Origin of the sequence: Vibrio sp. VB16, assembly GCF_015594925.2 — a bacterium.
GTDB lineage: Bacteria > Pseudomonadota > Gammaproteobacteria > Enterobacterales > Vibrionaceae > Vibrio.
Genome location: NZ_CP087591.1, coordinates 1268771 through 1499456, shown reverse-complemented (window position 1 = coordinate 1499456; position 230686 = coordinate 1268771). Strand labels below are relative to the sequence as shown.

Sequence of the window (230686 nt, the reverse complement as noted above, 5' to 3'; positions counted from 1 at the left end):
CCAAACCGGCATGTTATTCACTTCCCTTAATTGGCTGCAACAGCTTCTTGATTAACGAATTGATCACAATCGCAAGTACCATAAAGGAAATCAAAGGCAACGCTAGCCATAATGTGGGATGCAATTGACCATCGAGATCAAAGCCAAAACGCATAATACTAGCCACACTCACCTCCGCCCCAAAACTCGCCACCAAACCAGCCGTCACGGCCATTAAGCCATATTCACTCCACAGCGTACTTGTAACTCGTTTTTTAGAGGCACCTAAGGTTCGATAGAGACGAATTTCATCTTGTCTTTGAGAAAGGCTTAATCTTAACAAGGTAAATATGAGTAGAAGACCGGCCACTACGCCTAAAGAAGCTAATACCGTTACAGACCAAATTAACTGAGTCAGTAAACCTCTTATCTTGTTGCCCATCGCTCGGATATCCAACAGGCTTACTGTCGGAAACGCCCGTGATAACGATTTTAATATTGAACTCTCTTGTTCGTCGACTCTAAAACTAACCATCCAAGTTGCGGGTAAAGACGTCAGCACGTCTGGTGTAAATATGAAGTAGAAGTTCGGTTTCATTTCCCGCCATTCAACATTACGAATACTATTAATCGTTGCATTGACTGTCTGGCTGTTAATAGTGAAGCTTAGTTCATCACCAATTTTCAGATTCAAATCAGACGCGACTTCTGATTCGACAGAAACACCTGTTTTTGTCGTCCATGTCCCTTCGATGATCGAATTGGGATCGGACAGTTGTTCTACCCATGTAAAATTTAGTTCACGACTTAGAGACTCGGCTTCTTTGTTAACACTGTCGTCATCTTTTGCTTCTGTGCCGTTGATACCGCTTATCCTCCCTCGGATAATCGGAAAGGCTTGCGAACGCTCTATAGATTGTCCATCTATCGTAGCCAAATATTCGTCTACTTCATAAGGGGCTATATTTATAGCAAACACATTTGGGGCGTTCTCTGGGATAGTTTGTTGCCAATCCTGCAATAAGTCGGTTCGAACTAACCAGATAACCGCTAGCAGCATTAACGACAAACCCAAAGCCCCAAATTGTAATGCACTGGCAATAGACGACCGGTTAATTCGACTCACTGCCAATTTCATTGAAGCCGATATAGGCAGTTTGTTAATCACCTTGACGATCGCAATACTGATGACCCCAAGCAAGACAAACAGGAGTACGATCCCACCTAATACCATCCAAACTAAAGTGTTATTCTGATAAGCAACGATCATCGGAATAATCGGAACCAACACCAACAAATAACGATGCCATTTTGTCTCTTCCTTGCTCATCTGCATCACATTTACCGCAGACGTATTGATAAGCCCCAGCAACGGGATACCGAGTGCAGGAACTCCGATAAGAATACAGGTAATGAATGCAACTAAGACCGGAGTAAAACCGTAACTAGGTAATGGACTAGGCAACAGATCAGTAAGTGGAATTCGCAGAAATATCTCGAGTAAATAACCAGAGAACACGCCAAAAGTGGCCCCAAGAACAAACAAAATAACGATCTGAGTGAACAACCAGCGCCTTAACCACCCTTTACTTGCGCCCAAACTTTTTAACATGGCAACAGTTTTTCTTCGCCCTGCTACATAATTCTGACACGTTAACACCAGTGTTGTCGCCGCCATAATGATCACAATGGCGACCGTCAGTGACAGGTATTGCGTTGTGCGATCAAACATTTCGTTATTTCTTGAGCCACTATCTTGATCTCTCCAACGATCACTCGGTGTCAGTGTTACGGCATTTTTTGCCGCCTCTAGACTCTCTTCATTGCCAAGCAAAAACAGATTAAACCGTACTCGACTTCCCACCCTAAGCGCACCTGTTTTCTCTATATCAGATTCATGAATATAAACCGTGGGCATTTGCTGAAACGGATTAAACGACAAACCCGGCTCTTGGACTATTTTACCGCTAATTACAAAATCTGCGTCACCTAGAGTGACAGTGTCACCCTCCGCAACTTCAAGCAATGATAACACTCGTTCATCAAGCCACAGCTGGCCTGAACGCACTTTATTAGAGGTTTGCTTACCATCATCTAATTGCAACTCACCCCGTAAAGGGTAGTTCGAATCGACCGCTTTTACCGTGACCAATTGCATCTGTTCTTCACTAAACGCCATGGTAGAAAACCGAGTAAGCTTAGATTCACTGAGCTCTTTTTGGGCGTAAATAGTGTCAAGTAAAAGCGGCGGTATTGGATTAGAAGATGAATAAACCAAGTCAGCCGTCAAAGCATCTTTACCCTGCTTAACCAGTACCTGTTCCATTCGCTCAGCAAGCGCTGACAATGCAAAAACACACGCAATAATTAACGTCAATGCAATAGATATAGGCCATAACTGCCCATGGCGTATTTCTTCCAAACTCCACTTAAATAGGCGTCGGTTAAGAGAAACACCGGTTTGGTTATCCATGGTTATTTCTCCAATTTGCCAGCTTGCATATGAAACGTTTTATCACATCGCGCAGCCAAATCGGGGTCATGCGTGACTAAAACAAGTGTCGTACCGTGCTTCTGATTTAGCTCAAACAATATCTCTATAATTTTTTCTGCCGTGTGTTGGTCCAAGTTACCGGTTGGTTCATCAGCAAAAAGCACCTTGGGTTTGATCATAAAGGCACGAGCTAACGCAACACGCTGTTGTTCCCCACCCGACAGCTGAGAAGGCAGATGATCGATTCGATTGCTTAACCCCACAGAATCCAACAGCTCTTGTGCTCTTGTTCTGTCTTCGTCCTCACCCTTAAGCAGGCAAGGCAATGTCACGTTTTCTATCGCAGTCAGACTGGGTATGAGCAGGAAACTCTGAAATACAAACCCCACCGAATCACTTCGAATGGCGGCTCTTTTCTCTTCATCCAAACCGGATAATGCATGACCCATAAGATGCACATCACCGCTTGTTGGTACGTCTAAACCCGCTAATAACGTCATTAATGTCGACTTGCCAGCACCTGAAGTACCAACAATAGCCACACACTCACCTTCATTAATCTCTAAATTTACGTCTTCAAGGATTGTTAAATGCTCTTGTTTAGTAGAGACTAATTTCGTGAGCGATTCAGCTTTAATAATGGAATTTGGCATGACTAGATTTATATCCTTTGTTTTTCTTATTTTTTCTTGTACTGCAAGTAGTACCACAATTTTAATACTAGGTGATAGTTTAAGTGCTGGTTATCAAATGCCAATAGAGAACAGTTGGCCACTCAAACTTTCTTCAGACCTCAAAGAAAGAGGTTTTGAGTACACCGTCGTGAATGCAAGCATTTCGGGTGATACAACAGGTAATGGCCTTGATCGTCTACCGGCTCTATTAGAACGGCATAAGCCAAGTTGGGTATTGATTGAATTAGGTGCCAATGACGGGCTTAGAGGATTTCATCCACGTATAGTGACAAAAAATTTGCAACAGATTATTTCTATGAGCCAACAAGCATCCGCAAACGTTGCTTTAATGCAGATTCAGGTCCCTCCAAATTACGGACAAAGGTACAGTCAAGCATTCGCCGATATTTATCCAAATCTAGCGGATGAATATCAAATCCCATTACTGCCTTTCTTTTTAGAACAAATAATCTTGAAAGAAGAGTGGATGAAAGAGGATGGGCTTCACCCTAAAGAGGTAGCTCAACCATGGATCTCTAACTTTGTAGCGGACAACTTAGCACTATATCTCGATTAGTCACCAAATATTGCCCTAGCGCAAAACTATGCGCTTAACGTACTTATATATTAAAGCTCGTGATTATCAAATTGAGACTGCGAACTAATGATAATAGAGCCCCTAATTAAAGGCGTTGTGGCAAAAACTGCCCATCCTGAAGGATGTAAGCATGCCGTCCAACAACAGATAGACTTCGTAAAATCCAACAAAAAAACGACCAAAGGTCCAAAGCGAGTACTGATACTCGGTGCTTCTTCTGGCTTTGGTCTCTCCGCTCGAATAGCGGCGACCTTTGGTGGTAGTGAAGCGGATACAATTGGCGTTTCATTTGAACGAGGCCCTTCTGAAAAGGGAACGGGATCAGCCGGTTGGTACAACAACATCTACTTTTCCCAACAGGCTGAAGCTGAAGGCCGAACGGCTATTAATATCGTAGGTGATGCATTTTCGCAAGAAGTTCGCACTCAAGTTATAGAAGCCATTGAAACCTATTTTGAAGGCGAGGTTGATCTCGTTATCTATAGCCTGGCAACCGGTGTAAGGCCAAAACCATCTGGTGAAGGCATGTGGCGTTCAGCGATAAAAACTATCGGCGAAAGCGCAACGGGAGCCACTATTATTCTCGAAGATGATAGTTGGCAGGAAACTACCGTAGAACCCGCAACCGAAGAAGAGATCGACTCTACTATCAAGGTAATGGGTGGAGCTGATTGGGAATCGTGGATCGATACACTCATTAATTCTGATTCTATCGCCCAAGGAGGCAAGACCATTGCCTTTTCTTATATTGGCCCCGAACTTACCTACCCGATTTATCACGAAGGTACATTAGGCCGAGCAAAAGTCGACCTACATCAAACTAGCCATGCACTAAACTTAAAACTGGCCAAAATTGGTGGCGGCGCGTATGCCACGGTTTGCAAAGCCTTGGTGACCAAAGCGAGTGTGTTCATTCCCGGTTTCACTCCCTATATTTTAGCGCTATATAAAGTGATGAAAGCGAAAGGTACACACGAAACCTGCATTCATCAAATGCATCGATTGTTCAACGACAAACTCTATGCCGATACCGTACCTGTTGATGGACAGAGGCTGCTTCGATTAGATGAACATGAACTTGATCCAAATGTTCAACAACAGGTCAAAGCTATCATGAATACGATGAATGCGGATAACTTTAAACAAGTTGGTGACTATCAAGGATACAAGGACGAGTTCTTAAAACTCAATGGATTTGGATTTGACACTGTTAACTACAATGAGTTTTTCGATATAGAGCAGCTAAAAAAATTGAAGCCGTAGTAAATTGATGAAAAATCAAACAAGGTGACTCACTTTTAATACTAACCCCTCCTAATGGAAGGGTTAGTCTATCAATAGTTTAAATCTACCATATACTTATAAAACAATGCCTAAAGGAGTTAGGCACTCACTCCGACCGATTAAGCACATGGAAAGGTGCACATGACAAAACTGAAAACAGAAACACTCTCACTATCCAGTGATATCTTGGAGAACCTCCAACATATTGTCGATCTGCTTAGTGACATTACGGAAGTCGAATACGCTCTCGTTGTACAGTATGACAAACCAATCAAAGAACTCTGTTGTAACCAATCCATGGAATCGCCTGACATCAAACCGTTAGTTTTTTCTTTATACTCAGCCCTGTTCGAGTCTGCAGCCTTAGATTATTCTACTCATGCTCATCGTCATTTGTCTGGGCACATCACTCCAAACGACAACACACCGTTTTATTCGGCTCTCCTATTATTATGGCCAGATGGCACGTTATTTGGTGCCCTTGTCATCGTTGATAAAAATAGAAAGAAACACAATACAGTTGCATTCAAACTGCTTTCTAGCTTCAGAGAGTCCATTAACGCTCAACTAGAAACCATTTATCAGCATGAAAAATTGTCGATATTGACCCATCGTCTCAAACTTAGAGGGGATAATAAAACGCAGAATATTGCGAGTCTAAACTACACGCTCAGCCAAGAGATAGATAAACGAAAAGCAGCCGAACAAGAAGTGGTTTATCACAAAAGTCACGATATTGGCACAGGATTTCTCAACCAAATATCGTTATTTGAGCACACCAAAAGACTCATAACTCAAGCCATACATAACCGCGAAAGTGTGGTGGTTGTCCACATCACATTTTCAAATGGTAGAAAACTTCAAGAACGATATGGAGAGAATGCTTTAAACAGCCTATTGGTGGCATTTCGTGAGCGAATAGGTCGAATAGACTGCGAGGATTCTGTAACGGCAAGAACCAGTAGCTCTAATTTTATTGTCGCGATAAGGACGAAATCTTTAACACCCTTTGTCGATAACTTTTGTTACCGATGCTTAGAAATCTGTCATTCTGATTTTGCAATCGATAATGATACGGTCCATCTACATGGCTTTATTGGCGTTTCGACCAGTATCGATACTCAGAAGGCGCAGGACCTGATCTACTTTGCCAACGAAGCGGCATTCTCAAGCAAAGATACCGGCCAGAAATATAGCTACTATTCTGAAACTCGTACTGAACAGAGAACACATACCAACGAGATCGAAAGCTATTTACTACAAGCCGTACGCAATAATGATTTAAAGCTCTATTATCAACCTAAGGTAGAACTGAAATCTGGAAACTGGATTGGTGCAGAGGCCTTAATTCGATGGAATCATCCTGTTTTAGGTACCGTTTCAAACGAAAATCTTATACAACTAGCCGAACAAAATGGACTGATCTTTGAAGTGGGCAATTTTGTATTACGTTCTGCTATTGAGAGTGCAAGCGAATGGTTAACAAGCGGTAACGACTTCAAAATCGCGGTTAATGTTTCCGCCGTGCAATTAAAGAATGTCGATTTCGCCGATCACGTACAACACTTATTAGAAACGTATCAATTTCCGGCGAACAAATTAGAGATAGAGTTGACTGAAAGTTCTTTAATTTCAGATGAATACCTAGCCAAGAAGACGCTCTATGCACTTAGCAAACTTGGCGTGACACTGTCACTTGATGATTTTGGAACTGGCTGCGCTTCATTCAGTTACCTTAAAAACTACCCCTTTAATAGCCTGAAAATTGACAAAAGTTTTGTGCAACATCTGACTCGAAACCCTAATGACAAAGAGATTGTACGATCTATCGTTCAGATCGCTAAAAAGCTTAACCTAGAGGTCACTATCGAAGGTATAGAAAATCTGGATCAAGAGCGGTTTGTATTGAATGAAGGCTGCGATTTTGCACAAGGATATTTGTACGGCAAAGCGATGACTGGCGATGAATTTAAGCAATGCATAGCTAAGTGACATTTACACTAGCTATCTCGTTACACGTTACCTATAATTCCCAACCACTATAATTATTAGCATACTCAATTCACGGTACGGCTAATTTATCAAGCATTTGGCGTTATGGATCAACTAGTAGCAAAACTTAAAAAACTCGAAAAACAGAATTTTCGTGCCTATCACTCTATTAAGGGCCAATATTCTTTTGACGACTATACCCTATATATTGACCATGTTCAGGGTGATCCATATGCATCATCGTCTCGATTTAGAGCGGTTAGACCTTGGTCGATGACCGGTCTACTTTGGCTAAGAGAACAATCAAGTTCTTTTCAAGCCGCAGCACGAGATTTTATCGCTCGTAGTTTCTCCTACTTTGCAGCACAAGAGAATGCTATCTCTATCGCGTTAACAGGACAAACGGTACTAGACAGTACCTCGGTACTTTTTACCGATGAAGGCATAGAATTAAGATTTAGGATCAACCTCCCTGCTGAAGGTCGCAGCATTCTGGCTAAAAAAGCCTTGAATATCATAACCTTCCACTTACCTAAGTATATTCGAAAATCCACCATTGAAAGAGAGCTAGACAAAGAAGCGCTTATCAGACATTGCCAGTGCAATGAAGACCAAGATTTTCTGCGTACGCAACTTGAAGCGCACAACCTGATAGCTTTCATTGAAAACGACAGTTTGTTACCTCGCCAAGCGGGTAATAGTGATTTACCAATGAAAGACGCCATCAGATTTAAGGCGCCCTCATCACTGGAGGTTGAACTACAAACCGTCAACCGAGGCACCATCTCAGGTATGGGTATTCCAAAAGGAATCACCTTGATAGTTGGTGGTGGTTTCCATGGTAAATCAACCCTTCTCAATGCCATAGAACGTTCTATTTATAATCATATTCCTGGAGACGGTCGTGAAGGCATCGTTAGCGATAGCAACGCGATGAAGATCAAAGCAGAAGACGGTCGCTGTGTGCATGCGCTTAACCTCTCCAATTATATAAATCACCTACCGATGGGCAAGGACACCACTGATTTTTCTACGCAAGATGCATCAGGTTCAACCTCACAAGCAGCATGGTTACAAGAATCTATTGAAGCGGGTGCCACATCAATTCTCATTGACGAGGATACATCAGCGACTAACTTCATGATTCGAGACGAACGTATGCAAGCGTTAGTTAACAAAGGTGATGAACCTATAACACCACTGGTAGATAGAATTAGCCAATTGAAAGAGACACTTGATGTCTCTACCATGATAGTTATGGGTGGCTCTGGAGATTACTTAGATCATGCAGATACGGTCATACAGATGCACGACTATCAAGCCGTCGACGTTACTGCTAAAGCAAAGCAGGTCGTAAAATTGCATCCAAGCCAACGAATTCAAGAAACCAATCAACAAATTGGTCAATTCCCTTCTCGATCGTTAAGTCTAACAACGCTGCAAAAAATATTAAGTGATGGGAAATTTAGAGTCTCCGCGAAAGGGAAAGACGCATTGCGATTTGGCAAAGAGTTCATCGATATTTCGGCGTTAGAACAGATCGAAAGTTCCAGTCAGATTAACGCTATTGGTTGGGTTTGGTTTCAGCTAGCTCAAAAGCCAGGTTGGGCAAGCGCACCGCTGCAAGAAATTGACCAGCTACTCCAAGATAATTGGCATCAATCTATGCCGAGTTACGGCGACCTTGCCAAACCAAGGACGTTAGAAGTCAGTGCAACATTAAACAGACTTCGCAAAGCAAACTTCCAACCAAGATAACGAGAAAACAACCTGCGTTCCGTTAGTTATGGATCGCAGTTGACTTCCATTGGTCCTCCTCTTAGGGGACCAATGGAAACTCTTTCCAATAACATCCACGCAATATTCTGTTTTGATTATCTGTTTCATTTTGGATACAGCCTCACCTAGATTGGAATTTGACTTTATTAACACTCACTCGGTAAAAATTTTTAATGGATAGATCGAATCGTGTTCGATATTATCTTGAATGTTCAATAGAGTAGATTTATTTTCAATAGCTAGATTAAGCGGTGGTTAAACAAACAATGGCTAACTTAAACAACAGCAAAGTAACCCTTTGGATATTGCTTGGTTTGTACGCGTTAATATTCGCTTTTTCAGCCTTTGAACCAAGCTCACGATCGGTATGGATAGCGGAAATCATTCCTGTCGTACTTATTCTCGCCGGTATTTTGGTTATTTCTAGACGCTTTGCGTTTAGTTCAACTGCGTACCTTTTCATGTTCATTTGGCTCTGTTTACATACTATCGGTGCAAAATACACCTTTGCAGAAGTACCCTTTGATTGGTTTAACAATCTGATTGATTCAGATCGCAATAACTTTGACCGTGTCGCGCATTTTTCGATTGGTTTTTTTGCCTACCCTATTGCTGAATATCTTTATAAGAATCAGTACTGCAACAAGTGGATAGCCGGGTTATTCGGCCTGTTTGCACTCATGAGTACAGCGGCGGGATATGAAATTATTGAATGGTGGTATGCCGAACTTGCTGGTGGTGACGATGGTATTGCATTCCTTGGTTCGCAAGGGGATATTTGGGACGCGCAAAAGGATATGCTCTGTGACACACTTGGTGCACTGTTTTCCTTAACTGTTTTTATGATTCGGAAATAATTGAAAGTATCGCTGTAACGCCAGTTTTGTTGACGTTGCAGCAATACCGAGTTCTTAATTACTTCTTTTTAGATTGAACAAATTTTCTACTTACGTCAACGATCGCAATGTCACGGAAAAAACTCTGTCCCAGTATCACTGGGTACTCTAGATGCTTTCTGTCTGTTAACGTGAAATCTGCTTTCTCTTTAATATCACCAACTTGAATCCACGCAGTTATAACAGGACGTTTTTGCGATTCTGCACTGTTCGCTTGCTTAATTTTTGCCCAACGTAGTATCGGTAAACTGATCTCTTGAGAAGAGATCTTATTGTGTTCAATTCTAAACTTGACCCAATCCTTGCCCTCTCTTTCAAAGGGAACCACATCTACCGCACTAATAGAAGATGTAGTCGCGCCAGAGTCAATTTTAGATTTAAAGCTTTGGTCCAAGCCTGGAATATAGACCCACTCTTCTGAGCCTAAGATTAACTTACCTTCCGCTGTTTTCACTGGGGGTGGCTTAGGTTTGGGTTCTGGTTTTACTTCTGGTTTTGGTTGTACTGGCTCGGGTGTCACCGGTTGTACAACGTCTGTTTTATCTTTTGTTATTTCTGTATCAACATCAGGTGTGTCAACCGTTGTCTTTGGTGATTCTTCTATTTTTGTAGAGGTTTGCTCACCTGTCGTGGAGCAAGCTGCTAAGCCTAAACACAGCAGAATGGATAACAATAATCTATTCAATTTCGTTCTCCTAACCATAGTTATCTAAATTTATCGCGATTTATGAAATTTGCACAATAGCATTTGCTACATACGGGATATCTTTTTCTGTTAGACCAGCGATATTGATTCTGCCGTCTCCCACACCGTATATACCGTATTCATCTCGAAGTCGACTCATCTGTGCTTGAGAAAAGCCTAGCACAGTAAACATACCTTTGTGAGACTCAATAAAATCAAACTGTTGAGAACTGTGAACTGATCGCAACTCATTGCAAAGTAGCAATCGCAAATTGATCAATCTTAGCCTCATCGAGACCAATTCATCTTTCCAAACCTTTGTCATTGCCTCACTGTTAAGGATGGTTTTCACCAACGCAGCACCGTGATCGGGTGGCATAGTATAGGTGGCTCTTGCCAACTGTAATAGTTTCCCTTTCGCATTACTCACATCGGTTTGATTATTGCCAATAACAATAGCGGCGCCAGTACGTTCTCGGTATAGGCCAAAATTCTTAGAGCAAGAGGTGGTGATGAGCATCTCTTCTAGATTATCCGCCATATAGCGTAATCCTTGAGCATCTTCTTCCAACCCGTCTCCAAACCCTTGATAGGCGATATCAACGAATGGAAGGAAACCATTTTTTTGTGAAAGTTCTGTGATCGCCTTCCAGACCTGAAAGTCGACATCGGCTCCTGTCGGGTTATGGCAGCAACCGTGCAGTAACACCACATCATTGGGGCCAGCACAACTGATATCGTTTAGCATCGCTTCAACATCAACCTGTTTGGTCTGAGTACTAAAGTAGCGATATTGCTTTACCTTAAGTCCTGCGGCTTCCATCACTGGACGGTGATTTACATAGCTAGGGTTACTAAGCCACACGGTTGTATCTGGATTGGCGACTTTCATTAAATCACCAAGCATGCGCAGCGCGCCGCTGGCTCCTGGGGTTTGTATAGCTGACACTCGCCCCATTGCTGATGTACCAGAAAGAAGCAGGTTTACCATGCTTGAATTGAATTCTTCACACCCTGAAAGACCAACATAAGACTTGGTTGTTTGCGTTTCTAATAGCTGCTTCTGAGCCTGTTGAACCGCCAACATAATTGGCGTTTCACCCAAATTATTTTTGTACACGCCAATGCCAAGATCGACTTTCCCAGTACGAGGATCATTACGATACGCTACAGAAAGAGAGAGTATCGGATCCAGTTGAGGTGTGGGTAAATGTGCAAACATAAAATCACATTCCTTTGCTATGTTTCGATTAATTTAAACGCGTATTCCATTGCGATACAACATTCCTTTGGAGTAGCAAAAAGTGAACCTTGAACTGCTTTTTTAGATTTTACGCCAGTCAGAACTCAAAGTAATTCAACAGAATTGAGCTCAGTGATAGCTTTGATTTATATCGATAAACCGTACAAAAAATAATACAGACAGATGGGGATTTGTGAAAGGACTATTTGAGCATTTATTTCTAATTGTTTGAGTTGATATATCATTTAAATTGCGCTGCCAAGCGGCTTTGTTATCTAACTGGGCCTATTTAACGAGACTCAATTACGTTAAATATACATGTATACGTCGCAAGATCTGATTCATCTACAACGTATACAATTTTACTATTTCACATACTAAGATTTTCTATTTCCTAACCACTGCCAACCGTCCGCCGTTTTCCTTATCTTGCTACCCGACTTAAACGGCACTGAGATAGCCCCTAAATCAACCATTCCCTCGATAAAGTATTCATCGGTAATATCGCTATCCTGCTCGAACTTCAATAGGGTCACTTTATAGTCTTGAACTTTATTCATTTGGCTATAAAGAATCGCTAGAAAATCATCCTTTCCGTACCCATTCTCAATAAAATCATTCGCGTAGAACGCCGCGACATCGACTCTATTCTGGCTCAATAAGACGTGCTTAAACTTGTTAAAGAACGCCGTTACTTCTTCAGGTGGTACAACGACTGGAGCTTTGAAATCCGATACATCAATAGCGCTAGAGACAGATTTTCCAGCAAGGAAATTGGTCACATCAAGACCAAATTTTTTGGGAATATCCGTGTGAATGAAATGACCTACATTGGGATAAATGACCACGGTAGCTTCATTACCTTTCTCCGACAAACGTTCATAAATTGGTTTGATTACATCCCAACGCAAACTCTGCTGACCACTGAATACAGTGGTCGGGATAAAAGGTTCTTTTTCTCCATATGAGATCATCATCGGTACGGTAATCTGATCAATTCGCTTCACTAAGCTCTGTCTATCTTCTTTACGAACTTCAACGCCCATTGAGTAAATATCTCTTATATACGTTTCTGACCACGTATTAAACTCTTGCGTAGAATTATCAATCATAGACTTGCGTATCTGTGTTATGTAATCCGTCATTGATGATTGGTTAACAAAATAGCCAATTGGCGAATCCTGGATCTCTCCTGTTTTTACATTCTTCATTTTAAAATTATTAAACAGTTCAATATCTTGCGCACTTTTGGATTGCTCGGACTTTAAAGTCCGGCCCCAGATAACAGCCCACTCATCATATGACGATTTTTGGGCATCACCAAAGAACGATAATCCAGCAACATTGGTTGGAAACTCTTCCAATCCACCTGATGCCTCAAGAACAATTTTTTTAACCTGCTCAGGGTATTCTAACGCATAACCTATAACCCACTGACCACCCATAGAGTGACCAATGAAGTTGGCTTGTGTAATAGAGAGTTCATTGGCTAAAAGATCGTTGATTGCACTCCGGGTATCGTCTAACGAACGAGTGATAGGGTTACTCAAATTACCCGGGATAGATTTACCATAGTTGGGCAAATCAGGAACAATCACACGATAACCTTGCATCAATAATGTTTGCATTAGATCACCAAAATAACCGCCGTACATTCCCTTCCCATGGATCAGAACCACAACCTCTGGGTTCATTTGGTCGCCAGCATATTCATCCATAAAAGCAATTTCCCACTCCACACCATTACCATCTTGCACTTGAGCATATTCAACTGGGAATGGGTACGTGACACAATCGCGCCAAAAGCTTCCTTGGCACTCTTGTGCCACCGTAAGCACTTGCATGTTAGTAACTGAATATTCCGTTGTTGTCGCACACCCGTATACCATTCCAAGCAGTGATAATGAAAGTAAGCGACGCTTGATTGAGCTATTCATTTTATCGTTCCTATTTATCTATTGAATAAAGGTCACAACTTGGCGGCTGATCGCGTCAAGTTGGTCGTTAAATAGCGAATGTCCGCTGTCGGGATAAGAGATGAGTGACACTGGTATGCCACATTGGATTAACCGCTGTTCACTCTGATAAGCTGTCGCAACTGGGATCACAAGATCATCTTCCCCGTGGAGGATCAGTGTTGGGGTTTTCAATTGATTGATTAAACCATTTCCGTCAACCACTCCATTGGATTCATCACTCAAATTAAATGTCGACAATGCAAAATAGATATCGGCTAAATTGACTTGAGTTAATACGTCATTAATCAACTCTTCATAAGCTTCTGGTGCAGGTTGTCCATGGTTATACACCACCATATCCCACAAGCCACGCACCATGCCTTTGTCCTTGTTTTCAAACGCAGAAAAAATAGGTGTTAATACTGGGTCAGCAAGCAACACTTGCTTAGATTTAATTACATCCCCTAGCCCGCCATTGCTTTGAATTGGGTATCCACTAACACCAACGCTACTGATTAGTATCAATTTACTAACTTTTTCGCTGTGCTCAATACTGTGCTGCAATGCTACGCCACCACCGGTAGACCACCCCCCAATTGCATATTGAACGATCTTGAGTTGCTCAAGTAAATCGGCAATATCATCCGACAGATTCTTCAAACTGGTGAGTGGTCGTTTGTAGCTAGATAGGCCAAAACCACGCAGATCAGGAGCAATTACCCTCACCTGATGAGACACTGAACGAATAAAACCTTCAAGATGAAAAGAGGAGGTCATGTTGCCATGCAGCAACACTAAAACAGGCCCCGTTCCAGCCTCGCGATAATGTATCTCTTCACCATTACTTAACATGGCTTTGTTGGTTTTAATCTGTTGCTTCACAACGACTCTCCCTAGTGTAAATAACTGAAACTTTAGTCAATACTACCGCTATTTTCCTCATCTGGTTAGCCGTTAAGCATCCCGTAAATGCAAATAACAATCCCGAAGATACTGCGCATGAAATCAATAAGAAATGGTTAATATATTCACAGCTTGATTGTTAGTGAACATCTCCGGTATTGACTAGCAGCACTAAAAATAAAGTAACTTAAGAGAGATTGATGATGAATAAAAATACCAAAATCCAACTTTCCAAATTATCCCTTGCTTGCACATTAGGTTTGATATCAATGGCATCCTCTGCCACCACGACGGAAATAGAAAATGTCGGGGCGTTAGAGTTTAAAGCTGATGCTGTCATAAAAGGCTATAGCATCAATAATGGTGACGGAAATTTTGACACAGGCGACGATCTTACAGGGGCCCTAACCCAAGCTAGACTCGAATTTAATATTACTAACCAAGATGGTTGGGCACTAAAAACTCGCATGCTTGCGTATTATGATTGGGCGGGCGACCGTCGGCATAGCGGCGCCTCTGGCAGCAGCTACACCAGCGATAAAAATGTCGATTCATTCTCACTTGATCTTGCTTTTTTAGAATATAAACGTCCTGACGGATGGCTATTCCGCGTTGGTCGTCAAGAAGCGAACTGGGGCTACGGGTTTAATATTTCTGACGATCGCCGTGATCGTGTTCTTGCAATGAAAACCATCATGACTGATGGTGGTTACGCTGCAATACTGGGATTATACGATCTGAGGTTTTCTGAAGAGTACTCAGAGAGCGGGTTGGCTTCTTCTTCTACCAGTAATTTGAACATGTATGCCTTAGGTGCAATGGGCAACCAAGCGGGCTTAGATTGGGGATTAGTATGGTCTTACTTTGATGGTGAATCTGTCTCCGAATTTCCGACTGAAGTACCGAACCCTTACTTCATTGACTACTTCCATAATATCTCACCTTACCTTGGCAAAACCTTTGGTAATTTTTCTATAAAGGGTGCTGCCAATATCAACCTTTCGGATGCAAACAAGGATGAACAGATCTACTTTTGGGGCAATAATAGTTGGGCAGCGTTTGTTGAAACTGGCTACCAATTTACCCCTGAATTCCAATTGCAGATTCAATTAGCAGGCATCGGTGATGGTGGACAGGTTGGCCGAGGTTGGGATAGCTACTCTATGCTAATCAATAGTTCTCCACGCAATGAGATCAATCCAACCCGTACAGAATTCTTTGGTGGCTTTGGTAACTTTAACGGCAACGCAGGTGAAAGTGGGACAATCTTGGGGATGCGTGCCAACTGGAAGGCATCTGACGATTTAACCGTAACCGTCGCTGCAGGGCGTATGGAACTTGATCTATACAATGCGAACTTAAGTACGGCTATGCCTGATTCGTTTAGAGATAACACCTACAGCACTTTCTTTGATGTGAAAGCGCTTTACCAATTTGGCCCAAGCAGCAGCATTGAATTGCGCGCCGGTCACGCAGATGGTGATATTGAGGACACCGCAGTTATGACAACATTACGAGCAGACTTTGGCTAAGCGTCAACCAACCATAGGTTAACCAACATTAACCTATGAAAGCAGACCATTGTTCAAAGGCTTGAGAGCCTATTTTCCTCTCAAGCCTTTTTGACGAAACAACAATAGGTTTAAAGAATAAATTGATGTGCAAAAAAGCGGTTCAACAACTTGAACCGCTTTCGAATAAATGTTGGAACAATCTAATGATTTATTTCATTATACTCGTTTAATGATTACGGCGGTTCCCATACCTCCGCCAATACATAATGACGCTAATCCGTATTCGCTCTCTTTCTTTTGCATCTCATACAATAGGGTCGTAAGAATCCGGCCACCTGATGCACCTAGAGGATGACCAAGGGCAATTGCACCACCGTTTAAGTTGGTTCTATCATCAAACCAATCAAGCGAAACGCCATGTTGCTCAGACAAACCATGCATGACACCAATCGCTTGTGCAGCAAAGGCCTCGTTCAGTTCAAGCAGATCCATCTGTTCTAGCGTCATATCAGCTCGTTGCAGCGCTTGTTTAATCGCAGAAACTGGACCTAAGCCCATGAAAGCAGGATCGAGCCCGCCTTGACCACAACTAACAATCTCAACCAGTGGTTGTAACTGATATTCATCAACCGCTTGCTGTGAGGCCACAATAAATGCTACTCCACCATCATTAATTCCAGAAGCATTACCTGCAGTAACAGAACCGTTGCGATCAAAGGCTGGACGTAATTTGGCTAAGCTCTCAATTGAGGCATCAGCACGTGGGTACTCATCACGAGAAAAGGACACTGACTTGCGGCGAATATTAACCTCAATTGGTGTAATTTCATCATCAAATCGTCCCGTCTCAACAGCAATACATGCTCGTTGTTGGCTACGCAGAGCAAATTTATCCTGGTCTTCACGGCTAATATTGTATTGGTCCGCAATATTCTCAGCAGTAACCCCCATATGGTACTGATTGAATACATCAGTCAGCCCATCATGAATGATTGAATCGAGGATTTTTTGTTCACCCATTTTGGCACCAAAACGGTTATTCGCACTCATCAAATAGGGCGCTGCAGACATGTTTTCCATACCTGCAGCGACAACAATATTCGCCTCACCTGCTTTAATTTTGGTCGCCGCCTCGATAACCGTTTTCATACCACTGCCACAGATCATATTCAGCGTGTAAGCGGGTACACCATCTGGCACGCCAGCAAAGCGAGACGCTTGGCGACCCGGCCCCATACCTTGAGCGGCACTAAGTACGTTACCGACGACAACTTCATCAATATCTTCAACACAGATATTGGCTTGCTCAATGGCGGCTTTAATTGCCTGTCCTCCAATCTGATAAGCCGGAACTGTCGTCAGTGTGCCACCAAAACTTCCTAATGCAGTACGCTTGGCACCAACAATAAATACTTTATTCATACCGCCTCCCTTAAATGACTAAGCCACCGTCTATTTTTAACGTTTGGCCCGTAATGAATGCTGCATTATCACTGGCTAAAAACAACACTCCATTTGCAATATCTTGAGGCTTACCCATACGTCCTAACGGTGTTTTCTTTTTCATGTAATCCAGTACTTTTTCAGGCAAATCTATCGTCATTGGCGTTTCAACAAACCCCGGAGCGACACAATTAGCACGTACCTGAATGCCTTTATGAGAGAACTCTTTCGCCCACCCTTTGGTCATACTAATCACTCCACCTTTAGTGGCAGCGTAGTTACTCTGTCCAACGTTGCCGTCTGTACCAACCACTGAGGACATGGTGATGATTGACCCGACACCGTATTCTATCATGATAGGTGATACCGCTTGGGTCATGTTGAAGACGCCTTTAAGGTTCACATTCACGACCATATCCCAGTCATCTTCACTCATTCTGTTGAGTAAGTTGTCGCGAGTAATACCTGCATTGTTAACCAACACATCAATATTCCCATGACGTTCTTTAAGTTCAGCCACAAAGGTTATGATTGCATCGCGATCGCACACATTAAGTTGAGTAGCACAAACGTTGCTATACTCACTTTCAAGTTCTGCCATTACTTCATGGTTCATATCGCAAGCGTACACTTTTAACGCTCCCTGCATCGCAAATGTTTCAACAATACAACGCCCAATACCTTGTGCCCCGCCCGTCACCACACACACTTTATTCGTCAACATACTTCATCACCTTTGTTTGTTTTTTTGAAAAGCACGACACGCCACGTTTGATGGTGAAATGGGCTCTAAGTCTTTCTATATTAGGCGTTGTTCTACTCAATGATTAGCCTCAAAGAATCAAAACACTATTGCAAATAAGGGATAAATAACGAATAGGCCATGCTTATAAGGGATAATGTGACGAGCAATACGCTATTGACACCTTTCCAACTAAAATTCTTTAAAAGTCAGAATATCAAGGATAGACTGCTGAAAAATTCCGCGATGTTGCATCGTAACACCTAATTTTCTTCTCATAGTGAAACACTTATGCTTGATAAAATTGTCTATTTCTTACACGTTGTTCGCACAGGTTCATTTAGCGAAGCTGCGAAGCAATATGGTATTTCAGCGTCAGCAGGTAGTCGTTGGATCATTGAATTAGAAGAGAATATGGGCGTAAGTTTACTTAAGCGTTCTACTCGCAAAGTGGTACCAACACAGGTTGGTGAACGGCTATTTGAACGTTTTTGTCATGTGAATATTGAAATTGATGACATTTTGACGGAGATACAAAACCTAGGTAACGATGACCGTGGTGTAATTAGAATTGCTAGTACACCTCTTTTTGCTAAAAATTTCCTCAGCCAAATTATTGGCGAATACTTAGGAGAATATCCTTATGTCTCTTTTCGTATCTTTGAAACCGCTTACGATGTAGACCATATTGATGAGGTCGATTTCTCAATCAGAGCCAACGCGACGTATCAAGGATATTTGGAGAAAGACAGCCTATTAGTCAAACGTTCATTGCTAAAGTATCCATTGAAGACGTGTTGCTCTCCACTTTATATTGAACGTTTCTCGCGCCCAGAAACCCCTGAAGATCTTAAAAAGCACAATTGTTTATATGCCTCAACGCTCGTTGGTGGAAATAAGTGGGTTTTCGAACGAGACGGTGAATTTACTACCGTAGATATTGCTCAGACAGTTGAAGTTGAAGACAGTGAGTTTTTAAAAACGGTGGCTTTGACCGGTGGAGGCATTGCGCATCTGCCAATCAATTTGATTAAAAAAGAGCTTGAAGATGGAAGTCTTGTTCCAATTCTTAACGACTATAGCAATAGTCAGTTTGAGTTCAACCTCTATTTCAGGCCAAGAAAACAGATGCCAACAAGGTGCGTCAATTTCAAAGATTTTTTGCTCAAACGGGTGAAAGAAATTAGTGAAGAATCCGTGTAATCCCCAATACACGGTTCAGAACCTGCGATTTTCGTTTCCGTCTAATTGGCAATATATTTTGCACTCTTTCCTTTTCATCATTACCTATTTGCACTAGCAAATCATTCATTTTTATCGTAATCAAAAACGTAATCCCCGCGATCTGCGCTCCGCAATTAAACATCGTCTTTTAAGATTTACTAATCCTAAAATCTTATTGATCATACCCCCCATAATTGGTTTTTTTATTATCCCATTGTTGCAATTATCTTTCCGATAAACACCTATTTCCTCATCAATATCAAGCTTATAAACTTCACCTATTACCTCGAACTTACTTTACTGATGAGCGGTTATTTTTCAAAGTAACCCGTTCTGAAGGACGATATTATGAATGTTGACATACTCACCGCCACTCAAGCAGCCACTCTAGTTAAAGATAACGATAGAGTCATTTTAGGAGGGTTCATTGGGGCCGTCGTTCCTGAAGCCATTGAACATGCTATTGGCGAACGTTTCTTAACTTCGGGTCACCCCAACAATTTGGAACTGTATTTCACTGCCGGTCAAGGTGATGGCAAAACTAAGGCAACGAATCACCTTTCCCATCCCGGAATGGTAAGTATGGCACTGGGTGGTCATTGGGGATTAATCCCTCGTCTGCAAAAATTAGCCAATGATGAACAGATTCAGGGCTACAACTTTCCTCAGGGAGTCATCGCCCAATTATTACGCGACTCTGCAGCAGGAAAACCGGGCACGATTTCCCATGTCGGATTAGGTACGTTTGTCGATCCTAGACTAGGTGGAGGAAAAATTAATTCAGTCACTAAAACTGAACGTGTCTCCGTAATGACCATTGATGAAGACGAGTATCTTTTCTACAAAAGAATTGACGCCAATGTCGCCCTTTTACGCGGTACTACTGCGGATGAAAATGGCAATATAACAATGGAAGACGAGTGTTTGTTCTTAGAAAACTTAGCTGCTGCTCAACTGGTCACTAACATGGGTGGTACGGTGATTGTACAGGTAAAAAAGGTGGTCAAAGTAGGTGAATTGGCACCTCAAAGTGTTCGTATTCCCGGTATTTTTGTTAACGCGGTTGTCATCGCTGAAGGTGAAGACCACATGCAGACATTTGCCGAACAGATGAACCCGGCCTACTGCATTGCAGGAAATGGGCAGATAGCTAAATCCGATCCACGCCAATTAGATGCTAAAAAAATAATCGCTCGCCGCGCCGCAATGGAATTAAAACGAGGTGCGATTTTAAACTACGGTATCGGAGCGCCTGAAGTAATAGCGAGTATCACCGATGAAGAGGGCATCACGGATCAAGTGATCGCGACAGTTGAACCCGGTGCAATTGGTGGTACGCCTGCGGGAGGCTTGAGCTTTGGAGCTTCGGCTTATCCAGAAGCTGTCATTACTCAAGATCAAATGTTTGACTTCTATGATGGTGGTGGCATTGATCAAGCATTTCTTGGCCTTGCTGAATGCGACAAAAATGGCGACCTAAATGTGTCTAAATTTGGCCCTACAATCGCAGGCTGCGGGGGCTTTATCAATATCACACAAAATGCCAAACAGGTCTTTTTTTGCGGAACCTTCACCGCTGGAAAACAACAGGTCGAAACCGGAAATGGCGAACTTCGCATTATCAAGGATGGACAGATCAAAAAGCTCATCAAACAGGTCGGTCAAATCACATTTTCGGCCACTATCGCCAGAAAAAATCACAAACCGGTGTTGTATATCACGGAGCGAGCCGTATTTCGTTTAGTTGCCGATGGGCTTGAGTTGATTGAAATTGCGCCGGGTATCGAACTTCAACGCGACATCTTAGATCAGATGGAGTTTATACCCATCATTAGCCCAGAGTTAACGTTAATGGATGAACGTATATTCATCGATAAGCCGATGGGATTAACCCTCAGTTCGAAACCCATTGAATAGTCAGCTATCGATAGCGCCTATCGGAGGTTCATACCCTATCCTCCTCAGTTCATGACCTGAGCTTAGTGGTAGGGTTCCATGACTTAATAGGTGCTTACCTTTTGATTTAACAGCATATAAATAATTTTATTTTTAATGAGTAAGTACTATGAGTTATACAATACACCAACTAGTTATTGGTCAAACCGCGTCATTTGAAAAAACGATTTGTGAATCAGACATCCTACAATTTTGTGGTATTAGCGGAGACATCAATCCTGTACACGTCAGCGAGTTGGCTGGGCAGAGCAGCGTTTTTGGCCAGCGAGTTGCTCACGGAATTTTAGTGTCTGGACTCACATCAGCTGTGTTAGGTATGCAGTTGCCTGGGCCAGGAACGATCTATCTCGGACAGGATATGCGCTTTACCGCGCCCGTTTATATTGGCGACACCATTCGCGCAGAAGTTGAAGTCGCTGAAATTCGAATGGACAAAAACATCGTAAAACTCAGAACTCGCAGCATCAACCAGCACAACAAAGTCGTGATCGAAGGCATCGCAACCGTCATGCCACCTAAAGCAGATTAATTCAGTTCTATTTTTTGGAGTAAGCAATGATTATTGAACCAATAGTTAAAGGGGTCGTCGCTCGTAATGCGCACCCAGAGGGTTGTAAGCAAGCCATTTTAAATCAGATCGAATACGTCCAAAACGAAAAGCCAATCATCAACGGTGCGAAAAAGGTTCTCATACTTGGGGCTTCTTCGGGTTTTGGTTTGGCTTCTCGTATCTCACTTGCTTTTGGTGGTTCAGCGGCCGACACAATTGGCGTATCTTTCGAACGAGGACCAAGTAAAAAAGGCGTTGGTTCTGCAGGATGGTACAACAACATTTTCTTCCGTGAAGCCGCTGAAAAAGAAGGATTAATAGCTAAGAATTTCGTTGGTGATGCTTTTTCAGATACCACTCGTAAACAGGTTATTGACTATATCAAAACAGAATTTGGTGGCTCGGTTGATCTCGTGGTCTACAGCCTAGCGACAGGTGTAAGACCGAACCCTGAAACGGGTGAACTTTGGCGCTCATCAATCAAGACTATTGGTGTTCCTATTACTGGAACAACAATCAATATTGAAACCGATACGATGGAGCAAATGACGGTCGGCAGTGCAACTGAAGAAGAAATTCTCGCCACTGAAAAAGTCATGGGTGGAGAGGACTGGGCAAGCTGGATATCTATCCTTTCTGATGCCTGCGTTCTTGGTGACGGATGTAAAACGCTCGCTTATTCTTATATCGGCGCAAAAAGTACTTATCCAATTTACCACCAAGGTACGCTCGGTAAAGCCAAGATGCATTTACATGCAACTGCGGATGACATAAACCGTCGTCTTGATGATATTGGTGGATCAGCTCATGTTTCTGTTTGTAAAGCATTGGTCACAAAAGCCAGTGTTTATATCCCCGCATTCTCTCCCTACATACTTGCCCTGTATAAAGTAATGAAAAAAAATGGCGTGCACGAAGGCTGCATTGAGCAAATGCAGAGGCTCTTCTCTCAACGCGTCTATGGTCACTCACTGACCATTCCTGTCGATGAACAGCGTTTAATCCGTATTGATGATTGGGAACTTGATAATAGGATTCAACAGCAAGTCGATAAATTGATCGAACAAATCACACCAGACAATTTTACTACCGTAGGTGACTACAAAGGTTACAAAACGGATTTTATGCAACTAAATGGATTCAGTTTACCAAACGTTGATTACCAAGCTAACGTCGATTTTGACACGCTATGTCAGCTGAAACCCTAAGTGCAACCATAAATTCAATGGAAACATACCAGTATTGTCGCCGCGAACACCGACGGTCACAATTCTCAACATTGATACTGCGATTTAGCTTCTGCCTTTAAACCAGCGCACGAGATAATAGCACGACGCAGTACACGAAGGGACAAGACTGGTAATAGCCGTTTATTCGTCATTATTTCAGAGGCCAGAGAGTCTCTACTGCTACCCAATAAGGTGATTCACATGAGAAAATATTTTATCGAGGCGCTTCTGTTCCTTACTTACGTTCTGTTCGCATTTGCATGGGCAGGTTCGAGCATTATGAGCCCCGAGATTATGAAGACTTTCGAGACCGGAGGTTTAACCATGATTGCGATGGCGACTAATATGATTGCCATCTCTAAAATTGTGGGTAACCTTTTCGCGGCTTGGTTCCTCGCCAAACTTGGACCTAAAAAAACCTTTACTGTCGCTTCTGGTCTTGTCGTGCTTGGTGGTATCGGTGCGTTTGCGTTGAACTACAATATGTTCTTATTCTCACGTTTAGTACTTGGCTTTGGTGGTGCGCTTTTGTTGGTAGTAACAGCACCAATCGTAATGCATACCTTCAAAGACGCTAAGAGCCGCATGATCGCTAACGCGCTAAATGCCGATGCCTTCAATACCGGTAACTTAATTGCAATCTTAGGGGTTGGCGCTTTAATGACGTTCGCTGGTGATTGGCAAGCCGCCATGTTAACGATGGCGGGTTTAAGTGCGATGGCTATGATGTTGTGGTTATTTGTCGGTGTTGATTTCGATATAACTAAAAAAGACGATGGTACTGTTGCTCGCGGATACACAATGAAAGAGGGTCTAAAAGAGAAATTCAATTGGACTATCGCTGTTGGCTACTCTGGCCTTTTGTTTTGTTATATCTCAGTATTTACGCTATTTCCTAACATCCCTGGCTTTGCTATCGAATCTAAATATCTCAGCTCTATCATGATTTCTGGCGGTATGATTGGTACGGCTATCGGAATGTTCGTTGTCCCTAAGTTTATCCCTCAACGCGTTCAAGCTTTGCGTTGGTTTGGTCTCGGTATCACTTTCTTTGCTGCAACCGCAGTATTAACTAGTATTCCGAGTATAGCGATGATTGCAGGCTTACTATGTGGGGTTTGTATGTTCTCACCAATGAGTTCATTGGTCACCATGATTCAAGAACAGCCAAATACATTCCCTGCTCGCGTTGCGGTTGCCGCGGGTATCTTCTGGTCTTCTGCTTATATACTTGAAATGATCTACATGACTATTGCCACTAGTATTGCTGATACGATGGGCAACCCACTAATCGCTGCATTTATCGCAGTCGGCATGTCGAGTACCATTTTCTTATCTAGCTTGTTCCTGAAAGAAACCAACAAAAAAGTAATGTAATTTAATTGAGGGCGGAAATACCGCCCCTTCATTGGAGTCGTTCACTATGCGTGAAGTAAGCCCAAAATTAAAACCTTGGCTCAATAATTTAAATAATGTCACGGTACCAGCCCTGCTTAAAAGTGGCTTTAAACCAAGCCCGATAAATGCCCGTGAAGGGTTAGCGAACCTAACCAAAGGACTTGTCACTGATATCCAAGAAGTGACGCGTATTACCGATGAGATAGTAATAAACGACGAGTACGATGTACCAGTACGTGTCTATAATCCAGATCCAGAAACAGCATTGCCGGTTATTATTTATTGCCATGGGGGTGGTCATATGTCCGGTTCTGTTACCGTTTATGATCCAATCTGCCGAAAGCTGGCAAATGCTACTCAACACATAGTGGTATCGGTGGAATATCGACTTGCACCAGAGTGTCGTTACCCTGCTGGACTCAATGACGTTTATACTGTCGTTAAGAACATTTATGACACACTAGATGCGGCTGAAATTCAACACCTACCCGTTCTAGCGTTAGTTGGTGATTCTGGTGGTGGCGCTATCGTTGCAAGTATCACGGCGAAAGCACAATTTGACGACCAAGTGCATATCGATAAGCAAGTGATGCTCTACCCAAGCCTTGATTACACCATGAACACTCAATCAATGGAGCAAAACGCGGAAGGATATTTATTACAAAAAAGCAAAATCGCTTGGTATTTTGATCGCTATTTCAATCAGCATGATGATCGAGTAAAGGCCTCTCCTCTTTATGGTGAATTTACTCACGGTTTACCGGCAACATTAGTATTCACCGTTGAGTTTTGCCCACTGAGAGACGAAGGTACACAATATGTGCAAAAGGTTCTGAATTCGGGCGTGCACGCTGAGCATATTCACTTTAGCGACATGATCCATACCTTTATCAATATGGAAGATTTGGTTCCTGAAGAATGTGAATCCGTTTACCGATCAATTGCAGATTTTTTACACCAAACACCAAAGACTCATATTGGGTAGCGTTCACATCAACACACTAGGCACATTGGCTAATCGATCGGTTTAACTTCCCTCGGCCAACAATACGTTAACGGTCTTATATTAGCGCCAGTAGGGACTTCCTGCTGGCTTTTCTATGCGTTTAATTATTAACACAACAGGTCAGAACCTCTAAGAAAATGGTAAAATAACATAGAGTAAACAAGGCGTTAAGGGTTATTTGATGATAGAGGCACTCATGAAAATCTATGTCTGAAATCTGTCGTATGAGCTTAGAGGGATTATAAATTCACTCTACTTTAAATCGATGAATAATTTGATTGCTCGATCCCCGCCACAACAGCTCAGGATCGTACAGATCTTGTTCGAACTTACCGTCTATTAACGCATCAACCAAGTCAACAATATCCTTTTGTTTTCGATTAAGCTCAGCAATTTCAAACCCAGACCAGAGCCAAATATCTTTGCCGGGGCACTCAGACTTGACTCTTTTTACCAGTTTAAGAACAGAATCTACATTATCTGGATGTAGTGGGTCACCTCCTGATAGTGAGAGTCCGCGTCGCTTAATTCGTAGATCGTTCAAGTCCGCGATTATCTGATCTTCTAACTCTTGTGTGAACAGATACCCTGAATTGGGTGACCAAGTCGCCTGGTTATAGCAGCCCTTACATTGGTGATTACAGCCCGAAACAAATAAGCTAGCACGGGTGCCGGGGCCATTAACGACATCTATCGGATAATATTGAGAATAATTCATAGCAACCACAAACCTTCCCAACGAAGGGAAGGCTAATTGAAGGATTTATAGGTGTTTAACTCGACGCTTAACTTCTTCTTGTTTACCTAAATTAAACGGACGTGCATCCGGGCTACCCAAGTAGCCACATACTCGTCGTGTCACGGACACTTTAGTTGAATCGTGGTTTCCACATTTAGGGCAGGTAAAGCCTTTACTGGTGCAATCAAACTCACCGGTATAGCCACATTCATAACACTCATCAATGGGCGTATTGGTACCATAATATGGTACTCGGCTATAGCTATAATCCCAGACATTCTCTAACGCTTCTACGTTTTGTTGCATGTTAGGGAATTCGCCGTAACAAATGAAACCACCAGAAGACAGCTCCGGATAAGGCATCTCAAAATCGATTTTGTCATACGGATTAACTTTCTTTTCTACATCAAGATGAAAGCTGTTTGTATAATATCCTTTGTCTGTAACCCCTTCGATTACACCAAACTCTTTAGCATCAAGACTGCAGAAACGGTTACATAGATTTTCACTCGGCGTTGCATACAAGCTAAATGCATACCCTGTTTCTTCTTTCCATGCATCTACTGCCGCTTTCATTTTACGAACGAGTTGAATCGCTTTAGCATTCAAGGTCGGATTATCATAAACGTGTTCTTTGCTCTTATACAACGCATTAATCGTTTCATGAATACCGATATAACCCAGAGAAATCGAGGCGCGCCCGTTTTTGAATATCTCAGCAACGGCATCATCAGGATTCAAACGAACGCCACAAGCGCCTTCCATATATAGAATAGGAGCAACCTTCGCCTTCACTTTTTCTAAGCGATTGATACGCGTATCTAACGCCTTTCGTGCTAACTTAAGTTTCTCTTCTAGCAGTGCATAAAACGTCGTTTCGTCCCCACCTGATTGAATTGCAATTCTTGGTAGATTCAAGCTAACGACACCTAGGTTGTTACGGCCATCATGAACCAACTCACCGTTTTGCTCATATGGATTCAGGAAGCTGCGACATCCCATTGGGGTCTTAAAAGAGCCTGTAATTTCGACCACTTTATCGTAGTTCAAGATATCCGGGTACATACGCTTGGTAGCGCACTCTAACGCCAGTTCTTTGATATCATAATTAGGATCGGAAGGTTTGTGATTCAAGCCATCTTTGATACCGAAGACTAATTTTGGAAAGACCGCTGTTTTGCGATTTTTACCCAGACCTGCAATACGATTCTTCAAGATCGATGCTTGAATTAACTTTGCTGCCCAGCTTGTTCCTAGACCGAAACCAAAGGTCACAAATGGCGTCTGTCCATTGGCCGTATGCAATGTGTTCACTTCATACTCTAAAGATTGAAATGCGTCGTAACACTCTTTCTCTGTCCGCGATATCGCAAACTCTTCAGGGTTATGAATATCCCACTCTTTAGCCACTTCCATATGCTTATCGTAGCTTGTTAAGACGTATGGTTCTAAGATCTCATCAATAGCGTTTATGGTTGTACCGCCATAAATATGAGAAGCAACCTGTGCAATAATTTGCGCCGTGACTGCTGTTGCTGTTGATATTGATTTCGGTGTATCAATCTCGGCATTACCCATCTTAAAACCGCGGGTAAGCATGCCTTTAAGATCAATCAGCATACAGTTGAACATTGGGAAAAACGGAGCATAATCGAGGTCATGATAGTGTATATCACCATCATCGTGAGCTTTTACAACGTCGCGAGGTAAAATATGAGTTTTTGCATAATGTTTTGCGACGATACCAGCTAACAAATCACGTTGAGTCGGGATTACCTTGCCATCTTTATTGGCATTCTCGTTTAATAGGTCGGCATTGCTTTGCTCAATCAAACCTTGAATTTCTTTCGTTAATGCGCTTTTTTTATCACGCGACATGTCACGATCATGTCGGTATTCAATATAAGAACGCGCCATACCTTTGTACGGGCCTTGCATCATTTCGTTTTCGACTAACGTCTGTATCTCTTGGATATCAACTTCGTCATGTTCAAGGAGTTTACGCTCAACAGCCTCTGCCACTTTCTCTGCATAGGCAGTAACATCACTGTCTATAAAGGTTGATGCACTTTCGACAGCGGTGACAATGCGATCCCTTGTAAAAGGGGCACGAGAACCATCTCTTTTAATGACGACTGTTTTCACTTTTTCTCCTTACCCTAGATATCCACAGATTATCAACAAAACACCATATAGGGTATTAACATTTAAAATTCACACTACATATTGTGTACGTATTTAACGAAAACCGCCAACCTTAAGTCTTGATCCAGATCAATAAAAACGAAGTGAACACCAAGATCACTCGATCTTTCTGGAGAAGATCTCATTGCGTAAAGAAACAGAAATTTCACACAAAAATGCGCTTTTTGGGGTTGAAATTTTTGATACCCTGATGACATAAGCGTTGGCAAGGAGTCAACAAAGATAATGATAAAATTACTAATTACAAAGTGGGTTTTTGGCTCACTTTTTGTTGCGTGCACTTTATCCACAGAATTTGCTTTCGCCGATTCAAAGTTAATCACAAGTTGGAATTTTGAGTGGTTGAGTCATCGCGGAAAAGTAAGCACGTTGTCAAAAAATCGTACGTCAAAAGATATCAAAATGTTAGCAATTCATTTTCGTCAGTTATCGCCTTCTATTTTATTCTTTCAAGAAGTCGATTCAAATGAGGCTATCCTGAACGTTGTTGGCCGTGGTTACCGTGTTTATCTTTCCGACCGTGTTCAAAAGCCATTTCGAAACTATCAATTTGACGATATCAACCAGTACACTGGTATTGCTGTTAAACATGGCATTAATGTACAAGATCCACATGACATAAGATTGGATAAAACACCCGGTAGCAAATTGAGATTTGCTACCTATATTATTATCGATAACATCGCCGCTATCATTAATAAAAAAACGAACCCCACGACAGAAGAGATCTCGCCTAAAATTCATCTGCTATCTGTACATTTAAAGGCAGGGTGTAGCGGTAGCTATCGAAATTCATCGTCGTGTTTGATCTTGAAACAGCAAGCGGTTGAACTGAACTATTGGCTTCGAGAGCGAGTACATAACAAAGAAAGTTTTATTATAGCTGGCGATTTTAATCACGCCCTCGCCTTTCCTAATGATTGGTTTTACCAAGATTTAACCCAGACAATTCAAAACCACGTTATTTTAACCAGTCGAAGAACCGAAGCACACTGTGTTGTTCGTTCAAAACGAAACCCAAATAGAACCTATAAATATAAAAATCTCATCGACCACATCGTAATAAGTTCAGATTTAGCCACCAGACAAGCCAAACAAAACGTGTATACCAAGCAACAGGTTTTAAGTTACCAGCTAAGTGACCATTGTCCTATTTCGGTTTCCCTCGCGAGATAATGAGGCAAAAAAAAGCAGCGCTATGTAGCGCTGCCAAGAGGCAGGTTTATGACTACCTGCGCGTCTGTTTAGAATGCATCAAGCAATAACAACTTCAATGCCTTGCGCTCTAAAACCTTCAACATATTCATCCGAACAGTCGCAGTCAGTAATAAGGATATCTATTTTGTCGTTACCAAGCACCGAGTTAAAACCCACTCGCCCCATTTTTGTAGAATCAACAACGGCAATTATTTTTTTTGCGCAGGAAGCCATTACCGCACTAATGGTATAACCATCATTAAAGGTTGTAATGCCTTTTTCAGGGTCAATACCATCGGCTCCAATAAACAGTATATCGGCTGAAACGCCATCGAGACACTGCTCTGCTTTGGTTCCATGCAGAGACTTTGTTTTTACTCTATACGTCCCCCCACATATTACTAAGGTTGTATTTGGCGCTTCTGCCAATGCGCTCGCGGCTGGCAGATTATTGGTAATCGCAATAATTTCACCCTTTTCAGCGATGTGTTCAGCCACGATATGCGTAGTGCTGCCGCTGTCTAAAATGACAGAATTGCCCGCTTCCACGTACTTTGCAGCGGTTATCGCAATTCTCTCTTTTGCGCTGGCATTGATTTTGTAGCGTCTTTCTAGTTTGATTTCGCGTTCATTTTCGATGCTGTTAGGAAGAGATTGCAAAGACTGCGCACCGCCATGAAAGCGTTTGAGTTTGTTGTTTTTTTCCAGTTTTCGTAAGTCAGCTCGTACAGTCACTTCGGAGGTATCAAATAACTCGACTAAGTTTTTTACTTCTACTCGTCCATTCTCTTTAAGAAGTTCTAGAATTCGTTCATGCCTTTCTAGCACATTCATTTGGTTTCCTCGCGCACGTCTTTCGTTTGATTTTGATTGTGTCCGAGCGGAATTATTGCACAAATGGATAATAGGTAAAGAAAAATAGACTTTTTGATGGATAACAAAAAAAGCCCGGATCGAGAAATTCGACCGGGTTATCAAGTATGATTCGTTTAGACTAACGCATAAACTTCAAATAAAACAATGGATAACAAAGGATTTTAATATTAAACAGTGACTACTTCGATACCTTTCTCTCTAAATCCATCTAAATACTGTTGATTAATATTGGTGTCTGTCACTAATATATCGATGAGTTCTATATCCAATACGTGGTTAAACCCCACTCTTCCCATCTTGCTTGAATCAACGACCGCAATAATAACGTTTGCACATGAAGCCATCACTGCACTAATGGTATAGCCTTCATTGAAGGTCGTTATCCCCTTATCTGGTACAATGCCATCGGCACCAATAAACAGTATGTCGGCAGAAACGCCCTCTAAGCACTGCTCGGTTTTCGCACCATGCAATGACTTCGTTTTATGTCGATAAGTACCACCACAAATAACCAGGGTAGTATCAGGCGCCTCTGAAAATTCTTCCGCGACTGCGAGATTATTGGTTATCGCAATTATCTCACCTTTTTTGGCGAGTTGCTTAGCAACTAAGTGCGTGGTACTGCCACTATCGATAATGATCGAATTGCCTGACGATACGTAAGAAGCCGCCTTTTCAGCAATTCTTTGTTTAGCCAAAGCATTCAGGTCATAACGATTTTCGAGTTTGGTTTCATTCTCTAATACTTTGGGGCTGCGATTTATTACGTTGGGCAACGTCGTAAGGGATTGTGCACCACCATGAAAACGCTTTAGTTTATTTTCTTTTTCAAGCCTTCTAAGATCCGCGCGTATCGTCACCTCTGACGTATGAAACAGTTCAACAAGGTTTTTAACGTCTACTCGACCTTTCGCAACAAGAAGTTCTAATATGCTTTCTTGTCTTTCTAGCACGTTCATTAATTGTACCTCTTGTCTGTCGATAAAGTGGCTGCCTTTTACGATTTTCTTTATTGCTCTATTCTGTCTATATTACGTAAAAGGCACGCCTGTATTATTTATCGCTACTCAGTTGCTATCTTGCCGTCTATATCCCAAAGGTCTTCCCAGCCTTTTGCTGTTTCCCACAAGAATACTTGGCCTTTGATTAAGCGACAGTTTTTGTCGTTTTTAGAAATAGCATCCATCTCTTCATCGGTTAACGGATTCTCGGTGATGCATTTCAGATTCGTGTGATATTCATTCTCACGTACAGAGAAAGGAATAGGCACGTGGCCACGTTGAGCAGCCCACTTGATGCATATGACCGCAGGATGAACCCCTAAACGTTTCGCTGCTGCAACAATGACCGGGTCTTCAATGTCTACTGTATCGTTATCGGTTTTGTCTCTGTCCGGGCGTGTAGGAGAACCAATTGGACAGAAACCAACGGGTAATACGTCGTTAGCCACTAAATAATCGTACAAACCTTGTTGCTGGAAGTGTGGGTGGCATTCAAATTCGTTAACAACTGGCTTAATACGAGCATCTCTCAAAAGAAGCTCCATTTTTGCCTGTGTCATGTTTGACGTACCGATACTCTTAACTAAACCCATGTCGACAAGTTGTTCCATCTGTCTCCATGTATTCATGAATTTTTCTTGGATAAACGGTGTTGAATCAGGGCTACGAGAATCACCGTCGCAACCAGGCGCATGATAATTTGAGAAAGGCCAATGCACCAGGTAGAGATCAAGATAGTCTAATTGAAGATCTTCTAATGACTGTTTACACGCTGCAATAACGTCATCATGTTGGTCATTCCAAACCTTAGAGTCGATGAACAGTTCTTCTCTTGGTATGCCACCATTCATCATCTGCTGGAACACATCACCAATCAGTTTTTCGTTTCCATACACCGATGCACAGTCAAAAAAGCGAAAACCAATAGAAGCCGCACCTAAGACTGCATTTGAAACTTCTTCTGCGGTAAATCTATCTGAACCAAATGTACCCATACCGATAGCTGGCATCTTAATTCCATTCGCTAGTACCTTCGTTGGAATGGATGATTGCGCGACTGCGTTATTTGATATTTTGAATTGAGACATGTTTAATTCCTTTTGAAAAGGTGGCCCCTCAAAATTAGGAGGTGAGGGGCACCTTGTATTCTAATGATACTTGTTATTAGTAAAGTACTGACTTAGCTTCTTTAGTGTCGATGTTTTGCTTAGTTACGTAAACAACACCTGTATCGATGAACTTCTCAACTTTTTCACCTTTAAGGATTTTGTTTACTGTTTGAACACCTTCATAACCCATCGCGTAAGAAGATTGCACAACGATACCGTTTAAAGTGCCATCTTTTACGAACGATTGAAGGTCAGAGTTTCCGTCAAAACCAACCGCAACAACTTTACCAGCGAAACCTTGTTGCTTAAGTGCACGGCCCATACCAACTGCAGTTGGTTCATTCGAACCAAAGATAGCAACGAGATCTTTATTTGACGCTAATACGTCGATAGTTTGGTTGAGTGCAGTAACCATGTCTGCTTGTGAATAGAAAGGACCGATAATTTCCGCGCCTGCTTTCTTCACTTCATCCATGAATCCACCGTCACGCTCAATCGCTGAACCTGCACCTGGAGTAAATGACATCATGGCAACTTTCGTTACTTTTTTACCTGATGCCTTTAGGTCAGCTATCAGCTTTTTAGCAGCAAGTGCACCAGCTGTACGGTTATCTGTTGCTAAGAATGCTTGATAATACTTGTCATTTTCTAAACTAGAGTCAATTAATACAACTGGAATTCCTGCTTCCCACGCTTTCTTAACGGAAGGAACCAAGGCGTTTGGATCAGAAGGTGCTAATACGATGCCTGACACGCCACGGTTAATCGCGTTATCGACCATATTAACTTGCTCTGCTACGTTTGTTTCTGCTTCTGGTCCCTGGAACGTGATTTTATATTGGCCTAACTCTTTTTCAGCATCTTCAGCTCCACCACGAACATTTTGCCAGAAGTTAGAATTAGATGTCTTCACGATAACTGCTATTTCGTTAGATTTAGCAAATGCATCCGGCATGCTGAACATTGTAGTAAGTCCAATCATTGCTACCATTGCGAGTTTTTTCATAGTACCGCCCTCCTTGTTAGGCGCATTTTTCTTTGTAGGTACAGATTTTGGTTTTTTAACCGGGTTTTGACGAAGCTGATCAAATGCCACCGTCATTATTATTACGCTACCGATAATGATTTGTTGAACGAAGAAAGAAACACCATTCATATTCAAACCATTACGGAGCACGCCCATGATAAATGCACCAATCAGAGTTCCTGGTATCGTACCTACCCCTCCCATTAGTGATGTTCCACCTACCACGGCGCTTGCGATTGCATCCAACTCGTAAGCAACACCACCATTCGGTTGTGCTGTTACTAATCGAGATGCGAGTACTACACCTGCAAGTCCTGCTAATGCTCCGCAAGCCGTGTAGGCATAAATCTTGACTCTCTCTGTCTTGATACCAGAAAGACGAGCTGCTTCTTCATTTGAACCGATTGCGTATAGGTAGCGACCAACACGTAGCTTGGTTAATGCAAATGTAAACATGGCCGCAATAACTAACATCAAAATAACTGGATAAGGAATACCCGGGAACTTAACGATAGGGAAACCATTTGCACCGATTTCAACGACTCTAAATAGTGCTCCGTTACCGAGGTAAGAGAACGATTCTGGCATACCGGATACGGGTGCAGCGTTGGTGATATATAACGCCAGACCACGGGCAATCATCATCATGCCCAATGTTGCAATGAAAGGTGGTATCTTCAAAAAGGTAACAAAAAAACCGTTGGTTAAACCACACAATCCACCGATAAATACGCCAAATACAAGCCCTAACGAAACAGGCATGCCCGCATTTACCGCCATACCAGCCGCTACGCCAGCAAGCGCAACCACCGACCCAATACTAAGATCTATTCCCCCAGTTAGAATGACACACGTTACACCGATACCCATAAAGGCGATCGTTGACGTTTGCAATCCAATAGTCATCAAGTTATTGATAGTTAAAAAATATTCGTTCGTTGCGGTGAAGGCGATAAGCAGAGCAATCAAGCCTCCAAATGCTGCTAATTTTTGCAGCATCAGTTTTTGTTTTTCAGTCATTTAAGCTTCCTCATATTCATGAGCGAACATATGTTTAACGCCCGTCGCATAGTGCATGATTTCTTCTTGGTCCGTTTTTGAGGTTTCTAACATTCCTGTCATTTCCCCTTCCTTCATTACGATAACGCGGTCGGACATACCCATTACTTCTGGCAGTTCTGACGAGATCATAATGACGCCTACTCCATCGGCGGCAAGTGCATCAAGCAATTCGTAGATTGCGTATTTTGCCCCTACATCGATGCCACGGGTTGGTTCATCGAATATCATTACTTTAGCTTCTCTAAACAACCACTTACCGATTACCACCTTCTGTTGATTGCCACCGCTCAGATTATTTACAAGCTGCTCTACAGTGGGGGTTTTTATCTCCATTTTGTCGATGAATGTTTTTGACGCTACACATTCTTCGCTAGTCGATATGACACCATAGTCGTTGCACACTTTATCCATGGATGCCATGGTAATGTTTTCACGAATGGTCATTTTGACTGCAACACCGTTTAACTTTCGGTCTTCAGAAAGATAAGCAATACCCGCTTTTATCGAATCCGCAGGAGACTTAATAGAAACCTGTTGGCCGTGAATATAAATCTCACCATCGTCTAACGGATCAGCGCCAAATATAGAACGAGCAAGTTCGGTGCGTTTCGCCCCAACCAAGCCAGTGAAACCCAGAATCTCTCCCTTTCGAAGATCAAAGTTCAGTGGTTTAAATACGCCGTTTCGTTCTGCGTTTATCACCGACATGATCATGTCTTCTTGTGGAACAGAGGTTCTTTTCGGGAATTTCTTATCTAAAGACCGTCCAACCATCTTGGAAATAATATCGTCCATGCTAATGTCACTTAACACATGATCAGATACGTACATGCCGTCACGGAAGATGGTGATGTGGTCACAGATACGTTTAAGTTCGTCCATTCGATGCGAGATATAAACGATACACACACCTTGTGACTTAAGCTTTTCTACCAACTCAAAAAGTTTTTCGATCTCTTTTTCAGTCAACGCCGATGTTGGTTCATCCATAATCAGCACTTCAACATCAAACGAAAGTGCCTTTGCAATCTCGACCATTTGCTGTTTCGCAACAGACAAGGTATTAACGACATCGGTAGGGTTGACCCCTATTTCAAAGATCTCTAATAATTTCGCCGCATCTTTTTCCATTTTTTTATGGTTAACGATGCCTCTCGTCAAAGGTTCACGAGCAAAGAAAATATTTTCTGCCACCGTTAGGTGAGGTATTAGGTTAAGCTCTTGGAAGATCATGCTTATTCCGTTTTTCTGAGCTTCTAATACCGAAGAAAATGTGCGCTTTTCTCCTTTGTATTCAATGGTGCCTTCATCCGCTTCATGAACGCCGATAAGTACCTTCATTAACGTTGATTTGCCTGCACCATTTTCCCCCATAAGTGCATGCACTTCGCCTTTACGTAGATCAAAATCGACGTTGCTTAGTGCTTGAACACCTGTGAAAGCTTTTGAAATGTTGCGCATTGATAATAATGTGTTTGTCATACATAGCCTCCGTGCATTTCAATAATGCTTAAGTTAAGGGAGTAACCCCTTTTTTGAGGATTATGTTGCCGTATTTTCTAGTAGTACCAGTTACTACGACACAAGTAGCGGTTTGCGCTCTATCATAGAATGCAAATCTATCGATGAAGGTAATCTCTGTTCCTTCAGGAAGAGCGTCCGCATACTCTTCAACTAAACCATCTGGTAATCGATCACCTTTGACAGGTGCCATCATTACCACTTTGTCATCAACATATTGATCAAGCTCAAACAGGGGAACAATCGCTTCCAATAACTGGGAGACTTCTATTCCATCGGCTCTGAATATCAAGTCATTACAGCTGTAGGCAGGGAAATGAGCATCGCTAATGACGATTTCATCTCCGTGGCCCATCTTGCATAACTCTCTCAATAAGTCAGGTGATATCAAGGGACTAATATTTTTTAACATCTTATTGCCTTATTACTTCCGGATCTTTTAACTAAATTGGACTAAATTCTTCCGCTACTTCTACAGACTCTAATTTTTTGCTCTATGACGTCCGCCATGGCCTGCTTCGCTTTAACGTTATACTCACGCGGATCATTCACGGCTGGGTTTTCCATGAATACTTGTTTTAGCGCATCCGCATAAGCTATTTTCAGCTCTGTTGCGACGTTTACTTTACAGATACCCATATCAATGCAGCGACTGACATCTTCATCTGGCACACCCGATGCACCGTGAAGCACCAAAGGAATATCAATCAAAGCCGCGATTTTTTCTAATCGTGCGAAATCTAACTTAGGCTTTTCTTTATAAAGACCATGAGCAGTACCAATAGCAATGGCTAGTGAATCGATATTGGTTGCTCGAACGAGTCGCAACGCATCTTCTGGAATCGTATATGGGTCGTTGGCAACTTCGATAATCATGTCATCTTCTTGGCCTACCAATTGACCAATTTCCGCTTCCACGCTACAGCCAAAGCGGTGACAAAGTTTTACCGCTTTTGACGTTAACTCTATATTTTGATCGAGAGATAATGCGCTGCCGTCGATCATTGCCGAGCGGATACCACTGCGAACTTTGAATTCCATATCATCTAAATCATGATGATGATCGAGGTGAAGAACCACTTGCATGTCTCTAACGCGTGCCGCTGAATCAACGATACTTATCATCTCTTGGATGCCACCATAGCTATAGGTACCAGGCGTACCAGCGATAATTACTGGTGATTCAAGCTTCTTACATGTATCCAAAACGACGTGTACAGTTTCTAGGTTATGCACATTAAATGCTGGTATTGCGTAACCATTTTTCTGTGCATCTTTTAATAAGTAATTACTGTTTATTAAGTTTTTCATTACGCATCTTCCCAGCTTAGTAATATTTTTCCTTCCGATGGAAGCCCATTTAATTTAGTTACTTCGTCTATGAAGGCTTTCGGTTTGTATACACCTTCAGTAAGCAAATCCGTGTTTATCAAATTCTGTTCAAATAGGTCCGCCGCAACCTGCCACTCTTTACCGGGATACGGCGCAGAGTAGTTCATCCAACTACCAAAAATGGTCAGCTCTTTGCGCAAAATGACTTCGAATTCTTTGTAAGTCATGTGCAGATCTTTATGCAAAGTACCAATTAGCGCGATAGCGGCTCGGGGTCCTGCTATCTGTGTTGCCAACTTAACAGTAATCGGCGTGCCGGCTGTTTCGAGAATCAGTTGATTTTCATGCAATTCAGTCATGGATTGGAATGCTTCGATTGATTCTGTCTGAATCGAGTTGACGCAAACATCGGCGCCCAATAACTTGGCTTTGTCCAGTTTGCTTGGGTTGATATCGATAGCGGTGACACTTTTTGCCCCCAACGCTTTAGCAGTTTGAAGCGCTAACAACCCTATTGTCCCGACACCGATCACAACAACATTTTTGCCCTTACAACCACCAGCCATCAATATAGGGTGAATACCTACCGTTACCGGTTCGAAAAACGCCCCTTGTTGTAGCGAAATTGTCTTAGGTAGTCGAAAACAACTTTTTTCTGGGACGACAACATACTCTGCATTACCGCCCGGCATTCTTGAACCGACAAAGCTATAATCTTTACACAGTGAATACTCACCGTTTTTGCATCGAGCACATTTAAAACAAGGTACTAGCGGTGCACAGACTATATTGTCTCCTACGTGGATGCTTTCTACGTCTTCAGCGACTTCCACTGCTTGACCTGAAAACTCGTGACCCAAAGTGATTGGATAAAAATGTGCTCCGTGATGAAAAACCCTTGGGATATCAGAACCGCATAACCCTGAATATTTAACTTTAACGAGAACACACCCTTCTCTCACTTTCGGTATGTCTGATTCTTGTATTGCAAGGCTTTCATTGCTTTCAACAATTACCTCCAACATTTTTTGTTCCATTTTTGCTACTCCCGTCACGGAAACTTTCGAAACCGCGGACAAATATATTCTTTCGAATGTTTTCTTCGTATTAATCTATCTGTTTTCAAGTATAATAACGAAAGCTTTCGATAACCAACGGAAGTTTTCGATTTTAAATCATCGATCACACTTTTCGTGTGCTTTCTTTTAAAAACAATTCGCAAGGAGTCAAAAGGTGTATATCGGTATAGATTGTGGAACTCAAGGAATAAAAGTAGCGATATGGGATGGTAGGAGCGAACTCTTAGGCGTAGGATATGAAACCTATCCCCTTATCAGTAATGACAATGGAAGAAAGGAACAACAAGTAGACTGGTGGCTTGATTCGCTCGTTGTTGCAATGGATAAAGCCTTCGAAAATACGGGTGAAAACAACCGACGTGTAGATCGTAAATCCATTGAAGCTATTGGTGTGTCAGGGCAACAACACGGGTTGGTTATCTTAGATAATAAAGACCAAGTTATTCGCCCTGCCAAGCTATGGTGTGATACTGAACCAACTGATTTGCTTAATCAATTTGTATCATCAAACAAGATTAACTTTGCAGAAACCATCGGTATCAACGTCCCGGTCGCATTTACTATTGCGAAGTTGTTATGGACAAAAAACGAAAAACCACAAGACTTCGAAAGAATAGCTAAGATTATGTTACCTCACGATTACATCAACTATTGGTTCACGGGTAACTACGTGACAGAAGCAGGAGATGCATCGGGTTCTGGTTTGCTAGATACAAACAGCAAAACATGGAGCAAGCAGGTTGTCGATATGATAGGCCTACCTGATGGATGTCGATTGCCCGAGCTTATCCCTTCTCAAGCAGCGCACGGTACGATAAGAACCTCACTAGCAGCAGAGCTTGGCCTTTCTCCAAACGTTATCGTTTCCAGTGGTGGTGGCGATAATATGATGGCAGCCATAGGAACCGGTAATGTTGGTACGGGACTTTTAACCATGAGCTTAGGAACTTCAGGTACCGTCTATTCGCACACAAAGCAACAGATTGAGAGTGTCGATTACCCTGATCTCAATGCCTTTTGTTCTTCAACAAATGGCTATTTACCTCTTGCCAGTACCATGAATGTGACAAGCGCCACAACCGCGTTTAGAGATCTGCTAAAGACTGACATTTCAACCTTCGAACAAATGATAGCCTCTGTATCACCGGGGTCACAAGGCATCGCTGTCATGCCTTATTTGTCCGGTGCTAGGTTACCTAATGTTCCCAAGGCTAAGGGAGCAATCTTTGGTTTGACCGGTGATAATCTAACCCAACAAAACCTGCTTAGAGCGGCCGTAGAGGGCGTAACCTATAATCTCGCCAAAGGGGTTGAGGTATTGTCGGATGCAGGCCTAAGATTTGATTCCGTTTCTCTCATTGGTGGAGGTTCGAATAGCCAAACATGGCGGCAGATAATCGCAGATGTTACGGGACTAATTGTTAACGTTCCAGCAGCCAGTGAAGCGGGTGCTCTAGGAGCTGCGATGCAAGCTAAATGGGCTTTTTGTCATGAGAGTGGTATCAGAACGACCATAGAGGACATCGCACGTGACAGTGTCACTCTAGCGCCGGGTATGATGGCGACTCCTAACCAAGCACAGCATGAGTACTACCGAGAGCTGTATAGTGAATACCACAAACAGGTAGACGCTTACGTTAGCCAATTCCTATAAAACCAAAACCCCCGTCAATCAGAGTTTGACGGGGGTTTTTATTATTCACGTATTAACAGAGTTAGAATCAATTACACCCGTAAGAGTAATCATCCAGAACACCCTGAATCTTGCTCATCATCAGTGATTTTGGATTAGAGTCGAGTTCACTTGCTACTACTTTTTTATACTGCTCAGGAAGGTACTGGCTTAACATACCAAGTGGTATTTCTAACGTTTCTAAATTGGTAATTAGGCTATCCATTGCGCGAGTTATTCTAGGATTAGTCCAGTAATATCGTACCCTGTCTGAAAGGCTATAGTTTAAATCAACCATTGCTTTAGAGTGTGTTTCACTATAATAGTTTTTCCAATAAGTTTGGTCATCTAATAGCACTTCGTGAATCACATCTTTAATATGGCTCTTCGCTTCTGAAGCCACTAATTCTTCTTCAATATCAGCCAAAGCAAACACCGCTTCTCTAAGCGCAAATGTCACGGCTGGACCCACTTTCAAGATGGCGTAATGGTCTCTCACTAGCTCTCTAAATGCTTCTTTTGTTTGATAATCCGTCGAATGGGCTTCGTATACGAAATCTGTGCTTTCGATATACGTTGATAAATCTTTCGCTTCTTCAGGCTTGTAATGAATAACACTCGAATGGTCGAACTCAACTCCAGGTTGAACAACAATACCAACGACCCTCGATAGCGCCTGTTCTATCCCTCTAGCTTTGAAGGCTTCCACATGCGTTGTTACCGTATTTTCTGCATCTTTTACCGTAGTAACATGCACAGAATTAATGGCTTCTTTTTCGCCACCAGGAACAGGGACTTCTGTACCGATAACGTAGGTTAAACGCCCTTTAAGTTCATCACTTGCGGCTTGTTCTGCCACCTCACATAGAATCGCCGCTCGTTGAGCGACAACGACGGGGTCCAAAGGAACCGGATCATCAGAACAAGACATGGATGCATCTAAATGAATCTTAGTAAATCCAGCTTTTACGTAGTCTCTGATTAGTACTTTCGATTTTTCCATTGCCTCTGCAGCTGGTTCTTTCTGCCAGCAGTTAGGGCCAAGGTGATCGCCACCTAGTATTATTCGGTCCTGATCGAAACCAACTTGTTTCGCAATCTCGTTTACAAATTTGTAGAAATCTGCTGGTTTCATACCCGTGTAGCCACCAAACTGATTGACCTGATTAGACGTCGCTTCAATTAACACTTTGTTATCAGTATTAAGTTCATATCTTAGCGTCGCCTCTATTACTAACGGGTGAGCCGAACAGACGGAATATATCCCTATGTGTTCACCATTTTTATGTTTAGCTACAATACTTTTCATTTCCGAACCCTCATTTCGTAATCCTTCCTTTATTTTTGATCGCAATCAAACGAAAGTAAATAAAAGAATTAGAAATTAACGATATTTTTGACTTAAAATGAAAAATTGGACGTATAAACACATTTCGAAACAAATTAAAACAATGAAAAAAAAAAGAAAGGCCCGTTAACGGACCTCTCTCTCTTTTTTTGTTGTTTGCTAGAACATAATTTTTCTATTCGTTTTTACCTATACTTTAGCGGTTCTATGACCAAATTATCACCACTCAAAACACCTTTCCTCACCTGATTATTGTCACCAAGTTGAACCAAACGATTATGGATAACACCATCTTGAATGACTTTCACATAGTCTAACTGACCAACTTGATATACCGTATTTTCAGGAAGAATAAGCACCGATTGCTCACCGCTTGACAGCACAACCTTGCCATAGACCCCTGGATACACCAGAGATGTAGTATCCATCTCTAGCTTAACGACAAAACTTCGTGAACTGTTATCTGCCGCAGGTGATATCTCAACTACATTGCCTTTTCCTTTAATATCGTACGTTGGCAACTGATAAGCCAAACTGGAACCAAGATGGACATCTCTAATTTGAGCTTCTGAAATATTAACCTGTAGTTGAAGCTTTTCAGGGTTATACATACTCAACAATTGCATACCCGGAGAGGCCGTGTCCCCCATATTGGTATTCTTCTGAGTAATGAGTCCATCAAAAGGCGCCGTTATCATACTAAAGCCAAAAGTCGTCTCGGCTTCAACCACTGCCGCTTCTGCTTGTTTAAATGAAGCTTGCGCCGTTTTTAGATCGCTTTCTGCTTTGTCAAACTGAGATTGGGATAGAAGCTTCTTACTAACCAGCTCTTTTACTCGTCGATATTCTTTACGTGCCGCATTCAATATTGCCTGTGCTGACGATAAAGCTTGCTCTGTTTGCTTTACTCTTGCGTCGAGGTCTCGACTTTCTAACCTCATTAATACATCGCCTTGCTTTACAACCGATCCAACATTAACGAGGACTTCCGCCACCTTAGCGGTTAGTCGTGCAGATATAATGGCCTTTTGATCCGCCGCCACAGTGCCAGTGAATTCGTAACTGACCGGCATCGTTTGCGGCATGATTGCAACGGTTTCGATTTGAGGATAATCAGCCGAGTGTCGTAACCCTTGTTCTGGTAACTTCTCGGAAAAAAAACCGGCCATATATAAAAACAGTAATCCCAATATAGAGAATAGGGCTAAACCCAATAAGATCTTTGACTTCTTCATGCTTCTTCCTCTTCTTGAATGGGTAAACCATGTCCTTTTACATCGCGATAAGCGAGATTATAAACCACGGGAATGACCAACAAGGTAAATACGGTTGAGGCTGTTATACCGAATATAATCGCCCATGCTAAACCATTAAAAATAGGGTCAAGAGTAATGACTATGTTTCCCAATAGCGTCGTACCTGCCGTAAGTAAAATTGGCCTCATACGAACCGCCCCAGACTCAATAAGCGCATCGGTTAGCGCTTTACCTTCCGCGAGCGATTGTTGGATAAACTCAATCAGCACAAGTGAGTTTCGCACGACGATGCCGGCTAAGGCGATCATTCCTATCATTGCCGTTGCCGTAAAGAGTGCTGGATTTGGGTAGCCATTGATATCGTCACTAAACACGTTGAGCAGCCAAAATCCAGGCATGATGCCGATAACGGTTAACGGAATCGCGAGCATAATAATACCAGATACCGCAGGAAGGCCGGTTTGAATAAGCATAACCACAAACACGCCTAGTAACGCCGCGCCGTACGCAATGCCAAGATCAATGAACACATCTACCGTTATTTTCCATTCACCTTCCCCACTCCAAACGACGGTGGTACCGGGCTCCACTGACCAACCATCACCGGCACCATTATTTAGATAATGTCGCGTGCTGACAGGGTTTCGTTCGCTTAACGTCTCTTCATCTTTATCGGACATCACATCGGCAACAATTCCACCGGGTACCCTACCGGCCGATTCAGCGTAAACATAAACGACAGGTTTTAAATTTTTGTGGTTTATAGGCTGCTCAACCGGTTGTTTCACAAACGAGCCCAATTCAGAAACCTGTACCAAAGGTTGAGGGGCATCGACCAAAGCACCATGAACTTCATTCTTAGCGATACCTGCTCGCCCACGTACATAAAGCGCGGTTAATTTATTCAGATCGTCACGATTATGTTTTGCCAATCTTACCTTTACTGGCAAAGGATTGATCTCCCGCTCAGCTTGTAGATGACCTAATACAAAACCTTGATTGGCAGTCCGAATCGTTTCATTGATGTCGTATACTGATATTCCTGACAGAGCGGCTTTTTCTCTATCAACAACGAATTGCCACGTCTCAAATTTACCTTGGATGGAGGTATCAACTTCCGAGACAAATTCCTCTCGCTTTAATCTTTCCGCCACTTTCAAGGCTTGTTGTTGGAGTACGTCGTAACTGGTCGTCTCTTCGCCATACACTTCCGCCGTGATGGTGGCAATCACAGGGGGGCCCGGTGGGACCTCGACTAACTGAATATCGGCAAAATGCTTGACGGCAATAAGCTCGATATCATCTCTTAACCTAGTAACTATCTCGTGAGATTGTTGGACTCGTCTGTCTTTATCGGCAAGGACAATACGAAGTTCACCTTGATTAGGCTGACTGCGCATAAAGTAATGCCTAACCATACCGTTAAAGTCCATTGGAGAGGCAACCCCTGCAAAAGCAGAAACTGACACAACTTCAGGTACGCTAACCAGATAGTCCGAGAAATCTCGCAATGCATTTGATGTGCTAACAAAACTGGACTGCTCGGGCATATTTACAACGAGTTGAAACTCATTTTTATTGTCGTACGGAAGCAGCTTTAAAGGGACAAGCCTTAAGGCAGGGAGTAGAGCCGCACCCGCAAAGAGAACCGCAACAAGGCCTAAGAATAACCAACTTTTACGTCGATTACTCAGCAGTGGGTGTAGTAGCTTTTTATACCATTTATACAACAAGGTCGTTTGTACATCGTATGCGCCATCATCACTTGCCCTTCGCAATATTTTACGCGCTAACCATGGGGTTATCATAAAGGCAACAATGGTGCTAAATACAACGCTTATCGGCACATTAAATGCGAGTGGCGCCATGTATGGGCCCATCATGCCGGTAATAAAAAACATTGGGGTAAAGACAATTACGATGGCGACAGTCGACATAAGCAAAGCACTTCGAATTTCGGCCATCGCTAAAACGATCGCTTTCGTACGCGAAAGGTCTTTTCGTTTTAGATAACGCTCGATGTTATCGATGCTGGCAATGGGGTCATCCACGATTAAGCCAAGTGCGAGGATCAAAGCAAACAAGGTGACGCGATTAATGGAGTAACCGAACGCCAAGTCCATCCCTAGCGCGGCGCCGTAGCTGATTGGAATAGCGATGCCTACCACCAACGCACTTCGCCAGTTTAAGAATAGACCGACAAACACGACAACAGTTAGGATTGAAATACCTAAACTTGATACAAGATTCGATACCTTATCATCTGCCGTTTGGCCGTAATTTCTTATAACACTGAGTTCAACACCTTTCGGCAGCTGTTCCCGTTTCAGGCTATCAAGTTCTTGCAGTACACTTTCAGCAACGGTTACGGCGTTAGAGCCTTTCTGTTTGGCCACGGAGATATAGACCGCAGGGTAGGTCTCGCTAATTTCTCCATTCGCAGAACCAAATTGAAACCAAGTATCATCCGTTGCTTCTTCCGGCCCATCTGAGATAACAGCAACATCGCGCAGAAACACTGGCCGACCATCCACAACATTAACAACCAGTTCGCCAAGTTCTTCTGCCTTAGTGAAAAACTGTCCGGATTCTAGCTCGTACACCAACCCTGACTGATGGACCAATCCGGAATTTTGCTTGTTATGGCTGACAGAAAACGCATTCTGCAGGTCATCTATTGTGGTTTTGCGACTGGCCATCGCCGAACTGTTTAGCTCTATTTCGACGATACGAGACTGTCCACCAATGACTTCAACCACATTTGTACTGTCTAATGCTTTAAGCCTTTGAGTCGCTTGTTGTGCGATTCGACGTAATTCGTAGCTGCCGATTTGTTGAGGATTGGTTGAGTAGAGTGAGGCGACGACAATGGGGACATCATCTATCTCTACTGGCTTAACTATCCAGCTAGTTACTGACGCAGGTACCTTATCTTGATTCGCGTAAAGCTTGTTATACAGCTTTACTAGCGCATCCTCTCGCCCTTCTCCAACGTAATACCTTACGATAACTTGAGCAGCGCCACGCACAGACGTCGAATAGACATACTCAACGCCGTCTATTTGACTCAACAATTTTTCTAGTGGTTCGGTGACCTGTTTTTCAACCTGTTTAGCACTCAGACCCGGTGCTTGAATGATAACATCCGCCATTGGGACGATAATCTGGGGGTCTTCTTCTTTAGGCGTCATCACAAGTGATACCACTCCGATTGCGAGCGCAAGCAGAATTAATATCGGAGGAAAGAAACTGTTCATTACCTTATGAACAAACCCACCATTAAAGTCCTTTTTCATCTTTCCTCCTAAACAGACCAACTGTTGTGATGTTTAACCACACCATTACTTATTTATATTAGTTACCCGAAACCGTTTGGGGGTCGGAATACTTCTTTTTGTTGATGCAAATCAAAATATTAGCAGTACCAAGGCCAACCATCATCGTGGCGAAAAATATCACCACGCCAGCATTACCAGCAGCGAGTGATGAAACAACAGGACCCGGACACAAACCGACCAAGCCCCAACCAAATCCAAATGTGCCTGCGCCTAGAACCAATCGAGTATCTACCTTAGTATTTTTGCTAAGGGTGAATGCCTCCGCTAGAACTGGTTTATTACGAGGTTTAATAATAAGTAAATAGGCAGGCAAGAACACCGCAAGTGCTCCCCCCATCACAAACATAAGATCTGGTGACCACTCACCAGCCACATCTAAAAATCCAATCACGTTAACTGGGTCTACCATGCCAGATATAGCCATACCAAGGCCAAACAAAATACCCGCGATAAGAGAAACAAAACGAAACATACTCACTCCAAACTACAATAGGTGAAGACGAACAAACACGGTCAACGCAGCAACCAACATAAAAATAGCGGTCGCAATAACAGAACGAAAAGACAAGCGCCCCATCCCACAAATGCCATGGCCACTTGTGCAACCATTTCCGAGTTTGGTTCCCACACCAACTAAGAATCCAGCCAACGCTATCAATCCTGCACTCTCCGCGAATTCGGTCGGTATGTGTACATCGAAAAATGCGACGCCTATCATGCCGCCTGAAATCATCCCTACGAAAAACAATAACCGCCAAGAATAATCTTTTGACTTGGGCGTTAAGAGCCCAGTTAAAATCCCGCTTATCCCAGCGATCTTTCCATTCATTAGTAACAACAAAGTGGCTGATATCCCTAATAGCACACCACCGAACAACGAATCCCAAGGAATGGCGAAGCCCATTTTTTACCTCTAAAAGTAATTAAAATTTATACACAATAAATCTGATGTAGACTCGCAATCAAAGAACCAACTCTCTCATCTGATAGCGAATAAAAAACTTGTTGCGATTCTTTTCTAACGTTGACCAACCCGTGTTTACGTAACACGGTCAAATGCTGAGAAAAAGCTGACTGGCTCAAAGAGGACTGTTCTTGCAGCTTCCCAGCACCGAGTTCTCCCTGCATTAGTTGGCAGAGAACCATTAATCTTTCTGGGTGCGCCATCGTCTTGAGTAACTCAGACATCTCAACGGCGTTACTTTGCATTTTTATCAGTTCCATGCCAGCTCCAGTCAGTTAATTCACTTATTTAGATTTTACTAATATAGTAAAATTAGTCAACTCTTAATTAGTTTATTCGAATAAATAAAAATAACATTAGACATTACTAATTTAGAATATTATAGTAATCATGTGATCATTATCGAGGATAGGAAAATGACAGTAGATAGCGGTATAAGAGTATTGGCTGGTAGCATGGTTCTGTTATCAGTAATTTTAACTCATTTTGTGCATCCGGCATTTATGTGGTTAACCGTCTTTGCCGGCCTAAACCTGTTACAAAGTGCCTTCACTGGATTCTGTCCGGCGGTGTCAGTTTTGAAGAAACTAGGCTGTAAATAACCTTGTTGCCCTTTCGTTCAAGGTATCAAAAGTACTGTCTTTATAGACTTATGATACCTTGGGCAACAAGAAACTAAGAAAGCATAATTTATTACCCGCTAAGTCTACATCGATTAGTGGGTGTTGTTGTTTTTTCTTAGCTTTTTGTTATTTAATACTTTATTTTTTGGCTTAGATAGAGCTGAGACACAAATTTATTTTTGGAGAATACTATGACTAAAATCGTGATTATTGGTGGTGTGGCCGGTGGTGCTTCTGCCGCTGCACGCGCAAGGCGTTTAAGCGAAGACGCTGAAATTATCATGTTTGAACGTGGCGAGTTTGTATCTTTTGCTAACTGCGGCTTGCCATACCATATCGGTGGTGACATTACAGAAAGAAGCAACCTACTCCTACAGACACCAGAAAGCTTCCTAGCACGATTCAATGTAGATGTTCGTACAATGAGCGAAGTTATCAGCATAGATAAAGAGAACAAATTCGTTACCATTAAGAACGTATTAGACGGTTCAGAATATACTGAAAATTATGATTTCTTGGTACTAAGCCCAGGTGCTGGCCCCATCGTTCCACCTATCCCTGGTATTAAAAACCCAATTACGCATTCACTGCGTAATATCCCAGATATGGACAAGATCCTTAATACTATCCGTATGAATCGCCCAGAACATGCCACGGTTGTGGGCGGTGGTTTCATCGGGTTAGAGATGATGGAAGCATTCCATCAGCTCGGCATTAAAACGACACTTGTCGAGTTAGCCGATCAGGTCATGACACCTGTCGACCGCGAGATGGCAGGCTTTGCTCATGCTGAAATCAAAGAAAAAGGCGTTGACCTTCGCTTAGGTGTTGCTTTAGAAGCCGTAGAATATGTTCAAGAGCCCCACGTTGCGACGATTGAGAGTGGCGAAACGGACGAACATCCACATATACAAGGCCACCTAAATCTTAGCCTAAACAGCGGCGAAATAATCAAAACTGAGATTCTAGTGATGGCGATTGGCGTACGGCCTGAAATCAAACTAGCACAAGATGCAGGCCTCAGAATCGGTGAGCTTGGTGGGATCTGGACAACTCCAACAATGCAAAGTAGTGACCCTTCTATTTATGCAGTCGGTGACGCAATCGAAGAAGCGGACTTTATTACTGGCAACCCGACGGTTGTTCCACTCGCTGGCCCCGCGAATCGTCAAGGTCGTATGGCTGCGGATAATATGTTTGGTCGTGAGCAAACGTATCAAGGAACACAGGGCACCGCTATCTGTAAGATCTTTGACTTAGCCATTGCGTCTACGGGTAAGAATGAAAAAACACTTAAGCGTGAAGGTATTCCCTACAGAAAGGTTTATGTGCATACCGCCAGCCATGCGAGCTACTACCCTGGTGCGGAAATCGTTTCGTTTAAGATGCTTTACTGCCCAGAGACTAAGAAAATTCTTGGCGCACAGGCGGCAGGTAAAGACGGCGTAGATAAGCGTATTGATATTATGGCGGTTGCTCAGCGCGCAGGTATGACTATCGACCAACTGCAGCATCTTGAGTTAACTTACGCGCCACCATTTGGCAGTGCAAAAGACGTGATTAACCAAGCCGCTTTTGTTGCTAACAACATTGAAAACGGCGATGCAAGAGCGATACATTTCGATGAATTAGATACGTTAACAGATGAGCACTTCATTCTTGATGTTCGTACACCAATGGAAATCCAAAACTTTGGAACATTGGAAGGTGCAATTAATATCCCAGTGGATGAGCTTCGCCCCAGAATGAATGAGCTTCCAAAAGATAAAGAAATTATCATTCTTTGCGCCGTAGGATTGCGTGGCAATGTGGCTTACCGTCAACTAGCCAACAATGGTTACAAAGCACGTAATCTCATCGGTGGTTACAGAACATTGATATTCTCTAAAGCTTAAAACCGAATAAGGGAGCTTAATCGCTCCCTTATTCCCATTCCCCGTAACCATCGCCTTAACAACAAAGACGATCTAAATCTTCTCTTACCTACTTCTCCAGCATGCGTGACTCATCTTCTTGATCATGCATTTATGGAGAAAAAAAACAAAATTGATTGCGCCCTGCCGCTTTACTCTGATACATCGCAGTGTCTGCACTTCTAATGAGCTGCTCAATATCAATAGCATCATCTGGAAATAACGTAATGCCAATACTGACGCTGATGGGTACTTTCTTTTCTCCAACGCTCACTAGAGGTAAACAAGCTTCGATAATTTTCTCTGCTACTATCTTCGCTCCTTCACTACTCTCCTGTTCTGGAAGTATGATAGCGAATTCATCACCAGCCAAGCGCGCAACCGTATCGTTGCTTCGAACGCAACATGAAAGACGACTCGCCAATTCAATCAAGAGTTGATCGCCTGCAACATGGCCAAGAGAGTCATTAATGTTCTTGAATCGATCGACATCGATGTAGAGTAATGCTACATGATTTTTGTCAATCACCGCTTTTGCTAACGCGAGATCCAGCTTATCGAAGGCTAACTTCCTGTTAGGAAGCCCTGTAAGATTGTCATGATGAGCCTGAGTGTATAGCTGATCTTCATATTTCTTTCTTTCGCTAAGATCAATGATACAGGCAACTAAAACCGCCTCTTCAGCATGTGCAACTAATCGACACGAAATTGAAGTCCACAATAGTTCTCCATTCGCTTTTTTCATATGTTGCTCGAGCCCTTCTAACTGATCATGCTCTTTTACAGAACAAAATAACAGTTGTCGATCTTCAGGGTTCATATATAAATCGTCACTATTCCAGCCAATAATTGATTCGCCTGAAAAACTGAATAATTTATTGGCTTGGTGATTGGCATATAAGATGTGTCCCGTTGTTTGGCTCATGATAACGATAGCAACAGGAGACGCGGTGGCAACAGCAGAAAAATGTTTCTGGCTTTGATGAAGTTCTTTGCTGATCCTCCAGTGTTTACAACTTTCTCGGTATTGAATCCATATCGTTCCCACTAACCCAAATGCTAATGTAAAAGCGAACAACATTAACATTCGCATGTCATTACTCGGCCCTTGTTGAAAAGAACTCACTCGTAGCCACAAATTCCCCCCTACGGGTTTCAAAGGAATGGCTTTTGATAAACGAATGCTGTTTTGACTGTATGTGTTTTGATAAAAAACATTATCAATCGCATCTGACACTTCAATTTTATAATGAGACAAAGTCGGGTCTCTCTTTAATATTGAACCCATCAGTTTATTGATAGAGTAAACACCACCCAATGTGCCAAGAAATTGATTCTGATTAAATATTGGCACGTATAATTCAAAGGCTGGTTTACCCTGAATGACAATAAAAGGCCTTGTATATACTGGTTGTCGGCTATTATATGCTAATCGAGATGCACGCTTAGGTTCAGGCAATAAGAGTTTTAGCCCGATTACCTGACTATTCCCTTCCATTGGTGCAGTATGACGTATCACGAAATCACTATCCGACCATGTGACATTAATTAAGCCAGGGTGGTCATTAACGTAACTTGTTAACCTCTTTTGAAAGGAAATAGGATCGAGATTTTTCTGTGATAATTCTTCTGCTATTAGCTGTAAATATTCACGATCAGTTCCCAATTTACGTTCTATATCTTCACTAGTTTTTATGAGCGCTTTTGTAAAATCATATTGTTGAGTAATCGTATTACTCTGTTCAACAAATCGATAAAAACCCAGAACCAAGGTAATAATGGCTAAACTAGTCAAAAATGGAATAAGTCGACTAGGGGAGCCGGAATGTTCTTGCTTTGTCTCGCTTGGTATATGTGTTAGTTGTTCAAAAAATACCTTTGGAGAATCAATCGTTGTTATTTGTTTGTTTGTCTTTGGAAAAAAGATAAAGCCTAAACTACAGACAAGAATTAAAAAACCCGCAAGGATAACCTGAAAAGTTAGCACCTTATTGGTGATAGAATTATTGGTGATAGACGTTGCCGCTATCTCCCAATACCCATCGGCCATATTAACTTGCTTTACAAGCGGAGACTGCTCAAAGATCAACGCAGATCCAAAGAAAATACGCCCTTCGTTATCTCGTATTGCTATATTGAAGTTACCACTACTCGCCGTTAAACCTGCGTCTTCAATAATCGGTATAACATCCATAACCATACTTACTATTCCCCAAAAACCATCCGAACTGTAAACGGCTTTTCTGAGAACAACACCAAGACCACCTTGTCTCAATTCATACGGGGTTGAGTACGCAATGGCTCGACTCTTGATCGCACGGTACGTTACATCTTTAACACCTAAATGGGGATCATTTAAAAGATCATGTCCTAATGCTTCTTCATTACCAACTAACGGAAAAACCATATTAATACGGCCTTCAGGCGCTATAGCAAAATTGCGAACACCAACCGTCGATGAAAATAAACCAATCAAAAATGTTTCAGCCCTTTTCGCTGAATAAAAAGAGGGATTGGGCGTATTAGCAACGTCAGTTTCTACATAAGAAGCAAGTACATTCAATAAGTTTTCGCGAGATTGTATAATTGCAGACAAGTCATATGCGTACCTTTCCAACTCAACACGAACTTTACTTGAATGTACTTCTGATAAATAAGAGTGGTACCAATTTGACAATTGCCACCAAACACCGACGCAAGCCAGTGCTAGTATTGCCATTACAGTGTATCGCCTTAAATATCTAACGCTACCGCGATTAACCATCGATTTGATCTTTCAAATTTAACCTATAAAAAATAAAACATGTGATCAAGAAGTAGACACAAATATTTTAATCAAAATACTCTACACGACTCGTATAGAACCGATATTCATTACCCCATACTAAGCGCCCGAGAGAACTATAATTTCACCTCTGTCACGCCATTTTATGCTTAACTTTCTCACGCAAAATAATCACCTGATATCCCAATGCGCACAATTTCCGGAATAGAACGTTTGGTTCGATACCGTAATTTGTATTCAATTTTGTTAAATCTATTGATGGTATTTATAACTGAACCTAATTCAATCTTGCCACATTGGCAGTGAATTTGACAGTACTGCAACAAGTTTAGAATGAGTATGCATGTGATTTCTACCACCCTAGTAATGTATACTTTCGTGCACAAATTACAAAGATTAGAATTAACAGCAGGGATAGTAACTAAATGAATGATCTATATACACAAGTGATGACCATCTTCTTAGGATTTTTTGCAATCATGAACCCGATCGCCAATACTGCAGCCTTTGCCGGATTGGTCGGAGACAAAAGCAAAGCAGAGCAAATTAAAATCGCAGCGAAAGCGCTCATTATTACATTTATTGTCATTCTCTCTTTTGCTCTACTTGGAAAGGTGATCTTTCACCTATTTGGTATCACCATATCTGCATTAAGAATAACTGGGGGTATTTTGGTTTTTCTTGTCGGATATCATATGCTTAATGGGCATGGTTCCAAATTACATTCTTCTGAAGGTAATGAAGACGCTGATATAGCAGTGTCGCCTTTAGCCGTACCGCTTCTTGCTGGTCCAGGAACCATTGCAACGGCAATGAATTATTCTTCCTCAGGAGAGATAACAGGGATAATAATCACTGTATCGGTATTTGCGGTTTTATGCCTTATCACTTTCTTCTGTTTTATTTTCAGCTCAAATATTCTGGCATTGATCGGAAAAAGTGGCCTTAGTATTGTCACACGACTAATGGGTTTAATACTTGCTGTCATAGGAACGCAAATGGTGATCACTGGAGTGACGGCCGTGGTGAAGGCCATTGGCTAAAGAGTCAACCAACGACAACGCTACTCGTTAGATTAGGAAACAACATCGATTGATGTAATAAAGGAGCCTTGTAGGCTCCTTTATTACTAACACTTTCTTTTTATTCCGGCCGATTAAAGCAGTGGTCTTTATGTTCTTCAATAAGCTCTAGTGCCGTTTTATCGCAATCAGGTAACGCCGCATCACTACTGCCTAAAGGCGTCACTCTTTGGCCCCATTTTAATAAACCCGACCCCCAGGTCAAACCGGCGCCAAACGCGGCGACCAAGATGTTGTCTCCTGGTTTCACACGCCCTTGTTCAAGTGCTTCACACAAGGCAATAGGTACGGTCGCTGCTGAAGTGTTACCGTAATTCTGAATATTAACAAACGCTTTATCTTGAGAAATTCCAGCCAAATCTGCCAGCGTTTGAATAATTCGTATATTCGCCTGATGAGGGATAAGAATATCAATATCTTGCGTACTCATCCCTGCACGCTTCAACACCGTCTGAGCAGCGACACCCATCCCTTTAACGGCGCGCTTAAAGATATCACGACCGACAAAATTAAAATCAAAGTAGCCATTATTCGCAGCAAAACGGTCCATGCTAGTACCAAATTTGGGCACCGATAGGATATCGCGTCCAGCAGAGTCACATCCAATGAGCGCCTCTTGCAGACCAACGTTTTCCTCGGTTCTACTAAGAACTGCAGCACCTGCACCGTCTCCAAATAGAACCGCGGTATCTCGTTGGCTCCAATCAATGAAAAACGATAATCTTTCTGCGCCAATAACTAGCGCATTTTTATAGTTACCCGCTTGAATTAAGCGTGTTGCCGTTTCTAACCCATAAACAAAGCCAGTACATGCGGCGTTCAAATCAAATGCGGCGGCGCCAACGACACCAAGATTCTGTTGAACCTTAGACGCTATATTTGGGATAAGAGAATCGGCTGAGCAGGTTGCAACGATGATGATATCAAGATCTTTCGCTTCAATACCTGCGCATGCAAGGGCATGTTTTGCGGCAACTGTCGCAAGTTCTGATGTGTTTACATGGCTTATTCGTCTGTTCTCAATACCCGTTCTAGAACGGATCCACTCATCAGAGGTTTCTATGAAAGTGCTTAAATCAGCATTGGATAATACCGCTGGTGGGATACATTTTCCCCAACCGGTTATTTCAGCGTAGTACTTGGTCATCTGTTCCTCTGTATACTTATTCTTGTCATTTATACAATCTAGTATATACAAGTATACGCTTATATAGCTTCACTGATAAGTGAGAATTTTTGTCGATATAAATATATCGACATTACAGACCTGATGCCCTTCCTAAATAGGTTGTTAATTGTGCAGTTCCTGCTAAAACAAACATCAAAAATCAAATACTAGCGACTCAATATCAATTACTCTAGAACACTACTATTATGGTATTTAGGGATAAAAAAGCCTGATAACACACTAAATACATGACCCAATTTATACATAACGGAACTTCAAATGAATGATGAGACGTCAAAGAACAATAAAGTCCTATTACTTTTTGCGCACCCTTCTTTACGCCGTTCAGAAATCAATAAACCGATGTTTGAAATCGCATTGAACATTGACGGCGTGACCGCGATTGACCTCTACGCTCAGTATCCGACCTTTCAGATTGATATAGATGCAGAACAACAACGACTGGAGAACCACGATGTTATTGTTTTCCAGTTTCCACTCTATTGGTATTCCACCCCCTCAATGCTTAAAGAATGGCAAGACCTGGTGTTAGAACATGGTTTTGCCTACGGAGAAGACGGAACAGCTCTGATGAATAAGGCATTCATGTGCGCGCTAACGGCTGGTGGCCCGGAAGACGCTTATCGAAAAGATGGTTACAATCATTTTACCATCTCAGAACTTTTGTACCCGTTAGAGCAAATGGCAAATCTTACCCATATGACATACCTCTCACCTTTCACTTTATTTGGGTCAAGAACAACCGTTGAAGAAGGCAAACTAGACACCCACTTAGATCAATGGCGAACAAAATTAGACGATCTGGTAAGGGGAGCAAGTGCAGATTTGTCGACCAACCGGGTGACATCGGAGAAAAATAAATGACGGGCTATTTCCTACAAGCGTTTATTTACCTGAGTGCCGCGGTTATCGCCGTGCCATTAGCGAAACGATTAGGCTTAGGATCTGTGTTGGGTTACCTGATCGCTGGCGTAGTCATCGGGCCAATAATTGGTTTAGTGGGTGACGAGACGACATCCATTCAGCACGTTGCTGAATTTGGAGTGGTGATGATGCTGTTTCTCGTTGGCTTAGAACTAGAACCAAAAATGCTTTGGGCGATGAGAAACAAATTGATTGGCCTTGGGGGGCTTCAAGTAGGATTGACTACGGCTGCGGTAATGGGCATCGCCATGATGTTCGATATTAGCTGGACCGTGTCATTAAGCATCGGATTAGTTTTTGCCTTGTCTTCAACCGCTATCGTTTTACAAACCTTTAGCGAAAAAGGACTAGAAAAAACAGAAGGGGCAAGAAATGCCTTTTCAGTGCTACTGTTTCAAGATATTGCCGTGATCCCCATGTTGGCGTTTGTTCCTCTACTCGCCCTACCTGAACTTGTCGAAGCCGCTAAATCTATGGTTTCGCAAGCGGCAGAACACCACGATGAACTTAGCTTAGTCGCTGGTTTACCGAGTTGGGGTTATGGATTAGTCATCATTCTTTCTATTGCTGTTGTCGTTGTAGGAGGACATTTCTTAAGCCGTCCATTATTCAAATACGTGGCTAAATCTGGCTTACGAGAAATATTTACAGCTACTTCGCTAATGTTAGTGATCGGTATAGCGGCTTTAATGAGTTTGGTCGGTTTATCTCCTGCATTAGGTACATTTCTGGCTGGCGTCGTGTTAGCAAACAGTGAATTTAGGCATGAGCTAGAATCCAATATAGAGCCATTCAAAGGGTTATTGCTCGGTCTATTTTTTATTACTGTTGGAGCAGGAATTAACTTTGACGTTCTATTCAGTGATTTTATGCTGATTATCTGTCTAACTATTGGTTTAATGTTACTTAAGGGAACGGTGCTTTTTGTACTCGCCATTATTTTTCGCATTAAAAAGAGCAATCGCTGGTTATTTGCTTTGAGTCTTGCCCAAGCGGGCGAGTTCGGATTTGTTTTACTTAGTTTTACCGTGCAGAATCACGTATTACCGCAAGGTATAGCGCAGACACTTTCTTTGGTTGTCGCACTTTCTATGTTCTTAACACCCGGATTATTCATATTATTCGACAAAGTAATACTGCCTAGGTATCAGAAAAATGAAAACGACCGAGAACCTGACAATATTGACGCAGAAGGCAATGTCATTATTGCTGGAGTTGGACGTTTTGGCCAAATAGTCACAAGGTTGCTAAGTGCTAATAACGTTAAAACAACGGTGTTGGACATTGAACCAACCCAGATTGATAATCTACGAAAGATCAACATCAAAAGCTATTTTGGGGATGCCACCAAGCCTGATTTACTGCATACCGCGGGAATAGAGCGAGCAACCGTTATCGTTATTACTATTGACAATAAGGAAGCGGTTAAAGAGTTAGTAGAGTATGTAAAACATACCTATCCCAACGTTAAGATAATTGCCCGAGCGTTCGATAGAGGCCATTCATATGCGCTACGATTAGCGGGTGCAGACACCATTATCTCGGAGACCTATTTTTCTGCTTTAGAAGCCGGTAAACAAGCACTTAAAGATGTCGGCTTTCATCCATTTCAGGTAGAGCAGCAAAAAAATGCTTTTGTCGCGATTGAAAACCTTGGGGCGGATAAGATGTTTGCAACTTGGAAAGAAGCCTCAGAAGAGGACAAATATGATGTCGCGTATCAGAAATTATTTATAGAACTTGAGAATGCGATCAGTTCTGCAATGAATAATGACCGTTCCGACAACCATGCGCGAACAGAAAGAGGTTGGACACCACCGCCCAAAGGCTACGCCGACATAGATAAACTTAGTTAAGAATAGTTAATCTGGCTCAGGGTGTATGTTCATTATCCAGTGGCGATGACATGTTTCATCGTCATATCTTTTTGCGCCACGCTTACCCCTTTAACCTGCGCATAGACCTGTTGACCAGTGCGAAGTCTAAGGTCGTCAAATGCCCACTTTGTGACATTTGCTTTGAGTTGGCATTGGTGGCCCAAATCGAGTGTGACCGACACATTTTGACTGCCTTCTTTTGTTTCAATAACGTCAATCTGTTCTATTTTTGCCGGCAAAATATTTCGTATAGATGTTTGTGTCGCTCTATTCATGGTAATCGAGACATCATTTGCTCGGATCTGTAATCGAATAGATGTACCTACTGGTTCGTCTAGGTGTTGAACCCACATTGATGTTTCTTCGGTTAATCGTACTTTTGATAACGCATATTTGTCATGGTGCTGGCTAATAACGGCGTCAAAAAGTGAGCTTTGCTCAGAAAATGATTGCCAGGGTTTCATTGCGTCAGAGCCCCAAACAGATTCTAAACTACCGCTGGTTACAACCCCGCCTTGTTCCATCAGAATAATATAGTCAGCTAGCCTTAATATTTCACTTAAACTATGCGTCACGTATAGGATGGGGATATCGATTTCCTGAGCCATTTTTTCCAAGAAAGGCATTACCTCTTTTTTACGAGGCAAATCTAGTGATGCTAATGGTTCATCCATCAACAGCATGTCTGGATTCGAAAGCAAAGCACGAGCGATAGCCACTCTTTGTTTCTCTCCACCGGAAAGATCAATTGGGAAACGATTTAATAGCTGAGATAGATTAAGGAGCTCAACGACATGGCTAAAATCTGACGGCTCGTTCTTTCCCTTCCCGTCACCTTTATCTTGAACACCGTAAAGTAGGTTACCCTTCACGCTATAATGTGGAAAAAGTCTCGCATCTTGAAAAACATAGCCAATTTTTCGCTTTTCTATTGCAACATTGACCTTGTTTTCGTGATCGAATAGCACCTTCTCTCTAACTTGTATTTTCCCTTTATCAGGTGTGTACAAACCACAAATCGCATTAATAAGTGACGTTTTCCCTGAACCAGAACGTCCAAAAATGGCCGTAATTCCTGTTGATGGAATTCTCTGGTCAATATCAAGAACAATATCACCAAGCTTATGATTTAATTTAATTTCTATCATCTTACTTTTGAATAACCTAAACGATTTTGGGTCCGACGCGTCAACCAATCCGAGATTAACAATGAAACCAGCGCTACAACAATTGAGATAACGCAAAGCCTTGCAGCAGCAAACTCTGCTCCGGGTGTTTCAATAAAACTGTACATCGCTAATGGTAGGGTTTGGGTTTCACCCGGAATATTCGAAACAAAGGTTATCGTTGCACCGAATTCACCTAAGCTGCGCGCAAATGAAAGCATGGTACCGGTTACGACTCCGGGTAATGTGAGCGGTAAAGTGATGGTATAAAACACCTTGAAAGGTGTTGCGCCGAGGGTTCTAGCGGCCTGTTCTAACCTTGGGTCAACATTCTCCAAGCTTAAGCGAATAGCGCGAACCATCAGCGGTAAAGCAACAACAGCAGAGGCTAACGCAGCCCCTCGCCAGCTGAAACTAAATGACAGACCGAATGTATTCCATAAAAATGCACCAACAACACCTTGTTTACCCATCCCAATTAAAAGAAGGTATCCAATAACAACGGGCGGCAAAACCAGAGGAAGATGGATTAAACTATCTAATATTTGCTTGCCATAAAACTCTTTCTTGGCAAGTAACCATGCCAACCCTATCCCGATAGGAATGAGTCCAATGACGGCAATAGAGGCAATTTTCAGACTTAAATACAGTGCTTCTAACTCGAACTCTGACAACTTATTTATACTCCACTTTCGGAGAACTTCTTAAATTATTTAAATCCATATTGTGCGAATACCTGCTTTGCTTGGTCGCTGACTAAAAAATCAGCAAAGGACTTAACCACAGGGTCATTATTAATGATCGCCATAGGGTATACAATTGGATCATGTAGTGTATTTGGGAAACTGTCTACGATCGTCACCTTTTCGCTCATCAATGCATCCGTTTTGTATACAATACCTAATGTTGCTTCTCCTCTTTCTACTAACGCCAATGCAATGCGAACTGAACTTGTCGGTGCTACTTTGGATTTAATCGTATCCCAGACACTTAGGTTGATTAACGATTGCTTTGCGTAGATCCCTGCAGGTACAGATTCTGGCTGTCCTATGGCTAGCCTTTCATTTAATAACAAACCATTCCATAAAGCAGTACTGGTAAAATCGAATGAACTTTGAGGATGAGATAGAGGCGCAATCAAAACAAGTTCATTCTCGGCCACAGTGCGAATACCTTCCTGAGATATCAGACCTTTAGCTAGCAAATAATCTACCCATTTTTTGTTTGCAGAAATATACAGGTCAGCGGGAGCCCCGCTCTCTATTTGCCTTGCCAATGACGATGAGCCAGCAAAAACCGTTACAATTCTAATGCCTGTTTCATCAGAATAGCTTTTCGCTAAGTCTGAGATAACATTCGTCATCGACGCGGCAGCGTACACTTTAAGGCTGTCCGCCGCTATTGCCGCTTTTAGCGGCAATAGCATGCATAACCCCAACAAAATTATCAACCGAATCATATTTATCCTTATTCACATGCCATCTTTGCGTTGCCGAGCCGATTTTATTTTTACCATAGAACGTATTACGCATTCTAGAAACATAAAAAAGGTCACTAGACATCAAAATAACATATCGTTAGCCATTTAAGGTGCGACGTACCTCACTCCACTACCAATTGCTAGACCAACTATTGTTGTTTGTACAGTATCTAAACAGCGTATAACTGCCTAAATTAATTATGAAAATTTTTGAACCCATTTATTTACACGCGAACGTGCAAATTAGGCATCATTGACGCCTGAACGTATGACAACTAAATGACATGCGAAACATTCACGTGTCAAATAGTTGTCATATATTAAGATACGTCAATAAAACAGCACACCTTAATAGCCATAAATAGACTCCATAGCATTACAAAACCAAGCGATCCCGCGATGAAGCCAATATTTGGCATATGTTTTGCTAGCAATTAGATAATTAAATTAAACAGTAAATGGAGTTTCCATGTTAAGCACGGCTCGCGCTTTTTCAATTATCAGCCTTTTGTTACTTTCTATAGGGTCTGTTTCTGCAAACAACTTTCCTTATAACGCTCTCGATTTCCGAGTTGGAGCAGGCCCAGCAACTTTTGGCGCAGCCTATAGCATGCAATTTATGGAAAATGCTCATTTTATTATTCGTGCCGATAGTGAGTTTGAAGGCGATTACGATTTTGCAGGCGGCGTTGGTTTCAACGGCCCTGTTAACCAGTTTGTTGACGTCACAGGCCAAATGTTGATTCATAATATTAAAGACGATTCTAGCAATATTATTGGTGATGACATATTGCCTGAGTTTAATGTTGGCACGCGTATTTGGTTCCTCGATAATGTGGAGCTACAAGGAAAAATCGGTTGGTTGGTTGATGACAACGAAAATCATCTCGTGTGGGAAGCCGGAGCTCGCTTCCACTCTACTCAACAACTCGTGCTGGGCGCCTCACTGCTAGATAACGGCGTTTATGGTAGCCAGATGATGATACATACACGCTTTCATTTTTAAATAGAATTCATACTACTGCTTGTCAGTTCATATTAACTAGACTTTATTGTTGTATATTAGGCGCTTATCATAAAGCGCCTATTTTTTTAAATAATTTACTGATGAAATAAATAACATTCTTTGTATATAACTATACGAAGATATATTATTAAGATTACTATCGTCCCCCACTTAATTGCAGCAATTTTTTTATAGCTTAAGGATTAGCTTGTTAATCACATGTTAACTAAAACTAGACAACCGTTCTTAAAAAGAGCTTATCTTCTATGTCTTTCCACTCTACTCTTGGTGACAGGTTTTGTTTTTACCCCCCCGTCGGTAGCGCAAAACCAAGAGACAATACACATTGGTGTACTCGCTAAGCGTGGCAAAACGATTACACAACAGAAGTGGGCGGCGACGGCCGATTACTTACAGCAGGCTATCCCAAGCAAGAAATTTGACATCATACCGCTTAGTTTTGATGAGATAGACCTTAAAGTCGGCGAACATTCTGTTGATTTTATTCTGTTAAATCCGACCATGTATGTGCAGTTAGAAAATACCCATAACGTGTCTAGAATCGCCACTCTAGTTTCCAAATACTCGAACAATGATGCAACGACTTTAGGTTCTGTCATCATATCTAAAGCAGATAAACTAACGTTAAACACCACTAAAGATGTGTTGGATAAATCTGTCGCCGCCGTTAACCCTCGTTCCTTAGGTGGCTGGGAAATTGCTTTAGCCCGACTTAAACACGATGATATTGATATGGTATCCGATGTTAAAAGCCTGCGATTTTTAGGCACCCATGATCTCGTCATTCAGGCCGTGCTGAAGGGGGCCGCTGATATTGGTATTGTTCGCACTGGAACACTAGAACAGATGGAAGAAGAAGGAAAAATATCCTTAAATGATTTCAGCGTTCTTCCCAGTGAAAACTCTAACGCAGACTATCCACAATTAACAAGCACTCGCCTATATCCTGACTGGGCCTTTGCAAAGTCTGCACATGTAAGCGATCAACTCGCTAATCAGGTCGCAGCCGCTTTACTCCTTATGACCCCTCAAGATAAAGCGGCTTATTCAGCGGCTATTTCGGGTTGGACCAACCCTAAAAACTATGTGAGCGTTCATGAGTTGTTAGTAGAGCTCGAACTGCCGCCATACCATGAACAGAAAACGACAAGCATACCTCAGTTTGCACTCGAACATTTACCCGTCGCCATTTCTGTCATCGCCGCATTTTTCATATTAATCATTATGTATTTGCGTCAAAAAGTACTGACTAGAGAGCTACGCCACGCTCAAAATTCCCTTAAAAATTATTCGAATCGGCTACAACTCGCTGCTGAAGCCGGTGAACTCGGTATATGGGAATGGAACATTAAGAAAAACAAGTTCTACGCCGATGATAGAATCAGTCAATTATTTGGCTTAGAAAACACGACCAATACATATACAACCCAAGATTGGTATAGCCGAGTTCACCCTGATGATATCGAACGGGTTCAAACTGCTATGCATCTTGCTTTAAGCGGTGGGAAAAAATTTGATGCAGAATACCGTATCTTAAAAAGTAATAACGAGTTTTGTGCTGTAAAAAGTGCTGCGATACATCGCTACAGTAAATCACGAAATGGATTGGTTGTTAACGGCGTGACTTGGGATATATCCAGTCACAGACAGTTAGTGGAAGAGAACAAACGACTCGCCACCTTAGACCCTCTTACCAGTGCTAAGAACCGTCGTGGCTTCTTTCCATTAGCGAGAGCTGAGTTCAATCGTTGTCGACGCTACGGCAATAAACTTGCTCTGCTGATGATTGATATAGACGATTTTAAGAAAATCAATGATATCAACGGGCATTCTACTGGTGATGCAACATTAGTTTCACTCTCTGATATTTGCCATACCGTTTTTCGAACGAGCGATCTGTTTTGTCGATTGGGAGGGGAAGAGTTTGTTGCGTTATTGCACGAAAACAACATTGAGCAAGCTCATATCGTCGCAGAACGACTACGAAAAGAGATTGAAAAAACCTCAGTTAGGACGGATAAAGCCTTTACCAAGTTTACGGTTAGTATTGGTATCGCTGTTCTAATAGAACCAGACCAAACGATTGAAGATACGATTACCCGCGCGGACAAGGCGCTTTACAAGGCGAAGCAACAAGGGAAAAACTGCGTGGTAAGTGATATTTAGCCCCAAGTAAATTGAATTTTCATGTCTTCTCCATGACATCGATATTGTTGACTCGATAATGGTCCATGATTGGTATGCGCAAAAAGGGATGTACATTTGTACATCCCTTTTTAATTTCACCGATTCGTCAATCTCACAAAAACAACCAATACAGAACTCATCTAATGGTTGTCTAATAGATTAAACTCTTTTACACATCATAGGTTGTAGATGATGTATTACCACCTGTACCCGTCCAGTTGGTGTGGAAGAACTCACCAAGCGGTTTGTCTATTCTCTCATAGGTATGAGCGCCAAAATAATCGCGTTGTGCTTGTATCATATTGGCTGGAAGACGCGATGTTGTATAACCATCTAAGAATGTGAGTGCCGATGTCATCGTCGGCATCGGTAAACCTATCTCCATCGCCTTAGAGGCAACTTTTCGCCATGCTGGTAGGCTATCGACTAAAATATTCTTAAAGTATGGATCCGACCCAAGGAACTGAATATCAGGGTTGCTTTCATAAGCATCCCGTATGTTGCCTAGGAATGCACTACGTATGATACAACCACCACGCCACATAAGCGCGACATTGCCATAGTTGAGTGCCCAGTTGTTTTCTTCAGAGGCTTCTCTAATAAGCATAAAACCTTGCGCGTAAGAAATAATTTTAGATGCTAGAAGTGCTTGACGCACAGCCTCTATCCAAACTTTTTTGTCACCTTCTATCGGTGAGATAGTCTTATTAAACAACTGCTCTGCTTCAACACGTTGATCTTTTAATGATGAGAGGCATCGTGCAAAAACAGATTCGGTTATAAGGGTAAGTGGGATACCTAAATCCAATGCGTTAATACCCGTCCACTTGCCTGTTCCTTTCTGACCAGCTGTATCGAGAATCTTCTCAACAAGAGGTTCACCATCTTCGTCTTTGTATCCCAATATATCGGTGGTGATATCGATAAGGTAGCTGTCTAGCTCTGTCGATTTCCACTCTTCAAATATAGCTTGCATCTCTTGATGAGAAAGCGATAACCCTTCTTTTAAGAAATGGTATGCTTCACTGATAAGCTGCATATCACCATACTCGATACCATTGTGCACCATCTTAACGAAATGGCCGGATCCATCTTTACCGACCCAATCACAGCACGCTTCACCTGACTCTGTTTTCGCAGAAATGCTCTGGAATATCGGCTTAACATGAGGCCACGCTTCTGGTGCGCCACCAGGCATAATAGACGGTCCAAATCTGGCCCCTTCTTCACCACCAGAAACACCGGTACCAACAAAATGAATACCTTTTGTTTTAAGTGCTGCAACACGTCGATTAGTATCAGGGTAATTGGAATTACCCCCATCAATGATAATATCGCCTTCATCGAGAAGTGGGACCAATTGATCAATAAACTGGTCGACAACATCACCAGCTCGTACCATAAGCATCACTTTACGTGGAACCTCAAGTTTATCGACCAAATCTTGCATCGAATTTGCGCCAATAATGTTGGTACCTTTTGCTGGTCCCTGAAGAAAATCTTCTACTTTCGACACTGTACGGTTATATGCAACAACATTAAAACCATGATCATTCATGTTTAAAATTAGGTTTTGTCCCATCACAGCTAAACCAATTACACCAATATCACCTTTCATTTTTTATTCTCCGTGAGACAGCATCTTTGCTGCCTGTAAATCTAAAAACCACTCTGTTTGACCATTGGTGGACTTAATTCTTGCCGCCGGATAGGGTAGTTTTTCGGCTGAGTTCTGTTGAATTTCTTTAAGTATCGATGCTTTGTTTTCACCCAGTACTAAATACGTTATTCGCTTCGCATTTTCGATCAAACGTGCGCTTTTCGAGACTCTGATTTGACCACTTTCGGGATGAGTCGCAACAATGGCGATGGCTGATTCTAAGTAGTCAGTTCTATTAGGGAAAAGAGAGGCGGTATGACCATCGGCTCCCATGCCCAATATAATCCAATCAAATTCTGGAAGACCATTATTGCTCTGGATCTGTTGAATCATTTCATCAGAAAATCTTTTCGCCTCTTGGCTCGGATCATTTTCACCCAAAATGCGATGAATATTAACTTCCGGAATCGATATTTTTTTGAATAATAGTTCATTTACTTCACCAAAGTTACTCTCGGGATCCGTCGGTTCTACACACCGTTCATCTCCCCACCAAAAGTGAAGGTTTGCCCAGTTGATACCTTCGTTATATGGCGTTTGCGCTAATCTTTTGAACAATAATTTAGGCGTACTGCCTCCTGACAATGAAACATGTACAGGTCTCTCTTCTTGACTAAGATAAAGTAATCTTTCTGAGAGAGAATGAATCACTGCTTCAGGACTTTCAAAAACTTGATAATTCATCTCTATAACTCGCAATAATCGGTGTTAGTTAAGTTTTTACATGGGAATCGCCATTTTCGATTGTCATCATGAAGCAACTGATCGGCTTGTATTGGTCCCCAGGTTCCCGCAGCATAACCAAACAGATGTTCTGGATTTTGTTTATGATCCAAAATCGGTTGAACAAATTGCCAACAAGCTTCTACGGCATCAGTACGAGCAAACAAGGTCGCATCTCCCTTCATACAGTCCAGAATCAATCGTTCATAGGCGGTAAGCATATTCGTCTCTTGTAGGTCTTCGTAATGGAAGTCCATCGAAACTTCTTTCGCCTCAAAACCGGCACCAGGCTTTTTTAGACCAAAACTGAGTAAAATCCCTTCGTCCGGCTGAATTCGAATGATAAGTTTATTCTCTGGCGCATTGACGCCAAAGACTGGATGTGGCGTATTTTTAAAATGAATAACAACCTCTGTGACACGAGTTGGCAAACGTTTTCCAGTACGAACATAAAAAGGCACACCAGCCCAACGCCAATTATCTATAAACATTTTCAAACCAACATAGGTCTCTGTTCGTGAGTCCTCCGATACACCGTGCTCTTCGCGGTATCCGGGAAGTTGCTTACCGCGTACCATAGATTCGGTGTATTGACCTAAAACCAAATTATTCTTTAGATCTTCTTCGTTTAATGGTCTGAAACATTGCATGACCTTAACCACTTCATCTCGTATGGAATCCGCGTTGATCACTGAAGGCGGTTCCATACCAACCATTGCAAGCACTTGAAGCAGGTGATTCTGAAACATGTCTCTAACCGCGCCTGCGCCATCATAATAACCACCACGTTCCTCTACGCCCAAAAATTCGGCGGAAGTAATCTCAACGTGATCTATATATCTAAGGTTCCACAGTGGTTCGAACATGGCATTTGAGAAACGCATAACCAAGAGGTTTTGCACCGTTTCTTTGCCAAGATAATGGTCGATACGATAGATTTGATGTTCTTTAAAGCAGGCATGAATCTGCAGATCGAGAGATTGAGCAGACGCTAAGTCGTATCCAAATGGCTTTTCAACAATAAGATTTTTCCAACCGTGACTTTCATCGTTAAGCTTTGCTTCTGCTAAACATTCTGGAATAACGCCATACAAGCTGGGTGGCGTGGATAAGTAGTAGATGGTATTGCCACCTGTTTCGTGTTTTTGCTCAAGCTCGCTAAGCTTATCGCTTAACACAACATACTCTGTCGAGTTCGATGTATTGATTGCAACGTAATATAGGTGGTTACAAAATTCTTCTAGTAACTCGGTTTGCACTTTTTCGTTTTTTATCAACGACGCCTTAAGTTTCTCTCTAAAACTCATATCGTTATACGCGGTTCTGCTTACCCCGAGAATGGCAAAATCAGTAGGCAGCATTCCATTTGCGTACAAATGATATAGAGCAGGAATTAACTTACGATGTGTAAGGTCACCAGAAGCACCAAATATCACAATGGTGTTGTTTTCTGGACCAACAATTTTTTCTAAATTATTCATATAGTTCTCATAAGGTAATTAGCTATTGGGTCATTCATTGACAAGTCATACCTTCAAAATAGTAGTACAAAGATGAGACCGAAGTATTAAAAAATTTCTTTCAGTTAATCTTACGTTACGCGTAACATTATTAATGTATATCAAACTAAAACAATGCTCAACAGTTTGTTCTCACAAGCATACTGACTAATTTAACTCAGATTAAGCGGAAAAATTCTATCAATCTAATAGCTAAAACCTTACAACCCATTTAGTCGCAGTCATCAATGGATATAAAACCCCATCGGTAAGTAACCTAAAGCTAAGCACAAGGACGTATTGAACCATCAGCATAATGATTGGATTGAGGTTATAACAAGAGTTGGGCGTTGAATGTTGGCGGGCAAAAAAAAGAGCCAGCGTTAATGCTGGCTCTGGTAATCGTGTAAAGTTCAAAGGGCTAAGCGTACTGCTTTACCATACGATTCCATGCTAATTGCTGTTCATGTAAGCGCATTTTAATTTGTTCATACTCAACCTTAAGAACAGAGTGCTCATAGCGTTTAACCAAGGTCTCTTTTTTACCTTCAAGCAGCTTCTTCTTAATCTCGTAGTAATCATTCATGTACCTAACCAACAACTCGCATTCGTCTTGCAGCCGAATCGCAACCTGCACATTATTTGGCACTTCACTAAGATTATTCTTAACCTTGCTCAGTAAAGCTAAAGCTTTTGCTTTTTCAATTCTTAGCTTTGGTGTCACCCTTAAATTATTCGCTAAGCCAACCCACGAACAGCTCTTAATCAACCATTTTGTTGGGTCATATTGCCACCAGCAGATCCCATTGCGGTAATCATTTTCAAAGGTATGATGGAAATTATGATACCCCTCACCGAAGGTGAACACAGCCAAAATACCATTGTCTCTTGCCGTATTTTTGGTTGTGTAGGGTTGTGAACCCCAGATATGAGCCAAGGAATTGATAAAAAACGTCGAATGATGGCTCATAAACAATCTAACGGCACCGACAATTAATATCATTCCTAACAAATCGTTATATATCAACCCTAACAGAATCGGTATGCCAAAATTAGTGAGCAACGCCAATGCGAGATAATACTTATGCTGCCACATCACCACTTTGTCTTTTTGCAGATCTCGACAGTTACCATACTCGTGGTAGATCTCTTCGTTATAATTTCTGAGCATCCAACCAATATGAGAATACCAAAATCCTCTTTTCGCTGAATAAGGGTCTTTCTCGTTGTTATCAACGAACTTATGGTGTGGCCGATGATCTGAAGACCAATGAAGAATGCTATTTTGCAGAGCAAAAGCACCACCAATCGCATAAATGTACTTCAAGCTAGAATGAGCATCATAGGCTTTGTGAGCCCATAATCGGTGATACCCGGCTGTAATCGAAAGGTTACAAAAGCTGAAGGCAACGAGGAACCATAAACCATGTTCCCATCCGTACCCTTGATAATATCCGTAAAGTGGTGCGACGACTAATGCCAATATAGCGGTAATTGCAAATACTAAGGCGTTAAGCCAGATTAGTGGTGGTTTATTGCTTGAGTTCATAATCCTTGCCGTTTGAGAGTACACTTGTACTCTAGAATATCAGCGTACAAGTGTACGCTCAACTAAAAATAGTGATAAATGTGCCATTAGACAGTTTTCCGTTATTGAATAGATAATGTTAGAATCGCCACAATTCGTTTGAGACAGGCAGAGTATGCCCCTCAGTAGACAAAAATTTTAAAGGCTAATAAATGGTTAACAACATAATTCAATGGTATCCGGGCCATATGCACAAAGCTCGTAAGGAAATTGAAGAAGTTATTCCTCAGATAGATGTCATCATAGAAGTATTAGATGCTCGCATTCCATTTAGTAGTGAAAATCCAATGATATCGACATTACGTGGTGATAAGCCTTGCGTTAAGGTTCTCAATAAACGGGACCTGTCTGATCCAGAATTGACTCAACGTTGGATAGAGCATTTCGAAAAAGAGCAAGGCGTTAAGGCGATGGCGATAACTACGTCAAACCCTCAAGAAGTACATAAAATTATGGAGTTGTGCCGTAAACTCGCACCTCATCGCGAAGATATGGGCAAAAACATTCGCACCATGATTATGGGTATACCGAACGTCGGCAAATCCACAATTATCAATACACTTGCAGGCCGTGCTATTGCTCAAACAGGTAACCAACCCGCGGTTACTCGTCGACAACAACGCATCAACCTTCAAAATGGTATTGTTCTATCGGACACTCCAGGTATTCTATGGCCTAAAGTAGAGAACCCACACAGTGGCTTCCGTTTGGCAGCAACTGGCGCCGTTAAGGATACGGCGATGGAATACATAGAAGTCGCCTTTTATACTGTCGAATACCTTGCAAAACAATACCCAGAACTTTTAAAAGAGCGTTATCAATTGGAAGAACTGTCTGATAGTGATATCGAGCTAATGGAAGCGATCGGTGCGAAGCGCGGTTGCTTACGTGCAGGAGGTAGGGTAGACCTCCATAAAGCCTCTGAAATTCTATTACATGAGCTTCGCAACGGAACGCTGGGGCAAGTGACGTTAGAGTTACCAGAAATGATCACACAAGAACTCATTGATGTTGAAATTGAGACGGTAAGAAAACAAGAAGCACAAATAAAGAAAAAAGAAGAACGCCGTAAACGCTACTTGCGAAATAAGCGATAAGAAAACGGGTTTGAAGGCCGAATAGCAACACGAAGTCAAGGCGTTCAAACCCGATCGTTCCCACATCCCCTTTATCTATTCTTATACATCAGAAAGATCGATCAATACTTTTTCCAAGTCATCCCAAGGCAACAATGCGTTGTCGATCACCTCTATGCGAGTTTCAAAACCACTCAGTGTAAGCTCATTCACGGACACCACGCCATTTGAGACATTATAGGCAAAGCAGCCTTTGTCAGTATTAACGACCCCCTTAACTCTCTCAGCAGTCAACGCAGTGAGCATAGAAAACATACCATTAAAGTCGAACGTTATTTCCGCCCCAAAAAGCCAACCACAACTGTGATAGCCCTGCCCTTTATTTTCCTTACGAATGAATTTCTCACCCGGTGGTATCTCAAATTGCGGTTCCATACTCGCGTGTTCATGGTGATGTGGTTCGATATGCGCTGAAATGGTACCTTCACTTCGCTCAATCTCTAAAAATGAGAGACTAAACTCACCTTGAGATGTCAATGTAAACTTCTGCTTTTTAGGTTCTTGTTGTTCAATCCAAGTTTCAAACGCAGCAATATCGATTTCAGAACATTTTTCGGCCTTATTGCCAATGATAATATCGGCACTAGCAAGTTGATCATTGAAATTTTGGTTACTCGTGTAGCGTTCGTCAGAAAAGTAACGTGGATCGACGAGTGCGATCGTCGCTTTTAGGTCAACATAATTTTGATACTGCGTCGATGTTAATGTCGCCACAACCTGCTTAGGATGACCTAAGCCTGTTGGTTCAATGAGCAATCTGTCAGGTTTCAGTCTCAACAATGCATTAATGCCAACTGACATAGGGACACCCGCCGTGCAGCACATACAGCCTCCAGGGACTTCTTTAATAAGTGCTCCACTGTCACTGAGGATCGCACCATCGATTCCAATTTCACCAAATTCATTCACTAATACTGCCCAAGTTTCATTGCTCGGCTTTTGTTTAAGCAGATTAAGAATGGAGGTTGTTTTTCCTGTGCCTAAAAAACCTGTGATTATATTTGTTGGAACGCGCTGAGACATGGACTACTCCTATAATAAGATAACGGAGTATAGGGGAAATGATAAAATTATAAAATGCAAAAAGGCGTACAAGCTTTCGTACGCCTTTAACACCTCGTGACTCACTCGTGAGTATGCGTAATGGAGATACTACGTTAAGTATTCCAATTGATTACGAGGATTAAAAAATGTTCTATTATTCCACTCTAATTGTAAGTAAGACTTCAATTGCCTCCATGTTATTGGGTTGCTCTTGTCTTACATTTTAAGTGTGGTAGGTTTCATCAAAAAAGCAAGAATTTAGAGCTCTAAACTGCAAAACCGAGATGTTAGTTCACATTTATTGAGACGTGAAGTAGGCTAACTCGCTTCAGAGATATGTTACTATTGCGCGCTTTACAGCCTATTCCATTTTATTTTTCAACAGCTAACAACAGGGATGACATTTTTATTATGGCAAGACTTTCACGGCCAACATTCATTCCCAGCTTTTTTTCGAGTCAAAGTGACTATTTTATTGTTGTTCTGCTATCGGGAATCGTTGGAACGCTTGCCGGTATTCTTGTCTCTTATTTTAATATCTTCATCAACTGGATTCTTGAGCTTCGTATCTCCTTTATCGATAATCAAGTCCCTGATCAATTTATCTTTCAGGCTTCAGTCATTGTAATTAGTGGTGCCGCCATGGCAGCTCTAGGTTTCTGGTTAACATATCGTTTTGCACCTGAAGCCGAAGGCAGTGGTATTCCACACATAGAAGGCGCTTTAGTTGGTGAACACGATATTCGTTGGAAGCGTATATTACCTATTAAGTTTATTGCCGCCACACTGACGATAGGATCTGGCATGATCTTGGGTCGAGGAGGACCATCAATCCAACTTGGTGGGGCAGTTGGCAGGATGGTAGCGAGTAAAGCCCACAAATTTGAACACGCGCAGCATATCTTAATTGCCGCTGGATCAGCCGCGGGTCTCGCAGCCGCATTCAATACCCCACTGACGGCGATCTTGTTTGTTAACGAAGAAATGCGAAGACAGTTTAGCTACAACGTAATATCAATTAAGTGCGTAACTTTGTCTGTCATTGCCGCAACCATCGTCATGGAGTATCTCAATGGTCAAAACGCGATACTGTTAATACCGAGTTTTGCTACGCCACCATTAGGGTCTTTACCTACATTCGCCGCTCTGGGTATGCTGTTTGGTATTGTCGGTGTTTATTTCAATCAGTGGATATTAAAGGCCACCAGTTGGTTTAAAAACTATCATGGTTCGAATATTTACCGCCTAGTCATTACTGGCGCAATATTTGGCGCAGTGTTTTCGCTAGTACACGTTACCTACCCTATCCTATCTGGGGGCAGCTTACCGGCAATCACGGAGCTATTTTCTACGCCGCAACCTTGGATGATAATGGCATTATTTTTCGCACTAAGAATGTTCGGTACCATTGCCTGTTTTGGTTCTGGTGCGCCCGGTGGTATTTTTGCACCTATTCTGACCCTAGGTACATTCTTTGGTTTAACTTATGGCGTCTTAATACATGATTTGGTGCCCAATTTTTCTACAGATGCAGGGACCTACGCAGTGGCAGGAATGGGGGCGCTTATTGCCGCTAGTTTGCGAACACCGTTAACCGGAGTCGTGCTCGTTGTTGAGATTTCTAACAACTATCAATTAATTCTACCTATCATGGTCACGTGTTTCGGCGCGACATTTGTCGCTCAAGCCATGGGCGGAAAACCATTGTATGCTGCGCTACTTGAATTAAAACACAAGAATTGGGAGCTCTAATTACTAACAGTTTGGGCTCTATTGAGGTGCAAACATATCTTGTTCTAACATGATAAGTTTTCGTTTGGCCTCTAATCCACCAGCGTAGCCAACAAGCTGTCCATTACTACCTATTATCCTATGACACGGTACAATGATTGACAGCGCATTCGCTCCATTAGCGTTAGCTACCGCTCGAACGGCATCTTTATTACCTATCGCTTTCGCGAGATTTAAATACGTCGATGTATCTCCAAACGAAACCAATACAAGCTGACGCCAGACTTGCTTTTGAAACTCAGTACCTACAAATAAAAGTGGTAGCTCAAAGTCCCGTCTTCTAGAACTGAAATATTCGGACAACTGGTTTCTGGTTTCCGATAATACCTCATTATCTTTTTCTACATATTGAGCTTGTAGCTTACCCGTTATACGGTTATCTATTGCATTCCGCATGTTTCGATAACGCCAATCACAGATGCAAAGTTGGTTGTCATAACTACCCAAAAGAAGTTCACCGTAAGGGGTTTTGTAATACTGAATTTCTATATGTTTCATACGCAGACCTTCTTTTTTGCTGAGCAGAATACTCATGCATCAAATATCGTGCGTTGATAATAGTACTGTATATTTATACATGTCAATTGAAATAATATAGAACTTTTAATTTGAAATGACGAAATCGAACCAAATAGTTCGATTAGATATCGATTTTAGACGATCAGCTTTCTTGTACGGCTGACATTAGCTTAGAAAGGACTCTCTTTATTTAGTTCGTGGCATATCTCTACGACAGCAAGCGCTAGGCTCGACTTGATAACTTGTTGCTGCCTTAGTTGTTGTAACTGGTAAAACTCAAGATCACCATCAACCTCTGGCTCTAATACCGTAAACTGTACTGTTCCCATCTTCTGAATAAGTCTCAGTTTTTGAATAGCCTCGAGTATTGCCGGCGTGGTGAACTCGTGGTCGGAAAGATCGGCGTTGAGTTTGTGTTGAAGTTTAATAATATCTTCAATGTCATGATAAACCGCATCAGGAATGACACCCAAACCAAAAAGCAGTTTAAGCCTGACACTAACATCACCCAAAGGACCGGTATCATGAAGAAGTGGACCAACAACGGATTGCACTGCAAAGTTATCTTTTTGGAAGATACGATGCATAAGCCCTTCCACGGCCTCATTGAATATACTGACAGCAACAACAATAAAAGCTCTTACTGAGGTGGTGCTGTTGAGTTTTTCAATTACTTCTGTTTCATCTACTTTGTCTGGCATATTTTATCTTAACTACGTGAGCATGCTAAGAAGAGCGCTGCTCTTCTTAGCAAAATTACTTAAAGCTGAGTATACATAGTTTCGATTTGGGCTATTTCACCACCTTCAATATCGAGACCTGTATATTTAGCAAGCGTTGCCTTAACACCCTCTTCACTTAGCGATTTTTGCAACTCTTCAGCTTGGGGGTCTGAATTATTAGTGTATTTAAGCGCGGCTGCAACCCCTTTGAGCAAAGTTTTGTTCTCTATGCCGTATTCGATGGTACCGAGAAGAGGTTTGATCAACCTATCACCTGATCCAAGCTTACGAATGGGTTGGCGACCGACTCGATCCACTTCATCAATCAGATACGGATTAGCGAAGCGACCTAATATTTTTTCGATATAGGCAGCATGAACATCAGAGTCAAACTTATAACGACGAATAAGAACTTCACCACTCTCTTCCATCGCTTGCTTAACTTCTGCACGAATAACTGGATTTTCGATAGCCTCACGAATGGTATTCAAACCAGCAAGACAACCTAGATATGCTGTTACACAATGCCCAGTATTAAGCGTGAACAATTTGCGTTCAACAAATGCCATCAGGTTGTCTGTGCACTCCATTCCTGGAATGTTAGGGATTTCACCTTTAAACTGTGTCTCGTCAACAATCCATTCACTGAACGTCTCTACCGTCACCGCCAATGGATCGGTTTCACCTTCTGCGGCTGGCGGAACGATTCTATCAACCGCTGAATCCACAAATCCAACTAACGCCTCAACCTGGGGTTTCAATTCATCATTAAGCTTTTCGAATACCGCTTCTTTAAGCTGAGAGGTACCACGAACCATATTCTCGCACGCAATAATATTAAAGGGTGTTGTTATACCGTTCTCAATGCGTTTCTCTATCGCTTGCGCTAAGGTACCAGCAATGATTTTCAAAACCGTTGGCCCAACGGCAGTCGTGACTAAATCAGACGCTACAATAGCGTCTACAATCTCAGCACTAGTCGAGTTAATAGCGGTAACTCCTTTGACCATTTCTATCTTACAGTCGGCGCCTACAACCTTAACAGGGTATTCATTTCTAGCGATTAATCCGTTAACGACCTCTTCATTTACATCTGCAAATGTAACTTCGACACCCGCATCAGCTAATAACTTACCAATAAAACCACGACCTATATTACCTGCGCCAAAATGTAGTGCTTTCATAATATGCATTCCAAAAATATTAAATCTATTAAAATCAAAATTGAGGTCGGCCTTAGGGGGCTAGGCCGACCTCCTTCACTTTGCTTAGGAGCTATGATTACAAAGGATTACTTGCCGTTTAGGATTCGAAGTACATCATCCGGATTAGATGTCGACTTCAAGCATTCAATCGCTTCTTCATCATCAAGTGAATTTGTAATGGCCGTAATAACTTGAATATGTTCGTCACCTTGAGCCGCAATACCAATGACCATTATTGCAACATCGTCTTCATCTTCACCCCATTGGATACCCTGAGGAAATTGACAGAATACGATGCCTGTTTTTAGAACATACTTTTTTGCTTCAATCGTACCGTGCGGAACAGAAATTGATTCGCCTAAATATGTCGATACCAATTCTTCACGAGCTAACATGCCAGCAACATATTCAGGTGCTACATATCCTAACTTTACAAGTTGTTCACCAGCAAACTTGATTACTTCTTCTTTGGTTGATGCTTCCATTCCTAAAAAGATGTTCTCAGTTGATAACTTTAGTGTTCCATCTTCACTAGAGTTTGTGTTCACTGGTGCATTAGGCTTTTTTACAGCGCCCTCTTGAGCTGTTAATAGTTCAGCTACCAAATTGTCATATAGTGCATTGTCTAAGAAGTTAGACAGTGAGATATGCTTAGCAGAACCTGCGTGGTTACGCGCTCTATCGGTCAAATCTTTATGCGTAACAACAATATCTGCATCTTGTGGCAAGTTGTTAATTGCTAAGTTTGTTACTTCAATGTCAAGGTTTGCTGCATCGACTTTCTTTCGAAGAAGACTAGCACCCATTGCACTTGAGCCCATACCTGCATCACATGCAACGATGATTTTAGTTACTGCAGCCATATTGACAGCAAGGCCCTCAGCCCCCTTTGAAGTGGACTTCATGTCTTTCATTTGATTTGTTGCGTCTTCTAGTGACTCGTCATCATCTGATTGCTTTTGAGTTTTCATCAGTAAAGATGCAACGAAGAAAGAAACACCAGCTGAAGAGATGACAGAAAGAATCACGCCTACAAATGCGGCTTTTGGCGTCATTAACAATACAGCGAAGATTGAACCAGGCGAGGCTGGAGATACAAGACCAGAATCAAACAATACGTTTACGAATACGCCCGTCGCGCCACCAGCAATGACAGCAAGAATTAGGCGAGGGTTCATCAATACGTATGGGAAATAAATTTCGTGGATGCCACCTAAGAAGTGGATGATAGAAGCACCAGCCGCAGACTGTTTAGCTGCACCTTTACCAAATGCCATGTAAGCCAATAGAAGACCAAGACCTGGACCAGGGTTAGCTTCGATTAGGAAGAAGATCGAACGACCCGCTTCTTCTGCTTGTTGAATACCTAGTGGAGAGAAGATACCGTGGTTAATCGCATTGTTTAGGAACAGGATTTTCGCTGGTTCAACAAAAATTGATGTGAGAGGTAGAATACCTGTTTCAACCAGTACGTTTACACCTGAAGCCATACCTGTAGATAGTGCCTTAACAGCAGGACCAACAACGACATAAGCAAGAATCGCACAAATCATACCAATGATACCGGCAGAGAAGTTATTAACTAACATCTCAAATCCACTTTTCACTTTACCGTGAACCGCTTCATCAAATTTCTTAATTGCGAACGCACCTAATGGACCAACGATCATTGCACCCATGAACATTGGAATATCGGTACCAACGATAACACCCATTGTCGTTACAGCACCAACGACAGCACCACGTTCACCCGCAACCATTTTACCACCGGTATAACCGATTAGTAGAGGCAGCAAATAAGTAATCATTGGACCAACCATTGAAGACAAAGTCTCGTTTGGAATCCAACCTGTTGGAATAAATAGAGCAGTAATAAAACCCCACGCGATAAATGCACCAATATTGGGCATTACCATGTTGGAGAGAAAACGGCCAAAATTTTGTACCTTGACCTTAGCTTCTGGTGATAACATAAGAGTTCCCCGTTCGATGTTCTAATGAGTTTGTGTTTCGGTTCGCTAAAACCGACTATTGTTTCGACACAATAAATTTACCACATAAACTAACATTAGGATCCTGAACGGGGTTTTTGCACATTAGATCACAATAAAAGACAAAAAAAAGAAAACATTAGAGATATAACCCACAATAATGAACTGTAATTTTACTACATAATGCTAATATTATTAATGTCAATCTAAATTAGCGATCTTTGATCACATTTATTGAAATGTAGATATGAAATTATATGTGACAAATATCACACATATTAAATAATTCAACTTACCTCCCCCTTATTTAGTGACTTAGATCACCATTGGGAAGAGCGCCTTCCAAAACTGTCAAGTTAAAATAATGTTAATGATATTGATATGTTTTTTAATTACGATAAAATGAATCATTCTGTAATTAAATGATGGTGAGTTAATCAATAGATTTTTGTATATATTCCAGCAATGGTGCTTGAAAAACGATAACGATGTTCTAATTGTTGACAGTAGAAATCATTAATGGCCGTAGAACTCTTCTCACCTACTCATTGAGCGCCTTACTGATTCTAGTCAACGCCTCTTTTAGAGTCTGACGCGTACACGCAATATTTATACGTTGATAGCCTTCTCCTTCGATACCAAACATCGTGCCTCCCTCTAACAGTACATTTGCTTTCCTGATCATCAAAGTATCTAGTTGTTTTGAACTTAACTTGTACTCTTTTAAATCTAACCAGATAAAATACGTACCTTGAGGGGTGGTAAACTGAGCTTTGTGTATGTGTTGTTCGACAAAAGATTTTGCAAAGGAGTAGTTTGCGTCGATATACGCTTTTAGCGCTTCTAACCAAGGTTCGCCAAAATTGTAAGCGGCAGTGACTGCAACAATGCCTAACGGAGAAGGCATAGAAAAACCATTTTTAGCCTCCCATTTATCTTTCAGTTCCCTGCTTTCTATAATTACATTAGACATATGCAATCCAGCGAGATTGAACGTTTTGCTTGGCGCTGTGCAGGTGATAATTTTATCACTATTTGGGAAAAGTGTTGAGATTGGGTAGTGCTCAACGCCCATACGTACTAAATCAAAATGAATTTCATCACTGACTAACAACACATCATTATTTAAGCAAATATTACCAAGCTTCAACAAATCTGCTTGGCTCCAGACATTACCCGTCGGATTGTGTGGGCTACAAAATAACATGATTTTGTTGTCAGGATTTCTTGCTTTCTGTTCCAAATCATCAAAATCAATACTATAAACCCCATCAGTTTCTATTAAGGGGTTGTTAACAATACACCTATCTTCTCGCTCTACCACTTTCGCAAACATATGATAAACGGGTGGTTGAATAATGACACCATCTCGCTCATCGGAATAGGCTCTAATAATCGATTCGAGTGCTGGAATCACCCCACTTGTAAGGTAAATATCATCGGTTTTCACATACCAATCAAATCTCTTAAAGAACCAGTTTTGTACACTTTCATAGTAGCTTGAATCCACCATGCTATAGCCAAATATTTGGCCATCAACACGCTGTTTCATTGCTTCAACAATTTCAGGCGCACACGCAAAGTCCATATCGGCGACCCAAAGCGGCAACGTATTGTCATCAGCGTAAGGAGAAATTTTCTTCATATACTCCCATTTTGCAGAGTTTGACCCTTTTCTATCTACACTATTATCAAAATCAAAATTTGCCATCCTAGCGTCCTTCATCTATTAACATACTGAATTATTTATACTACTTATAACTAAAGATTGCAGTTTTTTATTGGGTAGGATGTCATTCAAATAAGGCAGGTAAAAACGAACTTAGGCTTGAGAAGTCACTTTATTACGACCAGACGCTTTAGATGCGTATAACGCTTCGTCGGAGCGCGAAAGTAGGTCAATTGTATTATCACCTTGGCGAAATGCTGTTACACCGAAGCTCGCGGTGATTTTGCCAATCTCAACAATATTATGCATTGCTATGTTTTCACGTAGATGTTCAGCAAATATAGTTGCGTCGCTTAATGTGCTGTGAGGACAAATGATTAGAAACTCTTCGCCTCCCCACCGCCCAAGGGTATCAACATTGCGTCTATTGGTTTCAAAAAGGTCGGCAACTTCTTTAAGCACTCTATCTCCCGATTGGTGACCAAGTGTGTCGTTAACATGTTTGAAGTGGTCCAAATCAACCAAGATGACCGCGAACCCTTCTCCGTAGCGTATAGCACGATCAAGTTCATTGCTTAAGACATCTTCTAGCTTAACCCTATTATAGATGCCTGTGAGCTTATCGGTAACCGATAATCGCTCCAGCTCGATATTCTTTATCTCGAGTACTTGCTGAGTTGCTTTCAACTGACTTAAGGCTTCATCGACTTTAGATTTTGCCGTACTAAGCCGGCTATTTGACCAATAAAACCAAATAAACATAACCATAGAAGCAAACAGAATTTGGGCAACCAAAGTATAGTCTTGCTTCTCACCAGCTTGGGATGTGTACCAACGTTGTTGTATTAAACTATGTTGACTTGGAGTCAGTGAGCGAAAACCTTTGCTTAAAATAGAGGTTAATTCTGGCCAATCTTTAGGCGCAACAAAATGGTATTCAATATCTTTGTATTTGGTCGGAATGCCTACTTCTACATTTGATAATAAACCGTATGCAATCATATAATTTGCGACGGCAAGGTTACCGATATACGCTTCTGCTCGATTATCTTCAACCATATACAGTGCCTGTGCAGTATTCGATACCTCAACAACATTTATATCTGGATAGTCTGTATGTATCCAATCTGCCGAAATATGACCTTGCTCCATCGCTATCATCTTACCATTCAACTCATTGATATTTCTGATGGTAGATGCTGATTTATTCACTAAAACCATTACAGGGTAAGAAAGAAAGGGTTCTCCATAATTGAATTGTTTACGCCTCTCTTCCGTTTGAACAGAGTACAACAGGGTATCGTATTTCACTCTCCCATTGGCCAATTCCTTATGAGAAAGATCCGTTGGCGAATCATCAAAAACAAACTGCGGTGTTATTCCAACTATCTTTGCTATTTCTCTTATATAATCTACGGCTATACCTTCTGCCATTCCTTTGTTAACAAATTCAAATGGAGGCTGATTGGTTCGAGTCCGAAATCGGATAATTGGATGATGTTGTAAAAACAATTTCTCCGATTGCGTTAACTTATTTGGGTCTTCATGGGCTATCGAAACAGAAATCCAATTATTCAATATCTTTTGGTCAACACTAGCAGGTATAGCCGAAATCATTTTGTCCATTATTTGCGTTAATATTGGCTCATCCTTCCTTATTCCAACATTCAGATCCCAACTTCCTTCCAACTTTGAAGTGATTTTTAAGCTGCCAAAATAATTCTGTTGAATGTTGTACCCTACTGTTGCCAATGTCCCAACATATCCATAGATTTCCCCTTTATCGACACTTTCAAGCCCTTTCTCTAAAGTGTCGACTTCAACCAATATGAGATTAGGGTATTTGGCCTTTAAAAAATCGCCGATTGCGTAACCTCTTACTATGGCGAGTCTTTTATCGTGCAACTCGGATATATCTGACACCCATGGTTTATGCATGTCGGTAGCGACCACAATCGAAGACTTAAAATAACCTTGCGAAAAATCAAGATATTTACTCTTCTCTTCCGATCTTGCAACTGCAGAAATAAAGTCGCATTGATGACTTTTTGCAAACGTTAGTGTTTCACTCCATGTTTTGGTCGGAGAGAGGATAATTGGTATTCCTAACGTGTCCTCAAATAACCTCATATAGTCCGCCGTCAGACCAATGTGGGTACCGTCCTTATTCATCTCAAATGGCATCCAATTTGGATCTATGCAAATACTTAATGCCTTCTTTTTTGAAAGATAATTTAATTCAAGGGGTGTAAATTCAAGTATAAGTTTTTGAGAATGTTCAGAGACTGGTGCGAGCATCGTTTCTTCTTCAGCAGAATAAGCCAAATAAAACGGGAAAAGTATTAGCAGATAAATCGCGAGCTTAGCTGTGCGTAATAAACGCAATATCGTTATCAAGTTTGCGGCCTTGTTTTAATCACTTAAATCAATCAAACAACCATAAATAGCCACTTAGGTTATGCAACAATAATATTAGCTTGATTAATGACAACTGTATAATTTAATAATATAAATTGTGATGTTTGCTCGGCTTTAACGGTGCGTACAAAGGAAGGTAAGTTGCTCTCGGGGCTCTACTAAATAGTTGAAAAAGAGTATCTATGTTGCGTAGGTCGTTTGATCTTTGCCATTAGACTTAGCTTGGTAAAGGGCTTTATCTACGTCTTCAAGGGTATCCACGACCAAATCGGTTGTTTGGGGAACAATCGTTGCGACGCCGATACTAATGGTCAATGTTGATTTGATTAAGGATCCTTCGTGACGTAATTTCAATGCGGCTATTTGATCATGGATTCGTCTGGCAACAAGATCGGCTCTGCTTTGTTCTGTCTCCGATAATAAAAAAGCAAACTCTTCACCACCGATTCTAAATACCCCACCCTCAGTATTTGATATTGATTTCTCTAATGCACTAGCAACCGCAACAAGCGCTTTGTCTCCTTCCCCGTGACCATAAATATCATTGAGCTTCTTAAAATCATCAATATCACAGAACATGATGGTTAAGGGAGATTGTTGCTCGACATGTTGTTGCCAAACGCACTCTAGACTCTCATCAAAATTTCGACGATTGCCGATACCGGTAAGGCTGTCTATTAAGCTTAACCGTCTAAATTCGTTTTTAGCTTGATTCAACTTTTCTTTCGCATGTACCCGTTCAGTAATATCCCTAGCAATAATGAAAAGGCCTCGATTATTGGTAAATTGGTCGGTGTAGGCGAATTTACGAGCTTCAATCCATTGCTTTTGACCCTTATCATCGATGACTTCATCTATGTTACGAAATTCTCTTCCAGTCTCTAGTACGTTTCTATCTGAACTAGCGAATTTCTCTGCAATTTCTTTTGAAGCGACCTCTTCCAATTTTTTTCCCACCAAATCCGAAGGTGAATCTATTCCTAGTGCATTAACAAATGCAGAATTACATGCTTCGTAGACCAAGTTTTCGTTCATCATCCCCACGGCATCAGGAACACTCTGAATCACGTGATGGAGTAACGCTTTATTACCAATCGAACAATCCCGCGTACGGTCATCTGCTAGATTTAATATAACCGCGATTTGCCAACACCTTTTGCCCCGATACCATATTTTCTGGCCGACAAACGTATAGTTTCGCTGCAAGTGGTTCATTCTATGGTTGTAATAAAAAGATTTTTGGGCAGTTTGATTTTTCAAGAATAAGACAAATTGTGGTGGCAACGCAGAAATATCTTCTGTTGAAAGACCAAGTAACGAATCATCACGAAGTGACGTGTTAATATAAATAGTCTCACCTTGCGCATTGGCAATAAAAAAGGGAGATAAGTTCCCTATCATCGCTTTCGCAATTCCTATTTGATAAGTCAGCATTATAAGACTGACTAAGAAGACTGACCCAACACCGACGGTGACAAATTCCATACATTCAACCAACAGATAACAAAGCTATTCCAACAATTCAGCGCAGTATAACTGACTAGTTTTCGAACATGTAAGTCCTTTTTAACAAAAATGTTATATTTAACCATATTCATATAGGGTAAAGATTCACACACCAAATATTAATATTGAATAGTTTATGAAACAGCAATGGTCTTTCACGAATTTCACACATAAAAAAACGGCTCCATGTCGAAGCCGTTTTTTTGTCTAAATATTGCCTATAACAGAGCGATGGCATCCTGTGCAATAACTAACTCTTCATTGGTTGGAATAACCATTGCGACATGGCCTTCCCCCTGAGTAATTATGCCACTCGCGCCAAACCGTGCGGCCTCATTTCCTGCCCTGTCTTCTTTAAAACCAAGCAGATTTAGATAGCTTAATATTTCACTACGAATAGGTAATGAGTTTTCACCAATTCCACCAGTAAAAATGATGGCATCTAACGCATCTAAAGAGACCATATAAGAACTGATGTATTTGGCCACTCGATAAGTGAATATTTCAAATGCTAACCTTGCACCTTCGTGACCATTTTCCATCGCATCAAGAATACCGCGAGCGTCACTCGTTAACCCTGAAACACCTAAGAAACCTGATTTATTGTTTAGCGTGTCGAAAACCTGAGCTTGGGTCCAGCCTTTCTTCAGCAGAAACTCGATTACGCCGGGGTCTAAGTCACCACTTCGTGTACCCATCATCAGACCAGACAGAGGAGTGAATCCCATAGAGGTATCTACACTCATACCATTTTTGATTGCGCATACCGACGCGCCATTACCCAAATGCACAGAAATGAAGTTTGCTTCATCCACTGGTTTATTTAGTATTTTTGCCGCTTCTCTACTCACGTAAAAATGGCTAGTTCCGTGGAAACCGTAGCGACGAATCGAATACATGTCGTATAATTCGCGTGCTATACCGCCTGTGAATGCCTTAGCAGGCATTGTTTGGTGAAACGCAGTATCGAATACGGCAACCTGAGGCAGAGAGGGAAAGGCTTCTAGAGCGGCTCGTATACCAAGTAAATTAGCAGGGTTATGTAATGGGGCTAGATCTTGTATCGCTTCAATGTCTTTTATTGTTTGCTCATTAAGAAGCACTGACTGAGTGAAGGTTTCTCCTCCGTGTACTACACGGTGACCGACAGAAACGATATTCTCTGTAAGGCCTAACTCTTTAACCAAATCGACCAGCATTATAATCGCCGCTTGATGGTGATTACCTTCGTCTGTGATTGCCACTTCATTTTTTTCACCTTGGTATTTCCAACTCACTCGTGAGTCTTCTAAACCAAAACATTCGCCCAGACCACTCAAGACTGCGTCTCCTGAAATAGTATCAATGACGGCGAATTTTAAAGATGAACTACCGGAGTTGATCACAAGCACAAACTTATTTGCCATAAGACAGGTTTCCTATATTGACTGTTTTGCACCGCAGTGCGCCTTTTCCTTACCCCATTATTCAATAATTTTTTAATCTTTCAACTTTTATTGATGATGTTCTTCTAAGGGTGTCATTTTTATTGATGCAGATCAAAAAATAAATTTATACGAGCTGCGAAATTAAAATGATCAACCTTGTATTTATTAATAGTTTATTAACATAGTTTCACATTAAAGGCATCGAGATGTTAAATATATGTTGACGAGGCAAAGCAAAACGTCAATGCTACAATCCTCAATTTCAAACTTGTGGACAAGAGATGCAATTAGTAATCGGAAATAAAAATTATTCTAGCTGGTCGCTTCGTGCATGGCTAATGGCAAGTAAAGCAAAGCTCAATTTTGAAGAAATTTTGTTGCCGCTTGATACAGAAGAATTCTATAACGAAATTGTTAAGTATAATCCTGCTGCTAAGGTACCAGTGCTTATTGATGGAGAGGTAACCGTTTGGGATTCGTTAGCTATTTGCGAATATATCAACGATACCTATCTTGATGGTCACGCCCTTCCCAAATCTCCGATAGATAAAGCCTATGCCCGTTCTGTTGCCTCTGAAATGCACTCTGGATTTAACGCTGTACGCAACGAAATGCCAATGAACATAAGAGCGACACGTCTTGTTGAATTGAGTGAGCAAGCACTAATCGATATAAAACGTATCGATGACATATGGGCAAAGCAAATAGATAACTCAGGCGGCGCAGGTAGCTGGCTTTTCGGCAAATGGTCAATAGTCGATATGATGTTTGCACCGGTTGTGATGCGTTTCAAAACCTATCAGGTTAAGCTTTCACCTTCAGCTCAAACATATCTAGACTTTGTCTTGGCGGATCCCGATCTTAATGCGTGGATATCTGAAGCATTGAAAGAGACTCAAATTGTAGAGTTGGATGAGGCCGGCGCAGACGTGTAGTTACTGTTCTAACTAATAGATAATAAAAAGCCGAGCTATAAAATAGCTCGGCTTTTTAGTTAATCAATTTACTTTAATTAATTTATTTTATGCTTCGCTACTTGTCGCGCCACGGTTCGATTTCTCACCGCGGTAACTTCCACGACTGTCAGCGCTGCGGTTACGATCAAAACGGCGTTCACCGTCTTTACCGCCACGATGATTACCACGAGCGCCATCACGGTTACCACGATAGCCGCCGCCATCACGACGAGCACCTTCACTGCGGCCACCTTCGCTACGACCACCACGTGATTCGCGGAAATCTGTAAAGTCACATACCACGGCACCCACTTCTGTTTGGCGAATGCGTAGTTTACGTAACTTACCCGTAGTATCAGAGTTCATTGCTTTTGGTAGTTGAACAAAAGTATGACCTTGAGCAAGCTTAATTGCACCAATAGATCCTTTTGTTAAACCAAGCTCGTTCGCGAGTGCGCCAACGATATCTTTAACTTGCACACCTTGATCACGGCCAACTTGTAATTGGTATGTATCCCAATCTTTCGTTGCTCCACCAAAACTGCGACCGCCTTCACGACCATCACGATCACCACCTTCACGACGATCTTTACGACGCTGCTTGTCACGTTCAATAGCGGAAGTCATCGGATCTGGACCTTTATAGAATAAAGGTGTTTTTCCTTGAGCACGCTTAAGTAGCATCGCTGCCAATGTTGTAGCATCAATTTCTAGCGACGCTTGTAGTTTCGCAACTAACTCCGCAAAATTCTCTAAAGAGGCGTTTTCTTTCTCACTCTCTAATTCTGCACCTAGTTTCGCTAAGCGAGACTCGGCAACTTGATCACGTAACGGTACTTGAATCTCTTCCATACTTGATTTTGTTACACGTTCAATAGTACGCAGCATGCGAATTTGATTAGTACGAACTAATAGAATCGCTTTACCCTTACGTCCAGCACGGCCAGTACGACCAATACGGTGGATATACGACTCAACATCAAAAGGAATGTCGTAGTTGAATACGTGTGTAATACGAGGTATATCAAGACCACGAGCAACAACATCCGTTGCAACTAGGATATCAATAATGCCCTTCTTAATGTTCTCAACAGTACGCTCACGAAGAGACTGTGGAATATCTCCGTGTAATGCCGCCACTTTAAAGCCACGATCAGCAAGGTAAGAAGCCAGGCGCTCAGTGTCTTGACGAGTACGAACAAAAACCAGTGAGGCATCTGTTTCTTCGGTTTCAAGAAGACGTGTCATTGCTTCGTCTTTCTCTACGCCCTTCACGACCCAGTATTTTTGTTCTACTTTATCAACGGTGTGGTTGCTACCGGCTACGTCAACACGAGCGGGATTACGCAAGAAGCGGTCAACGATTCTCTTAAGCATCGGAGGCATTGTTGCAGAGAACAGGACGCGCTGGGCGGATTCTGGTGCATGCTCCATGATAGCGGTAACATCGTCGACAAAACCCATGTTAAGCATTTCATCCGCTTCATCTAATACGAATGTTTTAACTTCGCCTAAGTGTAAACGATCGCGGTTAATCAAATCTTGTACACGCCCAGGTGTACCTACAACAATATGAGTTCCCGATTTGAGGGCACGCATTTGATCAACAATTGAAGCACCACCATAAATCTCAAGAACTTTAAGTCCTTTAACTTTACGGCCAAGGCTTTTAATTTCTGCAGCAACCTGAATGGCAAGCTCACGTGTAGGAGCAAGAACAATCGCTTGTGGCTTGTATTGGTTAAGATCAATCTTGTTTAAAACAGGAAGTGAGAACGCAGCAGTTTTACCTGTACCGGTTTGTGCTTTACCTAAAGCATCACGACCTTCTAAAAGAAAAGGGATAGACTCAGCTTGAATTGGTGTTGGATTAACGAAACCCATTTCGTTAAGCGCAGACAATAGGTTGTCGTTCAGCTCTAAATCGCTGAATTGGATATTGGAATCTTGCATTAGGATCCTACTTTATCAAAAAAATCATCGGTCCCACGTGCTTTTCCAATTCCAATACTTCTATGGTCGTACGAACCATCCGCACTAAATCCATTCAGATGCAAAGAGTATATAAAAACGCATCAAGCCGCTAGGGACATATCTAAGGGGGCGAGATAATGCCTCAGTTGAGGACAAAAATCCAGAAAAAATTGAAATACATCACACTTTTATTCAATTTAATAAAAATTGCTCATCAAATCGTCATTTTTTTGACTCATGTCTCCTTCTGAGGCTCTCAAATTCAAAATATTCGAGACTAAGATTACACAATATAGTGGCAAATATTGGACGTAGTTATTAACGGGCTGGTTTAAAGATCAATACGTTGGACTCGCCTTAATGTTCACTTCATGCTGCAATATCGAATCATGTAACGAGACCCAGTCATAACTAAATCAGCATAATAACAGACACATTACCGAGTCGATAAATATACTTTCGCCAAATTACCTAGTAATATGAGACTCAGTAACTGTTCAATGACTTCTGTCTCACCCTATCCTGCTCAACGTTGGTTTACTTTCGTTTTGGGGAAGAATTTTGGGGAGACATCAGGGGAGAGTTAGTTTTCCCTTATAAATTAAAGGATTATGATTTCGTAATGTTCCAAGACAATCCCCTACTGGCTCAATTAAAGCAGCAAATAAAAGAAAATATTCCTAAAAAAGAAGGTGTGGTTAAAGCGACTGAAAGAGGCTTCGGTTTTCTAGAAGTGGATAACAAAACCAGCTTCTTTATTCCGCCTGCACATATGAAGAAATGCCTGCACGGTGACAAGGTCGTGGCGCTTATTCGCAACGAAAATGACAAAGAGTTTGCCGAACCAGATCAACTCATAGAACAGAGCCTTAATCGCTTCATCGGGCGAGTTAAACTGTTTAAAGGTCGCCTTAATGTGGTACCCGACAAACAGCAGTACAGAAAACTCTCACTCAAGGCTAAGGCCAAGAAAGGGGTCAACCCAGAGACATTAAATGACGGCGATTGGGTTGTTGCACAACTCGTCCAACATCCACTAAAAGATAACAGCGGTTTTTTTGTCGAAATCACTGAGAAAATCACTGATGCAGATGACAGAATTGCACCATGGTGGGTAACGTTGGCTGAAAATGACCTACCAAATACGGAGCCTGAAGGGATACAAGAGTGGGCGATCTTGGACGATCCTTCTCTGACACGTATTGATATGACCGAAGTACCATTTGTGACCATAGATGGCGAGTCTACCAAAGATATGGACGACGCCTTATATGCTGAAAAACTAGAATCGGGAGGCTATAAACTGACCATCGCCATCGCCGATCCAACCGCCTATATATCCACCGATGATGACATGGATAAAGTGGCTAGAGCGCGTGGCTTCACTATCTATCTACCCGGCAGAAACATTCCAATGTTACCGCGAGAGCTTGCAGATGAACTCTGTTCTCTTGTTGAAGGCGAAATTCGCCCCGCTCTATGTTGCAGTGTGACGATCTCCGATGACGGAACCATTGGGAATGATATACAATTTTTTGCGGCCAATATTAAGTCACACGCTCGCTTAAACTACAACAATGTCTCTGATTGGCTAGAAGACACCTCGACGAATCAATGGCAACCAAGTACAACCATAGCAGAAGTACTTCGAGTTCTCGCGGATTTAGCAGATGCGAGAGCCTCCTGGAGAGAAAGCAACGCTGTAGTATTTAAAGACCGCCCTGATTATCGATTCGAACTAAGCGAAAACAACGACATCATCGCGATCCATACAGAAGAACGCAGAAGCGCAAACAAACTGGTTGAAGAAACGATGATTACGGCCAACATTTGCGCAGGTTCGGTACTGAAACAAAATTTTGGTACGGGTATATTTAATACTCACGCAGGATTTAAAACAGACCGAATTAAAGATGTCGTTAAACTGGTAAATAGCAACTCTGAAAACGACTTCACAGAGGAAGAATTAAGCTCGTTAGAAGGTTTTAGCGCTCTTAGACGTTGGCTCAACAACCAAGAAACAGCCTATCTAGATAACAGACTTAGAAAGCTTCAAGCTTATAGTGAAATGGGTAACGTACCATTAGAACATTTCGCCATGGGCCTTGATATCTATGCGACTTGGACGTCACCAATTAGAAAATATGGAGACATGGTCAACCATCGATTGCTTAAAGACCATATCTTGGGCCGTGAACCCGTTCACGCACCCGATGATTCGCTAGGGGATGAGCTCGCGATACATAGGAAACACCATAAAATTGCTGAGCGAAATATTGCAAACTGGCTATATGCTCGAACGTTAACGAATGAGCCGAAAGAAGAAACGATTTTTGCCGCCGAAATATTTGATATCAATCGTGCTGGAATGCGAGTTCGTATTTTAGAGAATGGCGCGACGAGCTTTGTGCCTGCGTCTCTAATTATGCCGAATAAAGAGCGAATTGAGTGCAATAGCGAATTAGGTACTATATCTATCGACAAGGATCACGTTTACAAACTTGGTGATGTGCTAGAAATAGTACTTACTGATGTAAGTATAGAAAATCGTAATATAGTTGCCAAACCTAATCAACTTTTTACAGAGCCAGAACAAGCTGAGCCGAATAAGAAATCGGAATAATGTTTACTATCTAACAAGGTGTTTACTGCACCTTGTTACTGTTTCAATGTGAGTTTATGTCGAGAATAAAAGTATATAAGCATGATATTTTCGTTGCCCGCAAGGCAACTCGTTATCCAATAACCCAATGTGGGCTAATTTTGGTCAGAGATGGCCACGTTAGCTATTCAACAAAAGAAAACCTACCCAGGACGCTTTCTGCTGGTGAGTTCACTATTTACCACTCTGACAGAGTAAGGGATATAGTGTCGCACGCCGATAATGGTACATTCGCTGCTGATATCATCACGTTTGAACCCAGTTTGTTCCGGCAGTTTTGTGACAATCTGCATAATTCAGAATTGAATGCGACAGATGATAATACGCAAAATCATGTATTGAGTGATGCCAATGAAACGGCAAAGACCATCCTCACCGTATTGCTAAAAGCCAAAGAGAATAATACAAGCACAGAGTCCACGTTGGAATCTTTAGCTCAGGCTCTTATCTATGAAGTATTGTCTATCGAACCTAACTTCTTACCTGTTATTCGTAGCGCTTGCGATCAAGGAACGGCAGAGAAAGTCATTGGATTTATTGAGATCAATATTGAGGGTGACGTCTCGCTAGAATCGACTGCAGGTTTCCTCGGCATGTCGATCGCCACACTTAAAAGACGTTTGGCAGCGGAAGGTTTGAGCTTTTCTCAAATACTAAAAATAAAGCGAGTAAACTACGCGGCAACGAAGCTTAGATTAAGTAACAAGTCTATCGCTCAGATTGCACTAGAATCCGGATTCAAAAGCGCAGCACACTTCAGTACGGCCTTTAAAGGCGTGCAAGCTATGACACCGAAAGAGTTTCGACAACACGTTAAAAAAGGGTAAAAAAGAGAACCTTTATGGTTCTCTTTTCATTTTCTGCTCCTAATGATTCACCAGATAATTTGATGCGGATCCAATTCAATTTCATCAAGTAGTCGAGCGAATTCTGATTGGGGCTGTAACTTTGGGTAAGGCACCCAAGCCTCTAATTCTGTACTCCCTTCTTCGCTTTCTGCTAAAAAAAGTTGCCACGTGTTTTTGTTCGAGTCGTATTCTAGTTTTGCGATTGGAAATTCATCATTTACGTGAGAAGAGTCAAGCAAGAAGCAGAGTTTTGAAAACATCACGCCTTCGCTATATATTTCATATTGCACTTTTCCCATCTCAGCTAAGATGCTTTGATTACGGCTAGAACACATGGCCCTAACGGCTTTTTCAAGGCGAAACTGTTCTATCTCGGATATATGCATGAACTTCACCATCAAAATTGGTCCCTATTTAACTATAAGCCTTATCTGATGAAATACACTTAATGTTGTGAATAAAAGACAAACTTACTGTCATTCATAAAAATGTCATACCTCAGAAATACAATTTGATTTCGGATTACTCATTTTTGGAGATTTTATGTTTCGTGTTGTTCTAGCAACTCTGTTATCAGCCACCTTTTTACTTCCAGTAGCAAACGCTAAAGAAGTAAACATTTCAGGTTCCACATCTGTGTCACGTATCATGGACGTATTGGCTGAGGAATTTAATGCGACGCATGACGCATCCTATATCGCGGTTCAGAGTATAGGTTCAACCGCAGGTATCACCATGGTAAACAAAGGTGTTGCGGAAATAGGTATGAGTTCACGTTATCTTACTGAAGGTGAGTATTCTGAACCGTTGACGGTACTGACCATCGCCTATGATGGTTTAGGTGTCGTTGTTAACCACGCAAACCTAATTAAAGACATCACTCGCGAACAACTATTCGATGTCTATAAAGGCAATGTCACTAATTGGAAACAACTAGGAGGCAAAGACCTCACTATTGCGGTTGTCACGCGTGAGTTATCTTCTGGTTCTCGTTCTAGTTTTGAATCACTGCTCGGTTTAACACGGATAGTCAATAACCATCAGGTATCCGATATCAATCCAACCAACCTGGTTGTCAGTAGTAACAGTATGGTTAAGACGATCGTTAAACATAATTCACAGGCGATAGGTTTTATTTCAGACGGTTCCGTAGACAACACAGTAAAAGAATTAACATTCGAAGGTATCACCGCTACGCAGACAAATATTCGTGACAAAAAGTACCAACTTTCTAGGCCTTTCATTATTTTCTACAAAACGGAAGAGATTAGTAAAGATGGTGAAGCGTTCATTCAGTTTCTAAAATCAGACCGTGCAAAGAAACTCATTCAGCAATACGGTTATATACCAACGAATGATTAACTAAACATCGACTTAAATTAACGAGTCCATGATATGCACTACCGTAAAAGGCCAAAGGGCCGGACAAGATTAGTTGGGTTTATATTACCTAGATTGGAATGATAGCATTAGACAATGAAGATAAAAAAAGAGCGACTAAATAGTCGCTCTTTTTTTTAAAATAATTTTAAAAATAAAGTCTTATTACCGACACCACCACACATCCTGGGCGACGAACACCGTCTATTTCAACTTTGAGTTCACGTTCCACCTCAAGGCCTTTCTTAATAGGTGTCACTTTCAAAAGCTTACTACGAGTTCGAATTTGATTTCCCGCTTTCACAGGATAAGGGAAACGTACTTGATTCAAACCAACATTAATCACGAGACGGGCGCTAGGAAACAATGGGTTGTTCGCATCAACACTGTCCGTCATTTTAGACAGCATAGACAGGGTCAAAAAACCATGAGCGACCGTGCTCTTAAAAGGCGACTCTTCAGCTGCCCTTTCTGGATCAGTATGGATCCATTGCATGTCTTCTGTCACTTCACCAAAAGAATTAATGCGGTCTTGAGTCATTTGAACCCAATCACCAACATGAATTTCTTCATCTAATTTTTCATGGAGTTCATTGAGAACCGCCAACGCTCTATCACTTAAATCAAAGCTTTCCTGAACGCTAGGTTTCATCTCTTCATTAACAGCAGGAATCATCGAGTGATCACGAAACCAGTGCAATATCGGGCTTTCACTCGCTTTATGAACAAGGTCGTCCCAGTAATCTTTAATCACAGGCGACATGAGTTCTTTGATTTCCAAATGATGCTTGGTCAAAGATTCCCCTCTGTGCTTGAGAATATCAACAACTTTCATAAAAACCTCTGCTAATGGAAGCTCGTCTACCGAGCAGTAACAGTTAAGTTTGACGCTGTTCACACTTTCTTGCAAATACTTTCGAGCGCACAAGTGTATTCTGAAACGATGATTATCTATAATAAACAGTACGTTATCCAATAAAACATTATTTTATTACATAACTGTTCAATACGTCAAATTTACACATATTTAACAAAATCGAGGGGAAACATACTATTCCGCCCGTTTTCCCGACCTGTATGAGTGGCAGAGAGACGAAAGAACATGACCCATTACCATTTTTTGAATAATCGACCCACAATGTTTGGATGGTAGTTCCAACAATGATCAAACATTGCCATTAACTGCGGGTTGCCGTATTTCGATAGACTAATCGCATGAAAACGGTTTTTCTTAGATTGGAGTGATCTGACCATATCCAGGATAACTTCAGGTTGTTTGGGTGCTATAAAATCAGAAATTACCACCATATCAGCGTTGCGATACTTGCCGGAGCTCATCAATTCTACCGATTTAACGATAACAGGATCCAGATCAGTCCCTCCGTGAAACTGATACGAGAGAAAGTCACTGGCTTCCCTTAAACCATCAGCTTTAGTCAACTCGTAGGTAATCCGTTCGGTTGAAAAAAGAATAACAAAGCACTCTCTATTTTCAGCAAGTGCTATTTGCATCAAAGCATAAGACATCGCTTTAGCACATTGCTCGGGGAATCCACTCATCGATCCGGAAGAATCGACACAGATAATAAATGGCCCTTTTTCTATGTCTATTTTCCTATTTTCTGGTTTCTGTGATTTGATCTTACGAAGCTTGCGCGCTTTACCCTTTACTTTATAGTTCATCAAGCGCTTATCAACCAGATGCTTATAAAACACCACCTCTAGCTCAGGGTACGCCAGGAACATCGTTTCGTTCGGTAACATTCGGCTGAGATCATCACTTTCATGAATGCCAACAATATCGTCTGCTGCTTCGTCGCTTTTTTCTTCGACCATCCTTAGCTCTTCAGCTGGGTTTTTTAATAAATCAGGGTCACTCACTTCGCTGGCCATTCGCCCCAGTTTTTCAGCCATCGCTTGTAACTCGGCATTCTTCTTCAAGAACTCCGCATAGCGTTTCATTAACAAAACATCACTTTTAGATAGTTTTGCCGCTGCCATATCCCACAATCGACCAAGCTTGGCAATATCACCTTGCTCAGAAACGTTATGCATGCTTTGCATTGTTTCTATGCGTTGATACAGATCGGCTAAAAACTTCTCCTTATCCGATTCTAACTGTGCAATCTCAGCCTGTTTTATCGCTTTTGATAAACTTTTATACCACTGCTCGCAGAAGTAATGAGGAAACATAGGGTTATAGACGCCTTTGTTTCGCTCTAATAATTTCTTCGCTTTAGAATAGAACGGGGAATGCCATTGGAGTTGTTTGACAATATCAGGCGCTTTTTCAAAGAATGTATCTTCATCATAATGAATAACCTCCTGATAAAGATTAAGCTCATCAAGCAATCGTTCAGTCTCACATGCTTTGGTGATTTTTCTTTTAACCCCATTTCGCCACTTGGTGATCTGATTATTAACCGACGCTTTTACCGCTCTATTTTCTGGGATCATAAGCAGTTGAGAGCGGCCGATTAAGTCATTAACCGCCGTATCTATGATGCCCGACTCTGCGACCATCATTATCAGATTTAGTCCATCTGCACCTAGCACTTTATCTTCCTATACAAAGAACTGATCCAAACTTTTTATTCTTTGAGTCACTTTTTCACTATCTAATTGAATGACTTCAACCTCTTCCATCAGTGACTGTAAACTGCTTTCCATTTTTGCTGGCAATCGGTCATCAATAAAGCTGTGTGGCAATGCGCCATGAAAATCAGACCGCACTTTGCGAAAATGATGTTCAGCTTGGGTAAGTTGCTTTATTGCGTCCTCTGCTTTCTCGCACCACTCTCCATAAAGCGCAGAATCGAGGCCTTCGTTAGTAACGATGCCTGCCAACACAGATCGATTCGCGATATCTTTTACAACTAAACGGTCAGAGACATTAATATCGAAACGAATTCGGCATAGATTACTATTTTGATTCACGTAACCGTAGGCGTCACCTCCTCCCTCTTTAATCACCTTTTCTAGCTCTTCTTTCGCTACATAAATCCAGCGACTGTCCCCTTTCTCCGATTCGTTGACAGACATATTGCTCTGTAAAAGAACCACTTTTAGTAACCCCCTCGCGTTCCCAACGCTGTACATTTTAGCATTAGATATATCAAGGCTATAACCACCTTTACGCAGAATTCCAGTTGCCGCTTCATTGGTTAACGTCATGCTGAATTCAGATTCCAATTCATCTTGTATTAACGACAAACCGTCTCGGCAGCTTGTTATCTGCTGCTGGATAATATGTTGATCAAAAGCATGATTTATTGCGAACTCTTCAATCACTTCTTGTACCAATTGCCTAGATTCAGGGCTATGCCACAGGCAGTCTTTTAGAAGCAATAGATCAAGAGGGTTAATCGAGTCTCTTCCATTAAAATAGGCACTCGCTTTCAATAATTTAACGGCTTTCTTCCATCGCCTATCCGAGACATACAATTCTGATCCTAACGAATCAACCCTGTTTTCCTCCGCTTTCTTTTCCAGCAGAGCCTTAAGCGCGTATAATTTTTCAAAGCACTCATCATTGAGTACAAGTAAGTCCAACTCGTGCTTCCAGAGGTGATATTCTTCATCTGTGATAGCCAGCCCCGCTGGGATTTCGGCTTCCTGTTCAGTCCCAACCATCAGCATAGCTTTGAAGTTTTGTTTATTTTGAATTCGGTTGACGAATACACGTACCAACATTCGATCGTAAAGCGCCTCCAAACCACTGTCCTCATCAGGAAGCTCATTAGATGCAGACACCAGCAAACGCATAGGCACTTTTTGGATCTCGTTACCATTTTTGAATGTTTTCTCGTTCACTACGGTAAGCAGTGTATTAAGGATAGCCGGTCCTGCCTTCCAGATTTCATCTAGAAATACGACTTGGGCTTGAGGAAGGTACCCTTCAGTTAATCGAACATATCGACCATTGTCTTTCAGTTCTTGAATACTTAAAGGACCAAACACCTCTTCCGGAGTCGAGAATCGGGTCATTAGGTACTCGAAATAGCTGCTATTGTCGAATGCTTGAATTAACCGCTTTGCAATGAGGCTTTTAGCAATTCCTGGAGGGCCTAATAAAAAAACACTCTCACCAGACAGTGCCGCCAACAAGCACAGTTTGATTGTACCTTCTCTTTCATATACGCCGTAAGAAAGGGCTTTAACTAATTTATTTATTCTTTCTGATAGAAGCGCTTTTTGTGCGTGTGAGGCTCTTAGAGACATTGTCATAGATAAACCGCAAATAGTTACTTTGAAAAATAGAACGAGTTTGTTATTAAAGTGTTACTTTACAGAACCCAGTATCGTTAAAAAATATGTATTGTCTATAACTGGTTAAAAAACTTGTAACTAAACACATGTTATAGTGGTAAATGTGTCGCTGGTCACTTCTACATTGCTTCAGTATTTCTAGTGACGTAGGATAATAGCAGCAAAATTTGCCGATTATTTTTGGGATTATTGTTTTCATTTATCACTATGCAACCCCCTCGATAAAACTCAGAGAGTACAACGTGCCTAAATTGATTCATCAATGGAAACAACTGTCGCTGATTCAACGTGAGATGACACTTCCTAACCATGTTAAAGTCATGCACACCACCGTCATGCACCCGGGTGCAACGGTTATTTTGCCAATATTGTCAAACGGCGACATTCTATTGCTGAGGCAGTTTCGACCTTCTATAAACGATTGGCTATATGAACTACCGGCAGGCACATTAGAGCACGACGAATTACCAATAGACTGTGCGATGCGCGAATTGGAAGAAGAAACGGGGTACAGTGCAAAACACTTTCAATCGATCGGTGAGCTAATTCCTCTTGCCGGGTTTTGTGACGAGGTCCAATATCTTTATATCGCGAAGGATCTAAGTCAGACGGCAAGGCTAGCGTGTGATGCCGATGAGGTCATTGAGATATTGTATCTCAGCGTTAAAGAGGTGGAATCCATGATCGTGAATGGCACAATTATCGATTCGAAAACAATCGCTTGTTTGTCAAAAGCAAAGCTATTAAATTACATTTAATAAAACATATACTTGGAAACGAATTCTATGGACTTTCGCTCAGATACAGTTACAAAACCAACCCAAGCTATGCGTGAAGCAATGGCCAACGCAGAAGTCGGAGACGATGTGTATGGCGATGATCCCACCGTCAATGGTCTGGAAAAATGGGCCGCAGAACGACATGGATTCGAAGCCGCACTTTTCACAACATCTGGAACTCAAGCAAATTTGCTCGGCCTTATGGCTCATTGTCAGCGCGGAGATGAGTACCTTTGTGGCCAGCAGGCCCACAATTTTAAGTATGAAGCAGGTGGTGCGGCTGTTTTAGGTTCTATACAACCACAGCCCATAGAGAATAACCCAGATGGGACAATTAGCTTTGATAAACTTCGCGCGGCAATAAAGCCAGACGACTTTCACTTTGCTCAAACCAAGCTCCTCAGCCTTGAAAACACCATTAATGGTAAAGTACTACCACTCGAGTATCTAAAACAAGCGCGTGAGTTTGTAAACCGACATGGATTACAGTTACATCTAGACGGTGCACGTGTTTATAACGCCTCTGTTGCATTGGATGTCGATATCAAAGAAATCACTCAATATTTCGATTCAATCACTATCTGTATGTCGAAGGGATTGTCAGCACCGATTGGGTCTTTATTGCTAGGAACCACAGAATTTATTGATAGGGCAAGAAGAGTAAGAAAAATGCTTGGTGGTGGTATGAGACAAGCTGGCATACTAGCGGCAGCGGCGAAACTCGCATTGACCGAACAAGTAGCACAACTTGCGACCGATCATGCGAACGCGAAGAGACTCGCTAATGGATTAGCCAATATTAAGGGTTTCTCAGTAAATCCTGATCATGTTCAAACTAACCTAGTCTTTGCAAAGATTGATGACGACGTGGATGTGGACAGTTTAGCTGACGTCTTAGCGAAGGATAATATCATTATCACCGCTATGAACCCGATCAGGTTTGCAACACATAACGATATTTCAACGCAAGATGTTGATAAGCTGATTGAAAAGCTAGCGAAATTATATAACTAGAAACGAGTTATTTAGAGAAGCGTTAATATCTAAGAGAAAAATGCCCTGTCGAAGGCAGTAAAAAATACAGGGCTAATAAGGATTATCCATCGTTCCTAATTCATTGAAGGGCCTAACAAGTGATCTTGTTAGGCCCTTTTTTGTGGTTACGCTTGTTGACTCTTTTGAGGGTTCTTGATCTTAAACAATATCGCGAACATCACAGGTACAACGATAAGCGTCAATACCGTGGCAAAACCTAAACCAGCCATAATGGTGACCGCCATTGAACCGAAGAAAGCATCAAACACTAATGGGATCATACCGAGTATGGTTGTAATCGCAGCCATACTAACGGGCCGAACACGGCTAACGGCACTATGTATAATTGCTTCATAAGGTTCTCGCCCTTCTGTTAGTTCCAAATTTATCTGGTCCAACAACACGATACCATTTTTCAAAATCATGCCGCTCAAGCTCAGTAACCCAAGAAATGCAGTGAAACTAAATGGCATATTTGATCCAAGCAAACCAACAGAAACACCGATAATTGATAATGGGACGGTGAACCATATCACCAATGATTTTTTCACTGAACCAAATAGGAAGATAGTGACAATGAACATCAGCAAATAACCCATTGGTAAGGAACTAAACAGAGACTCTTGAGCGTCTTTAGATGACTCATATTCGCCACCCCAACTTAGTTCATACCCTTCAGGTAGTGCTAAGGCCTCAACCTTAGGTTGAATACGAGCAAACAGACCTGCAGGTGTTTCATTACCCAGCACGTCATGGTCAGCTAAAACGGTTAATGTTCGCTTTCTGTCTCGCCTCATAATCAGTGGTTCAGACCAACCCAATTCAATGCCATCAATCACTTGTTCAATTGGCACATAGGCTTGTTGGCTTGGACTCCAAATACCAAGGTTTTGCACCGTATCAAAATTGACACGCTCATCTGCTGGTAAACGAACCATAATTGGAATCATTTGCGTACCATCTCTAAACAAACCAATGGTTGAACCACCAAATGCGGTTTGCAATGTATTAGAAAGATCTTCTTTAGATACACCCATTCGACGAGCTTTAGATTCGTTAAACATTGGTACGAGATCTTTGGTTCTTTCTCGCCAATCGTGTCGAATATTTCGAGAACCGGGGTCTTGATAAAGAATATCCTCTACCTGAGCCGCAATATTTCTTAGTATCTGAGGATCCGCACCAGTTATTCGTGCCTCTATTTTTGATGCAGGTGATGGCCCAAATTCCAATAATTTGAATTGAAAGGTTGGAGAGTCAAACGAAATAGCTAACTGGTCATCAAGTTTGTGCAATAGCGTGAACATCTGTTCCCTATCATTTGCTCTCACTTGAAACTGAGCGTACGCCTCATAACTCCTTTCTGGTGCATAGGTTAATGCAAAACGCTGTAATCCTTGCCCAATAGAAGAGGAGACAAATTCAACTTCGTCATAGCGACGTAAAAAGCGATCAACTTCTTCGGCTTGCTTCTGAGTTTCTCTAATGTCGGTGCCTTCAGGCATCCACATATCAACATAAAACATGGGTGTATTAGAGGCAGGGAAAAACTGTTGTTTAACGTTACCAAATCCAATAATAGCCGTTACAAGCAAGGCAACCATGCTCGCAACCGTTAACCATCTAAAACGCAGTGCGAATTTCAAGACAGAGCTAAACACAAGATACAATGCGCCTTTATACGGATCGGTATCTTCGCCCTCTTCACTTTCGCCATCTTTCAGAAGCAGATCCGCCAAGAACGGCGTCAATGTAAGCGCGGTAATCCAACTTAAAAAGAGTGAATAACACAATACCCAGAAAAGATCGCCTAAAAACTCGCCGGTGGCATCAGACGATAAACCTATTGGTGCAAACGCCGTAATAGCGATAACCGTCGCACCCAATAAAGGCCACTGTGTTTGCTTAACAATATCTTTCGCGGCTTGAAGTTTGGTTCTTCCTTTCTTAAGCCCGACCAATATTCCTTCAACGATAACAATGGCGTTATCGACCAACATACCGAGTGCAATGATCAATGCACCAAGAGAGATACGATGGAGTTCAATATCAGAGAGTTTCATTAAAATGAAAGTGCCCATCACGGTAAGCAATAGGACAATACCGATAATTAGACCACTTCGAAGACCCATAGCTAATAGGAGGACGACAATAACGATGCCGACCGCTTCCGCTAGGCTTACCATGAAGTTTTGTACCGATTTATCTACTTCTTGAGATTGATTATAAAAATAACTGAGTTCAAGTCCTGCGGGTTTAATGTTCTCAATTTCCGCTAATTTCGCTTCAATCGAGTGGCCTACGTCGACAACGTTCACGCCGGAACCAAATGATATTCCAAGGTTAATCGCTGTTTTGCCGTTAAACGTAACGATATTCTCTGGTTTTTCCTGGAGACCACGTCTAACCGACGCCACATCTTTTAATCGAATTAGATTACCCGTATCACGACCATGAATGATCAAATTTTCTAGCGATTCAACAGAGTTCAAGTCACCACTTGGACGAATAGTTAAGTTCTGCCCATTAATCATCAATTCACCAGCAGAAATAACGCTATTTTGGTGCGAAAGTAACGAGGTTATTGTTGAGAAGTCCAAATTTAGAGAAGCCAAACGGTCAATCGACATTTCTACGTACAAGTACTCTTGCTGATCACCTGCAATACTGACTTTACCAACACCTTCGACCAGTTCTATTTCGCGGCTTAGCAAATCTGCGTAGCGTTTAAGTTCTACGTAGTCATAACCGTCACCCGTTAACATCATCATAATGCCGAACACATCACCGAAATCATCGATAATCTGTAGCGACGTCACCCCGGAAGGTAGAGTCGGTTGTAGGTCATTCACCTTACGGCGCATCTCATCCCAAATCTGTGGAAGTTCATTGGGACCGTAGGTCATTTTCATGCTGACTGTAATCTGTGACATACCTGCCGAAGAGATTGAAGTAACATTGTCGACATACGGTAACTGACGGATCGCCTTCTCAATAGGGTAAGTCAGCTCTTCTTCTACTTCTGTTGTTGTTGCTCCAGGATAAGTTGCAATAACCAACGCATCTTTAATGGTAAATGCAGGATCTTCAAGGCGACCTAAGTCAAAGAAACTTTGGGTTCCACCAATGGCTAAAATGACGAGAAATAACCAACTTATCACTTTATTTTTTATTGAATATTCGGCAATGCTCACTGGATCTCTTCCTTGTTTGCTATAGCAACGACAGCGTCTTCACGCATTTTTCTTAAATTGGAGTTAACAACGGCATCACCATTAACGACACCATTAGCAACTATTGCTCCATGACTACTGATCTGAATAATATCTACTGCTTGTTTATGAATACGGCCGTCAATAAGCTTCCAGATATAAAATTCATTCTCTTTAACACCCGCATCAAGTGCCGTCATCGGTATCTGATAGCCCTCTACAATTCGAAGACCAGCCGCCACTAAATCAACATCCAGACTCACACTTGTACCGGGTAGAATGGCCGGTTCAACCTGTGGCATTTGTAGCCAAAACTCAAAGGCATTGCTGCCTTGCGCTGGTTCACTAGAATGTTGGTAGTAAGTCGACACAAACTCTCTTTCATCACCAAAAAAATGCGTCTTCACGTGATAACTTCTGGTCTCACTGTCTGGATTAATCATCGAAAGCACGGTATCGGAAATAGCAACTCGGATACGAACAACATCACCACGATAGACACTTAGAATTTCTTCACCCGGGCTCGCGTTTTCAAAGGATTGCTTTGGTACTTCAGAAATATAACCGTCAAAAGGTGCGACTAAACGTGTGTATTCTAGGTTGTTTTTCGCTATCTGAAAATTTACGAAAGCCATTCGCTTACTTGCGGTCAACTCGTCAAACTCAGATTGCGAGACCATCTTTCTTTTAAGAAGGTTTTTACCACGGCTCCATTGTTTTACTGTGAGCTCATATTGCGCTTGGGTATCGGCTAACTGCTGACGAAGTTTTTTTGTATCAAGCTTTGCTAGCAATTCTCCTTTTTTAATTTTTTGCCCTTTGCGTACCAAAATTGCTTCCAGCTTACCCTCTACTCGGAAAGACAAAGGGGTGAGGTCAGCGGGTGCAACCGTACCTTTAAAATTTCTAAACTGGCTTGAAAGAGCAGGCTTTACGTCAAATATTGATACGGTTACCGCTTTCCTTTCTTTCACTTCTGTCTCTACTCCACATCCTTGCAGTGTCGCTAACGCGAATAGGAGTCCCGCTATTTTATAATGTCGATGTATTCGCATTAGATACCTCCCTCTCGAGTCCAAGCTCTTACTATCTGTCCTTCTTTAAGATTTTTTGCTCCCGCGACAACAATTTGATCGCCCGCTTTTAAACCGGAGACTACTGCGCCAAATTCGTTTAGCTCAACAGCAATACTTTCTACACTCTGTTCCGACGGGTTAAATTTCCAAACTTTGCCTTTTTCAGTTTCTCTAGAGATCCATGCCTCATTCGGTATTGAGAGCATATTTTCTTTTCGATTATTGGTTATTAGCACCTGTCCGGTCATGCCAGTAAGAATATTAAGAGATTCTGGACGAACAATCGTGATGGTAGCGCTATAACTATTGGTATCGACATTAGGTTGGGTTGACATCTCTTTAAAGGCCGCTGGTACAACAACAGTATTGTGTATATCAAATATCACTGCGTATTCACGACTTGGTAGGTTGTGTATTCCTGTCTTCTCAATATAGGGAACCGGAATAACAATATTTATGTCCAGATTCTCATTATTAATGATGTTAAGTACTGGCTGTTTAGATGAGACATATTGAAAAGGTTGAACAAATTTTAGTGACACCACACCATTGAATGGCGCTGTAATCTGAGTATATTGGAGGTCGGTTTTACTCTCTTCAAGGTTAGCCTCTGCCGCCTTAAATGCCGTTTCAGATTGGTCAAATACGTCGGCACTAATCAACTTTTTCTTAAATAACTGTTTATTACGTTCTAAACGAGTTTTTGCCAGATCATATTGAGCTTGTGAAGCGTCGACGGCCAACTGGTAATCATTGTCATCAAGAACAGCAAGCACCTCTCCTTCCGCCACTTTCTGCCCCTCTTTCACACCCAACGTTTCAATTACACCTGGAACTTGAAACGACAATTGAGAGCGGTCACCAGCATCAACTTCAGCTAAAAAAACGTCATACCCCGCGTCCGTGATATTTGGTACTTGATAAAGTTTCACCGGTTTAATCACGTCTTCTTGCGTCTCTGAATTTGCTTGCTCACAACCTGCAAGGAAAACCCAAGCGCCTGTTACTAAAGCTAATTTGAACATTGTAACTAAGCCTTTTTTATTCACCCTACTTTCTCCATCACTGTGAAAAGTATTTACTACACATTTGTGCAGTATATGAATAATTCGACTAAGATCAATATATATTTTACAGACGTATAGTAAATTATACTGACGAGAACCAATATATTGATTAGAATGCGTTATTGAATTTTGAGAAGACATTATGATTTGTAGAAAACAGGGCAGAAGAAGCGCGCAAACAGCAGAAGAAACCAAGCACTTAATTCTTGCTAACGCTGGAAGAATGTTTTGTTTACAAGGTTATGAAAAGGTATCATTGAGAAACATTAGCGAAGCCGCTGGTGTGTCCCATAGCCTTATTCGCCACCACTTCGGTAGTAAAGAACAAATATGGTATGCCGTAAGTGATACGTTGAATGCCTATATGCAGAACTACCTTAACGCGCTAATTAATGAATTGCCTGATAACAAACCGGCCCAAATTGTCTTGTATAACTTCAGTATTAAGATGATGGCACATTTATTACTGAATCCTCAGCCCCTCCAATTTATTGCTGACGCGATAAGACAGGAAGGCGAGTTCTTCGATTATTTTATTGATCAATCAGGGATGTTTGAATCAGTCACACAGGGGCTTATCGATGAGCACAACAAACAAAACCCAAGCCATCAAGTCACTCTCTGGGAACTCAAATGGCAGATGATTTATACTGCTCACGCAGCTATCAGTTTGCGCCCATTACTGAAGATAGTTTGGGAAGGAGAAGTGAACAACATAGACGAAGCATTACTTAAACACTGGTCAATGTTCAATAAATTGATTGCGAGTCAATTAAATATACAAACAGATGACATCGTGACTTCATCAAATCTAAGCGATCTTCTATTGCCCATTGCCTGCGATTTTTCGAATCCGGACACCTGTTCCAATGATCTTAGACAATTCTCTTAGCTTCGCTTACCACGGTTGCGGTGGACATTGAGCTTCGATTTCATTTTTCTTTTTTCAGCAGAGCGATTGTGTTTTTTCATTGGTCGCTCTTCATTGGAATCTTCAATCAGACTCGGTTCGAACCCTTGAAGCCACTCTTGGGGCAGGCGTTCATCTAACAAGCTTTCAATTGCCTTCAGTAAATACTCTTCATCACGCACCAATAACGAAATAGCCAACCCAGCGTTACCTGCACGTCCGGTACGACCAATTCGGTGTACATAATCTTCTGCTTGATATGGCATATCGAAATTCACCACACATTCAAGCTCTTGGATATCAATTCCGCGAGCCGCAACGTCTGTTGCAATTAACGCTCTGACTTTACCTGATTTAAAATCATCCAGCGCTTTTTGCCGAGCCCCTTGGCTCTTGTCACCATTTATTGATGCGGCTTTTATACCATCCAGTTTAAGTTCTTTGACCAAGGCATCACTGCCTATCTTCGTCTTTGTAAATACCAGCACTTGTCGCCAATTTCGAGAACCAATGAGATAGGCAAGCAATTCACTCTTTCTCTTTTTGTCTACAGGATAAACCATCTGAGATACAGTACTCGCTGTACTATTAGATGGTGTAGCTTGTTCTTCTTCAGGGTTATCGAGTATTTGATACGCTAACTTTTTGACACGGTCATGAAAGGTTGCCGAAAAAAACAACGTTTGTCTTTCGGTAGGGAGTTGTTTCAATATTCTCTGAATATCCGGAAGAAACCCCATATCCAACATACGGTCAGCCTCATCAAGTACCAAGGTTTTCGTTCGTCTTAGGTCGATAGTTTTGGTATAGGCATGGTCTAATAACCGACCTGGTGTCGCAACAAGGATATCAGCACCATTCCTTAGGTTGCTTTTTTGAACATTTAGACTTGTCCCGCCATAGGCTACAACGATGTTTAAGTCGCAGTTCTCGCTATAACTAACGAGGCTATCGAAAACTTGCTGAGCCAGTTCACGAGTGGGGACCAAAATTAAGCTTCTGATCCATTTCCCCGGCTTTTCATCGGCTCTGTCTTGAGGATCAGCCATTAAATTATGAATCATAGGCAGGCCAAATGCCGCCGTTTTGCCCGTACCAGTCTGCGCTCCAGCTAATACATCTTTCCCTTCCAAAACATGGGGGATCGCTTTTTCTTGTATTGTTGTCGGCTGTTCAAAACCAAGCTTGCCCAGCGTTTCCACTAGTTGTTGATTAAGGTTCAATTGGGAAAAAGAAATCGGGGATTCAGACATTAACTTAAGCTCTCAGAAATTTGGGTCAGGATTGTAACAGATAACCAGCGTATCTATCACGGTAGATGATGTGTTTTTTCAATACTCGCTTTAAGTACATCATCATATAAAATTGAGAATAATCCCTTCATTTCATCATAATGCGTGTCAATATCTTGAAAACACTCTGCTAACGGCGCCATTCTGGTGCTACGATGAGACATTCGTTCTAACACTACTTCAATCGTGTTTAATGACACATATGACGTCAACCATCTATTTTTCCACATCAATTCGGTTACATGTAGATAACGTTCAGGTAGAACGACATTCGGTTTCGCCACTCGTTTCTCAGCCGTTTGACAGAATGAATGTAAACTCTCATCACAATATTGAGACCACGCATTCGCTAGGCAATGATCCCAAAAGACATCCATCGCAATAGGGGCGAATCGTCTTCTAGCAGGAGAAAATAGCAACTTAACTTGCCTCGAAATTTCATGTTGGTCAGTAAACTTATCAACGAACCGATGCAACATAATGCCATCAACAACCTCTTTAGGGTAACGACCTACAGGATTACCTTTTACAAAATCACCCAGCAGATTACCGGCAACGTCACTGTCGCATACTGTGGCAATATGAATGTGCGCCAAAAAATTCATCTAAAGCTATTCTACTTATCCTGAACACAGGCTAGAGGGCAATAATAACCACAAGTTAGCCTAAATGAGTGAAAAGTTAAAACATAAAATGGGCACAGTGATCAAAAACAAAAAAGCCAGCAACTCTCGTCACTGGCTTTATCTTAAATGCGTTAATCGTGCTCACGTGTAACCACACTTCTACAAATTATCAATAACAAATGCGTCGTCGATTACGACATCATCCAACTCATAATCCGTCAGGTCGAAGCCAATTTCCAATGCATCTAACCATTCTAAGCTATCATTTTCTAAAAATTGTTCATCCATAATCATTACCTCCTTATCGTCTACGAATATAGAGATAACACTTTTATATGACAGATTTTTTATAACACCTAACACTAAACATCGATAACTTTTAAAAACTATGAACCCCATCAAATGCAACCGTTTGCGTAGAGTTTTTATACTAATTTGGTTCGTAACCAAACGGATTTGCAATGTGACATCGGTCACATATACAAGCTAAATAATACATTGCATTACATAAAAATGTCGAACATTTATCTTTTTTTCCTCTAGAATCTACATTGCGAGACATCTATCCAGAATTTCAACAACGAGGCCAACATGAAAGAGATACCATTTCGACTGATTGACAGATTATTTATAAAAATGTCTATCAACGATAAATTTTGGGTCATTTTTGTCCTATTCTTTGCCGCGCTTACGACCACAGCCCTTGGCAGGTACAATCAAGCGATAACCGCTATCGAGAAAAATTCTGTCGAGATCATACAAGCCAAGGTAAACGGGGTTGCGTTAGCGATAGCACCAAATAGCAAAGTAAGCTTACCGAATATCTCTATCTCAAACGCTTCAACGAATGCCTCTTTCAAAAGCAGTTCTATAACGGCCTCTGCAAGAATAGCTAACGGTCAATACGCAACACTAACGGAACAAGTACCGGCCTCAGTAGGAACAGCAAAGGAAGCCGCCTTAAACTCATTTTTACTTAGCTTCTTGTGGTTAATTCCTATTGCTATTGTGCTGTATTGGACCGCGACATTTTTGACCGGAGCTCTTTGGGTGTTATGGCAAACGACCGTTAAAATCGCAGACGGCGATCTTACCTCCCGTTTAGGTTTCCATTCTGGTCGTGACGAATTTGGTACCATCGGTTGTGCGTTAGACGAAGCGATGGATACATTGACGGAGTTAGTTGAGGTCGTAAAAGAGAGCTCAACAACGTTAGAAATGACAACCGCGACGTTTGCATCAGAAGTAACCCAAAGCCAAAAGCAGATTAACTTCCAGCACTCATCGCTCGATTCTGTCGCGACGGCAATGGAAGAGATGACCGCTTCTGCATTGGAAGTCTCGAACATAGCTAAACAAGCGGCGGAACACTCTGAGAATGATGAAAAATACGTTCAGGCTAGCCAACAACGTGTTCAACAAGCGATCTCTGAAATTGAACAGCTTAGCCAATTTATTTCTGAGTCATCAACTTCAGTCGCGACACTTGCAGACAGCACGACACAAATTAATGAAGTTATTACAACCATTAGCGCGATATCTGAACAAACAAACTTGTTGGCGCTCAACGCAGCAATTGAAGCAGCTCGTGCTGGTGAATATGGCCGGGGTTTCGCCGTGGTCGCAGACGAAGTAAGAACACTAGCCAGCCGAACACAAGAAGCGACCGTTGAAATACAATCTACGATCGAAAAGCTGCAGGTCGAAACTGGACTTATTGCATCGAAAACTGAAAATACAGTGTCACAAGCCAATACCAGCAATAAAATCATATCTAGCATTGGTGATGACGTGGTCTCCATTGCAGAATCGGCTCGTGCCGTGATGGAAATGAGTGTTCATATATCAACCTCTGCCGATGAACAAAGCACTGTTGCAAACGATATAGCAAGTGAATTAAGTGATATTCGCAGCCAATCAGATGTTATCCGAGAAGTCGCCCAGACGTCCGCTCAGGGAGTCTCTGAATTAACAGAGGCATCCAGCAAGCTCAACTCCGTTCTAAAAGGTTACAAGACCGCATAGGCATTGTAGCAACCCTCATATTAGTATTATAACTAAGGGCTGATCATTATTGATTGGCCCTTTTGTTTTATAAAACATTCCACAATGAATACTATTGACCTTATAATTTAAAAAAAGCACGACGATACGGATGGTCAATGAAAGTTCGCAATTTACTCACATTTATCAGCATTATTATTTTTTCTGGCTGTGCAACTTATGTTGGGGTCAATTTTGATCAATTATTTGGTAAAGAATCCGTTAGGGAACGTAAAGTCCCTTATGGAACTCCACTCGCAGAACACTACATTCATAACGTAAAACCTATCATAGATAAACGTTGCGTAGTTTGTCATGCATGTTACGACGCCCCATGCCAACTCAAAATGTCGTCCTCGCTCGGAATAGATCGCGGTGGCAGTAAAAGCAAGGTTTACAACGGCACTCGCCTGGCGGCTACCTCTCCTACCCGATTATTCGAAGATGCACAAACGACGCAAGAGTGGCGCAATTTTGACTTTCATCCCGTACTAAACGAAAGAACCCAGACCTCACAAGCAAATCTGAACGCAGGCTTAATCGCTAGGCTACTTACTCAAAAAGAAGAGCACCCACTGCCACAGCAAGATCAGTTGGAAGGGTTTGATTTTTCAGTTTATCGAAGTGAACAATGTCCTACCATTGAAGAGCATGCTCGTTATCAAGAGACTTATCCAACCTGGGGAATGCCCTTTGGAATGCCAAAACTAACCAATATCGAGTTTAAAACGTTAATGGGTTGGTTAGAGCAAGGTGCACCAATGTCGGCAACAAAACCTATCACTAATCAAGAAAAGCAAACGTTGAGTCAATGGGAAACGTTTCTTAATAAAGACAGCCTTAAGACGCAGCTTACTGCTCGTTATTTATATGAACACCTATTTCTTTTTCATCTCTATTTTACAGATATAGGTGAAGATACTCGTTTTTTCAATCTCGTTCGGTCATCTACACCTCCAGGAAAACCAGTAAAGAGAATATCAACTCGTCGCCCCTATGATGACCCGTTAATTGAACGTGTGTATTACCGACTAATACCGGAACTGGCAACACCGGTAGACAAAACTCACATGCCCTATTCACTTGACGAGACTCGTTTTGTTAACTGGAAAAAATGGTTTACCGAAGTTGACTATACCGTCACTGAATTACCAAGTTATAACATTGAAGTATCTGCAAACCCAATGACGGCATTTGCACAACTTCCTGTTAAATCTCGGTTCGAATTTCTGCTTGATAACGCACAAAATACCATTATGGCCTTCATCAAGGGCCCAGTTTGTCGCGGGCAGTTGGCGCTTAACGTCATAAACGATCGTTTTTGGGTCTTTTTCATAGATCCAGAAAAAGCGGATCTACCTGAAATCGATACATTTTATTCGAATCAAATAGAAAACCTCCGATTACCCGGGGAAAAACAGACCATCTTAGCACCAGTAACAAACTGGATTACCTATTCTAAACAACAGGCTCGCTACCTAAAAGCGAAGGCCAACTTTGCCAACAAGTGGTTTAACAATGGAGAGCGCCTAACTACGGATATTTTATGGGAAGGTAACCAGAAGAACCCCAATGCAGCACTCACCGTATTCAGACATTTTGACAGCGCGTCTGTCGTGCAGGGAATGGTCGGGAAAAAGCCAAAAACAGCTTGGGTCATCGACTATGGTCTACTTGAACGCATCCATTATTTGCTCGTTGCTGGGTTCGACGTTTATGGTAACTATGGTCACCAACTTGTTACTCGACTCTATATGGATTTTTTACGACTAGAAGGAGAAAGCAACTTTCTAAGCTTGCTGCCTAAAGAGGTTAGACATGAGATCCACAATTCTTGGTATCAAGAAAAGAGCAAACATATGTCGAATTTCCTCACTCGGAACATAGAACCATTCAACCAACCTACCGGTGTTGTTTATCACACCGATAACTATAAATCTGAACTGTATGACAAATTTGAAAGCAGATTAGAGCCAATTTTGAATGACAGATTCAAAATCGAAAACACTGGAATGAAGCCCGAAACGGAGCAGATATTACGAAAGTTTGATGACCTCGTTGGTTTCTCTGATCAAACACTTGCTCAAATTAGCATGATCATGATTGAAGGGGATAATGGCAAGCAACATCTCTTTACCCTACTACGAAATAATGCCCATAAGAACATCAATAGTCTATTCAACGAACACAAAAATCGTACACCTGAAAAAGACGATTTAACCTTGGTTCAAGGTGTCGTCGGTAGTTATCCAGCTACCTATTGGCGGCTGAAAGAAGATGATGTACCTGAGCTATATCGAATGTTGAGTTCGATGAAGAACGAACAAGATTACGTTAAGTTATTGGATCGTTTTGCTATTCGTCGCAGCTCACCAGAATTTTGGCCATTTAGCGATTTGGTTCATCAGTGGTACAAGCGGCACCAACCTGTCGAATTCGGTTTATTAGACTATAATCGATTTGAGAATCGTTAATTTCTCAATAAAGAAGTTAGATGTTTACTACGTATCATCAGCAAGCATCTCTCGTAATGTCCTCATGTAATCCAAGAAAAGGAGGTAGCCATGAACATGCGAGAAAAAATAGAAGATCTAGAGCAACAAATATACATAGCTTGTTCTGAAAGTGACACTGACACTATGAATATGCTTGAATATCAACTCGAGCAGTTACGCGGGCGGATGGAGCACGTATTAGACGATGACCCATATGCACTCGAAGACTATTATTATGATGAATAAATTATGGCTATAGAAAGAGAAAGCCCCAGCAGAATACTTTCTGATGGGGCTTCCTTTTATTCTCTCTGGGGTACTATCTTAGGCCAGATAGGAACTCATGTCGCGTTGCCGAATTTGATTTAAATATTCCACCCAACGCGGTTGTAGTGGTCTCACTTGTTGCATCCATTACTCCACGTGATTTTACGCAATAATGCGTCGCGTCAATGGTGACAGCCACATCATCAGACTCTAATAACGCTTGTAAAGCGACTAATATTTGCTGGGTCATCCTCTCTTGAACCTGAGGGCGTTGAGCAAAAAATCGTACAATGCGGTTTATTTTAGATAGACCGATAATTTTACCACGAGGAATATACGCCACCGCGGCTTTCCCATCTATGGTCACAAGATGATGTTCGCATGTGCTGGTAACGGTAATATTTTTTACCCTTACCATTTCACTCACATTCATTTTATTTTCAATGACGGTGATCTTAGGGAAATTCTTGTAATCCAAACCAGAAAACACTTCATCAACATACATCTTGGCTATTCTAGCCGGTGTTTCTTCTAAACTATCATCGTTAAGATCAAGCTCTAGTAGCTGTAGCACTTCGCGCATATGGTTTTCTATGCGTCGTTTCTTCTCTTCTCGGCTTACCTGATTAGGCAGCATGGGAGTTTCGAGGCCTCTCTGCTCTAGCGCATCCTTTACTAATTGAGCTGAATCGCTAATACCCGACATAATCTCTCCTACTATTTGCAACGTCCAACAACCTGTTTTAACGTCCAACAACCCAAATTAACGGCTGATAAGGATACTCGGATTTATAGAGAATTACAGTAACAATTATTTCTCCAAGCCTCGATCTGCCATTGAGTTCAAGAGGAATGTTCTGCGCATATTGCCTGAAAGTAAAACCCTCTGATTAGAAACCGACAATTTGCATCAAATTTACTATTTTGTGAATGTCGCAGGCTATAGCAAGCAGGGATATATGTTATTGTTCCCGCCGTAATTTTAATAATGACAATAAGGATTCATTATGGGATGTTGTGATGCCCCAGGTCTAATGCCAATCGATGACGCTATACAACAGATGCTGTCAAGCATAACGGCAATTAAGTCGACTCAGTCGCGTGCACTTGAACACACCGTTGGCTTTGTTTTAGCTGAAGATATTCTCTCCCCAATTAATGTTCCTCCATTTGATAATTCTGCGATGGACGGATACGCCATTAGGCGTAGCGAACTAAAAACAACAAATGTTTTACCTCTGTGTGGAAAATCTTTTGCAGGCCAACCCTTTGAAGCGGACTGGTTAGCTGGAACGTGCATTCGAATAATGACGGGCGCTAAAATACCTCAAGGTTGTGACGGCGTTGTCATGCAAGAAGACACAACCGTTGTCGATGGCGGTATCCAATTCAACGATACCGACGTTAAAGAAGGCAACAATATTCGTCCTACAGGCGATGATATTCGTACTGGTGACGTTGTATTGAGAGCTGGTGCTCGACTCACCCCTCGAGACATTCCAATGATCGCCTCACTCGGCATTAGCCACCTATCGGTATTTGACAAACCTAAGGTTGCTTTCTTCTCGACTGGCGATGAATTGATACCATTGGGTGAAACCCTAAAAGAGGGTCAAATATACGATAGCAATCGATATGGACTTAAGATCCTTTTGGATAAGTTCGGATGTGAAGCAATTGACTTAGGGATTATTCCGGATGTTCCAGACCAACTTAGACATGCATTTAATCAAGCACAAGAACAAGCCGATGTCGTCATAACGTCTGGTGGTGTCAGTGTGGGTGAAGCCGATTATACAAAAGATATTCTTGACGAATTAGGTTCCGTGAGTTTCTGGAAGATCGCGATCAAACCAGGAAAACCGTTTGCGTTTGGTCAGCTTGCTAAAGCCTGGTTCTGCGGATTGCCTGGCAACCCTGTATCAGCGGCATTGACCACCTATGTCTTGGTGCAGCCTCTTCTAGCGAAACTTTCTGGTGAAACCGACTGGCAGCCACCTCAATCGATTCCTGCAACGACGCTATCTAACTTTAATAAAAGGCCGGGAAGAACTGATTATCAACGTGGAGTTTACACTGTAAAAGATGGCAAATTTGAAGTAGAAAGTGCAGGCAATCAAAGCTCAGGTGCATTTACTTCAATGAGCGTAGCGAACTGTTTTGTTATCATAGAACACGAACGAGGCCGCGTTAATGCGGGTGAGACCGTTCATATCCAACCATTCAATCACACCCAATATTAATCGCAGCTAAACGAGCAACGACTGTTCATTCAAACGGGTCGTTGCTTGGTTATCGAAAGCGTTAACGTAAACCAGTCAGGAAAAGCTATGGAAATCCTTTCAGATAAAGAAATGCTTCGTTACAACCGCCAGATAATCCTGAAGAATTTCGACTTCGAAGGACAAGAAGCCCTCAAACAAAGCTCCGTACTCGTTATTGGTGCCGGGGGGTTAGGTTGTGCTTCTAGTCAATATCTTGCTACAGCTGGTATCGGTCATATTACGCTGGTCGATTTTGACTCCGTAGAACTATCAAATTTGCAAAGACAGGTATTGCATTCGGATTCAGACATAGGAAAACTAAAAGTACAGTCCGCCTCTGAAAGCTTACGAGGACTGAATCCACATCTAACGGTAGACACTGTCGCAGAAAAGCTAAATGATCAGGCGATGCTCGCTTTAATCGAAAAGCATCAGGTCGTATTGGATGCGACCGATAATAAGGAGACGAGAAACCAACTTAACCGCCTCTGCTATCAAACCAAAACACCACTGGTCTCGGGTGCGGCCATTCGAATGGAAGGTCAAATTAGCGTTTACACTTATAAAGAGGATGAACCTTGCTATGAATGCCTAAGTGCGCTATTTGGTCAAAATGCACTGACTTGCGTAGAAGCCGGAGTCATGTCACCTGTCGTCGGTATTATTGGGGGAATACAGGCTTTGGAAACCATAAAAGTTATCTCTCAATATGGAAGTCATTACCGTGGGAAATTAATGATCTTTGATGCGCTAAATTTGAGCTGGAGAGAAATGAAATTAACCAAACATCCTGACTGTGTAGTTTGTGGTTGAGATTTTTTGAGCTTTTAATAAAATTCTACTATTTATTTTAAATAATTAAATATATGTGATCTGTGCCACTGTTTTTTAAACATCTTTTGCATGATCATTCTGGGCTGTCATTCTGTTTAACATCAGTGTCATATGAACAAATTGTTGAGTGTAGTAGTGATGGAATCCAGAATTTCTCAATTAAGAAAAGACTTTAAAACTCGAATTTTCGCCATCGTTCCAAATAATGATGAAAGAGCAACCACCTCGGTTTTAACCGAAGAAGAACTCGTTGAGCTACAAAATGCTTGGGTACAATTAGCTATTTGGAAACAAAGTGATATCGCAAATTAGTGAAAAGTGACAACCTATTCACTACTTTGCTTTATCTACATTACTTTTATTTCATTTTCTCATCTAAATTCAAAACCGTAAGAGCGTTGCTAACACTCGTGGCAATCACGTCAACAACCCCCGTGCGCAGAGCCCCTAATAAAGCAAGAGGCTTGCTATTTTCTGCGGCTATCGCAATCACTTCTGCAATAGGTTTAAATTCCTTCATGCTTAAACCTATTACTCGATCACTCATTACTGTCTGTGCTGTATCACCATGGATATCAAAAAAATCATACCCTGCAAAATCCCCAACTACCCCTTGAAGTAATCTAGATTGAACGACTTCTTCCGCAGTAAACCAACCCAGATCGACCATATAGCTGTTTTCACTCATATCGCCAATACCGACCAGAGATACATCGGCTTTACGCGCTAAATCAAGGGTTTGCTTAACCGTAGTATTTTCCATGAAGGCCAATTTCTGTTCTTTGTTTTCCGCATAAGCTGGGGCATATAACGTCTCAGATGAACCACCGTATTTTTTTGCCAGTTGACGACAAATATGATCAGCGTTATACATTCCTCCCCTTGGGTGAATACCCCCAATACCGCAAACAAACTTACAATCTCTTGGTGTAATAACACCCACATGATGCGCCACTGCAGAGACATTCCTTCCTTGTCCCACCGTGACCACCATACCGTCCTTTAATGTCGTCGACAGATAATTTGATACCAGACCAGCAACTTGCAGGCGTTGTTGCTCCACACTCGGTTGGTCCAATGCGACCAGCGCTCTTTTAACGCCGAATCGTTCAATGAGTCGTTGTTCTATTTTTGCACTGAATACTGGGTGATATTTGACCGTAATTTCAACGATCCCTTCATCTCTAGCTTGCTTCAGCATCCGACCCACTTTTGCTCTAGAGATAGTGAATTTTTTTGATATTTCTTCCTGCGTCGCGCCGTCTTGATAGTAGGCAACTGACATTTCAGTTAGAAGATCCGTACTCTGATCCAAAATATCTTGATTTTTTTTACTCATATCTCACCTACTAAACCTAGTTATTTTCCAGTACATAGCCATTACTTTAGCTCAACACCATTACATATGATCACGCAAAATACACGGGGATTTTTGACTTTAATTCTTAGTCAAAAAGTGACGAAAACGTTTATATCATATAAAACCTAGCAAACATTGACTAAAGTCACTTTTAGCTTGTCTCCTTGATTGACTTTCGACTCAGATCCGCTAATTTGGACGAATCAATTCCTCAACAATGTTCCATATGTTCACGGGGTATTGTTTACAGTTAAAATGAAAAATACCAATTATTTGTAATGTATAATTGGTAGAATAACAATTGACTATGTTAAGCCTTACAAGACAGGACGACGGATATGAGCAACAAATTAGAGCAACTTCGTAAAGTAACCACAGTAGTAGCAGATACAGGTGATATCGAGGCGATTCGTAAGTATAAGCCAGAAGACGCAACAACCAACCCTTCTCTTATTCTTAAAGCGGCACAGATTCCTGAGTATGCTCCTCTTATCGATAAAGCTATTGAGTATGCAAAATCTCAAAGCAGCGACAAAGCACAACAGGTTCAAGATACTTGCGACATGCTTGCCGTTAACATTGGTAAGGAGATTCTTACTACTATTCCAGGTCGAATCTCTACTGAAGTAGACGCTCGTTTGTCTTATGATAAAGAAAGCAGCGTGACTAAAGCTCGTCAGCTTGTAAAAATGTACAACGATGCAGGCATCCCTAATGACCGCATCCTTATCAAATTAGCCTCTACTTGGGAAGGCATTTGCGCCGCTGAAATCCTAGAAAAAGAAGGCATTAACTGTAACCTAACGCTTCTTTTCTCATTCGCACAAGCACGAGCATGTGCTGAAGCTGGCGCTTTCCTGATTTCTCCTTTCGTAGGTCGTATCATGGACTGGTATAAAGCGAAAGAAGGTCGTGACTTTGAAGCTCAAGAAGATCCAGGTGTTCTATCTGTTACGGCTATCTACAACTATTACAAAGAACATGGTTACAACACGGTTGTTATGGGTGCTAGCTTCCGAAACATTGGTGAGATCCTTGAAATCGCAGGTTGTGACCGTTTAACGATTGCACCTCAACTTCTACAAGAGTTAGAAGATGCACAAGGTGATCTTGTAGAGAAACTCGTTGCGACTACTGACATAAAAGAGCGTCCTGCACGAATGTCTCACGCTGAGTTCTTGTGGGAACACAACCAAGACCCAATGGCGGTTGAGAAACTTGCTGAAGGTATTCGTAATTTTGCTGTCGACCAAGGCAAATTGGAAACGATGATCGCTGCAAAACTTTAATATCCTCAAATTTTAATAAAGGCGCTCCACTAATACTGGGGCGTTTCTAAATAGAGATTCATAAAATGGTTCATCCCATTTTCAAATATTAAAACTCATTGGAATCAAAAAATGGAACGTAAACAACTAGCAAATGCAATCCGTGCCCTTAGCATGGACGGTGTTCAAAAAGCCAACTCAGGTCACCCTGGCGCACCTATGGGTATGGCTGATATCGCCGAAGTACTTTGGCGTGGTCACCTAAACCATAACCCACAAAACCCAGAGTGGGCTGACCGAGATCGTTTTATACTGTCTAACGGCCACGGCTCTATGCTGATTTACTCTCTGCTTCACCTTTCAGGTTACGAGCTTTCTATTGACGACTTGAAAAACTTCCGTCAGCTACACTCGAAAACACCAGGTCACCCAGAATATGGCTATGCACCAGGCATTGAAACCACGACGGGTCCTCTTGGTCAGGGTATCACTAACGCCGTGGGTATGGCATTAGCTGAAAAAGCATTGGCCGCTCAGTTTAACCAAGAAGGTCACGACGTTGTTGACCACAACACTTATGTGTTTATGGGCGATGGCTGTTTGATGGAAGGTATCTCTCACGAGGCGTGTTCTCTTGCGGGTACTTTAGGCCTTGGTAAGCTTGTTGCATTTTGGGATGACAATGGCATCTCAATCGATGGCGAAGTAGACGGTTGGTTTACAGACGACACACCGAAACGTTTTGAAGCGTACGGCTGGCATGTTATCCCTGCGGTAGATGGTCACGATGCAGCGGCTATCAATGCAGCGATTGAAGCGGCGAAAGCAGAAACGGGTAAACCTACTCTTATCTGTACTAAAACAGTGATCGGTTTTGGTTCTCCTAACAAATCAGGTACTCACGACTGTCACGGCGCACCACTAGGCGCAGACGAAATTGTTGCAACACGTAAAGCGTTAGGCTGGGAGCACGGTCCTTTTGAAATTCCATCGGAAATCTATGCGCAATGGTCTGCAAAAGAAGCAGGCGCAGCTAAGGAAGCAACGTGGAACGAGAAATTTGCAGCTTATGAAGCAGCATATCCAGAGCTTGCAGCAGAATTCAAACGCCGCGTAAACGGTGAGCTACCAGCAGAATGGGAAGCAAAAACGTCTCAAATCATTGCAGACCTTCAAGCTAACCCAGCGAATATCGCTTCACGCAAAGCGTCTCAAAATGCATTAGAAGCGTTTGGTGCGATGCTACCTGAATTTATGGGTGGCTCGGCTGACCTTGCGCCTTCAAACCTCACCATGTGGTCTGGCTCTAAGTCAATCACACCGGAAGATGCATCGGGTAACTACATCCATTACGGTGTGCGTGAATTCGGTATGACGGCTATCATGAATGGCTTAGCCCTTCACGGTGGTTTTGTTCCTTACGGCGCGACCTTCCTGATGTTTATGGAATACGCACGTAATGCCTTACGCATGGCTGCACTGATGAAAGTGCAGAATATCCAGGTTTATACGCATGACTCCATTGGTTTGGGTGAAGATGGCCCAACGCACCAACCGGTTGAGCAGGTTTCTTCTCTACGTTTGACACCAAACATGAGCACATGGCGCCCTTGTGACCAAGTTGAATCCGCCGTGGCTTGGAAATTCGCTATTGAGCGTAAAGACGGCCCAACATCGCTTATCTTCTCTCGCCAAAACCTAGCACAGCAAGAGCGCGACGCGTCTCAAGTTGCTGACATTGCTAAGGGTGGCTACGTATTGAAGGATTGTGATGGTAAGCCTGAGCTTATCCTTATTGCCACTGGCTCAGAAATTGAGCTTGTCGTTGCAGCCGCCGCGCAACTGACAGCCGAAGGCAAAAAGGTACGCGTTGTCTCTATGCCTGCAACGGATGTATTTGATAAGCAAGACGCCGCTTACCGTGAAGCCGTTCTACCTGCTGACGTAAGAGCCCGTGTTGCTGTTGAAGCGGGTATTGCTGATTTCTGGTACAAGTACGTTGGTTTTGACGGTCGTATTATCGGAATGACCACCTTTGGTGAGTCGGCTCCAGCAGGTGAACTCTTCAAGATGTTCGGCTTTACTGTCGAGAACGTGGTTAAAGCCGCGAATGAAGTGCTCGCGTAATCGTACGAGCCATCGCGAAATCAGTCATTCTGTCAATAATGACTGAACAAGAAAAAACCGAGCTTTTTGCTCGGTTTTTTTAATTTCAATCTTACCGCTATCTATTGAATTCCTAACAGGAATCGATCGACTAAGAGAGTGTATTTCTACTCATTATCTTACCGTTAAAGGTGGTATAATTATGGCATCGTACACTGGTCAGAAGTATATATAGTGAAAAATACCGTAGTTGAAGTCTGCGTTGATAATGTTGAGTCATTACACACTGCCATTGACGCAGGCGCAAAACGAATAGAGTTATGTAGCGCGTTGTCTGTCGGTGGTATTACACCAAGTTGGGCGTTTTCACATTATGCAGTGAAGAATAGCACTGTGCCTATTTATGCCATGATTCGCCAACGAGCGGGAGATTTCCTATTCTCCTCAAACGAAATTGACATGATGACGGATGAAATACAAATGATGCGAGATCTAGGTGTCGCTGGTATTGTTATTGGTGCACTCAATGCCAATGCCACTATCAACGTCAACGCCTGCCGACAATGGATCAATCACGCTGGCGATTTAGGTGTTACCTTCCATCGAGCCTTTGACATCGTACAGGACTGGCAGTATTCACTCGAACAAGTCATCGACCTTGGATGCGAACGAATCTTAACTTCTGGCCAACAAGCAACCGCCGATAAAGGCATCAACGAAATAAAGCAGTTCGTCGAACAAGCAAACCAACGCCTTTCAATTATGCCCGGTTGTGGTGTGAACCAACATAACGCCTTGCCATTAATTGAAACGACAGGCGCAACCGAGATTCACTTATCCGGTAAAACTCAACGTCAATCCGCAATGATTAACCTCAATTCCCAAGTAAGCATGGGAGCCGAAACAAGTGGTGACCAGCTTATCGACGTGACTTCTTTTGATAAAGTACATGCTGTAGTGAATCTACTCAATGGATAAGAAGACTCGAACACCAACACTCGCCGATGTGGCCTCCCTAGCCGGCGTTTCAAAAGCAGTAGCATCACGAGCGTTATCTGGAAAAAACAGACCCATCTCAGCAGATAAAAAAACACGCGTTTTGAAAGCAGCCGAAACCTTAGGGTATGTTGCCAACCCTTTTGCTCAAAGTCTCGCCAATAATGAAACTGGGCTTGTGGCCATTGTGGTCAATCATATCTCAGATGTCAGTGACCTCACTTTGTTTGACTCTCTTATTCAGAGCATTCAGGCCATAGGAAAACGCGCACTCTTCGTTCGATTAAAATCATTGGATGATATAAAAGCGTTACAAAAAAACTCATTCGTTCAATACGTTGATGCCGCCTTAATTTTTTCTGATCTTATCGAACCAACACTTGCTGAATCCCTGTTTTTTACAAACAATATCATCATGCTTAACGGAAAGAGCCAGCAAGATGGCTACTCAGTAATAGTCAATGAAGAACCTGGGATCTTAAGTGCGGTTCACTACGCACAGTCGATAGGTGTTACTCGCGCTATTTTAATTGCTGGTCGCCAATCCTCCGTCACCGAAAAGCAGCGTGTTTCTCATTATTTACAACAATTTCACACCAACGGAATTCAACTCATCAGTTCCACTTTTTGTAACTATTCGTACGATGATGCATTAAATTATCTGCAATCATCTGATATTTCGGACTCCTCTAATCTAGGTGTATTTTGTACATCAGACTCCATGGCGATGGCGGCTGTTGATTACTTTAATCGAATGGCCTTACCTCGTAATCATTGCATATTTGGGTTCGATAATACTGAATTTTCGCGTCGCGGAAACTATCAGTTTTCGACTATCGGTTACAATAAACATGATTTTGTACAGGCCATTATTTCGATTGTTGATCACGTTCAGTCTTCTCAAGGAATCAACATTAGCCATAAAGAAACAGACAATAAAAAATGGCTTCCTTTAAAAGAAAGCCATTGGATCATTGAAACTCAGTTCTATCTAAATAATCAAGATAGCCTGTAATGGATTAGGGGTTACCATATTGGCTTCAATGTTGGAGGGTTAGCATCTGCACCCCACCATTTTTTATATGATGTCTCATAGTCACCAGAACTAATATATTCAGATACAAACATATCCATCCAACGTAAAAACTCTTGATCGCCCTTTCTGATACCCACACCGATCGGATCATTTGACAGTAAGCCAGGAAGTGTCTCTAAACGATCCGTTTGCGTCGCCAAATAATCTATCAAAGAGCTGTCTTCAATACCGGCATCAACTCGACCTTGGCGCAGCAACAAAATGCCATCTGGTGCAAAGTTATCGGTATACACCAATGTCGCTTCAGGGACTTCACGCTTTAAGAACGTTTCGCCCGTTGAACCACGACCAACAACCACTTTTTTGCCTTTTAAATCCGCTAGAGAATTAATTGCCATCTCTTTTTGATGAATAATTCGTAAGCCGGCTCGCGCATAAGGAATTGAGAAATTAACTGATTTTGCACGTTCGAGCGTCGCTGACATATTACCAATAACAGCATCAAGTTGGTCGGAAAATAACATAGAAACACGCGCATCACCGTGCACATCAGTAAAACGAGCTTCCACGCCTAGCTTCTCTGCCAAACGATACGCAAGGTCGACATCATAACCGACTGGTTCATTTTTCTGATTACGAAAACCGATAGGCTCACCACCTAAGGAAACACCAATTCGAATGTAGCCTTGCTCACGAATATCATCCAGTTTACCCGCGATAGCAGCCGATGAGCTCAACGCGATCACTCCAGACAACATTGTCGTTAATATAGATCTCAATTTCATAGTTTCGTCCCTTATTAATATTTTTCCGCAATGCATTCTTGCGGTTTGTCCATACCGGTTTTATATACCCAGTATATAATATCTCCCTCACAGCCAACATTGACCACTCGGTGATTGTCCTTGTTATCAATGGCATGGATAACCACGCCACCTAAAAATCCACCTTTTAACCTGACAAGCTCTTCAATGGCCAACTCTACTGCCTGTTGTAGCGAATAACCGAGTCGCATCGCCATGACAATTGAATACGATGTGTTTGCACGAATAGTCATCTCTCCGGTATGAGTACAAGCCGCGGCACCATAACGGCTATCGGCATAAAAGCCAGCACCCACAATCGGGGAGTCCCCTAAACGACCTGGGTATTTCCACGCCCAACCAGAAGTACTCGTTGCGGAGTAAATACTGTCTTGATTATCCTTCGTAAGAAATACCGTGGTATCTCGTACTTTTTCTGGATCCGTGATCATCGTATTTAGAGGAGCAAGATCACACTGGGATAGGTCTGGATTCTCTTCCCCCATTATTTCTTGAAGCTTTTTCCACCATACTTGTTTGGAATCTTCGAGAAGTGGGTTAGAACAACTAAAGCCCATCTCATTGGCAAAACGGGTCGCACCCTCACCGACCAAAATTTCGTGATTCAGCTCTTCCATCACTTTTCTTGCGACACGGGTGACATGGAAATGATCTTTAACAGCACCCACCGCACCAGTTCTCAATGAGTCACCATCCATCACCGCGCCATCAAATTCCATCTCACCAAGAAGATTAGGCCATCCGCCATAACCAACGCTGCGAATACTCGGTTCCGCTTCTACTTTCTCTATCCCATGGACAATGGCATCCAAACCGTTATCGCCGTTATCTAGCATCGTTGCTGTATCGTCAATACCAGGCCAAGCTTCTGAATTCGAGAGAACAATCATTATTTACTATCCATTTTTTCTAAAAATCTAGCGATACGCGGGTCTTTCTTTCCACCCTCTTCCGAAAAGAAATCGTTTTTCTCCAAATCGACTCGAACCTTCCCTTCATCTAAGAAAACAATTCGATTGGAGATTTTCTTTGCAAATGCGATTTCATGCGTGACGAAAATTAGGGTTGTGCCCGTTCTGGCAAGCTCCGCCAACACATCTAACACCTCGGAGGTCATCTCAGGATCAAGCGCACTCGTGACTTCATCTAATAGAAGATATTCAGGCTCCATCGCCAGAGCGCGACAGATACCGATGCGTTGCTTTTGACCACCAGACAATTGTGCCGGGTAAGCATTCATTTTGTCTGCGAGATCCACTGTGTTTAATAGCGTCATTGCTTTGCTCGTCGCTTCTTCTTTTGTGCGTCCCAAAACCTCTATAGGCGCAAGAGTGATATTGTCTAAAATCGTCAAATGAGGGTATAAATTGAAATGCTGAAAAATCGTAGACACATTTTTACGTATCTCCGCCAATTCAGCTTTCTTGCTCACCTCTAACCCGTCCACCGTGATGCTACCAGCCTGAATTTTTTCTAATCCATTAATACAACGGATCAACGTGGACTTACCGGAGCCACTCGCACCAAGAATGGAGATGACATCCCCTTTATTGATAGTCAATGACACACCTTTCAGGATATGAAGTTCACCAAAGCGTTTTTCTACATTGCTAATTTTAATCATGATAAGCCTTTAAATATTTTCCCAATGCTGATGTTGCTTCAGCTTATTTTCAACACGCTTGCCTGCTTTTGCTAACAGCCATGACAGCACAAAGTAAGTCGCACCAATAATTGGCCAAACCGCAAAAGGCTGCCATGTACGTTGGTTCAGTATTTGCCCCACTTTGGTAATATCCATCACGCCGATGACCGAAACCAATGACGTAACTTGTAGCTGGTTAACTGCTAAGCCAATCAGAGGTGCGATGGCGACCAGCAACGCTTGAGGAGTAATAATTTTGGTCAAAATTTTCATCTCAGAAAGCCCAAAACTTTGCGCCGATTCAATTTGACCTTTATCGATAGAAGAAATGGCCGAGACAACAATGACGGAAACAAACGCGGCGGTATTCCCCGTTAACGTAATCATTGCGGCTTCCGTTGCTGTTAAGTTCACCCCTAAGAAAATAGGTAGACCAAAGTAAATCAAAAAGAGTTGGACCAAAACGGGCGAGTTTTTAAGGAATTCACCAACAAATGTCGACGTCGCACCAAGGACAGGAAGACGATAATGACGAGTCAGAGCCAATGCAATTCCGAAAACAGACCCAAATAGACTCGAAACAACAAACACATATAGCGATATGGAAATACCACTGAGCAGCACAATCAAGTCATAAGGAACAAATTCGTGATTCGACATATCTATTCTCCGACCGTAAATTGTTGATTGAGCTTCTTATGAATACCCGTAATGATGAGTGATAACGCATAGGTCAGCACGCAATAGAAAAGCAACAAAAAGAAATAAACTTCAAACGGTCTGAAGGTTTCCGCAGCAATTATTTTTGCGGTACCCGTCAATTCATTTAACGTTACTGTCGACAAAATCGATGTGGTTAATATTAAATTGATGAAAACAGAACCGATTGGCCGGATAGACGTTCGTAAGGCGATAGGCAATATAATCTTGCTGTATATCTTTTTCTTTGCGATACCAAACGACTGAGCCGCTTCAATGATTCCCATATCCACTTGTTGAACACTCGCCCTAAGAATATCGGCGCAATACGCTCCAACCGCTATAGATAACGCAAGAACACCCGTGGTATAAGGGTCGATGAAAATCCCTAATTCTGGTAACCCATAAAAAATAAAGAAGACTTGTACAATAAAAGGAATATTTCGAAAACATTCGATATACCCATAACCAAACTTACTCAACGCTTTGTTCTGACTGACACACGCAAACATAATGCTTAGGCCGACAATAAAGCTGCCCACAATAGAAACCACACTCACCGCGGCGGTAATAGCGAACCCATCAATAAAAACATCGATATATTTAACGATAATACTGATATCAAACATGTGGTATTCATCCTCTATTGAAATCGGTTTCACTATACTCATAAAAACCCCATATCAGCAATAATTTATTTCTCCTTACGTCGTCGCTGTAACATTATTTATGCAAAATACACCTTACTTTTTCATTTGATATGTCATAAAAAGAGCAAAACACAGCGCATTCACCACTTATAAAAATGAAGTAGATAGGCGGTTTTATTAAAAATTGGCACTAACTTAAATAAAGGTGAATACGCAGATAAAGAGTTTTTTTCTAGCGAGGACAGGCACCTTATGAAACAGACTTATAATTCTCACTAAATCTTCTAATGCCTCGTAAAACAATGTATTGCATGGATACCATAACGATTTTCCCGCTATATTGGGCTAAACACCTGACATGGAAGCCGCTATGACCACTGCCAGAAGCCAACAAGTCTGTATAGAAGCCACGCCTTATTATCACTGCGTATCTCGATGTGTTCGTCGCTCCTTTTTGTGTGGGTATGATGAACACTCAAATAAAAGCTATGAACACCGAAGAGAATGGATAGAAGCTCGTATCAAAACACTTAGTACTATCTATTGTATTGATATCTGCGCCTATGCGGTGATGAGTAATCATTATCATTTGGTTGTCCATATTAACAAAGGCAAGCTCGACTCGCTGACCGATTTGGAAGTCATTGAACGCTGGTCATTGCTACACGCAAAACCGGTTATCATCCAACTATTTTTGGCCCATCAGTTGAGAAGCAAGGCCGAATTCAAGGTTGCTCTCAGTATTATCGAGCAGTGGCGTGAGCGCTTATATAGCCTTAGTTGGTTTATGCGTGAACTCAATTTTAAGATAGCGATGAAGGCTAATAAAGAGGATAACTGTAAGGGACATTTCTGGGAGAGTAGATACAAAAGTCAGGCTTTACTTGACGAAAATGCATTACTTGCGGCGATGGCGTATACCGACCTTAACCCCGTTCGTGCGGGTATCGCTAAAACACCAGAATCCTCGGAGCACACTTCCATCAAAGACCGTATAAATGCTCTCGATAACCAACAAACAACCGCACCTAATTTATTCCCTTTTATTGGGAACCCAACCAATGAAATACGCAATGGCATACCGTTTAGATTGATGGACTATATAGAATTGATGGACTGGTCAGGAAAAGCCCTGAGGGACGGTAAGGCAAACATAAATAGCCAATCACCACCTATCCTAGAAAGGCTTAATCTGACCCAGAAAGAATGGCTGACAGTCTGTACTCAGTTGGAAAGAAAGCGCGCTCTGTTAGTTGGCAGTAAAAAGAGTATTCACTCGGCTTTGCCTCAATTGCAACGAAGTCGGATACGCGGTTATCAACTAAACTAACTTGAATTGCCATTTCTTCACCACAACCAACGTTGAAAGTACGTTTACCTCATACTTGCAGCTCTACTATTTCTGCAATAGCTAAAACTCGATTAATGCTATAGTTACGCGGACACATTATTTAAAACCGACATCAAAACTATTTAGTTTCACGATATTTTTGGGTCGAGTAAATCTGCTTGTTTGTTTTTCTTAAGGTGTATGTCCCTTGGGCTTTTTAAGGTGTATGTCCCTTGGGCTTCTCTTGGGCTTCTTAAGGTGTATGTCCCTTGGGCTTTTTTAAGGTGTATGTCCCTTGGGCTTCTTATTGGGCTCTTTTCCTTCGATTATGCCAAGGCAAATCGCACCGCTGCTCGAGCATGGATCTCAGTGGTATCATATAGAGGCACATCGGTATCCGCTTGTTTCACCAGCAATGCGATTTCCGTACAACCGAGAATAACAGCTTGAGCACCCTGCGCCTGCAGGTCGCCAATGATTGTCAGGTAAGCATCTCTAGAGCGATCATTTATTTGTCCTAGGCAAAGCTCATTATAGATAACCTCATGAACCGTATTCGCCTGGTCTGGTTTTGGAATATCGACGTCAATAGAATAGGAATCTATTAGGCGCGATTTATAGAAATCCTGTTCCATCGTGAACTTGGTCCCTAACAGCCCTACTTGACTAACACCGTCATCGACAAGTTGTTGAGCTGTCGCATCGGCAATATGTAATAGTGGAATGGAGACTGCCGATTGAACCTTGTCGGCGACTTTATGCATAGTGTTGGTGCAGATCAAGAAAAAGTCCGCTCCTGCAGCTTGTAACGATTGCGCCGCCGCTGACAATATATCCGCCGTTTTATCCCACTCTCCTTGATGCTGAAGTGTTTCTATTTCAGCGAAATTGACGCTGTACAACACTAACTTTGCAGAATGAAGCCCGCCGAGCTGCTCTTTTACACCGCGATTGATTGCGAAGTAATAGCTTGCCGTTGACTCCCAACTCATGCCACCTATCAAGCCTATTGTTTTCATTACCATTCCCACGTTTAATTTCAACTAAGTAAGATTAGCGTAAAGTTATCCAAAAATGAATTTAGTTTGGCATCAGAGACAAAAAAGACGAGTTGGCAAGAGGCGGCTAGAGACCAAGGGTTAGAAATTAGCGATGAATTTTATGAACAAATTATTGGTGTACATTATAAGGTTGGTTTCCACACCCTATTTAAAATGTTGCAAGCCAAAGGCATTTTATGTGCACTTGTCACCTCTTCACATAGACCAGAAGTGTCAAGTTAAAAAGTATTAAGGTTGAAATATTTCACCCGTTTCAACGGTTACATACACCTTATTCGCTCTTTTTGTACCACCACAATAAACAAAGTAGACAGGTTCAATATCAAACGTTCGCGACAGAACCCAACCGTCCATCAACTCAAAATCTTCGTAGCGGCATGTCCCGTCTTCGATAAGCTTACGTGTTGCAATAACAAACTGATCTTGATAGGTCATAAAATCATCCGATTTATTCACTAACTTCAACATGTTTTTTCTAATCTCTCTTTCGGTAATAATGGGTTTATTGTGAGATATAAAATCCATATGGACCCAGTCTGCAACATCATTGCCACTCTGATGGATTTCATATTCAGAAATCCTTACCCAATCGCCTTTTATCTCTAGGGCTTTCAGTGATTCCCCTTTACGCAGTGCCGACCGAATAGAGGCGTTTTTTCTAGGGTATGACCTAACGTTAAGCTTATTGGTATCAACAAAATAATCCATATTCACTTTTACAACCGTTTTAGTCTCCATTTCTGGTTCTACTACTACTGCGGCAACCTCTTCAGGTACAGTCAACCCAGAGTCATCATTCATCATGAAAAAATAGTAATACGCTCCCCCTCCAGCCCCTGCTAAAAGTAGAAGTACGACAATAATAATCACGATTTTCTTCATAAATTACGCCTATTTATGCCCACGCCTGACCTTTCATTTATAACGGATAATTGTTTATTTGAATTAACAGTCCATCCCTTTATATCGGCCACATTTCAAAATACTTTAGTCGGCTAAGATTAGCAAATTAGGGTACGTAACATGCGGAGTAGTTTAATATCTAACGCTTTGATTTTGTATTTTCGTTGACTAACGGTGTGGCTAAGTATTCAAAAAATGGAACGGCATCTTAGGTGTGAAGTTGAGCAGGCAATGTTTAGAACACCATTACATTAGATAGGTATAAAACGGTCCGTTAAGTAGATACAGCCAATGTTCACGATGTTCAATAATACAAAAAAGGTAACACTACTACAGAAGACCCGACGCACGTTTTAGAGGACAATTAATGCGGTTTAGTTTGAATGAACTTCATATAGGCATTGGGCTTTCCATTTATATATTCGGCTGCCGAGTGTGTATTACTATCCGCATTGCCTATAACACGGTACTCTATGAAGTCTGCACCATCTTGAAATACAACAAATAAAAAACCTTCAACTATTTTCCAAGACCCTTCTCGCTGTTGGGAACCAAACATATCTTGTTCATAAGCCTTTCCGTTAGGCCTAAGTATCACTTCCGTCGACTCACCATCACTGGTAATTTTTACCCAAGGCTGTAAATGAACCTCAAAGTTCAGAATTTTCCTGCGTTTTTTACACCACGAGTCTAACTCCTCTTTCTGCCTTTCGGACAGATGAGGTAGGTTATCAAGCGACAGAAGCTTGTACTGATTTTCAACCCAAAAGAGTTGTATATGAAGAAGCGTCATTTAAGTGCTCAAAATTAACCACAAAATTGTGATTTATATCTAACTATTTTAGCTTACTTTGATACAAACCGTTAGATAAGTCAATTAAGCACCGTTGATTGACAACAGAGTACTGTTCAAAAAGTATTGCACTTATTGATAAATGGGAAGGTATTGAGTGTGATTATTTAGGGATTGAATAGAGGCAAATTATTGAATAATTTCTGTCGCAGAGAACATGCGCCTATAAACAGATTATAGGCGCATTTAGGCTAAAAAAGAGTCGGTAAACCAGCTGCTTCACACGCTTTGTTTAACCTTACTTGAGCCGTCTTAATATTCTCTTCCCATTTCTCATCTTGGGCCCACATCTCTATGACAAGGGGCACGACAATATTAGACTTTTTAATGGTTTCGAATATGGCGTCAAAATCAACTTCACCCTCACCAATAACAAGGTCACGGAACTGTCCTTTATATCCTTCTTTCACTTTGTAGGTGTCCTTCAAGTGAATCTGAGTGATATTTGGAGCACTTAACGCAAGCTCTGTACAGGTGTCATAATTCCAACCATTAATATTACCGACATCAGGATAAGCGGTAAAAAATGGTGAACGAACCTCTCGATTAAGGACTTCAAACTTACTTAATGAGTTAAGATATTCGGTATCCATTATCTCTACAGAGAGCATTACGCCTGCTTTTTCAGCTAACTTAGAACAATAACGCATGCCTTCTATAAAGCGTTTATGTGTTTCTTCATTGGCAGGTTCATAATAAACATCATACCCGGCGAGCTGAATGTTACGCACACCTAACTTATAGGCCAGCGTTATCGCTTTCTGCATATGAAGCGCGGCTTGGTCCCTAACCTCAGATTGAGCAGAACCAAAAGGAAACTTCCGATGAGCGCTTAAACACATTGATTGAAGCGGAATACCATATTGCTCGCACAGATGACGAAGCCCATAGATCTCTTCATCACTCCAATCCAATCGACTACGGCGTTCATCCGACTCGTCTATTGATATCTCAAGAAAATCGAACCCTAACTCTTTGGCTTTCTTGAGCCTACTCTCCCACGAAAAGTCATTTGGAAGCGCTTTTTCATAAAGCCCAATACGGTGGCGTTCTAAGTTATTAAACATACCCTTCCCTACTTACCAGTAACGGTTAATCTGCTTACGCAATGCTTCTGCTGTCTCTCTTCCTTTATCTCCTGCAAGCGCACGACCGGCAATGAAGGTTTTCGCTTTAATACCTTCAAAAAGATGCAGTTCTTCCGGTACAATGCCGCCCGTAATAGATAGCTCAATACCTAAGTCTGACAATGCTCGCATTTTGTCTAGATCAGCGTCCGTCCAGCCAACTCCAGCGAGTTCTGCATCACGAGAGCGATGATAAATAGCCTGCTTAATGCCTAGGTCAACCCACGCCTGTGCATTTTCCATGGTCCAATTACCGTAAATTTCGATCTGAATTTCACCATTGAACTCATCCGCCACTTTTTTACACGCTGCAATTGTTGCTATATGCGCAGCTGCAGACACCGTTATCCAGTCAGCACCAGCTTCAAAAGCCATACGCGCAAGAATGGCACCACCATCCGTCGTTTTCATATCACAGACTAAGATATGGTCTGGATGATTCTTTCTCAGCGTTGCAACAGCGGTCATTCCTTCCGCAAACGCAAGAATCGTTCCTACCTCTATAACATCAACAAAGCTTTCAACGTTGTTGGCAACAGCAATGGCACTGGTTAGGTCAGTTTGATCTAGTGCGATTTGAATCATTGGTTTAGTCATAATTTTATCCTTTAATTTTCTCACGAATAAGATGGGCTAGCCCACCTTGGTTGTTATCTGATTGACACACGAGATTAGCGGTAGCTTTAACTGTTTCATCGGCATTGCTCATTGCAACGCCTAACCCCGCTAGTGTGATCATAGAAATATCGTTGTGGTTGTCACCCACCGCCATTACTTGCTCTGGCAGGTAACCATGTTGCTTTAAATATTCAGCTAATCGGCTGCCTTTTGAATTGCCTTTAGCAGCAAAATCGACCCGATTGAACCAAGAACGTTCTCCAGAAAAGTTATCGCTTACAAAATTTAAAGACTCTAATTCAGCGATATTTTTCGGATCTCCTTCGATGACAAATTTCCATATATGTTCGGCTTCATCAATCTCTTCTTCGAAAGAATCAACACGTCTGATACTTGGCCGCAGATGCTTGTCAAAACTATCTGCCCAAGACTCTAATGCCTTCATATAGTCAATAGGTTGACGACGTGAATAGACCATAGAGTGAGTGGTATAAAGCACAACTTTCATGCCATAACCTTGAGCCAAATTTAAAAAATTTTTCGCATTTTGTTTGGAAATAGCGTTTTCTATGAGCACTTTATGATTGCGATAATCATAGATATAAGTTCCGTTACAACAGATGGCCGGCGTATCCAGTTCAAGTTGCTCATAATAAGGTTTTGCAGCAGTATGATGACGACCGGTTACCATCAATACGTGGCATTTTTCCTTCGCTTCTCGAATCGCTTGTACAACATCTGGATGAATACCATGTCGGCTGTTGAGTACTGTTCCATCCATATCGAGCGCAAGAACCTTATACATGACTGCTCCTCCCCATTACTGATCGTTAACGTTATCGCTGTCCATAATAGGCATTGGCACCATGTTTTCGGTTGTAATGCTTATCTGATAGCTCTGATTGAATTTTAATATCGCTATTGAGAGAACGAGTCGCAAGAGCCATTGCAGAAACCTCTTCTAAAACGACCGCGTTGTGAACCGCATCTTTGGCGTCTTTTCCCCAAGAAAACGGAGCATGACCGGCAACAAGAACACTTGGTACCGCTTGAGGGTCAATATTTCGGTTATGAAACTCTTCAATAATCACATGACCCGTATTTTTTTCGTATTCAACGTCTATTTCGGCAGGCGTTAAATTACGCGTACATGGGACATCACCGTAAAAATAATCCGCATGAGTCGTCCCAAGAGCGGGAACATCTAAGCTCGCTTGTGCCCAAACGGTCGCACTTCGAGAATGGGTATGAACAACACCACCAATATTTGGAAACGCTTTGTAGAGTTCAATGTGAGTATCGGTATCACTTGAAGGGTTCAATGTTCCTTCAATTCGTTGACCTTCAAGGTTCACGACAACGATGTCATCAACACCCATATCGTCATATTCCACACCTGATGGTTTGATCGCGATAACACCTAATTTACGATCGATTTCAGAAACATTTCCCCAAGTAAATGTTACCAAACCGTATTTAGGTAATTGCAGATTTGCATCTAATACGCGTTGCTTAAGTGCTTGATACATATCTTTTAACCTTATTTTGGATGTAAAGAATCACTCGGCACCTGCGTTGAGAAGCCGACCTTTACATGAATGAAATTGTAGTACTAAAGCTCGATTAAGAGCGCTTTAGCTAATTGAATTTATTCCGCTAATGCGGCATCTATCACTTGATACACGTCTTCCACTGATTGGCAGGCCAAGAGCTTTTCAACATCAACGCCAGATTCGCTATCTTCATCATCAAGTACTTGAGTAACTTCCATCAGTCCTTCCATATGCTCATCAGATGAGCCTCCTGCAAGTGTTACCATCACTCTGACTTGTTCACCCTCAATATCGAGTGGCGTTGCCAAAGTAACCAATGCAAAAGCCGTTCTGTTAACGCCATCCTCAGGGCGAGCATGTGGCATTGCAAAGTCTGGAGCGATACAGATATAAGGGCCTAATTTTTCAATACTACGAACAATTGCTTTGTAGTAACTGGGTTCAACCGCTCCTGATGCTTCAAGCATATCAGTGCCGATTTTAATCGCTTCACGCCAGTCCGACGTCTCTACATTTAACTTAATTGAATTGTTTTCGATTAGTGATTGTTTAAAACCCATTATACATCTCCAGTAAAAAGGGTTGCTAGAAAGGGCTCCTAGCAACCTTTGTTTCTTATTATTTATTAATATTTGTACTTTTTAACACGGCTTAGTTGGTTCTTTGAGCCGCAAACGTTTTGTCGATTAGCTCTACCAATTCATCACCAAATGTATTCGGGTTAAGCATATTCTGAACACCTAGAATGTATTTGCCTTCGCCTACTTCCATTTCGCTTGAAAGGTGCTTAGAAGAAACGATGATATCGGTTGAAGATAATTTCGACTTATAATCTGATACCGCACAAGAATCCATCACATGCGGGATACCTTTCTTCTCTAGATATTTACCGATTTTCATTTTCATCATCATTGATGAGCCTTGACCGTTACCGCAAACCGCTAGGATGCTGATAGGTCGAACGCCATCTGATTGTGCGACAGCTTGTTGTACTGCTGCTATCACTTCTGGTGCTTCTTGTTGTAAATCGTTGCCGCCATCTTGCGCTTGTGCATCTTCTTCCGCACGTAATTGCTTAGATGCGAAGTAGAAGTATACGAATGCTAATGCAACCAATACCCAGATGAATGATTTAGATGCAGAGATACCAGCAAAGATAGGTGGGAAGACTAATGCCCAATCGGCCATGCCCATCCAACCGCTAAACTCAACACCATGACCACTGATTAATTGAATTGCCCAAGCTGAACCAACCACTTCGATAATACCCATCACGAAACAGATCTTCATTACCGCTTTCCAACCACCGAAGTGGTTTGCAAATACACCAATGGTTGCGTTAGAGAAGAACATTGGGATAAAGCCAGGAATAATCATGATTGGCGAGTCAAACGCCAACATAGCAAGTACGGCTGTAAACTGACCAATAGCACCCCACATGAAACCAAACACCATTGCGTTTGGAGAAAATGCATAGATAGCCGCACAGTCAATAGCAAGAACCGCATTTGGAATAACGCGCTCAGAGATACCTTTAAATGCCTCAGACAATTCCGCAACGAACATACGTACGCCAGCAACGATAACTTGAATAGCAACAGCAAACTTAAGACCGGTTTCTAGAATATAGATAGACCAATGCGTTTTGCCAGCCATTGATTGAAGGTTATCAAGACCGAAAGAAAGAAGAATGATGCCAAAGAAAACTGTCATTACGATAGCGGTAGCGGCAATGCTATCGTGGAAAATATGTAGCCATTTTGGCAACTCAATATGGTCTACGCTGTCATTTTTATCACCTAGTTTCGGAGCGATTTTAACCGCAATCCAAGAAGCAACTTGTTGTTGGTGACCAATAGAGAAGCCAGCACCGCCGGTTACTGCTTCAGTAGGCTTAAACATGATGTTGGCTGAAATACCCCAATATAGAGCCATCAATATTGCTGAGTATATGATGGTTTCCCACATTGTATAATCAAGGATATAGTAGAAAACAGCAACTAGGCCGGCTTGCTGGAACATGATGTGCCCAGTAAGCATGATAGTACGTACGCCTGTGAAGCGGCGGAACAGTACCATCACAATATTAAGACCAAGCGCTAAAAGAACGGCATAACCTACCCAAGAGTAGTCGTCACCCATGTTCTCCATTGTCGCCATCATTGTGGTGTATGGGTCGATAACAGAACCAGTTAAACCGTGGAATTCAGAAAGTTTTTCTATAACAGGTTTGAATCCCTTAACTAGCGTTCCCGCACCCACTTGTACCAGCATAAAGCCGACAATTGTTTTTATTGTACCCTTGATGACTGTCGTCGTATCACGTTTCAACAGACAGTAACCGATGCATGTTACCAAACCAAGTAGTAACGGTGCTTTCGTCATTACTTGACTGTAAAAAATATAGAATACGTCGTATAAAAACTCCATATTTTTACCCCTTTTCATTTTTTAATAGTTTTGTATAGGACAGAGCTAATTGATCTATTATCTGATAAATTAACTCACGATTGTTTTGCTCACGTCACTAAACATAACAATCATAAATAATCATTCAATGCTCATTCGTGATTATTTTGATTTAAATCAATAGTACTCACCATTGACCACAAAAAATGTTGTTTGGATCCACAAAAATGACCAAAAACAATCACGTTCTATATAAAACAATGACTTACATGTTTTATATGACGAGATTCAAAGTTTATAACTAGTATGATTTGACATGACAAACTGTGACCATTAGACTCACTACGAGTCAAAAGTAATCACGTAGTAATCATTTTGTGATTTGCACTGATAAAATAGTTGGTACCATATATGAACGAAGTACAACGACACAATGGCATTCTTTCTTTACTTGATGACAAACACGCCATCAAAGTAAGCACTATTATTGATACTTTTAATGTTTCTCCAGCAACAGCAAGAAGAGATCTCTCTAAGCTTGATGATTTGGGAAAATTAAGAAAAGTTCGTAACGGGGCTGAACGTATAGAAAAGCTTAAGAAAGTTTGGTCACCATTAGGTCCTGACAATACTGAGCATTATGGTGAAAAGACGAGAATCGCTGCTGCTGCTGCTGGTTTATGTGATAGAGGTGATAGTGTCGTTATCAACTGTGGCTCAACTGCATTTATGTTGGGACAAGAGTTGTGCGGTGAAGACATCAAAATCATTACCAACTACTTTCCGTTAGCAAGCTACTTGATTGAACAAGACCACGACTGCGTCATCATTACGGGTGGTCAATACAATAAATCTAAAAATATCTTCTTAAATCCAACACCTGAATTAACAGGAACGTACGCTGGGAACTGGATGTTTACCAGTGGTAAAGGCTTTACCGAACAAGGCCTTTATAAAACAGATATGCTCACAGCGGTCGCTGAACAGCAGATGTTGGAACAAGTCGGTAAATTGGTTGTGGTGGTAGACAGTTCTAAAATTGGACAGCGCTCGGGCATGTTATTTTGCACCACATCCAAGATAGATATCCTAATCACAGGCAAAGATGCTGATCAAACTGTTATCGCAGCACTGCGAGAAAAAGGCATCGAAGTCATTCTAGTTTAATGAATCAATACGGTTATTAACAAATCAAAGGGTTATACGATGAGCAAAGTAAACGAAATCACTCGCGAATCTTGGATTTTAGACACATTTCCAGAATGGGGCACTTGGTTAAACGAAGAAATTGAAAATACAGAAGTGCAACCAAACACGTTTTCTATGTGGTGGTTGGGCTGTACAGGTGTGTGGCTTAAAACGGAAGGTAACACAAATATTTCGATGGACTTTTGGTGTGGTGTTGGTAAAAAAACACAAAAAAATAAATTCATGAAGAATCAGCACCAGATGATGCGTATGGGGGGTGTTCGTGAACTACAGCCTAATCTTCGTACTTCTATTTTCCCACTCGACCCATTTGCAATTAAAGAAATTGATGCAGTATTGGCATCACACGATCATGGCGATCATATTGATGTTAACGTTGCTGCTGCTGTGCTTCAAAATTGCGGTGATCACGTTAAATTTATTGGACCAAAAGCGTGTGTCGATCTTTGGCAAAGCTGGGGAGTGCCAGAAGAGCGTTGTTTAGTTGCTAAAGTTGGTGACGAAATTCAAGTCGGTGACGCATTAATCAAGGTACTTGATTCGTTTGACCGTACAGCATTAGTAACATTACCTGAAGGTACTTCATCTTTAGATAAAGATATCCTTGACGGAATGGATGATCGAGCAGTCAACTACTTAATCGAAACTACTGGTGGTTCTATGTACCACTCTGGTGATTCACATTATTCAAATTACTATGCTAAGCACGGTAACGATCACAAAATCGACGTTGCGCTGCTTTCATATGGTGAAAACCCACGTGGTGTTACGGACAAGATGACTTCTTCCGATATTCTTCGCGCTGGTGAGTCACTTGATTGTGAAGTTGTTATCCCTTTCCATCATGATATTTGGGCTAACTTCCAAAATGATCCAAAAGAGATAGAAGTCTTATGGAACATGAAAAAAGATAGACTTCAATACGGTTTTGCTCCGTTCTTCTGGCAGGTAGGTGGCAAGTATACTTACCCTACAGACAAAGGCCGTATGCACTATCAACATTTCCGCGGATTCCGTGACATCTATACCGACGAACCAGAGCTACCTTACAAAGCATTCTTGTAAGATTCACGTATAGCCAATTTGATCATAAAGCCCTCGTTTCCGAGGGCTTTTCCGTATCCTACTCTACATTCCCATAACGTTGTCGACATGGCCAAAACTCGGTCATCTGGGCATGCCCCCTTCTGTAAATAACTGTAAAGTAAAATAAAGTTAAGTAAAGACACTGTCAACTATTTGGCTAGGCCTTATGATGTGCCTATACAGATATTCATACCGTTTACTCACTTTGGCTAACACACTATGCTTAAATTCACAGCTCTACTTACCTTTCTTTGGCTACCAGCCTTGCTTGTCGGCTACGACAAATTTGGTGATTTTTTCTTCTGGCGATCGCAATTAACTATGTATACCGGGATACTGAGTCTGGGCTATATGAGCCTGGCCGTGCTGCTTGCTGCACGTTTTAGTTGGGTTGAATCTAAGGTAAAAGGATTAGATAAGGGCTACGCGCTGCATAAAACATTAGGCATAGGCGCTACGATTGCGTTAATTTTACATTGGGCTACCGTAAAAAGTGCTCACTGGCTTATTGATGCTCAACTAATAGCAATGCCAGACCGCGGCCCACGACCAGAATTAGAAGGCATTAACTGGCACGGAATTGCAGAACAAGTCGGTGATGTTTCGTTTAAAGTCTTCTTAATATTTAGCCTGATTTCCTTAGTACAAGCCATAAGCTATAAAAAATTTAAATTTACTCACAAACTGGGTGGCATACTGGTTCTTGCTGGTGTATTCCACTCTATGATGTTACTCAACTGGGACATCGCTTCTATCCCAATGAACAGTGCTATTACGGCTTTATCGGTTATCGGTGTGTGGTGTTCCTTGATGTCGCTTTTCGGCAGAATTGGGAGCACAAATAAAGTGAAAGGTAAAATCTCACAGGTCACCAAATTCGCTATTGTTGAACAGAGTGCTTCTGTCACTCGTTTCACCATACAACTTGATAATGCAATCCACTATAAAGAAGGTCAGTTCGCTTACTTAGATTTCCACGATGGCGAAGCGCCCCACCCATTCTCTATTTTAGATTATGATAAGGACAACCGACTCGTTTCATTTGGTGTCAAAGACCTTGGGGACTACACTCATCAACTCGTCAATAAATTGGAACCCGGCCAAGCCGTGACAATTGAAGGCAGCTATGGCCGCTTCCAGATGTCAGGTCATGAACATCAAGTTTGGGTCGGTGCTGGTATTGGTATTGTGCCGTTTATTTCTCGCTTATATTGGCTAAAACGCAAAGCGGATACAACTCAACCATCTCTCAAAAAAATTGAACTCTTTTATTGTGTTAATAGTAAAAAAGAAGCTTTTTTTGAACATGAAATAATTAAAATACTAAATCATCTAGATTTCATTGAGCTACACCTTTTAGATGCAAAAAAAGGTGAGATGTTAGATGGAGAGCAGATTGCGAAAATAATGGTAGGAAAAACATACGATGTTAGCTTTTGTGGCCCGAAAGCGTTTGCTCAAAATCTGCAACAATACTTAGCGTCGAGGGGATTACCAGAGGAAAGATTTCATAAAGAGATTTTTAAGATGAGATAGCGGCCTCTCCGTACACTTAGCAATGGGCATCCATGCCCGTTGCTATTTGAATTACAGACGTTATGGTGTATGGATTACGCCACTTGGTAGACGCGATTGTGTCCATTCTTGAACCGAACGGTCCATTTCAAACGTTTTGGCTAGTTCAACGTCTAGATCAACCCCTATACCCGGAGAATCTGATGCATAAAGGTATCCGTTTTCGGTTTCTATTGTACCTGGAAATACATTACGAATATTCTCATTAGGTGCATCCCATTCTTGAATAGCTGAGTTCGCGAAAGCTATATTCAAATGTAAATTTACACTATGGCCAATCGGAGTCATATCTTGAGGACCATGCCATGCGAGTCTAACACCATGCGCTTCGCAATATGCCGCTAATTTTATCGCTGGAGTAATCCCACCTATTTGACTTATATGGACACGGATATAGTCGAGTTGCCTTTTTGCGACAATACTTTTCCACTCCATAGGATTATTAAATAGTTCACCGATTGCAATAGGGGTAGATGACTGACCGCGAATCATTTCCAACCATTCCAATTGATGCGGCGGTAGAGGGTCTTCAATGAAAAATGGTCTGAATTTTTCCATTCTTTTCACAAAATCGACCGCTTGTATAGGAGTCAGTCGTTCATGAACATCATGCAGCAAATGAACACCATAACCAATGGTTTCTCTAAGGTGTTCAAATAACGTGATCACACTCTCCATATAGATTTCTTGATCATAATATGCACCAGGAGTGGGATCTTTGGTCAAATGCGGGACCGCTTCTTTACCGCCATATAAACCCATTTGGCAACGAACATAACGATAACCTTCTTTCATATATTGGCGAACGTTTTGTTCAACTTCTTGAATCGTCGATCCATCCGCATGCCTATAAACCGGAATCGCGTCCTTAGATTTCCCGCCAAGAAGTTGATAAAGAGGCATACCAGCAAGCTTGCCTTTGATATCCCAGAGCGCCATATCGATACCACTCATCGCATTGTTGAGCACTGGGCCGTTTCGCCAATACGCATTAACCATCATTACATTCCATAGATCGTTTATATTATTCGCATCCCTGCCAACTAAAAGCGGCACTAAATATTCTTCAATTACCGTTTTGACTGCATACGGTCTTTGTTGGAAAGTCGCGCATCCTAATCCATATACACCACTATCCGTGTGTACTTTTACTGCGACTAAATTATGTTCTTTTGGTTTGGTCAAAACCACTTCTATGCTAGTTATAATTGTCGGCTTCATTTTGATCTCTTGATTAATTTTGTTGTTAAATTTTTATCTACAGTCTCGTGCTGTACTGTCTTTCTGATCGAATTACAGTAGAGCGCCGCTAGTTGGGTTAAACACCAACAATTTCTTCTTATCGAAGGCCAGCGATATACACTTTTTACCTTCTATTTTTTCGAAGAAATCGTAAGAGACTCTAGAAATAATATTATTGCCCTGGATAGCACCCTTCAGAAGTACGCTGTATCCCAATGGTTCGACCAACTGGATATCCACTTCAAACTCTTGCGGACAATCAATAACTTGCAAGTCATTGATATTCTCGGGCCTAATACCTAAGACCAAAGGGGCATTCAACACGGGTTCAGTAGTAAATGAATAATTTGAAAGGCCTACTTTGAGTTCTTTACTACCATTTAGAACAAAGTACGATTCGCCATCTTCTTTGGTGAAATACCCTTCAAGTTTATTCATTGGAGGGGAACCTAAAAAACCCGCCACAAATAAGTTTACCGGTTCACTGTAGACTTTCTTTGACGTGTCAGCCTGCTGTATAACACCTTCGTTCATTACTACAATTTTAGAACCCATCGTCATTGCTTCCACCTGGTCATGAGTAACATAAACCATTGTTTTTCCGAGTTTTTCATGCAACATCTTAATCTCACTGCGCATTTCAGCTCGCAGCTTTGCATCAAGATTTGACAACGGTTCATCAAACAAGAAAACTTTTGCATCTCTTACCAATGCCCTTCCAATTGCAACACGTTGACGTTGGCCTCCAGATAGTTGCGATGGTTTTCGATCTAAGAGATTGGTAATTTGAAGTAATGAAGCAACCTCTAAAACTTTCTTATCTCGTTCATCCTTAGGAACACCTGCCATCTTCAAACCAAACTCCATATTTCCACGAACAGATTTGGTTGGATAAAGCGCATATGATTGGAACACCATTGCGATATCTCGGTCTTTTGGTGCAAGATCTGTTACATCTTTACCATCGATATAAACACTTCCACCTTCAATTTCTTCAAGACCCGCAATAATGTTGAGAAGTGTAGATTTTCCGCAACCAGATGGACCTAGCAGCACAGTAAATTCACCCGATTCAATCTTATAACTAACGTTCTTCAGTACATGGACCTTGCCGTCATAAATTTTGTCAATGTTTTTAATTTCAATAGTTGCCATTATTAATCCTTAAACCCTTAACCTTTTACTGCACCGTTAGTGATTCCACGGACAAAGAATTTGCCTGAGCCGAAATACACAACTAGAGGAAGCATCGCCGTAATCATCGTAACGGCCATATCAACGTTATATTCTTTTACACCAAATGTTGAATTCACAATATTATTGAGCATTACTGTCATTGGTAGGTTATCGAGTCCTGCAAATGTCAGCCCTATCAAGTAATCATTCCAAATCGCCGTCACCTGAAGAATCGTACTTACAATCAAGATGCTCGAAGACATCGGAAGTATTATGTGGAAGAAAATTCTGAAAAAATCACCTGTATCAATTAAGGCGGCCTTCATTAAGTCACTTGGTAAGCTCATGTAATAATTTCTGAAAATAAGTGTATGAATCGGCAATCCAAATAAAACGTGAACTAAGATAACCCCGGGCAATGAACCGTATAGCCCAGCAAATGCCATCAATTTTACCAATGGATATAGAAGAATTTGGTAAGGCACAAATGCACCAAGCATTAATGCTGAAAGCAGCATATTTCCCCAGCGAACCTTCCACAAAGCAAGTGCATACCCAGTAATGGCGGCAAGCAAAACTGAGATAATTGTTGACGGAACGACGATTTTCACTGAATTCCAAAAACCTACAGAGATGCCTTCACATACCGCTCCAGAACAAGAACTGTTCCATGCTTTATCCCAAGCATAAAACGTTATTTCTTTAGGTAGTGCCAGTATATTTCCTGCTCGAATCTCACTCATATCCTTTAACGAAGTAACAAGCATGATATAAAGTGGAACGAGGAAATATAAGGCAAATATCACTAAAAAGAAGTAAACGACTATGCGCTCAACACCAAATTTCTTCTTTTTGTTTCGTGGTGCAACAACAATAGCATCCATGATTATTTACCTTTTCTTAGCTTTTGTACGATGATAAATGGAGCTAACACTGCAAACATAATGAGAAGCATATTGACGGCTGCCGCACTGGCAAACCCGATATTTGCTCTGTCAAATAAATAGTCAACAATGAACTTACTCGGGATGTCTGAAGAAAAACCCGGTCCACCTTTAGTTAATGCCACCACCAAATCGTAAGACTTAAGCACATGAGTTATTAGGATAATGGTACTTGTCAGCACCATCCCTTTTATCATTGGAATAATGATATGAAAGTACATTTTGAGCTTTGGGATTCCATCTATCATGGAAGCCTTCCAGATGTCGTTGTCTATTCCTCTTAATCCAGCCAACATCAATGCCATAACTAAACCGGAGGAATGCCATACAGCCGCAATGACTACAACATAAATAGATTTGTCGTAACGTGTTAACCAGTCAAAAGTAAATGACTCGAAGCCCATCCCTCGGACTATATTCTGTAATCCAATTTCAGGATGTAATATCCATTGCCAAACCAACCCGGTAACAATAAAGGAGATAGCAAGTGGATATAACATTGCCGTTCTGAAGACGCTTTCGAATCTAATTTTTTGGTCAATTAGAACCGCTAACAAAAAGCCTATTACTAAACAAAGGGTTACGTATAGAAATCCAAAAATAAACATATTTTCGACAGCGGTTTTCCATCTTAAATTCCTAAACAAACGTTCATATTGTGCGAATCCTACAAAATCGTAGGTAGGTAGAACTTTTGACGACGTAAAAGATATCAAGGTAGTCCAAATTAATGGGCCGTAAAAAACAAAAACGATAGCAATTACGGTCGGAACAAGTACTACATTCTGACTTTTTGATAAGCGGATCATATTATTTCGCCATTTCTACTGCATCAATAATTGACGCGATACCATCTTCGTTTGAGATGTTTTTGTTATTCCAGAAATTAGTGATTGCATCCATCAAACCACCCATAGCATCAGGTGACATAACCTGAGTAGGGTTAAGAGATTGCTTATTTGAATCGCCTAGTAAATCGAAGGCATAACTCACACATTCGTCTAGATGAGAAACATCCGCATCTTTACGTATAGGGAGTGAACCTTTGTGAACACTAAATTCCTCTTGAGATTTAGCTGAAGTTGCTGCTTTGATGAATGCATTTTGCGCATCGATATTACCGCTGCTTGGCGCAATGAAGTTATCCACTTGAACCATCAACGCCTCATAACCCGGTGCAACTCTACAGCCATAATCTGAGCCAATTTTTTGATCCGAGGCCGCAAATTCGCCCTTCGCCCAATCCCCCATAAACTGGAATGCTGCTTTATCTTGGATAAGCAATCCAGTGGTATCATTCCAATTTCGTCCCGGAGATCCTGCATCAACGAATTTATTCAGTTCTCTGAACATTGTTATCACGCGTTTACCCGTAAGACTATCTAACTTCTCAATATTACCCTTAAGGAAAACATCTTCAAACCAAGTCTTACCACCTTCTCCAAGTGCGATTGACATAAATAAAATGCGCTCTTGCCACGCTTCTCCACCAAGTGCCAAAGGCGTAAAACCAGCCGCTTTAATTTTGGGGGCTGCCTCTAGGAATTCGCTCCACGTTGTTGGGACTTCAACACCGGATTCGCTTAGCACATCCATAGAATAGAACATCCAGTTAGCGCCATGAATGTTGGTTGGGATAGAGTAGTACGAGCCTTTATACTTACTAAGCTCTTGAACGGATGAATAGAAAACATTATCCCATTTTTCAGCTTTAGCAATATCATCTAAGTTTCGAACTTGATTGGCATCTACCATCTCAAACAATCCTGGTCCTGGCTGCCAGATAACTGCATCTACTGCTTGGTCTGCCGCTCGCATGTTATTGTAAAGTGACATTGCAGTGCTTCGGTTATTCCCTGAAATATCCTTCCAATCGTATCCTTGCTCTTTTACATTATTAATTATCACTTCAAGGGCTTTGGATTCACTGCCTGTAACCCAAAAGTGAACCACTGACACTTCCTCACTCTGTGCTAAAAAGGAGCTGCTTGCCAATAGTGATGTAAGAAATATTCCTTTAAGTTTTGTGCGCATTTCTAATCTCCGTAGGGTGTATTTTTGAATGCTGAGGCAACTATAGGCAACATAAAAGTAGCCGTCAACACGAAATGATATCGTTATCATTACAAATGAGATCGTTATCACTCTCTATGATATCGTTATCATCAATAATGAGATCGTTATCATATTCACTTTGACATTAACCGAGTTTAGATTAGAATAATAAGCCATTTCCAAATTGGGTTATCGGAGATTAATACCTTGACTAAACCTGTCACACTTAAAGAAATTGCTCAAAAAACTGGGCTTTCTGTTGCTACCGTAGGACGTGTTTTTGCATCTCCTGAAAAAGTAAAAAAAAGTACAATCGACGCCGTTACTTTGATTTCAGAACAGTTAAATTACCGCCCCAACTTAGCTGGAAAATCTTTAAGAACAGGTAAAAGCTACGAAATTGCGATGATGCTACCTTTCGATAGAAAAGATTCCGCATCGGCGATGGGGGCTGGTCAATACAATTTAATTTCAAGCTTTATGAGTAACCTTTCCAATAGTGGTTATTCGCTAAAACTGCTTCCATACACAAATAAGCATGAAGCCAAACAACTGTTTGATGATTACCTAAGAAACAACACACCCGATGCATTCGTTGTTACTCAATTAGAACCGCTTGATGAACGTGTCAATCGATTAGAACAATTGAACATACCCTTCATAACATTTGGTAAAAGCAACACGGAACGCCCTCATAATTACTTTGATTATGATAACTTTTTGTTTGCATACCAAGCGACTAGAAATGCGTTAGATAACGGTGCTAAAAAAGTCATCTTATTAACGCTCAATGACAACTATATTCACTATCTATTGCAAATTTCTGGATATGAAGACGCTCTAAAAACCTATGATAGTGAAGTAGAAAGTTGTATTGTTCGCGTAGACGCTAATGATGATAGTTCCACGTTAGCAAATATTGAGGTTGTTTTGGATAGCGCTGACACCGTTATCACGGTATCTCCACACTTAGTCTATTTGACGAAAAAAGCAGCAAAAAATAAGGGTATTGTTATCGGAAGGAATTTGAGTATCGTATGCTCATCAGCTTCACCTAGTCTATTACAGATGCTCGAAATACCTATCACATGTTACTACCAAGATTTTGCGAAAGCTGGAAGTATTTTATCAGAATCCGCGCTACAACTTTCGAACAACAAAAACAGTGACATCATATCTATATTAGAACCTTACGAAGTCATAGACATACATGGATAGGAATATCCAAACTGCTAATTTCATGACCAGTGAAGACCCTTTAGTCAGGAATTTGGACATCAATTAAGGGTTATTTAAAAACGAATAACTTAGATTTCGATCAGCTTCGTTTAGGCTGCTTGTAGGTTTTACCCGCAGCTCGAAACGTCTCTTTGTGCTTAACATCAAACATAGCAAAAAAGAACCAAGCAACAAAATTAACAACATGATCGCCTTCATTCATCACGTGCTCTATAAATTCCTGTTCTTCACCGGCGTCATCCTTTTGTACTGTCACGTGATAGATACGTTTTTCGCCATCAACTTCTGCTAAGGAAAATTGTCCTGATAATGATTCGGCAGCTTCGGCTATCTCTCCGTCTTCATTGCTTTTCAGATGTTCTAGTGCTTGTGGTAGATTTTCTAGTTCACAAAGTACGTTAACTAGGTTCTCAAATTCATTTTGAAGCATGCTCTAATCTCTATTTATAGAATTGCGTTGATTGTATGTGACAATGAAAAAAAGAACCAACCTTAGGTTCGTTCTTTTTAAGATCATTTAGATAATCGGCTTACTTGATAGTACTGGCTAAAAATTGCTGACCTAGCAACTCATTGTATTCAGCTATCCTAGCCTTAAATTCCGCCATCTCTTTTTTAGGCACCGAACTCGCCATTGGTATCTTCGCCTTCATTGCATTAACCGCTTTATTTCGGATCATAAATTCATAATGCAAATGTGGGCCCGTTGAACGCCCAGTATTTCCAGATAGTGCAATCTTCTGCCCTCGAGAAATCGCCTGGCCTTTTTTCACCAATATTCTACTCAGGTGTAAATACCGAGTTTTGTAACTACTTCCATGCTGAATGACAATGTATTTGCCTGCATATGGGTGGTTTCGAGTCAGTATGACTTTACCATCCCCTGTAGAATAAACGGGCGTACCAGTGGGGGTCGCAAAATCGGTGCCGTTATGAGGCGATATTCGACCGGTTACTGGGTGTTTCCGATTGGGATTAAATGAAGAAGAAATTCTATATCTTTTACCCGTCGGATACCTTTGGAAGGCTCTTTGTAAACTCTTACCGTCTTTATCATAATACTGACCATCTGTATGTAAAAAAGCCGTGACAGTTCGGCCTCTATTATGTATTCGAATAGCTTGAACTTCTTTCTTCCCAGTCGTTTGGTCGCCTACATACTGCCTATTTTGCACAATCTCGAATTGATCACCCGCTCGTAAATCGCGAGAAAAATTAAGCTTATCTTTCAATAAAGTGTTTATCTGCTCGATCTCGTTATTTCCAACACCGACCTTGTTCGCAGACTGAGAAAAACTACCATGGATCTCGCCAACATAGGGTTCTAGTTTCCACTCTCCAGGCACAGAGATATCTTTGAATTGATAGCTTTCATCGTCATGCCTTGTATATAGCACTTTGTCTGCAATGTTGAATTGTAGAATCATCTTACGAAGGTGATTCTGTTTTTCCGTTCCCCAAAAAAGCAGTTGATTTCCGGGCTTTAACGTATCCAACATCAGATAGTTGAGATCCGCCTCCATAACCTTAAGTAAATCGCTATAAGGAAAGCCCAACTGATCAAAAATGGAGCTGAGATTATCTCCTTTTTGAATGATATAACTATAGTCGGGAGCCGAATCAAGTCCCTCTAATGCCACTTGTGCTTGCGCACTATCGTAGGTGGGCATTTCTTTAAGTTGAATCGGGACAAACTTTCTATCTTCGGTTCGAGAGTCAATACCTAAGCTTACTAGCGTGATAACTGCAACCAAAGGCAACAGGGTCGCGAACAATCTTTTTTTGAAAGGTACATCCTGAGAAAAAATATAACTTACAGGAGAAAAAAGTTTTTTAAACACAATACATCCAATCGTTCTATTATCATTGATATGCCACTGAAAGCGCTATAAAGCTACCTTAAAATGAGCATCCATTTCCAGTGGGGTTATACTACAATAGGTGCATGCTGAGCACCATTGAACTAAAGTCAATTTTATGACAATTGATATAATATAACAATTCCTTTGAAGTGCGCTACTAACTTTACAATTGTCAACGCTTTGACAGTGTAGGTATAATTGACACAAAACATTGTTTTAATTCGAGAATTATTATTAATCCGTTAGATTGGAGATATCACTGCTGAAGGAAAAAGCTATGTCTATAATTCGCACTGCGTCGTGTTCCTGCAATCTTGTGACAATTCGTTGTAAGGGTGAACCTATTAGAACGGCGATTTGCCACTGCTTTGAATGCCAAAAACGGACAGGAAGTGTGTTTGGTGTGCAAGCCCGCTATCTGACCGAAAATACCGTACTAGATGGCGAAATCGTTTCCTATTCCAGAATCGCCGATTCCGTTAATCAAGTTACTTATGACTTTTGCCCCCGCTGTGGAACTACGATGAGGCTGAAACTAAACGCGGTACCTGATGCCACCATCGTTCCTTTAGGTTTATTCAAAGAACAAGACTTCGCAAGCCCCAGTTTTTCTGTTTATGAGCAAAGAAAGCGTAGTTGGATATCGTTTGATTGCGAAATGGACCACTTTGACTGAATGGCCCTTATAGACGCAAAACTCAGATCAAACATACCTAATTGATATGTTGCGAGGTATCCGTTATGCAACATATTTATCCATAGCATAGGACAAACACAACCGTGTTTGCTGAATATAACCCATATATAAGTGAATACTATTGCAATTCGAGACAACAAACGCTAACCTTGCGCCATTCTGACTAAATACGGATATTTAGTGAATAACTATGCCAAGGACATCGGCGGACAACACCAAAATATTTAGAGACTTCAGATGCCAAATAATACCCAAGCTAACCAGCTTGAAAAAAGAAATAGCACCTTTTGGATTTTTTTCATTCCCTCTCTTTTAGGCCTATTTCTATTTATGGCTCCTATCAGTTATGAAGGTGACATTACTATTCCTGTGGCGATACTCGCTAAGGGCTTAATCGCCTTACTCGATGAATACTTGATTCCAATCGTCACCATTATTATTTCATTTATGGCCGTCGCGTCGCTACTTTATAGAGTCGTCAAACCCTCATTTATTAAGAACAATTTATTTTTTGACCGCCTATTTAACCCCTCTCTACTATGGCTTATCGTTCGAGTTATTGGTGGTTTTGCGGTCATCATGACCTATTACCATCTAGGTCCGAAAGCGATATGGGAAGAGAATACAGGTGGCTTGGTACTAGAAGGCCTACTACCAACGCTTTTTTCAGTCTTCATTTTTGCTGGATTATTATTGCCGCTTTTATTGAACTTTGGACTGCTAGAACTTGTGGGTACCTTACTCAGTAAGGTGATGCGACCGATATTCAACTTGCCGGGTAGAAGTGCAATAGACTGTATTGCTTCTTGGTTAGGTGATGGCAGCGTTGGTATCTTGTTGACCAGTAAGCAATACGACAACAAATTTTATACTCAAAGAGAAGCCGCGGTTGTCGGCACCACCTTCTCTGCCGTCTCTATCACGTTTAGCCTCGTCGTATTGGCTCAGGTTAAATTGGAAGCGTATTTTCTACCATTTTACGGCTCGATCTGCCTTGCAGGTATTGTTGCAGCGATTATCATTCCACGTTTACCACCATTAAGCCGCAAAAAAGATATCTTTGTCGACGGTTCGGCTCCAGACAAAGATATCGACCTCGTACCAGATAATCACAACGCTTTATCCTGGGGCTTAAAGCTTGCGTTAAACAAAGCATCTCAAGTTACCAGCGTAAAGAAAGTCGTCAATGATGGTCTAGAGAATGCGATTGATATGGTTTTTGGCGTACTGCCCGTCGTTATGGGGCTTGGTACCGTCGCACTTATCGTTGCTGAATATACCTCTGTGTTCTCTATTTTGGGTACGCCGTTTGTTCCCTATTTAGAGTTGCTTGGAATACCAGAGGCTGCGGCGGCATCGGAAACGATGATGGTAGGCTTTGCAGATATGTTCCTACCTGCAATCATTATATCTTCGGTAGATAGTGAAATTACCCGATTCGTTATTGCCGCGATGTCAGTTACTCAGCTTATTTACATGTCAGAAGTGGGCGCATTGCTTTTAGGTAGCCGTATTCCGGTTAACTTTATCGAACTTTTCATCATATTTATATTGAGAACACTCATCACCTTGCCGGTTATCGCAGGTGTTGCACATTTGGTATTTTAAAGTGAACTCGTTTCTTAGAATCGATTCGATTATTGAAACAATATAGTCACTAATAATGATGTTAACTAACCCCGCTTTTTCGGGGTTAGTTGTTGATTATAAAAACTATTCACATTATATTAGTCGCAATTCCAATTATAAATAATTCACATGAAAAAGAATGGTTTTACTCTCATCGAATTGGTGATAGTCATTGTTGTTTTAGGTATTCTCGCGGTGACAGCCGCTCCTCGTTTCCTAAACCTACAGCAAGATTCTAGAATTAGCGCCTTAAACGGTGTTAAAGCGAGCATGCAGTCTGTTAACAATATCGTTTTTGCCAAATCTCAGCTCGGCTATGTGAAAAGTCGAGATGGAGCGTCATTGGCTCGTCATACCTATATTGACCTCAATAAGAACAACATCCAAGACGATGACGAATGGGACCTTATTTGGAACTACATTGATAACACGGATATTGGTAAAGCGATTTTGCTGGATGGTGATTTAGTGACCGAAGAAGAAGGTGCTTACTATCTTTATGTCGGATTCGATACGGATAGCACCGGAACACCGAAGTCGGGAAACTGTTGGATAAAGTACACCCAAGCCATTGACGAAGGTGGTTCCCCTGAATATGAATTAGAAACTACTGGCTGTTAATCTTCATATCAAAAACGAAACAACCAAAAAAGGAAGCCAATGCGCTTCCTTTTTTACTTATAAACTATTAATCAGAATCAGCCTAAGAGCGCTTCTTCCTAAAAATAGCCATACCCAACATAACCAATGAAGACCAAAGCGGTACGCTACCACCACCGCCGCCACCAGAGCCTAAAACATCTGAGACAGCATCTGGTAATCGCCCATTTAGCCGATAGTATTCTCGATCACTTTCACTCGTCGTATAGGTTGCTGCAACCAACCCATTTTTGACATTAGTTATCCAACCTGAATAATCCGTTACTTCCGTAAACACCGACGTTGCAGTTACTGTCGCAAGCCCACAACCAGCAAGTGGCCCATAACTTGTGATGCCTACTTGTTTGCCATTCCAATACAAAGGGCCACCAGAATCACCTTGGCAAGTCGAATTTCGTAAACCACTTCCAACATCAATGTCACCTGACATACATAGCTGGGATTCAGATGCACCACCTACTTTGTATTCAGTACATGAACTGTTTGCGAGATATGTCAATGTCGCCTCTTGTAATAAGGTCGTGTTGTCTTCACCTGTTTTCGTATTACCATGGCCGACGGCAACAAATGTTTCGTTAACACCATCCGCTCTGTATAGATTTTGATCGCTAGCAAACTGCGTATATGAACTTATATTTACGGCTGATTCCAGTTCCAAAATGGCTATATCATTCAAGAAAACTTGATCACGGTCGTAATCTTCATGAATGTAGAATTTAGAAACATAATATTTAGTTGCATTGGATGCATCGTCTTCATCATCTAAATTAGGTATTGCCACCGTAAAAAGGAGGTCCACTTCGGATATATTGTCGGCATTTTGGTCGACACAATGTGCAGCCGTCAAAACATGAGTAGCATCGATAAACGTTCCGCCACAATAGCCATAATTGCCGTACTCATTATAATAAAGACGAGCATAAGAAGGATAAGTAGAGGTAGAGGTATCTGTACCGTTGACAATATAGGCGTCAACTTCTAGTGCGCTGAGAGATAACGAGAACAGTGCGGTGGATATCCCTAGCGTCAGCTTTGTTAACATATTAGCTACCTTTTTAGCGTGTATATAATTAAATAGTAGTCTTTTTGGACCATTTAAGGAATACAATTAATTGGTTAGAATCGTCATATTTTGTCTTTAAATAATCGATAAAAGTATCAATTTACTCAGCGCAGACGTCTCCATCTACAAGAGGTAGTGTTCGCCAAGTTAGCTAAAGCAGAGTTAGCACTAATGTCGTAAAGAAGAGATGAAAATAGCGAACTTTCCAATAAAGAAAGCTCGCTATGTATAATTGAGAAGTTAAGTGTAAGCGTTAAAACAGAAAATATTTATTAACCTCGATAATACCTTTGCGGTACAAACGGCATTTTTTCCACTGTCATAGCCAGTTTTTTACCTCGAACTTCAGCAAAAACTTCAGTTCCTAAAACGGAAAACGCCTTCGTAACATACCCCATTGAAACCGGCTTCCCTGCATTGGGCCCTGCCGTCCCGCTCGTCACTACGCCAATTTCATTATCCTGCGCATCAAACAGTTTGCAGCCTTCACGTACCGGTGCTTTAGTTTGCCCAACTAATCCTACGCGCTTACGTTGAACGTCTTTGGTTTCGATCTGCGTGAGTATAATATCCGCCCCTGGGAAACCACCCGCTCTTTCGCCGTCACGGCGACGGTTCTTACTAATACCCCAAAGCAAACTTGCTTCTACTGGTGTGGTTGTCGTATCCAAGTCGTGCCCATACAGACACAATCCACACTCTAAGCGCAATGAATCACGAGCCCCCAACCCGATCCATTCTACATCATCAGCCGCTGTAAGCTTACGAGCAAACTCATCAGCCTTATCGGCTGGAACGGAGATTTCATAGCCATCTTCACCGGTATAACCAGAACGACTTACATAACATTCAGCGCCATCGATATCGATAACCAGTGCGTCCATGAATACCATGTCAGCAACCGCAGGTTGGAGAGCAGACAATATCTCAACCGCTTTTGGGCCTTGAAGTGCCAGCAGAGCTCGGTCTTCAATTATTTCTAACTCGACACCGTCAAGTAGGTTTGCTTGCAGGTGCGCAATATCTTGTTCTTTGCATGCGGCGTTTACAACCACGAAGATATGGTCACCAAAATTGGTCACCATTAAGTCATCGAGAATGCCGCCTTGTTCATTGGTAAAAAAAGCATAGCGCTGTTTGCCAGCAGGAAGACCAATAATGTCGACAGGAACAAGCGCTTCCAATGTTTTGGCTGCGTTACTACCTTTTAAACGAAGTTGCCCCATATGAGAAACATCGAAAAGACCGGCTGCATCTCTAGTGTGAAGATGTTCCTTTTTTACACCAAGCGGATACTGAACTGGCATATCGTATCCGGCAAAGGGAACCATCTTAGCACCCGCTTCTATGTGCAGTGCGTGTAAAGGGGTTTTATGTAATTCGGTCATCACTTTCTCCATAAAGATTTGGACTATTGAAACAGCGCTGTTTCCAATAATAAACATTGTTTACTATGCAGTGCATTAATAACAGATTGTTTTAAATTGTTCACCTATTTATTAACAAAAATGGTACAAAAATGATGACAGGCAGCCAAGACGATTATGGCTATTTTGCCGTCACCCAAAGGATCAAAGCGTCCTCATCGCTGACAGACGTCAACATATGTCCCATGTTAGCATCGTAATAAGCACTATCACCTTCTTTGAGGTTAATAGGTTCGTAATACTCAGTATAGAGAGTGACTTCACCTTCTAAAATTAGCAGGAACTCTTCTCCATCATGCTTGACCCAGTCAGCAAAATCTTCAATTCTACGGGTGCGAATACGGCTTTTAAACGGCATCATTTTCTTATGCATTAATTGAGTAGCTAAAAGTTCATGTTCATAAGTTGGTGTCGGATGAGGTTTACCCTGCCCTTGCATAGTAAGGTCTCTACGCCCTGTCGCCATTGTGGTTTTTGGCGGTTCAAAAAGTTGAGGCATATCTATTTTCAATCCAGAAGCGAGTTTTTGCATTGCTTGGAAGGTCGGAGATATCTGTTCATTTTCTATCTTTGAAAGCGTAGAGCGAGCCAAGCCTGTTCTTTGGCTTGCCTCTTCTAATGTTATCCCTAAATTCGATCGTATATCTTTAATCTTCTGTCCCAATTTCAAAGGTTCAATGCTTTCACTAACCCCGTCTTTTTCTAACTTAATCGAAGGATATTCGTCTAGGTTTTCAATAGGCATTCGTGATCCATCCATTATCGTTATGCTTTATCTTATTGTTACATGAAGCCTAATAATAAGGAAACAGCAACATTTTCACTTCAATTTGTCAAACCATACGAAATTATGTTTCCTATTGGAAATTTTTTATTGATTATTGAAAAAACAATGGTTATGTTACCAACATGTCAATGGCATCGGCCCTCGAATGCAATCGGTTGCGGAAACGACGACTGATCATTAATAAACGACAATAAATACATAAGAGTTCACCCAAGCGGATTAAGCGTTTTAAAAATGAAATCTTCATCTTCTTGTGCATATTCTACGCTTATACTGAGAACATGCTTAAGTTAGCTCTTCTTAGCGACATTTGCTTAAACGGTTTTTGCTGCAAGCGAATGACGTTATAAACGTAACCAGTTTTTCAATTATTGATATTAACAGTTTGGAGACAATAAGATGGACAACACCCTGAAATTTACAGAAAGCCATGAGTGGATAAAAGACAATGGTGACGGTACTGTAACTATCGGTATTTCAGAGCACGCACAAGAGATGTTAGGCGATGTCGTATTTGTAGACCTCCCTGAAGTTGAAAGCGAGATTGAAGCAGGCGAGAGTTTCTCTTTGGTTGAGTCTGTCAAGGCCGCTTCTGATATATATTCACCTATCACAGGTGAGATTGTTGAAGTTAACGAAGAACTCGACGACAGCCCAGAACTTATCAATGAAGAACCTTATGAAGGTGGCTGGATTGCTAAGATTAAGATGTCTGACCCTTCTGAGTTAGATGACTTAACCAACGCAGAAGAATACTTAAGCAGTATTGAAGAAGATTAATTTGGAAAAATAAGAAAAAGCTGCTCTAACTGGGCAGCTTTTTAACAAGGTACAAAGGAAATGACTGAACTACTTCAACATCTAAGCACACAAAACGAATTTGTTTCTCGCCATAACGGTCCAAACAAAACCGATCAACAAAAAATGCTGAAAACCGTAAGGGCGCAAAGCCTTGAACAATTAATTGATCAGACAGTTCCAGCAGCCATTCGATTGGAGAAGCCTCTTTCACTGGATGCGCCGATGAGCGAATCTGATATGTTGGTCAAGCTTAAAAAAATAGCCGAACTCAATCAGATCAAACGCACCTTTATCGGCCAAGGTTACTACAATACCTTTGTACCCAATGTTATTTTACGAAATGTGCTTGAAAATCCAGGTTGGTATACCGCTTATACCCCTTATCAGCCTGAAATTTCACAGGGTCGTTTAGAGTCACTATTAAATTACCAACAAATGGTGATGGACCTAACAGGTATGGAAATCGCCAACGCGTCACTGCTTGATGAAGCGACCGCCGCAGGCGAAGCGATGACTCTTTGTAAACGTGCAGGCAAAAGCAAAAGTAAGGTATTCTTTGTTGCAGACAATGTTCATCCGCAAACCATTGAAGTGGTCAAAACCCGTGCTACCTTTATCGGCTTTGATGTTGTCGTCGGCTCTGTAGATTCTTTAGCTGAACAAGACGTGTTTGGAGCCTTGCTTCAATACCCTTCTACTTCCGGTGATGTCACAGACTTAACCGACGTTATTGCCGCTGCTCAAGCCAACAAAACGCTCGTAACCGTTGCCACTGATCTTCTTGCTTCAACGCTTATTAAACCTGCCGGTGAAATGGGCGCAGATGTTGTCATTGGTAGTGCACAACGTTTCGGTGTGCCAATGGGTTACGGAGGGCCACACGCCGCATTTATGGCAACAAGAGACAAACACAAACGTACCATGCCTGGTCGAGTTATTGGCGTCTCTATTGACTCAATGGGTAATAAAGCGCTTCGCATGGCAATGCAGACTCGTGAGCAACATATTCGTCGCGAAAAAGCGACATCGAATATCTGTACGGCACAAGCACTACTTGCCAACATGGCGTCATTTTATGCCGTATTCCATGGTAGCGAAGGGCTTAAAACGATTGCGCGTCGAACCCACCATATGAGCGCAATTTTGGCATCTGGGTTAACCCAATCTGGTTATGAATTAAGCAATAACCACTATTTTGATACGATAACTATCGAAACAGGCGATGCCACTGACGCACTGTATACCAAGGCACTTCAAGCGGGCATCAACCTACGCAAGTTAAATGGTAAAATAGGGGTCAGCTTTGATGAAACCACAACAACGCAAGACATTGCTGATTTATTTGCCATTTTTGATGTTAAAGAAGATATCGATGCATTGTCGACGGCCATTGCGCGCAATGAGTTTTCGGCTATTCCTGAATCCTGCCGCCGTGAAACTCGTTACTTAACACACCCAGTATTTAATACGCACCATAGTGAAACACAAATGATGCGTTACCTAAAACAGCTAGAGAATAAAGACTTCTCGCTTACTCACGGTATGATTCCGCTTGGTAGCTGTACGATGAAACTGAATGCGGTTGCAGAAATGCTTCCCGTCACTTGGCCTGAGTTTGGTTCGCTGCATCCATTTGCACCTAAAGAGCAAACCAAAGGGTACGGTAAACTTGCAACATCTCTGAAAGAGATGTTGTGTGAAATTACCGGCTATGACGAGTTCTCTCTACAACCAAACTCTGGTGCTTCTGGCGAATATACTGGTTTGATCGCCATTCAACGCTACCACCAAAGCCGCGGTGATGAGCACAGGAACGTTTGTCTTATCCCTAGTTCGGCCCACGGTACGAACCCGGCAACCGCTTCAATGGTTTCCATGAAGGTGGTGGTAGTTAAATGCGATGAAGCTGGCAATATCGACATCACAGACCTCGCTGATAAGATAGAAAAGCACCGCGATAATCTATCGAGCATTATGATTACCTATCCTTCTACCCATGGCGTATATGAAGAACAAGTGCAACTCGTATGTGAAATGGTTCACGAGGCAGGTGGTCAGGTTTATCTCGATGGCGCGAATATGAACGCGCAAGTCGGCTTAACGACACCTGGTTTCATCGGCTCTGATGTCTCTCACTTGAATCTACACAAAACCTTCTGTATTCCTCACGGGGGCGGTGGTCCGGGCATGGGGCCTATCGGTGTGAAATCTCACCTAGCACCTTTCCTTCCGGGTCATATTGAAGGTGGCTTAGAGGGTAAGGACTTCGCGGTTTCTGCAGCCGATTTGGGTAGTGCGTCTATCCTGCCTATCTCTTGGGCTTATATTGCGATGATGGGTGAACAAGGCCTAACAGAAGCAACCAAGGTCGCCATCTTAAATGCCAACTATGTGATGGAACGTTTGACGCCTCATTATCCTATTCTTTATCGCGGTACCAACGGTCGTGTCGCGCACGAATGTATTATCGACATTCGTCCACTTAAAGAAGAAACGGGCATCAGCGAAGAAGACATTGCTAAGCGTTTAATGGATTACGGATTCCACGCACCAACGATGTCTTTCCCGGTAGCTGGCACACTGATGATTGAGCCAACCGAATCGGAAGATTTGCAAGAGTTGGATCGTTTCTGCGAGGCAATGATCGCGATTCGTCACGAAATGAACAGTGTGAAAAATGGTGAATGGCCACTAGAGAATAACCCATTGGTTAATGCGCCACACACACAAGTAGATCTTTCTGCTGAAGAGTGGGACAGACCATATTCACGTGAATTAGCATGTTTCCCATCGAAACAGACGAAATTGTCAAAATACTGGCCAACAGTAAATCGCGTTGATAACGTGTATGGCGATAGAAACCTTATCTGTTCTTGCCCTAGTATTTCGGAGTATGAAGAGTAGAATTTTTAGTTGATCACAGATAACTAAGTTGGAAACTGTGATAACCGAGTTGGAAACCGATAACTAAATTGGAAACTAACTTGAATTAAAAAGGCGAACCGTTTGGTTCGCCTTTCTCATTCTAAACCTCATTGACCTATCCTCAAGATGACTTAAATTTTTTGTTTCTGGTTCGTAGTACTCGGTTTGTTTTTATAAACCTAACAGATTGTAAATACCGTATGGGCTAGATCAAGAAACTAACCTCGGTTTCTGTAAAAAGTTAACTGGATTCAAGCCATATAATAAGGCTCTTCATAAATCCCCCTCCAAAGAAACGCCGACTCTCAGAAATCAAACATTATCAATAGCCTATCAAATATGAGACTGATATAATATTGCAAATCTTCTAGTGTTGTATAAAACAAACTCAGTTTTTAAGAATCAACTAATTAGGCTATTAAATAGCATATTTTTTCATGTAATTAGTGAATCCGTTACTATTTATTACCAGGTAGCTAGAACAAACTATATTCAAGGAAGTGGTGTTGGTCGATCAAAGTGTAAATGCAGGTGTTACTGCACAGCAGGGCTTTGCCTTACAGCGGAATATGGCTCTTTTCTTAATACTGGACAACTACGATAGTAAATTTGATGGCTCAAAGTACTTTCTATCTCTAGAGCATTTAGAAGATATATTATTCTGTCATCTAGACGATCACGGCCAGGCTGTCAAAGTAGAAACATATCAATCGAAAAAGAAGTCCGTTGGCAATTGGTCTATTGATACTGAACTTGCCGAGATAATAGTAAAAATACTTAAGGTAGGGAAAACGCTAATAGCAGACCCCCACCCTAAGTGCAGCAACTATAGTCACGACCTTTACTTTTCTTCGAACTCTAGTATGAAATTAACGACGAAAGTAAAATGTGGCGCTGATGGAAAGCAGACAACCAAAACCTATAGCCAAATCGTAAGTGAAGCAGACTCAGAAGTAATCTACTCAGAGTTAGATCCTATAATACAAAATGCTCTTACCACAAAACTTACAACGCATAACTCATACAACAGTGAAAATTTGTATGAAGAACTAAACAATTTAAAATTCTTGTACATCGACTTCAATCGAACAAATAAAGAACAAGAAAATCAGTTAAGAACCAAACTCGAAGATATCTTTGATAGGAAAATAAGTGACTCTAAGGCTGCACTGGATTCGATCTTTAGGCTGTTCAAAGATGTTGAATTAACATACAACCAGAAGAGTATGGCTAGGCTGTCAGATAAATCAAAACAAGTACACAGTCAAGATATCAACAATGCCATCGAAATCATAACCACCAAATCAAAAGCATTCCAGTTTTGGCGAGACCATAGTAGAGACATTAGTCGAAAACTAGGAGTTAAACCATTTGAGCGAGACTCATTTGAAATGAAGTTCAGCCTAGCATTTGACCTATTTAAGAGTAAAGATGAAGCAGAACATCAGAAGATCCTGGGATTTGTGAAATCTAATTATCGTAAATGTAGTGGATTCAATGAAGATGACTGTATAGAAGAACTAGTAGATTTGTTCAATCAAAAGCATAGCTCCAACTTGGACGAGCAAACTTTAAAGGCCACCATGTATGCAGCTTACTTTGAATCTATTAATAAAATGGACGATTAAAAATGGGAATTTCCGTAGAATATAACAAATTCTTTGCATATAGCAGCAAAGCAGAAAAATATTTCGATTCTACCTTCTCTAAGGGAATTAATATTGTTCATGGTAAGAATACGTCTGGTAAAAGCACATTTATTCAGGCATTGCACTATACCTTTGGAATCAATGATGAAAAAAGGAAACTTGCCGACTTGCTGACAGAGAACGTGATTTTTAGACTAGATCTAACTATTCATAACCCTGTGCCTACCAATGTTTCAATAGTTCGAGATGATGAGATCGTTTCTATTAAAGTTGGGGAACAACCACCAATTAAGTTCATAGGTATTGGCGGTAATAATTCGCGAGAACATGTTAAGCTGAAAGTGTTTTTGTCTGAGCTATTGGGCTTTACCCTACAATTGGAGTATGACAATGAATATAAACCAGCATCGCTAGAAGCGATGTTTTTGCCTTACTACATAGCACAAGACGTTGGCTGGGTATATCGCCATAAATCATTCCGAGGCTTGGACTTTGTTAAGAACTTTAAGAACGATTTTTTTGACTACTTTCTAGGTATTACAAATAATTACGACCGCCTTGAAAAAACTCGCCTCGATCGAGAAAAGAAAGAGCTAGAAGCTGAATCTAGGCTTCTTCACAAGATCGAGCAAAACAACAAGAAGTTCAAATTAGCTAAAATGAAGGATGAAGCATTTACAGCTAAAACTAACGAATACATTGAGCCATATAAAGAGAATAAATCTGAGCTGATTAGGCTAGAAAAAGAATACTTGTCCATATGCAACAAGATTACACTATTAGAGGAAAGTAGAAAAACTCTGCTTAGGGTTAGGCGTAACCTGAAGACAAATATTCTGGCTGCTGAAAAGTGCCCTACGTGCTCGCACACACTATCTCATTCAATAGAAGATACTTATAATTTCCTCCAAGATAAGAATGATACTGAAGCGCAAATAAAAGAGTTAAACAAGAACATTAAAGCACTCAAAGATTCTCAAGGAAAATTGAACGCAATAATCAATGACATTGACGAGAAACGCCAGGTTGTTGAACAGGATTATTATGAACTCTTAGAGTATAAGGTTGACGATGTAACCTTAGACTCATGGTTAAAAAATAAAGTCAACGTAGAGGTATCAGGAGAGCTTAATAGTAAGCTTGGTGAAATAACATCAAGAATACTGTCTATTGAAGGAGAACTTAGCAAATTCAAAACCGATGAAGCCGTTAAGAAAGAAAGAAGAAATGCAAGTTATTCATTCAAATCTACTTTTGAAAAGTATGCATCTGAATTGCACGTGAAACCTTTCGAAGACGATAGGTTCTACTTACTCTATGATATACCTGCATTTCCAAGACAAGGCGTTGAATTGTTGAAGACTCTTCTGGCTTACAATTTCACCTTTGTAGAGACGATCAAAAAAACTGAGTATGTACATGTGTTGCCGTTCGTACTTGATGCCATATTTGAAGGTGATTTCGAGGATGAAAGCAAGGATGAAATTCTTCATTTTATCAACAGTCATACGCCATCAGATCAACAGTTCATTTTTTCAATAGCCGACTCAAAAAGTAATGCACATTCTGCTAAGTCATACAACATGAAACATTTTGGGGGTAACGCGAACTTGATTTGTATCGGAGAGAATACTAAGCAAAGATCATTTCTAGCGAAATACCAAGGGGAATGCGACCAGTATATCAATGAAACTATGGATATTTTAAGTTGAGATACTTAGCTTAATCACCAAACTCATCAAGCGCGAGCCTACTGCTCGCGCTGCTCTAGTTAGATACCCAGTATCTCCACCAAATTCAGATGCAATTAGTATCAATTACACCATAAACAGTGTGCTCTTTATCATATTCTTGCCTGTAGCCCATGCCATAGAGGTATTGCTGACAAGTAAAAAGGTGAACTCCTATGATAAAGAAAGTTCTTATATGATTCTTTAGCTTCAAAAGAAATCATAACCACCAGAGAGTTATTCGCAGCAACGATAGCTGACCTCAGCCAAAACGTCTCATTACACTCTAAAGGGGCCAGCGCATCAGCCCCTTCAAAGATGACGAGTGTTTTTCGTCTACAACGCTCCAACACCTGCAATAACTCTTGGTTTTCTTCAGCGGCCAAGGCCACGCGCGGAGATTCATATCGTGAAAAGTCTAAGGTATAAACCCTTATACCCTGCTTAGCTGCCAGTTCTCGACATCTATCGAGATAATCATGAGGGGTTGTTTCTTTAATGAGTGAACAGATTGATAGCTCCAATAACCAAGCCATTTCAATGAAGCGTTCTGGTGTAACCATCCAACTACTCCTAAATTATATTGGAACCATAATACCAATGTAGACCTCCCCATAGAAAGTAACAACGAGAAACAGTAACCACACTAAATATTTATTCCAGAATAGGATTCTTCCATGACAAATACACATCAATTATTTGATCGCGATCATAAAATCAATTAATAACCCTTAAGGCGTTGATATATATAAACACTCTCAACTCCATTTATTTAGGTTATATTATTATCACGAATTCAGCTTATTTTATAAGTTATAATATATGATTCCCAACCAATTGATTTGGAATCAAAAAATCACTAAATATACTAAATATACTAAAAACAAGAAACCACCCAAATTATTATAACCAATAAAAATCGTTTAAAAACAGCATCTAACAAACAAAAAATCATTGGACAATAATTTGACCCACTGCTATTAATAATTACATCTCAGAGTTAGGTTATATTATGAAAAGAGTTAAGCAGCCTGAAATCACAGAGCGCGAATTAAATAAAATAGAGCGACATCAGAAATCCATTAGCTCCGATGGATACAAGCCATATATTACTGTTAGACAGTCGAATAGTGTCGGTTTGTGTAATATTATATTCAGTCATAAGCTAAATCGTAACGTTCATTTATTGAGTCAAGGGGAGTTGTCTTTATTTCTGCATTTAGAGCATCAAAAGAATGTCATTGAAATATACGAACAATACCCTCTACCGATCAACCAAACACTGCGCTGTGCAGAAGAATTAAATATATATCATCCATCGAGGTATAAAGAGAGAGACCACCAGACTAAAGTTATTCCAGCAAACACTATGACAACCGACATGTTAGCAATCACACGTGATATAAATTCAAATACAGATAAAATTCAACCATATAACTATAAGCCATCGAAAGCACTAAGCACCAAACACGAGTCTGCTCAAAAAGTAAGTCGTACACGTCAGAAATTCCAAATAGAGCGACTTTACTGGGAGAAACAAGGTTTAACCTTAGTGCAAATGACTGAACAAGATCTAAACCCAAATAAGACATATAACCTGAAATGGTTAAGGGAATGTTTTTTAAGCCCACTACACCTTGAAGTTCCCCAAGCGTTGTACACATCAATGGTACTGACACTGATTAGAAGCTTAAAAGACAAGCCTACCGACACTCTAAAGACCCAATTAACGTTCGTTGCCGAAACACACAACATAACTTTAGACCAAATGTTTAGGTTGTTTCAGTACGCCTGCTATAACGATGATCTTCCTGTCGACCTAAATACAAAAATTGAGCTGTACCGCCCTTTAGCAATGAATGAGACATTATGTAATGCGTATTAATCAACGTATCGTCTCGACTACAGACCAAATCGACTACTTGATAGTTGATGTCTGCCACGAACAGAAGTTAATTGCAGTTACCGATCTTAAGAAAAAAATACCCCTTCGTCCATTCACGCTTGGCCTAGAGATGCTAACGACACAACTTAGAAAAAAAGCTTGGCAATTGGAAGAAAGTGCTCACTCACTGCTGTTGTATTCTAGTGACAATGAACTCATAACAAAGTCAAGAAGTCGGGTTAAATGGCTCAAAAAGAGAGACGAAGCTTTCGATGTTATTTCTCCTCTAGTTTTGGATCCCCAAAAAAAATATCAGTATTTATTTGGTGATAGTAGAGGGATGCTTGAAGAGTTAATACATAAATCAGATCGTGAACGTAAATACGTATCACAAAAACTCAACCGTTACTGGTTTTTTGGTTCACATAAAAATGCACTACTGCCTCTCTGGAGACACTGCGGAAGCAATCAAACTCTTCCTGTTAAACCAGATATAGACGTAAAGGGGAATATTAAATTGAATAACAAGTCTGGCCCTAAAACTAAGTATGGAAACCCATACCGAGGTATAACCGAGCAAGACCTCAAAGCAATAGAAAAGTTTTCAAAAAAGATCCCTTCGGGTTCTAAAGTTAGATTGAGCTACTTGTATGAAGAGTTTTGCCGAGAATACCTCTACCCAACGGTTAAACCTAAGCTTGAAGGCTCAGCACCTCTGACAATAGGACTTCCAAGAAATCATTTGATATCACCAGAAAGTTTCAAATATCACTTAAAGAAAGCTGTTGGGCCTCTTGTATTTATACGAAAAGAAGTTGGCGAAATCAGCTTTAAGAAAGACAAATCAGGTAAACCTGGACTTGCAAGACAAGATCTACGTGGGCCAACAGATAGATACGAAATAGACGCGACGATGGTCGATGAATATATTCTGTTTCCATATGACAAGGAGCAGCTATTATCTTGTGGTCGCCCCATTGTTTACTTAGTAGCTGACACTTGGTCTGGGATGATAGTTGGCGTTCATGCGTCTTTCAGCGGCCCCAACTGGAGTGGTGCTAGCCAAGCTCTTTTTAACGCACTAACAGATAAAGTCGAGTTTTGTAAGCAGTATGGCATTGAAATCCAGGAAGAAGACTGGCCTTGTCACCACGCTTGTAATCAACTCGTGATGGATCGGGGCTCTGAGTATACCGACAAAAATATCGAAGCAATCATGAAAGGGAAAATTGGTATTAATCTCGCGGGTTTCACGGCATTCCACAGAGGCGACATGAAAGGAACCGTGGAGCAAGCATTTCGAATTTACCAAAATACAGCCGTGAATTTTGTTGCTGGGCAAGTATTTAAAACCCCAATGAAGGAATCTCAACATGCTTCACGCACGGTCGCTATGAGTTTCGACGATTTCATGAAACGCCTAATTAAAACAATAATGTACACGAACAACAACCGTGCGCGAGTGAATAACCACAACTTCGAAATGTCACGAGATGATATAGGCTTCACGCCGAGAGAGCTGTACACCTATGGACTTAGGGAAATGGTTATTCCTCCTGCTACCGTACCTGTTAATAAATTAAGGTTTGCTCTGTTACCACCAGGAAAAGCAACTATCCGTCCTCAAGGTGTGTATTTCCAAGGACTATATTACAGTTCAAACGAAATAGTGAGCAGGCAATGGCTTGATCTTGCAAAAAATGAGGGAAGAATAAAGATAGAAGTTCGTTATGACGACAACTCTACAAACTACATTTGGTGGCAAGACGAAGCCGATGGCGAAATACTTCAACTTGAATTGACTGATCGTTCAGAAGCCTACAGAAATCAAATTCGAGCAAACGCACTACACCAGCTTGAGTTAACTAAACACAAGTTAAGTCACCATAAGGAAAAGGAACATTCAGAGAAAATTGATTTACTGAATGAACTTAATGAAATAGATAAACAAACTCTGGCTAAAACCAAACACAGAAAGAAATCTCATGCAAAAAACATCCAACCTGGAATCAAAATTCGTAATCAAATCGTCGGAGATGTAGAGAAACAACAACGGTCAGAAGACATCAACAACATCTTAGGAGATACACCATCTCAAAAGCCCCGCAATAAGCAACAAAACTTAGACGAACCAGATCCTTTCGAGAGTGAAGAATAATATGACCGTAAAGTATGCACCGCACCCTAATCCACAACTTCGCGGAAATCCATTGGTTGAAGCCCTAGGTTTCCCGATGACATCTAAAGAGTTTATTCATCAGTGTACTCTGGAGCCTGACGTTTCATTAGACCTATCCGATATTCCTCTAGAGCATCAAGGGTACTACCAGCGATCTGGCATAGACAATTTAAGTCATGGATATGTTGTACAAGATGAAGCACCGCGTTTATACGACACCATGCGCCGAATGATAGAAAATGGTTACATATATCGTAATCCACTCACTTTCGGGGACTTTAAAACAATAGCCCTAACGGAAGACACAGAGTCAAATAGGACACAGCAACTTGCCTTGCAACAGACTGCTTCTCAAAGCAGCTTTCTATTGGCAGGACTCAGTGGGAGAGGCAAAACAGCAATGACTGAAAGTATTCTCAGTACGATTCCACAGATCATTACGCACAGAAACTATAAAGATCAGTCTTTCGCTTATGAGCAAGTTGTGTGGTTGAAAGTTGACGTTCCGACAATGAAGGGGCAGCGAGCATTACTTTGGCGCATCTTGGATGCACTGGACACCGTAACAGGAGAGCAATATTACTCATCTCATACCAAAAGCAATGTCACCACACTCATGATGGCTGTGCGAAAAGCGTTAGTTCTACATGGCGTCGGCATCATAATTTTAGATGAAGCTCAAAACCTATCCAAAGCAACTCAAACAGATAAAGTTGGCAACAATGAAAACGCAACTTTGCGTTTCATAGAGGAGTTATTCAATAAAGTCGGCGTTCCGCTTTTCATGGTCGGCACATTAACAACATTAAGCCTGTTCTCACAAGAGATGACAGCAGCGAGGAGAATCGGTAAGAGTGGTTCGTTGATCCTTGAGCAATGCGATGTAGATAGCTCGTTTTGGAAAAGGTTTATAAAGCAGATGTGTCCTGTTCAATTACTGTCTAATCAACAAACTGATTTAGATACTTTGACTCGGCACATTCACCACCTAAGTGCTGGGATCCCAGCACTTGCATCTAGTCTTATCCGCTCTACTATGTCATATCTCACCTATCTCATCCCAGAAAATCAAGATCTCAGTATAAAAGCGCTTGATAAAATATTTAGTGAGCAATTTAGCGTAATAAGTGTAGCCCTTCGAGCACTCAAACAAGGTAAATTTTATCAATTTGAAGATTGTGCTCCGCTAACACTTCTGCATGAAAGTGAAGACTACTTCAGAGCAGAAGCATTCGAAAACACTAACTCAATAAAACCAGAACAAAAACCAACCTACAACAAAGGGGCTGGTCAAAAAAAGCTAAACGACAAACATTTACAAATGTTAGATAACATGTCTCCCAAATCGCTATTAAAAAGAGCAAACAATAGTGAATAACACACTCTACTTACTTCCGAACGAGCATATTAGAAGCTATCTATTTCGAATTCACCATCAATCGCCATTTGGAACCTTTTCTACAACGGCAAAACGTTTCGGACTCGATAATTTCCGTGCGTCTTCAGTTACCACATTTCATAAACTAGATGTTGATTTGTGTTTACTACTATCTGATCCTCTTTTTAAGTTCTGGTTCAGCAACTGTGGGGGCAATTACATGCTTCCATTTATGACAAAGAGCGAGGTCACAGAGATTCGTAACTCCTTTCAGAAGAAAGAAAACCAGTTTTCCACTATTCATGCTCGAACACTCCACAATAATGCTTGGCGTTATTGTTCAACTTGTAGAGAGCACGATCTCGATAAATACGGTGTGTCGTATTATCACCACCCTCATCAAGTTGCGGGTGTATTCCACTGCTATAAGCATAAGAGTAGACTGATTACTCATTGCTCTAACTGTGACTACAAACTTTCAAACTTATCCAGAGTTCCTGTGCCACCAGCGGAAAATAAATGTCCTGCATGTGGGCATGAAATGGAAGAAGACTTAGACTACTTTGATGATTTCATGGCTAGCGTCGAATCATTTTGCTTATCAATCAACCAACACATAGCGCAATTCAACCTTAACGATATTCAAAACAATAATCTAACTTACATCGGATTTTCAGATAACGATAGCAATACGTTGGCGTTTAAGCGAAGTATTTCGCACTGGAACAAAGAGCTATGGCAGTCTCTCGGCCAGGAACGGTTACAACGCTATTTCAACAATACGAAAAAGCTAGGTGGAGTAACAATGTCACCGACACTCAGAACTCCCAGATATTTCCTAAAAGACTCTAGCTTTAAGTTCAGTCCACCGCTCGTATATATACTTGCAATGCACTCTACAAATACAATTCCAAGCAGCCATGTTCTTAAAATGGATTGAGGGTGAATCAGTTTTTGGGCTTGTCGCACGTCATCATGCGACTTGTCCATATCACTCGCTGCGCGAGAAAAATCGAGTGTTACTCCATCGCCCTGATATAAAAATTAGCCCCCAATTACCCTGCTCACTAAATACAATTTCTTGTAAAACAGGTTTTCTAGCTAACGAGTTATTGTTTCGTGGTACTACATATCCGCTAGTCTCCGCAACTATCCGAAACGTGAAGGGCAAAAAAGATTTAAGGTTAGCCATGCTTTCTGATTGTGGAACGTCAGTGATGGCTTTAAGCAGACTTGTATCTAGTCGCTTAAACTTCGGAAATACCATCAAATATTGCCCTAGATGCCTAGAATCAGACAAAATAAAATACGGCTATGGCGTTTGGTATACCAATCACCAAATTTCGGGAGTCACCGTTTGTCCGAAACACTTAACTTGGCTGATTAATATATCCCTTGACGGCAATGGCCTTAACAAACGAATTGAACCACCACCAACAAGCATAGTTGGATTCAGGTCAAGTGAAGAGCCACCTTCAAGTGCTGCTATCAAGCTCTCTCAGTTCCTTTCGGACTTTTTTGCACTAACCCAAGGCAATGACAATATAAACCTATCTGAAGCCCATTTAGCTTGGTTAGGCGAGAAAGGCTACTTAACACCAGATAAACACATTCGGTTAAGTAAACTTTCATACGACTTTAATCATTACTGGACGGATATATTCGAAACTGAATTGCTACCCAAAGAACTGTCTAATATTTCCTACGTCCGAAACCTAATAAAACCAGATACGAATCTGCATTACGTTAAGCATGCCCTACTAGGTGCATTTTTCGTAAACTCTCCAATTGAATACTTTTCGAGATACCCATTAGGTTCAACCCAACCAAGCCTAGCTCTCCATAGCAAGGAGCAACAACTGGAAAGTGATACAAAGGCTATTACCCTACTACAACAAGGACATTCGCTCCGTTCTGTCGCAGAGGCGACAGGAAAGTCAGTTGGTTACGTAACAAAAGTTGCATCCCAACACGATATTAAAATCAAACATAGATACAAACAGCTAACGGATGAAATAGCCTTCAAAATTGTTAGACTCGCTTATCGCGGAATACATCGAAAAGACATCGCTAAGGAATGTGGTGTTGGTATAGGGAGTATTGAACAGAAAATTGAAGGTCAGGAAGGTCTGTCAGAATGGCGGCGAAAACTAAGATATTTTGAAGCAAGGGCCAAACACCGTCTGTCACTACTCAACTATAAGAATTCCAACCCCGATTGCTCAAGAAATGAATTGAGGAATAAAACTACTGATTATCTTTGGTTGTTTAAGCACGATAAAAACTGGTTAACTCATCATCTACCGAACAAAATGAAACCTAAATTTTATGGTGCGAAAGACTGGGACAGCATAGATGAAGCCTTAGTAAAACGAATCCATATGGAAATAACACAAGCCAACTCGCTTTCCGATATCGATCGGCAGCTTATCGGTGCGCCTTCAATTAGAGCTAATAAAGAACGTCTACCGTTAGCTTATGTGGCGGCGCTTAAGATAATTTCTAAGACTTAAATATTTGATTACTCATCCGAATCAAACCGACGTACCAACTTATAAGCGAACAAGCTAAAAACAAGCGCGGATTATATTAATGAGGGATATGAACCAGTTATCAGCGAGAGTTCACATGACTTGCCTCTGCCTAATTCCTTGCTTCGACTGATTCAACAACCAATCAAAGTAACGATTGACCCACTTTTCCTCATCTAACTATATGGATAAATATACTACCCCACTACAAGTACCATACTCCTTTGGGGCAACATTTCTCTATTACTTTTATTGTGGTTATAAAGAGCAACACATGACATTATGCTACATATCTCGTATTAAAGGCACCGCAATAAATGTTCAGTAGTTACTGATAAATAGAGGATCATCCATGAAACTTCAGCTTGATTTGGCTAACTGTTATGGCATCAACCAACTATCTAAAGAGTTAGACTTTACAAAGTCAGCTACTAACGATGGCATTAATTCGCTCTACGCTCCAAACGGAACGTTAAAAACTTCGCTAGCTAAGACTTTTAAGGATGTGGAAGAAAACAGGGATACAAAGGATCTTATCTTTCCAAGTCGTACAACGGTAAGAAATATCAAAATTGATGGTGCCGATATAGCGTCAACCCAAGTGATAGTGATTGACTCTTATAATGAAAGCTATAGCTCTCAACAACTTTCAACTTTATTGGTTAACGAAGAGTTGAAACAACAATATGATACGGCTCTAAAGGAAGTTGATGGCAAACGTTCATCTCTCATAAACGGGGTTGCTAAAAAGTCGGGGAAACGAGATGTCCTGACTCTATTCAATGAAGCTTATGGGATTCCTCAAAAAGAACTATTAGAGTTACTTGTAACACTTTCTGAGCAGGAAAACCCCGACTATACCGAATATGGAGAATATAAGTACGATACTTTATTTAATCCAAAAGCTCTCCAGCTCATTGCCTCAAAAGACTTAAGCAAAGACCTTGCAGACTATGTCGATACCTATGACAAGTTGATTGAAAACTCTACAGTTTTATCCAAAAATTTTAATCACCAAAAGGCTGATGTCGTTTCAAAGAGTTTAACAGATAACGGCTTCTTCAACGCTTCGCACAGTGTCAATATTTCAGTCAATGGTTCTAAGCAAGAGGTTTCTTCAAAGAAGGCTCTAAATGAATTACTACAATCCGAACAAGATAAAGTACTACAAAATCCCGAATTAAAAGAAAAGTTTAGCCGTGTTGATAGCAAGTTAAAAAACAAAGAAACTCAAGCTTTTCGAGATCTAATTTCAGAGCATCAAGACTTGCTAGGTGAATTTACCGATGTTGATGAGTTTAAAAGAAAAGTTCTAATCGGTTACTTACAATCTAATCAACCTGCTTGGGATGACTTAGTTGCGACATATAAGTCTAATCAGGAGTTGGTGGCGAATATTGTCCATCAAGCGCAGCAACAAAAAACAACTTGGGAAACCGTCGTTGATACTTTCAATAAACGCTTCAAGGTTCCATTTAAACTTAGCGTAGAAAATCAGGATGAGGTGATTCTAAATAACGTAGCTCCAGCTATAAAGTTCGAATTTGATGACGGGCGAGGAGAGTCAGAGGTCGTTAGTCAATCAAGTTTGGTCGACGTTTTGAGTCAAGGCGAAAAGCGTGCACTTTATATCCTTAACGTACTTTTTGAAATTGAAGTGAAACGTAACAGTATTCAGCCACTCTTGGTTGTGATAGATGATATAGCCGATTCTTTTGACTATAAGAACAAGTATGCCATTGTTGAGTATCTCCGTGATATTGCAAAAGTGGCTCATTTCAGCTTGCTATTACTTACTCACAACTTCGACTTTCATCGAATTGTGAGTAGTCGACTCGGTGCGAAACGTCAGAATCGTCACATGGCAACAAAGTCATCAACGGAAATTGCTCTAAAGCCAGAAAAATATCAAAAAGATGTATTTAGTGCTTGGAAGCAAAACTTAGCTACAAATGAAGCTTACCTGTTAGCTAGTATCCCATTTGCTCGAAATCTTGCAGAGTATTGTGGTCATGAAGGTCACTACAGTAGTTTGACATCTCTTTTGCACCTAAAAGCTGATACCAAAGACATCAAAGTTAGCGATATGCAAGCGATGTATCGGGAGATTTTTGTAGATCAGCCTGCACTAGATCTGCCAAACAGTGAGTCGTTGGTGTTTGATAAAATAATAGAGCATAGTGATGCCCTTGTAGCTGAACCTCAAGAAACACCCGAGCTTGAATGTAAAGTTATTTTGGCTATGGCTATCAGGTTACAAGCTGAGCACTTTATGATCACCAGAATAGCCACCCCAGCTTTTCTTGAGGGGATTAGTTCAAACCAAACTCGTGCACTTTACGACAAATTCATTGAGCTACACCAAGCTGAGCAAGACACCATTAGTTTGCTGGATCAAGTTAACTTGATGACTCCAGAGAATATTCATTTGAATTCATTCATGTATGAGCCAATCTTGGATATGTCCGCTCATAGCTTGTATCAGCTGTATTCTGACATACAGGAGTTAGTAAACGATCAAGAGTAAGGAAAGTAGAGTTGTTGACCAAGATGCCACCTATTGATTTTCTTAATGGGTGTTGCTTTAGCACCCTTTAATAAGCTGTAGTGGATAAGTCATTTGACCACTTTTATGTCTGACGAGTGCATGATTGCAATACCAGCGCTAATCCCATAAGTCGGAGTGTTTTTGGTTCGTAACTCGGTTTGTCCAAAATCATGCTAGCGGGGAAAATGCCCCTTGTGATCACCAAGCGACTTAGTCGTTACAGTAACTACTAAGGGATTTCGACAGACTAATTAGCTTGGTTAAAGACCCACTGTCTAACATGCCATTGAGTACAAGTTAACACCAAATAGACATAATATCGAAGTCTATGCGCCACATAGAAGGCAGACTTCTATAGTAACTAGGCAAACTGAAAGCCACTAAACAACTTTTTCGACTTCTATAATTCTTCGACGACACGTACAAAACGTTATTGATGTATGTTGTGAAAAGTCAAAAGCATTTGGTAATTCAATCCCATACATTTTCAACTTCCCGACAACTTCTTTTTTATTTAGCACTTTCAAATCTAAGACCACCAGACTCATAAATTCACCAATCACTATTAAAATATACAAATATGAATCGCCAATATAGGGCGTAATTAGCTCAAAGCACCTTAACTTAATGCATATTGCCCTGCTTAATTTAAGTAATAATAACTCTTTAAAATCAAAGCCTTAAATCCATGTTCAACTGGACAGATAGTTATTCGCCTGCTATCTATTAATAGATATACAAGGATGACAATTATGACTACTACCATACAAGCATCGATTACTAACCGCGAGTTTAAAAGAATCAGAAATCTACAAAATCAGATTTCGAATGGCAGTACACGTTTGTTTGAAATGGATAACTTTAGTAAAGCGTCTCCCCTATCTCACATTTTACTTAGCCATAAAACCAACCGCTACCACCAGCTATTTACATTGGAAGAGCTCGCTCTTTTTTTACACCTAGAGCATGAAAGGAATGTTCTTTATATCAAGGAGCACTATCTTCTGCCTTGTGAACAAACACTACAGTGTCATACTCAATTAAGCTCGTATCACCATAACGAAAGCAGAGTAGTAGAAGCTGAATCACATCTAGGTATAACGACAGATTTCGTCATTATCGAATACGATGAACTGCGTGACAGCCTGTACCAACAAGCGTTCAAATGCGTACCATCTGATGAACATAGGAACACAGTTTATTCATCTGATGATGCTATTCGTTTACACCATAGAAATGAAATTGAGCGCTCTTACTGGGAAAAACAGAACATTGGAGTAATTCAAGTCACTGAAAAAGATCTTAATCCAATCAAAACCTCTAACTTAAGATGGTTGCGAGAAACCTATCATCATGTTCGTAATCTTGATGTGGAAGAGTATTTAAGTAAGAACATTACCATGACCTTACATGAGCGCTTTTTAACGCTACCTACTGCAACCCTAGAAGAGCATCTTAGTCATGCCGCTTCGGTTCATAAAGTGTCAATACCAGATGTGCTAGACACATTTAAGCACGCTGCTTACTCAGACCTTATACCGATTGACCTAAATAAGATAATAGAACTGTATAGCCCAGTAACTATGATTCCTTACCCACACCATATCGAATAGATTTTTCTAACATTTAGATATTTGGACTTGCTAAGGTTATACTACTGATATTAAGACTGACATAGGTTAATGTAATCATGCCTAACTCTAACAATTACAATGCAATCAAACAGCAAAAAATAGAATCACAGAATCGATTCTATAAAGACTTGTATGAGTCTCGTGATAACGGTAGCTATTCCATTGATAAGCAGAGTCTTAAATCTGATTTAATCGATCCAGCTAAATTACCCAACTACTCACCTAAAAATATTCCAAACTTCGATTAAGGTTTATTACTCTGCAACGGCGCTAAAAGTTTGTGATTAAAGCAAATAGATACACCATAGTCGTATCAGATAATATCTGATCATCACCCTAGCAAAGACAACTCATTATACATATGAGCGTAATGATCGCGCTAACATATGTAAATTCGTAATTTACCCGTTGTGCTCACATGTTACTCCACACGCACGGTGCTGGGACACATCAAGTTGATCGACCACATCAGCAGCGGAGTATCCGAGTTCGGTCACTAACGTAACGGCTTCATCTTTAAGTTCTGGGGGTATCTTTGTCCACTCATAACATGCTCTCCTATGCAAAAAGAATAGGCGATATTTGTCTAAGCGAGCCTGGAGAGTCCATTATAACTAAAAATGTGCGTAAGGAATTTTGGCCGATTCACAGATTAAATCCAATGAAAGAGAAATGTATCAGAGTAAGAGGTTAAAAAAGGGTGCCGCTAGAAATGAAGTTCCAGCAAGCGATTCTCAATGCTCTTCATCTTAGCTGTACTAATACAGACCTGATCTGACAAGTTGCTCCAAATCGGTTCTGCCCAAAAACCCTCTTTCGATTCACATAATACGTTTATATCAATTGAGTTTCATAATGAACGACAGCAATATGGATGGGGTGCAAATACGGCATAAATTCGTCTATAAAGCGTTAAGCTTGATCGACGAAATATCTATATTAATCATTGCTTTAGATCGATTCAGATGGTATGGTTTTATATTGTTTTCGAGGGTGCCTGATTTGGTGGCTTGCGCTTTTATAGTGTACGTGGGTTCGAGTCCCACACCCTCGTCCCAATTCGAGGGTAAGTTATGGAATACAAAAGCATCTTATCTTGGAAGATTGTACTAAAACTTTCAGAAGCCTCTCCTGATTACACAAAAAATCACAAGTTGTTTAATATCCGTACAGGTAAATCTTTTATTAAAGGTATTGGTGGGATAGATGATTGTGGTTTTTTCCCTACAGTGCTAGATCCTACAAATATCTTTCACAATGCTTTAAATAAAATAAAGAAAGATACTGGTTTTAAAGGCCGTCGCTTTCCTTACCTTAATGAAAGTGGTCAAAAGCTTAACGTTTCTTTTAGGCTATATTCAAATAGAACAGTGATTGCATCTATAGCGTTATTAAGTGACGTTGATAGTCCAAAAAATGAAATAGCAGATCTTCAAAAATTATCATCTCACGAAGAAATATACGGTATTGTTTGTAATACATTGGGATTGATCAGTTCTGGTGATGCAAAAAACCATATAGTAAAGACATCTCCTAAAATATATCCAATAACTCAAACTATAATCGGAAGCGAAGCGAGTTGGATATCTAATGAACTTGCTGTAGAAGTAGTCACACGTCATCCTCAGCCAAATGAAAATATTGTAAGTGAAGTAGTCTCTAAAAACTCAGAACATCAGCTAGATAATAGTAATATTTTGATGGATCGTCAGGGTATTTTCTACAGAATACCTGAGCATTCGTTTAACAGTCCATCTGTAAAAAAGAAGTTCCTTGGTTCGAGCAATCTGTTTGAATATGCTATAGCAATATCTTATTTATTGAGGAATGGTACTTATTTGAGATTGAATGATGTTGAAAAAAATTTCATCAATGAAATTATTACTAATCCAAAGTTGGTTTTTTTAGAGAGTACGACCTCGTTGGAGACCTGGAATTTATTAGTAAAAGAATTTCGACTAGACATTCTTTTAGACAGTATTTCTCAAAAGAAAATTAATAATGAAGAAAAAAAAGAATCACGTTTCATTAAGATATTTTCATATCTTAAATCTATATCTACCGAATCAAAGACAGGCATACTTATATTAGCAGTTTTAGGATGCGTTTGGGGAGTCTTTACTCAGACTCCATATTATGTTCGATTGATAGATCCTATTGTCTCATTAGAATCTATTGAGATTGTCACGCCCGAAGATGCTACGTTGGCAAGTTCCATTGATGGAAAAGTTTTAATTCAATGGGAAGAAGTAAAAAGTAGCAACGATTATATAGTCTTTTTAGAAAAACTTAACTCTGGTAAATGGGTTAGCACTGATGAAGATCACAGGACAATATCTCAAGAAAACCATATGTCAGTGGTTGTGAAAGAGCAAGAAAACTATAGGTTTATGGTAGAAGCAAGAAATAAGAATGGCGATATTGTCGCTGAGTCTGACCTATCTTATTTCAATACTATAAAACCAATGCAACACCTAGAAAATTAAGCTTAATAAAGCATTTAAGAGTGATTCCCAACGCTTGGTATTTTTGGTGTTCTCGTCGGATTTCGTGTTTAAGGTGGTATGGTTAGGTTCAGTGGTAGCGTAGATCACACTTTAATGCGGTGTTATGTAGCTAAATGGAAATAAGGGTTAAGCGATTGAAGAATAAGCTAGTAGAGTTTCAGCAACACCTTTCTCATTGCATTGATGACGAAGATAAATCGGAAGAACATCTAGATCGAACTCTGCCATATATCGGTTTAGTTGTTATGTATTTCAACTCTTTAGAATCAGAACTCGATTCAGTTTTGTGTGAACACTTTACCGACCGTTCTGATGCTCCTGGTTTAATAGTGTTGAATAAGCTCAATTATTCATCAAAAGTAGATCTATTGAAGCGTTTTTGTGATGATTTTCAGGTAGGCACCGCACATAAATTAGATGGTTATGAGCAAATCATTACAAATCTAAACGAGTGTGGTCGCCTAAGAAATATGGTCGTACACGCTAACTGGGAAGCCACAGACGCAGAGGGTTACACTTACATAAAGCTCAAAATGTCTAAGAAAGGCATGAACCAAGAATATGCCCAGTTTACGGAAGCTTCGATGGAAAAAGTCACCTCTTTAATCGTTAAAACTAAGCATGATCTATGGCGATTCTGGGAGCACAGAAATGACGTTTTGTATGGGTGTGAACCTGCTACATAATTAAGGTGGTAAAGGTGAATTCGAGCGGTTATAAGTTGGTATCCCGTTAAGCGGGCATTAGCTTTATTCGTCAGTCTATCGAAGGAAATATTAATGGTTATACAAGAACAAGCATTGAGTAAATTAGCGAACGCCATGAGAATTTATGGCGAAGCTCATATGAATTTTAATCGTTTGAAGTTAGTTGACGCCGAAGAGGCTATTGATAACTTAGATCGAGCAATGGAAGCTAAGCTAGAAGCTTTCCATAGTTTGTATGATGTTACAAAGGATCTCTTTGATTACTTTGAGCATGCAGATACAGCCGTTCTAATTATGTTGAGAAACGCGGTTCATCATCGTAATCATTTGTTGTTTAAAACTTGGAATCAAGAGATGGGCTTAAATGAAGGACACAAAAAATATTTCGGTGGGGAGTTTCTGTTAGCTAGTCACGAAATACTGACTAGCGGTTATATGATGAAGCATATGTACAAGCTTGAAGACTTCTATCTGCGAGTTGATCCATCGTTAGGCTCACCTGACATAGAAGACAGAATGAGCGACAAAAATCGAGGAAAGCTGTTAAGCCAGTTTGAAAAGGGTCTTAACTTTGGAGAACTTAAAAAATACGCGAAGAGTGAAAGGTATCCGCTAAAACAAGTTTATATCAATATAATTCCAATTTATATTTCAGCGGCTGTTAAGGTTTTCAAAGCGCTTAATGACAAAGGAGTAAAGTTTGTAGGTTTTGATGCAAATGCATATAAAGAATCTTTCACAAATGAATTAGAAGTAGATTTAAGCTCATTTAATTACTCGACAATACGAATATTGTAAAATAAAGCTAACAATCTGTTTAAGAGTGATTCGCAACGCGTCAATAATGGTTTTCAAGATAGATTTCAGCTGCAATGAGCAATAGGTAAGAGAAGGATTAGTCGAATTGAAAAAGCCCTTCCACCCGCTCTATCGCCGAATTAATGTAGGTACTTCGGGAGAGGTTTAAAGTTAGAGCGACTGCGAAAAGCGTATATACAAAAAGGTAATTCGGTGATATCACGCCCTCACTTGTGGGGGCGTTTTTTTGTTTACAGATTTTGATCTCTAATGTAAGGAAGTTAGTTGATTCAAGTTTATCTACTTTTCTCAGCATGATGTTCTTTGTTAACAGCCGCTTGACCAACATCAACCTTACACCCGACTTATCCCTTCTGTGTGAGATTTCCGTCACAATCTGCCATATGAAATAGGTCTACTCTAATATTTCGCCAGAATAGAAGAAGAGAATGAAAGAAAAAAATTGGGACTTTCAAAGAAAAAGAATTCGGGTATTAGGACTACCCAGACGCTGTGAACAGCGGAGCCTGATTACATCTTGGGATACTAAAAGTTATCTATAGGGTAGAAATCAGCCCATTGCCGTAAATTGAAATTGTCCAACGACGTGTCAGCTCAGCCACAACTTCACTTTCAGATGTTTTTTATATCTATAATGCTTAACTGTCTGAACTTCATCTACTTTGGGGGATGGTTACAAAGCGAACTTAATTAAGCTCCATAGACCTTCCCTTATGATCATTTCGTGACCACTTAACGAACCGAACTAGCAAAATCAGCGGATTAATAGACTAATTATTTTTGAAAAACATCAGATTAAATACAGTCAAAGAGAAAAAGTATCAGATTTAGGCGCTAATTTAGGAAAAACATCAGAATAAATGCAGTCAAAGGGAAAAGTATCAGATTAAGGCGCTAGTTTAGGAAAAACATCAGAATAAATGCAGTCAAAGGGAAAAGTATCAGATTAAGGCGCTAGTTTAGGAAAAACATCAGAATAAATGCAGTCAAAGGGAAAAGTATCAGATTAAGGCGCTAGTTTAGGAAAAACATCAGAATAAATGCAGTCAAAGGGAAAAATATCAGATTAAGGCGCTAGTTTAGGAAAAACATCAGAATAAGTGCAGTCAAAGGGAAAAGTATCAGATTAAGGCGCTAGTTTAGGAAAAACATCAGAATAAGCGGTTTGAAAGATAGAGCCACAGCCAACATGGTAACAATCACAAGAGAAAGGCCAATTCAACTAGCCAGAGGTATACAGAAGAAGATTCGACCCATAATTCATTAGATTTTCTTTTCATTAATTGAAGATGAATTTTGATGAACTTTTATATTGGAAATTATAAATTATTGATATACATAACAAATTATCTTAATACTTAGGATCGTGTTATTAGTTAATCTTGTTGTTTTTGATAAGTACGATTGCTGAGAAAATTGAATGACCACTCACTGGATCAACATTATTGCGTTAGGTAGTGTTATTCGATTGTGAAATCATCATGATGATATTTCCGCACGTGACGGAAGGAACCCACTCTTGTAGTTTCCATCTTGGTTAGCGCTACAATCATCAAATCAGACTCCCAAGTTACAAAAAGTTTCCAACTTAGTTATCTCAATTAGCGATTAGAACTCATTGATAGTAAACGAACCAAAGTTTCCATCTTAGTTATCTGTGATCATTAGTGATCACGACTAACTAAGTTGAGAACTAATTTGATACTTTAAAGGCGAGCCTGATGGTTCGCCTTTCTATTTTGTTTTCATGTTACAAAGTACCAATTGTTGATCACAGATAACTAAGTTGGCAAGTTTCTTTAGATTTGATCAATCTCCTTCAAATGATATCTAGTACTTCGGCCACCAGCTACAGATTTACCTAGGCAATTAAACTCGACTAGAGCTACCAAATATCTAGTCGCCGTTGGTTTACTCACCTTCGCAACCTGCTGTATTGAGAAGTATTGATTCCGTCTTGGAAGTCTCCTTCTAGCATCTTATTAAGTACATTGGTTTGTTCACTAAACAATCGAATTTGGTCAATTCGTCTGCAAATATCCGTTTTAAATACCGTTTGGTCGATATCTCCTGCAATGCGGCATTAAACGATTCATTCAATGTGACAAGGAACTACTTCACCTAAGCGGTAATTTCAGCTAGAAACAAGTGGCATTAAATTGCTATTTAGATAGTTTTCATAATTTCAATAGATGGTTTGTTTATGCTTTAGTAGCTAAACTATTTAAAACCAATACAACAAGGAAAGTAGATATGATTCAGAAAGGTCAACCATTACCAACAGCAACCCTCAGCGAGCTCGGCGAGACAGGAATGTTAACCCACAACACCGATGAACTGTTTGCAAACAAACGCGTTGTTCTATTCGCTGTGCCAGGAGCATTTACACCAACCTGTTCAGAGGCACATTTGCCTGGATATGTCGTCTTAGCTGATGAAATTAAAGCAACTGGTATAGATATTATTGCGTGCATCTCAGTTAACGATGCTTTTGTGATGCGGGCTTGGGGCGAGGCACAAAACGCTACTGAAATTATGATGCTGGCTGATGGTAACGCAAGCTTTACCAAATCTCTCGGACTTGATATGGATACCGCTACTTTCGGCGGTACTCGTTCACAAAGATATGCAATGGTGATAGAAAATGGCGTAGTGACACAGCTAAACGTCGAAGAACCAAAACAATTTGACGCCAGTAAAGCCGAAACTATCTTAGCAGCGTTGAAGTAGTCTAAAGACCATAATGGCTCAGGATAACCTATTCTGAACCATTATTCGGTGAGATACGCATAACGTGTAGTGGGCTTTATATGGAAAACCGCCAATCCACAATGAAATATGTGTAAACGAAAAAGCCTAAAAACTAACCTATACTTTTAATCTCGACCGCTGATAAATATAGGAAGTGATTATATGGAAACTCAACATTTTGAACCATCGGCACTCGCTTACAAGCGTGTGACTGGCCCCTATGGTGAAAATTATGAATTGCCTTGTGAGCAGTTGTACCAATGGTCCGAGGAAAAAGGTGTGGCGGATAGCCAATGGATATTTGTCTACAGAGATGACCCTCAGGTAACGTCCCCACAAGATTGCAGAACGGATATATGTTTGTTAGTTCCAGATGACACTGAGTTTACCAGTGTCGTGAGTAAAGCGTATTTTGATGGTGGACGGTATGCAGTTATTCGGAAGGTTATTAATGATAAATCTGAGTATCCACTGATGTGGCAGCAATTACTTAAAGAAGCGGGAGGGCAGTTCGAGTGGGATGATGATCGAACTTGTGTCTGTTTTGAACTTTATCATAGCTACGATATGGAAACGCACATAGCGGATGTGAGTTTTTGTATTGCGGTTAAGTAAGTAGCGCACCAGAATGTTTGCTGTCTACCACGGAGGACATGCATCTTGAAAGCTGGTCCGGGCACATTAAGTGAGTTGACTTAGTTAAGCTCGACCATCGAGGTGGATACCTTGCCAACGTCGAGAGTTGAAATAACCTCTCATTACAATATGAGTAAGCCGTTTTCTAAAAAAAAAATGTGCTAACCTTACTGCAACTCACCACGAGACAACAACTACAATGAAAATTTTCAGCAACTTCGAAAGCGGCAACATTCACGTCGTTTCAGCCGATTCACCACAAAACATTCAATTGACTATTCCTGCAGATAACCAGACGGAAATTTCGCAATGGTTTCACTTCCGCTTAGAGAGCGAAGCACAACAGGCACATCACTTTACAATCAATGAACTGGCAACGTCTGCCTACCCAGAAGGTTGGACTGATTACGATGTGGTTGCTTCTTATGATCGTGTAGAGTGGTTCCGCATCCCTACTAAATTTGATGGCAACACACTGACGTATGAAATAATTCCAGAGCATGATTCAATGTACTTTTCTTATTTCGCACCATACTCATACGATCGTCATCAAGATCTTTTACACAGTGCGCAAACGCATCCAGCGTGCAAGTTAGAAACACTAGGCCACACACTAGACAATAACGACATCAGCTTACTAACGGTCGGAGAACCAAGTCCTAAAAAGAAAAACATTTGGATAATTGGACGTCAGCATCCTGGTGAAACAATGGCTGAATGGTTTATAGAAGGCATCTTGCAACGCTTACTTGACGAAACAGATACCGTTGGCCGTTCACTACTCGACAAAGTGGTTATTCATGTCGTTCCTAACATGAATCCAGACGGCAGCATTCGCGGTCACCTTCGCACCAATGCCATTGGTGTGAACCTAAACCGAGAATGGCAAACTCCATCGCTGGAACGCAGCCCTGAAGTGTACCTTGTTCGAAAGCGCATGCTAGAAACGGGTGTCGATATGTTCCTAGATATCCATGGTGACGAAGCTATCCCCTATAACTTTGCTGCAGGTAGTGAAGGCATCCCTTCTTACGATAGCCGCATCGCTTACTTAGAGAACCACTTCAAACAAGCACTACTAATGATTACGCCTGAATTCCAAGACACAATAGGTTACGACAAAGATGAACCAGGTAAAGCGAACCTAACCGTCGGCTCGAACTGGGTTGGAGAGCAGTTTAATTGCTTGTCTTACACGATCGAGATGCCGTTTAAAGATCACATCAACCATGTCGATGAACTTTACGGCTGGTCCCCAGATCGCAGTGCTGCATTCGGCCATGATATGCTAGCAGCCGTTTGGGCGACGGTTGGTGAATTGTAAGCTATTTAGTTTAATATCAATGAAGGACTAACGAGCTGGTCCTTCATTTGAATGGCAGAACGGTTTAGTGCTTAGACCCTAACGTAATCGCTTAGATTAGGAGAAATATGAACACCTTTATACATATATAGAGAATAATTCGATACGAAATAATGCTACTACAAATATTTCTCTATCGGCAATAACTGTAAAAAACGTGATTTAGCTCGTTCCCATTGGCCTGTTTCTGGGTCGCTCTCCCAGGTTTCCGTACCGGAATACCAACGGAGATCTCCTTCAAGTAAATTCAGACGCCAGCTATTGTCCTCGTTCATCGCCTGCTCCATATCGTCCGCAAGATTTTCAGCAACACGTTGATTTTCAATCACGAGTATAGACTCCGTATTGAGGTAAGTTGAACGTAGATTGAAGTTAAAAGAGCCGATGCCAACCACGCGTCTGTCAAAAACAATCGATTTTGCGTGAAGGCCATAGGCCGTCGTCGGTGCACATTTAGACGAATCTCTCGTTGACTCCCCACACAGCTCCGTATCTGGTTTCATCTCGAATAACTGTATACCATTGTCAAGCATGTCCTCGCGTCGACCCGCGTAACCAGAGTGATTCGTGATGAGGTCATTCGAGATCATTGAATTGGTCAATGCTTTTATCTGAACACCGCTGCTGGTCAATACCTTTAATCCTTCTAGTTGGCGGTCATCAAATATTAGATAGGCAGATTCCAATAAGATTTCTTGGTCAGATTGGCGAGCTAATTCCGCCATTAATCTGGCTGTCGCTTTCGGTTCGCTGGTGTTATCTTTGTCGATTGGTACTGGTCGGTCAGAAACAAAACGAGCCTTAACCCAGATCATCTCCTCCATTAAATCCGTTAAGAATCGATTTGCTACCATTTTGCCTTCTGGCAGAGCAGGATAGTGCTTGTAATCTGGCGCAGCAACTTCATCTAACTTCGGCCGTTCCGATGAAACTTTACCACCCAATAAGTTGACAGGGTAAGACCAGCGACTGTCCCAGTAATCTCCAAAACTCGCTTGGATATCCGTTACCACGGACCCCATCACCAGCACATCACGGTCACGAAAATTAATTTCATCAGAAAGATCAAAATATTCATCGCCGATATTACGCCCTCCAACAACGGACAGAACACCATCGACGGTAAAAGACTTATTGTGCATACGCCGGTTTAGGCGGGAAAAATCACTCAATACATTTAACCACTTTACTAACCCACGGCGACTGGGAATAGGATTAAATATACGGATCTCTATTTGAGGATGAGAATCCAGAGCAGTGAGCAGATCCTCTCGTTCATTAAGATTGATATCATCAAGCATTACACGAACTTTGACACCACGATCTGCAGCTGCTATCAAGCGATTTGCCAGGTAGTGCCCAGAAGCGTCAGAATTCCATATGTAATACTGGATATCGATGCTGTGTTCAGCGGTTTCAATTAATGCTAACCGCTGAGCCAATGCATCCCAGCCCGTATCCTGCAACAAAACCGCACTCATCCCTTGAGCCGGCGGTTCAAGCCGATAAGTGTCACTCAATTCAGACAATGTAGTCGTTGGCTGGATGGCAGTCGGCTCTATCGAATGCTTAATCTCCTCTGGCAGTGATGCACACCCAGTGAAAAGAACGACTAAGAGCATGGTGGCACTAATGCGTTGAAGCACAGGCATTTATTACACTTCCTTTTTAATTGTGAATAACCAGTTCTGGTTCTATCAGTTCATTATTTCAGGTAAAGCCTAAAATTTATAGCGACTTATCTATGCGTTATAGTATACCAAACTGACACCCTCCCTACGCTACTGAGTAATTAAATTGGAATAGAATGAAGCACTAGTTCAATATCTACAGGTATAAGCGTGCTTTTTTTACTAACGGTTTAGTGACATCTTTATCTGTCCAGTACTTACCATGGCTCCATGGGTTCCAACTCGAAAAGATACCGCCTGCATTAATACAATGATCCGTAACCAACTCGCTATACGAGTCACTTAACGGGGATAAAGGCCAACCTAAAACGTCATCTTTATCAAAGTAGTTGTCCCACGTAAATTCATCCGACGGCTTGTCAATCGCTTCTATCGGGTCCAGTCCTCCAACAAACATAGGAATATTACAGCCCGTTGTGATCAAGTGAATACAGCTTTTTAATCGTCTAAACTCTTTTTTATTGTCATTTCCTGTCGGTTCAAAGCCGTTGAAGATACCTGTATTATTTTTAGCATCCCAAATATAGTTGGAGATAACCTGACACCCTAACGACTGCGCAATAATTAGAACCGGTTTATTTTGATTACCAAGCTTCAGGAACGCTTCGTCAAGTGCACGGATAACCTCGTTCTGAACCTGAATATACTGGTCACTGATATTCGAGCGAGCGCTGTATTCAAGTGAGCCTGCATCGGAAAAGCCATATAAAAGGAAACGACGAAGTATCGCACCATCTAGTGGGAACTCATTCATCCGTTTCCATATATCATTCTGATTGTTTTGAAGAATGGGTTGATATTGAATAGGTACAAAAGCAATCTTAGACCAATCATCACCAAAGCTTTTCATCAATTTTTTCTTTAGGCCGTGAAAGTAGTTAGGCTTGTAATCACCCATTCCATGTAGAGTAATAATGGCTAATTCTTTGTCCATATCGGTCACCTTCATTGATGTATACCAATACAGTAAAGTCAACGGACACGAAAATAACCTACTCAAATGTAAATTTTGTGAGGTGCTTATTGATTTAAAAACAGTCTACCTGCTGGCTGATAACCAAGTTTGAGGCGGTGAACGACCATTATGGGCAGAAATATACTAGGGACATGGTTTACCAAAAGCTATCAGGTGAAAAATTAACAGGGACATACATATCAAGACAAAAAGCCAACCGTTCGAGAACGGTTGGCTTTAAAAAATTCTAAAACTACAAGATATTAGTCGTTGTTGTTATCGCGGGCATCAAAATGATAATCAACATTCACGATAGCGCGGTAAGAGATTTCACCACGACTTTCAGAAAACTCTTCAATCGTCACAGCGGTGTCGTCCAGTTTAATATTCGAGACCGTATTTTCTCCGATGGGTGCCAATTTGAAACGCAATTCAGAATGGCTCGCCGCTTCTAGCGCATCAACGTAATCGAAACCCGCTTCATACGCGGCCGCTTTAGAAGCGAAACTGGCTGTGGATAGATTTGCTTCGCTATAAACCGTTTGAGTACCTGCAAAGGCGCTTGCGCTAACGAGTAGAGTGGCGGCTAGAACTGTTAATTTTTTCATCTTATTTACCCTTAAAGTGTCTGTTAAAAATGAGTGACTACTTGTTGGGGTTACTGCCCCTCTCACTCGATGATGCTATTATTCACCATTTAAACGTGATGTACATCACACGAATTCGCCATTCATTATGGATAATTTAGCATCAATAAAGTGAAAGTTTTTAAGAAGATGGGTTTTGTAACGGAAAGCTAACTGGAAAATACACCGACGTGTAGAGAGAAGTCGGCAAAAAAGAACAAGCTCTTGCCAAAAGAACCGACAAGAGCTTAACCGTGTTATTTCACTTTTTTTCTTGAACGTTGTTGCTCTTTTAGAGCCAGTTTTTCTTTTTTACGTTGCTCTATTAAGTGAGCCGCTTCACCACCAACGTGGGTTTCACCGCGTGCGTTAGCTAGTTGCACTTGCTTTTCGCGTTCGCGAAAGCGGGCTTTCTGTTCGTCACTGTGTTTATCCACGCACTTAGGGCAACTGACACCTTTCTCGAAATGCTCAGACCCTTGCTCTTCACTTGTGATAGGTAAACGGCAAGCATGACACACGTCATAGCCACTTCTTTCTAACTGGTGGTTAACAGCAACGCGACCGTCAAATACATAGCAATCCCCTTCCCACATGCTTTCATCTTCTGGTACGTCTTCTAAGTACTTAAGAATGCCACCTTCAAGATGGTACACTTCGTCAAAGCCTTGTTCTTTCAAGTAGGCGGTTGATTTCTCGCAACGGATACCGCCCGTGCAGAACATCGCTACTTTCTTATGCTTGGCTGGGTCTAGATGATCGGCGACATATTGTGGGAAGTCCCGAAATGACTCGGTATTAGGGTTCACAGCATTTTTGAATGTACCAATATCCACTTCGTAGTCGTTACGGGTATCAACTAAGAGTACCTCTGGATCAGAGATTAGCTCATTCCAATCGTTAGGCTTAACATAGGTCCCAACAACGTTAAGCGGGTCAATACCTTCTACTCCCATTGTCACGATTTCTTTTTTCAGTTTTACCTTTGTGCGGTTAAAAGGCTGTTCCTCACTGAACGATTCTTTATGTACAACATCGGCAAGACGAGTGTCTTGCTTGAACCATTCAAGCAAAGCATCTATCGATTCACGCTTACCAGCAACGGTACCATTGATACCTTCACTTGCGAGTAGCAACGTACCGCGGATTTTCTTTGCTTCCAGAAAATCGGTTAGCGGTTGGCGAATTTCTGGATAATCATTGAGTGTTACAAACTTATATAGCGCACATACAACATATTGAGACATGGTTTTTCCTTCGGCGAGCTGGAACGTAAATCCAGAGCGTGTATTTTCAAGCTGATTAAAATCACGCGCAGTATAACTAAGCATAGGTATGACAAAAACCAACCAAAGATAGGGTTATATAACATTATAAAACTCATGTTTATTTGTATGTCTAAAATGACAGCACCTCTCTTATTCAATGGTTAACTTCATCCCCCACTACAACATTTCCTATTACCCTCTTTTCCGTGAACAAGTTAACACTATTTATTACACAATGTGTCTTCCTGCCTTATTTGGACATTTGTCCTATTTATAGTGCTCACCGATTCATAGCATGCGCATATCAATAACGAATAGGTGATAACGATGGGCATCGACAACTTTTCTCCCTATGGTTGCCATGTAATGGCGAAACCCTCCAGTTCAAAATGCAATATAGATTGCACTTACTGTTTTTATCTCGAAAAAGAAAAACTGTATCCAGAAAGCTCAAAAACTTGGCAGATGGATGACGAAACCCTTGAGCAATATGTTATTCAGCAAATAGAAGCTCAATCTTCTAAAAAAGTCGTATTCGCTTGGCAAGGTGGGGAGCCGACCTTACTAGGATTAGATTTTTTCCGTAAGGCTATTTCCTTACAGCAAAAATATGGCGTAGAGAAAGACATCATCAATACGCTACAAACCAATGGTATTTTGCTAAATGAAGAGTGGTGTCTTTTCTTCAAAGAGCACCGCTTTCTAATTGGTATCTCTATTGATGGCCCTGAAGAATTACATGATACGTATCGCCGTACACGATCCGGAAAAGCAACACATCGTAAAGTCGTTGAAGCTATCGTCCTATTGAACAAATTTACTGTCGAATTCAACACACTAACCGTTGTTAGCAACGCTAATGCCCGCAGCCCTATTGAGGTTTACCACTACTTAAAAAGCATTGGCAGTAAGCATATGCAATTTATTCCTCTCGTCGAGAGACAGGCTCAGGAACAAACCAAAGATGGACTAACATTACTGCACCCCGAACGCTTGGAAGCCGTTCAGCTATGTGACTGGAGCGTTGAATCAGAACAATTTGGGCTGTTCATGTCTGCAATCTTTCATGAATGGGTAAGAGTAGATGTAGGACTTGTTTGGGTTCAATTATTTGAAAACACCTACGCTCTAACTTGTGAGCAACCCGCTCAAATCTGTGTTTTTTCCCCAACATGTGGCAGTGCTTTTGCCTTAGAAAGTAACGGGGATATTTATGCCTGCGATCACTATGTCTTTCCTGAATTTAAACTAGGCAATATCCATGAGACGTCAATCAAGCACATCAATGAGGGACAAGATAATCGACAATTTGGCCTAAATAAGAAGCAGTCACTTTCTAACGAGTGCCTTAATTGTGACCACCTCCATGTATGCAATGGAGGTTGCCCCAAACACCGTTTTGCACTTTCTTTGTCAAAAAAACCAGAACAAAACTACCTTTGCTCTGGGTATAAGACATTCTTCTCGTATTCAGCACCTTATATGGATCTGATGAAGAAGCTATATCAGGCAGGGCATCCACCTTCTGCAATCATGCAGATTATCAAAAAGAAAGAATCTTAATCCTACAATTAACCTAAATGGAGTGACGAATGAAAAAGTTTCCACTAAATGCGGTTTCAAAAGCCTGTGCCTTAGCGGCCATAACCTGTGTTCAACCTGTACTCGCCGAAGACATAAAACCCATCGAAAAACCGAACATCATCGTTATTATGGCTGATGACCTAGGTGCATGGGCAAATAGTTTTAATAATGAGCAGTATATTGATACGCCAAACCTCGAGTATCTTGCTGAAACAGGTGTTCGTTTTGAAAACGCAATGACCCCGGCTCCAGTTAGCTCAGCCGCTCGTGCTTCGTTTCACACAGGTAAAATGCCTTCTCAACACGGTGTATATGACTTTTTGGCAGAAAACCCTAAATTTGACGCAAATTGGTTAGACGGTGAGAAGCTCCTATCAGAACGAATGAAAGAACAAGGCTATCGAACCGGATTATTTGGTAAGTGGCATGCGACAACAGACAGTAAACCACCGATAAGAGGATTTGACCGTTGGTTAAGCTATGACGCACTTAAAGCGGGTTGGAAAAATCAGTACTTGCATACAGGAACCGTCCTTTTCTCTAGAGATGGAAAAAACGAAGAGCATACTGGTGTTCAAGCTCAGTTTCTCACTAAAGAAGCCATGAAGTTTATCGATGAAAAAGATGAAAAGCCATTCTTCGTAAGCCTTAATTATGTTGAGCCTCACTTCCCGTTTGAAGATTTGCCCGAGCGTCTGGTGGAAAAATACCGCGCAGTGGCTCACAAGGTTGTGGCATTTGGTGGTAATTCAGTTCTAGACAAGATGAGCGACTATAATTTACCGCCAAAAGATCATGAAGAAAAATTAGCTCAATATCTTGCTGCAGTTTCATTACTTGATGACCAACTTGGACAACTTCTGGATAGTCTCGAAGGCCGAGGTTTAATGGATAATACCGTTATTGCCTTCGTTTCTGATCACGGTCTGCTAATGGGACAATACGGTTTATACGGAAAGGTGAATGCGAGCTTTCCGTATAATTTCTACGAGGAAACTATTCGAGTTCCATTTATTATCAAAGGACCTAAAGAACTCGTTCGCCAAAAACAGGTTCGTGGAGAGTTTGTTGATATTCTGGATTTACATACTACTATTCTTGACTTGGCAAGTGGAGACCGGATCTACGATTCAAATTATGGCCCCGGTAAGTCGTTGTTGCCCATGTTAAAAGGCGAACGTGTTAGGGACTGGCGAGAATATCAGTTCTCAGAGCGTGGAAACGCTCGTATGATCTCCAATGGACACTGGAAACTGGTTCGCTACTACACCAAAGAGAAGGCAACTATCGATAACTGGTACGATCTAAGCAGTCCAATGGGAGAAACCTATACAGCAGAACCACCGCGCCCTACGCTGAAAAAGACGATGGTTGCGGCCTTGGATGGATTCTTTGACAAGTATTCTACAGACAAACATTCTGGTTTAGAGATGTGGAATCAAGCCTATCCAAACTTCACAAACGAGAAGATCAATAACAATGCACTTTGGAACTAATTGGGTGAACGTGTGACCGTAGACGGCAATACAAAGGATTGCCGTCTACTTCTCAGCTTCTTTACCTAACTCGGCTTCAAGTTTGGCTATATCTAGAATCCGAATACTTTTTCGTGAAACAGAAATCGCACCAATATTGCTCAACTGTTTTAGAATTCGATTGTACACCCGTAAACTCGTTCCGAGTCGTTCACACTCTAAACTTTTGTTTATTATGTATTCTTCTTTTGGGTTTGCGTTTGCAAAATTTAATAAGTCATCAATCACACAGTACGACATCGTATGAAGAATATTTCTAGTCATACGCTCGATAGACAAATACCACTTTGAGGTAAGGTGTTTAAACGTATGCGCGGCGAGTTTCGGAGTATGACAAATCATGTCAGCGAAGGCCACACCATCGACCATATATACATCACAGTCACTCTCTGCCTGTACGGCATAAAAACAGTCGTTCCCTGAAAATAACTCCATCAGGCCAAGAAACCCATTATGAGTAAATGTTCCAAGCTGATAACGCCGTCCATGAACAGAACTTCGATATAAAGATATAGAGCCATCGGTCACAAAGATAATATCTCGTATTGCTTGTCCTTGCTTAAATATAGCTTCACCTTTTTTTATGGTATGTCGACGAAAAGAGAGTGCCTCCTGATTTTCAGTAACGAAATCCAAAATTTTGGAAGTGTGATAAATGTCTTCTTCAGTAATAAGCATAATTATTCTGTTAGGAAAATGGGTCACTGGTAATTTAACACACCCTATATAGGATGAAAGAGAGCGGCTTAGTTTAGATATTAAATAACTTGTCGAAAACTCTGATGTCATGGTTCACAATGGAAAGTTCATACACCATGGCTCATCATCCGAAGATTTCTTTGGCTTAACCTCATAGCTATCTTTGCATAGTAAGAGTGACAACATCACTAGTTACATTCATACATTTACTAGGTAAACTGCTTACATCAGAATAAGTTCAAAAGCACTATGCAAACCCATTCCCATACATCGATAGATATACCATTTAATTTTCGTCATACATGTTGGTTTTGTGGTGAACCATGCTCTACAAGCCTACATTTTCCTAATAACGCTAACTCAAGCTTGAATTTGGAACACGCCTTATTAGCGATACCAATATGTAATGAATGCAACTCTATCAAATATCCTAGCGACTTAACGTCCATTTGGGCGTTGCGTTCCTACATCAAGCAAGCTCTTATATCTAAATACACCAAGCACTTAGCCATAGGAGAAAACTGGACGGAGCAAGAGCTCAAAGACAGCGATTTTTCAGGTTCAATATTGGGTGGTTTTGGTAGAAGTGCATGGAAAATGTATGAAATCGCAAAACAGAGAGTGACGTTTCAAGGATGGGTCATCAGTATTGACGATCTTCCATTAGATACCATTGATGATACAGGTGGTTTTGAGTTTGAAGGTACAAACTATTCGTCATTGAACACATGTATCAATTTCTTTGCTACTGCCACGGCTATCGACAAAGAGCTGCTCACTCAACTTGTGGATATTGTTACACCAAGTAGATTTAATTATGCTTTGAAAATAGCAAAATTGAATAAACGTATTTCTAACACTAAGCGCGCCAAAATCATTCGTGAAATTACCGTTCAAGAAACTGAGAAACGGGAAGTTGCTTTTAATAAACACTCCAGAAGTGCCAATAATCAACCCATTATGGAGGTGTCCGTTTCAGGCACTGTCGCTCCAATATTTGCAATCAAGTGGGCGATAGAGAAAGGCGTTCATACTCTCTCTGATCTTCGCCACTTAGAAGATAATTACTTTGATGAGTTCCAACATTTAGGTGGAACCGCTGCATTCGCATCGTATAACGGATTACAACTGTACTTAAACGCTCGAGAAGAACTAGCGTGGGTAGAAAGCAATGACCCAAACAAAGATCAGTGGCCGCAATAAAACCGTTATATAGGCTAATTGCTGATCGACATACCCATATCTCGCTGTGGGGTTAGATCTCTATACCGTCGCTACATTTCACTGATAAATCTCAAGGAAATACCGGTAAGAGTACCGTAAAATTAACACATTAAAGTCAGGGAAGAGATAACCCTAAAATGAAAAAAATACTATTGTTCATTCTGTTCATCACTTTTACGCAAAGTGCAAACGCGACGACATACTACTGCAGTGACAGCAACTGGGATAAGCTTGGTACTTTATTCAGCAAAACCGTAAAGAGCTACAATCAGCTCCTTCAGGAAATTGATGAGTATGAAATAAAAACCAACCCATCAGCGCTTATCCACAATAGATATACGTTAGAAAAGTACAGCGCCATGTGGAACATGAATAATGATGTGGACAGAAAATCCGTTGAAGGCTTTATTACCAACACAAAGAAACAAATAGATCGCATTGACGAACTCAATAACAAGCTGCAAGCAATAAAAAAAAATGGACGAAACTTAGAATACAATTGGGAAAAGTTAGCCGGTTATTGTGACGATGAAGGTAAATATGATGACTACAAATCAGCCACCAAAAACTACGAATCCGCATCAAAAAATCTACGAATCTTTAAAGAAAAAATAAAGAACCTTAGAGAAACAAAGGCCAACTATAATACCGAACTCGCGTTTTTTATAAAAACAAAAGAGCTTTCGAAATAACGTATCACCCAATGCAGATGAATGCGTACGTTGGCAATGAAGACTCATGAGTCAACCAAACCGATCACCGACAACATCGCATGACTAAAATGTGTTTCCCCAAAGATAGTGAAGCAAGTAAATTGTAGTGATAATGAATTAAGAAATCAGCGAAAGTAAAGGCACACCGCCTTAGTTCTAGCTCTTCATCGCTGCTTTTTTGTCTTTAATCCGATTTATTGTTGCTGCGAAGAATGCAAACAATAGCCCCACAAAGAAAACGGTCGTGGTCATACTTTTACTGATCGTCAGTGCACTTGAGATTGAAACTAAGCGTTCTGACACTTCTGGATAACTGGCCAGAATTTTGAATATAAAGTAGTTTTCAGAATAATCAAACACACCCACAAACAATGGGAGTAAAGATAATCCCCTCCAAACTATGAACTTCAATTGACCAAAATTTATTACCCATAACATCAGCAGGCTATAGGTGACAGCAAATAATACGGGGTAAAGTGAATCGAGCAACAATTGTGTATAACGATAAAAATTTCGTCCTTCTTCTCCGAGTGTACCTAAAAGCAGCTGAGCTTCAGCATGGTTGTAACCGAATGGAGACATATCGAATATATCAATCCCTTCGGAGTAACCGACTAATGTAGGTATGGAATAAAACAACATTGTGAGGTAGACAATATTTGTAATAACAAACAAGATCAAAATTGTACGACCTTTAAGAAATCCTTTCATGTGTGTCCTTGAAAAATTGTTAAGAAACTGATTTGAATAATAGTGCTTACTAAAAAAAAACTGGATTTATGTGCCTCTTACTACCCCATAGTAGCTAGAAAAAATTCGATTTGAATTTCAAACAGGCCGTTGACAACCTACACCAATACTTGGCGTGTATTTCTGATGTAATGATGGATCTGACGCTCGACTTTCGAATCGATCATCTCTTCCGGACGGCATTTATTTGGACAAGGCATATTCGGTGTTGTGCCAAATACTCGGCAAATAAGAGGTCGTTCCTCGTACACCTTACATCCGTTAGGACCCAAGTGTACGCAATTAAATTCATTCAATGCTGCTTCATGCTGAGCGTCCGTTTTTCTCGGCAATCGCGACATTTCCTCCGAAGAAGTGGTTACCGGTCCACAACAATCATGACAGCCCGGTACACATTCGAACGTTGGAATACGCTCGCGTAGGTAAGCAATCATCTCTTGGTTATTGTTCATGGGTACCTAAGGTTGTGTAGTTAAGATCGTTACCGTCTTATACCTAATTCACTAGGCGTTAGCAATGCCTTTAAAACCTACCGTGTGTTACAAAATCTATTCAATGCGCAAGCGCCTATACTTGGAAAAAACACGCGTCATTAACGATGCAGTGAATTTAAACACTTATTCATTATTGAGTTGTAACTTTTTCGCCAATGGTTCGATAGCACCACCTTGAATAAATACTGATATAAGCACGATGAAGAAGACCATATTGACTATGGTTAAAGCATCACTAACACCCGCGGCTGCAGGAATCAAAGCAAATACGATAGGTGTTGCTCCTTTTAAACCTATAGCCGATATAAACAACCGTTTTTTCCAACTAGCTTTTAAAAACGGCAAATAACAAACTTGGACGGCTAAAGGTCTCGCCACCAATATTAATAATATGGCGGGGAGTAGAGAAAGCCAAAGAACATCAAATAAATGATGTGGGAAAATTTGTAAGCCAAGCACAATAAACATTAACGCCTGAGCTAACCAAGACAAGCTATTAAAAAAGTGTTTATTTATTTCTCGACCGCGTTTGATTCCATTACCAATCACCACACCAACAACATACGATGCTAATAAAATATTACCGCCAGCAAACTCACTTCCGTATGTTGCTAGAACAAAACTAGAAAGAATAAAGACGGGTATTAGCCCGTATTCTTCCAGCTTAATATGGTTAAGCAACCAAACACTGAGCCGGCCAACCAGATAAGCAATAATCAATGCACTTGAGATTTGGATAAGTAACTCAGTTCCGATAACAGTCATAGACACGGGATTATTAGGTGCAAGCGCCAACTCTGTCAAAAGCACCACTAGAATAAGTGCGACAGGGTCATTGGTGGCAGATTCAAACTCAAGCACTGTGTCTGTCTGTTCCTTCAACTTGAGTTTTTTTGACTCTAGAATTGAGAACACGGCAGCGGCATCTGTCGAGGAAACAATGGCCGCAAATAATAAACAGTGGATAAATGATAGTTCTAATACAAATGAAAGCAGAATGGCAAAAAATAGTGTCGTGAGAAGCACACCTAGAGTAGACAAAACGCCGCCTTCACGATAAGCAATACGAACGCTCGCCGTCGAGGTATTGAGGCCCCCCACGAAAACAATAATATTGAGGGCAATACTTCCCACTAATGATGTTATCTGAAGATTATCATAAACAAAATCGAACTCGCCATTACCGAGCAATAAGCCAACGCCCATGAAAATCAGCAAAGAAGGAATACCAAAAGTGCGCGACGGGTGATGTAAAAGTATACCAATGCAAATCAAAGCAGCAATGCATATTAGTATCAGTTGGTATGACATTTATTTCCCTTAATTTATTTAGATTTCTGCACTTTACGTGTTTCAACGATTTATCCCGTTCTTTTTGACTATGGTTTATACCTTCATCGTGCCTTTGATAACGGTGACTGCATTACCAATCAACTTAACCCTTTGATTTGGCAATAACTCAACCTCAACAAAACCTCCTCGATCGGATGCTTGATAGCCTTTGAGTCGAGACTTGTTAAACGTTCTTCCCCAATGAACCGCTAAGGCACAATGTGCGGAACCAGTAACAGGGTCTTCATTTACTCCTACCCAAGGGGCAAAGTAACGAGACTTAAAATCAATACTATTCGATATCGATTTGACCGTTATCAACACCCCACGACCGGGTAATGCCTTCAAGTTGTCGAAGTTTGGGTTAAGTGATAACAGATCGGCTTCACTATCAATTTCTATCAAAATTTTTGAATCAAAAATGCCACTGGATACGACTTGATCAGAACGTATACCCAGACTGTTCAACATTTCAATACTTGGACCAATCTCAACATCAATAATCGGAGCTGGAAAATCCAATTCAATATATTGATCTTCAACTTTTACTTGCAAGAGGCCAGACAGAGTGTTGAATGTCAATTCTTCACCAACAGCAACTAAACCATTTTCTTTCAAAATATGTGCAACAGCCAGCGTTCCGTGACCACAGAGTTCTACTTCTACTTTCGGAGTAAACCACCTTAGCCTCATATCCTCTAGTGACAAGAATGCCGTTTCAGAAACGGCCATTTCGGCTGCGATGGCAAACATCATAATTTCATCAAGACTACGTTCCATGATACAAACGCCCGCAGGATTTCCCTTAAATGGCTCCAATGTAAACGAGTCTACTTGGTATATATCGATATCCATCAACCATCCTTGAATTGGTACTTAGCAGTACATATTCATTAATTAAGAGACTACAAATTGTAGACCACATACGAACTATTAACTAAAAGTATGAAGGAATTGAATCTTCAAAACTGTTTGATGATGGATCTAGATGCACCATACAGCTTGTACTTTGAATACACTGATATCCTAGTTTTACATAGAACTCTGCACTAATATCGCTATGCAGAAAGACAGCCCTAGCCTTTTCTTCATTTAACAATTTATGCGTCACCGATTGAACCAAATACGAAGCAAAACCTTTACCTCTCATTTCATAGTCTGTCGCAACAGAACCAATACCATAACAATGTTCCGTTAACCCAAATTGGCCCGAATACACGATTAAAGAAGCAACAGGTTTATCATTTACGGCAAGTACATACCAACAGCCTAGTTTGTACTTAGAACTATTTCGACACTCATTTAGGTAGTCGTTAAGCGACAGGCCTTCACCCCAAACGTCATACCCCATGAGATAAACGGAATCTAACTCTTCAATTTTAACTTTTCTTATCAGCATAATAATATCAGTCATTATAAAATGGATTCACTAGCGATTTGTCCGTTGAATGTTATACCTTAAGTATCTGTCGATATTGAAGTAAAAATCAATTCCACCAATGACAACTGCAATAATGAGGTGTATTTGAATTTAGGACACACGCCCGAAAGGCTTAGCCAAAGAATGAATTTATACTAAGTCAATCTCAAATCAAATCGTTAGAGGTGGCTTCGTTTCTCTTAAGCGATACATTATCCGTATCTATTTCCATCACATTCGGGTTGCCTTATGACCACCGCTAGAAAACAACTGGTTTCTATTGAATCGACACCTTATTACCACTGTGTTTCTCGTTGTGTTCGACGCAGTTTTCTATGTGGTGTCGACCCGTATACTCAACAGAGCTATGAGCATCGTCGATCTTGGATTGAAACTAAAATTGAAGCTCTATCTCAACTTTACTGCATTGATATCTGCGCTTACGCCATTATGAGCAACCATTATCATTTGGTACTGCATATGAATCGTGATAAGGCTCTCGGGTTGTCGTCTAATCAAGTGATTGAGCGCTGGCAACTCAGTCATAAATTGCCCGCATTGATTCAACGTTGGCTTTCCCATCAAATTACAACTAGAGCAGAAGAAAAGGCGTGCCTAAGGATTATCGATTCATGGCGAAATCGTTTATGGAATTTAAGCTGGTTTATGAAAGAACTCAATTACGATATTGCCTTAAAAGCGAATCAAGAGGACAACTGCAAAGGGCATTTTTGGGAATGTCGTTTTAAAAGCCAAGCTCTTTTGGATGAGCAAGCACTCTTGGCAGCCATGGCTTATGTCGATCTTAATCCACTAAAAGCAGGTATCGCAGAGAAACCTGAAACCTCAGAATTCACATCAATAAAAGTCCGGCTAGAGGCATTAAAAGAACAAGAAGAAAAAGCCCGTTTCCTGTTCCCTTTCGTCGGTAACTCAACCAATAAGAACATTCACGGTATTCCTTTCCGATTGGTGGATTATATTGAGTTAGTTGATTGGACAGCACGACAATATCGAGAAAACACGGCGACGTTAAAGCCGTCACTCCCCCCACTATTACAAAGACTTGATATTGCACAAACTACCTGGCTTAACGCATGCATTCAGTTAGAACGATACGGGGTAACCGCCGTTGGATGTCATTGCCACGCAGAAGCCGCAAAGTTACATATGAAAAAGGTAAGAATTCATCTTTTTCGGCTGGATAATTAAATTTTCAACCTAACCTATCGCCCCGTATTATCGACTTGTCTTCGTTAGTCGCCTTTTATGCACCCCACCAGTTTTACGCCTGAAAATAATAAAGTATTCAGCTGTGTTACACGTAAAAAACTAGCTAGCAGCTATCTTCATTGACAAACTCACTTCAAATGAACCAAATAAACCTACTCATCATTTTTCGTTAGGTATATTTCCTCTGAACTGCCTTAAGGTGTATGTCCCTGTCTTAAGGTGTATGTCCCCATTCCATATACCATGCAATTGATCTACATCAAATGAACAGCATAAATCCACTAAGATTAGCCACAAATTCTCTAAGGGTTATTGTTATGATAATGGTTTTCATTTAGATTAACTTTATTAAATGACAATCATTGCGATTTAATCCGTTCATTTGATCGGACTCAGTCAATACTGAAAGCAAGAACTCTAGGCTATATTGCCACTTTGGGAGACGGAATTTTGAACCAAGCCATTTTTAGTCTAATACCAGATAAATTAGCCAGGTTATTGCAAGTTAATAATAAACACATAAGCGAAGCTCGCGGTGTTAAGAATTTATCTGAGGCAAAACTAAATAAAGAATACGAAATCAAAAACGTTATTTCAGACAATAAAGAAATGGCCAGTTTTCTTTCTACATTAGGCTGCTTTAAAGGAGAATCAGTAACCGTTATATCTATTTTGTCAGATACATATGTGATTTCGGTAAAAGATGCCAGATATAGCATAGACCTGGATTTAGCTAAAATAGTCATACTGATTTAATTATTCAAATAATGATGAGTTAGCTAAAACTGACTCAATGTCTAAATAGGGAAAATAACACTTTGAAAATTGCATTAGCAGGTAATCCAAATAGTGGGAAAACCACACTCTTTAATGCCATTACAGGAAAAATTGAACGTGTTGGTAATTGGGCCGGTGTCACTATCAGTAAAAAAGAGGGACTGATAAAAGCAACCATCAATCACTCAAATAGTGACATTGTAGCGGTTGACCTACCCGGTGCTTATTCCATGTCTCCATTTACTTCGGAAGAAACAATCACTCGTAATTTTGTTAAAAATGAAAAACCTGATGTTATTCTAAATATCGTTGATTCAACGAATTTAAATAGAAGTCTATTTTTCACAACTCAGCTCTTAGAACTTGGTATTCCCGTTGTTGTCGCTCTAAATAAAAGTGATTTAACCAAGAAGAGAAAAACTGAGATTGATATTACTCTATTAAGCGAAACTCTCGGATGTCCTGTAGTAGAAACAACGTCCATTAAAAGCAATAACAATGGCTTAGATGACCTTATTGCAAAAGCAATTGAGATTAAAGGACAGTCTCAAACAGCTCCGTTTAGTAGTCGAAACGTTAACTTAAGAGACGCGGATTCCGTCGAGTCTTCCGATACCGAACGTTTTGAATTTGTAAAAAATCTGGTCAGAAAATCCGAAAACAGGCAAACAAGAAGCTCAGTACAAACAAATCAAGATACTGCGGATAGAATTTTAGCCCACAAATGGTTTGGACTACCTATCTTTGCTGTCGTTATGTGGTGTGTATTCTCAATATCACAAACTCATTTGGGTCCAATTTTGGCGGATATCCTTGTTGGATGGATAGACGAGCTTTACGCTTTTGTTGAAAGTTTATTGGGTGATGATGTCTCTCCGCTACTAAGCGCTTTACTGCTAGATGGTATTATTGGCGGCGTGGGTGCGGTGATTGGTTTTCTGCCTCTAATTATGGTTCTCTTTTTCTTACTTGCTTTACTTGAAGACAGTGGTTATATGGCACGCGTTGCTGTCATTATGGATCGCTTCTTCAAAAAGGTAGGACTCTCAGGAAAGTCTATTATCCCGATGGTTATAGGCACAGGTTGTGCAATTCCAGGAATCATGGCAACAAGAACTATACAAAACGAAAGGCAACGAAGAACGACAGCGATGTTAACCCCCTTCATGCCCTGCGGTGCAAAACTACCCGTCATCGCATTATTTGCAGGTGTCTTTTTCAACGATGCTGCATGGGTTGGCACTACGATGTATTTTGCAGGTATTGCACTCATCATTTTTGGCGCACTGATGGTGGTTAGAATTACAGGTGAGAGACATTCAAGATCATTTTTCATACTTGAATTACCAGAGTACCGTTTTCCGAGTATTCAAAGAGCCGCTGTCTCTACATTAGCAAGAGCGAAAGCTTTCATAATTAAGGCTGGAACCATCATCTTATTATGCAACGCTGCCGTGCAAATCATGCAAACATTTAACTGGCAGTTTCAAGTTGTCGCAGAAGGCGCGGAACACACAAGCATCTTGGCTGGTCTTGCTTCCCCTTTCGCCTTTGTATTAATCCCACTTGGTTTCGGTGCATGGCAGTTGGCTGCGGCGGCAATCACAGGTTTTATTGCAAAAGAAAATGTAGTCGGAACATTGGCCGTTGTATATGGCATTACCAACTTCATCGATACAGAAGAGCTTGCATTGGTATCTGGTGGCGCGGACGTTGCTAGTGTTATGGGATTAACTTCAGTCGCAGCATTTGCATACCTTATATTCAATCTTTTCACTCCCCCATGTTTCGCAGCGATAGGTGCGATGAATGCCGAGTTAGAAGATAAAAAATGGTTGTTGGGAGGCGTAGCATTCCAATTTGGCATTGGCTATGTCGCTGCATTTACAACTTATCAGGTCGGAAGTTACATCACAACGGGTGTATTAGGTCAAGGATTTATATATGGCCTTATCGCCTCCTTAATATTGTTCGGAATTCTAATGTACCTAGTAAATAAAGGTGTAAAAAAAGAAGAACAAAAATTAGATCTATGTTCTTCTTAAGGAATAGCTCATGGCAAATATAATTGTAGCGTTAACTATTATTTTAATTATTGCGCTCTCAATATTTAAAATAGTCATTGAAAAACGCAAAGGCATAAAATGTATTGGGTGTTCCCTTAGTGGCGGATGCTCTTCTAATAAAACACAACCAAATAAAACAGTAGGTAAGAGAATAAATATCAAAGAAGTAAAATAAAAAATATGATTTTATTGATTCTTTTGATATTAAGGTCATAAATACCACCGTATGGGGGTGCATAAATAAACAAAGGATCAACAGATTGGTCCTTTTGAATTATCATCCATTTTGTTAGAATGCGCTCCTTTACAAGGTAGAGCCTTGCCAGACAACGTTAGGTCATAGATACACGACATGAAAGATACCAACACAATTATAGGATTAGTTAACCCAAAAAGCCCAGTGAACGTTGGCGGCGTAATGAGAGCGGCAGGATGCTACCAAGCAGACGCTGTGAGATATACGGGTCGACGTTATGACCGAGCAGTCAAGTTAAATACGGATACTAAATCCGCAATACATTCCATTTCATTAACTGGTGTGGATTCATTATTTGATGATCTGCCGACCGATATGAAAATTGTTTGTATCGAGTTAGTAGAAGGCGCAACACCTTTACCCAACTTTCAGCACCCTAAAAAAGCGATGTATATTTTCGGACCAGAAGATGGGTCTATCGATCAAAAAATCGCAAATAGAGCCGACCATGTTGTTTATGTTCCCACTGTTGGCTGCATGAACCTAGCCGCGTCGGTTAACGTTCTATTATATGATCGACTATCAAAATCAGACGACATCATTCAAGACGATGCTCTTATCCGAAGCAGTCGCGACAACAACAACAAACTTCGCATTAACAACTAAAACTGATCGTTATCGTATTGAGGACTTGGACGAGTAACCCTACATATTCATTAATATTTGTAGCGTCTGTCCCGTCATCGGTATTAAACTGAAGTCATCAACGAAACACGTGCGATATTACTTGTCTACAAACATATGATTGGCAGGCGTCACACCACGATCATATGTGCAAAATGTATCCGTGACCGATTCCGTTTTACTATGAATTTTAATATTTGTAATCACTTCTAAAGCGCCAGCGTCATAACATGCTTGTTGAGCACGCTTCACAATATCAAGTAATTGATCCAGTTCACCCTTCATTGTGGTTTCCATTGCGCCTACTTGATAAGGCACATTCGCGGCTTTGACAACCTCTATCGCTTTATCGACGACTTCAAAGTTGTTGCCTTCTTTCAATCTAGGTATGACTTGAAAAGCAACAAACACATCCTTAATCACTGGGTTTTCAATCGACATTTTTATTTGGCCTTTGGAGGTTAACTATCTGTTCATGCTATCATTTTTTTTGTCAGTTACGAAGCAGATGAGACAAGGTCAAATGGGTCATATAAGACGTTATGACATCAAAATTCTTCTAACAAGCCTATCTCTAGATTGCCTAAAATAACCATAAATTATTGAGGGCTTATTTTTTAACCTATTGAATTAACTGAAAATGCAGAATTATATGTTGCCTACTTCAAATTTAATGATTTAAATTCTAATAATAATGTATTTTGTGATTTATTCTTATTTCGCTAATCCTAAATAGGTATACACTCAATTTTTAACCAATACATTCTCTTACTATGAAATTCAAAAAATGGTCTATCGCGTTTATTGCAATTATTGGCGTCATTATTGGCTGGTTTAGCCTTGGCGGTACTGCTGTTGTAATGCATCTTACATCAAGCACAGAATTCTGTGTTTCATGTCATACGATGGACGCCCCCTATCAAGAATACCAAGGTTCTAAACACTTCAGTAACGCAAAAGGAATAAGAGCCGAGTGTTCTGACTGCCATATTCCTTCCGACCCTATCGATTACGTTATTACTAAAATTAGAGCATCCAAAGACATCTACCACGAATTCGTAACGGGCAAAATCGATACGGAAGAAAAATACGAAAACCATCGCTTAGCGATGGCTGAAACCGTATGGGCTCAAATGCGGGCAAATGATTCTGCTACCTGTCGTTCATGTCACAGCTATGATGCAATGGACACCTATGAGCAGTCTGAAAATGCGCAGAAAATGCATGAATATGGTATCGAAAACAGTCAAACCTGTATCGATTGCCATAAAGGTGTCGCTCATTTCCCACCGGAACTTGAAATGAGTAGTGAAGCGTATGACAACCTAATTGAACTCACTAATGCGACGAAACCTGATGCTCAAAAAGTCTATCCAATCGATACCATTTCTATTGGTGACTTTGGTACGGTCAATCCAACGGTAGAACTTACCGTACTTTCTAATGACGCTAACTTCAGAACGGTTCAAATTTCTGGTTATCAGATGAAAGGTGCAGAGCAAGTTCTTTATGTGGGAGAAGGAAAACGCGCGATTATTGCGAAGCTGACTGACAAAGGCCAAGCCGCACTCAAAGTTGGGGAGTTTGCAGAAGACGAATATGGTAACGCCTGGCGTACTGCTGAGCTTCAAGCAACGACGGATGCCGCTGTTCTTGGTTCGATTGATCCTCTATGGAGCTACGCAGAGGAATTGGACAATGTTTATTGTGCAGCATGCCACTCGATCATACCAGGCCATCATTTTACCGTTAACGCATGGGGTCCTGTCGCCAAAAGCATGGGTGAACGAACCGATATTACTGAATTAAACTTAGAAATTTTAACCAAATTTTTCCAAAGCCACGCTAAAGATGTGGTTGGCCATTAACGGATAATTACAAACAATTGCGAACGAGAGAAGAGGAATAAGGTCTATGAACAACATTTCACGTCGAGGTTTCCTTAAGGGAACGAGCATGGCGGCTGGTACTTTAGTATTTACCAGCATTGTGCCGATGCAAGCAATGGCAAAACAGAAAGGCGATGGTGTGCTCACCGCAGGTCGAATGGGTGCAATGATCGCAGAAGTTAAAGATGGCAAACTTGTTTCAACAAAAGGCGCTCTGGCTAGAACCGTTCCCAACAGTCTACAAACTACTGGCCCGGATCAAGTACACACCAACGCACGTATTAAGTATCCAATGGTTCGCAAAAGCTATTTGGAAAACCCAACCGCTCCGAAAGGTACGCGTGGTGATGATGACTACGTTCGCGTTTCTTGGGATGAAGCTTATAAATTGATCCACGAACAACACATGCGTATCCGTGAAGAAAATGGTGCAGAGTCCGTGTTTGCCGGCTCTTATGGTTGGCGCTCTAGTGGTGTTCTACATAAGGCACAGACACTGCTTCAACGTTATATGGGCATGGCTGGAGGCTACTCTGGGCACTTGGGTGACTATTCTACCGGTGCCTCACAGGTTATTATGCCTCACGTGATGGGGTCGATTGAAGTCTATGAACAGCAGACAACGCACCCTGTTATTCTTGAGCACAGTGACGTCGTCGTTCTTTGGGGTTTAAACCCAATGAACACATTGAAGATTGCATGGTCGTCTACAGATGAGTCTGGATTAGAGTTCTTCCATCAGTTGAAGAAATCCGGAAAAACCATCATCTGTATTGACCCAATGCGTTCTGAAACCATTGAGTTCTTCGGCGATAATGCACAATGGATAGCACCAAACCCTATGACTGATGTTGCTATGATGATGGGTGTCGCACACTCACTTATTAGCAACAAAAAACACGACAAAGCTTTCTTAGACAAATACACATCAGGCTATGATAAATTTGAAGCGTACCTGTTGGGTAAAGAAGACGGCGTCGAGAAAACACCTGCTTGGGCAGAAGAAATTACAGGCGTTCCAGCGAAACAGATGGAAGTTCTGGCCGATATCTTTAGTAAAAACAGAACAATGTTAATGAGTGGCTGGGGCGTACAACGTCAACAATTTGGTGAGCAACGTCACTGGATGCTCGCGACTCTTGCCGCAATGCTAGGACAGATTGGTCAACCTGGTGGTGGTTTTGGTCTTTCGTACCATTACTCAAACGGCGGAAACCCTACCCGTGATGCAGGCGTTCTTCCGGCAATTTCATCGTCTATCGGCGGTGGTTCTTCTGCTGGTAACGACTGGGCAGTTTCTGGTGCAGTCAATGCATTCCCTGTTGCGCGTATTGTAGAAGCGCTTGAAAACCCAGGTAAAAAATACCAACACAATGGTCAAGAGCTCACCTTCCCTGAGGTCAAAATGATCTGGTGGGCAGGCGGCGGCAACTTTACCCATCACCAAGATACAAATCGCTTAATCAAAGCATGGCAAAAACCTGAACTCGTGGTTATCTCTGAGATATATTGGACGGCAGCGGCGAAGCATGCGGATGTTGTTCTTCCTATCACGACGTCATTTGAGCGTAATGATATGACGATGACGGGTGACTATAGTAATCAACACCTAATCCCTATGAAGCAAGCGGTTAAACCACAAGGTGAAGCTCGAAATGACTTTGACGTATTTGCGGATATGGCTGAGTTAATCAAATCTGGTGGCCGTGACGTTTATACCGAAGGGAAAACGGAGATGGATTGGCTGAAAGGTTTTTACGAAACGGCGCAGAAAGGTGGTCGCGCGGCACGTATCCGTATGCCTAATTTCGGTAAGTTCTGGGATACCAACGAACTGATAGAAATGAAGTTTAACAAAAAAGCGGCGCAGTTTGTTCGCCATGCAGAGTTCCGTAAAGATCCAGTAATGAACCCGCTTGGAACACCTTCAGGTAAGATTGAGATCTACTCAAAAACCATCGAAAAATATGGCTTAGAAGATTGTCCTGCCCACCCTACTTGGCTAGAGCCAACAGAGTGGCGTGGAAGTGCTAAGAAAGATGAACTTCAACTAATGGCAGCACATGCTGCTCATCGTCTACACAGTCAATTTAACTATGCCAAACTTCGTGAAGAATACGCAATAGCGAACCGTGAACCTATAACCATTAATACCGAGGATGCAAAAACCCGTGGTATTAACAACGGTGATCTAGTTCGTGCTTACAATGACCGTGGACAGGTACTTGTGGGTGCATTAGTTACAGATGGAATCAAGCAAGGTTCGGTCTGTATCCACGAAGGTGCTTGGCCTGATTTGGATCCTAAAACCGGGCTATGTAAAAACGGTGGTGTCAACGTACTGACGAGTGACATACCGTCTTCACGTTTGGGTAACGGTTGTGCTGGTAACTCGGCTCTAGTTAAAATAGAGAAGTACACTGGCGAAGTGCCTAACTTGACTGCATTTACACCTGTAACAAACGGTTAAGCTACCATTTAGTAAGGACCCCTTTCATAAGGGGTCTTTTTTTATTTCAAATTTCCCTCCTTACTTTATCCCTATAATGAATCATGGCTCAATGACCAGTCAAAACTGAGATAAAACAAGTAAAGCTGTCTCTCGTGTACTTAAATAATTGTGAATAGCTTTCATATGCCTAAACTCTCAATGTGAGATTATCAAGGCAACTAATTAAAGGTCGCATAAGAGGCGAATTTGTAGGTCAGTTAAGGACAAGTCTTCTCTTTTTCGCTAGTATTCACACAATTAGAACAATAGGTTGAGTTAATATGAAAATTTCCGTTGATAGCGGTTCTTTTAAGGTCTCAATAGAGACTGAATTTGAAGGTTTAATTGCTGAAGCAACAGATATCTTCCGAACAACGGTAAAGCAAGCCAAATCAAACGACAAAGCTGTCTTACGTTTTTTGCAGATCATTCTTGAACACCGCGAAAGTGACGATGCTGTTGGTTATGCCGTTCTTGGACTGTTAGGTTGGTATAACCACGTGATAGGCGAAGTAGAAAATAAGGATATCGAACTTAATTTACCCAAAATTCTACCGCATATCATCAATCCTGCTGGTGATCTGACCGCGACGAGTGCAAATGAATTAAATACCTTTAAAGCGTCGTGAATCAGGTTTAACTTGCTCGGCTAAAGCACATTGTCTGGTGGAAGTTCATCATATTGATGTACACCATCAGCAATGATTTCCCATGAGGCTTTTGACCCGACAAATATATGGCGACTCAGCTGAACCTTAGGATCACCGTTGACACAGCCTAAAGTAACGCCATGTACTTCGTCTTTAAAAACACCCGTTAAAGTTGAACCGCATTTGCTACAAAACTGCAGTCCAAACCCATGTTGCCCAATGTAAGAAGATAACCGTTCTTCACCACTGAGCCACTTAAACTCACTCTGATTCACTAACGCATAAGCCGAGGCCTGAGCACTAAACGCCTTTCTACACCGTGAACAATGACATGACCGAACATCATATAAAATCCCGTCTAACTGGTACTTTATATCGCCACAGAAACACTCCCCAGTTATAGTCATGTATACCTTCCTTTTTAGAAATTCTGTTTGATGGAATTGATGATAATAGCAGGTCTAGGTTATTTAAATCGACGCATTAACTCAACTTCCAAGTCAACTGGTAGAAATGGGGTTGTCTGCTTAGGTCACCCCATTATCGCTCAGGCATTAATAGACTCCGGTGCGAATATAATAAAAATGAAGCAATCAGGTATAATACTGCCTACAATGCTTATTCGTTCACCAATGCAAAGTCAGGTTTCTGATGTTATTCAGTATTGTGATATCAGTCTTAACACTGAAATATCGGTGGTACAACAGCTTTCCGAAATTAAAAAAAAATTTAGTATTAAATTGGACATAATTTCAGGAGGAAACTCCGCCTCCCTTAACCAGGCGTTAAAGAATGCAAGATCCACACGGGTTAATCACCTTCGACTGGGCGAAGCTATTTTCTTAGGTTGTGAGCCCTTATATCAAGAAAAAATAACCGGTTTATTTAGCGACGTTGTCACACTTACTGCGGAAGTTATCGAACCTAAAGTTAAGCCTTCTTTACCTTGGGGTAAACAGGCCGCTGATGCGTTTGGTGGAAAACAATAGGTCCATGATAGAGGCCTTGTATCATCAACAAATGATCACCTACTTATTGAAACCTCAAAGGGTTCCTTGGTTGTAGGACAGAAAATTCAATTTCAATTAGATTACAGCGCTCTTTTGTCTGCAAAGACGTCACCATTTGTAGATAAGTATTTTCTAGAGCCACTGAGCTAAACATAATCAAAGGTTTAAAATGAATGACCATGAATTTTTCACAAAGCTTAATGATGCTATTTTGCTTAACTTTGAATCATTTACTTTATGGGAGAGAGCATTCCTGTCTGAAATGCTACAAAAAGTAGTGCATAAACAGGCTGTCTCTAAGAAACAGAAATCACTCGTCGAAAAAATTATAATTAAGCGGCAGAAAAAAAAGAAATGATTTATCTCTGGTACAAAGACCGAAAGCGATGACGGACAAACGAGGACATATAGAGTCCTCGTTAGAGTTAGTTAGGATCATCAACTCTTTTCGCTAAGTCTCTTGTTCGGCCTTTTTTTTAAACAATTAGAAACCAGAATTCGGCTCTTTCAAAAACGCACGCTCTTCTTCTGTTGATACTCGTCCCAAAATATCATTGCGATGCGGGTAGCGGCCAAATCTATCAATAATCACCTTGTGTTTTATCTCAAAATCTAGATTACCCGTTTGCCCCAACGCTTTAAAAAGCCTTAACGCTTCTTCGTGAATACATTGAGATTCACTGTGCATATAAGGCATATAAAGAAACGTTCTTTCAGCCAAATCAAGTTGTTGGTCATAACCACCAATAACGGCCTCTTGAGCTAAAGCTAATGCAAGTGCATCGGTCGCAAAGGCGAGAGGCGTATCTCTGAAGATATTTCTGGGAAACTGGTCCAATACGATAATTTCGGCCAAACGACCTTCCGCCGTCTTCCTCCATTCAAATAGATTACATTGGCTTGCCTGTTGATGTAACGCCATAAAGCGATTCTGGATTATCTGATCAAATTCAAGATCTTTCTTAAACCACATTTCTGGTGTGCATTCTTTGAACCAAAAATCGATTATAGATTGGCTATTTTGCTCTGTTTTCATCCTATATCCGCTCCAATTAAACGATGCTTATAATGATAGACTATTATTTAGTTTAGATTAGAACTATTCTCAACTTGAACCAGATCAAATTCTGTTAAAAACAAACCTACTCAGCTCATACTTTCGGCGAGAAATCATCACCTTATTTCAAATGCTCGTTAGAATCATGTTCTGTAACGCTAACCGTAAATGAAGGAACGTAGATGAAGGAACAAGCGCATATCTTGGTCGTTGACGATGATCACGAGATACGAGATTTGCTCGACAAATATCTTACTAAATCTGGATATCATGTTTCCGTAGCGGAAGATGGTGAGGCAATGTATGCGCATTTACAAGCGCATGGTTATCCAACACTTATTCTTCTCGACGTGATGCTACCCGGGGACGATGGATTTGAATTGTGCCAACAAGTAAGAAAGACGTCTAACGTTCCTATTATCATGTTGACTGCCGTGTCAGATGAAACCGACCAAATTATCGGCTTAGAAATTGGGGCAGACGATTACATTGCCAAACCTTTTAACCCTCGCCAACTTATCGCCCGTATAAAGGCCGTATTACGTCGCAGTCATTTCGAAGAAGAAGGTCATATAGACAAATTGCCTAAAGCGATAAATTTCGGAGTCTGGCATTTAGACACGTTGGCCCATGGCTTGATCAATCAAGAAACCAATGAACAGTTTGAACTGTCAGGTAGTGATTTTGCGTTGTTAATGCTGTTCCTTTCTCGTCCTAACGAGGTACTAGATCGCGATACGATTTCTTGCGCCACACGTGGCCGTGAAGCGTTACCTTTCGAGCGAGGCATTGACGTGCAACTCAGTCGTCTGCGTTCTCGACTTGGCGACAATGGTAAACAGCACCAGTACATCAAAACTATGCGTGGAAACGGTTATATTTTTACCGCCCCTGTAAGCTACGAGCACTAATTTAATGAAGCGAATTTTCTTTCCGCGCTCATTGGTTGCGCGAACACTCTGGCTGACACTTATTGCTGTCATTTTTGCTCAAGGTATTGCGACATCCATTTGGTACTCACAATCAAAACAGAAGGAAATAGACGGCATCGGCTCAACCTCGGCAAGCATGGCAACTATGTTTGCTTCTACCATCAATTTTTTTCAATCTCTCCCGGTAGAGTATCGGCACATCATTCTAGATCAAATAAGAGACATGGGGGGAACTCGCTTTTTCGTCTCATTTAATAAAGAACAGCTAAGGGTAGATACTATCCCAGACAATTTTTTAGAAAAAATTGCCGTGACTTCCGTTAAAAATGTACTCGATAAAAAATTAAACCATGTTAAAAAAATCATCGTAGAGTTTTCTAAACCCGATCATCTACGAATCTTAAAAAACGATATCTTCTTAGATGACCTGCCTAAATCTTGGGCCCATTACACTCTCACGTTAGATCCGATTAAACCGCCCATCCTCGTGGTACAAATCCAATTGGAAAGTGATGAATGGATCTATATCGCAGCACTTCTACCTGCCCCTTATGTCAGCTTAGATGACACTATCATTGGTTCTCAACAACTGCTTTTTTTACTGCTGTCTACTACTACGTTGATGCTATTGGTATACCCACTTATTCGTAGGCAAGTTCGGCCATTAAATAACCTAGCGAAAGCGGCGAATGAAATGAGCATGGATATAGACCAACCAGAACTGGTTGAAGAAGGTGCGAATGAACTGGTCACCGCCACGCGTGCATTCAATCGTATGCAACAGCGTATTCGTCGCTATGTAAATGATCGGGAAACACTATTTTCTGCCATCTCCCACGATCTAAAAACACCCATTACTAGGCTTAGGCTAAGAACCGCACTTTTAGAAGAGGATGAAGAGCGTGACAAGTTCAACAACGATCTCGACGAACTTGAGATGATGGTGAAAGGCGCACTTCAAACGGTTAAAGATACTGACATTCATGAAAACAACGCGGTCATCGATATAAAAGAAGTCCTACTTTCTATCGCAGAGTCTTACAATCAACAATCTAATCGAGTCTATATTCCATCGATGTCTATTCGGCCAATTGTAGGTAAACCGCTTGCGATTAAACGCCTGCTAAGCAACCTGATTGAAAATGGAGTTAAGTACGGTCACCGTGTGGTTATCATCCCTAAAGACAATAGAAATAGGTTATCTCTAACCATTCAAGATGAAGGTAACGGTATTCCAGAAGATAAGTTAGAAGCGGTATTTGAACCTTACTTTCGGATAGCGAAAGATCGCGACGGACACGGGCTTGGCCTTGGAATATGCCGCAATATTCTGCACGCACACGGCGGAGATCTCATTCTGAGAAACTTATCAGACGGTGGCTTTTCCGTGGAGATCCTTATACCACGTAACCTGTCTCACTAGTGTAACGGGTTTGTTACATTCACGTTACTCTTTGTTTCAATCCAATGTGTTTTTTCTTATTAATCTAAATGTTGATAGGATAATTATTTGTCCAATCACGACATAATAATCATAATTCAAACCATGGATGAGAACGATGAACATTAAAAAAACCCTACTTACTCTATCCCTACTCTCTGCTACCCAATTTGCAACAGCTGGCGAAGTTGAAGTGCTTCACTGGTGGACATCTGGTGGCGAAGCTAAATCCGTATCAGCACTAAAAGACATGCTTGAAGAACAAGGTCATACTTGGAAGGACTTCGCTGTCGCTGGTGGTTCTGGTACAAGTGCAATGACCGTTCTTAAGACTCGCGCAGTATCTGGTAACCCACCAGCAGCCGCGCAAATTAAAGGACACGATATTCAAGAATGGGGTGGCTTAGGTTTCTTAGCTAGCCTAGATGATGTTGCTACGGCAAATAAATGGGATTCTTTAGTACCACCTATGGTTGCTGACATCATGAAATTTGATGGTGAATATGTAGCGGTTCCTGTCAACGTTCACCGTGTCAACTGGTTGTGGGCAAACAAGGCCGTATTCGAAAAAGCAGGCGTTGAAGTACCCGCTACCATGGACGAGTTTTTCATGGTGGGTGATAAGCTTAAAGAAGCTGGATACATTCCATTGGCACACGGTGGTCAAGCTTGGCAGGACGCGACAATATTTGAAGCCATTGCACTTAGTGTATTGGGCAGCGAAGATTATAGAAAAGCCTTTGTCGACCTAGATATGGATACCTTGAGTGGCGACAAAATGGTCGAAACATTCCGCCTATTCAAAAAGATGCACAACTACATTGATAAAAACTCTCCAGGACGTGATTGGAACGTAGCGACATCGATGGTTATCAATGGTGAAGCAGCAATGCAGATCATGGGTGACTGGGCGAAAGGTGAATTTACCGCCGCAGGTAAAATGCCAGGTAAAGATTACGTCTGTGTTCCTGCTCCAGGTACCGCAGGTCATTTTACTCATAACGTAGATAGCTTTGCATTCTTCCAGTTGTCTGACCCTGAGCAACAAAAAGCGCAAAAAGCATTGGCGGCAACGATCTTAACGCCAGAGTTCCAAGAAGTATTTAATCTTAACAAAGGTTCTATTCCAGTGCGTTTAGATGCCGACATGTCTAAGTTTGACTCTTGCGCTGTTGATTCTATGAAAGACTTCAAAGCAACCGCAAAAAGCGGCGACCTCCTACCAAGTATGGCTCATGGTATGTCTACCACTAGCTACGCTCAAGGTGCGATTTACGACGTAGTCACTAACTTCTTTAACGATCAAAATGCGGATCCAAAAGAAGCGGCTGGAAAACTTGCGAAAGCAGTGAAAGCAGCCATGTAATTTAAGTTGGCAGGCCTAAAAATCTGCCTTTCTTAAATGCTCTGTGCAAAGAGAACTCAGATCGTGGTCACCTCCCAGATCACGATCTTCCCATTCAAATATCATACTCATATTATGCAAGATGTTATGCAATTTGAACCATTAAGGATTAGTTATGGAGCGTGTTTTGAATTCGCCTAACACACCACCTGTACCTAAGCGAAGCTTTAGCAGTAAGCTACAAGTTTGGCTTCCTAAAATCGTACTTGCGCCAAGCATGTTAGTTGTTGTGGTCTGCATTTACGGGTACATCTTTTGGACCGCCATTCTATCAGTGACCAACTCTCGATTTTTACCGAGCTACAAATTTGTCGGTTTGTCTCAGTATGAGAAACTGATGGACAATGATCGCTGGACTACCTCAATTCTTAACCTCGGTATTTTTGGTGTGATGTTTATTGTCATCGCCATTGCCCTTGGAATCGCCTTAGCCATTTTTCTAGATCAAAACATTCGACAAGAAGGCGCTATTCGTACCATTTATCTTTACCCAATGGCGTTATCTTTTATCGTAACGGGTACGGCTTGGAAATGGATTCTTAACCCTGGACTAGGCATTGAAAAAATGGTGCGTGACTGGGGTTATACCGACTTTACTTTTGACTGGATAGTCGATTCTGACATGGTGGTATACACGTTAGTCATAGCCGCCGTTTGGCAATCGTCTGGTTTTGTTATGGCCATGTTCCTTGCAGGGCTTAGAGGTATAGACAATTCCATAATCAAAGCCGCCCAGATAGATGGAGCTAGCTTACCGACCATCTATTTCAAGATAATTATGCCGTGCCTAAGACCTGTGGTCTTTAGCGCCGTTATTATCACTTCGCATATTGCGATCAAAAGCTTCGACCTCGTCACCGCACTAACGGCAGGTGGGCCGGGGTATTCGTCTGATCTCCCAGCACTCTTTATGTATGCACATTCATTCACTCGGGGTCAAATCGGGTTAGGTGCCGCCAGTGCCATGATGATGTTGGCAGGAATTCTAGCTATTTTGGTTCCTTATCTCTATTCAGAACTTAGGGAGAAGAAATCATGAGTACTAAACTTAATTTTGGCAGAATTTTTATCTACACCGTTCTCGTCTTCTTCTGTGTTATCTATTTGATGCCATTGTTCGTAATGGTCACAACATCACTTAAAACGCTACCCGATATCAAAGCAGGTAATTTACTTTCACTGCCTACCGAGTGGGTATTCGACGCGTGGTCAAAGGCGTGGAGTAGCGCTTGTACTGGTGTGAAATGTGAAGGCGTTCAAGGCTATTTCTGGAACTCCTTCCAGATGGTCATTCCTGCTGTTGCACTGTCCACTTTGTTAGGTGCATTTAACGGTTATATCATCAGTAAATGGCAATTCAGAGGGTCAAACTTCTTCTTTAGCGCCATGTTGTTTGGTTGCTTTATCCCTTTTCAGGTTGTTCTATTACCCATGGCGACAACACTTGGCAAACTCGGTTTAGCGAATACAACGATCGGTCTTGTGCTTGTTCATGTTATCTACGGATTGGCGTTTACCACTCTGTTCTTCAGAAACTTTTATGTCGGTATTCCGGATGAACTAGTTAAAGCCGCCAAGCTAGACGGTGCAGGTTTCTTCACTATCTTCTTTAAAATTATGCTGCCGTTATCGACACCAATCATAATGGTTACCGTCATCTGGCAGTTCACCTCTATCTGGAATGATTTCTTGTTCGGCGTAGTGTATTCAGGTTCAGACACGCAGCCCATCACGGTCGCGCTTAACAACTTAGTTAACACCAGTACCGGTATTAAGGAATACAACGTTGATATGGCTGGTGCCATTATTGCCGCCTTACCAACCTTAGTGGTGTATGTATTAGCTGGTAAATATTTTGTTCGTGGTTTAACCGCCGGATCAGTAAAAGGATAATAAAAATGGCAACACTAGATTTAAAACAGATCCGTAAGACATACCGAAACGCGGAAGTAGAAACCCTGAAAGGTATCGATATCAGTATCGATGACGGTGAGTTTCTTATATTAGTTGGCCCATCAGGTTGTGGTAAATCCACGTTAATGAACACCATTGCTGGCTTAGAAGATATTAATTCCGGCCAGATTCTTATCGACGGTGTTGACGTGTCTAACGTTGAACCCAAAGATAGAGATATCGCCATGGTATTCCAATCCTATGCTCTTTACCCAAATATGACGGTAGAAGGTAATATTGCGTTTGGTTTAAAGATCCGAAAAATGCCACAGAATGAGATCGACGCAGAAGTTAAACGCGTTGCCGAAATGCTGCAAATGGACCAGTTATTGGATCGTAAACCGTCGCAACTCTCCGGTGGGCAGAGACAGCGCGTGGCAATGGGACGTGCGTTGGCCCGTCGACCAAAACTTTACCTGTTCGATGAACCACTTTCTAACCTTGATGCAAAATTAAGGATAGAAATGCGCCACCAAATAAAGCGCCTTCACCAACAGCTTAAGACCACCATCGTCTATGTAACCCATGATCAGATAGAAGCAATGACGCTGGCAGACAGAATTGCTGTAATGAAAGATGGAGAACTGCAACAACTTGGTACGCCTAAAGAAATCTACAACACACCGAACAACATGTTTGTAGCTGGCTTTATGGGTTCACCTTCGATGAACTTCATTGAAACTACGGTGGATCTAGATGACGACCGAAATCCAATCATTAAGGTGGTTGGCAGTGCGAACAGTGAGCATCATATTAACCTACCACAATCCATGCGAGATCAGGATGGACACAAAGTCATTATTGGACTGCGCCCAGAACACATCACCGATACTGACAGTGAAGATACCACCGCTTCTACACGCCTAGGCTTACAGATTGAGGTGTTAGAACCAACTGGCCCAGACACGATTGCAATGGTTAAAGTAAATGACCAGGAAGTCGCATGTCGCCTTTCTCCAGAGTTCGAAGGAAATATTGGGGAAATAGCATCGCTTAACTTTGACCTTTCAAAGGCGGTCTACTTTGATGGCGAAACCGAGCAGAGAATCGATTTCTAAATTTGAGTGAACAGACTAAGGGCATGATAGATCAACCATCTATCATGCCCTTTTTTATTCCAATCGCATTAGGGTCTATCGAATTTATTACGCATTCAATATCACCCAGCGGTAATCGCTGGGGATGTTCGACGTGTTGCTGGGTTAAGATTCATCATCGTGATTGATTTCAAATTCCAAAATATCACCCGGTTGACATTCAAGTACCTCACAAAGTTTATCTAACGTCGTGAATCGAACAGCTTTAGCTTTACCATTTTTCAATACCGACAAATTAGCTTCTGTGATACCAACCGCTTGGGCCAACGTTTTTAGGCGCATTTTTCGCTTTGCCATCATTACATCTAAATTTATTCGTATAGACATAATACCTCCTAGATCGTGTGCTGACTTTCATCAGCAAGAATATACCCTTCTTTCATCACCCAAGAAATTATCAGGACAATAAACCCAAATACGATGGTTAATGCGTCCATCCCTTCAAAACTTAACATCAATACACGCTCACCAGGCGGGTTATTAAACGAAAGAATCACCGACATCACGGCACCATAAACAACGCCGCCTGCCACCCAATAAAACAAGCTGTAGCCTAGTTTTTGGTAACAATTAGCATTCTCAAGAGAAAAGATTTGACCGGATTCATAGTTACGAAATAGGTGCACCAACACCTTCAATGCATAGTTGACGATACAACAAAGTAATAAGCTCGCAATAATAGCCAGTACTCGTGTTGATAATGTTAAGGATGCTTGTGTATAGCTATCAATGTCCAAACTGAGCTCAATAATGCCTAACGAGGTCAGAAAATCGTAATCTGTTTGAACGGTTATCCAGTAGTAAAGCACCATAATGGGAATAAGCACGAACAGTGACTGAAAAAGCATACGGACGCGGCGACTTTGTCTCTGAATTTCATTCATAATAATAATCCTATTGAGTTGACCACCCAAAGACTACGATAAAAAAGGATAACAAACAACAAATAATTATCGTTTAACGATAATTATTTGTTGTTATGATTAAGTGGAGATCTTAATAGAAGCTAATTGGCAAGAAAAAATCTAACTCGAATTTTTCATCTTCTGCCAAAAAATGATTCTTAATGTAATTCACGTAAGCCGGTGTTGATCCTAGCTTAAAGCCCGAATCTGGCAGCCATTGTTCTAGTACGTGGCTTATCTGCGGCAATAACTCACCATAAACACCGTGTAGCCTAAACACCGCGTGTAGTCCTCCCGGAATGGTAAGCTGATTAACAATACCGCGATAATTGAGTCGCTTATCAATTTCAATACAAGCAACATAACGACACTTTTCTAGCGCCACCAAAGCTGGATTGGAGTGGTGCAAGCCATATTGAACTGAGAAGTCCCTTCCTTCTGATTCAGCCCATGCCTTTAAGATCAACCAAGCCCGATGAATCGATCGGTTATAGCCTTGATGTCGAACATAGGCCGCGTGCCTTTCGGCAACCTCAACGATATCGGGATCTGGGATACCTATTCTCGACACACGTGCATAACCTGCTGCAATCTCTGGGTCGGCTAGATAAGGTTTATCGGCGTTATGGTAATCATGCTTTCGCCACTCTCCAGGAGACATATGGAAGGTGGCCTTAAATGCTCGGCTAAATGATGAAACAGAATTGAACCCACACTTATTACCGATGTGCAGTACTGAAGACTGAGATTCGAACATGAGCAAGTTTGCTGCATATTCCATACGTGTTCGCCGAATATACTGATGAATCGGCTCACCAACGACTTGTTTAAACAATCGATGAAAATGATGTTCTGAGTAAGCAGCAATATCTGCCAACGTATTTACGGGCAGATCTCTGGCAATATCTTGATGGATATAGAACAGCACATCATTAATTCGAGAGAGGTGTTGGGTATTCATAATCTAAAAATAGCATAAATGGACATATTGATAAGCATAAATGGACACGATAAATAAAACAACACCCTGTATGCTCTATCTATAGACATTGGACAATTCGAACAGGTATACAAATGGAAATCGCTCAATCACTACAACAGATTCAATCTTCTTACATCCGAGAAATATTAAGTGCCGCGAGCGACAAAAATGTGATTTCATTAGCGGGGGGATTACCGGATGAAAAAACCTTTCCCATTGAGCTGATGAGACCAACATTAGAATCACTTTCCGACATGCCCGAGATTTTTCAATACGGGAGCACTGCAGGTTATGGCCCATTATTGACCCACCTTACTGAGCGATTCCAGCTTCCTGAAAGCCATACAGTCATGATGTGTACCGGCTCACAACAAGGCTTAGATCTTATTGCAAGAGCCTATGTAAACCCGGGTGATACTGTTGTGATGGAAGCACCAAGCTATCTAGGTGCCATGCAAGTATTCGGCCTAGTACAAGCCAACATGGTGACGATTTCACAAACCGAGTTTGGTCCTGATTTGGAGCAGCTCGAACAGTGCTTTGCAGAGCAGGCACCGAAAATGTTTTATGCTGTTCCAGATTTTCATAACCCAACAGGCGTATGTTGGTCTTTAGAAACGCGCCAAAAAGTCGCTAAATTGTGTATTCAATATAATGTAGCCCTAATTGAAGATGCACCTTATCGTGAGCTAAGATTCAGCGGTGAACCTATCGAACTCGTATCGAACTTTTGTCCAGATCACTCGATTGTGTTGCGATCATTCTCCAAAATCGCCTCACCGGGCCTAAGGCTCGGCGCCGTCACTGGTAAAGTAAGCTACTTAGAACCTATGATAAAGGTGAAACAAGGAGCAGATTTGCATTCAAGTGTTCCCATGCAAGCGCTTTTGCTAGGCTTACTTGAACACGCTGATTTTGACCTGCACATTGATAATATTCGTTCCGTTTACAAGCAGAGATACCAAAAGCTTTTCTCTGAATTACAAAGTAAGTTACCAAAAAGCTGTGAACTTAAACCGGTTGATGGAGGCATGTTTGTGTGGTTAACCCTACCGGAATGCGACACATTTGAACTTGCTAAAGTGTTGCTATCGAAAGGGGTGGCTGTTGTCCCTAGCCCGGTATTTTATCCTAGTTCAGACAAGGCAGAACCGGCACTACGACTAAACTTTACCAACTCTACAATAGACGATTTAGAAAAAGCGGTTGACTGCTTAACCGACGTATTAAAAGCGTTTCTAAGCTAGCCGCATACTTGATAGGAGTGATGATTAAGATAACACCATCACTCCATTCTCTCTTTTTTGTATAAGCAGCCACATCATCATTGCCGCACTCATCATCACCCCAGCAATAATCATAAAACCATATGACGTCAATTGGTTTGCTGTTAACCAGGCAATAAGTAAATAGCTCAAACTTTGAGACAGCGTTGAGAACAGCTTCAACCCTCCGTCAACTCTTCCTCGCTCAGAAACCGCCACCATATGATGCAGCTTATTGATTCTAGATATACGGTTAAACGCATTAAAGAAACCAATAATAACGGTCAATGTAACCATGACGATAGGTGACAAAAACACACCTATTCCCAGCAACAGTATCGACATAATGAATATAGAAAACAGCATTGATTTATCAGGATTAAAGCGCGTGAGAAGCTTAGCTACGACCAGACCACAAATTAACGCTCCTACTCCGTAGCTCATTTTCCATGTCGCAAACCAACTGCCCTCAACACCTTGCTCAGAGAAGTAAATGGGCACCAATTTGACCAAAAAGGTGAGCACAGGATACGAGAGACACGATAACGCGATAAATGCGTAGAAAGCAGTATCTTTACTGAAAATACTTTTACTTTCTACCAATTGAGAAAGATAGGATTCTTTAATTCGCGTTGATAACTGACGTCGATAAGGCGTGATCAGATAACTCATTGCAGCAATTGATGAGGCCAACGTTGCCAAAAATGCAAACTCAACCATAGACCACATCTCTAATACAATGATGCCTAAAGCACCAGCACCCAACACGCTCGTCTGCATAACCACTTCGTCATAGCTGGATATTTTCGCGTATTCGTTTGGATTAAAATTCTCGTGGACGAATGCGTTATTCGTACTCCACGCCATATCACCACTTAACCAAAAAACGAGCTGAGCAAATGCAAGCAACCAGATGGACTCCACTCCATACCAATAGGCTAACAGCACGCATAACGCCGTACTCGCCTGAACCACTTGCATTAAAACCAATAGCTTTTTACGCGAGAATCGATCGATCAATGTTGCCATAAAAAGCGTTGATACAAACGATGCACCCGTGCATACCAAAGCCAGTATCGCGACAAATGTGCCCATTCCTGATTCGTTTAACATGACCCAAGGTAGCGCCATCATAAACATGCCAGAAGAGATGCCATCAAATAGCCGCCCAGATAAATAAGGTAACACTCTTTTTCTCATCGCTTTTCCCTTGCTTTAACGTCCAGTATTTCATTGTCTTGGGATAGGGTAATAGTTAAAGTAAACTTTAAGTAAAGCGATTTCTCAGTTTTTTATTTTCTATTTGCTGTTGAACATTTTCTGACCACTTTTGTCTTTATCCGACCAAAAATTGATATTAAACTGCGCGTCTTCACTCAGTTCGATTCGATGCCAATATTCAGGTGGGCTCGTCGCAAACTGTCCAGCTTCAATCACAACCTGTACCTCTGGGGTATTCGCTTCAGAATCGGCAAAACCATAATAGGTAACAACACCTTCCATTACGCATAACTGACCAAACACACCTTCTGCAGTATTGTGATGAGTTAGAAGCGCCTCTGGTACATTTTGTCGAGTAAAAAATGGCGTCGAACGTTGGATTGTCCAATTCGCTGGGATTCGTTGATGGCTCATAAGAATTTCCTCTCACTTAGTTAATTAATTTATGTCATTACCAATAATTTTCGGAACCAAAATTACCGGGCGTCTTTCTTAGGTGTTTTGTTAAGCCCAACGTAATTAGCGTTTGGCTTGTATCTTTAACCATCTCTGGATTACCGCATAAATAGACGAAACTCTTGTCGACGTGGAACGATGTTTCAGCAGCGGCTTGCAGCTCTCCGCTAAGTAGCAGATCTGGAATTCGTCCTGACAAAACTCCGGACACATGTTCTCTTGAAATAACTGGGACATAACGGATCTCCTGATTTTTTTCCAATAACAAACGAATCTCGTCTGTATACGTTAACTCTTCTCTATTTCGCACCGCATGAACCAAAACAATTCTCTGAAATCTATTCTCTATCTGCTCATCACCAAGCATCGAAATAAAGGGGCCCGAAGCACTTCCTGTCGCCATTAACCATAACTCGGTTGTGGGAGTGGGGACCTCATCAAGCGTCATAAACCCTGCCGCCTTATTCCCTACGTATATACTGTCACCGACTTGCAGCTGGTTTAGCAGTGGAGAAAGCCGTCCTTTTTCATCAGTGATGATGAGAAATTCTAACGTATTATCCCGCTTATACTGCTCCGGATGCGTGACGATTGAATAAGCCCTTCTAATCAACTCACCCGACCCATCGACTAACCCTAGCTTGGCAAACTGACCCGCCGTATAATTGAGCCCTTCAGATTTGATACAAAGCGAAAACAAGGTTGCCGTCCAATCTTTGCGAGCGACAACCGTACCAATAGTCATCTGTTGAGGAACCGTATTCATTACTACCTCACTTATTGATCTGTTGTTTATGTTCACTTCATTCTAATAGAAACTATTTGTATTATCTAATTAATTACCATTCTCATTTGCAGTAGTCGTGCCAACTGTTTACTGTATTGTTTTATAAAGTATTTTTATTTTTTATCTCCTGTAATTGTTATTATGACAGTTCTTTACTTATGTCCTAAAGACACTATAATTGTCAAAACAACAGCAACTCAATATAGCGAGTCAAACCGTGAGCAACCTTAATAAAGAATGGGTGAAAATTGCCTTAGATCTAACCTCTGGAATTTCAGATCAGGACCGATTTGATCGCTTGCTCTCCTCGATTAGAGAAGTGTTGAGATGCGACGCATCTGCCCTACTCTACTTCCAAGATCAACAGTTTATTCCACTGGCAATTAATGGCCTTTACGACGACGTACTTGGGCGACGATTTGATATACAACAACATCCAAGATTAGAGGCGATCGCGCGAGCGGGTGACGTGGTGCGCTTCCCTCCAGACAGTGACCTACCAGATCCGTATGACGGATTAATACCAGAGCATGAACATGACCTAAGGGTACACTCATGCATCGGATTACCACTTCTTATCAATGACAGATTGATTGGAGCCATAACCATTGATGCCTTCGATCCGGCGCAGTTTGACGAATTTCGAAATCAGGATTTACGGGTCATAAGCGCATTAGCAGCCACGAGTTTGAATACGGCACTCTTAATGGAACAATTAGAGAGTCAGGTCGGCGTTGAAACGTCTTCTCGCGCAACAAGTAGCAAAAGCATCGTACCGAGCGAGATAATCGGTAATTCAGAGGTAATGCAGGAACTAAAATCACACATTTCTGCCGTGGCAAATACCGATTTGTCGGTACTTATAATGGGTGAAACCGGTGTCGGTAAGGAACTGGTCGCCGCGGCTATCCATGCGAATTCGGACAGAGTCAAAAATAATCTCGTCTACTTAAACTGCGCAGCACTGCCAGAATCAGTTGCAGAGAGTGAGCTTTTTGGTCACGTGAAAGGGGCATTTACGGGCGCGATTAGTAATCGAAAAGGTAAATTTGAGCTGGCCGACAATGGCACACTGTTTCTTGATGAGATTGGCGAACTCTCATTGGCCCTACAAGCTAAGCTACTAAGAGCGCTCCAGTATGGTGATATTCAGCGCGTGGGCGACGACAGTAATATTAAGGTAAATGCCCGTATTGTGGCAGCAACCAATCGCGTTATGCATGAAGAGGTCAAAGCGGGGCGTTTTCGTTCCGACCTATATCATCGCTTGAGTGTGTTCCCTATCTTTGTCCCTCCTTTGCGCGAACGTGGAAAAGATATCACGCTTCTTTATGGCTTTTTTGCAGAGCGTTGCCAACACAAATTGGGGGTGACAAATATCAAGATAGATCCTCAATCAAGTATGTTGCTTCAAAATCACAGCTGGCAAGGTAATGTGCGCGAGCTAGAGCACGCCATAAATCGCGCGGCAGTGCTCGCGAGATCAGAATCGAGATCAGACGTGATCGTATTGCTACCAAAACATTTTAATCTTGAAGAGCAAGATGGCCTGGTGTCAGACAGCAGCATGACGAATGCACCCACGTCAGGGAACGCTATCAGCATTCCATTAACCGTCATCGATTTGAAAAATGCAACCGATGAGTTCCAGGTAAACCTGATTAATCAAGCCTATAGAGAAGCAGGAAACAATTGGGCTGCCGCCGCTCGTCTATTAAAAGTAGACTCAGGGAACCTGCATAGATTGATGAAACGTCTCAACATGAAGTAAATAGTCTTTAATAACTGTCTAAATGACAATTAACAGTCATTTAGACAACTTTAATCTTTGTCATTTAGACTAATAAAAAACGTACAAACCTATATAAATCAATTAGATAAAATCTGGCACGATTGTTGTAATAGAGAAGGCGAAATAGACAACAACAAAGGAACAGAAGATGACAAAACAAAAATTGTCCATCATCGCTCTTATTATAGTGTGCTTAACCTCGTTCACTATATTATTGAGTTTGGGCAGCCAGATTTATCGTGAAGCACCCCCTATCCCTACTTCAGTAGTAAGCCGTACCGGGGAAGTGATTTTTACCAAAACAGACATTCAGGAAGGTCAACTTGTTTGGCGTACCATGGGTGGACATCAACTCGGTTCCATTTGGGGACACGGTTCTTACATTGCACCAGATTGGACAGCAGATTGGCTACACCGTGAGTCAGAAGAGTGGTTAGATCTCACCGCTCAAGCTCAGTTTTCTAAACCTTTTGCACAATTAGACAATTTTCAGAAAGCCGAGCTTGAAAGTAGATTGCGCGATGATATACGCCCTAACAGCTACAACGCTGAGACAGACGTCATTACCATCTCACAAACTCGAGGCGAAGCAGTTAAGACGCTGCAAACCTATTACTCGAATGTTTTTGGGGATAATCCCGATTTTCAACACGTTCGTGAAGACTACGCGATGAAAGAAGCGACGATCGCTTCTGCTGAGAATCGTGAAAAACTCTCTGCGTTCTTTTTCTGGGGTGCTTGGGCAGCGGTAACAGAGCGACCTGATGAGAGCTACACCTACACGAATAATTGGCCTTTTGATCCTGTTATTGGTAACACACCGACATCAGACAATATCGTTTGGTCGGTGCTGAGTTTTGTTGTCCTTATCGCAGGTGTTGGTGCTCTGGCTTGGTATCACGCCACTTTAAAAGAGCATCCACTGCCTAAGTTGCCTGAAACCGATCCTCTGTTCGGAGTAAAACCAACCAAATCTCAAAAAGCGCTGGCTAAATATTTTGTCACCGCCGTTGGTCTGTTTTTGCTTCAAATTTTATTGGGTAGTATTACCGCCCACTATGCGGTTGAAGGACAAGACTTCTACGGATTCCCTCTATCAGAGATTCTGCCTTACTCTGTTACTCGTACATGGCACACCCAATTAGCCGTATTCTGGATAGCAACAGCGTGGTTAGGTACGGGTCTTTACATTGCCCCAGCACTTTCAGGCTACGAACCAAAATACCAACGTATCGGTGTCAACGTACTTTGGGTAGCACTTCTCATCGTGGTTCTCGGCTCTATGGCCGGCGAATGGATGGCAGTTCAACAGTACTTTGATCTCGATTTAAGCTATTGGATAGGGCATCAGGGTCAAGAATATATCGACCTTGGACGTATCTGGCAGATCCTATTGCTTGTAGGCTTATTGATTTGGTTAGGACTGGTTACCGCAGCGATTCGTCCTGCATTATTCAAAGATGGTGAGATGAAGCCTGTCATCTGGGTTTTATATGCTTCATGTGTCGCGATTGGATTGTTCTACGGTGCTGGTCTGTTCCAAGGTAAGCACACAAACTTAGCTATTGCTGAATACTGGCGCTGGTGGGTTGTACATCTATGGGTAGAAGGTTTCTTTGAGACTTTCGCTACGTCAGTTATCGCGCTTGTATTTGTTCGCTTAGGCCTTATTCGTGCGCAATCGGCTAACAGCGCTGTATTATTCGCGACAGTGGTATTCTTAACAGGTGGCTTGATTGGTACGTTACATCACTTGTACTTTACCGGAACGCCGACATCCGTCATTGCTTGGGGCTCCGTATTCTCTGCATTAGAAGTGGTTCCACTCGCGCTTATTGGTTTCGAAGCAGTAGAAACCTATCGATTTAGAAAGTCGACGCCTTGGATGGCTCGTTACAAGTGGGCAATCATGTTCTTTGTTGCGACTGCATTTTGGAATTTAGTCGGTGCTGGCATACTTGGGTTCTTAATCAATCCACCTATCGCGCTCTACTTTATACAAGGTTTGAACACCACAGCAACACACGCACATGGTGCCTTTATGGGTGTGTACGGAATGTTGGGTATTGGTTTGATGTTGACTTGCGTACGCGGGCTAACAGGCGATACCAAAGCGTGGGACGACAAATGGCTTAAATGGTCTTTCTGGACACTTAACTTTGGCCTTGCCGGAATGGTCTTTATGTCATTGTTCCCAGTCGGGATCGTACAGTTCTTCGCGGTCATCGAACATGGATATTGGTACGCACGTTCTCCAGCCGTGATTCATAGCGAACTGGTCGAAATGCTAGTTTGGTTACGTATGCCAGGCGATATTCTGTTCGGTATTGGAGGAATATTCATCGGCATCTTCATGACGAAACTTATATTCGCTGCGATCAGTAACCGTAAATCAAAGCTCATTACGCAAACCGCTTCAAATTAACAACAGCATATAAAAAGAGCGGGTTATTCCGCTCTTTTTATTTCTTTATCCATCCTAGCCCTAGGTAAAAACCATGTATCTAGAAGTGAAAACCTTTCACATTGTCACTGTCACCATCAGTATTTCATTATTTGTCTTTCGATTTCTTCGTTACTACGCAGCATCAGAAATAAAAACTCAGCCACGATGGCTGAAACATCTACCGCACGTTATTGACACTCTACTATTTTCTAGTGGTATCGCCCTTGTTTCTATCACTAAGTTCATCCCTTTCACCGCTTCAGCTCCGTGGCTCAGCTACAAACTTGCCATGGTCGTTCTTTATATTGCTTGCGGGTTTGGAGCCATGAGCCAAAAAGCCAGTAGAACACGTCGAGTTCTATTCTTCATAGCATCAATGGGTTGCCTTTGGGTGGTGATTACATTGGCTTTAACAAAACAGATTAATACCATTTTTGCACTCTTCTAATAAAAACTCCGTTCCAATAACAGTGCTTTTTTCGCTCGTAATAAGCTAAGCTTACCAAACGAATAGAGTAGTAAAGGACTAAAGCCAATGTTGAATATGGACTTCAACCAGAGACTGGTCATTGAATCTGAGAAAATGGAATGGTTAGCAAGCCCGGCCAACGGCGTATGGCGCAAACCATTTGAACGACAGGAACAAGAAGCGGGACACACCACCAGCATTGTAAAATATGACGCGGATTCTAAATTTAAATCCCATCCTCATCCTGTAGGGGAGGAAATTTTTGTGTTAGATGGCACCTTCTCAGATGAGAGTGGTGACTTTCCTGCTGGCACTTACTTAAGGAACCCGCCGAATAGCGCTCACGCACCATTTAGTAAAGGTGGCTGCATACTATTCGTCAAGCTTAATCAATTTGATGAAAACGACTCAAAACAGATCCGAATAAAAACCAAAGAACAAAACTGGTTAGCAGGGTTAGGTGGTTTACAGGTAATGCCTCTGCACGAATTTAAGCATGAACATGTTGCGTTAGTTAAGTGGCCAAAAGGCGAGCATTTTCAACCGCATAAACATTTTGGTGGTGAAGAGATCTTGGTTTTATCTGGTACATTTAGGGACGAATATGGGCACTATCCAAAAGGGACATGGATCCGTAGCCCACATATGAGTAGTCACTGCCCATACGTGGAAGAAGAAACTGTTATCTTAGTAAAAACAGGTCACCTACCCATCCCAGATTCATACTATTCCGCCTAATAGCGAATGTAACCTTCGTTAGCAAATGAAGCGATTGCACGGTTTAAAGAGATGACTCTCTTCCAGAGGCACCTCTTTTTTTACCCCAAAGCAAGACTAGATGTGCTTTCCATTCTCTGCCAACACTTCTTTGAATGCGAACATACCGTTTAGAGCCGCCGGAAAACCTGCATAAATAGCCATCTGAATGATCACTTCCTTTAATTCCTCTTCACTACAACCGACATTTAATGCCGCATGTAAATGAACCTTTAATTGAGGTTGGCAGTTTCCTAGAGCCGTCAATGCCGCAACGGTGGCGATTTCTCGTGACTTTAAGTCTAACCCTTCGCGCGCGTAAACATCACCAAATGGAAACTCAATGGTGAAACGTGCCAGATCCGGGGCGATATCTTGTAGGCTATCAATTACTTTTTGTCCCGCTTCGCCGTCTATTTTGGCTAAGTTTTCGAGGCCTATGTCGTATCTTGTTTTGCTCATATCTTGCTCCTTGGAATGAATAACAAACCTAGGTTACAAGTTAGAGCCGACTCTAAGTCAAGCGTGATTTTTGTAGAACTCAATTTTATTATCGAGCGCGGAAAGGTGTCGCATTTGAGATTCTATCTGCGCTTTGAGTGCCTCTCGGTGATTTTCCAACATCGTCTGACGAGCTATCATGGTTTTATCACCCTCGTCTCTAAGCGCCCCATATTGCAAAATCTGCTCTAGAGGCATCCCGGTGTCTTTCAAACGAATAATAAATTCAACCCATTTAATCTCTTTAGATGTGAATGTTCGGTGACCACTCCCATTGCGCCGCACTTCTTTCAATAGGCCTATTTTTTCATAATATCTCAGTGTGTACGGCGTTAAACCCGTCGCCTCTGCAAAGGACTTGATGTTCATCGGCTTTCTCCAATCTTAAGTGTTTAGAAAAATCTTAAGCGATTATATGATGCCTCATAACCATTCATATTCAACAACTGAATAACCGGATTAAACGTCAGCCAATTCACTCGTTGGCGTTCAATAAAGCCTAACGCCTTGTTATTCTTGGTTCTGCTTTTGCAGTTTCACGCTATTTTGTCTAAGCAGTTCCTTGATGGTCATTCCAATAATAATCAAACTCACGCCGGCTATCTTCATAAGTAAACTGTCAGGATTATGGGACGATGTATCCAGAAGCAAACTAAAAAGCATCTGCCCACTAATAACAAGAATTATCGCACTTGTAGAACCGAGTTTTGTTATCACCACACTATTTATGGCCACATATAATGCACCAATGACACCACCAGCATACATCAGGCCTTCAGATACAGGGGCAAACTGAGGGGGACTCAAAAATATTAGCGCCATCAATGAAAGAAAGCAAAAGCCACCAATATGATTGATGTAAGAGGCTTTAAATGCCCCTTGATAACCACTTAGTTGCCCGTTCAATATTCTACTCAAAGCGATACAGACGCCATTTAAAAGGCCAATCAAAATATAGATAGTCATCATTAAACCCTTGCGTATATCAACAGAATCGATCCCAGTACAATCAGTACAATGGGAACAAAATCAACCATAGAAAATGTCTTTTTTTCCAGTTGTAACCAACCAAACCGTTCGCATATCAATGAAAAGATCAACTGCCCTATCAACCCTAATGCTAACGTTCCCGATAAGCCGATACTACTGTTAACAGTGATTGACGCGAGAATGACCGTAAACGCGCCAGGTATACCGCCAAGATAAAATAATCGTGGTGCCTTACGTTCATCCATCTCAACAGCATGCCGTTTTGGGCCTAATATGGAAAGAAGAATCCAAGCGGTAATCGCTCCGATACCATGAGCGAACCATGAAGCGCTTAACCCTGTTGTACCCAGCGCAAGCTGACTATTTAAATGAATCATGAGAGCAAGAAGGCAGCCTCCGAAGACGGCCATCCCTGAATACCAATTTATTTTTTGCATAACGACTCCTTTGTCTAGAGCCGTACTTTAGTTTATATGCAATATCATGATAATCTATAATACAGAAACTTATAGTAGAGTAATAGTTGACAATGAAAGAAGACTTTTCGGCAATTCCTGTTTTTGTGGCGGTCATAGAATGCGGCAGCTTCTCGGCTGCGGCTGAGAAATTAGGCATGACCAAGTCGGCAGTCAGCAAGAGAATATCCGTTTTGGAGGACAACCTAAGGGTCAGACTATTCAATAGAACAACAAGAAAAATGACGCTAACCGAAGCCGGCGAACACTTCTCCGATTATGCAAGACACTCATTGGCGCTCGCTCAAGAAGGGTTTACTGCGTTGTCTCATTATCAGGGCGCCCCTAGGGGAACACTCAAGATCAACGCACCAATGACATTTTCTCGCCGGCATCTCGTGCCCTACATGAAAGAATTTCTAGATCGTTATCCTGACATAAAAGTTATTCTTAGTATGGATGATAAAGTAATCAGTATGGTGGAAGGAGGGTTTGATGTCGGTATCCGAATCGGTGAGCTAAAAGACTCATCGTTGATCGCCAGAAAACTGGTGAACTGCAAAAGTGTGGTGTGCGCTTCCCCAAAATATATTGCTCAACACGGTATACCCAATACGCCAGAAGATCTCTCTAGCCATAACTGTTTATATTACAGCTTATTTCAGGCTGGGGTTGAATGGACATTTTTCCAAGATAAACAAAAAATAAAGATAGAACCTAAAGGCAATTTTGTCGTCAATAATAGCGATGCGATAGCGGATGCTTTACTGCAAGGTCTCGGTATTTGCCAGATGCCCACCTTTCTCGTTTATGAGTATTTAGCAAATGGCCAGCTCGTTACATTATTAGACCATTATTATTTACCAAGCCATGCCATTTTCGCCGTTTATCCAGAAAGGAAACACCTACCAGAAAAAGTGAACGTATTTATCAACTTTATGAAAGAGAAGTTAGAGAAAAGTTCAGGATGTTGGGAAACGTAATGTGGCGTCTAAGCGTTGGTCTTATTAATTGACAAAAAATTGAACCGCTTGAATACCAAGACGATTTCAAACCATGATAGCGTATTCACTACAAAGCGATAACGACCTATATGCTTACTATCATGGCTTGATGGTAGATAATGTCCAACAGCTTTTCGGAGTCATCAATTAGGTAGAACGATCAACCCTAATTTCTCAAGCAGCTGTTCCTGTTGCCATTCACAAATTTTCACACCCGTTAAATCAACCTTACGTGGGTCCAAACCATCAAGTTCTGAATGGCTTAGATTACAGCCTTCCATGCGAAATTGCCCCCAGACATCTCCAGAAAACGACCCTCGACTTAAATCAGACTCTTTTAAAGACGCCCCTTGCAGGTTGGTACTAATCCATCGATTTTCAAATAGATCACACTTCTCAATACACTGACGTTCAAAATTGGCGTAAGACAAATTGCAACCGGTGATGTAAGCGGAGCAAAAAAACATCTTGTAGCTAACCTGATTAACGAAACTTGCTCTGAAAAAATTCGCACCTTTTAAGTCACAGTCCCTTAATTCAATACCAAAACAGTTGGCACCGCTAAAGTTAGACATAGACAGCTGACAATCCTTGAAGGAGGCATCACGCAAATCACAAAAGCCAAAATCACAACCCTCAATATCCCCCTGCTTAATAAAAGTACAATCAACAAAATGCGCATCTCGTAGATTCGAGTGATTAAAATCGCACCGAATAAAGGTACACTTCTCAAATAGCGAATCGCTCAGGTCTTGTTTAGTAAAATCGGTGTCGTCATACAACTGGTTGGTCTTATTCATAGTTTGCCCTTATCTTCTGTACCACAGAGATTATCATCGACTTAATAAAAACAACATAAAAACAACTTCAGTAAAATCAGCATCTTAAAAACGCGAAATTCGCCAATTTAAGGGGCCAATTCGGCATTTAGAGCGGTTATAATTCGTTTGGGCCATGCCAGCTGCCAAAAAATAGTTTTATAGCACTAAGAATCATTCATAACCAATTTTACAAATGACGCAGAAAGTCGATTAGATTTGCAATACAATGACCAAACCGAAGCGAGTTGGTAACACAAAAACATAGAGATTAGGAGCGCATGATGAGTGATTACTTTGATTCAGTTGCCCACACATGGGATAGCAACCCATTAAAGGTTGATCGTGCAAAGACAACCGCGAATAAAATAAAGGAACTAAACTTCAACTCGACAAACAGCATTGTAGATTTTGGTAGCGGAACGGGCCTACTTGGTGTTCAGTTAATCGATACATTTAATCACATTGTGCTCGCGGACGCTTCACGACAAATGATTGAAATAGCAAAAGAAAAAATCATTAGCGCGAATCTGAACAATATCGAAATTCAACATATTGAACGACTTAGCCAACTTGAATCAAAGCACTCTGCTATAACCACTCTCATGACCCTTCATCATATTGCCGATGTATCCCTATTCTTTTCAGACGCTTTTAACACCTTAGAAGATAATGGTATGTTGATTATTGCGGATCTATATGCAGAAGATGGTTCATTTCACCAACATAACCCATCCTTTAGCGGCCATAATGGATTTGATGTACAAGCCCTTACAAATATCGCGGAAAATATAGGGTTTCAAATACTTAAAATCGAACACTATTACGAAGTGTGGCATGAAAACTATGCAGGGGAAAATTGCCCCTACCCACTGTTTTTCTTTGTTGCAAAAAAACAATCGTAAAGGGGTAATACTTTTCACTCAAGGCTATCAGATGTCGTCATCCCCATGAAAATGAGGATCTAATATCACCAAGATTCCCGTTTTCACGGGAATGACGAAATATTTAACACTACCCGAGCAGCATTACGTATTCACGGGAATGACGGCGAATTAGTGAATTTTTTGTCTTAACTAATCGGCATTAATCGTAGAGAGGTTCATTTATTTAACTTTATTT

Annotated in this window: 197 protein-coding genes and 2 pseudogenes (1 of these 199 only partly in view); 93 read left to right on the top strand and 106 right to left on the bottom strand. The window is 41.3% G+C overall.

Annotation, left to right across the window (positions count from 1 at the left end; all coding sequences use genetic code 11):
- Positions 1-13 precede the first annotated feature (13 nt).
- A complete protein-coding gene (locus tag IUZ65_RS23095; RefSeq protein ID WP_195706344.1) occupies positions 14-2452 on the bottom strand; it encodes an ABC transporter permease in 2439 nt (812 codons plus the stop codon).
- A gap of 2 nt (positions 2453-2454) precedes the next feature.
- A complete protein-coding gene (locus IUZ65_RS23090) occupies positions 2455-3126 on the bottom strand; it encodes an ABC transporter ATP-binding protein (protein ID WP_195706343.1) in 672 nt (223 codons plus the stop codon).
- On the opposite strand from IUZ65_RS23090, the gene IUZ65_RS23085 reads away from it, so the two are divergent.
- The 5 genes from IUZ65_RS23085 to IUZ65_RS23065 all read left to right on the top strand — a co-directional run bounded on the left by IUZ65_RS23085 (position 3125) and on the right by IUZ65_RS23065 (position 9657).
- Positions 3125-3724 (top strand): arylesterase, encoded by a 600-nt coding sequence (locus IUZ65_RS23085; RefSeq protein ID WP_195706342.1) that lies wholly within the window; start codon positions 3125-3127, stop codon positions 3722-3724. The genes IUZ65_RS23090 and IUZ65_RS23085 overlap by 2 nt on opposite strands.
- A gap of 87 nt (positions 3725-3811) precedes the next feature.
- On the top strand, positions 3812-5008 hold the full coding sequence (gene fabV / locus IUZ65_RS23080; protein ID WP_195706341.1) for an enoyl-ACP reductase FabV: 1197 nt from the start codon (positions 3812-3814) through the stop codon (positions 5006-5008).
- Between the two features lie 162 nt (positions 5009-5170).
- On the top strand, positions 5171-7021 hold the full coding sequence (locus IUZ65_RS23075; RefSeq protein ID WP_195706340.1) for a putative bifunctional diguanylate cyclase/phosphodiesterase: 1851 nt from the start codon (positions 5171-5173) through the stop codon (positions 7019-7021).
- 105 nt (positions 7022-7126) lie between these two features.
- Positions 7127-8779 (top strand): ABC-ATPase domain-containing protein, encoded by a 1653-nt coding sequence (locus tag IUZ65_RS23070; protein WP_195706339.1) that lies wholly within the window; start codon positions 7127-7129, stop codon positions 8777-8779.
- 287 nt (positions 8780-9066) lie between these two features.
- A complete protein-coding gene (locus tag IUZ65_RS23065; protein ID WP_195706338.1) occupies positions 9067-9657 on the top strand; it encodes a DUF2238 domain-containing protein in 591 nt (196 codons plus the stop codon).
- A 58-nt stretch (positions 9658-9715) separates the two neighbouring features.
- On the opposite strand, the gene IUZ65_RS23060 is transcribed toward IUZ65_RS23065, so the two are convergent.
- The 4 genes from IUZ65_RS23060 to IUZ65_RS23045 all read right to left on the bottom strand — a co-directional run bounded on the left by IUZ65_RS23060 (position 9716) and on the right by IUZ65_RS23045 (position 14464).
- Positions 9716-10399, bottom strand: coding sequence for an ATP-dependent zinc protease family protein (locus IUZ65_RS23060; protein ID WP_195706337.1), 684 nt, complete (start codon positions 10397-10399; stop codon positions 9716-9718).
- Positions 10400-10421: 22 nt separating this feature from the next.
- On the bottom strand, positions 10422-11603 hold the full coding sequence (locus IUZ65_RS23055) for an amino acid aminotransferase (protein ID WP_195706336.1): 1182 nt from the start codon (positions 11601-11603) through the stop codon (positions 10422-10424).
- Between the two features lie 398 nt (positions 11604-12001).
- Positions 12002-13561, bottom strand: a complete 1560-nt coding sequence (locus IUZ65_RS23050; RefSeq protein WP_195706335.1) for an alpha/beta fold hydrolase — start codon at positions 13559-13561, stop codon at positions 12002-12004.
- Positions 13562-13579: 18 nt separating this feature from the next.
- On the bottom strand, positions 13580-14464 hold the full coding sequence (locus IUZ65_RS23045) for an alpha/beta fold hydrolase (RefSeq protein WP_195706334.1): 885 nt from the start codon (positions 14462-14464) through the stop codon (positions 13580-13582).
- Positions 14465-14685: 221 nt separating this feature from the next.
- Between IUZ65_RS23045 and IUZ65_RS23040 the strand changes: the two genes are divergently transcribed.
- A complete protein-coding gene (locus IUZ65_RS23040; protein WP_229638295.1) occupies positions 14686-16017 on the top strand; it encodes a hypothetical protein in 1332 nt (443 codons plus the stop codon).
- 198 nt (positions 16018-16215) lie between these two features.
- On the opposite strand, the gene IUZ65_RS23035 is transcribed toward IUZ65_RS23040, so the two are convergent.
- Together IUZ65_RS23035 and IUZ65_RS23030 are read right to left on the bottom strand one after the other, a co-directional pair.
- Entirely contained in the window at positions 16216-17421 is a 1206-nt protein-coding gene (locus IUZ65_RS23035; RefSeq protein WP_195706333.1) for an acetyl-CoA C-acetyltransferase, read from the bottom strand.
- 10 nt (positions 17422-17431) lie between these two features.
- Positions 17432-18166: a beta-ketoacyl-ACP reductase gene (locus IUZ65_RS23030; RefSeq protein WP_195706332.1), complete on the bottom strand. Its 735-nt coding sequence runs from the start codon at positions 18164-18166 to the stop codon at positions 17432-17434.
- Between the two features lie 309 nt (positions 18167-18475).
- On the opposite strand from IUZ65_RS23030, the gene IUZ65_RS23025 reads away from it, so the two are divergent.
- The 6 genes from IUZ65_RS23025 to IUZ65_RS23000 all read left to right on the top strand — a co-directional run bounded on the left by IUZ65_RS23025 (position 18476) and on the right by IUZ65_RS23000 (position 25526).
- Complete coding sequence (locus IUZ65_RS23025; protein WP_195706331.1) at positions 18476-19387, top strand: LysR family transcriptional regulator; 912 nt, start codon at positions 18476-18478, stop codon at positions 19385-19387.
- A gap of 369 nt (positions 19388-19756) precedes the next feature.
- On the top strand, positions 19757-21325 hold the full coding sequence (locus tag IUZ65_RS23020) for an acyl CoA:acetate/3-ketoacid CoA transferase (protein ID WP_195706330.1): 1569 nt from the start codon (positions 19757-19759) through the stop codon (positions 21323-21325).
- Positions 21326-21473: 148 nt separating this feature from the next.
- Positions 21474-21893 carry a MaoC family dehydratase gene (locus tag IUZ65_RS23015; protein ID WP_195706329.1) on the top strand — a complete coding sequence of 140 codons (420 nt, stop codon included), beginning with the start codon at positions 21474-21476 and terminating at the stop codon, positions 21891-21893.
- Between the two features lie 26 nt (positions 21894-21919).
- The gene (fabV, locus tag IUZ65_RS23010) at positions 21920-23122 is read left to right on the top strand and encodes an enoyl-ACP reductase FabV (protein WP_195706328.1); all 1203 of its coding nucleotides are present in this window, start codon (positions 21920-21922) and stop codon (positions 23120-23122) included.
- Positions 23123-23344: 222 nt separating this feature from the next.
- Positions 23345-24520 (top strand): MFS transporter, encoded by a 1176-nt coding sequence (locus tag IUZ65_RS23005; protein WP_195706327.1) that lies wholly within the window; start codon positions 23345-23347, stop codon positions 24518-24520.
- 46 nt (positions 24521-24566) lie between these two features.
- On the top strand, positions 24567-25526 hold the full coding sequence (locus IUZ65_RS23000) for an alpha/beta hydrolase (RefSeq protein WP_195706326.1): 960 nt from the start codon (positions 24567-24569) through the stop codon (positions 25524-25526).
- Between the two features lie 268 nt (positions 25527-25794).
- On the opposite strand, the gene nrdG is transcribed toward IUZ65_RS23000, so the two are convergent.
- Positions 25795-26265, bottom strand: coding sequence for an anaerobic ribonucleoside-triphosphate reductase-activating protein (gene nrdG / locus IUZ65_RS22995; RefSeq protein ID WP_195706325.1), 471 nt, complete (start codon positions 26263-26265; stop codon positions 25795-25797).
- 45 nt (positions 26266-26310) lie between these two features.
- On the bottom strand, positions 26311-28431 hold the full coding sequence (gene nrdD, locus IUZ65_RS22990; RefSeq protein WP_195706324.1) for an anaerobic ribonucleoside-triphosphate reductase: 2121 nt from the start codon (positions 28429-28431) through the stop codon (positions 26311-26313).
- Positions 28432-28716: 285 nt separating this feature from the next.
- Between nrdD and IUZ65_RS22985 the strand changes: the two genes are divergently transcribed.
- Complete coding sequence (locus IUZ65_RS22985) at positions 28717-29667, top strand: endonuclease/exonuclease/phosphatase family protein (RefSeq protein WP_331275675.1); 951 nt, start codon at positions 28717-28719, stop codon at positions 29665-29667.
- Positions 29668-29745: 78 nt separating this feature from the next.
- Here the strand turns inward: IUZ65_RS22985 and IUZ65_RS22980 are convergent, their stop codons facing one another.
- The 8 genes from IUZ65_RS22980 to IUZ65_RS22945 all read right to left on the bottom strand — a co-directional run bounded on the left by IUZ65_RS22980 (position 29746) and on the right by IUZ65_RS22945 (position 38653).
- Positions 29746-30522: a DeoR/GlpR family DNA-binding transcription regulator gene (locus IUZ65_RS22980; RefSeq protein WP_195706322.1), complete on the bottom strand. Its 777-nt coding sequence runs from the start codon at positions 30520-30522 to the stop codon at positions 29746-29748.
- A gap of 209 nt (positions 30523-30731) precedes the next feature.
- Positions 30732-31523: a DeoR/GlpR family DNA-binding transcription regulator gene (locus tag IUZ65_RS22975; RefSeq protein WP_195706321.1), complete on the bottom strand. Its 792-nt coding sequence runs from the start codon at positions 31521-31523 to the stop codon at positions 30732-30734.
- 104 nt (positions 31524-31627) lie between these two features.
- On the bottom strand, positions 31628-32653 hold the full coding sequence (locus IUZ65_RS22970; RefSeq protein WP_229638294.1) for an aldo/keto reductase: 1026 nt from the start codon (positions 32651-32653) through the stop codon (positions 31628-31630).
- Positions 32654-32729: 76 nt separating this feature from the next.
- Positions 32730-34721 (bottom strand): substrate-binding domain-containing protein, encoded by a 1992-nt coding sequence (locus IUZ65_RS22965; protein WP_229638293.1) that lies wholly within the window; start codon positions 34719-34721, stop codon positions 32730-32732.
- Positions 34722-36245, bottom strand: a complete 1524-nt coding sequence (locus IUZ65_RS22960) for a sugar ABC transporter ATP-binding protein (RefSeq protein WP_195706320.1) — start codon at positions 36243-36245, stop codon at positions 34722-34724.
- Between the two features lie 28 nt (positions 36246-36273).
- Positions 36274-36696 (bottom strand): L-fucose mutarotase, encoded by a 423-nt coding sequence (fucU, locus tag IUZ65_RS22955; protein WP_195706319.1) that lies wholly within the window; start codon positions 36694-36696, stop codon positions 36274-36276.
- A 41-nt stretch (positions 36697-36737) separates the two neighbouring features.
- Positions 36738-37595 carry a tagatose-bisphosphate aldolase subunit GatY gene (gatY, locus tag IUZ65_RS22950; RefSeq protein WP_195706318.1) on the bottom strand — a complete coding sequence of 286 codons (858 nt, stop codon included), beginning with the start codon at positions 37593-37595 and terminating at the stop codon, positions 36738-36740.
- The gene (locus IUZ65_RS22945; protein WP_229638292.1) at positions 37595-38653 is read right to left on the bottom strand and encodes an alcohol dehydrogenase catalytic domain-containing protein; all 1059 of its coding nucleotides are present in this window, start codon (positions 38651-38653) and stop codon (positions 37595-37597) included. Before IUZ65_RS22945 ends, gatY begins: the two co-directional genes overlap by 1 nt.
- Before the next feature lie 196 nt (positions 38654-38849).
- Here IUZ65_RS22945 and xylB point away from each other — a divergent pair, with 196 nt between their 5' ends.
- Positions 38850-40349, top strand: a complete 1500-nt coding sequence (gene xylB, locus IUZ65_RS22940) for a xylulokinase (protein WP_195706317.1) — start codon at positions 38850-38852, stop codon at positions 40347-40349.
- A 67-nt stretch (positions 40350-40416) separates the two neighbouring features.
- On the opposite strand, the gene gatZ is transcribed toward xylB, so the two are convergent.
- The 6 genes from gatZ to IUZ65_RS22910 form a co-directional block, all read right to left on the bottom strand.
- On the bottom strand, positions 40417-41676 hold the full coding sequence (gene gatZ / locus IUZ65_RS22935; protein WP_195706316.1) for a tagatose-bisphosphate aldolase subunit GatZ: 1260 nt from the start codon (positions 41674-41676) through the stop codon (positions 40417-40419).
- A gap of 224 nt (positions 41677-41900) precedes the next feature.
- Positions 41901-42950 (bottom strand): efflux RND transporter periplasmic adaptor subunit, encoded by a 1050-nt coding sequence (locus IUZ65_RS22930; RefSeq protein WP_195706315.1) that lies wholly within the window; start codon positions 42948-42950, stop codon positions 41901-41903.
- Positions 42947-46267, bottom strand: a complete 3321-nt coding sequence (locus IUZ65_RS22925) for an efflux RND transporter permease subunit (protein WP_229638291.1) — start codon at positions 46265-46267, stop codon at positions 42947-42949. Before IUZ65_RS22925 ends, IUZ65_RS22930 begins: the two co-directional genes overlap by 4 nt.
- A 58-nt stretch (positions 46268-46325) precedes the next feature.
- Positions 46326-46781, bottom strand: coding sequence for a YeeE/YedE family protein (locus IUZ65_RS22920; RefSeq protein WP_195706314.1), 456 nt, complete (start codon positions 46779-46781; stop codon positions 46326-46328).
- A gap of 12 nt (positions 46782-46793) precedes the next feature.
- The gene (locus IUZ65_RS22915) at positions 46794-47213 is read right to left on the bottom strand and encodes a YeeE/YedE family protein (protein ID WP_195706313.1); all 420 of its coding nucleotides are present in this window, start codon (positions 47211-47213) and stop codon (positions 46794-46796) included.
- Positions 47214-47239: 26 nt separating this feature from the next.
- Positions 47240-47533: an ArsR/SmtB family transcription factor gene (locus IUZ65_RS22910; protein ID WP_195706312.1), complete on the bottom strand. Its 294-nt coding sequence runs from the start codon at positions 47531-47533 to the stop codon at positions 47240-47242.
- Between the two features lie 156 nt (positions 47534-47689).
- Between IUZ65_RS22910 and IUZ65_RS22905 the strand changes: the two genes are divergently transcribed.
- Together IUZ65_RS22905 and IUZ65_RS22900 are read left to right on the top strand one after the other, a co-directional pair.
- On the top strand, positions 47690-47875 hold the full coding sequence (locus IUZ65_RS22905) for a YgaP family membrane protein (RefSeq protein ID WP_195706311.1): 186 nt from the start codon (positions 47690-47692) through the stop codon (positions 47873-47875).
- Positions 47876-48087: 212 nt separating this feature from the next.
- Positions 48088-49791: an FAD-dependent oxidoreductase gene (locus tag IUZ65_RS22900; protein WP_195706310.1), complete on the top strand. Its 1704-nt coding sequence runs from the start codon at positions 48088-48090 to the stop codon at positions 49789-49791.
- A 130-nt stretch (positions 49792-49921) separates the two neighbouring features.
- Here the strand turns inward: IUZ65_RS22900 and IUZ65_RS22895 are convergent, their stop codons facing one another.
- Positions 49922-52528, bottom strand: a complete 2607-nt coding sequence (locus IUZ65_RS22895; RefSeq protein ID WP_195706309.1) for a diguanylate cyclase domain-containing protein — start codon at positions 52526-52528, stop codon at positions 49922-49924.
- 491 nt (positions 52529-53019) lie between these two features.
- On the opposite strand from IUZ65_RS22895, the gene IUZ65_RS22890 reads away from it, so the two are divergent.
- Positions 53020-53637 carry a MarC family protein gene (locus tag IUZ65_RS22890; protein WP_195706308.1) on the top strand — a complete coding sequence of 206 codons (618 nt, stop codon included), beginning with the start codon at positions 53020-53022 and terminating at the stop codon, positions 53635-53637.
- 100 nt (positions 53638-53737) lie between these two features.
- On the opposite strand, the gene IUZ65_RS22885 is transcribed toward IUZ65_RS22890, so the two are convergent.
- On the bottom strand, positions 53738-54823 hold the full coding sequence (locus IUZ65_RS22885; protein WP_195706307.1) for a ketoacyl-ACP synthase III: 1086 nt from the start codon (positions 54821-54823) through the stop codon (positions 53738-53740).
- A 300-nt stretch (positions 54824-55123) separates the two neighbouring features.
- On the opposite strand from IUZ65_RS22885, the gene IUZ65_RS22880 reads away from it, so the two are divergent.
- Both IUZ65_RS22880 and IUZ65_RS22875 read left to right on the top strand, forming a co-directional pair.
- Positions 55124-55729: an NAD(P)H-dependent oxidoreductase gene (locus IUZ65_RS22880; RefSeq protein ID WP_195706306.1), complete on the top strand. Its 606-nt coding sequence runs from the start codon at positions 55124-55126 to the stop codon at positions 55727-55729.
- Complete coding sequence (locus IUZ65_RS22875; protein WP_195706305.1) at positions 55726-57645, top strand: monovalent cation:proton antiporter-2 (CPA2) family protein; 1920 nt, start codon at positions 55726-55728, stop codon at positions 57643-57645. Before IUZ65_RS22880 ends, IUZ65_RS22875 begins: the two co-directional genes overlap by 4 nt.
- Before the next feature lie 32 nt (positions 57646-57677).
- Here IUZ65_RS22875 and modC read toward each other — a convergent pair whose 3' ends face one another.
- Genes modC through modA form a run of 3 tightly spaced genes read right to left on the bottom strand, consistent with a single transcriptional unit; the run spans position 57678 to position 60258 of the window.
- Entirely contained in the window at positions 57678-58814 is a 1137-nt protein-coding gene (gene modC / locus IUZ65_RS22870) for a molybdenum ABC transporter ATP-binding protein ModC (RefSeq protein ID WP_195706304.1), read from the bottom strand.
- Positions 58811-59506 carry a molybdate ABC transporter permease subunit gene (gene modB, locus IUZ65_RS22865; RefSeq protein ID WP_229638290.1) on the bottom strand — a complete coding sequence of 232 codons (696 nt, stop codon included), beginning with the start codon at positions 59504-59506 and terminating at the stop codon, positions 58811-58813. Before modB ends, modC begins: the two co-directional genes overlap by 4 nt.
- Before the next feature lie 35 nt (positions 59507-59541).
- Positions 59542-60258: a molybdate ABC transporter substrate-binding protein gene (gene modA / locus IUZ65_RS22860; protein ID WP_231363619.1), complete on the bottom strand. Its 717-nt coding sequence runs from the start codon at positions 60256-60258 to the stop codon at positions 59542-59544.
- A 523-nt stretch (positions 60259-60781) separates the two neighbouring features.
- On the opposite strand from modA, the gene IUZ65_RS22855 reads away from it, so the two are divergent.
- Positions 60782-61318 carry a hypothetical protein gene (locus tag IUZ65_RS22855; protein WP_195706302.1) on the top strand — a complete coding sequence of 179 codons (537 nt, stop codon included), beginning with the start codon at positions 60782-60784 and terminating at the stop codon, positions 61316-61318.
- 219 nt (positions 61319-61537) lie between these two features.
- Positions 61538-63505, top strand: coding sequence for a diguanylate cyclase (locus IUZ65_RS22850; protein ID WP_195706301.1), 1968 nt, complete (start codon positions 61538-61540; stop codon positions 63503-63505).
- A gap of 190 nt (positions 63506-63695) precedes the next feature.
- On the opposite strand, the gene gnd is transcribed toward IUZ65_RS22850, so the two are convergent.
- From gnd to IUZ65_RS22830, 4 genes are all read right to left on the bottom strand, one after another.
- The gene (gene gnd, locus IUZ65_RS22845) at positions 63696-65144 is read right to left on the bottom strand and encodes a decarboxylating NADP(+)-dependent phosphogluconate dehydrogenase (protein ID WP_195706300.1); all 1449 of its coding nucleotides are present in this window, start codon (positions 65142-65144) and stop codon (positions 63696-63698) included.
- 3 nt (positions 65145-65147) lie between these two features.
- On the bottom strand, positions 65148-65870 hold the full coding sequence (pgl, locus tag IUZ65_RS22840; RefSeq protein ID WP_195706299.1) for a 6-phosphogluconolactonase: 723 nt from the start codon (positions 65868-65870) through the stop codon (positions 65148-65150).
- A gap of 2 nt (positions 65871-65872) precedes the next feature.
- Positions 65873-67372 (bottom strand): glucose-6-phosphate dehydrogenase, encoded by a 1500-nt coding sequence (zwf, locus tag IUZ65_RS22835; protein ID WP_195706494.1) that lies wholly within the window; start codon positions 67370-67372, stop codon positions 65873-65875.
- A gap of 457 nt (positions 67373-67829) precedes the next feature.
- Positions 67830-68957: an acyl-CoA desaturase gene (locus IUZ65_RS22830; protein ID WP_195706298.1), complete on the bottom strand. Its 1128-nt coding sequence runs from the start codon at positions 68955-68957 to the stop codon at positions 67830-67832.
- Positions 68958-69148: 191 nt separating this feature from the next.
- Between IUZ65_RS22830 and ylqF the strand changes: the two genes are divergently transcribed.
- On the top strand, positions 69149-70093 hold the full coding sequence (gene ylqF / locus IUZ65_RS22825; protein ID WP_195706297.1) for a ribosome biogenesis GTPase YlqF: 945 nt from the start codon (positions 69149-69151) through the stop codon (positions 70091-70093).
- Positions 70094-70174: 81 nt separating this feature from the next.
- Here the strand turns inward: ylqF and IUZ65_RS22820 are convergent, their stop codons facing one another.
- Positions 70175-71155 (bottom strand): CobW family GTP-binding protein, encoded by a 981-nt coding sequence (locus tag IUZ65_RS22820; protein ID WP_195706296.1) that lies wholly within the window; start codon positions 71153-71155, stop codon positions 70175-70177.
- Positions 71156-71587: 432 nt separating this feature from the next.
- Between IUZ65_RS22820 and clcA the strand changes: the two genes are divergently transcribed.
- Positions 71588-72928 (top strand): H(+)/Cl(-) exchange transporter ClcA, encoded by a 1341-nt coding sequence (gene clcA / locus IUZ65_RS22815; protein WP_195706295.1) that lies wholly within the window; start codon positions 71588-71590, stop codon positions 72926-72928.
- A gap of 18 nt (positions 72929-72946) precedes the next feature.
- On the opposite strand, the gene IUZ65_RS22810 is transcribed toward clcA, so the two are convergent.
- From IUZ65_RS22810 to IUZ65_RS22775, 8 genes are all read right to left on the bottom strand, one after another.
- Complete coding sequence (locus tag IUZ65_RS22810; RefSeq protein ID WP_195706294.1) at positions 72947-73465, bottom strand: methylated-DNA--[protein]-cysteine S-methyltransferase; 519 nt, start codon at positions 73463-73465, stop codon at positions 72947-72949.
- Between the two features lie 191 nt (positions 73466-73656).
- Positions 73657-74187 carry an MltR family transcriptional regulator gene (locus IUZ65_RS22805; RefSeq protein WP_195706293.1) on the bottom strand — a complete coding sequence of 177 codons (531 nt, stop codon included), beginning with the start codon at positions 74185-74187 and terminating at the stop codon, positions 73657-73659.
- 59 nt (positions 74188-74246) lie between these two features.
- Positions 74247-75395 carry a mannitol-1-phosphate 5-dehydrogenase gene (locus IUZ65_RS22800; RefSeq protein WP_195706493.1) on the bottom strand — a complete coding sequence of 383 codons (1149 nt, stop codon included), beginning with the start codon at positions 75393-75395 and terminating at the stop codon, positions 74247-74249.
- 104 nt (positions 75396-75499) lie between these two features.
- Positions 75500-77386, bottom strand: coding sequence for a PTS mannitol transporter subunit IICBA (locus tag IUZ65_RS22795; protein ID WP_195706292.1), 1887 nt, complete (start codon positions 77384-77386; stop codon positions 75500-75502).
- A gap of 559 nt (positions 77387-77945) precedes the next feature.
- On the bottom strand, positions 77946-79115 hold the full coding sequence (locus tag IUZ65_RS22790; RefSeq protein WP_195706291.1) for a MalY/PatB family protein: 1170 nt from the start codon (positions 79113-79115) through the stop codon (positions 77946-77948).
- Positions 79116-79226: 111 nt separating this feature from the next.
- Complete coding sequence (locus tag IUZ65_RS22785) at positions 79227-81470, bottom strand: diguanylate cyclase (protein WP_195706290.1); 2244 nt, start codon at positions 81468-81470, stop codon at positions 79227-79229.
- 201 nt (positions 81471-81671) lie between these two features.
- Positions 81672-82976 (bottom strand): diguanylate cyclase domain-containing protein, encoded by a 1305-nt coding sequence (locus IUZ65_RS22780; RefSeq protein WP_195706289.1) that lies wholly within the window; start codon positions 82974-82976, stop codon positions 81672-81674.
- Positions 82977-83215: 239 nt separating this feature from the next.
- Positions 83216-84403 (bottom strand): acetate/propionate family kinase, encoded by a 1188-nt coding sequence (locus tag IUZ65_RS22775; RefSeq protein ID WP_195706288.1) that lies wholly within the window; start codon positions 84401-84403, stop codon positions 83216-83218.
- A gap of 302 nt (positions 84404-84705) precedes the next feature.
- Between IUZ65_RS22775 and IUZ65_RS22770 the strand changes: the two genes are divergently transcribed.
- Positions 84706-85359 (top strand): glutathione S-transferase family protein, encoded by a 654-nt coding sequence (locus tag IUZ65_RS22770; protein ID WP_195706287.1) that lies wholly within the window; start codon positions 84706-84708, stop codon positions 85357-85359.
- 87 nt (positions 85360-85446) lie between these two features.
- Here IUZ65_RS22770 and IUZ65_RS22765 read toward each other — a convergent pair whose 3' ends face one another.
- Positions 85447-87333 carry a DEAD/DEAH box helicase gene (locus IUZ65_RS22765; RefSeq protein WP_195706286.1) on the bottom strand — a complete coding sequence of 629 codons (1887 nt, stop codon included), beginning with the start codon at positions 87331-87333 and terminating at the stop codon, positions 85447-85449.
- A 643-nt stretch (positions 87334-87976) separates the two neighbouring features.
- Here IUZ65_RS22765 and rnb point away from each other — a divergent pair.
- Entirely contained in the window at positions 87977-89977 is a 2001-nt protein-coding gene (rnb, locus tag IUZ65_RS22760) for an exoribonuclease II (protein ID WP_195706285.1), read from the top strand.
- Positions 89978-90033: 56 nt separating this feature from the next.
- Positions 90034-90843, top strand: coding sequence for a helix-turn-helix domain-containing protein (locus IUZ65_RS22755; RefSeq protein WP_195706284.1), 810 nt, complete (start codon positions 90034-90036; stop codon positions 90841-90843).
- A 47-nt stretch (positions 90844-90890) separates the two neighbouring features.
- Here IUZ65_RS22755 and IUZ65_RS22750 read toward each other — a convergent pair whose 3' ends face one another.
- Complete coding sequence (locus IUZ65_RS22750; protein ID WP_195706283.1) at positions 90891-91250, bottom strand: DUF3024 domain-containing protein; 360 nt, start codon at positions 91248-91250, stop codon at positions 90891-90893.
- A gap of 157 nt (positions 91251-91407) precedes the next feature.
- Between IUZ65_RS22750 and IUZ65_RS22745 the strand changes: the two genes are divergently transcribed.
- On the top strand, positions 91408-92226 hold the full coding sequence (locus IUZ65_RS22745) for a phosphate ABC transporter substrate-binding protein (RefSeq protein WP_195706282.1): 819 nt from the start codon (positions 91408-91410) through the stop codon (positions 92224-92226).
- A gap of 166 nt (positions 92227-92392) precedes the next feature.
- Here the strand turns inward: IUZ65_RS22745 and IUZ65_RS22740 are convergent, their stop codons facing one another.
- From IUZ65_RS22740 to IUZ65_RS22730, 3 genes are all read right to left on the bottom strand, one after another.
- Complete coding sequence (locus IUZ65_RS22740) at positions 92393-93079, bottom strand: MaoC family dehydratase (RefSeq protein WP_195706281.1); 687 nt, start codon at positions 93077-93079, stop codon at positions 92393-92395.
- A 275-nt stretch (positions 93080-93354) separates the two neighbouring features.
- Positions 93355-94800 carry an ATPase RavA stimulator ViaA gene (viaA, locus tag IUZ65_RS22735; RefSeq protein WP_195706280.1) on the bottom strand — a complete coding sequence of 482 codons (1446 nt, stop codon included), beginning with the start codon at positions 94798-94800 and terminating at the stop codon, positions 93355-93357.
- A gap of 9 nt (positions 94801-94809) precedes the next feature.
- Entirely contained in the window at positions 94810-96471 is a 1662-nt protein-coding gene (locus IUZ65_RS22730; protein WP_195706279.1) for an ATPase RavA domain-containing protein, read from the bottom strand.
- 284 nt (positions 96472-96755) lie between these two features.
- On the opposite strand from IUZ65_RS22730, the gene IUZ65_RS22725 reads away from it, so the two are divergent.
- The gene (locus IUZ65_RS22725) at positions 96756-97271 is read left to right on the top strand and encodes an NUDIX hydrolase (RefSeq protein WP_195706278.1); all 516 of its coding nucleotides are present in this window, start codon (positions 96756-96758) and stop codon (positions 97269-97271) included.
- Between the two features lie 27 nt (positions 97272-97298).
- Positions 97299-98306: a low-specificity L-threonine aldolase gene (gene ltaE, locus IUZ65_RS22720; RefSeq protein WP_195706277.1), complete on the top strand. Its 1008-nt coding sequence runs from the start codon at positions 97299-97301 to the stop codon at positions 98304-98306.
- Between the two features lie 146 nt (positions 98307-98452).
- On the opposite strand, the gene IUZ65_RS22715 is transcribed toward ltaE, so the two are convergent.
- The 3 genes from IUZ65_RS22715 to IUZ65_RS22705 are packed head-to-tail and all read right to left on the bottom strand — an operon-like array spanning position 98453 to position 103640.
- On the bottom strand, positions 98453-101521 hold the full coding sequence (locus IUZ65_RS22715; RefSeq protein ID WP_195706276.1) for an efflux RND transporter permease subunit: 3069 nt from the start codon (positions 101519-101521) through the stop codon (positions 98453-98455).
- The gene (locus IUZ65_RS22710; RefSeq protein ID WP_195706275.1) at positions 101518-102594 is read right to left on the bottom strand and encodes an efflux RND transporter periplasmic adaptor subunit; all 1077 of its coding nucleotides are present in this window, start codon (positions 102592-102594) and stop codon (positions 101518-101520) included. Before IUZ65_RS22710 ends, IUZ65_RS22715 begins: the two co-directional genes overlap by 4 nt.
- On the bottom strand, positions 102594-103640 hold the full coding sequence (locus tag IUZ65_RS22705) for an efflux RND transporter periplasmic adaptor subunit (protein ID WP_195706274.1): 1047 nt from the start codon (positions 103638-103640) through the stop codon (positions 102594-102596). Before IUZ65_RS22705 ends, IUZ65_RS22710 begins: the two co-directional genes overlap by 1 nt.
- Positions 103641-103824: 184 nt before the next feature.
- Here IUZ65_RS22705 and IUZ65_RS22700 point away from each other — a divergent pair, with 184 nt between their 5' ends.
- Positions 103825-104574, top strand: a complete 750-nt coding sequence (locus tag IUZ65_RS22700; RefSeq protein ID WP_195706273.1) for a TetR/AcrR family transcriptional regulator — start codon at positions 103825-103827, stop codon at positions 104572-104574.
- On the opposite strand, the gene IUZ65_RS22695 is transcribed toward IUZ65_RS22700, so the two are convergent.
- The 3 genes from IUZ65_RS22695 to IUZ65_RS23465 all read right to left on the bottom strand — a co-directional run bounded on the left by IUZ65_RS22695 (position 104571) and on the right by IUZ65_RS23465 (position 106798).
- A complete protein-coding gene (locus IUZ65_RS22695; RefSeq protein ID WP_195706272.1) occupies positions 104571-105845 on the bottom strand; it encodes a DEAD/DEAH box helicase in 1275 nt (424 codons plus the stop codon). The genes IUZ65_RS22700 and IUZ65_RS22695 overlap by 4 nt on opposite strands.
- Before the next feature lie 56 nt (positions 105846-105901).
- Positions 105902-106489 (bottom strand): acyl carrier protein phosphodiesterase, encoded by a 588-nt coding sequence (locus tag IUZ65_RS22690; RefSeq protein ID WP_195706271.1) that lies wholly within the window; start codon positions 106487-106489, stop codon positions 105902-105904.
- Between the two features lie 180 nt (positions 106490-106669).
- Positions 106670-106798 (bottom strand): hypothetical protein, encoded by a 129-nt coding sequence (locus tag IUZ65_RS23465; RefSeq protein ID WP_269213815.1) that lies wholly within the window; start codon positions 106796-106798, stop codon positions 106670-106672.
- Between the two features lie 303 nt (positions 106799-107101).
- On the opposite strand from IUZ65_RS23465, the gene IUZ65_RS22685 reads away from it, so the two are divergent.
- The 3 genes from IUZ65_RS22685 (at position 107102) to IUZ65_RS22675 (ending at position 111294) form a co-directional block, all read left to right on the top strand.
- Entirely contained in the window at positions 107102-108535 is a 1434-nt protein-coding gene (locus IUZ65_RS22685) for a methyl-accepting chemotaxis protein (RefSeq protein WP_195706270.1), read from the top strand.
- Between the two features lie 137 nt (positions 108536-108672).
- On the top strand, positions 108673-111027 hold the full coding sequence (locus tag IUZ65_RS22680) for a fatty acid cis/trans isomerase (RefSeq protein ID WP_195706269.1): 2355 nt from the start codon (positions 108673-108675) through the stop codon (positions 111025-111027).
- 90 nt (positions 111028-111117) lie between these two features.
- Entirely contained in the window at positions 111118-111294 is a 177-nt protein-coding gene (locus IUZ65_RS22675) for a hypothetical protein (RefSeq protein WP_195706268.1), read from the top strand.
- Between the two features lie 73 nt (positions 111295-111367).
- On the opposite strand, the gene folE is transcribed toward IUZ65_RS22675, so the two are convergent.
- Positions 111368-112021, bottom strand: a complete 654-nt coding sequence (gene folE / locus IUZ65_RS22670; RefSeq protein ID WP_195706267.1) for a GTP cyclohydrolase I FolE — start codon at positions 112019-112021, stop codon at positions 111368-111370.
- Positions 112022-112322: 301 nt separating this feature from the next.
- Here folE and moeA point away from each other — a divergent pair, with 301 nt between their 5' ends.
- The 3 genes from moeA to IUZ65_RS22655 all read left to right on the top strand — a co-directional run bounded on the left by moeA (position 112323) and on the right by IUZ65_RS22655 (position 114725).
- Entirely contained in the window at positions 112323-113558 is a 1236-nt protein-coding gene (moeA, locus tag IUZ65_RS22665) for a molybdopterin molybdotransferase MoeA (RefSeq protein WP_195706266.1), read from the top strand.
- An 87-nt stretch (positions 113559-113645) separates the two neighbouring features.
- Positions 113646-114392 (top strand): molybdopterin-synthase adenylyltransferase MoeB, encoded by a 747-nt coding sequence (moeB, locus tag IUZ65_RS22660; RefSeq protein ID WP_195706265.1) that lies wholly within the window; start codon positions 113646-113648, stop codon positions 114390-114392.
- Between the two features lie 132 nt (positions 114393-114524).
- The gene (locus IUZ65_RS22655) at positions 114525-114725 is read left to right on the top strand and encodes a hypothetical protein (RefSeq protein ID WP_195706504.1); all 201 of its coding nucleotides are present in this window, start codon (positions 114525-114527) and stop codon (positions 114723-114725) included.
- 46 nt (positions 114726-114771) lie between these two features.
- Here the strand turns inward: IUZ65_RS22655 and IUZ65_RS22650 are convergent, their stop codons facing one another.
- Positions 114772-115752, bottom strand: coding sequence for a sugar-binding transcriptional regulator (locus IUZ65_RS22650; RefSeq protein ID WP_195706264.1), 981 nt, complete (start codon positions 115750-115752; stop codon positions 114772-114774).
- 359 nt (positions 115753-116111) lie between these two features.
- On the opposite strand from IUZ65_RS22650, the gene tal reads away from it, so the two are divergent.
- From tal to IUZ65_RS22630, 4 genes are all read left to right on the top strand, one after another.
- A complete protein-coding gene (tal, locus tag IUZ65_RS22645; RefSeq protein WP_195706263.1) occupies positions 116112-117062 on the top strand; it encodes a transaldolase in 951 nt (316 codons plus the stop codon).
- A 111-nt stretch (positions 117063-117173) separates the two neighbouring features.
- Positions 117174-119168 carry a transketolase gene (gene tkt, locus IUZ65_RS22640; RefSeq protein WP_195706262.1) on the top strand — a complete coding sequence of 665 codons (1995 nt, stop codon included), beginning with the start codon at positions 117174-117176 and terminating at the stop codon, positions 119166-119168.
- Positions 119169-119381: 213 nt separating this feature from the next.
- Positions 119382-120125 carry a copper homeostasis protein CutC gene (locus tag IUZ65_RS22635; protein ID WP_195706261.1) on the top strand — a complete coding sequence of 248 codons (744 nt, stop codon included), beginning with the start codon at positions 119382-119384 and terminating at the stop codon, positions 120123-120125.
- A complete protein-coding gene (locus IUZ65_RS22630; protein WP_195706260.1) occupies positions 120118-121158 on the top strand; it encodes a LacI family DNA-binding transcriptional regulator in 1041 nt (346 codons plus the stop codon). Before IUZ65_RS22635 ends, IUZ65_RS22630 begins: the two co-directional genes overlap by 8 nt.
- 11 nt (positions 121159-121169) lie before the next feature.
- Here IUZ65_RS22630 and IUZ65_RS22625 read toward each other — a convergent pair whose 3' ends face one another.
- From IUZ65_RS22625 to IUZ65_RS22605, 5 genes are read right to left on the bottom strand one after another with little or no spacing between them, the layout of a single operon-like run.
- Entirely contained in the window at positions 121170-121964 is a 795-nt protein-coding gene (locus tag IUZ65_RS22625; RefSeq protein WP_195706259.1) for a transporter substrate-binding domain-containing protein, read from the bottom strand.
- A gap of 14 nt (positions 121965-121978) precedes the next feature.
- Positions 121979-122893: a N(4)-(beta-N-acetylglucosaminyl)-L-asparaginase gene (locus IUZ65_RS22620; protein ID WP_195706258.1), complete on the bottom strand. Its 915-nt coding sequence runs from the start codon at positions 122891-122893 to the stop codon at positions 121979-121981.
- Positions 122893-123627 (bottom strand): amino acid ABC transporter ATP-binding protein, encoded by a 735-nt coding sequence (locus tag IUZ65_RS22615; protein WP_195706257.1) that lies wholly within the window; start codon positions 123625-123627, stop codon positions 122893-122895. Before IUZ65_RS22615 ends, IUZ65_RS22620 begins: the two co-directional genes overlap by 1 nt.
- 9 nt (positions 123628-123636) lie before the next feature.
- Positions 123637-124308, bottom strand: a complete 672-nt coding sequence (locus tag IUZ65_RS22610) for an amino acid ABC transporter permease (RefSeq protein WP_195706256.1) — start codon at positions 124306-124308, stop codon at positions 123637-123639.
- A gap of 2 nt (positions 124309-124310) precedes the next feature.
- Positions 124311-125018, bottom strand: coding sequence for an amino acid ABC transporter permease (locus tag IUZ65_RS22605; protein WP_229638287.1), 708 nt, complete (start codon positions 125016-125018; stop codon positions 124311-124313).
- Between the two features lie 349 nt (positions 125019-125367).
- Here IUZ65_RS22605 and IUZ65_RS22600 point away from each other — a divergent pair, with 349 nt between their 5' ends.
- Positions 125368-126327, top strand: a complete 960-nt coding sequence (locus tag IUZ65_RS22600; protein WP_195706255.1) for a transposase — start codon at positions 125368-125370, stop codon at positions 126325-126327.
- Positions 126328-126653: 326 nt separating this feature from the next.
- On the opposite strand, the gene IUZ65_RS22595 is transcribed toward IUZ65_RS22600, so the two are convergent.
- Positions 126654-127346, bottom strand: coding sequence for an aspartate/glutamate racemase family protein (locus IUZ65_RS22595; protein ID WP_195706254.1), 693 nt, complete (start codon positions 127344-127346; stop codon positions 126654-126656).
- A gap of 66 nt (positions 127347-127412) precedes the next feature.
- Between IUZ65_RS22595 and IUZ65_RS22590 the strand changes: the two genes are divergently transcribed.
- The gene (locus IUZ65_RS22590; protein ID WP_195706253.1) at positions 127413-127610 is read left to right on the top strand and encodes a hypothetical protein; all 198 of its coding nucleotides are present in this window, start codon (positions 127413-127415) and stop codon (positions 127608-127610) included.
- 6 nt (positions 127611-127616) lie between these two features.
- Here the strand turns inward: IUZ65_RS22590 and IUZ65_RS22585 are convergent, their stop codons facing one another.
- From IUZ65_RS22585 to IUZ65_RS22550, 8 genes are all read right to left on the bottom strand, one after another.
- Positions 127617-128270, bottom strand: coding sequence for an SH3 domain-containing protein (locus IUZ65_RS22585; protein ID WP_195706252.1), 654 nt, complete (start codon positions 128268-128270; stop codon positions 127617-127619).
- A 385-nt stretch (positions 128271-128655) separates the two neighbouring features.
- Positions 128656-129084: a hypothetical protein gene (locus IUZ65_RS22580; protein ID WP_195706251.1), complete on the bottom strand. Its 429-nt coding sequence runs from the start codon at positions 129082-129084 to the stop codon at positions 128656-128658.
- A gap of 251 nt (positions 129085-129335) precedes the next feature.
- A complete protein-coding gene (locus tag IUZ65_RS22575; protein WP_195706250.1) occupies positions 129336-130211 on the bottom strand; it encodes an L-ribulose-5-phosphate 3-epimerase in 876 nt (291 codons plus the stop codon).
- A gap of 12 nt (positions 130212-130223) precedes the next feature.
- Positions 130224-130868 carry a 3-keto-L-gulonate-6-phosphate decarboxylase UlaD gene (locus IUZ65_RS22570; RefSeq protein WP_195706249.1) on the bottom strand — a complete coding sequence of 215 codons (645 nt, stop codon included), beginning with the start codon at positions 130866-130868 and terminating at the stop codon, positions 130224-130226.
- Between the two features lie 4 nt (positions 130869-130872).
- Entirely contained in the window at positions 130873-131694 is an 822-nt protein-coding gene (locus tag IUZ65_RS22565) for a Cof-type HAD-IIB family hydrolase (protein ID WP_195706248.1), read from the bottom strand.
- Positions 131695-131725: 31 nt separating this feature from the next.
- Positions 131726-132418, bottom strand: coding sequence for an L-ribulose-5-phosphate 4-epimerase (locus tag IUZ65_RS22560; protein ID WP_195706247.1), 693 nt, complete (start codon positions 132416-132418; stop codon positions 131726-131728).
- A 119-nt stretch (positions 132419-132537) separates the two neighbouring features.
- Complete coding sequence (locus tag IUZ65_RS22555) at positions 132538-133002, bottom strand: PTS sugar transporter subunit IIA (protein ID WP_195706246.1); 465 nt, start codon at positions 133000-133002, stop codon at positions 132538-132540.
- 91 nt (positions 133003-133093) lie between these two features.
- Positions 133094-134872, bottom strand: a complete 1779-nt coding sequence (locus IUZ65_RS22550) for a PTS ascorbate-specific subunit IIBC (protein WP_195706245.1) — start codon at positions 134870-134872, stop codon at positions 133094-133096.
- Positions 134873-135262: 390 nt separating this feature from the next.
- On the opposite strand from IUZ65_RS22550, the gene ulaR reads away from it, so the two are divergent.
- The 3 genes from ulaR to IUZ65_RS22535 all read left to right on the top strand — a co-directional run bounded on the left by ulaR (position 135263) and on the right by IUZ65_RS22535 (position 138682).
- Positions 135263-136018, top strand: coding sequence for an HTH-type transcriptional regulator UlaR (ulaR, locus tag IUZ65_RS22545; protein ID WP_195706244.1), 756 nt, complete (start codon positions 135263-135265; stop codon positions 136016-136018).
- A gap of 39 nt (positions 136019-136057) precedes the next feature.
- Positions 136058-137125 (top strand): L-ascorbate 6-phosphate lactonase, encoded by a 1068-nt coding sequence (gene ulaG / locus IUZ65_RS22540; RefSeq protein ID WP_195706243.1) that lies wholly within the window; start codon positions 136058-136060, stop codon positions 137123-137125.
- A 240-nt stretch (positions 137126-137365) separates the two neighbouring features.
- Positions 137366-138682 carry a ferredoxin reductase family protein gene (locus IUZ65_RS22535; protein ID WP_195706242.1) on the top strand — a complete coding sequence of 439 codons (1317 nt, stop codon included), beginning with the start codon at positions 137366-137368 and terminating at the stop codon, positions 138680-138682.
- Between the two features lie 60 nt (positions 138683-138742).
- Here IUZ65_RS22535 and IUZ65_RS22530 read toward each other — a convergent pair whose 3' ends face one another.
- The 5 genes from IUZ65_RS22530 to IUZ65_RS22510 form a co-directional block, all read right to left on the bottom strand.
- Positions 138743-139942 (bottom strand): enolase C-terminal domain-like protein, encoded by a 1200-nt coding sequence (locus IUZ65_RS22530; RefSeq protein WP_195706241.1) that lies wholly within the window; start codon positions 139940-139942, stop codon positions 138743-138745.
- Between the two features lie 72 nt (positions 139943-140014).
- Positions 140015-141118, bottom strand: a complete 1104-nt coding sequence (locus tag IUZ65_RS22525; RefSeq protein WP_195706240.1) for an ABC transporter ATP-binding protein — start codon at positions 141116-141118, stop codon at positions 140015-140017.
- Between the two features lie 17 nt (positions 141119-141135).
- Positions 141136-142023 carry a carbohydrate ABC transporter permease gene (locus IUZ65_RS22520; protein ID WP_195706239.1) on the bottom strand — a complete coding sequence of 296 codons (888 nt, stop codon included), beginning with the start codon at positions 142021-142023 and terminating at the stop codon, positions 141136-141138.
- A gap of 2 nt (positions 142024-142025) precedes the next feature.
- Positions 142026-142691: a carbohydrate ABC transporter permease gene (locus IUZ65_RS22515; protein ID WP_229638346.1), complete on the bottom strand. Its 666-nt coding sequence runs from the start codon at positions 142689-142691 to the stop codon at positions 142026-142028.
- A gap of 202 nt (positions 142692-142893) precedes the next feature.
- Positions 142894-144117, bottom strand: a complete 1224-nt coding sequence (locus IUZ65_RS22510) for an ABC transporter substrate-binding protein (protein WP_195706237.1) — start codon at positions 144115-144117, stop codon at positions 142894-142896.
- 228 nt (positions 144118-144345) lie between these two features.
- On the opposite strand from IUZ65_RS22510, the gene IUZ65_RS22505 reads away from it, so the two are divergent.
- A complete protein-coding gene (locus IUZ65_RS22505) occupies positions 144346-145356 on the top strand; it encodes a LacI family DNA-binding transcriptional regulator (RefSeq protein ID WP_195706236.1) in 1011 nt (336 codons plus the stop codon).
- A 100-nt stretch (positions 145357-145456) separates the two neighbouring features.
- Here the strand turns inward: IUZ65_RS22505 and IUZ65_RS22500 are convergent, their stop codons facing one another.
- The gene (locus IUZ65_RS22500) at positions 145457-145807 is read right to left on the bottom strand and encodes a hypothetical protein (RefSeq protein WP_195706235.1); all 351 of its coding nucleotides are present in this window, start codon (positions 145805-145807) and stop codon (positions 145457-145459) included.
- 100 nt (positions 145808-145907) lie between these two features.
- A complete protein-coding gene (locus IUZ65_RS22495) occupies positions 145908-147218 on the bottom strand; it encodes a peptidoglycan DD-metalloendopeptidase family protein (RefSeq protein WP_195706234.1) in 1311 nt (436 codons plus the stop codon).
- Between the two features lie 298 nt (positions 147219-147516).
- On the opposite strand from IUZ65_RS22495, the gene IUZ65_RS22490 reads away from it, so the two are divergent.
- The 3 genes from IUZ65_RS22490 (at position 147517) to IUZ65_RS23460 (ending at position 150186) form a co-directional block, all read left to right on the top strand.
- Entirely contained in the window at positions 147517-147915 is a 399-nt protein-coding gene (locus IUZ65_RS22490) for a GFA family protein (protein ID WP_195706233.1), read from the top strand.
- A gap of 258 nt (positions 147916-148173) precedes the next feature.
- Positions 148174-149544: a YjiH family protein gene (locus IUZ65_RS22485; RefSeq protein ID WP_195706232.1), complete on the top strand. Its 1371-nt coding sequence runs from the start codon at positions 148174-148176 to the stop codon at positions 149542-149544.
- A 150-nt stretch (positions 149545-149694) separates the two neighbouring features.
- The gene (locus tag IUZ65_RS23460; protein WP_195706231.1) at positions 149695-150186 is read left to right on the top strand and encodes a pilus assembly FimT family protein; all 492 of its coding nucleotides are present in this window, start codon (positions 149695-149697) and stop codon (positions 150184-150186) included.
- 82 nt (positions 150187-150268) lie between these two features.
- Here IUZ65_RS23460 and IUZ65_RS22475 read toward each other — a convergent pair whose 3' ends face one another.
- The 3 genes from IUZ65_RS22475 to IUZ65_RS22465 form a co-directional block, all read right to left on the bottom strand.
- Positions 150269-151267, bottom strand: coding sequence for a S1 family peptidase (locus IUZ65_RS22475; protein WP_195706230.1), 999 nt, complete (start codon positions 151265-151267; stop codon positions 150269-150271).
- 293 nt (positions 151268-151560) lie between these two features.
- Positions 151561-152688 carry a glycine cleavage system aminomethyltransferase GcvT gene (gene gcvT / locus IUZ65_RS22470; RefSeq protein WP_195706491.1) on the bottom strand — a complete coding sequence of 376 codons (1128 nt, stop codon included), beginning with the start codon at positions 152686-152688 and terminating at the stop codon, positions 151561-151563.
- A 148-nt stretch (positions 152689-152836) separates the two neighbouring features.
- On the bottom strand, positions 152837-153460 hold the full coding sequence (locus tag IUZ65_RS22465; RefSeq protein ID WP_195706229.1) for a helix-turn-helix domain-containing protein: 624 nt from the start codon (positions 153458-153460) through the stop codon (positions 152837-152839).
- A gap of 441 nt (positions 153461-153901) precedes the next feature.
- Here IUZ65_RS22465 and gcvH point away from each other — a divergent pair, with 441 nt between their 5' ends.
- The 4 genes from gcvH to IUZ65_RS22445 all read left to right on the top strand — a co-directional run bounded on the left by gcvH (position 153902) and on the right by IUZ65_RS22445 (position 160589).
- Positions 153902-154282, top strand: coding sequence for a glycine cleavage system protein GcvH (gene gcvH, locus IUZ65_RS22460; RefSeq protein ID WP_195706228.1), 381 nt, complete (start codon positions 153902-153904; stop codon positions 154280-154282).
- Between the two features lie 60 nt (positions 154283-154342).
- Entirely contained in the window at positions 154343-157207 is a 2865-nt protein-coding gene (gene gcvP / locus IUZ65_RS22455) for an aminomethyl-transferring glycine dehydrogenase (RefSeq protein WP_195706227.1), read from the top strand.
- A 527-nt stretch (positions 157208-157734) separates the two neighbouring features.
- Positions 157735-158856, top strand: a complete 1122-nt coding sequence (locus IUZ65_RS22450) for a dsDNA nuclease domain-containing protein (RefSeq protein ID WP_195706226.1) — start codon at positions 157735-157737, stop codon at positions 158854-158856.
- Positions 158857-158858: 2 nt separating this feature from the next.
- The gene (locus IUZ65_RS22445) at positions 158859-160589 is read left to right on the top strand and encodes an ATP-binding protein (RefSeq protein WP_195706225.1); all 1731 of its coding nucleotides are present in this window, start codon (positions 158859-158861) and stop codon (positions 160587-160589) included.
- Between the two features lie 131 nt (positions 160590-160720).
- On the opposite strand, the gene IUZ65_RS22440 is transcribed toward IUZ65_RS22445, so the two are convergent.
- Positions 160721-161170 carry a hypothetical protein gene (locus IUZ65_RS22440; protein ID WP_229638286.1) on the bottom strand — a complete coding sequence of 150 codons (450 nt, stop codon included), beginning with the start codon at positions 161168-161170 and terminating at the stop codon, positions 160721-160723.
- A 449-nt stretch (positions 161171-161619) separates the two neighbouring features.
- On the opposite strand from IUZ65_RS22440, the gene IUZ65_RS22435 reads away from it, so the two are divergent.
- The 11 genes from IUZ65_RS22435 to IUZ65_RS22385 all read left to right on the top strand — a co-directional run bounded on the left by IUZ65_RS22435 (position 161620) and on the right by IUZ65_RS22385 (position 176774).
- Positions 161620-162492: a TnsA endonuclease N-terminal domain-containing protein gene (locus IUZ65_RS22435; RefSeq protein WP_195706224.1), complete on the top strand. Its 873-nt coding sequence runs from the start codon at positions 161620-161622 to the stop codon at positions 162490-162492.
- On the top strand, positions 162482-164650 hold the full coding sequence (locus IUZ65_RS22430) for a Mu transposase C-terminal domain-containing protein (protein ID WP_195706223.1): 2169 nt from the start codon (positions 162482-162484) through the stop codon (positions 164648-164650). Before IUZ65_RS22435 ends, IUZ65_RS22430 begins: the two co-directional genes overlap by 11 nt.
- Position 164651: 1 nt before the next feature.
- Entirely contained in the window at positions 164652-166049 is a 1398-nt protein-coding gene (locus IUZ65_RS22425) for an ATP-binding protein (RefSeq protein ID WP_195706222.1), read from the top strand.
- Positions 166042-166989 (top strand): TniQ family protein, encoded by a 948-nt coding sequence (locus IUZ65_RS22420; RefSeq protein WP_195706221.1) that lies wholly within the window; start codon positions 166042-166044, stop codon positions 166987-166989. Before IUZ65_RS22425 ends, IUZ65_RS22420 begins: the two co-directional genes overlap by 8 nt.
- Entirely contained in the window at positions 166970-168562 is a 1593-nt protein-coding gene (locus IUZ65_RS22415) for a TnsD family Tn7-like transposition protein (protein ID WP_195706220.1), read from the top strand. Before IUZ65_RS22420 ends, IUZ65_RS22415 begins: the two co-directional genes overlap by 20 nt.
- A gap of 370 nt (positions 168563-168932) precedes the next feature.
- Positions 168933-171107: a hypothetical protein gene (locus IUZ65_RS22410; RefSeq protein WP_195706219.1), complete on the top strand. Its 2175-nt coding sequence runs from the start codon at positions 168933-168935 to the stop codon at positions 171105-171107.
- A gap of 773 nt (positions 171108-171880) precedes the next feature.
- Complete coding sequence (locus IUZ65_RS22405; RefSeq protein ID WP_195706218.1) at positions 171881-172741, top strand: TnsA endonuclease C-terminal domain-containing protein; 861 nt, start codon at positions 171881-171883, stop codon at positions 172739-172741.
- Between the two features lie 77 nt (positions 172742-172818).
- Positions 172819-173010, top strand: coding sequence for a hypothetical protein (locus tag IUZ65_RS22400; protein ID WP_195706217.1), 192 nt, complete (start codon positions 172819-172821; stop codon positions 173008-173010).
- An 825-nt stretch (positions 173011-173835) separates the two neighbouring features.
- A complete protein-coding gene (locus IUZ65_RS22395) occupies positions 173836-175248 on the top strand; it encodes a hypothetical protein (protein WP_195706216.1) in 1413 nt (470 codons plus the stop codon).
- A gap of 155 nt (positions 175249-175403) precedes the next feature.
- On the top strand, positions 175404-175955 hold the full coding sequence (locus tag IUZ65_RS22390) for a hypothetical protein (RefSeq protein WP_195706215.1): 552 nt from the start codon (positions 175404-175406) through the stop codon (positions 175953-175955).
- Between the two features lie 93 nt (positions 175956-176048).
- Positions 176049-176774, top strand: a complete 726-nt coding sequence (locus IUZ65_RS22385) for a hypothetical protein (protein WP_195706214.1) — start codon at positions 176049-176051, stop codon at positions 176772-176774.
- Positions 176775-178594: 1820 nt separating this feature from the next.
- Here the strand turns inward: IUZ65_RS22385 and IUZ65_RS22380 are convergent.
- A pseudogene (locus IUZ65_RS22380) lies at positions 178595-178907 on the bottom strand (DUF4172 domain-containing protein); the annotation flags it as partial.
- 141 nt (positions 178908-179048) lie between these two features.
- On the opposite strand from IUZ65_RS22380, the gene IUZ65_RS22375 reads away from it, so the two are divergent.
- The 3 genes from IUZ65_RS22375 to IUZ65_RS22365 all read left to right on the top strand — a co-directional run bounded on the left by IUZ65_RS22375 (position 179049) and on the right by IUZ65_RS22365 (position 181506).
- Entirely contained in the window at positions 179049-179525 is a 477-nt protein-coding gene (locus tag IUZ65_RS22375) for a peroxiredoxin (RefSeq protein ID WP_195706213.1), read from the top strand.
- Between the two features lie 183 nt (positions 179526-179708).
- Positions 179709-180161 (top strand): AraC family transcriptional regulator, encoded by a 453-nt coding sequence (locus IUZ65_RS22370; RefSeq protein WP_195706212.1) that lies wholly within the window; start codon positions 179709-179711, stop codon positions 180159-180161.
- A gap of 220 nt (positions 180162-180381) precedes the next feature.
- Positions 180382-181506: a M14 family metallopeptidase gene (locus IUZ65_RS22365; RefSeq protein WP_195706211.1), complete on the top strand. Its 1125-nt coding sequence runs from the start codon at positions 180382-180384 to the stop codon at positions 181504-181506.
- 158 nt (positions 181507-181664) lie between these two features.
- On the opposite strand, the gene IUZ65_RS22360 is transcribed toward IUZ65_RS22365, so the two are convergent.
- The 4 genes from IUZ65_RS22360 to trhO form a co-directional block, all read right to left on the bottom strand.
- Positions 181665-183197, bottom strand: a complete 1533-nt coding sequence (locus IUZ65_RS22360; RefSeq protein ID WP_195706210.1) for a phospholipase D family protein — start codon at positions 183195-183197, stop codon at positions 181665-181667.
- A gap of 175 nt (positions 183198-183372) precedes the next feature.
- The gene (locus IUZ65_RS22355) at positions 183373-184170 is read right to left on the bottom strand and encodes a hypothetical protein (protein ID WP_195706209.1); all 798 of its coding nucleotides are present in this window, start codon (positions 184168-184170) and stop codon (positions 183373-183375) included.
- A 284-nt stretch (positions 184171-184454) separates the two neighbouring features.
- Positions 184455-184799, bottom strand: coding sequence for a DUF3316 domain-containing protein (locus IUZ65_RS22350; protein ID WP_195706208.1), 345 nt, complete (start codon positions 184797-184799; stop codon positions 184455-184457).
- A 275-nt stretch (positions 184800-185074) separates the two neighbouring features.
- Positions 185075-186064: an oxygen-dependent tRNA uridine(34) hydroxylase TrhO gene (gene trhO, locus IUZ65_RS22345; protein ID WP_195706207.1), complete on the bottom strand. Its 990-nt coding sequence runs from the start codon at positions 186062-186064 to the stop codon at positions 185075-185077.
- Between the two features lie 348 nt (positions 186065-186412).
- Between trhO and IUZ65_RS22340 the strand changes: the two genes are divergently transcribed.
- A complete protein-coding gene (locus tag IUZ65_RS22340) occupies positions 186413-187648 on the top strand; it encodes an anaerobic sulfatase maturase (RefSeq protein ID WP_195706206.1) in 1236 nt (411 codons plus the stop codon).
- A 29-nt stretch (positions 187649-187677) separates the two neighbouring features.
- A complete protein-coding gene (locus IUZ65_RS22335) occupies positions 187678-189165 on the top strand; it encodes a sulfatase family protein (protein ID WP_195706205.1) in 1488 nt (495 codons plus the stop codon).
- Positions 189166-189210: 45 nt separating this feature from the next.
- Here IUZ65_RS22335 and IUZ65_RS22330 read toward each other — a convergent pair whose 3' ends face one another.
- Positions 189211-189882, bottom strand: coding sequence for a Crp/Fnr family transcriptional regulator (locus IUZ65_RS22330; RefSeq protein WP_195706204.1), 672 nt, complete (start codon positions 189880-189882; stop codon positions 189211-189213).
- A 270-nt stretch (positions 189883-190152) separates the two neighbouring features.
- On the opposite strand from IUZ65_RS22330, the gene IUZ65_RS22325 reads away from it, so the two are divergent.
- Positions 190153-191106 (top strand): hypothetical protein, encoded by a 954-nt coding sequence (locus IUZ65_RS22325; RefSeq protein WP_195706203.1) that lies wholly within the window; start codon positions 190153-190155, stop codon positions 191104-191106.
- A gap of 158 nt (positions 191107-191264) precedes the next feature.
- Entirely contained in the window at positions 191265-191819 is a 555-nt protein-coding gene (locus IUZ65_RS22320) for a hypothetical protein (protein ID WP_195706202.1), read from the top strand.
- A 177-nt stretch (positions 191820-191996) separates the two neighbouring features.
- Here IUZ65_RS22320 and IUZ65_RS22315 read toward each other — a convergent pair whose 3' ends face one another.
- From IUZ65_RS22315 to IUZ65_RS22295, 5 genes are all read right to left on the bottom strand, one after another.
- Positions 191997-192551: a hypothetical protein gene (locus IUZ65_RS22315; RefSeq protein WP_195706201.1), complete on the bottom strand. Its 555-nt coding sequence runs from the start codon at positions 192549-192551 to the stop codon at positions 191997-191999.
- Between the two features lie 137 nt (positions 192552-192688).
- Entirely contained in the window at positions 192689-193042 is a 354-nt protein-coding gene (locus tag IUZ65_RS22310; protein ID WP_195706200.1) for a YkgJ family cysteine cluster protein, read from the bottom strand.
- Between the two features lie 165 nt (positions 193043-193207).
- Positions 193208-194395: a potassium/proton antiporter gene (locus IUZ65_RS22305; RefSeq protein WP_195706199.1), complete on the bottom strand. Its 1188-nt coding sequence runs from the start codon at positions 194393-194395 to the stop codon at positions 193208-193210.
- 75 nt (positions 194396-194470) lie between these two features.
- Positions 194471-195271: a PhzF family phenazine biosynthesis protein gene (locus IUZ65_RS22300; protein ID WP_195706198.1), complete on the bottom strand. Its 801-nt coding sequence runs from the start codon at positions 195269-195271 to the stop codon at positions 194471-194473.
- 82 nt (positions 195272-195353) lie between these two features.
- Positions 195354-195830: a GNAT family N-acetyltransferase gene (locus tag IUZ65_RS22295; protein WP_229638285.1), complete on the bottom strand. Its 477-nt coding sequence runs from the start codon at positions 195828-195830 to the stop codon at positions 195354-195356.
- 255 nt (positions 195831-196085) lie between these two features.
- Here IUZ65_RS22295 and IUZ65_RS22290 point away from each other — a divergent pair, with 255 nt between their 5' ends.
- The 5 genes from IUZ65_RS22290 to IUZ65_RS22270 all read left to right on the top strand — a co-directional run bounded on the left by IUZ65_RS22290 (position 196086) and on the right by IUZ65_RS22270 (position 200774).
- Positions 196086-197048 carry a transposase gene (locus tag IUZ65_RS22290; RefSeq protein ID WP_195706197.1) on the top strand — a complete coding sequence of 321 codons (963 nt, stop codon included), beginning with the start codon at positions 196086-196088 and terminating at the stop codon, positions 197046-197048.
- 471 nt (positions 197049-197519) lie between these two features.
- Positions 197520-197825, top strand: coding sequence for a FeoA family protein (locus tag IUZ65_RS22285; protein ID WP_229638284.1), 306 nt, complete (start codon positions 197520-197522; stop codon positions 197823-197825).
- A 62-nt stretch (positions 197826-197887) separates the two neighbouring features.
- The gene (feoB, locus tag IUZ65_RS22280; RefSeq protein ID WP_195706196.1) at positions 197888-199891 is read left to right on the top strand and encodes a ferrous iron transport protein B; all 2004 of its coding nucleotides are present in this window, start codon (positions 197888-197890) and stop codon (positions 199889-199891) included.
- Between the two features lie 10 nt (positions 199892-199901).
- Entirely contained in the window at positions 199902-200087 is a 186-nt protein-coding gene (locus tag IUZ65_RS22275; RefSeq protein ID WP_195706195.1) for a FeoB-associated Cys-rich membrane protein, read from the top strand.
- Positions 200088-200264: 177 nt separating this feature from the next.
- Positions 200265-200774 carry an RNA methyltransferase gene (locus IUZ65_RS22270; protein ID WP_195706194.1) on the top strand — a complete coding sequence of 170 codons (510 nt, stop codon included), beginning with the start codon at positions 200265-200267 and terminating at the stop codon, positions 200772-200774.
- Positions 200775-200891: 117 nt separating this feature from the next.
- On the opposite strand, the gene IUZ65_RS22265 is transcribed toward IUZ65_RS22270, so the two are convergent.
- On the bottom strand, positions 200892-201233 hold the full coding sequence (locus tag IUZ65_RS22265) for a thiamine-binding protein (RefSeq protein ID WP_195706193.1): 342 nt from the start codon (positions 201231-201233) through the stop codon (positions 200892-200894).
- A 332-nt stretch (positions 201234-201565) separates the two neighbouring features.
- Between IUZ65_RS22265 and IUZ65_RS22260 the strand changes: the two genes are divergently transcribed.
- The 3 genes from IUZ65_RS22260 to IUZ65_RS22250 all read left to right on the top strand — a co-directional run bounded on the left by IUZ65_RS22260 (position 201566) and on the right by IUZ65_RS22250 (position 205801).
- On the top strand, positions 201566-202660 hold the full coding sequence (locus tag IUZ65_RS22260) for a NapC/NirT family cytochrome c (RefSeq protein WP_195706192.1): 1095 nt from the start codon (positions 201566-201568) through the stop codon (positions 202658-202660).
- Between the two features lie 46 nt (positions 202661-202706).
- Positions 202707-205151 carry a molybdopterin guanine dinucleotide-containing S/N-oxide reductase gene (locus tag IUZ65_RS22255; protein ID WP_195706191.1) on the top strand — a complete coding sequence of 815 codons (2445 nt, stop codon included), beginning with the start codon at positions 202707-202709 and terminating at the stop codon, positions 205149-205151.
- 302 nt (positions 205152-205453) lie between these two features.
- Positions 205454-205801 carry a hypothetical protein gene (locus IUZ65_RS22250; RefSeq protein ID WP_195706190.1) on the top strand — a complete coding sequence of 116 codons (348 nt, stop codon included), beginning with the start codon at positions 205454-205456 and terminating at the stop codon, positions 205799-205801.
- A gap of 20 nt (positions 205802-205821) precedes the next feature.
- Here the strand turns inward: IUZ65_RS22250 and IUZ65_RS22245 are convergent, their stop codons facing one another.
- Positions 205822-206229 (bottom strand): GFA family protein, encoded by a 408-nt coding sequence (locus IUZ65_RS22245; protein WP_195706189.1) that lies wholly within the window; start codon positions 206227-206229, stop codon positions 205822-205824.
- Positions 206230-206349: 120 nt separating this feature from the next.
- Here IUZ65_RS22245 and IUZ65_RS22240 point away from each other — a divergent pair.
- Positions 206350-206982: pseudogene (locus IUZ65_RS22240) on the top strand (hypothetical protein); the annotation flags it as partial.
- Between the two features lie 334 nt (positions 206983-207316).
- Here IUZ65_RS22240 and IUZ65_RS22235 read toward each other — a convergent pair.
- Positions 207317-207868: a DUF924 family protein gene (locus tag IUZ65_RS22235; protein WP_195706188.1), complete on the bottom strand. Its 552-nt coding sequence runs from the start codon at positions 207866-207868 to the stop codon at positions 207317-207319.
- Positions 207869-208071: 203 nt separating this feature from the next.
- Here IUZ65_RS22235 and IUZ65_RS22230 point away from each other — a divergent pair, with 203 nt between their 5' ends.
- From IUZ65_RS22230 to IUZ65_RS22205, 6 genes are all read left to right on the top strand, one after another.
- Positions 208072-208800: a response regulator gene (locus IUZ65_RS22230; protein WP_195706187.1), complete on the top strand. Its 729-nt coding sequence runs from the start codon at positions 208072-208074 to the stop codon at positions 208798-208800.
- A gap of 4 nt (positions 208801-208804) precedes the next feature.
- On the top strand, positions 208805-210244 hold the full coding sequence (locus IUZ65_RS22225; protein WP_195706186.1) for an ATP-binding protein: 1440 nt from the start codon (positions 208805-208807) through the stop codon (positions 210242-210244).
- A gap of 136 nt (positions 210245-210380) precedes the next feature.
- Positions 210381-211628 carry an ABC transporter substrate-binding protein gene (locus tag IUZ65_RS22220; protein WP_195706185.1) on the top strand — a complete coding sequence of 416 codons (1248 nt, stop codon included), beginning with the start codon at positions 210381-210383 and terminating at the stop codon, positions 211626-211628.
- 256 nt (positions 211629-211884) lie between these two features.
- Positions 211885-212706: a carbohydrate ABC transporter permease gene (locus tag IUZ65_RS22215; RefSeq protein WP_390230852.1), complete on the top strand. Its 822-nt coding sequence runs from the start codon at positions 211885-211887 to the stop codon at positions 212704-212706.
- On the top strand, positions 212703-213560 hold the full coding sequence (locus IUZ65_RS22210) for a carbohydrate ABC transporter permease (protein ID WP_195706183.1): 858 nt from the start codon (positions 212703-212705) through the stop codon (positions 213558-213560). The genes IUZ65_RS22215 and IUZ65_RS22210 overlap by 4 nt, the downstream gene beginning before the upstream one ends.
- A 5-nt stretch (positions 213561-213565) precedes the next feature.
- Positions 213566-214678 carry an ABC transporter ATP-binding protein gene (locus IUZ65_RS22205; protein ID WP_195706182.1) on the top strand — a complete coding sequence of 371 codons (1113 nt, stop codon included), beginning with the start codon at positions 213566-213568 and terminating at the stop codon, positions 214676-214678.
- A gap of 144 nt (positions 214679-214822) precedes the next feature.
- Here IUZ65_RS22205 and IUZ65_RS22200 read toward each other — a convergent pair whose 3' ends face one another.
- From IUZ65_RS22200 to IUZ65_RS22190, 3 genes are all read right to left on the bottom strand, one after another.
- Complete coding sequence (locus IUZ65_RS22200; protein WP_195706181.1) at positions 214823-215044, bottom strand: helix-turn-helix domain-containing protein; 222 nt, start codon at positions 215042-215044, stop codon at positions 214823-214825.
- Between the two features lie 8 nt (positions 215045-215052).
- Entirely contained in the window at positions 215053-215601 is a 549-nt protein-coding gene (locus tag IUZ65_RS22195) for a DUF2975 domain-containing protein (RefSeq protein WP_195706180.1), read from the bottom strand.
- Positions 215602-215713: 112 nt separating this feature from the next.
- Positions 215714-216583, bottom strand: coding sequence for an AraC family transcriptional regulator (locus IUZ65_RS22190; RefSeq protein ID WP_195706179.1), 870 nt, complete (start codon positions 216581-216583; stop codon positions 215714-215716).
- Between the two features lie 113 nt (positions 216584-216696).
- Between IUZ65_RS22190 and IUZ65_RS22185 the strand changes: the two genes are divergently transcribed.
- Positions 216697-217851, top strand: a complete 1155-nt coding sequence (locus IUZ65_RS22185; protein ID WP_195706178.1) for an aminotransferase-like domain-containing protein — start codon at positions 216697-216699, stop codon at positions 217849-217851.
- Positions 217852-217875: 24 nt separating this feature from the next.
- Here the strand turns inward: IUZ65_RS22185 and IUZ65_RS22180 are convergent, their stop codons facing one another.
- The 3 genes from IUZ65_RS22180 to IUZ65_RS22170 form a co-directional block, all read right to left on the bottom strand.
- Positions 217876-219069 carry an MFS transporter gene (locus IUZ65_RS22180; protein ID WP_195706177.1) on the bottom strand — a complete coding sequence of 398 codons (1194 nt, stop codon included), beginning with the start codon at positions 219067-219069 and terminating at the stop codon, positions 217876-217878.
- Positions 219070-219168: 99 nt separating this feature from the next.
- A complete protein-coding gene (locus IUZ65_RS22175; protein ID WP_195706176.1) occupies positions 219169-219504 on the bottom strand; it encodes a DUF1971 domain-containing protein in 336 nt (111 codons plus the stop codon).
- Between the two features lie 37 nt (positions 219505-219541).
- Positions 219542-220312: a ferredoxin--NADP reductase gene (locus tag IUZ65_RS22170; protein WP_195706175.1), complete on the bottom strand. Its 771-nt coding sequence runs from the start codon at positions 220310-220312 to the stop codon at positions 219542-219544.
- A 238-nt stretch (positions 220313-220550) separates the two neighbouring features.
- On the opposite strand from IUZ65_RS22170, the gene norR reads away from it, so the two are divergent.
- The 4 genes from norR (at position 220551) to IUZ65_RS22150 (ending at position 225778) form a co-directional block, all read left to right on the top strand.
- Positions 220551-222104, top strand: a complete 1554-nt coding sequence (gene norR, locus IUZ65_RS22165) for a nitric oxide reductase transcriptional regulator NorR (protein ID WP_195706487.1) — start codon at positions 220551-220553, stop codon at positions 222102-222104.
- 169 nt (positions 222105-222273) lie between these two features.
- Positions 222274-224550, top strand: a complete 2277-nt coding sequence (locus IUZ65_RS22160) for a nitric-oxide reductase large subunit (protein ID WP_195706174.1) — start codon at positions 222274-222276, stop codon at positions 224548-224550.
- Positions 224551-224623: 73 nt separating this feature from the next.
- The gene (locus tag IUZ65_RS22155) at positions 224624-225019 is read left to right on the top strand and encodes a SirB2 family protein (RefSeq protein WP_195706173.1); all 396 of its coding nucleotides are present in this window, start codon (positions 224624-224626) and stop codon (positions 225017-225019) included.
- A gap of 87 nt (positions 225020-225106) precedes the next feature.
- Complete coding sequence (locus tag IUZ65_RS22150) at positions 225107-225778, top strand: cupin domain-containing protein (protein ID WP_195706172.1); 672 nt, start codon at positions 225107-225109, stop codon at positions 225776-225778.
- Between the two features lie 96 nt (positions 225779-225874).
- Here IUZ65_RS22150 and IUZ65_RS22145 read toward each other — a convergent pair whose 3' ends face one another.
- The 4 genes from IUZ65_RS22145 to IUZ65_RS22130 form a co-directional block, all read right to left on the bottom strand.
- Positions 225875-226258, bottom strand: a complete 384-nt coding sequence (locus IUZ65_RS22145) for a carboxymuconolactone decarboxylase family protein (protein WP_195706171.1) — start codon at positions 226256-226258, stop codon at positions 225875-225877.
- 57 nt (positions 226259-226315) lie between these two features.
- On the bottom strand, positions 226316-226666 hold the full coding sequence (locus tag IUZ65_RS22140) for a MerR family transcriptional regulator (protein WP_195706170.1): 351 nt from the start codon (positions 226664-226666) through the stop codon (positions 226316-226318).
- A gap of 141 nt (positions 226667-226807) precedes the next feature.
- On the bottom strand, positions 226808-227266 hold the full coding sequence (locus tag IUZ65_RS22135; RefSeq protein WP_229638282.1) for a DMT family transporter: 459 nt from the start codon (positions 227264-227266) through the stop codon (positions 226808-226810).
- Positions 227266-227724, bottom strand: coding sequence for a DMT family transporter (locus tag IUZ65_RS22130; RefSeq protein WP_195706169.1), 459 nt, complete (start codon positions 227722-227724; stop codon positions 227266-227268). Before IUZ65_RS22130 ends, IUZ65_RS22135 begins: the two co-directional genes overlap by 1 nt.
- 92 nt (positions 227725-227816) lie before the next feature.
- On the opposite strand from IUZ65_RS22130, the gene IUZ65_RS22125 reads away from it, so the two are divergent.
- Positions 227817-228725: a LysR family transcriptional regulator gene (locus tag IUZ65_RS22125; RefSeq protein ID WP_195706168.1), complete on the top strand. Its 909-nt coding sequence runs from the start codon at positions 227817-227819 to the stop codon at positions 228723-228725.
- A gap of 164 nt (positions 228726-228889) precedes the next feature.
- On the opposite strand, the gene IUZ65_RS22120 is transcribed toward IUZ65_RS22125, so the two are convergent.
- The gene (locus tag IUZ65_RS22120) at positions 228890-229546 is read right to left on the bottom strand and encodes a Qnr family pentapeptide repeat protein (protein WP_195706167.1); all 657 of its coding nucleotides are present in this window, start codon (positions 229544-229546) and stop codon (positions 228890-228892) included.
- A gap of 299 nt (positions 229547-229845) precedes the next feature.
- On the opposite strand from IUZ65_RS22120, the gene IUZ65_RS22115 reads away from it, so the two are divergent.
- Positions 229846-230469, top strand: a complete 624-nt coding sequence (locus IUZ65_RS22115) for a class I SAM-dependent DNA methyltransferase (protein WP_195706166.1) — start codon at positions 229846-229848, stop codon at positions 230467-230469.
- Between the two features lie 201 nt (positions 230470-230670).
- Here the strand turns inward: IUZ65_RS22115 and IUZ65_RS22110 are convergent, their stop codons facing one another.
- Positions 230671-230686, bottom strand: the final stretch of a protein-coding gene (locus IUZ65_RS22110; protein WP_195706165.1) for a MazG nucleotide pyrophosphohydrolase domain-containing protein. Its footprint extends 362 nt past the window's final position; only the last 16 of its 378 coding nucleotides appear in the window; the start codon falls outside the window, past its right edge — the gene reads right to left on this strand; its stop codon occupies positions 230671-230673.

Coding starts and splice junctions, on each gene's coding strand:
- IUZ65_RS22655 (WP_195706504.1), top strand. CDS start 114,525: ATGAACAAATTGTTGAGTGTAGTAGTGATGGAATCCAGAATTTCTCAA.
- IUZ65_RS22595 (WP_195706254.1), bottom strand. CDS start 127,346: ATGAAAACAATAGGCTTGATAGGTGGCATGAGTTGGGAGTCAACGGCA.
- IUZ65_RS22975 (WP_195706321.1), bottom strand. CDS start 31,523: ATGAACGTGCTAGAAAGACAAGAAAGCATATTAGAACTTCTTGTTGCG.
- IUZ65_RS22750 (WP_195706283.1), bottom strand. CDS start 91,250: ATGCATATATCCGAGATAGAACAGTTTCGCCTTGAAAAAGCCGTTAGG.
- modC (WP_195706304.1), bottom strand. CDS start 58,814: ATGATAGAAATTAAATTAAATCATAAGCTTGGTGATATTGTTCTTGAT.
- IUZ65_RS22730 (WP_195706279.1), bottom strand. CDS start 96,471: ATGACAATGTCTCTAAGAGCCTCACACGCACAAAAAGCGCTTCTATCA.
- modA (WP_231363619.1), bottom strand. CDS start 60,258: ATGCTATTGCCGCTAAAAGCGGCAATAGCGGCGGACAGCCTTAAAGTG.
- IUZ65_RS22765 (WP_195706286.1), bottom strand. CDS start 87,333: ATGCAAGATTCCAATATCCAATTCAGCGATTTAGAGCTGAACGACAAC.
- IUZ65_RS22370 (WP_195706212.1), top strand. CDS start 179,709: ATGGAAACTCAACATTTTGAACCATCGGCACTCGCTTACAAGCGTGTG.
- IUZ65_RS22325 (WP_195706203.1), top strand. CDS start 190,153: ATGCAAACCCATTCCCATACATCGATAGATATACCATTTAATTTTCGT.
- IUZ65_RS22305 (WP_195706199.1), bottom strand. CDS start 194,395: ATGTCATACCAACTGATACTAATATGCATTGCTGCTTTGATTTGCATT.
- IUZ65_RS22430 (WP_195706223.1), top strand. CDS start 162,482: ATGCGTATTAATCAACGTATCGTCTCGACTACAGACCAAATCGACTAC.
- IUZ65_RS22135 (WP_229638282.1), bottom strand. CDS start 227,266: ATGATGACTATCTATATTTTGATTGGCCTTTTAAATGGCGTCTGTATC.
- clcA (WP_195706295.1), top strand. CDS start 71,588: ATGGCAAGACTTTCACGGCCAACATTCATTCCCAGCTTTTTTTCGAGT.
- IUZ65_RS22375 (WP_195706213.1), top strand. CDS start 179,049: ATGATTCAGAAAGGTCAACCATTACCAACAGCAACCCTCAGCGAGCTC.
- nrdG (WP_195706325.1), bottom strand. CDS start 26,265: ATGAATTATTCTCAATATTATCCGATAGATGTCGTTAATGGCCCCGGC.
- IUZ65_RS22425 (WP_195706222.1), top strand. CDS start 164,652: ATGACCGTAAAGTATGCACCGCACCCTAATCCACAACTTCGCGGAAAT.
- IUZ65_RS22615 (WP_195706257.1), bottom strand. CDS start 123,627: ATGATTAAAATTAGCAATGTAGAAAAACGCTTTGGTGAACTTCATATC.
- IUZ65_RS22185 (WP_195706178.1), top strand. CDS start 216,697: ATGGAAATCGCTCAATCACTACAACAGATTCAATCTTCTTACATCCGA.
- IUZ65_RS22195 (WP_195706180.1), bottom strand. CDS start 215,601: ATGAATGAAATTCAGAGACAAAGTCGCCGCGTCCGTATGCTTTTTCAG.
- IUZ65_RS22900 (WP_195706310.1), top strand. CDS start 48,088: ATGACTAAAATCGTGATTATTGGTGGTGTGGCCGGTGGTGCTTCTGCC.
- folE (WP_195706267.1), bottom strand. CDS start 112,021: ATGTCGGGTATTAGCGATTCAGCTCAATTAGTAAAGGATGCGCTAGAG.
- fucU (WP_195706319.1), bottom strand. CDS start 36,696: ATGTTAAAAAATATTAGTCCCTTGATATCACCTGACTTATTGAGAGAG.
- IUZ65_RS22740 (WP_195706281.1), bottom strand. CDS start 93,079: ATGAAAGTTGTTGATATTCTCAAGCACAGAGGGGAATCTTTGACCAAG.
- IUZ65_RS22550 (WP_195706245.1), bottom strand. CDS start 134,872: ATGGAGTTTTTATACGACGTATTCTATATTTTTTACAGTCAAGTAATG.
- IUZ65_RS22700 (WP_195706273.1), top strand. CDS start 103,825: ATGATTTGTAGAAAACAGGGCAGAAGAAGCGCGCAAACAGCAGAAGAA.
- IUZ65_RS23085 (WP_195706342.1), top strand. CDS start 3,125: ATGACTAGATTTATATCCTTTGTTTTTCTTATTTTTTCTTGTACTGCA.
- ulaR (WP_195706244.1), top strand. CDS start 135,263: ATGAACGAAGTACAACGACACAATGGCATTCTTTCTTTACTTGATGAC.
- gcvP (WP_195706227.1), top strand. CDS start 154,343: ATGACTGAACTACTTCAACATCTAAGCACACAAAACGAATTTGTTTCT.
- IUZ65_RS22970 (WP_229638294.1), bottom strand. CDS start 32,653: ATGTCTCAATTCAAAATATCAAATAACGCAGTCGCGCAATCATCCATT.
- IUZ65_RS22820 (WP_195706296.1), bottom strand. CDS start 71,155: ATGTCTCAGCGCGTTCCAACAAATATAATCACAGGTTTTTTAGGCACA.
- IUZ65_RS22675 (WP_195706268.1), top strand. CDS start 111,118: ATGAACATGCGAGAAAAAATAGAAGATCTAGAGCAACAAATATACATA.
- IUZ65_RS22805 (WP_195706293.1), bottom strand. CDS start 74,187: ATGCCAGACAAAGTAGATGAAACAGAAGTAATTGAAAAACTCAACAGC.
- IUZ65_RS22335 (WP_195706205.1), top strand. CDS start 187,678: ATGAAAAAGTTTCCACTAAATGCGGTTTCAAAAGCCTGTGCCTTAGCG.
- ylqF (WP_195706297.1), top strand. CDS start 69,149: ATGGTTAACAACATAATTCAATGGTATCCGGGCCATATGCACAAAGCT.
- gatY (WP_195706318.1), bottom strand. CDS start 37,595: ATGAAAAACTTAATAAACAGTAATTACTTATTAAAAGATGCACAGAAA.
- IUZ65_RS22150 (WP_195706172.1), top strand. CDS start 225,107: ATGTTGAATATGGACTTCAACCAGAGACTGGTCATTGAATCTGAGAAA.
- IUZ65_RS22215 (WP_390230852.1), top strand. CDS start 211,885: ATGTTAGTTGTTGTGGTCTGCATTTACGGGTACATCTTTTGGACCGCC.
- IUZ65_RS22320 (WP_195706202.1), top strand. CDS start 191,265: ATGAAAAAAATACTATTGTTCATTCTGTTCATCACTTTTACGCAAAGT.
- IUZ65_RS23020 (WP_195706330.1), top strand. CDS start 19,757: ATGAATGTTGACATACTCACCGCCACTCAAGCAGCCACTCTAGTTAAA.
- IUZ65_RS22350 (WP_195706208.1), bottom strand. CDS start 184,799: ATGAAAAAATTAACAGTTCTAGCCGCCACTCTACTCGTTAGCGCAAGC.
- rnb (WP_195706285.1), top strand. CDS start 87,977: ATGTTCCAAGACAATCCCCTACTGGCTCAATTAAAGCAGCAAATAAAA.
- IUZ65_RS22600 (WP_195706255.1), top strand. CDS start 125,368: ATGACCACTGCCAGAAGCCAACAAGTCTGTATAGAAGCCACGCCTTAT.
- IUZ65_RS22560 (WP_195706247.1), bottom strand. CDS start 132,418: ATGTATCAAGCACTTAAGCAACGCGTATTAGATGCAAATCTGCAATTA.
- IUZ65_RS23055 (WP_195706336.1), bottom strand. CDS start 11,603: ATGTTTGCACATTTACCCACACCTCAACTGGATCCGATACTCTCTCTT.
- IUZ65_RS22310 (WP_195706200.1), bottom strand. CDS start 193,042: ATGAACAATAACCAAGAGATGATTGCTTACCTACGCGAGCGTATTCCA.
- IUZ65_RS22120 (WP_195706167.1), bottom strand. CDS start 229,546: ATGAATAAGACCAACCAGTTGTATGACGACACCGATTTTACTAAACAA.
- IUZ65_RS22880 (WP_195706306.1), top strand. CDS start 55,124: ATGAATGATGAGACGTCAAAGAACAATAAAGTCCTATTACTTTTTGCG.
- pgl (WP_195706299.1), bottom strand. CDS start 65,870: ATGAATTATCAAGTTTTTGAAAGTCCTGAAGCAGTGATTCATTCTCTC.
- IUZ65_RS22625 (WP_195706259.1), bottom strand. CDS start 121,964: ATGAAATTGAGATCTATATTAACGACAATGTTGTCTGGAGTGATCGCG.
- IUZ65_RS22140 (WP_195706170.1), bottom strand. CDS start 226,666: ATGAACATCAAGTCCTTTGCAGAGGCGACGGGTTTAACGCCGTACACA.
- IUZ65_RS22510 (WP_195706237.1), bottom strand. CDS start 144,117: ATGCGCACAAAACTTAAAGGAATATTTCTTACATCACTATTGGCAAGC.
- IUZ65_RS22960 (WP_195706320.1), bottom strand. CDS start 36,245: ATGACAAACACATTATTATCAATGCGCAACATTTCAAAAGCTTTCACA.
- IUZ65_RS23065 (WP_195706338.1), top strand. CDS start 9,067: ATGGCTAACTTAAACAACAGCAAAGTAACCCTTTGGATATTGCTTGGT.
- IUZ65_RS22630 (WP_195706260.1), top strand. CDS start 120,118: ATGGATAAGAAGACTCGAACACCAACACTCGCCGATGTGGCCTCCCTA.
- IUZ65_RS22200 (WP_195706181.1), bottom strand. CDS start 215,044: ATGTCTATACGAATAAATTTAGATGTAATGATGGCAAAGCGAAAAATG.
- IUZ65_RS22410 (WP_195706219.1), top strand. CDS start 168,933: ATGAAACTTCAGCTTGATTTGGCTAACTGTTATGGCATCAACCAACTA.
- trhO (WP_195706207.1), bottom strand. CDS start 186,064: ATGTCTCAATATGTTGTATGTGCGCTATATAAGTTTGTAACACTCAAT.
- IUZ65_RS22205 (WP_195706182.1), top strand. CDS start 213,566: ATGGCAACACTAGATTTAAAACAGATCCGTAAGACATACCGAAACGCG.
- IUZ65_RS22395 (WP_195706216.1), top strand. CDS start 173,836: ATGGAATACAAAAGCATCTTATCTTGGAAGATTGTACTAAAACTTTCA.
- IUZ65_RS23095 (WP_195706344.1), bottom strand. CDS start 2,452: ATGGATAACCAAACCGGTGTTTCTCTTAACCGACGCCTATTTAAGTGG.
- IUZ65_RS22365 (WP_195706211.1), top strand. CDS start 180,382: ATGAAAATTTTCAGCAACTTCGAAAGCGGCAACATTCACGTCGTTTCA.
- IUZ65_RS22155 (WP_195706173.1), top strand. CDS start 224,624: ATGTATCTAGAAGTGAAAACCTTTCACATTGTCACTGTCACCATCAGT.
- IUZ65_RS22405 (WP_195706218.1), top strand. CDS start 171,881: ATGACTACTACCATACAAGCATCGATTACTAACCGCGAGTTTAAAAGA.
- IUZ65_RS22515 (WP_229638346.1), bottom strand. CDS start 142,691: ATGTTTATTTTTGGATTTCTATACGTAACCCTTTGTTTAGTAATAGGC.
- IUZ65_RS22875 (WP_195706305.1), top strand. CDS start 55,726: ATGACGGGCTATTTCCTACAAGCGTTTATTTACCTGAGTGCCGCGGTT.
- IUZ65_RS22780 (WP_195706289.1), bottom strand. CDS start 82,976: ATGGAATTTGTCACCGTCGGTGTTGGGTCAGTCTTCTTAGTCAGTCTT.
- IUZ65_RS22190 (WP_195706179.1), bottom strand. CDS start 216,583: ATGAATACCCAACACCTCTCTCGAATTAATGATGTGCTGTTCTATATC.
- IUZ65_RS22695 (WP_195706272.1), bottom strand. CDS start 105,845: ATGTCTGAATCCCCGATTTCTTTTTCCCAATTGAACCTTAATCAACAA.
- IUZ65_RS22255 (WP_195706191.1), top strand. CDS start 202,707: ATGAACAACATTTCACGTCGAGGTTTCCTTAAGGGAACGAGCATGGCG.
- IUZ65_RS22925 (WP_229638291.1), bottom strand. CDS start 46,267: ATGAAAAAGGACTTTAATGGTGGGTTTGTTCATAAGGTAATGAACAGT.
- IUZ65_RS22755 (WP_195706284.1), top strand. CDS start 90,034: ATGTCGAGAATAAAAGTATATAAGCATGATATTTTCGTTGCCCGCAAG.
- IUZ65_RS22605 (WP_229638287.1), bottom strand. CDS start 125,018: ATGAGTATAGTGAAACCGATTTCAATAGAGGATGAATACCACATGTTT.
- IUZ65_RS23465 (WP_269213815.1), bottom strand. CDS start 106,798: ATGGATGAACAATTTTTAGAAAATGATAGCTTAGAATGGTTAGATGCA.
- IUZ65_RS22230 (WP_195706187.1), top strand. CDS start 208,072: ATGAAGGAACAAGCGCATATCTTGGTCGTTGACGATGATCACGAGATA.
- IUZ65_RS22525 (WP_195706240.1), bottom strand. CDS start 141,118: ATGGCAACTATTGAAATTAAAAACATTGACAAAATTTATGACGGCAAG.
- IUZ65_RS22170 (WP_195706175.1), bottom strand. CDS start 220,312: ATGAATACGGTTCCTCAACAGATGACTATTGGTACGGTTGTCGCTCGC.
- fabV (WP_195706328.1), top strand. CDS start 21,920: ATGATTATTGAACCAATAGTTAAAGGGGTCGTCGCTCGTAATGCGCAC.
- IUZ65_RS22920 (WP_195706314.1), bottom strand. CDS start 46,781: ATGTTTCGTTTTGTTTCTCTTATCGCGGGTATTTTGTTTGGCCTTGGT.
- gcvH (WP_195706228.1), top strand. CDS start 153,902: ATGGACAACACCCTGAAATTTACAGAAAGCCATGAGTGGATAAAAGAC.
- IUZ65_RS22440 (WP_229638286.1), bottom strand. CDS start 161,170: ATGGTTACACCAGAACGCTTCATTGAAATGGCTTGGTTATTGGAGCTA.
- IUZ65_RS22270 (WP_195706194.1), top strand. CDS start 200,265: ATGAAAGATACCAACACAATTATAGGATTAGTTAACCCAAAAAGCCCA.
- IUZ65_RS22705 (WP_195706274.1), bottom strand. CDS start 103,640: ATGTTCAAATTAGCTTTAGTAACAGGCGCTTGGGTTTTCCTTGCAGGT.
- IUZ65_RS23075 (WP_195706340.1), top strand. CDS start 5,171: ATGACAAAACTGAAAACAGAAACACTCTCACTATCCAGTGATATCTTG.
- IUZ65_RS22885 (WP_195706307.1), bottom strand. CDS start 54,823: ATGACCAAGTACTACGCTGAAATAACCGGTTGGGGAAAATGTATCCCA.
- IUZ65_RS22265 (WP_195706193.1), bottom strand. CDS start 201,233: ATGTCGATTGAAAACCCAGTGATTAAGGATGTGTTTGTTGCTTTTCAA.
- ulaG (WP_195706243.1), top strand. CDS start 136,058: ATGAGCAAAGTAAACGAAATCACTCGCGAATCTTGGATTTTAGACACA.
- IUZ65_RS22570 (WP_195706249.1), bottom strand. CDS start 130,868: ATGACTAAACCAATGATTCAAATCGCACTAGATCAAACTGACCTAACC.
- IUZ65_RS23460 (WP_195706231.1), top strand. CDS start 149,695: ATGAAAAAGAATGGTTTTACTCTCATCGAATTGGTGATAGTCATTGTT.
- IUZ65_RS22445 (WP_195706225.1), top strand. CDS start 158,859: ATGGGAATTTCCGTAGAATATAACAAATTCTTTGCATATAGCAGCAAA.
- IUZ65_RS22790 (WP_195706291.1), bottom strand. CDS start 79,115: ATGGCAAATTTTGATTTTGATAATAGTGTAGATAGAAAAGGGTCAAAC.
- IUZ65_RS22610 (WP_195706256.1), bottom strand. CDS start 124,308: ATGTCGAATCACGAATTTGTTCCTTATGACTTGATTGTGCTGCTCAGT.
- IUZ65_RS22115 (WP_195706166.1), top strand. CDS start 229,846: ATGATGAGTGATTACTTTGATTCAGTTGCCCACACATGGGATAGCAAC.
- IUZ65_RS22685 (WP_195706270.1), top strand. CDS start 107,102: ATGAAAGAGATACCATTTCGACTGATTGACAGATTATTTATAAAAATG.
- IUZ65_RS22260 (WP_195706192.1), top strand. CDS start 201,566: ATGAAATTCAAAAAATGGTCTATCGCGTTTATTGCAATTATTGGCGTC.
- IUZ65_RS22855 (WP_195706302.1), top strand. CDS start 60,782: ATGTTAAGCACGGCTCGCGCTTTTTCAATTATCAGCCTTTTGTTACTT.
- IUZ65_RS22485 (WP_195706232.1), top strand. CDS start 148,174: ATGCCAAATAATACCCAAGCTAACCAGCTTGAAAAAAGAAATAGCACC.
- IUZ65_RS22980 (WP_195706322.1), bottom strand. CDS start 30,522: ATGAATGTGCTAGAAAGGCATGAACGAATTCTAGAACTTCTTAAAGAG.
- IUZ65_RS22770 (WP_195706287.1), top strand. CDS start 84,706: ATGCAATTAGTAATCGGAAATAAAAATTATTCTAGCTGGTCGCTTCGT.
- IUZ65_RS23050 (WP_195706335.1), bottom strand. CDS start 13,561: ATGAATAGCTCAATCAAGCGTCGCTTACTTTCATTATCACTGCTTGGA.
- IUZ65_RS22300 (WP_195706198.1), bottom strand. CDS start 195,271: ATGGATATCGATATATACCAAGTAGACTCGTTTACATTGGAGCCATTT.
- IUZ65_RS22130 (WP_195706169.1), bottom strand. CDS start 227,724: ATGCAAAAAATAAATTGGTATTCAGGGATGGCCGTCTTCGGAGGCTGC.
- IUZ65_RS22125 (WP_195706168.1), top strand. CDS start 227,817: ATGAAAGAAGACTTTTCGGCAATTCCTGTTTTTGTGGCGGTCATAGAA.
- IUZ65_RS22535 (WP_195706242.1), top strand. CDS start 137,366: ATGCTTAAATTCACAGCTCTACTTACCTTTCTTTGGCTACCAGCCTTG.
- IUZ65_RS22745 (WP_195706282.1), top strand. CDS start 91,408: ATGTTTCGTGTTGTTCTAGCAACTCTGTTATCAGCCACCTTTTTACTT.
- IUZ65_RS22340 (WP_195706206.1), top strand. CDS start 186,413: ATGGGCATCGACAACTTTTCTCCCTATGGTTGCCATGTAATGGCGAAA.
- tal (WP_195706263.1), top strand. CDS start 116,112: ATGAGCAACAAATTAGAGCAACTTCGTAAAGTAACCACAGTAGTAGCA.
- IUZ65_RS22175 (WP_195706176.1), bottom strand. CDS start 219,504: ATGAGCCATCAACGAATCCCAGCGAATTGGACAATCCAACGTTCGACG.
- IUZ65_RS22475 (WP_195706230.1), bottom strand. CDS start 151,267: ATGTTAACAAAGCTGACGCTAGGGATATCCACCGCACTGTTCTCGTTA.
- IUZ65_RS22650 (WP_195706264.1), bottom strand. CDS start 115,752: ATGAGTAAAAAAAATCAAGATATTTTGGATCAGAGTACGGATCTTCTA.
- IUZ65_RS22160 (WP_195706174.1), top strand. CDS start 222,274: ATGACAAAACAAAAATTGTCCATCATCGCTCTTATTATAGTGTGCTTA.
- IUZ65_RS22690 (WP_195706271.1), bottom strand. CDS start 106,489: ATGAATTTTTTGGCGCACATTCATATTGCCACAGTATGCGACAGTGAC.
- IUZ65_RS22465 (WP_195706229.1), bottom strand. CDS start 153,460: ATGCCTATTGAAAACCTAGACGAATATCCTTCGATTAAGTTAGAAAAA.
- fabV (WP_195706341.1), top strand. CDS start 3,812: ATGATAATAGAGCCCCTAATTAAAGGCGTTGTGGCAAAAACTGCCCAT.
- IUZ65_RS22965 (WP_229638293.1), bottom strand. CDS start 34,721: ATGACTGAAAAACAAAAACTGATGCTGCAAAAATTAGCAGCATTTGGA.
- IUZ65_RS22225 (WP_195706186.1), top strand. CDS start 208,805: ATGAAGCGAATTTTCTTTCCGCGCTCATTGGTTGCGCGAACACTCTGG.
- IUZ65_RS23030 (WP_195706332.1), bottom strand. CDS start 18,166: ATGTTGACGAATAAAGTGTGTGTGGTGACGGGCGGGGCACAAGGTATT.
- IUZ65_RS22180 (WP_195706177.1), bottom strand. CDS start 219,069: ATGAGAAAAAGAGTGTTACCTTATTTATCTGGGCGGCTATTTGATGGC.
- IUZ65_RS22930 (WP_195706315.1), bottom strand. CDS start 42,950: ATGAAGAAGTCAAAGATCTTATTGGGTTTAGCCCTATTCTCTATATTG.
- moeA (WP_195706266.1), top strand. CDS start 112,323: ATGGGATGTTGTGATGCCCCAGGTCTAATGCCAATCGATGACGCTATA.
- IUZ65_RS22915 (WP_195706313.1), bottom strand. CDS start 47,213: ATGGGCTTCGCCATTCCTTGGGATTCGTTGTTCGGTGGTGTGCTATTA.
- IUZ65_RS23035 (WP_195706333.1), bottom strand. CDS start 17,421: ATGAATAAAGTATTTATTGTTGGTGCCAAGCGTACTGCATTAGGAAGT.
- IUZ65_RS22295 (WP_229638285.1), bottom strand. CDS start 195,830: ATGACTGATATTATTATGCTGATAAGAAAAGTTAAAATTGAAGAGTTA.
- IUZ65_RS23025 (WP_195706331.1), top strand. CDS start 18,476: ATGCTTGATAAAATTGTCTATTTCTTACACGTTGTTCGCACAGGTTCA.
- IUZ65_RS22530 (WP_195706241.1), bottom strand. CDS start 139,942: ATGAAGCCGACAATTATAACTAGCATAGAAGTGGTTTTGACCAAACCA.
- IUZ65_RS22985 (WP_331275675.1), top strand. CDS start 28,717: ATGATAAAATTACTAATTACAAAGTGGGTTTTTGGCTCACTTTTTGTT.
- IUZ65_RS22810 (WP_195706294.1), bottom strand. CDS start 73,465: ATGAAACATATAGAAATTCAGTATTACAAAACCCCTTACGGTGAACTT.
- IUZ65_RS22315 (WP_195706201.1), bottom strand. CDS start 192,551: ATGAAAGGATTTCTTAAAGGTCGTACAATTTTGATCTTGTTTGTTATT.
- IUZ65_RS23090 (WP_195706343.1), bottom strand. CDS start 3,126: ATGCCAAATTCCATTATTAAAGCTGAATCGCTCACGAAATTAGTCTCT.
- IUZ65_RS22500 (WP_195706235.1), bottom strand. CDS start 145,807: ATGCTTCAAAATGAATTTGAGAACCTAGTTAACGTACTTTGTGAACTA.
- IUZ65_RS22620 (WP_195706258.1), bottom strand. CDS start 122,893: ATGATTGTTCTCTCGAATTCAGAAGCTTGGCCTGGTATTGACGATACA.
- IUZ65_RS23070 (WP_195706339.1), top strand. CDS start 7,127: ATGGATCAACTAGTAGCAAAACTTAAAAAACTCGAAAAACAGAATTTT.
- IUZ65_RS23005 (WP_195706327.1), top strand. CDS start 23,345: ATGAGAAAATATTTTATCGAGGCGCTTCTGTTCCTTACTTACGTTCTG.
- IUZ65_RS23060 (WP_195706337.1), bottom strand. CDS start 10,399: ATGGTTAGGAGAACGAAATTGAATAGATTATTGTTATCCATTCTGCTG.
- IUZ65_RS22830 (WP_195706298.1), bottom strand. CDS start 68,957: ATGAACTCAAGCAATAAACCACCACTAATCTGGCTTAACGCCTTAGTA.
- gnd (WP_195706300.1), bottom strand. CDS start 65,144: ATGAAAGGTGATATTGGTGTAATTGGTTTAGCTGTGATGGGACAAAAC.
- IUZ65_RS22330 (WP_195706204.1), bottom strand. CDS start 189,882: ATGCTTATTACTGAAGAAGACATTTATCACACTTCCAAAATTTTGGAT.
- IUZ65_RS22710 (WP_195706275.1), bottom strand. CDS start 102,594: ATGCGAATACATCGACATTATAAAATAGCGGGACTCCTATTCGCGTTA.
- IUZ65_RS22945 (WP_229638292.1), bottom strand. CDS start 38,653: ATGGAACAAAAAATGTTGGAGGTAATTGTTGAAAGCAATGAAAGCCTT.
- IUZ65_RS22490 (WP_195706233.1), top strand. CDS start 147,517: ATGTCTATAATTCGCACTGCGTCGTGTTCCTGCAATCTTGTGACAATT.
- gcvT (WP_195706491.1), bottom strand. CDS start 152,688: ATGGAGAAAGTGATGACCGAATTACATAAAACCCCTTTACACGCACTG.
- IUZ65_RS22565 (WP_195706248.1), bottom strand. CDS start 131,694: ATGTATAAGGTTCTTGCGCTCGATATGGATGGAACAGTACTCAACAGC.
- IUZ65_RS22910 (WP_195706312.1), bottom strand. CDS start 47,533: ATGGAACTGATAAAAATGCAAAGTAACGCCGTTGAGATGTCTGAGTTA.
- IUZ65_RS22850 (WP_195706301.1), top strand. CDS start 61,538: ATGTTAACTAAAACTAGACAACCGTTCTTAAAAAGAGCTTATCTTCTA.
- IUZ65_RS22355 (WP_195706209.1), bottom strand. CDS start 184,170: ATGGACAAAGAATTAGCCATTATTACTCTACATGGAATGGGTGATTAC.
- IUZ65_RS22580 (WP_195706251.1), bottom strand. CDS start 129,084: ATGACGCTTCTTCATATACAACTCTTTTGGGTTGAAAATCAGTACAAG.
- IUZ65_RS22275 (WP_195706195.1), top strand. CDS start 199,902: ATGGCAAATATAATTGTAGCGTTAACTATTATTTTAATTATTGCGCTC.
- IUZ65_RS22210 (WP_195706183.1), top strand. CDS start 212,703: ATGAGTACTAAACTTAATTTTGGCAGAATTTTTATCTACACCGTTCTC.
- IUZ65_RS22245 (WP_195706189.1), bottom strand. CDS start 206,229: ATGACTATAACTGGGGAGTGTTTCTGTGGCGATATAAAGTACCAGTTA.
- IUZ65_RS22385 (WP_195706214.1), top strand. CDS start 176,049: ATGGTTATACAAGAACAAGCATTGAGTAAATTAGCGAACGCCATGAGA.
- IUZ65_RS23015 (WP_195706329.1), top strand. CDS start 21,474: ATGAGTTATACAATACACCAACTAGTTATTGGTCAAACCGCGTCATTT.
- IUZ65_RS22435 (WP_195706224.1), top strand. CDS start 161,620: ATGAAAAGAGTTAAGCAGCCTGAAATCACAGAGCGCGAATTAAATAAA.
- moeB (WP_195706265.1), top strand. CDS start 113,646: ATGGAAATCCTTTCAGATAAAGAAATGCTTCGTTACAACCGCCAGATA.
- IUZ65_RS22415 (WP_195706220.1), top strand. CDS start 166,970: ATGTTCTTAAAATGGATTGAGGGTGAATCAGTTTTTGGGCTTGTCGCA.
- IUZ65_RS22575 (WP_195706250.1), bottom strand. CDS start 130,211: ATGTTTAATAACTTAGAACGCCACCGTATTGGGCTTTATGAAAAAGCG.
- IUZ65_RS22905 (WP_195706311.1), top strand. CDS start 47,690: ATGACAGTAGATAGCGGTATAAGAGTATTGGCTGGTAGCATGGTTCTG.
- IUZ65_RS22235 (WP_195706188.1), bottom strand. CDS start 207,868: ATGAAAACAGAGCAAAATAGCCAATCTATAATCGATTTTTGGTTCAAA.
- IUZ65_RS23040 (WP_229638295.1), top strand. CDS start 14,686: ATGATGAATAAAAATACCAAAATCCAACTTTCCAAATTATCCCTTGCT.
- IUZ65_RS22895 (WP_195706309.1), bottom strand. CDS start 52,528: ATGGCAATACTAGCACTGGCTTGCGTCGGTGTTTGGTGGCAATTGTCA.
- IUZ65_RS22400 (WP_195706217.1), top strand. CDS start 172,819: ATGCCTAACTCTAACAATTACAATGCAATCAAACAGCAAAAAATAGAA.
- ltaE (WP_195706277.1), top strand. CDS start 97,299: ATGGACTTTCGCTCAGATACAGTTACAAAACCAACCCAAGCTATGCGT.
- IUZ65_RS22360 (WP_195706210.1), bottom strand. CDS start 183,197: ATGCCTGTGCTTCAACGCATTAGTGCCACCATGCTCTTAGTCGTTCTT.
- IUZ65_RS22520 (WP_195706239.1), bottom strand. CDS start 142,023: ATGGATGCTATTGTTGTTGCACCACGAAACAAAAAGAAGAAATTTGGT.
- IUZ65_RS23000 (WP_195706326.1), top strand. CDS start 24,567: ATGCGTGAAGTAAGCCCAAAATTAAAACCTTGGCTCAATAATTTAAAT.
- IUZ65_RS22775 (WP_195706288.1), bottom strand. CDS start 84,403: ATGGCAAATAAGTTTGTGCTTGTGATCAACTCCGGTAGTTCATCTTTA.
- IUZ65_RS22145 (WP_195706171.1), bottom strand. CDS start 226,258: ATGAGCAAAACAAGATACGACATAGGCCTCGAAAACTTAGCCAAAATA.
- IUZ65_RS22250 (WP_195706190.1), top strand. CDS start 205,454: ATGAAAATTTCCGTTGATAGCGGTTCTTTTAAGGTCTCAATAGAGACT.
- IUZ65_RS22680 (WP_195706269.1), top strand. CDS start 108,673: ATGAAAGTTCGCAATTTACTCACATTTATCAGCATTATTATTTTTTCT.
- IUZ65_RS22220 (WP_195706185.1), top strand. CDS start 210,381: ATGAACATTAAAAAAACCCTACTTACTCTATCCCTACTCTCTGCTACC.
- IUZ65_RS22290 (WP_195706197.1), top strand. CDS start 196,086: ATGACCACCGCTAGAAAACAACTGGTTTCTATTGAATCGACACCTTAT.
- IUZ65_RS22585 (WP_195706252.1), bottom strand. CDS start 128,270: ATGAAGAAAATCGTGATTATTATTGTCGTACTTCTACTTTTAGCAGGG.
- IUZ65_RS22795 (WP_195706292.1), bottom strand. CDS start 77,386: ATGTTATCACCAGAAGCTAAGGTCAAGGTACAAAATTTTGGCCGTTTT.
- gatZ (WP_195706316.1), bottom strand. CDS start 41,676: ATGAAAAGTATTGTAGCTAAACATAAAAATGGTGAACACATAGGGATA.
- tkt (WP_195706262.1), top strand. CDS start 117,174: ATGGAACGTAAACAACTAGCAAATGCAATCCGTGCCCTTAGCATGGAC.
- IUZ65_RS22890 (WP_195706308.1), top strand. CDS start 53,020: ATGAATGATCTATATACACAAGTGATGACCATCTTCTTAGGATTTTTT.
- IUZ65_RS22555 (WP_195706246.1), bottom strand. CDS start 133,002: ATGGGTTTTAAACAATCACTAATCGAAAACAATTCAATTAAGTTAAAT.